The following is a 230686-nucleotide window of genomic DNA, read 5'->3' as shown; positions in this document are numbered from 1 at the left end:
CCGTGCAACGGCTACTAAATAAAAATTATTAATGAGTTTTGAGTTAGACTCCAGTTTTGCAAAAACACCAAAGGTATCGTAATTATTTTTGGGTTTAATAATTTTTAAAATATAGGTTTTATCGGTTATGGTTTGAGGATAGCCCTCGTAAATTTTAATATCCATCCCTGTTTTCATTAAGACATAGCGATCCCAGTAATCAGAACGCTCATCCGCAAGGGGTTTGTATTTATCAACGGAGCCGATAGAATCGGTTAACCCTAAGGCATAAATAGCGGTTCCGTTCTCAAGATTTTGAAAGGCGTCCGTTTTAAAGAATTTATCCATTAATTCCCAGCGATAATGGGATTGTTTTTTGAGATTAAAAATCGCTTCATTTGAAATCGACACAAATGTAGAAATGAAAAATAGAAAAACGAGTGCAACTATCAGTCGAATTCGACTGGGTAGGGTAGGGCGGTTAAACCATTCTAATTGTTTTAAATAAACTAAAAAAAGTGTTAACAATAAGGCCATTCCAAAATAGGACATGTACGTCCCGACATAGCCTTTGCTATTGCCTATAATCGCCCATTGTTGATATTTACTCACCAGTGAGTGTAAGGCGTTGGGGATAAATAACAGTAAGACCGCAAAAATAATTAATAAATTGAGTGTTTTTTTATTAACGTACTTTATATTTTTTAAACTTTCAAAAACAACCCCCACAAATAATAAATATTTAACAATCCAAACAATATTAATTTCTTCAATATTAACGACTAAGACTTTAACATTATATTTAAATTTGGATAATGGATTGGCGGCTAAATCAAAGTCAAAGGGATAATTTAAGACATTATTCATGTCCCCTAATCCTGTTGCCGTATGAGTGAAAAATAAAGCACTCGGAAAGGTATATAAACTATAAATCAATAAAGTCTGAATGGAATCTAGGATAGAAAAACCATTATTACCGACACTGTTACCCACATAGACCGACCCATAAGTTAATCTAAAGACAAGATAGATAGTTAGGTAAATGCCTGAAAAAATAAAGTGGTATTTTAAGTTATAAAACAGACCTTTATTTAAGTAAAGTCGTGAAAATAGAGGGTAAAACACACAAAATAAGACAAACATTTCACTGACTTGTAAGGTCAACACAAATAAACTGGCACTCACCATTAATTTTAATGGACTGGCTTTGCAAAAAATATAGAGGTGCAATGAGGCTAAAAATAATGAAAACCCCACGGTATAGATGAGCGGGGAGGAGGTGAGTAAAAAATGATCCCACGAATCTTGCAAGAAAGTCACAAAGACAATCACAAAAATGTAGCTGTAATATTTTTGTGCGGTGAGCTTTTCTAAAAAAAAGGCAAGGTAGAGAATATTACCAATAATAGAGAGAGTAGCGATTAATTTAATGAAAAATAAATTTTCGACTAAAAAAGAAAGTTTAATTACTAACCAATGAAAAAGGAAAAATTGGATGCGTCCTTGTTTAAATGCCCCATCTTTAAATTCTACCCAGCTATGATAAACTTGGTTAAAGGCATCATCATTTGTTGTAAAGCCTAAGCTTAAGTAGGGGTAAAAAAATAAGATGATTGCAATAAACAATATCCATTCTATTTGTCGGTTATTTGTCATGTTTTAATTATGGTGAGATCAGTTTTTATACGCTAAGTCTCTTAAATAAAAAATTTCAGGTTTTTCAAAGTATAAAAGAGGGGTTGTATCCCTTTACTGAGTCTGTTTTAATTTAAGTTCTAGCGTATTTAACCTTGTAAAATATCATTGAATTATAGGCCAATGCAACCCTATATTAAAGGAATACTAAGGGGCGATATATCTCCCCTTCGGGTATTTTTAGGTTTAATCAACATTTTAATGGGTTAACATTGAAACGTATAATATCGACTTAGGATTTATTTTCAGCTTATTTTAAAGGGGTAGGCGAAACATTGAGCTTGTTATATTAGTGTATGACTCATAGAATAGTGTGATAACCGAGTTTTAATTTTTATCACCTATCGTTCAAATATAATGCAAATTCAATGGTATCCAGGCCACATGTACAAGGCTGGGAAAGAAATAAAAAAAACGTTATCGCATATTGATTTAATTATTGAAATTATTGATGCACGTTTACCTTTTAGTAGTGAAAACCCTAAGCTTGCTGAATTACGGGGGGATAAGCCGTGTATCAAATTATTGAGTAAAAGTGATTTAGCCGATGAAAAAATAACCGAATGCTGGCAGCAGTATTTTGAACAACAGCGGGGCGTTAAAACCTTAGCGATTAGTCGTGATTACCCCGAAAAAGCACGACAAATTCCCGTGCTTTGTCAGAAAATGTTGCCTTTAAAGGCGAAGGGAAAAGCCATTCAAGTGCTTATTATGGGGATTCCCAATGTAGGAAAATCCACCTTAATTAATTTATTAGCGAATCGTATGATTGCCAAAACGGGTAATGAACCGGCGGTGACCAAATATCAGCAACGAATTGATCTAAAAAATGGCGTTGTTTTATTTGATACGCCAGGGATGATGTGGCCTAATGTTGAAAATAAAAATAGTGGGTATCGTCTAGCCATCACAGGGGCTATTAAAGATACGGCGTTACAGCATGATGATGTGGCTTTTTTTGCAGCCGAGTATTTATTAAAGGCTTACCCAGAGCGGGTTCAAGAGCGTTATAATTTAGAAACGTTACCCGCAACCGAGTCAGAATTAATGGATGCAATTGCGACTAGACGGGGGTGTTTTCGGACGGGTAAGCAAATTGATTATGATAAAACCGCTAAAATTTTATTGGCCGAATTACGGGCGGGTATCCTCGGTAGAATTACCTATGAAACCCCTGAGATGGTTGCTAAAGAAATGGTTGAATTAGCGGTTATTAGGGAGCAAAAAGCGGCTAAAAAACAAAAGAAAAAACGGACTTCACGACAACGTTCTAAAACTTAATCCACTAGTTAATTTATGAAATTTCAATTTACAGACCCTGCCACTCATTTTTCTGATGGTTTAGCCGTTATTAAAATTTACCATCAAACCTTACTTGAAAAAGGGGAGGTTCTTTTAGCCTTGATGGATGACATGAAAGATCAAACGATGAATAAATCATTAGCGAATCGCTGTATTGATTTACATTGCTTTTATTTTCATGCTAATCGTTTACACCATTTAGATGAAGAAGAGGCCTTGTTTCCCTTGCTTAAAAACCATTCGGAGTTTTATGATGGGATGATGGATTTACTTACTCAAGATCATGAAGAAATAGAATATGAATGGCAAGTATTGGCTGAAAATTTAGGAAACCCCGAACAAATTAGTGATTACAGTGCGTTACAAAAAAATGCCCTTGAATTTGAACGAAAACAGCGTGAACATTTAAATCGTGAGGAGGAAGATTTTCTACCCAGAGTAGCGGATCTCTTATCAAGTGCTGAAAAGGAACAAGCAGGTAAGAAAATGGCGGCGTTACGGCACCTAGGATGACGCTTGAAGTAAGGGGGTTAAATGGGAAGCCACACTTTGAGCTAATGCTTCAAGATTATAGCCTCCTTCTAAGACAGAGATAATGCGGCCCTCACAAAAGGTCTCAGCCGTTTTAACTAAGTGTTGCATTAGCCAATGATAATCATTTTCATCTAATTCAATGGATGAAAGGGGGTCATTCTTATGGGCATCAAAACCTGCTGAAATTAATAATAAGTCAGGTTTAAATGCGTTTAAAGCGGGAAAAATAAGCGTGCTATATTTTTTACGCACGCTCTCACCCGTTTCACCTGCCTGTAAAGGAACGTTAATAATAGTCCCCTTGCCTTTATGGGTAGGGGTACCTGTCCCTGGAAAATTGGGCATTTCATGGCTAGAGGCGTAAAAAACATTTGGATTATTTTCAAACGCAGCTTGTGTGCCATTGCCATGATGAACATCAAAATCGACAATGGCCACTTTTTTAATAGAAGGGTGTTGACGCGCATATTCAGCCGCGATGGCGACGGTATTGAAAAGACAAAACCCCATCGCCTGAGAGGGCATTGCATGATGCCCTGGGGGACGAATAGCACAAAAAGCATTTGTCGCCTTTTGATTTAAAAGATGATCAACCGCATCGCAGACGCAATCAATGGCGCGGAAGGCGGCTTTAGCGGAGTCGGGCGAAATAACAGTGTCCCCCTCATCTAATACGGCATAATCATGTTTGGGAACCGTCTTTAAAATATGAGCTAATAACGCGGGGGTATGAATCAACTGAATATTTTTTTGAGTATCCTCGCGGTGAGGTGCCTTTAAAAAGCGTAAGTTTTTAAATTCATCCCCAGTCAATGCGTTATTAATAGCGGTTAAGCGAGCGGCTGTTTCAGGATGACCTACCCCCGTATCATGCTGTAAAAAAATAGCATCATTATAATAAAGTGTTGTCATGACGTTAATTAAATCTCATCGTTGTTACGCTCAATTGAATGCCTCCGCCCGCATTAATAGTTGATCCTAGTTTATAACTAAATTATCCAACATAAAATTGACGCATCATTCCAAGGTCTTCATGTTCCAAAATGTGGCAATGATAGAGAAAAAAACCTTTATAATCTTCAAAAGGTTTAATAATTTCAACTTCTTCACCGGGCATGACCAACACGGTATCTTTCCAGCCGTTATCAATAAAGCCTTTGTTTACGGTTGCATAGTCAGTTTCATCGTCTCCCTTATAAGTTCGAGATAAAATTTGATATTGCTGACCATGTAAATGAATAGGGTGTGCCATTGACATCATTCCGCCCATCATCCCCATTCCTCCGCCGGATGAATGCTCATGAAATATTTTTATTTTTTTATGCGATCCGAGTTCAACTTGTTCCATTTTGGTCACCCTATCCATAGAAAAGGAGCGACCATTAATGAGTGCCGACATGCGCCCCATTGATAAAGCAATCGGTAACGGATTATTGGCATTATTAACATCATGCTCACTAAAACGTTTAATCGGGGCTAATTGCGTGGGTAATTTAGGCGAATCATTAACAATTTCGGTGACTTTAAAGCGGGCTATTTTGAATTTAGAGCCGGTTTCAATTCCCCGTGATCCCATCCGAGCATACATCATTGACATCACGCCTTCATAAGGAAGACTATAGAGTTTAAGCTCTGACCCTAATTCGCGCCCACTAAAATCAATCCATAAATCTAAACGTTCAGCGGGTGCAAGCATGACATAGGGACGTATTTCAGGTTTTTCTAATAAGCCGCCATCCGTTCCTATAACCGTTATCGGTGAGCCATCATCCCACGCTAATTTATAAATACGAGCATTAGAACCATTTAACGCCCGTAAACGATACGCACGCGATTTAACGGAAAATTCAATATTAGGTTTTCCATTCACCATGATGATGTCGCCTAAAAACCCCATCATTCGTTCAGGCATTCGTCTAACATAGGCGAGTTGATTCTCCGAATCAAAAGATCGATCTTGAATAACGAAGGGTAAATCATATTCCCCTGTGGGTAATTCTAATTTTTTTTCAATTTCATCGGTTACTCTAATCAGTCCAGAGAGTCCGTTATAAACTTGTCGTCCTGTTTCGCCGTGAGTATGGGAATGATAAAAATTAGTGCCGGCACGATTTAAGACTTCAAATTCATAAACAAATTGTTGCCCTGATTGAATCGCATACATGGGGTGGCCGTCACTTTTTTTGAGGAACATGCAAACCATGCCAATGAATAATAGACGGCTCATCTAACAGGTTATTAAAAAAAACACGAACTTTTTGGCCTTGTTGTAAATTAATGATAGGGCCTAAGTAATTGTTTTTTAAATTTAAAAGTGTTTTGGGATCGCCTGTTAAAACTTTGGCCGAATATTTTTGAACGGCCGTTTTTTTTTCCATGATTTAAAATCTGAACAAAATCATTCTTTGCTGTAAATTCTAGCTCGACATCGGCTTTAAAATGGGTATTAATCGTGCCTTTAGGGGCTTGTGTATTGGCTAATAATAAGGCGGGGAATGCAGCAGATGCAATGCCTAAACTTGAATACTTTAAAAACTGTCTTCTTTGAGTGCTATAAGTTGTCATGATCTAGCTATTAAATAAGTAGTTAGTAATATACTAAACATTACGCTTATTTATCTTTGCTGGCAACTCTCTATTTTAAAGAATAATGAAATGGAAGGTTTTAATGAGTATGTTCATGGAAAATTGCTTCTTTACCAATATTAGCGGCTTCGACTGAAACCCCATATTTATAAACCATCAATCCCCCTAAATCCGCCCCTAATACAATTAAAACGGATAAAATAGCGGAGATAATAAGATAAAAAATATTAATTTCACCTTTAATTTTTCCATGTGCAAGCAAGCGCCATCCTGATAAAATCGTTGCTAAAGTCAGTACGGATAGACCCAGTATTTGATGCCGAGTCATAATTTCATGAACGTCTTCGGCATGTCCGACTGATTCAGCCGCAAAAAAACCTGCTATGACGGTAAATAAAGCACTTAGGGTTCCTAAGTAAAGTAATCCACCTGCAATATCACGCCAGTGTGTCTTTTTTAACAGTGAACCAAGAAGATCAACAAGAAAAAAACTAATTAACAGTGCGATTGGAAAATGAACAAACAGAGGATGAATATTATTCATCTCAGAAATTCCAGGCACAATGAGTGTGAAGATTTCGGTTAATGATTTTCCAGAAAGACTTTCAAGAAAACTTAACAAAACTTCAATATTTCCCGCGATACCCTCATGGTCTGAACCACCATGTAGTTGAAAGGATAAAAAATTATTGACATTCATTGTGCATTCAGTAGAAAAATTTAAAAAAGTGATAAAGCTTAATAGCCGCTATCGTCAATAGCGTCTATTATGCGATTAAAAATTATAAAATTAACGCAATCAATTTAAGTTTTAAACTAAAAACTATTCAAAAGTTTGGTATCCTTCATTTAACCCGTTAACACAAAAGTTATTTACGCTTTATTTTTAAAACGGGTTAACGTGAAAAAGGTTCTTACGGGTAACTATCTAATTTAGACAGTAAACCAAAAATGAAGGAAGGCAAATGTTTATTTTATTGAGTTAGAGTGCGTTAACCCTTTATTTTATTTGAGAATGGGAAATTTTTCACGTGATTCATCCACACGTTCACGTAGTTCCTTTCCTGGTTTAAAGTGAGGAACATACTTGAGCGATAAGGCCACTGCACCGCCAGTTTTTGGGTTTCGACCCATACGAGGTGGGCGGTAATGGAGTGAAAAACTACCAAAGCCTCTAATTTCAATTCTATCGCCACTTGATAGTGATTGACTCATTTGTTCAATAATACATTTAACAACCAGTTCAACATCTTTAGTTGCTAAATTAGGTTGTTGTTTAGCAAGTGTTTCAATTAATTCTGATTTTGTCACTTTTTACCCTGTGAAAAAGAAAATCAGCTGTCATATTGTATAAATTTGACAGCTGATTTAGGTATAGCAATTGAATAATTTTATAAGCACTATTTTGATTAGAAGAGATTAATAGGTCTCTAAAAATTAAAAGTGATTACAGTTTTATTTATCCATTTGTTTAAAAATATCACCCAACGTCGCAGTCCCTGCCGATTGTTTAGAGTAATCTTTAAGTGCGCTGGATTCTACATCGTTATCTTTTGCTTTGATAGAAAGAGAAATTGATTTACTTTTCTTATCTACGCCAACAAATTTAGCTTCGATTTGATCGCCTTCTTTCAATAACGTACGCGCATCTTCTACACGGTTGCGTTGAATTTCAGAAGCGCGTAAATAGCCTTCAATATTATCTGCTAAGGTAATAACCGCGCCTTTAGCATCCACTTCTTTAACGATTCCTGTAATTAAACTGCCTTTTTCATTGGCTGCAATATAATTTTGGAATGGGTCTTGTTCTAGTTGTTTAACGCCTAATGAAATACGCTCTCTTTCTGGGTCTACTGCAAGGATGATGGTTTCAACTTCATCGCCTTTTTTGTAGTCACGAATGGCTTCTTCATCATGTTCTTTCCATGAAATATCAGACATGTGAACCAAGCCGTCAATGCCGCCTTCCAAACCAATGAATATACCAAAATCAGTAATAGATTTAATTTTACCGCTGATTTTTTCGCCTTTATTATGCGTGGCTGCAAATTCTTCCCAAGGATTAACTTTACATTGTTTCATGCCTAAAGAAATACGACGACGTTCTTCATCAATTTCTAAAATCATGACTTCAACTTCGTCACCTAATTGAACTACTTTAGCTGGATTAACATTTTTGTTCGTCCAATCCATTTCAGAGACGTGAACTAAGCCTTCAACGCCTTCTTCAATTTCAACAAAACAACCGTAATCGGTCAAGTTATTAACTTTACCAAAGACACGTTGGCCTGCTGGGTAACGGCGAGCAATATTTTGCCAAGGATCTTCACCCATTTGTTTCATACCTAATGAAACACGCGTTTTTTCTTTATCAAATTTTAAAACTTTAACTTGAACTTCTTGACCAATTTCAACACATTCTGATGGGTGACGAACTCTACGCCATGCCATGTCGGTAATATGTAATAAACCATCAATACCACCTAGGTCGATAAAGGCACCGTAGTCTGTTAAGTTTTTAACGATACCCGCAACGATTGCGCCATCTTCCAGCGTTTTCATTAACTCTTCACGTTCAGCACTGTATTCTTTTTCGACAACAGCACGACGAGATAGAACAACATTGTTACGTTTTTGGTCAATTTTGATGACTTTGAACTCAAGATCGCGTCCTTCTAGGAAGGTCGTATCACGAATAGGACGAATATCAACAAGTGAACCTGGCAAGAAGGCACGTAAAGCCCCGACGGCAACCGTAAAACCACCACGGACTTTACCGTTAATACGTCCTGTAATTGTTTCTTCATCTTCAAACGCTTTTTCTAACTCAACCCACGCTTTATTTTTCTTCGCTTTATCACGAGAAAGTAATGTTGAACCCAAACCGTCTTCAAATAAATCTAAAGCAACTTCAACTTCATCACCGATTTCAACTTCTAGGTCGCCATCAGGATTTAAAAATTGCCATTTAGGAATCACACCCTCTGATTTTGCCTGCGTACTTACGATGACATATTCATTTTCGATGTCGAGGACGGTCCCCAGTAACATTGCACCCGGACGCATTTCCGTCTGGGCTAAACTTTCTTCAAATAATTCAGCAAAGCTTTCGCTCATTGTCTTCATTCCTATGCTTGCTAACGCTCAAACAAGCTATTTTTTCTAGTAGTTAATAAAAAGCTGTTATTTAACAGCCATGAAATCCATTACATTAATGGATAAAATTTAGTATTTTGTCGATGACTTCAGTAATTGATAAGTCAGAAGAGTCGATATACAACGCATTTTCAGCTTTAACTAAAGGTGCGGTTTTACGTTCTGTATCCCGTTTATCTCGTGCTTGTATCTCATCAGTTATACGAGCAAGATTAGCATCTATTCCTTTTTCAATCAACTGTTTATAACGTCGTTTTGCTCTTGTTTCAGCACTGGCGGTTAAATAGACTTTATTTTTTGCGGTTACAAAAACCACGGTTCCCATGTCACGGCCATCAGCAACTAAACCTGGTCGTTGTTGAAACGCTTGTTGTTTTGCTAATAATATCGTTCTAACTTTAGGAATAGCAGCAACAATAGAGGCGGTATGCGCGGTTTTTTCTAAGCCTAATTTGGCCGTAATATCGACGTTGTTAAGTTTGACTTTTAATTCATCACAACACTCAAACGCTAGATTAAGGGTTTCAGCTAGATGGGTAACCGCTTCGATATTGTTTAGGTCAACGTTCTGTTGTAAACAGGCAATACCTAAGGCACGATAAATTGATCCGCTATCCAAATAATGCCAACCGAGTTGTTTGGCGATAGCCCGACTTACGGTTCCTTTTCCAGCACCACTCGGCCCATCTATGGTTAAAACAGGGATCATTTATGATTGCTCGTCAATTGTAGCCCTAAAGAGGTGGCTAATTCCCGAAATTCTGGAAATGAGGTGTTAACATTGGCGCAATTTTCAATGGTAATCGGTGCGGTTGCTTTTAATCCTGCGATAGAAAAGGCCATTGCAATACGGTGATCGCCATGTGAAATAACCTGACCGCCTCCGATTTTTCCACCATTAATAATCATGCCATCCTCCGTAACTTGTGCGTCAACGCCTAATGTATGTAAACCATCCGCCATGACTTGAATCCGATCACATTCTTTAACGCGTAACTCTTCAGCCCCAGTTAATATGGTTTGTCCTTTAGCACAGGCGGCGGCGACAAATAATACGGGAAATTCATCAATAGCCAGAGGGACTAAGGACTCAGGAATAACAATTCCTTTTAATTCGCTGGTTACAACTCGTAAATCAGCCACAGGTTCGCCCCCCACCTCACGTGGGTTTAGGATGCTAATGTTTGCCCCCATTAACTGTAAAATATCAATGATGCCCGTACGCGTCGGGTTCATGCCGACATGTCGTAAGGTAACGTCGGAATTTTGAGCAATGGATGCGCCTACCAAAAAGAAGGCGGCAGAGGATATATCACTTGGGACATCGATATTGGCGGCTGTTAATGTTCCTTTATTATTTATGCTGGCTTGGCTGCCATCGCGTTTAACAGGGTAACCAAAACCGTTTAACATTCGTTCGGTATGATCGCGAGTAGGCGCAGGTTCTGTAATAGAGGTTTCACCCGTGGCATACATTCCTGCTAATAATAAGCACGATTTAACTTGCGCACTTGCCATTGGAAGGGTGTATTTTATACTGTTTAACTGCGTTGTACCTTTTATATGTAAAGGGGCTGAACCATCGGCTTGTGTTTCAATTTGAGCCCCCATAAGTGCTAAGGGGTCGGTAACACGACGCATAGGGCGTGATGAAAGTGATTCATCGCCCGTTAAAGTACAATCAAAGTCTTGTCCTGCTAATAAGCCACTTAATAGCCGCATTGATGTGCCTGAATTGCCTAAATCCAAGGGCTCTTTAGGGGCTTTTAATCCATGCTTACCCACGCCTTTAATGGTTACTTTTCCTTCAATAGGATCTGTAATTTCAACGCCCATGGCTCTAAATGCTTTTAAGGTAGACATCGCATCTTTCGCATTTAAAAAGCCCTCAACATGGGTGACGCCTTCTGCTAAAGAGCCGAGCATAATTGAACGGTGTGACATGGATTTATCACCAGGAACTCTAATTTCACCGTTGAGAGAGAGGCTTGGCTGTACTATGAAGGTAATCGATTTTGACATATTGGGTTTATTTTTAAAGGAATAATCATTTATGTAAGACTGTAAAGGTGCGGTAGTTTACACTTTTTAGCTTTATAGTTAAAGCAGTCCGTTAACTTAACTAAGAGGGACGGAAGGTTAAGTCGTGGGAAAAGAGCTGTCGAAAAACAGCTCTTTAATATTTTTTACTTTTTATTCAATTAAAGCAATACTGAGTACTTTAAATGAAGGCTGTTGGCCTTCAATAGCAGGAAAATATTTTAAAATAATAGCATAGGCTTTTCCATCACTTTCATCCGTAACTCGTGGAACAATGACGTTCTGAGTGGCAGGATCATAAGTAGCTTGGTAAGTATCCGTTATATCATTTAAACTTAAGGCGTTTAAATTACCTAGAATAAACTGCAATGACTCTTTGTTTTCAGGGTCTATCGTCAAATCTGCTTGGAATAATTCATTGAAAACATTCACTTTAGGAATGATTAATTTTCCTGTGGTTGAATTAAAACGAGCTGATTTTGTTGCGGCTTCTTGAGAAAGTAAGGGGTTAAGCCCTGTGCCTGTGACCTGAATAGTATATTGATCGTCACTAAAAGGAAAAATAGAAATATATTTTTCTGTGGTGGTATAAAGTTTAGGCGTAGGTGGTGTTGCCCCATCTTTACCTGTAATTGGACGCCCAGGTCGCTCTAAAACAACAGTTCCCGCACCACAACCATTGTCCCCTTGAACATTATTTTTTCCAATCAAGGGAGATGAAATAGCGAATAAATATTTTTTAGCGGTTCCACCTACGCCGATATTAACGGAATTGGTGGTATCAAAACATGGATCAACAATCCCAATTAAAGCCTCATCAAAAAAACCTGCACGATAAGCTAAGTACAAATGATTGGACTCACCAGCACTTGAAATCCCCGTAATAATCGGGTCACCTGATAAATCATTTTTCCCGCCTGTTTCATCAACCCAACGCTCAAAAATAAAATTAGCTTTTTTTTCCATTTCGGTAGTAATTAATGCACTATCAAAGACGTAAAGAACCCAGTTTTTTTCACCAAAACAAGCACTTCCTCGTGGACACATTTCGAGGGTAATCATTTCATTGCCTTCACTCGCAAACGAATACCAATCTTTATCTCTAGGACTATGTAAATGACCTCTAATTTTTTGAGAGGAATTTAATGGGGTGGCTTGTGCAAAAAGGTCATTAAATTCAATGTCGGTATTATCAAAAGGGGTGCTACCATCAGGGTATTCAAAAATAGTATTACCTGCGGCATCTAATGGGTTTCCAATAATTGAAATATTCAATATAGCCGCTGTTTTTTGACCAAAATTACCTGCATAAGTGTAGTTAAATGTATCCGCCGTGACTTCCCCTGCTTTTAACTTTAAAACACTGGGCGCATCCTTAAAAAGCGTGTACGTAAAGTTTCCATCAGCATTGAGCAGTAAAAAACCATGCTCACTACTCGGGCTACTGGTTAGTCTAAGACTGTTAGCATTTTCAGCCGTGGTGCGATTGGTTACTTTGGCGTTAATAATAGGGAGTTCTTTTCCATCATCCCTAATGGTAAAGGTATCCGAGGGCGTTTCATTATCAATCGGATTGAAGATTGTATTTCCAGCGGCATCAATAGGGTTGCCTATGATATTAACATTAAGCTTTGCGACCGCAGATTGCCCAAGCCCATCAAAGAAAGTATAGGTAAAACTATCGACAATAACATCACCAAACTTTAGAGAAGCAAGGATCGGCGCACCATCATAAAGTGTATACGTAAACGTGCCATCAACATTTAAGCTTAAAAAACCATATTGGCTTCCAGCCAAACTATTAAGCTGAACTGTTTTTTTATTGGTTGTTGCATCAACGGGAGCGGTACTATTGGTACTAATTTCATCATTATTAACGACATCCCCAGAGGCTGTGGGAATACTATTGGTTCTAACAACGACACTGTCGTCCCGTGCAATTGCGATGGTTGACGTGGGCGGAGGCGGAGTAGTTTCAGTTAACTTAGAAATTAATTGAATGGTTAGTTTTGCGGTTGATTTTTCATTGACGGTATTAAAGGCCGTGTATTCAAAAACATCACTGACTTGTTGATCTTCAACTAAACCATCGATACCACTGCCGCTTGCAAAAAGTGTATAAGTATATTCTCCCGTTGTTTTTAGTTCTAATGCCCCGTATTGCCCAATGAGAGAGCTTTTGATGGTTGCACCAATACTGTCTAAATCATTACTTAAAACATTATCGGTTGTGCTGGTTTGAACACCGATGACTAAAGAAGCAAAATCATCACTGGCTTGGGGCGGTGGAATGACCACCACAACGGGCGCGACTGTTGTCGTATCAGTTGGTGTTGTTGTATCTGTTGGTGTGGGTGTTACGGTGGTTACAGGGGTAACTGTAACAGGAGGGTCTATAAACAGAAAATCTGCGATTATATTTGGAGAGCAAAGAAGCAAGAAAATGCTGGTTGCGAGTTTATTTTTTTTCATGAGAAGGTTTCCTATAAAATATAACAATGGCGTTTAAATGCTTAATCTAACTTTTACAATAAATGAATCGTAAGGATTAACATTATCAAAAAAATAATATTATTTTATGCGCATTGTTTGCTAGTTAGTATAGGCTAATAAAAAAACTATGAGATAGGATTATTCTGCATTTACAACCCTTAAATTGTCAATTAAGGAGGAGTATTAAAAGATAAATTTGCGAAGTGAGTCTAAAGTTACGCTCAATGAGGCTTTAGAAAGGCAGATTGAGTGATAGAAAACCGCCCATAAATTTGAAAAAAATAGGAGCGGTTTATCCAAAAATATTATATTAAGTATCAGGCGTTAGGTTAGTTTTTCCACGCTTAGATTTTGAACTGACTCGTTTTTTATTTTTAGACTTTAGTTTCGCTTCCTCATTGTAATGCGATATTTTAAGAGCTTGACCTACGACTCTAATTCTTTTCAAGGATTGAAAAAGTTCTTTAGGCATACCGGAGGGAAGCTCTATAGTACTGTAATTTTCTTCAATTTTAATGGAGGCAATATGTTGTCCATCAATGCCTGCTTCATTGGCAATAGCTCCCACAATATTACCTGGCTTTACGCCATGACTGTGTCCCACTTCAATACGAAATAACTCCATATCAACCCCTGTTTCTTTACGAGGTTTAGTTCGACGCTCTTGTTTTCTGTCCCCTCGATCGCCTCGGTCGCCTCTGTCTTTCGTCGATTTGTTCTCTGAGCGTTGCGGTCTTTTAGGGGGATTTTTTAGCAATAAGGGCGTATTACCTTGAACTAGATAGGCTAGTGATGCGGCAATTTCAATGGCAGGAATATCATGCTCATGTTGATATTGCTCAATAAGCTGGGTATAAAAACCAAGTTCTTCTGCGGCTAAGGTATCACTAATGCGTTGTTTAAAACGACTAATTCGGGTGTTATTAATAATTTCAGTTGAAGGGAGTTGCATTTCTTCAACTTTTTGTTTAGTCGCTCGCTCAATATTACTGAGTAAGCGTTTTTCTCGAGGAGAAACAAATAAAATAGCGTCGCCTGTACGACCTGCTCGTCCTGTTCGTCCTATACGATGAATATAAGCTTCCGTATCATAAGGGATGTCATAATTGATAACATGACTAATCCGTTCAACATCTAAGCCTCGTGCTGCGACATCGGTGGCGATTAAAATATCAACACGACCGCGCTTTAAATTTTCAATAGTGCGTTCACGTAATGCTTGAGATAAATCCCCATTAATAGCGGCGGCACTGTAGCCCCGTGCTTCCAGTTTTTCAGCCAATTCAACGGTAGCCGTTTTAGTTCTAACGAATATTATCATGCCATCAAATGTTTCCACTTCCAGCATTCGTGTCAGTGCATCGAGCTTGTGCAAGCCGCTAACATACCAATAACGTTGGCGAATAGTGGATGCTGTCGCTGTTTTAACCTTGATGGTCACTTCTTGTGGATTTTTTAAGTGTTTTTGAGCAATTTTACGAATAACTTGGGGCATCGTCGCTGAAAACAAGGCAATTTGACGTTGTTGTGGCGTTTGCTCAAGTATCCACTCAATGTCATCAATAAAGCCCATTTGTAACATTTCGTCGGCTTCATCCAACACCAAGCAAGTTAATGATTTTAATTTTAAGGTTCCACGGCGCATGTGATCCATCACTCTGCCAGGGGTTCCTACAACCACTTGAACGCCGCGTTTTAGCTGACGTAGTTGAATATTATAATCTTGTCCACCATAAATAGGTAAGACATGGAAACTTTTAATATTGGACGCGTAACGCTGAAAGGCTTCCGCAACTTGAATCGCAAGTTCTCGCGTCGGTGCAAGGACTAAAACTTGCGGTTGTTTTTGAGTAACATCTATTTTGGATAATAAGGGTAACGCAAAGGCGGCTGTTTTCCCTGTTCCTGTCTGCGCTTGCCCAATAACATCTTTCCCTGCCAAAATATAGGGGATCATTTTAGCTTGAATAGGAGACGGGGTTTCATACCCGACAGTATCCAATACTTTCAGGATGGGGTCTGACAGTGCTAAATCACGGAAAGAAGGTAAAGAGGAAACACTATCGGACATTGATGTACCTATGTTATTAAGGAGAAGGAATATTTAAGTGTGATAACACTAAATAAATATCTAACCGTTCATTATACAATATTTTTAGGTTAAATACGCAAACAAAAGTTATCAACTAGGTTTTATAGATTTGCTTGCTATAATAGACGGATTTTTATTTATGTCTATTTAGGACGAGAGGTTTTCATGATTCAAGGTAGTATCGTTGCTTTAGTGACCCCTATGAATAACGATGGTTCTGTTGATGAGAGCAGCCTAAAAAAATTGGTTGAGTTTCATATTTCACAAGGAACCGATGCCTTGGTTGCTGTTGGAACAACAGGTGAGTCGGCAACTTTAAGTGCCGATGAGCATTGTAAAGTTATTCGGTCAATTGTTCATTATGTTGAGGGACGAATTCCTGTGATTGCGGGAACGGGTGCAAATTCAACTTCAGAGGCCATTATGTTAACTGAAAAGGCGATGCAACTGGGTGTGGATGCTTGTTTGTTAGTAACGCCTTACTACAATAAACCCACTCAACAGGGGCTATATTTACACTATAAAGCCATTGCTGAAGCCGTGGATGTGCCGTTAATTCTATATAATGTTCCTGGGCGTACGGCTTGTGACCTGTTACCAGAAACGATAGCAAAACTGGCTAAAATTAAGACTATTGTCGGTGTTAAAGATGCGACGGGGGATTTAAGTCGAGTCCCACAAATACGTGATTTATGTGGGGATGAGTTTGCTATCTATAGTGGGGATGATGCTTCAAGTTGTGAGTTTTGTTTGGCGGGAGGTAATGGAACGATTACGGTAACGGGTAATCTTGCGCCTTGTTTAGTGCATAAAATGATTATGGCGGCCATAGATGGTAATAGAGAGGCAGCCCTTGCCATTGATGCGAAATTAACAGGACTGCACAAACACTTATTTATTCAGTCTAACCCTATCCCTGTAAAGTGGGCTGTGGCTAAAATGGGGTTGATTAAAATGGGGATTCGTTTGCCCTTAACGCCGCTTACGGATGATTGCTTTGAACTCGTTGAAAAAGCCATGCGCCAAGCCGAAGTTATTTAAAAAATAATAATGATTAAATTTAATAGAACAGGGTTTGTTTTTATTTCAACCGTGATGATCTTTGGGTTAACGAGCTGCGGCTTGAAAAGTTATTTTCCTGATAAAGAAAAGGACTATCAATTTAGCCAAGAAATTTCCCCGCTTACGCTTCCTAGTGATTTGAGGAATACCACCTTTAAACGTCAGCGAGTTAAACCTAAAGTAGATGAAACCGAAGCGGTAAAAGTTATAGCTGAAATGACGGCAGAGAATACGGTTAAAGAAACATCGGATAAATCCAAACCTATTGAGTATGTTGAAGTTGACAAGGCCGCCCTCAATGTAAATGCTCGTGAAGATATTGTTAGACCTGCCGATGAAGAGACGCAGGTAAATTTGGTTATGTTTGATGGCGGGGCAACACGGTTACGAATTAATGAAAACTTTTCTCCTATTTGGCGATTAGTGGGCAAAGCATTAAGTCGTAATCGTATTGAAATTACGAGTCGTAATAAAGCGGCGGGTCAATTTATCGTTCAATACGATCCGAATAAAACAGATTTTGTTGATGATAGTGTTAAAGATGAATTTTTGTTTATCTTTGCCGATAATCATTCACAAGAAAAAGAACTTAAAATTAGATTGGTTACGCATAATAATCACATTGAAGTGATTATTTTAGATGATGATAACCAACCTTTGTCTGATGGTGCAGGTTTAAAATTATTAAAATTATTATTTAGCACACTTCATACGGAATTGGCTGCTCAAAAATAATTAAAGGAATACGTTATGTTAAAAATTCTTGGGGCTTCGGCACTTTCAAATTTCAGAATCAATAAACTTTTAAATGAGTTAAAAACAATTGATCGTGGTTTTAAAACCGTGGTGGCTCAATATATACATTTTATTGAATCTGATAAAGCATTAACCGATAAGGAATTAGAAACCCTTAATCTATTGTTAGATTATGGTGAGGGACAGCAACATTTACCGGTGCAAGTTTTACAATTTATTGTTGCGCCACGCGCTGGAACCATTTCACCGTGGTCAAGTAAAGCCACAGAAATTGTGCAACGTTGTGGTTTGTCGGTGATTAAACGGGTAGAGCGGGGGGTTATTTATCGCATAGAGACGGAAGAGGCGTTATCTAAAGCGGTGCAAGAACGTGTTAAGGTTTTATTGCATGATCGAATGACTCAAACGATTGTCGATAATGAGGATGAATTAGATTTATTTACTACGCACCGTCCAAAACCGCTGACTAAAATTAATATTTTGGAGCAAGGTGTGGGTGCTTTACAAGCGGCCAATAGTGAATTAGGGCTAGCCTTATCCACGGACGAAATGAATTATTTAGTCGATGCCTTTGAAAAATTAGCGCGTAATCCAACCGATGTCGAATTAATGATGTTTGCACAAGCAAACTCCGAGCATTGTCGTCATAAAATATTTAATGCAGATTGGACTATTGACGGGGTTAAACAGGCGACTAGTTTATTTAGCATGATACGCAATACCGCTGAAAAAATGCCTGATAATATTTTATCGGCTTATAGTGATAATGCGTCCGTTATTACAGGGTCTCATACGCAGGTTTTTATCCGTAATTCGAAAACAGGGCATTACGGTTATATTGAAGAAGATGCGCATTTATTAATGAAGGTAGAAACGCATAATCATCCGACCGCTATTTCACCTTATTCAGGGGCGGCAACAGGATTAGGCGGTGAAATTCGTGATGAAGGCGCAACGGGAAGAGGGTCGTCAACGAAAGCAGGCTTAACAGGTTTTAGCGTTTCACATTTGAAAATGCCAGGGTATCCAAAGCCTTGGGAAGATAATAATGGCAAGCCTGAGCGAATCGCATCGGCTTTAGATATTATGCTTGATGCGCCTATAGGAGGGGCGGCGTTTAATAATGAATTTGGTCGGCCTAATTTAGCGGGTTATTTTAGAACTTTTGAGCAAACAACGGCTGAAAAAAATAAATTTAGCGGCTATCATAAACCCATTATGGTGGCAGGCGGCATGGGAAATATTCGCCCAATGCTGGTTGATAAAAAAGTCATTCCAGCGGGGTCTTTAATTATTATACTGGGCGGGCCTGCGATGTTAATTGGGTTGGGTGGAAGTGCCGCCTCATCACAAACATCAGGTGAAAGTGCTGCAGAATTGGATTTTGCCTCAGTACAGCGTGAAAACCCTGAAATGCAACGTCGTTGTCAGGAAGTCATTAATCATTGTAATTCGTTAGGCGATAAAACCCCGATTATTTCTATTCATGATTTAGGGGCGGGCGGGTTATCTAATGCGGTTCCTGAAATTATTAATGATTGTGGGCGAGGGGGAAATTTTGAACTACGTGATGTAAAAAATGCAGATTTGGGCATGTCACCGATGCAAATTTGGTGTAATGAAGCCCAAGAACGTTATGTATTAGCGATTAAACCCAAGTCATTGCCCTTATTTGAAGGCTTTTGTAAACGTGAACAATGTTTATATGCGGTCATAGGGAAGGCGACTCGAAAAAAACAGCTCACGTTAACGGATAAACTATTAACGGATAAGCCGATTGATATTCCTATGTCCGTGCTTTTTGGAAAATCACCTAAATTACATCGTGATGTCACACATAAGCACATAGAACTTACCCCTCTAAATCTTCGTGGAATTGTTTTAAAACGAGCGGTTGATCGCGTATTAGCTTTTCCTGTTGTTGCCGATAAAAGTTTTTTAATTCATATTGGAGATCGCTCCATTACAGGGCTTGTCGTGAGGGATCAAATGGTCGGTCCTTGGCAAGTGCCTGTTGCGGATGTGGCTGTTACTGCGTCAGGGTTTCATGCATTAACAGGGGAAGCAATGGCAATGGGAGAGCGAACCCCCTTAGCCTTAATTAATGCCCCTGCTTCTGGACGCATTGCTATTGGTGAAGCCTTGACTAATTTAGCGGCGGCAACGATTGCTAAATTGAGCGATATTAAATTATCCGCAAATTGGATGGCAGCCACTGGCTCTGAGGGAGAAGATGCCGCCCTTTTTGATACGGTTAAAGCGGTGGGTTTAGAATTATGCCCTCAACTGGGGATTGCCATTCCTGTTGGAAAAGATTCGTTATCCATGAAAACAGTTTGGATCGAAGATTCACAGCAAAAAACGATGACATCGCCCTTATCACTGATTATTACGGCATTTGCACCAGTGGTTGATGTCAGTCAAACATTAACACCGGAATTAAAAAACCAAGACAGTGAATTAATTTTAATTGATTTAGGTCAAGGGCAGAACCGTTTAGGCGGCTCTGTTCTCGCGCAAGTTTATAAGAAAATTGGGGATGAGTGTCCGGATTTAGATCATGCCGATTTATTAATTAATTTTTTCAATGCTATTCAATGCTTAAATGAACAAGGGTTATTACTAGCCTATCATGATCGTTCAGATGGGGGGTTATTAGCGACGCTCTGTGAAATGATGTTTGCGGGTCGGCTGGGAATAAATATTGAGTTGGATGCTTTAGGCGAAAATCATTTGCCGGCCTTATTTAATGAGGAACTAGGGGCGGTTTTACAAGTTAAAAAAGAAAATGTTGACCGAGTAATGGTATTATTAGCGGATGTTGACTTAGGGGGTTGCTCACATAGGTTGGGTCATATCCTTTCTAAACAACAGTTACAAATTAATTTTAATAATGAAATAATCTACAGCAGTACGCGTGCAGAATTACAACAAACATGGGCGGATGTTAGTTACCGAATGCAGGCATTACGTGATAATCCAGAGTGCGCGCGGCAACAGTTTGAAGAAATTAGTGACGATAATGACCCAGGGTTAAATGTTAATTTATCCTTTGATATTAATGAAAATATTATTGCAAACTTAGAAACGGCTTCTTGTCCTCACGTGGCTATTTTACGTGAGCAAGGAGTCAATGGGCATATCGAGATGGCAGCCGCTTTTGATAGAGCGGGGTTTCAAGCCATTGATGTTCATATGAGTGATATTATTGAGGGGCGCGTAAGATTATCAAGCTTTATAGGACTGGTCGCTTGTGGAGGCTTTTCTTTCGGAGATGTTCTAGGTGCAGGCGGGGGTTGGGCAAAGTCCATTTTATTTAATCCGCGTGCTCGAGCTGAATTTAGTGCTTTTTTTGAACGAACAGATACGTTTGGATTAGGCGTTTGTAATGGGTGCCAAATGCTATCAGCCTTAAAGGAACTTATCCCAGGAGCAGCGCATTGGCCTGCGTTTAAGCGTAATCAATCCGAACAATTTGAAGCACGAGTCACGATGGTTGAGGTACAAAAATCGCCCTCTATTTTCTTAGCAGGAATGGAAGGCTCTAAGTTACCCGTTGTTGTCGCGCATGGCGAAGGGCGAGCTGAGTTTTCAGGGAGAGATAGCGAAAAAGCACAAATTGCTTTAAGCTATGTTGATAATTATGGTGACATTACCGAATATTTCCCTGCAAATCCTAATGGTTCAGCGAATGGAGTGACAGGATTAACAACACTGGATGGGCGTTTTACTATTATGATGCCGCATCCTGAGCGATGTTTTAGAACGTTGCAAAATTCTTGGTATCCTGATGAATGGGAAGAGGATGGGGCATGGATGCGAATGTTTAGAAATGCACGGTTATGGGTTTCTAAATAAGATCTCTATATTAATGTTTAAAATTCATATTATATAAAATCAGTGGTCTCTTAATAAAATTTAAAGGATGGTATGAAATTTTTTTAATTTTTATTTTTAGTTGTTGTTTTGTATTCATTTCTGAGGCATTTATTATGCAAGAAAGTCTTTTTTTATGAAAACAATAGTGCTAGTTGATGATGTTCAATTTAATTTAACCTTGCTTTGGCATTTAGTTAAACGAATGGATGGTTTTTTGCCTATTGCATTCATAAAGCCAGAAGAAGCCTTAGAGTGGTGCTTAAACAATGATTATGAGTTAATTATTGTCGATTATATGATGCCAAAAATGAATGGTGTTGAATTTATTACTAAACTTAAAGCTTCGCCCAAGAAAAAAGATATTCCCATTTTAATGGTTACTGCAAATAATGTTTTAAGTGTGCGCTATCAGGCTTTAGAAGCGGGAGCCACCGATTTTTTAAACAAGCCTATTGATAAAACTGAGTTTAATATCCGTGTACAAAATATGCTGATATTACGTGACCATCAGCATAAATTAGCTGATAAGGCACTGTGGTTAAACAATGAAGTCATGAAGGCAACGAAAGAAATTCGTGAAAGAGAGACGGAAATAGTTTATCGTTTATCAAAAACGGCTGAATATCGTGATCCTGAAACAGGGGGGCATATTAAACGAATGTCACTTTACTCTAAACATATTGCCGTACAATTGGGGTTCTCTTTTTTAGAGCAGAATTTAATTTCACAAGCTGCCTCTATGCATGATATTGGTAAAGTCGGGGTGCCTGATGCGATTTTATTGAAACCTGGTCGGTTAGATATTGCAGAGTTTGAATTAATGAAAGAACATACAAAAATTGGCTATGAAATTTTAAATGGAAGTTCTTCACAGTTATTGCAAATGGGGGCTGAAATTGCGTTGAGTCATCATGAAAAATATGATGGTTCAGGTTACCCTTATGGATTAAAAGGTGAGGAGATTTCGATTTATGGGCGTATTATTGCTGTTGCTGATGTTTTTGATGCCTTGATTTCGGAGCGACCCTATAAGAAGGCGTGGCCATTAGAAAAAGTGATTGACTTTTTGAGTGAAAATACCTTCAAACATTTTGACCCTCTTTGCATTAATGCTTTTTTTAAAGAATGGGATAAAGTTTTAGAAATTCGTGCAACTTTTGATGACAAATAACACGATAGATAATGAAAATTGAATTTCTATGAAAAAATACCAGTTTGCGTTAAATCAACATGCCATTGTCAGTACCACTGATACTTATGGAAATATTACTGAGGTAAATGATAAGTTTTGCGAAGTCAGTGGCTATTCACGTACTGAGTTAATAGGAAAAAACCATCATATTATTAATTCTGGCTATCAAAATAAAACGTTTTTTTCAGAACTTTGGGGAAATATTCGTAGTGGGAAAATTTGGCATGGTGAAATAAAAAATAAAAAGAAAGATGGCTCTTTTTATTGGGTTAATCAGACTATTGTGCCTTTTTTAAATGTAAAAAAAGAGTGTTACGAATATGTTTCAATTTGCTCTGATATTACCCCTCAGAAAAATCAACAAAAACAATTGCAAGATAGTCGTTATTTTATGGAAAAAGTAACGGATACTATGGCTCAAGGTGTTTATGTTTTAGATGTCGATGGTTTGTGTACTTTTTGGAATAATGAAGCTGAAAAAATTTTAGGCTGGACAGAAAAAGAATTAAAAAATAAAAATTTGCACGAAATTATTCATTATCAAGATAAAAATGGTTTTAAAATATTAAAAGAAGATTGCCCAACCTTAAAGTGTATCTTAAATAAGCAAACTTACAGTTCAGAAACTGAGTTTTTTACCAGTAAAAAGGGTCATATTTTACCCATCAAAATTACGTCCGTCCCCTTACTTGAAAATAATCACTTAATGGGGAGTGTTGCCGTTTTTAATGATATTAGTGAACGAAGAGAAAATGAATTATTGCTTAATGAAGCTATGGTTAAAGCTCAGCAAGCAAATCAGGCGAAAAGTGATTTTTTAGCAAATATGAGTCATGAAATTCGGACTCCTATGAATGGTATTATTGGGATGACCGATTTAGCATTAGATACCAATCTTACTGAGGAACAGCGAAGTTACTTAGAAATTGTCAAAGAATCATCCTGTGCTTTATTAGCCATTATTAATGATATTTTAGATTTTTCTAAAATTGAAGCGGGTAAAGTAATTTTAGATAAGACGGGTTTTAATCTTGAAAAATTAATAGAAGAAATTTTGTTAACCTCGAAACAAAAAGTACAGGGTAAGAAAATAAATATAGTCAGTGATATTACGGTTCATTCGCAAATACCGACGTATCTTATTGGTGACCCCTTTCGGTTGAATCAAGTATTAACTAATTTACTCGATAATGCGATTAAATTTACAACTGAAGGTGAAGTTAAACTCAGTATTTTTTTGGAAGAAAAAAGTACACACCAGTGTTGTTTATTATTTACGGTAGCGGATACGGGAATAGGCATTACAGAAGATAAAAAAATGACGGTTTTTGAATCATTTTTGCAAGCAGACTCTTCTGTTTTAAGAAAATTTGGTGGCACAGGATTGGGACTTTCAATTTCTAAACAAATTGTAGAGTTAATGGGGGGACGAATTTGGCTGGAAAGTGAGAATAATGTTGGAAGTACGTTTTCATTTACAAGCTATTTTGAGTACAACGAATCTGATAAACAAATAAATTTAGAACAGGCCGTAACTAATTTTTATGACCTTGAATCGGATGATAAAGTTGAGTTATTAACTTTTCCAATTAAAAAAGAAATAAAAAAAATGACAGAAAAAGTAATGGATAAAAAATTAATGGTTTGCAATTGGGATGTCGTTGTAAAGCGTCTAGGAGGGACTGATATTTTAAAGATAGTGATTGAGATTTTTTTAGAAGAACAACACGGCTATTTAGAAAACATTAAAAATGCATTAGCGTTAAAAGATATAACCCAGCTTAAGAACGAATTACATACATTGAAAGGTGTTTGTTCAACTATTGGAGCTGACCAAGTTGAAAGTTTAATTAAAACGGCTGAAATGGTTATGACAGACGATGATGGATTAATTAAAGTCGTCGCTATTATTAGTGAAATTGAAACCAATATTGAAGCGTTAAATTTATTTTTAAATAATAAGCTTAAAGAATAGTTTTTAGTCTTGCTCTATTTTTGACCATAGGCATTGATTTTTACAGGCTTTATTAATGGCATCTAAGCGTTGCCTGTGTTGTTTTTTCTCATCATCGTTACAGGGAATAACGTTTAACGAGGTTCTGTTCGGTGAGATAAGCTGTATGGTTTGACTTTTATGGGTACTTGCTTGTGGATCATCTAACAAAGAAAATTGCCCGCCCGTCATTAGCAAATAAACATCGGCAAGAATTTCAGAATCAAGTAAAGCCCCATGTAAATCACGGTGACTATTGTTGATTCCATAACGTTTACAAAGAGCGTCTAAACTATTACGCTGCCCAGGATGTTTTTTTCTTGCATAAGCTAGGCTATCAAAGATAGGGTTATGATCGCCAATTTTTTTTAACTTACGATGAGTTAACTGGTATTCGTGATTTAGAAAACCGACATCAAAAGGGGCGTTGTGAATGATTAACTCAGCATTATTAATAAACGCGATAAAATCATCGACAATACTTGCAAACAGCGGTTTATCGTCTAAAAATTCATTCGTAATACCATGAACATCAATCGCTTCTTTATCAATGAGACGTTGGGGATTGATATAGGTGTGAAAATGATTGCCTGTTAAACGACGATTAATCAGTTCTACGCATCCAATTTCAATAATTCGGTGACCTTCTTTAGGATTGAGTCCTGTCGTTTCTGTATCTAAAACAATTTGTCTAAGCGTGCTGTTATTCATTTTAGAATCCGTTAAAAATTTATCTTAATTGTGGCATGGTAAATATTATCTAAGACTTTGTATAGTTAAATTTATGAAACAATCTAACAAGAGTATCATTAAAATAGTCGGATATTTTCTTGACGAAAACCGATAAAAACAGTAGTCTGAGCGACTTTTTCTAAAATAGAATTAATAATTTTAGACATAAATATAAAGGGGATTCCCCTACACAGATTGATTTTAAGGGTATTAATATGGAACTGAGCGGTGGACAGATTGTTGTCGAATGTCTAAAAGACGAAGGGGTAGAATTTCTTTTTGGTTATCCTGGTGGAGCGGTCTTACATTTGTATGATGCTTTATTTCATCAAGAGGATGTTAAACATATTTTGGTTAGACATGAACAAGCGGCAACTCATGCGGCAGATGCTTATGCACGTGTAACAGGAAAACCAGGGGTTGTTTTAGTCACATCAGGGCCTGGGGCAACTAATGCGGTGACAGGGATTGCAACGGCTTATATGGACTCTATTCCAATGGTGGTGATCTCAGGACAAGTTCCTTCTGCCGTTATTGGTAGTGATGCGTTTCAAGAAGTTGATATGGTGGGAATTACGCGTCCTTGTGTTAAGCATAATTTTTTAGTTAAAGATGTTAAAGATATTGCTGAAACCTTAAAAAAAGCCTTTCATGTTGCAACAACGGGAAGACCTGGGCCTGTTGTGGTTGATATACCGAAAGACATTACCGATCCTAGTATAAAAGTACCTTACAAATACCCTAAAAAAGTATCCATGCGTTCTTATAATCCAGCGACAAAAGGTCATAGTGGGCAAATTAAAAAAGCATTAGATCTCTTGTTATCGGCAAAAAAACCGATGATTTATGCAGGGGGCGGGGTTATTTTAAGTGAAGCCAGTAAAGAATTAACCAAATTAGTACGAACTTTAGGTTATCCGGTCACACATACGTTAATGGGCCTAGGGGGCTATCCTGCAACCGACAAACAGTTTGTTGGAATGCTTGGAATGCACGGAACGTATGAAGCCAATATGTCGATGCACGAAAGTGATGTGATTATTGCTATTGGTGCGCGCTTTGATGATCGCGTAACAGGTAAACTTGATCGTTTTTGTCCTTATGCAAAAATTATTCATATTGACATTGATCCCGCCTCTATTGCTAAAACTGTAAAGGTTGATATTCCTATTGTCGGTGATATTAAATCCGTGCTTAAAGATATGTTATCTTTAATTAAAGACGGACATGATAAAACCAATGAAAAAGCCTTGGATGCTTGGTGGAAGCAAATTAATAAATGGCGTGATGTAAATTGCTTGGAATATAATCGTGAAAGCCGTTTAATTAAACCCCAGTATGTAATTGAACAACTTTATGAAGTTACAAAAGGCGAGGCCATTGTTACCTCTGATGTAGGGCAGCATCAAATGTTCGCCTCACAATATTACCATTTTGATAAACCGCGTCGCTGGATTAATTCAGGCGGCTTAGGCACGATGGGTTTTGGTTTACCTGCCGCTATTGGGGCGAAGTTAGCAAGCCCTGAAATGGAGGTTGCCTGTGTCACGGGTGAGGCCAGTATTCAAATGTGCATCCAAGAATTAGCGACCGCATTACAATATGAAACGCCTGTAAAAATTATTAATTTAAATAATCGTTATATGGGCATGGTTCGACAGTGGCAAGAATTTTCTTATGAAAGTCGTTATTCACATTCTTATATGGATGCCATTCCAGACTTTGTTAAATTAGCCGAAGCCTATGGACATGTTGGAATTCAGATAGATAAACCTGAACAAGTACGTCCTGCTTTAGAAGAAGCCTTTGCATTAAAAGATAGAACCGTTTTTCTTGATATTTTAACGGATAGAACAGAGAATGTTTATCCGATGATTGAATCAGGAAAAGCGCATAATGACATGAAATTACGGGTTGCGATTGATACGCCGATTAATCGGGAGTTAGCATAATGAGACATATTATTTCAATTTTAATTGAAAATGAAGCTGGGGCTTTATCACGCGTTGCAGGTTTATTTACCGCGCGTGGTTATAATATTGAGTCATTAACCGTTGCGATGACCGAAGATGAAACCTTATCACGAATGACTTTAGTCACCCGAGGGAGTGATGATGTCATTGAGCAAATTACCAAACAATTAAATAAATTAATTGATGTGGTAAAACTGATTGATTTAGAAGATGCGGTTCATATTGAACGTGAATTAATGATGGTTAAGATAAAAACCTCGCGTGAAAACCGTGAAGAAATAAAACGAACCGCTGATATTTTTCGTGGAAAAATTATAGATGTCACGGTAAATACCTATGTGATTGAAATGACGGGAACATCAGAGAAGCTTGATTCATTTCTGGCAGCGATTGATGAAAGTTCCATTATTGAAGTGGTACGTTCAGGTGCAACAGGCATTTCTCGTGGAGAAAAAGGCTTGCATCTTTAAAATATTTAGATTTAAAAATGAATGATCCTATAATTATTTAACTTAAAAACACAATCAAGAGAAAAACAATGCAAGTTTATTACGACAAAGACGCTGACCTTTCTATTATTAAAGCTAAAAAAGTGGCCATTATTGGTTACGGTTCACAAGGTCATGCCCATGCAAATAATTTAAAAGACTCTGGCGTTGATGTTGTCGTCGGGTTACGTGCGGGTTCAACCTCGATTGCGAAAGCAGAAAATTCAGGCTTAACGGTTAAAGATGTTGCAACAGCCGTTGCTGAATCAGATGTTGTTATGATCCTAACCCCTGATGAATTTCAATCACAACTTTATAAAGAAGAAATTGAACCTAATATAAAACAAGGGGCTGCGTTAGCCTTTGCTCATGGTTTTGCAATTTTATTCAATCAAGTTGTTCCACGTGCTGATTTAGATGTCATCATGATTGCACCTAAAGCACCGGGTCATACCGTACGATCTGAATTTGTTCGCGGCGGCGGTATTCCTGATTTAATCGCGATTGAACAGGATGCCTCAGGAACGGCAAAAGCAATTTGTTTATCGTATGCCTCTGCTATTGGTGGCGGGCGTTCAGGGATTATTGAAACTACTTTTCGTGATGAAGCGGAAACCGATTTATTTGGAGAGCAAGCGGTCTTATGTGGCGGGGCTGTTGAATTAGTTAAGGCTGGATTTGAAACCTTAACAGAAGCAGGTTATGAGCCAGAAATGGCCTACTTTGAGTGTTTGCATGAATTAAAATTGATTGTTGATTTAATGTATGAAGGCGGTATTGCTAACATGAATTATTCAATCTCTAATAATGCGGAATATGGGGAGTATGTTACTGGGCCTAAAATTATCAATGATGAAAGTCGTCAAGCGATGCGTGAAGCCTTAGAAAATATTCAAAATGGAAATTATGCTAAAAAATTCATTACAGAAGGGATGACAAATTACCCAGAAATGACTTCACGTCGTCGTCTTAATGCCGAGCATCCGATTGAGCAAGTGGGTGAAAAATTACGCGCGATGATGCCTTGGATCAAAGCGAATCAAATTGTTGATAAAACTAAAAACTAGTTTTTAAACTCACGCTATAAAAAAGCCTGTTTTGTAACAGGCTTTTTTTGGGTCAAATTTCATCATTAGAGTTGATTCAATAAGTGTGTCCATGAAAAAGAATCCCCTGGGTCAGTTTTGCGGTCGGGGGCAATATCACTATGACCGGTAAGGCGCTCTTTATTTAAACGAGGATAACATTGAATTAATAGCTGAATTATTGTTGCTAGTTGTAAATATTGTGCCTTTGTATAAGCAATGGTATCCGTTCCTTCTAGCTCAATACCAATAGAAAAATCATTACAACGATCACGACTTTGATAAGTGGACACCCCAGCGTGCCACGCTCTTTTATTAAAGGGGACATATTGAATAATATGACCATCACGCCGAATAAGTAAATGGGCTGATACCGTCATTGTATGAATCGACTCAAAGCTAGGATGATCCTTAGGGTCTAATTGATTACAAAACAACTGAGTAATATAATTCCCTGTAAATTGATTGGGAGGCAAGCTTATGTTATGAATAACAATTAAAGAAATATCCTCCTCATTGGGGCGTAAATTAAAGTTAGGTGAGGGAATTTGTTGTGCCTCAGTTAAGCAATGGTTTTGAATTTTCATTATTCGTTAAATTAATAAAAAATAGTAAGAATAACATTTTTTAAGATTAAAAATATTTTTGAGTTTGTTTATAATTTATCATGCTTAGGTGTATACTTGTGACTTTACCAATAACAATAATAAATTAGGGTGATTTGATGGCAGATAAAATGATGAGCAAACATTTAGTTAATCTGGAAAATCACTTTGCAACGACACAACCTACCTTAAAAAAAGCAAGTCAAATTTTTCATCAACTTGATGAGCTTGAGTATGAGTTAGGGCTTTTAAATGACGATGAATCAACGGCATGTAAAAGCTCATGGTGGCCGATTGTTAGTTTAATAGGGGGAACAACCCCTGTAAAAAATGATTTTATAGAGCATTATCTAGGATCTACTCTTCACAATGCGAGTGTTTATGCCTCACAGCATAAATTCACGGTATTACAACATACACCACAAGCAACAGTGATTACGCTACCGGGTATGGCTGTTGATGTTGATCATAAACTTCCTTTTTATCAAATTAGTCATAAAGTTGAACAAGCCGCTCCAGGTGAAGGGAATAAAATTAATGCCTATTTAGAACTAAAAACACTTAATAGTGATAAATTACAAGGCAAATTATTTATAGATACCCCGCCTTTTACAGAAAATAGTGGTGCCGTTCAAACTTATTTAATGAATCATGTCGTCGGCGTATCCGACTTAAGCTTTGTGTTTACCGATTTTTTTGAGTCAGATCCTGAGTTAATTAAAGATTTCATTGATGAATTAGTTAAACGTCAAGATACTCAAAATTTAGTGTTCATTATTGATCATTCTGATATGACGCTTGATATAGCAAGAAGTAATGAAATCATTAATTCATGGCGACAACGACTTGAAAATCTAGGCTTAACGACAGGACATTACGTCGTATTATCGGATTCAGATAATAGTCAGCTTGATGGTATAAAAGCGATTGATGAACGTTTGGCTAATGTCGGATATAATCGCTCTTATCGTGTATTAAATAATTTAGAAAAAAGTATTCATGATGTGGAAGCGGTTTATATACCCGAAGTTGAAACAGCCCTCTTATTATGGAAAGAACGTTCAAATGCCAGCACATTAATTGTAATGGGCTTTTTTGTGTCCTTAATGTTATTTGCAGAAATAACGATGGGCGGGATTGTTTTAAACTCTATCGTTGACCCTGTTGTAGGCCCCATTATTTTATTAGTTTTAGTTTCTTTTTTAATTCCACTCCATGTAATGGTGAGTAAAATTCATGCAAAGTTTATTATTAAAGACCTTTATAAGCGTGAGAAAAAACTTAATTTAACCGAAAGCCTCGTGGGCTTATTTGAAAAAAGTTTATCTTTTGGGCGTATCATTCTTCCCCAGACAGAACCTTTTGGCTATAGTCGAAAAAATCGTAAAAAGTTAAAATCACTCATCGATGAAACCAAAGAATTGGTACAGTCTTTAAATGAAAGTTTTAGCCATATAATTGACGCTCCCTTGTATTCTAATACACCTGACTCTATCCCTACGCCTCTCGTTGATCCGATAGAGATTCCGAAAGAAAGACCTAAATCAAGTCTTTTTTCACGGCGTTCAAGATAAATGATTAATTTAGCCTAACTCTTATTAATTATGGATATTTTAAAATACTATATACCGTTGTGCTTTTTCAATGATAACCCATTGAAACTTCCTCGATCTGAGAATTTCTTTCGATGTAACTTAATTATTTATTATTTTGTTGAGCTATTTATGCAAGCCAATATGATAGATCCTTGGGAGGCTTTTTGGGAAGTTAATTTAGAGACCATATTTACCTTAAGTTTCGTCGCCATCATGATGATGCTCAACCGTAACTATGACCGTTATTTACAGGTTATTACGGCCTTTTTAGTCTGTGAAAATGTGATTGCTATTGTGGGCATTCCTGTCATGATTTGGTTAACCGTGACGGATGATTTCTTAAGTTACATTACCTTTGGCATTTTAATTTTTTGGGATGTTTGTTTAGTGACTTATATTATTAAACAGGTCTTAAATATCAATGTTGCTGCTAGTTTAGCCGTTTCGTGTATTTATTTTATTGTTACTTACGGCGGTGCGTATAGCTTGATGTTTTTAATTTAAATACGCATCAAAAATCCAAATCATTTCAAGAAAAATGGAGTGCTATTTTCAGTTAACCAAACTGACAATAGCGCTCCAAAGATTAACGTAGTTTTGTTTAATATCGTTGTGAATTTTTACTATTACGAAATACAAGTGGTTTTTCTGTTGAACGTAAGGTGTTTTCTTTAGCGGCATTAATCGCCTCATCAACTAAATGTCGATCGGTTGATTTACTGCAAACAGGGTCGGTTGCATACATATCGCCCTTTAATAGATAGGCTTGACAACGACAGCCTCCAAAGTCTTTTTCTTTCTCATCACAGCTACGACAAGGTTCTTGCATCCATTCCGTTCCTCGAAAAAAATTGAAGGCCTTTGAGTCGTGCCAAATTTCATCAATACTGTACTCATTCACATTAGGGCAGTCTAATCCAGGTAATTCACGTGCTGAATGGCAGGGCAGGGCGACTCCATCAGGTGCAATGGTTAAAAACGTGGTTCCCCAGCCATTCATACAGGCTTTTGGGCGATCTTCATGGAAATCAGGAACGACGTAATAAATTTTCATCTTCCCCTCAACTTTTTTCTTGAAGGCTTGTGCGGTCGCTTCGGCTACGTCAAACTGAGCTTTTGTAGGTAATAATAAATCACGATTAAGATGCGCCCAGCCATAGTATTGAGTATTCGCCAATTCTAAATAATCCGCGCCAAGTTCTTCAGCCATCTCTAAGATTTGCGGCATTTCTTCAATATTTTCACGATGAATAACAACACATAAAACCATAGGGTAACCGTGTTTTTTCACTAAATGAGCGATCTCTTTTTTATGTTTAAATGATTTAGTGCCTGCTAAATAATCACTTAATTCTTCACTACTCGCTTGAATACTGACTTGAATATGATCTAAGCCAGCTTCTTTTAGCGCAATAATTCGCGGTTCATCTAATCCATAAGCCGAGGTAATTAAATTGGTGTAATAGCCCAGTTCGCGTGCATGTCTAACAATCTCTTCTAAATCTTTTCTAACTAAAGGTTCTCCCCCTGATAATCCTAATTGTACCGCCCCCATTTTTCGGGCTTGGCTTAATACACGCTTCCAGTCATCCGTCGTTAATTCGGCTGAATGTTGGTTATAATCTAAAGGATTAGAGCAATAAGGGCATTGAAGCGGACACGCGTAGGTCAATTCCGCTAATAACCAACGAGGTGGTGTTATTTTAGTGTTGTTGAATCCAGCCATTTTTTAAAGCATCCTCTAAAAAGTAAGTAATCTCTTTTTCAAGACCCGTTGTTTGAAATTTTTGTTCGAGTGCTTCAATAATTTGGGCCACTAGACGTGAACCATCACATAATTTTAAAATTTCAGCGGAAGGTTGGTTTAATTCAACCATGCCTTCAGGGTATAAAATGACATCTTTTTGTTGGGCTTCTTCCCATTGTAAGCGATGCATCGGTGAAAATTTAATCGTTAAATCAGGATTAAGACTCATAATTATTTGATGTTAGAAATGAAATTTGATGCGGTCTAGGATGTGTTACTTTTATCCTAGACCGCTAATGTTTGAGGGTTACACGCTAAAGATTTAGACGGTGTTTAATGCACGCGATAATAAATCAATATGATGTGTTAAATCAACAGGCGCATTACCAATGAAGAAACCATTATTATGTGCATAACTGGCATTATCTGATTTCGTCACTTGATGATTAATATATTTAATGACATCATGCTCTAAAAAATTACCGCCAGTAATAATACGGTATTTAATCTCATGTTGATCTAATGCGGCAAAGACTTGTTTCCGCGTAATGTCTGCATTTTTAGCCATAATCATTGTAAAGCTAAACCACGAACTTTCGCCGACTTCACGTTGAATAATAAAACGGTCATCCTCTTTAAATTTTTCGACAAAATAGGCGGCATTTTTACGACGTTGCTCAATAAATCCAGGCAATTTTTTAATTTGAGTGAGTCCTAAAGCCCCTTGTAATTCGTTCGGGCGAACGTTATAACCTGGTAAAATAAAACGATAGGCTTCAAAAAAATCATCGTCTTTTTTCTCATAAATGGGGCTGCCCTCATCTTGGTCTCGTGTCCAACCATGATTGCGTAATGATTTCGCTAAACAGTAAACTTCATAATCATCGGTCACCACCAAGCCGCCTTCCATCGTTGATATATGGTGAGAGAAGAAGGTTGAAAAGGTATTGACCAGTCCTGATGTCCCTGTGTAACGTCCGTTATATTTTGCCCCCATTGACTCACAATTATCATCAAACAAGATAAGATCATGTTGCTGACATAGGGCTTCAATTTCATCAAAATAACAAGGATTCCCCAAGACAGATACCGTGACAATCATTTTGGTCTCAGGGGTGACTGCTTTTTTTAATTCATCAATATCATAGTTTAACGTAGTGAGATCAATATCGACAAATTTTAATTTTAGACCATATTGATGCAAAGGATAAAAGGTTGTTGCCCATGAAACACAGGGTACAATGACCTCGTCGCCTGCTTTTAACGCATTTTCTTTACGATGAAATAAGGCGGCCACTGCAATTAAATTAGCGGATGAACCTGAGTTCACCATGACCGCATATTTTTTTCCAAAAAATTCGGCAAATTGCTGTTCAAAGGCTTTAACATTTTTTCCCATGCTAAATAGGTCGCTTTCAATGACATCGTGCATGGCTTTTTTTTCTTCTTCGCCAAACGTTGAATGGGCTAATTCGTAACTCATAGTTTATTTATCCTGATAATTAGGTTCGTAGACAACAATTTTTGATCCATCAAAATCGAAACAAAAAGGAATATGTAAATAGTCATTTAAGGCTGTTTTGACTTTTTCTTGATTATTTTTTTCAACATAAAAAATCATAAACCCACCACTCCCTGCGCCTAATAATTTCCCCCCTAATGCACCTGCTTTAAGAGCTTTATCGTACATGGCATCAATCGTCGGGTTGGTGACTTTGGTTGAGAGTGATTTTTTTAAATCCCACGTTGCATTCAATAATTCGCCAAATTGGTTTAAGTCGCCATCGGATAATAATATATCATGAGCATCATCAACCATGGCTTTCATTCGATTTAGATTGGGTACATTTAAGCGTGTTTTTGCCATTTGTTCATCTAAAATATCAGAGGCCGCTCTCGATAATCCTGTAAAAAATAATAAGATGTTACTTTGAAATTCAACGAGTCGCTCATGACGCATGATAATAGGTTCGGCAATAATTTCCCCATTTTGTAAAAAATTGAGCGTATTTAAACCGCCATAGGCTGCAAAGGTTTGATCTTGTGAACCGACATTTTCTTTAATCCAATCTTGTTCAATTTCAACGGCCATCCGTGTGAGTTCTTTTTTAGAGACCATTTTACCTTCTAACGCTTTTAGGCTGTTTAAAAGCCCTACAGTAAACGCTGAACTTGACCCCATTCCACTTCGCGCAGGAATATCCCCATCATGGTGAATGGAAACCCCATAATCAATGCCTAAATACTTTAAGGTTTCACGTACTGCAGGATGTACAATTTCAGCAATACTTGAAACATTTTCTTGTTTTGAATAAACAATTCGGTGTTTATGTTCAAAAAAAGGCGGTAATTTTCTAACATTAAGATAAGAATATTTATCAATCGTAACCCCTAATGTTTTACCGCCATGTTCAAGGTAATAATCAGGGTAATCGGTCCCTCCACCGAAAAATGAAATTCGATGGGGCGTTCTTGATACAATCATTAATAGATCTCTATATAGTTAAAATTTAATTAGGAATAAGAATTTAATAATATTAGAAACTTTATTGTAGGCGGGGTTAGTTTTTTGCGATTGCAAATAAACGTAACCTCGCAAGCGAAATAAGCTAACTCAGCCTACAAAATTTTTGGTTTTGTCGAGACGCTATTAGTTCTTGATTCCTTGCTGTACACAATAGAATACTGCGTAGGGTAAAATAACGCTAATTTATATAATGGGTGGAACATCCGTCAATAATTCAACCCAATGTTTTATATGAACAGGACTTGTTTTTTGTAAGTGGACTAAGCAGCCTATATTTGCAGTGACAATTAATTCAGGTTGATCGTGCATTAAGTCCTTTAGTTTATTTTTACGCAATTCATGGCTTAGTTTAGGTTGAAAAATAGAATACGTTCCCGCTGATCCACAACACAAATGAGCCTCTTTAATACTATTCAGTTGATAGCCTAAATCAACTAAAATTTTTTCAACAACCCCTGTTATTCCTAATCCATGTTGTAACGTACAGGGCGCGTGAAAACTTAATTTTTTTGGGAAATTCGCGCTATTTTTTCGATTAAACACACTTAAATCTTGATGACTAAGAAACTCTGAAATATCGACTGTTTTAGCGGCTATTTTTTTCGCTTTTTCATAATATAAAACGTCATCTCGCATTAAGTGTGGGTAGTCTTTGATCATAATGCCACAGCCACTTGCCGATGAAATAATAGCCTCAGCCCCTTGTTGTAAATTCTGAGTCCAGCTGTCTATATTAGTTTTAATTTTTATTAAGGCATCGTTAGGTGCATTTAAATGTTGATCTAACCCACCGCAACATTGTATTTGTGGGGTTTCAATAACCTCATAGTCTAATTGGGTGAGTATTTTTTGTATACTATGATTAATATTTGGGGCAAGTGCAGGTTGTACACAGCCTGAAAGTAATACTATTTTTTTAGACCCCGCTTTAGGACAGGGTAAAGGCTCTGAATCTGTAATCGCACTGTGTTTTAACCAAGGAAAAACAGTCACTAAGGTATTGAATAACTTAGGGGTGGTGAGTATTTTACGCACACTATAACGTAAACCGCGTTGCCAAACAGAGCGTTTTACATTTTTATTAATAAAACCTCGGCCAATATCCAATAATTGCGTATAGTTAACCCCTGATGGACAGGCTGTTTCACAAGCACGACAGCCTAGACAACGATCTAAATGCCCTAATGATTTTTGAGTGACCGTATGGCCTTCTAATGCCTGTTTAATTAAATAAATTCGCCCTCTAGGGGACTCCAATTCATTGCCTAATAATTCATAGGTAGGGCAGGTCGGTAAACAAAAACCACAATGGACACAGGAACGTAAAATTTTTTTAGCGGTTTGCAGGTCTTTAGGGGCTAATAAATCGGGTTTTAATGGACTGTACATTTAACAAAACACTCCCTTTGGATCAAAAACTTTTTTTAATCCCTGTTTAATTTGAGTAAGGGCTTTCGGTTCCGTTGGGGGGCATTCATCGGCGTGACCTTGCCATAATGATGCGTTTAATTTATTCCCCTGATACGTGGGGTGTTCATTAGCAATAATCCAGCGACGACGACCACACCAGTCAATTGCCTGTGTATTCTTAATGGCAGGCATTGTACTTTCAACGGTGACCCGCCATAGACTTTGGTCTGCGTTTAAGTGCGGTTTAAAAGGATTTAAAATTTCCCATATTTTTTCATCGACTACGGTATGGGGTTGTTTTGAATGGTGTCTCGATAAGCGATAAAAAAACTGTTGCTGATAATAAGCACAAGCCGATAAAGGCAAAGCACTTCCCGCCCATTGATTCATTAATTGAATGGCTTCATTTTCAGCGATGTCAACAACATAGGTAGTTTCGGTTGTAATCGGTAAGACTTTTAAGCTAATTTCAGCAATCACAGCCAGTTGTCCACGTGAGCCAACCAGTAATCGGGATACATCATAGCCCGCCACATTTTTCATTAATTCCCCGCCAAAGGATAACACGTCACCTAAACCATTAATGATTTTCACGCCTAAAACATAGTCACGCAAACTCCCTTTAAAGGGTTGCGATGATCCTGTTAACGCGCAAGCATAAGTCCCACCAAGTGTAGAATGGCCGTAATCAGGGGGGGAAAAAGCGAGCATTTGTTTATTTTCAGCTAAAATACACTTTAATTCGTTTAACGGAGTCCCTGCCTTAACCGTAATCACCAGTTCATCCGGTTGATAATGAATAATACCTTGATAATCCATCAGTGATAAAGGCTGATTTGAACAGGACTGTTTACTTTGCATTCCACAAATAGAAAGTCGTTGTGAACGTACATTCGCCTCTTTAATTTGTGCAATTAAGGTTTTCATTAAAAACGTTCCAAGTCTGGAAAGGACTGTTGATTATGATGGACGTGCATTTTACCTAATTCGGCACAGCGATGTAAGGTCGGTACGGCTTTACCAGGATTGAGTAGGGCGTGATTATCAAATACATGTTTAATGGCATGAAAGGTTGCTAATTCAGCCGTTGCAAATTGACTGCACATCGAATCAAGCTTTTCAATGCCTACGCCATGTTCACCTGTAATTGTTCCTCCGACATCAAGGCATAATTGCAAAATATCAGCCCCCAACGCTTCACTTTTTTTAAATTCACCCGCTATACTCGCATCATACAAGATTAACGGATGTAAATTACCATCCCCTGCATGAAACACATTAGCCACACGCAGTTGATAGTGTTCGGATAATTGATGAATTTCCATTAAAACTTCGGCGAGTCGATGCCGTGGAATGGTGCCATCCATGCAATAATAATCGGGGGCTAATCGCCCTACGGCTGGAAAAGCCGCTTTTCGTCCTTTCCATAACTGGAGTCGGTGATGTTCATTAGCCGAGACTTCAATACTCATTGCTTGCGCTTGTTTTAGTAAGGCAATAATTAAATCAATTTCTTCGCGAACCCGTTCCTCTGAACCATCTATTTCACATAATAAAAGGGCTTTTGCATTTAATGGATAGCCGACCTGTACAAATGCTTCAACAGCCTCAATGGCAAAGGCATCCATCATTTCCAAACCTGCGGGAATAATTCCTTGCTGAATAATAGCCGTCACTGCATTAGCCGCATCAGTTATGGTTGAAAAACCTGCCATAACCACTTGCGCCTTTTCAGGTTTCGGTAGTAATTTAACCGTGACTTCGATAATAATTCCGAGCAATCCTTCTGAACCGTGCATTAAGGCTAATAAATCTAAGCCGTCATCCTCTTGACTAAGGACAAGTTCATCGCCCTCAATCGTCAACATTTTAATCGACAGGACATTATGAACCGTTAAACCGTATTTAAGGCAATGTACTCCGCCTGAATTTTCAGCGACATTACCGCCAATAGTACACGCAATTTGCGAGGAAGGATCAGGGGCGTAATAAAGTCCATAGTCGGCAACGGCTTCACTAATTTGAATATTTCGTACGCCAGACTGTACACAGGCTATGCGTTGTAGAGGGTCGATTTTAAGAATTTTTTTAAGTTTCGAGAGTCCTAAAACAATGCCTTGTTTGATCGGCAATGCCCCGCCTGAAATTCCTGTTCCAGCCCCACGGGTTACAACAGGAACCTGATAGTTACGACAAACCGTTAAAATCGCTTGTATTTGAGCCTTATTTTCAGGTAAAACGACCGCTAAGGGAATTTGGCGATAAGCCGCTAACGCATCCGATTCAAAGACAGCCAGTTGCTCGGCTTCATACAGTAAACTGTCTTTAGGGAGTATTTTTGATAAGGCATTAATAAGCGGTGTCATAGGCATTTTTTAGGGCTAAAAGAAGACTCTGCACCCAACAGGATGCAGAGTAAAATTCATTTTAAGTTGAACTTTCTTTTTTAACTTTGCGTAGTTTAATGCCTAATTCACGTAATTGTAAATCACTGACTTGCGCTGGAGAGTTCATCAACGGACAGGCCGCTGTTTGTGTTTTTGGGAACGCAATCACTTCGCGAATAGAACTTGAGTGGGTCATCAACATCACCAGTCGGTCTAAACCAAATGCAATTCCACCATGAGGAGGACAGCCATAGGTTAACGCTTCTAATAAAAAGCCAAATTTTTCTTGGGCTTCTTCATCACCGATTCCCAATAATTTAAAGACGGATGCTTGCATCTCAGTTTTATGAATACGAATTGATCCGCCTCCAACTTCGGTTCCATTGAGTACCAAATCATAGGCGCGTGATAAAGCTTGCCTAGGGTTTGCTTCCAATTCTTCAATAGAACAGCTAGGGGCTGTAAACGGATGATGGATAGCATTCCAACGTTGTCCTTTATCATCCCAATCAAACATAGGAAAATCAATAACCCAGACAGGTTTCCACGTGCCTTCCACTAAGCCGCGATCAATCCCGAGTTTAACCCGTAACGCGCCCATAGCTTCATTAACAATGGAGGTTTTATCCGCGCCAAAGAAAATTAAATCGCCTGTTTGGGCTTTTGTTTTAGTGAGTACACTTTCCCAAACTTCCGCAGGTGCAAATTTTACAATCGGGGATTGCAGACCGTCTAATCCCGCATCTCGATCATTAACCTTAATATACGCTAATCCTCGCGCCCCATAAATGCTTACAAATTTGGTTAACCCATCAATGTCTTTACGACTTAAATTATTACCTTCAGGTATACGCAGGGCGACAACACGACTGTTATCATCATTTGCAGGCGTTGAAAAGACTTTAAAATCAACGTCTTTCATGTCCTCTGCAATATCAATTAATTCTAAAGGAATGCGTAAATCAGGACGGTCTGAACCAAAACGACGCATGGCTTCATGATAAGTGATTTGTGGAAATTTTTCAGGCAAGCTCACCGCTAAGGTTTTATCAAAGACATCCCGAATCATTTCTTCCATGACCGACATAATACTGGCTTCATCCATAAATGAAGTTTCAATATCTAACTGTGTAAATTCAGGTTGTCGATCGGCGCGTAAATCTTCATCACGAAAACAACGAACAATTTGATAATATTTATCCATCCCCGAAATCATTAGCAACTGTTTATAAAGTTGGGGCGATTGCGGCAAGGCAAAAAAAGAATTTTCATGCGTCCGACTAGGCACAAGATAATCTCTTGCCCCTTCAGGCGTAGCTTTCGTTAAATAAGGGGTTTCGACCTCAAAATAATCACGATCATCTAAAAAGTTACGCAAGTAGCGCGATACATCACGGCGAAAACGCATTTTCTTCTGCATTTTTTCACCGCGTAGATCAATATAACGATAGCGTAAGCGCGTATCTTCATTAACCTCAATATCACTTTCAATCGGGAAAGGCGGTGTTTCAGATTTATTTAAAATTTCAATGTGTTTAATTAAAACTTCAATTTCACCCGTGGCCATATTAGGATTAATCGTGCCTTCAGGACGATGCCGAACTCTACCTTGGACTTTTAAGACGTATTCACTGCGAACGCCTTCAGCCATTGCAAAGGTATCAACGGTATCAGGATCAAAAACAATTTGGATTAATCCTGCCCGATCTCGCAAATCAATAAAAATAACACCGCCATGATCCCGACGACGATGAACCCATCCACATAAATCAACGGTTTCATCTAAATGAGCGGTATTTAACTCTCCACATTTGTGGCTACGCATAAGTTTTCTCTTAAAATTTAAAGGCTAAAATGTTCTTTTCTATCAGGAAAAGAGATAATTATTTACTGCAACTGTCGCTTTTTCCGCCAGTCGTTGCAGGTTTACTCTTAGGTTTAGGACTCTTTTCACCGGCAATATTCTTCTTTGACCCTTTTTTAAAATCCGTTTCATACCAGCCACTACCTTTTAGGCGAAACCCTGCCGCAGATATTTTTTTCTTTAACTCAGGTTCAGAACAAGCAGGGCAATGCAGTAAGGGTTTAGCACTCATTTTTTGCAATGCTTCATGCTCATTTCCGCAAGACTGACATTGATATTCGTATATTGGCATAAAGCCTCCAAATAATAGTGTAAATAAGGGCGATTATTGAGATTTTCAAGCTCATCGCGCTAAGATAACCGTCTATTTTACAAAAAAGAGACGATGCGATGAAGTATTTAACCCTTATTCAGCCCGATGATTGGCATTTACATTTGCGAACAGGCCCTATTTTAAAGACGGTTCTTGCTCATACCGCCCGTCAATTTAAGCGCGCTGTTGTAATGCCTAATTTAACGCCGCCCGTTACGTCAATAGCCGCCGCTGCTAGCTATCGAGATGAAATTTTACAGGCGCGACCCAGTGCGTCATCGTTTGAGCCATTGATGACGCTTTATTTAACCCATCAAACCACTATTGATGATGTTAAATTAGTTTCAGCCTGTGATTTTGTTTACGCATTTAAACTTTATCCCGCAGGAGCCACCACTAATTCCGAGGCAGGGGTTCATGATTTAACAGGAATCTATCCTATTTTAGAGGCGATGCAAACGTATAATGTTCCCTTATTAATTCATGGTGAGGTGACGGATATAAACTGTGATATTTTTGATCGCGAGCGGGTCTTTATTGAAGATCATTTACACGATATTGTTAAGCAATTTCCTGCGTTAAAAATTGTATTAGAACATGTGACGACTGAAGACGCGGTGGACTTTGTTGAATCTTCCCCAGCTACCATTGCAGCCACGATTACGCCCCAACATTTACTTTTTAATCGAAACGCGCTCTTAGTCGGTGGGATTAAACCACATTATTATTGCTTGCCTATTATTAAACGTGAAAAACATCGGCAAGCGTTGGTTAATGCAGCCGTGAGTGGGAATCCTAAATTTTTTCTAGGAACCGACAGTGCGCCCCATGTAACGCATTCAAAAGAAAGTGCCTGTGGGTGTGCGGGATGTTACAGTGCCTTTGCCGCGATTGAGCTTTATGCTGAAGCCTTTGATAAGGTCAATGCACTGGATAAATTAGAAGCCTTTGCAAGTTTTCATGGCGCGGATTTTTATGGGCTTTCACGCAATACTCAAACCATTACTTTAGAACGAAAAAACTGGGAAGTCCCTGCTAGCTATGAGGATCAAGAAATTAAGATTACGCCACTCTACGCGAATGAAACCTTACATTGGAAACTTAAATAAACTTGCTATTTTTTCAACCGTCCCCATATTTTTCTATAGCTTGAATAACTAGTCTCACATGGAAATAACATGACTGAAAGTAATAATACCGCATTTTTCCCTGTTTTACCGCTCAGAGATGTAGTGGTTTACCCTCACATGGTCATTCCGCTTTTTGTCGGCCGCGGGAAATCTATTGACGCGCTAGAAACGGCGATGGAGGACAATAAACAAATTTTATTGGTAACGCAGCAAAATCCTGACGTTGATGAGCCTGAAATAGTCGATCTTTATAAAATCGGAACCTTGGCTAATATTTTGCAATTATTAAAATTACCTGATGGCACGGTTAAAGTGCTTGTTGAAGGAGTGAGCCGTTGTCATATTGACGGTTATAAACAGACAGGGAGTTATTTATCGGCCTCCATAAGCGATGTTTCAGAGTATTTAACCCTTGATGATAAATCAATAGAGGCTTTACATCGTACCGCGCTGAGTGCCTTTGACGAATATATCAAGTTAAATCATAAAATTCCACCTGAAGTTTTCAAATCTGTTTCGGCCATTAATGAGGCAGGCCGTCTTGCGGATACCATTACCGCTCATCTTCATTTAAAGGTTGAGGACAAACAAGGGATTCTCGAACTCGGCGACATTGTTGTGCGTTTAGAAACCTTAATGAAGTTAATCGAAGGGGAGCTGGATATACTTGAAACCGAAAAAAGAATTCGGGGGCGGGTTAAAAAGCAAATGGAAAAAAACCAACGTGAATATTATTTAAATGAACAAATAAAAGTTATTCATAAAGAATTGGGTGAACTGGATGGGGCAAGTAATGAAATTGAAGAGTTAGAACAAAAAATTGCGAAAGCAGGGTTATCGAAAGAAGCTAAAGATAAGGCCACCGCTGAAGTTAATAAGCTTAAATTAATGTCCCCCATGTCGGCAGAAGCGACGGTTATTCGTAATTATCTGGATTGGATACTGACTATTCCGTGGAAGAAAAAAACCAAAGTTCGCCACGATTTAAAAGTTGCAGAAGAAGTATTGAATGCAGAGCATTATGGCCTAGAAAAAGTAAAAGAACGGATTTTAGAATACCTTGCGGTACAGCAACGGGTCAGAAAACTGAACGGCCCTATTTTATGTTTAGTGGGACCTCCAGGCGTGGGTAAAACGTCATTGGGTAAGTCTATTGCCGATGCCACCAATCGAAAATATGTTCGTATGGCGTTAGGCGGGGTTCGAGATGAAGCTGAAATTCGTGGTCATCGACGTACTTATATTGGCTCGATGCCTGGTAAAATTTTGCAAAATTTATCGAAAGTAAAAACCCGTAACCCCCTATTTTTATTAGATGAAATTGATAAAATGGCGGCGGATTTACGCGGTGATCCTGCATCTGCCTTATTAGAAGTTCTTGATCCTGAACAGAACCATACCTTTGCTGACCATTATTTAGAAGTAGATTTTGATTTGTCGGATGTGATGTTTGTGGCCACCGCGAATACGATGAATATTCCACCTGCGTTGCTAGATCGAATGGAAGTCATTCGTTTAGCAGGATACACGGAAGATGAAAAAATTAATATTGCGTTACGTTTTTTAATTCCAAAGCAAATTAAAAATAATGGCTTAAAAGTAAGCGAAATTGATATTTCAAAAGAAGCGGTCAGAGATATTATTCGTTATTACTCACGAGAAGCGGGGGTTAGAAGTTTGGAGCGTGAAATCTCTAAAATTTGCCGTAAAGTGGTTAAGGATTTGTTATTAGCAACCACTCAAACTCAAACAATGATTACCGAAGAAACCTTAAATACGTATTTGGGGGTAAGGCGGTTTAGCTATGGTATTGCCGAAGAAAAAGATCAGATCGGTCAAGTGACAGGGTTAGCATGGACCGAAGTTGGCGGTGAGTTACTTACCATCGAAACCGCTGTGATCCCAGGAAAAGGCAAACAGTCCGCTACGGGAAAATTAGGGGATGTCATGAAAGAGTCTATTGAGGCGGCAGTCACGGTTATACGAAGTCGTGCGAGTGTTTTAGGCATTAGTAATGAAAGTTTTCAAAAACAAGACATTCATATTCATGTCCCCGAAGGCGCAACGCCTAAAGATGGTCCGAGTGCGGGTATTGGAATGTGTACGGCCATTGTTTCGGCCTTAACTAAAATTCCTGTACGGGCAAATGTGGCGATGACAGGGGAAATCACCTTACGAGGCGAGGTATTACCGATTGGCGGCTTAAAAGAAAAATTGTTAGCCGCTCATCGTGGGGGAATTACGAAAGTATTGATCCCTGCTGAAAATGAAAAAGATTTAGCCGATATTCCAGCCAATATTAAAGAAAATTTGGATATTCATTGTGTTTCATGGATAGATGAAGTCTTAGAATTAGCGTTACAGTATATTCCAACTCCGACGGAAGCGTTTATATCTAAAAGCCCGCATCTTGATTTAAAGGATAAAGTGACTATTACGGCGCATTAAAACTGAACTAGGGTAGGGTGGATATCGTCCACCCTAGACTTTCAATAAACCCTGTTTTAGCGAATAAACTCACCAAAGGCACGACTTCCTTCCCCTGTTTTAATCACGTTAATGACGTTTAATGTTTCAGCATCAATAATTGAAACCGTACTGTCTAGCCAATTGGCCACATAAACCCACTTATCATTGGGGTGCGTACTGATGCCTTCAGGTTTTTCTCCCACCTCAATTTGAGCAATTTCAGTTAATGTTTGGGTATCAATGACTGAAACCGTATCGTCCTCTTGATTCGTCACAAACAGGCGGCTATCGTTTAAAGCCAATGCAATCGCATAAGGACGGTTGCCTACGCTAATGCGAGTAAGGCGTTTGAGATGAGTCGCGTCTAAAACGGAAATATCGTTACTTTCAACATTTGCGCTATAAAGTCTTTCGCCTTTACGATCCATATTTAAACCAAAAGGGTGTTCACCTACTTTGGTGGTATTTCTAATTTGGAAGGTAGTCAAATTAATTTGTGAAATAGAGTTATCCACTCGATTGGCCACATATAACCAGCGATTATCGGGACTCACCGTCATTCCAGAGGGTGATTTACCCACCGTAATCGTCTTAATAAGCTTAAATGTTTTTGTTTCAAAAATAGAAACCGTATTTTCATACCAATCGGCAACAAAAACCCGTTCGCCCGTTTTATCACTGGCAATCCCTAGTGAAGCACCGCCTACCTTAACTTTTGTAATCAATGACATCGAATTCGTATCAATAACACTAAAGCCATTCCCTTCGGGTGTACTAATATAAACCTGTGACTTTTTTGGATTAACCGCAACCCCGACAGGCTTACCTGTCACTGTAATGGTATGAATTACTTGATTACTTTGGGTATCAATAATGGAAACAGTATTGTCTATTTGATTACTAATAAAAGCAAAAGGAGCCGCCATAAGGCCACTGGAAAAGCTAAACGCGACTAACGTTAGCATCATTAATTTTTTTTTAATTGTCATAGCATGACCTTATGGAAAATACCGTCTATAAAAAAACCTGAACGATTTTAAAAAACCGTTCAGGTTTTAGGGAACCCTTTAAATTGATCCATTTAAAGGTTAAACCTATTCAACATTCAACTTAACGTTTCATCGTGATTGAAACCGCAGAATCGGTTGCTTTTGAATCAAATTTTTTCAATAAATGAGTTAAACCTGATTTTAAAACGGCTGTGACCGCTTTATCAGCGGATTCTTCGTTTAATTCCGCAGGGGGATTATTGTTAACATAGCCACGGTAATAGGTGGCGACCCATTTAACAACAGATTTTCCTGCTTTATCTGTCACTGAAAGAGTGGCTGCATAATTTTCAACAGGTAAAACAGGCACGTCTTCATCTTGACCTGCATGTTGAATGGTTTTAACCGAACTCATATCCGTAATTTTGTACTTATAACTCATCTTATCGGCTTTATAGGCTTTTAATTCTTCGGTTATGGTGCCGCCATCTTTTAAAGTTAAAACCCGACTGCTTCCTTTAGAATTCCCTTTGTCTGCAGTTGATTTTTTGATTCCAGGGTGCCAAGATAGATCATCAAAATTTTTGATGATTTCCCATACTTTAGCGGCGGGCGCATCAATCGTGACGGTGGCTGTCATTTTGCCTCTAACGGGGCCATGTGCATAGACATTGGTTAACATCATTAAAAATAAAGCGGGAACAAGTAATGCAATCTTTTTCATAATAAATCCTCTTATCGTATTTCATAAAAATCTAAGGTGATTATTATAAGGGAAATTAAAGATATTTAAACTTTATTGTCCTGTAACCTTATCTAAGCCATGTTAAACTGTTTAATACAAGCAAAAATTAAAAAATTTAAGCTAAACTCCTTTATATTTTAAGAGATTCAAACTATGTTTAATCCTAATACCCTTGATGAAATTGCTAACCGTTTAGCCGATGCGGTTCCCTCTGGTCTTAACCATTTAAAAGATGATATGGAAAAAAATTTCCATACTATTTTACAATCGGCGTTGGGCAAATTGGATATGGTCACCCGTGAAGAATTTGAGGTACAAAAAGCCGTGTTAGCAAAAACACGTTGTAAATTAGATGCCTTAGAAAAACAAGTCGCTGATATTGAAAAACAGTTACAACCTGAAACAACCGAAGATTAACCCCCCCCTTGAAAAAGCCATCGTTATAGATGGTTTTTTTATCATTATCCATACATAAACTATTAAGGATTAACATGCCACTTGCGATTGTTTATAGTCGAGGTCGTTCGGGAATCGATGCGCCCTTGGTAACGGTTGAGGTTCATGTATCAAACGGGTTGCCCTCATTATCAATGGTCGGGTTACCTGAAACGGCGGTTAAAGAAAGTAAAGACCGGGTTTTCGGTGCCATTATTAATTCTAATTTTAAATTTCCAATGCAGCGAATTACAATTAATTTAGCTCCAGCGGATTTACCGAAAGAAGGCGGGCGTTTTGATTTAGCGATTGCTTTGGGGATTTTAGCGGCATCAGGACAAATTCCAAATAAGGTTCTCAGTGATTACGAATGTATTGGTGAGTTATCATTAGGCGGCGAACTACGTCCTATTAGCGGGGCTTTACCCGTCGCTCTACATGCAAAACAAGCGGGGCGACAATTAATTTTACCCTATACCAATGCACCCGAAGCAGCGCTTATTAACCAGGTTAAACTTTTCCCTGCGTATCATTTGTTAGATGTCTGTGCGCATTTAAGTGGTCAGAAATTATTAAATCTTGAAATTCCTCCCTTAACGTTTGATGAGGATGATGTGCCTTTAGATTTTGCGGATGTTCACGGGCAATATCATGTGAAACGCGCTTTTGAAATTGCAGCGGCAGGGGCTCATAACCTGTTAATGCTAGGCCCACCTGGAACGGGGAAATCAATGCTAGCCGCACGGTTATCGAGTATTTCTCCTCTATTATCAGAAGAACAAGCACAGCAAACGGCGGCGGTCGCCTCGATTAGTGATTCGGGATTTAACGTTAAAAACTGGCGAAAACCGCCTTTTCGCGCGCCGCATCATACGGCATCTGCCCCTGCTTTAGTGGGGGGAGGTAGCAATCCTAAGCCAGGAGAAATTTCATTAGCCCATAATGGGACTTTATTTTTAGATGAACTTCCTGAATTTGATCGAAAAGTATTAGAAGTTTTGCGGGAACCTTTAGAGTCAGGAAATATCACGATTTCAAGAGCCTCGCGTCAAGCAAACTTTCCTGCGCGTTTTCAATTAATTGCGGCCATGAATCCCTGTCCTTGTGGCTATTTAGGTGATGCATCTGGACGTTGCCATTGCTCCTCTGAACAAGTTAAACGTTATCGGAATAAAATTTCAGGCCCGTTATTAGATCGGATTGATATGCACTTAGAAGTCCCGCGTGTTCCTCATGAGGTTTTACGTAAAGGCTCACCTGAAGGGGAAGAAAGCAGTCAGAAAATTAGAGCGCGTGTTGTGGCTGCTCGAGAAGTGGCTTTGAATCGTAGTGGCAAACCGAATGCTAATTTAACCCCCAGTGAAGTTATTCAGTTTTGTGCCTTAACCGAAGAGGGCCATCAATTATTAGAGCAAGCCATGAATCGCTTTGGGCTTTCACATCGCGCTTATCATCGAATTTTAAAGCTCGCACGAACGATTGCTGATTTAAGTCATTCAGCCACCATTGATATTTCGCATTTAAGCGAGGCCATTAGCTATCGAAAATTAGATCGAACAGCTTAATTAAGGAATTAAAACGACAGAATACCCGAAATTTTATTGTTGATTGTGTTACGATTTATTATTTAAAATAAAAATATTTTGAATCAATATTACGTTAAAAAAGAGTCAATAACGGTCATAAAATGGAAGAAGATTATAAAAATTCACTGCCCTCAGGACATAAATTATATGAATATTGTATTGAAAGTGTTTTAGGTGCGGGAGCTTTTGGAATTACTTACAAAGCTTTAGATGTCAATTTAAGTCAATATGTTGCCATTAAAGAATATTTACCGAATAATTGTGCTTTTCGTCAAGGTGATACCACGGTTGTGGCTAAATCCAGTCACGATCAAGAAACCTATCAATGGGGGTTAACCCGTTTTGGTGATGAGGGCAAACATTTAGCAAAATTTAAGCATCCCAATATTGTTAGAATTTTGCGTTATTTCATTGCGAATGACACCGCTTATTTGGTTATGGAATATGAAAATGGGGAAACCTTAGAAGAGTATTTAAAACGGCTAGGGCGTTGTTTGACCGAATCAGAAGCATTGGCTATCTTTAAGCCGATTTTGGAAGGATTACAAGCGGTACACGATGGAAATTTATTACATCGTGATATTAAGCCGAGTAATATTTTTTTACGTTACAGTGGCTCACCCGTTTTAATAGATTTTGGCGCAGCGCGTTATGATTTAAGTGGTAAGAGCTGTTTAATGAGTGAAATTTTAACCCCAGGTTATGCTCCTTTTGAACAAAATACCAGTGAAGGAAAAAATCAAGGCTCATGGTCCGATGTTTATGCGGTAGGCGCAAGTTTGTATCGTTGTATTACGGGTAAACGTCCTGTTGATGCCAATTTACGCGCAGCGGCCCTTGTTGAAGAAACCCCTGATCCTTATGTAAAGGTTACGGAGTCTCTTGCAGGTCGATATTCTCGTTCTTTTTTAGAAGCGGTTGATGCTGCATTAATTTTTCGTCCTCAAAAAAGGCCGCAAACGATTCAAGCCTTCCAGTCCCTTTTATTTGACACCCCTCAACCATCATCTAAGGCGATGTTATCCCCGCTCCCCATTTCCAGTACCGATGACTTATTAGATGATACGGTTATTAATACACGATCGTCTCATCCTTCTACATTAACACCCGATTCCTTCCCCCTCAAAAAATCTAAATTTAAACGCTTAGGGGTATTTTTTTTAATCACCTTTATTATTTTATTGATATTCGGAGGGATAGGAACTCAGTTGTATTTAGATTATATGGATGAAAAAAAATTAGCGGCGATCAATGAACAAAAAATGATAAAGCAACAACAGCGGCAAAAAATTGCTCAGGAAAAAGAAACCAAAAAAATAGCGGAGCAACAACACTTAAAAGCGGCTGAAAATATATTACTTAATGGCAAACAAGAACAACAAAAAATAGTCATGACTGAATTAGAACCGTTAGCGATTACGAATGCTGATGCAATGCGTTTGTTAGGTCTGGGGTATTATTGGGGAATGGGCGTGACTATTGACTATCGCTTATCATGTCAATGGTACAAAAAATCTGCTGATGCAGGAAATAAAGAGGCAAAGGTATTTTATGATAAATCAACAAAATGTAATTAAAGTTTTCGTCATGATGGTATGGTCATTAACGCTGACGCTTCCATCGACGACTGTCAGTGCTAAAACCTTACAGCAATTAGAGCAAGAAGCACTTGATAAAGAGCAACGCAGTCTTAAAAAACAAAAAACAAAATCGTATAAGAAAAAAACCAAAAAACGTAATCCTCAGGCTTGGCGAAAAGCTGCAAAACGTATTTTTATAGATAAGCAAAAACCAACAGCGGCACAGCTTTCTTTTTTACAACAGGAACTCGGTAATGAACTTGTCACGGTTAAGGGAAGCTGTTTTCAATTAGGGAGTCCTGAAACAGAAGAACATCGTGATGGCGATGAGAAACAGCACTTAGTGTGCATGAATGATTTTGAAATAGGTCGCTATGAAGTGACTAAAGCTAAATTTTCTCATTTTGTGAGAGCAGCCCAGTATTTAACGGAAGCTGAAAAAACTGATGGCTGCAATGGGTGGGATGGACAAAGTTGGAAAAAAGAGCGGCAATACAGTTGGCGTAATCCAGGGTTTGTACAAACTGAAACCGATCCTGTTACCTGTGTAAGTTGGCAAGATGCGATGGCTTATACCGATTGGTTATCAACTCAAACAGGACAGCATTATCGTTTGCCGACGGAAGCTGAGTGGGAGTATGCTGCGAGAGCCAATACAAAAACCGCTTTTCCTTGGGGTGAAACCATCGGAAACAATCAGGGTAATTGTTATCAAAATTGTGATGATAATTATACCTATACCGCCCCCGTTGGGAATTTTAGTGCTTACAACGGCTTACATGATATGCATGGAAATGTATGGGAATGGACCTGTTCTGAATACGATTACAATTACAATGATAAAGATCAGCAATGTTTAGTTAAAGACGGTAGCCATCATTCTATTGTTGTTCGAGGCGGTTCTTGGCTAGATTCACCTGAAAAATTACGTTCAGCAGCGCGTGATGGCTGGGATTCCTCAGATCGAGGGTTAAATTTAGGGTTTCGTATTGCCCGAAGTCTTTAAAATCCCAGTGGACTGGAAAAATACCTTTTCTTAGTCCATTGTTATAGTATCGATAGCATGTTATTCAATGCTTTTTTTGCTAATTTAGCTTGTTGTGGATCAACTTTAATTTGATTCACCACAACGCCTTTCACTAGATTTTCTAAAACCCACAACAAATGAGGGGGGTCGGTTCTAAACATCGTTGAACACATGCTTAACGTTGTTGACATAAAATGAACATTTTTCCCCTCTGCTTTACACTCATTATGCAGCCGATTAACTAAATTTAACTCGGTCGCCACCAGCCAACGGCTGTTTGCAGGGGCCTCACGAACAATTTTTAATATAGTCTCAGTTGACCCGATATAATCCGCTTTTTGACACACGTCAAAACAGGCTTCAGGATGAGCAATAACCTTTGTTTCAGGATAACGGATTAAAAATTCATCAATATGTTCAGGTTGAAAAACTTGATGTACCGAACAATAGCCTTTCCATAAAATCATTTTGGCTTTTTTAATCTCGTCTGCGGTTAAACCGCCTAGGGGTTTATCAAAATCCCAAACGACCATTTCAGACAGTGGAATTCCCATTTGATAAGCAGACGTTCGCCCTAAATGCTGATCGGGAAAAAATAATATTTTATTTCGCTTAGAAAAACTCCATTCAAGAATTTTACCTGCATTTGATGAGGTACAGACAATGCCTTCATGCTGACCACAAAAAGCCTTTAAATCCGCTGCGGAGTTAATATAAGTAATCGGGGTTACTTCGTTTTCCACATCAATGACTTGGGCTAATTCATCCCAACACCGCTGAACATTCACTTTATTCGCCATATCCGCCATTGAACACCCTGCAGCCATATCAGGTAAAATAGCTTTTTGTTCAGGACGCGATAAAATATCAGCGACTTCGGCCATAAAATGCACCCCACAAAAAACAATATATTCAGCATCTGACTGCGCGGCTTCGCGTGATAATTTTAACGAGTCCCCTGAAATATCGGCATATTTAAAAACAGAATCACGTTGATAATGATGTCCTAAAATAATACAATGCGCCCCCAATTGTTCTTTGGCAGCAATAATACGCTTATCACATTCGTCATCGCTTAATAAGGCGTAATTTTGTATCGGTAGGGCGGTGGTTGTCATAGTTAAGTAACCTTATAAAATTTGATAAGTTTTTAAATTTAAATTTCGGGCGTTATTTTTACAGCCGCAAGCTGTAAGCAAATTTCTAATAATGTTTCCCAATTATCCCCCGTTTGCTGACCTTTAATTTGACGATCAGCTTTTGCACTCAGCATAAACGCGTGTTGCAAGTCTGTTAACTTTAAACGGGTTAAGGCTTGATTCATGTGTTGCTTACGTTTATCCCAAACTTGATATTTTCTAAAAATTTTTTCTTTATTAGCAGCCGTTTTAAGCTCTAAAAGACAACGACATTCACGACTTAAGGCCCATAAAACAATAGGGGCGACAATGCCTTCTGCTTGCAAGCCACGCAATATTTTTATCATCCGATTAACCCGGCCAGAGAGCATGGCTTCGGTTAAATTAAAAACATCAAAACGCGAACTATCCGCCACCACAGTTTGTACTTGTAAACGGGTTAATGAGCCTGAACCATAGAGAATATATAATTTTTCAATTTCTTGATTGGCCGCCAATAAGTTCCCCTCGACTCGTGAGGCGAGTAGTTGAATGGTTTCGCGTTCAAGTTGTAAGCCTCGTTTTGAGAGCCGTTGCTGTAACCAATGGAGTAAATCTTGTCCCGTCAGAGGCCAAATTTGTACGACAACCCCTAGTTTTTCAATCGCTTTAACCCAACGTGATTTTAAAGAAGCGGCGGATAATTTAGCCGTACTAATAAGTAGTAACGTGTTATCAATGGGGTGCTGACAATATTCAGTGATTATTTTTGAACCTTCTGCGCCAAATTTACCTGAGGGAACCCTTAAATCAATAATTTTTTTATCAGCAAAAATTGATAGGTTATCCGTAGCATCTTTAATTTGATTCCAGTTAAAATTACCTTCAACTGAAAATATTTCACGGTCTAAATAGGCGATTTTTTTCGCTATGAGGCGAATTTTATCGGTCGCTTCTGCGACTTGTAACGGTTCATCCCCTGTAACCAAATAGATGGGTTTTAAGCCCTTATTTAAGTCCGCCTTTAATTGCGTTAAATTTAAACGCATTTTAATCCGTTCCCTTTTTTTTAAGCTCGTTTAGTTTACTTTTTTTGGAGATGATTTTTTGGCTATTTTCCATCGCTATTCGAGCGCGGATGAGAATAGAGCGTGAGGCTTGACTGTACATTTCATTACGAATTAATTGCTCTTCATTCGTTTGAGCAAGGACATCAACTTGATCATTAAAATAACTACGCTGACTTTGTACTCGTTGATTAGCAAGGAGTACCGCCCCCGTAGAATCATGAATTGAAAAAATTAAGCTATAAATTAATTCAAATTGATTGGCTTTTCCTAAAGAACTCACGGATAGCACGCGAGTTCGCATTTCCTCGCGAAGTATTTTAATAAGAACCCCCGCCTCTTTAGGTGATGGAACTAATTGCCCTTTAGAAAATTTTAAGGCTTTTCTCACTTCATCACGTAATGGCCCCGAAGCATTTTCTAAATATAAATTTTCCATTCCCTCGGGTAATTCAACCGCCCCTCGTAACTGATAGCCACAAGCGGTGAGAAATAAAAAAAGGATTAAAAAAAAACTCGGTTTTGTTTGCATAAGCTTTAGACAATTTAGAAGACGGGGACAGGCGATAATTGTAACGGATTTTTAAAAATATCACCCAAATACTCTGGAGGATAAGCATGAATTTAATCGTCTACCTTAGGTGATGGTTCATAATTAGGACGATGTTTAATGAGGTTTAAGAATAAAAAACCAGCCCCGATAAGGAGGGATGTATAGGTTAGAAAATAACCTATTAAGGAAAACCATAAATCAGACTCTACTAAGGACGAAGGGCTTAAAAAGATCGGTAAAATACCGTTAACAGCCCAAGGTTGGTGGGTTATTTCACTGATAACGAGTGCTACGGCATACGTAAGCCATGATAAAGGTAAGCTATAAAGGCTTAGTTTGAGTAACCAAGGTTGATACGATTTGATGATGACGCTGAAAATCATGGCACAAATAAAAATAATTAAACTGATAAATTGACTGATCAGCATCAGTTTAAAGACCTTTGAGGGATAAACGTTTGTTGGAACAGCAAATTGAGCGGCTAATTCAACCTGTTTTTCGGTCGCCTTTAAAATGTCATCAAGAGAGCGTTTCAGCAATAAACCATAACCGAGGTCTTTTTTATAGCGATTAAATTCCACTAATATTTTTGGGTCAGAATCAGTATCGCGTAGTTGGTCTAGTAACTGATGCGCCTTAATACCATTATGAATTCTTTGGCGATTAGTTTCGAGTAATTGGGTCAATTGTTCCGTGGTATAGGGTTTATTCTCAACATTTTTGCCATAGCCGAAAGTGATGACTAATAAAAGGGCAACTAAGCCAAGACTGGCTGCAAACTTAAATGATGAGTGTGCAAATTCTACTTTTTGTTTATTTAATAAGTAATAAGCACTAATCGCTAAAACAAAGGTAGCCGTTAGCAGATAAGCGATGACCAGTGTTTGAAATAAAGGCCCGCTAAGGGGTATATTTCCGATTAACTCACTAAATTGGCTGAATTCCATTCGCATGGTTTCATGATTAAAGGTAGACGCTATGGGGGTTTGCATCCAGCTACTTTCCAGTAATAGCCACGATACGGATATAAGTGAACTTAAAGTGACTAACCAAGTAATCAATAAATGCTGTCCTTTCGTTAACCTATCCCACCCTAAAATAAATAAGCCGATGAACGTTGCTTCTAAAAATAATAGAATGACTCGTTCTATTATAAAAGCTGAGCCTAAAATATCGCCGATATAATAGGCTAAATAGGACTCATTTTTACCCAGTTGAAGCGCGGTCATTAGACTCGTTATCAAGCTTAGTACAAAACTAACCGCTAAAAGTTCCCCCCAAAAACGGGTCATTTCCTTATAAACTATCCGTCCTGTAAGCAGATAAATAGTTTCCATGATCGCGACCATGAGCGATAATCCTAAAACTAAAGGAAGAAATAAAAAATTAGACAACGAGCTAAGTGCAAATTGCCAATGCGTAAGCTCAATAACGCTTTCTGAAATCATAGTTATCCTTAATACGCCTTAGCCTACCAACGTAAACGGGTAAAAAAGAGGAAATATTAGCATTCTTAGTGTTCCATTTACAATGCTTTATCTGAAAGCGGTTAGAAAGGGCGTTGAGTAACGGAGAAAAACACCGTGTCGATAAAAATATTTTATTGACAAAACAAGAGCTTAATTATTTTTTAACCGATTCGGTTTGAAAAAAAATAGTTTAAAAATAGCCAAAATTAAATTCCTGCTATAGAATACACAAATCCAATAGCACATCAGAAATGCCTCGGTGGCGAAATTGGTAGACGCACGGGACTTAAAATCCCGCGGTGGCAACACCGTGCCGGTTCGATTCCGGCCTGAGGCACCACTATTTAAAATCACTCATCAGTGACTTCAAAGGTTAACAACGTAGGGCATTAAGTGTATGCCTTCCGCTAATAACGTAACCTTAATCATAATTCCTTTTTTTTAAACCATTACGTCTTGCAACATGCAAGGGAATACTCATGGTTACATTCATATTATGTTGTTTACTGAGTTCAATTAAAACAGTCACATAGCCGCCTAGCAACATATAATCAATAATTATTCCTGAAAATGGGTTTTCCCGATCGCCTTTTGATACTTGATAGCGACGGTGTAAAATCACATCGGTAGCAGGGATCATCCAGCAAATTTTTTCACCTATGACGTAATCGGGTTGATAGCTAACTTCGACTATTTCACCATGCCATGATAATAAACTTATTTTTGTCTGCGGGTTATGAGCAATGACTTCAGCTGTAAAAATATTTTGTTGATCCATTAATTTAGCAACTTGCGCATTAACTGGGGACGTGGCTACCGCCATAGGGGTTCCTGATTGCAAGCTAACCCCATGATGTAATAAACAGACTCGATCGGCTAATAAGTTGGCCTCATCTAAATCATGGGTCACTAAAATAATTGGCATGGCTAATGTGTTGCGCAATTCAATTAATTCCCTATATAAACGTCGCCGTGTTACTTGGTCTACGGCTGAAAATGGCTCGTCAAGCAACAAAACTTTGGGGTCTCTCGCTAATGCTCTAGCTACCGCAACGCGCTGTTGTTGTCCCCCTGATAACTGCATAGGGTAACGTTTTTCTAAGCCTTTTAAATGAACCTTCTTTAATAAAGACTGGGCTGTTTTAAGCCGTTGTTTTTTAGGTAAATGGCCCAAGGCTACGGCTACATTTTCTTGTGCCGAAAAATGAGGAAATAAGGCATAATTTTGAAATACGAGTCCAACCGCTCTTTGATACGTAGGCATATTAATGGCATTAGCTGTATCCAGCCAACGTTGTTGCTGACACTCAATATAGCCGTATTGAGAAGAATATAGACCTGCAATCGCGCGTAAAACGGTGCTTTTACCGCTTCCAGACGGGCCAATTAAGGCCAAGACTTCATTATTTTGACAGTTAAGCGTAATGTCTAACTTAATTGAATGGGTTTGTTTTAATCGAACTTTAATGCCTAGTTCATTCATAATGACGTTTATGACGCTCAGTAATTAAATAAGTAAAACTAATAGCAAGCACTGAAAAAATTAATAAAAAGGCGGACATGGTTGCTGCGGCTTGATTATCAAATGCTTGAACACGGTCATAAATAGCAATAGCAATCGTTTTTGTTTCGGTGGGAATATTTCCACCCACCATTAGCACAACCCCAAATTCACCGAGTGTATGTGCAAATGTCATCACCATTGCAGACACAATACCTGTCCACGCCAGTGGGAGTTCAATTTTCAATAACACCTTGATGGGGGGCATTCCGCAACAGGCTCCCGCTTCTCTAACCTCTCTAGGAATGGATTCAAAAGCACGTTGTATCGGGTGTATTGCAAAAGGGAGGTTAAAAATAATAGAGGCGATTACCAAGCCCTCAAAGCTAAAAACTAACGTTTGTCCAAAGAATAGATCCAGATAATGCCCTAAGACGGATGAGCTGTCTAAAAAAACCAATAAATAATAACCTAATACGGTTGGCGGTAGGATGAGTGGGATCGCAAGCACGGCTTGCAATAAGCTTTTGCCATAAAACTGTTGATACGCTAAATAACGCCCCATGATAATACCCACAGGTAATAAACATAAAACCGTAATGGCACTTAATTTAATGGATAATGATAACGCTTCCCAGTCCATAGTTAGCTTAAGGGGATGAAAAGCCGTGTTTTTCAAAAATAGCACGGGCTTTCGGTTGCTGTAAGTAATGATAAAAAGCCTTTGCTGTCGCCCCTGCCTTTTTTAATAAAACCATTCTTGCCAATAAAGGTTGATGCAATGAAGAAGGCAATAAAATATAACTTCCTTGTTGTTTTTCTTGCATTTTCAGTGCAAAAGAGTAGGCAAAAATTCCCCCTTGAACAACCGAATGACGACTAAATTGAGCGGCTTGGGCAACATTTTCACCTAAAACTAATTTTTTTTGTATTTTTTGCCATAGACCTAATTTTTGCAACACTTGTTTTGCTGCACGACCATAAGGGGCATGATCTGGATTAGCAATAGCAAACCGTTTTAATCGTCCCTCTTTCAAAGCTAAAGCCACATCGACTAACTGCTTATCTTTTTTTAACGATGAATTTTCCATCGTAAATAAAACTAATCGTCCTTGTGCATACTGAATGCCTTTATCTAAGGTTAGCCCTGCTCGATACAAATCTAAAACATAGTTTTCATCAGCGGAAATAAATAACTCAAAAGGGCTATTATAATGAATTTGTCGCATTAAATTTCCTGAAGAGCTAAAGCTAAGCTTAATTTTTAAATTATAATCGGTTGTAAAGGCGTGACTAATTTCTTCAAGTGCAAATTTAACACTTGAGGCGGCTGCGATAACAGGACTCTCTTGTGAAAAAAGAGAGGGGCTAATAAGTATTAATAGGGTACTTATAAAAAACTTTATCTGCTTAAAGGTCATGAGTTACAAAATATAAAATAGCTGGAATCAAGAATACAGTCCCATTATAAGCCTCTAGGTTGAATTAGCCCGCTAATCTAAAAATTATCTATGCTATAATGGAGAAATTTTCAGTTACTTTAAAGGTTTTTGTTTGTGGCTAATATCAATCCTCGTAAAGCTATCATGACGGTTTTTTCTTCTCCTACTTGTGCAATGAGTCATTGTGCGCGTTTAGTTATTCATGAAAAAGGCGTTGTCGCTGATATTGAATATTATGACCCTAATGAGCCGCCTAGTGATTTACTTAAGATCAATCCTACAGCCGCGTCGCCGACGCTAGTTGAGCGTGATTTAGTTTTATATGATTCACGTATTATTATGGAATATTTAGATGAGCGATTTCCTCATCCGCCTTTACATCAAATGGATCCTGTTTCTCGTGCAACGGCTAGAATGCTCATTAAACGTATTGACCAAGACTGGTATCATTTGCTGGACGAGATGTTAAATTCAGGCGAAAAAAAAATCAGCGCGAGCTAAAAAGAAATTAAAAGAAAGTTTAAAGTCTGCCGCTCCTGTTTTTGAAGTGAAGCCTTATTTTATGAATGATGAATATTCATTAGTTGATTGTGCCTTAGCTCCATTATTATGGCGTTTACCTAGTTTAGGGATCGACTTAGGTTTACTTGATAACAGTATTCAGCAGTATGCAAATCGGATATTTTCACGAGAAGCTTTTCAAGAAAGTTTGAGCCCCAGAAGAAAAAGACATGGCAAGAGCCCCTAAATGACACCGTTAAAACCCTATTTAATTCGCGGACTTTATGATTGGATTCTTGATAATGAGATGACACCTTATTTACTGGTTAATGCCGAGCATCCTGATGCCAGATTACCCGAGGAATTTATTGAAAATAATCAAATTGTTTTAAATATTCGCCCCGCAGCCATTCAAAACTTATCGTTAGGGGATGATGATATTGAATTTCATGCGCGGTTTTCAGGACAACCTATGCATGTTGTGGCCCCTGTTAGTGCTATTTTAGCTATCTATGCACAGGAAAATGGTCAGGGAATGGTTTTTGAACCTAGTGACGAACCCGATGATGATTCATTTTCTGAAGATAAAAAACCTAGTGTTAAACGGCCTCAATTACGAATTGTTAAATAACCTTAACTCAATCGATTGAAGGGTATTTTTTTTAGAGTGAAAGAACACATTCTTTCACTCTATTTATAGAGTGGTAATACTATTTTTTACTCGGACTGTATAATGTTGAAACATTATTGCTATTTTTGGGAGCAGAAGAAATTTTTGCAACGCCTTGCTTTTTAACTTGATCAATACGAATGACTTCATGAAGCGGAATAAATGTACGACTAACCCCTTCAAACTCATTTCTTAATTTTTCTTCACTCGGATCAATTAAAAGCGCGCTTTTTTCACCAAAAATAAATTCTTCGATGATAACAAAGCCGTACATATCACCCTCATAAACATTTTTAGCATAAATTTCATAAATCTCATCACGGTTAAAAAAAATGATTCTATAAATATCTTTTTCTGACATCTTGGCGCTGCTCTTTTAGTTATAATAATCTGTATTTTACGCGTATTATCTCAAAAACCTAACCTAAAACAATTATAATGACATACACAATTTATTTATCAGGTGAAATCCACAGTGATTGGCGAGATCAAATTAAACAAGAGATTGTTAATAGGCAACTGGACATAGAAATTTTAACACCGGTTACGCATCACGATCAAAGTGATAATGTGGGTATTGAAATTTTAGGAAATGAAGAAAATTCTTTCTGGAAGGATCATAAGGGAGCAAAGATAAATAGCTTGCGAACAAATCATCATATTAGTCGTGCTGACTTAGTTGTTATACGTTTTGGGGATAAATATAAACAATGGAATGCTGCATTTGATGCAGGCTTAGCCGTTGGCAAAGGGATTCCTATTATTACCTTACATTCGTCTGAACTCATACATCCTTTAAAAGAAATTGATGCGGCTGCTATTGCTGTAGTGAAAACACCAAAGCAAGTTATTGACATTATAAGTTATATTTTGCAAGATTAATTTATTTTTCAACTAAAAACTTAGCCTGTTTTGGGTTTGGTTTGATAAGCCGCTCAACCTACACTATACTGATTAAACAGCTCGCGTAAAACTATTTAGGTCATTGCGAATGAAAAAAGAAAAAAATAAAGATAATTTACAACGAACAATGATTATGTATTTTATGCTCATTGTCTGTGCCGCGTTACTGGTTACCGTTGAATTTGTCTTTGATGTACAAAGTCCAGAGTTAAAAGAAACGTTATTGAAAAATTTCAAAAGTTTTTCAGTTAATACTTTAAGTAAACTGCAAGTGTTTGAACCGATGGAAGAGTTACGTAATAAATCGATCTTAATGATTGGAATTATTATGTATGTCACCATTATTGTCCTGATGATGTTAATTAAAAATATCACCGGCCCGTTACAGCACATGATTGATGTTTCCAAGGAAATTTCGGATGGAGATTTAACACAAACCATTACCATTGACTCGGGTAATGAGTTGTCTCAATTAGGGGGTGTTATTAACGAAATGGTGACTAATTTACAGGAAGTAACCATGATTGCTCAAAATATGAGTGAAACGGGTGAGCGTTGTATTAGCCATGTTAGAAAGTTGCTTGAAGATGATGTGAGGCATGCCGAAAAATCAGAAGAAATTCTCAAAGAGCTAGAACAGTTACAAGATGATTTTGATACCTTAAAGTTTTTTACCGAATGTTTTCAATTAAAAGGTGTCAATGGAGAATCAGATGATTGAATATTGGTATGTACTTCCCGTAGCCATTGTTATTTCAACCGCTGTTTCATCCGTAGGAATTGGGGGCGGTGTTTTATTAATGCCTTTCTTTTTAATTGCGATCAAACTAACCCCTGAAATTGCGGTTGTGACCTCACTGCTTATTCAAACAGCAGGAATGGGCTCTGCGAGCATCATTTGTATTAGACAAAAACGGGTTGATTTTAAATTAGCTCGATTGATTTTATATATTTCTTTTCCAGGGATTATTGGCGGGGCTTATCTTGCGAGCTTTTTAGAGTCCGATAAAATGCAATTAGTCTTAGGACTCTTAGTAATGACGACCGCATTTTTATTCGTTTCTTCTGAACAAAAATACAATGATTTAGGTCAAAATAAAGTAGATATGAAGGTCGCATCTCGTCACGCTTGGATTGCTTTTCCTGCCTCAGTGGCAAGTGGAATGTTAAGTACGAGCCTGAGTGAGTGGTTAATCCCTGTGATGCGAAGTAAACTTTCATTAAGTATGAGTAGTGCGATAGGAACGTGTCTGTTTTTAGCCTTTTGTGTTAGTTGTATTGGCGCACTCAGTCATATCGCTATGGGCGGAAATCCCAATTATGGGGTTGTGATGTGGGCAGTTCCTGGGGTCTTAATCGGGGGACAGTTAGGGTCAAGAATTACAAAAAAAATTAATGAACGACTTTTAAAAGAAGCTTTTATCTTTCTATTAACACTGGTGGGTATCCATTTAGTTTATAACTCATTCTAATAAAAAATAACGCTTGAGAGCTGATACTTTATGGGCTTAAGCCTTCAAAATACCCGCCCTCAAAACGTTTATAGTATTATTATTTTTAACGACCTTTAAATAGTACCTTATAATTGAGATAAATGAAAAGTGAAAAAACGTGTTTTTTACCCATATAAATAAAAAACAGGTGGACTCCGAGGTGAATTTGTACCTAGTGAGTTGGGCATAGTGGCCTAGAAAACAGCATTTCGTTTAGGTCTAATCGCTTTAGTTTGTTAGCATCTAATCAATTACTCCCCAATTCTTACCAGCCAGCCTTTTTCAGAGGGGCATTTTTTGGATGAAACGTCTACCATAATACGGGCAACCGTCCCTGTTAACTCTTTAGGTAAATGACCTTTGAAAAGATAAAAGTTTTTTTTATCTTCAGCGGTCACCGTGACTGGAATGTTCTTAACCGTAACGTTAACTTCTTTAGGGTTTTTAAGTCCTACAACCCAAAAAGAAAATTCAGATCCTGGTGAAACATTGGTTAAATGAGCGGGTTTTACTTGCCCAACCCCTTGGCTTTTGCACGCTGGGTTGTTAGATCGCCCTCGATTACCGTTGCTTCCATGATCCATAGCGGCTATTGCACTAGGCGTACTTAAAAACAGGGATACTAATGTAGAGATTAAAATAATTTTTTTCATGGGTTACCTTGTTAGAATAATTATAAATATTAAAAAGTCGTTAACGCTTAAATACTAATTAAGAATGGGGTGGATTTCAGTCTATTTCTTCGATAAATGTATTTTCAATGGGGGTTTGAATGTAATGTTTCTTATCATCCCAAAAATAATAATAGCCTTTTGGATTTGTGGTTACTTTGCCACTTTTAATCGTCCAACTTTTTTGCGTAGATCCATTGGCATAGGTAATTTTGTAATCACCATCTAAGTATTCAACCGCTTTTCTTGAAAATTGGTTTTGTTGGTCTTCAGTACATGCCGTTAATAATGTCAGCAGTGCAATTAATTTTAAAATTTTCATCATATTTATCGTTTGGTTTTATATAAACTAAGGCATTTTTATAACTGGTCTTTAACACGTTGGTAAATATCATTCGTTATACCATCAATGCCCTCTAATAAATCATCTAACTCGGATAAAACTGCCTCGGTAAAGGTTTTATCTTTTATATTACCAGTATTAATATAAATAGTCAGTGCCGCACTTTTTAAACCTGCATAAGCCGACATAACGCCTACGCCAGCATCACTAATAACGTTTAGGCTTCCTTTATCAGCGGCTATTTTATTCAAAGCAATCGCATGAGCACACGCCCGAACACATTTTAAAGGAACTAAAGTCGCCTCTTTTAAAACACCTTGAATCGCTTCACTCCGTTTTAATTTTTCTTCATCTGTTTTTTTCGGCAAGCGATAACATGCCATGATACGGTCAAATACCTCAACATCCTCTTTTATCATGATGGTTAATTCTTCTCGCAACTTCTCTGATTTTACGAGTAACGCTTTCATTTCTAGGTCAACGGCGGCATACTTTGCTTTACCAATGGTTAGGTGACAAACCATACTGGTTAATGCGGCCGATTGCGCGCCCATCAACGCGGCGGCACTTCCCCCACCTGGCGTTGCCGCTTTACTGGCTAATTCATCTAAAAAAACTTCAATTGATTTATCTTTTATTTCCATAAGTATTTTAAATTTAACACGTCCCAACGTCGATTAATTTAGCTCATTGGTTACGTGTAGTTAAGGTAATAAGCTAGGCCAAAATTTTACACAAATTATAAAACTTTAGCTATTAATTTAAGCTAAAATAAAGCGCGATAAACTAGCTTGTTTTTATTCTGCTATTGACTTAACGTTGACAGAAATTTTAAACACGCTAGGATAATCGTCTCAATACTCATTAAGTCAATCGAAACTGATGCAAAATGCTATCGTTCCTATCTTAGGCTTTGCAGCTGCAAGTGGTACAGGAAAAACAACCCTCTTAACCCAATTAATCCCTTTATTAACTCAACATGGTTTTCGTGTGGGTCTGATTAAACACAGTCATCACAAGTTTGAAATTGATAAACCAGGGAAAGATAGTTATCGCTTACGAAAAGCGGGGGCTTCGCCTGTGATGTTAATCTCATCCCATCGCCGCGCCATTATTACTGAATTCGATCATGTTATCGAACCTATTTTGGATGAGCAATTGAAATCTTTTGATCAATCTGAATTAGATTTAATTTTAGTTGAAGGTTTTAAAGCCGAAAATTTTCCAAAAATTGAGTTACATCGCCAAGTATTAGATTACCCGCCTCGTTACCCTAATGATAATACCATTATTGCACTTGCCAGTGATGTTACGCTTTCCTTGCCTAAGCCTTTAGTTTTACTTAACCTTAATAACCCACTAATGATAGCTAATTTTATAATACAGCGGTTTTTATCATGAAAGATCGTTGCTTTTCAAAAACAAATTTATTAACCCGAGTACAGGCTTTAGATACGATTTTACAGTCTCTTAATCCCCTTAAAGGCACGGAACAACAGTCATTAAAAAATGCCTTGGGACGTGTTTTAGCTGAATCGGTTTATTCCCCTATTAATATTCCTCCCGAACGTAATGCCGCAATGGATGGCTATGCTTTTTCAAGGCATGAAATAAAGCAGAATCAGCCCTTTAGTTTAAATCAAGTCGGAATTTCATGGGCAGGTAAACCGTTTAAGGGGTCATTAGCGGCGGGAGAATGTGTACGTATTTTTACAGGAGCGGTGGTGCCTAAAACGGTGGATACTGTTATCATGCAAGAGCGGGTAAAAGCGGTCAATGATACGATTAACTTCCCGAAAGACTGCGTGCCTTTAGATAATATTCGCCAAATGGGTGAGGATATTCAACAACACGCGTGTTTATTAGCCGCAGGGAAAAAACTAACCGCTGTCGATCTAGGTTTATTAGCCTCTGCAGGCATTCATAGTGTCACGCTTAGACGTAAATTACGAGTGGCTTATTTTTCGACAGGCGATGAGTTAGTTACCCTTGGGCAGCCTTTACAATCAGGTCAAATTTATGACAGTAATCGTTATCTGCTTCATGGTTTATTAACGGATGCCATTCTTGATGTGGTCGATAAAGGTGTTATTGCGGATGATAAAAATTTATTAGAACAAACACTGTATTCTGCGGCAAAAAATTATGATGTCATTATCACCACAGGCGGGGCTTCTGTCGGGGATGCCGATTACATTAAGGAAATATTAGAAAAAATCGGTCAGGTTAATTTTTGGAAGGTTGCAATGAAACCTGGAAAGCCCGTTGCTTTTGGCCATATTAATGACTGTGTTTTCTTTGGTTTACCGGGTAATCCTGTTTCAGTGGTCGCAACCTTTGATCAATTGGTAAAGCCTGCGTTAGGAAAATTAAGTGGGCTTCAATCGCTTACGCCTTTAAAAATATCGGCACGCTGTGATTGCTCACTCAAAAAACTAAAAGGACGTGAAGAATATCAACGGGGAATTTTACAACAACAGTCCGATGAGTCGTTTATAGTGACATCAGCAGGTGGGCAGGAATCCAATATTTTAAGCGCGATGAGTCGGGCTAATTGTTATATTGTTCTTCCTGCGGACAACACAGGCGTTCAAAAAGGAGACACGGTTTGGGTGCAACCGTTTGATCATTATATTTAAAAAAAGCCGCTTTAATGGCGGCTTTTTAAAATTTACGAGAGAAACTTAGATATAACCGTTTTCTATCACGGGTAAAACCCAGTATTGAATCCCCGATCCTGAAAATTCAATGTTCAATTTTTCTAATAAAATGGATAGGTCTTGTTGCGGAATATACATTTGAAAGCGAATTTTCTGTTGTTGCCCTGTCACTTGCTCGGCTAATGATAAGTTTTGATGTTTATGGTCATGCGCATTAATTCCAATACTACTAAAACCATGTTCAGATTCAAAGGTGAGTAAACAATCGACCATCAACTCTTCTAACATCGGCGGAACATTTAAGGTCACTAAAAACTGTTGTGAATTCATGTTATGCTCTCTTTTTTAGAAAAAATTTGATATAAAATGGGGAGTAAAATTAACGTCAAAAACGTCGAAGAGATTAAACCGCCAATCACCACAATGGCTAACGGTTTTTGAATTTCAGACCCTGGCCCTGTGGCAAATAAAAGTGGTAATAAGCCAAAAGCGGTTAAACTGGCGGTCATTAACACGGGGCGTAATCGTCGTATAGAGCCTAAGACAATCACTTTAGAAAGAGCCATACCCGTAGCACGTAGTTGATTATAATAACTCACCATCATGACCCCGTTTAAAACCGCAATGCCTAATAAAGCGATAAAGCCGACCGATGCGGGAACCGATAAATATTCGCCTGAATACCATAAAGCACAAACCCCGCCTATCATCGCTAATGGAATATTAGAGACAATTAAGGTGGCTTGTCGTACTGAGCCAAAGGTTGAAAATAACAGTAAAAAAATCAATCCTAATGAAATTGGAATCACCGTTAACAAACGATTAAAGGCGCGCTGTTGATTTTCAAATTCACCGCCAAAGGTGACCGAATATCCCGTTGGTAATTTAACGTCATTAGCAATCTTTGTTTGTGCTTCTTCCACAAATCCTCCTAAATCACGTCCTTTTACATTACTGGTGATAACGACAAAACGTTGCCCTCGTTCACGCTCAATCGCAACAACGCCTTCAACGCGCTCTAATTTTGCGACTGCAGTGATAGGAATATGTCCCCCATCAGGCAAGGTCACTTGCAGGCTTGAAAAATTTGAAATCTGACTCGCTCCTCTTACGACTAAAGGAATACGTTTAATCCCTTCTTGAACAATTCCAACATTTAAACCTTCAATTTGCGCCCGTAAAGTATTTTCTAAGACATTACTATCTAAGCCTAAACGTCCAGCGGCTTGTTTATTTAAAATTAATTGTAAAAACTGCATTCCATCATTTTTACTTGTAAGAACATCGCTCGCTCCATCAAGACTTTTTAATGTTGTTACAATTTCTTCCGCTTTTTGATTTAAAACGTCTAAATCTGAACCAAATAATTTTATGGCAACATCCCCACGGGTTCCTGTTAGCATTTCAGAAACACGCATTTCAATCGGTTGCGTAAACCCAAAGGCAATCCCCGGTATTTCGGCCATTACTTGACGAATTTTTTCAATCAACTCTTCTTTGGTTTCCATTCGCCATTCATTTTTTGGCTTTAAGACTAGAAAGGTATCGGTATCGTTTAAACTCATCGGATCAAGTCCGAGTTCATCCGTTCCTACGCGTGCAATGACACTTTTAATCTCAGGAATATGTTTCAACAAACTTTTTTGAACTTGTCCATCTAAAGCGATAGATTCTTCTAAGCTAATGGAGGGTAACTTTTCAAGTTGAACGATAATGTCGCCTTCATCCATTGTTGGCATGAACGTACCGCCTATTTGAGTAAAAAGGCCGATTGAAATCGCAAATAAAAAGGCCGTGATTACAAAAACTTTTTTACTGTGTTTTAAGCAAAGTAATAATAAGGGTTGATAAATTTTTTGAATTTGACGGGGAAGCCACGGCTCATCCGCCGATACTTTTTTTAAAAAATAGGAAGCGAAAACAGGAATAATGGATAATGATAATAAAACTGAGGCACTGAGTGCAAAAATAATGGTTAAGGCAACGGGGGTGAATAATTTTCCCTCTAATCCTTGTAAGGTGATTAATGGAAAAAAGACAATAATAATAATCAGCGTCCCCGAGGTAACGGGAATCGCGACTTCACGCGTTGCACGGTAAATAATATGTAGCCGAGGTAAGCGTTCACTTTTTTCTTTATCGGATAAATGACTAATAATATTTTCAACGACGACCACCGAGCCATCCACCAGCATCCCAATGGCAATGGCCAACCCACCTAAACTCATTAAATTTAACGACATATTCATCATCTTCATTAAAATAAAGGTGATTAAGGTCGCTAAAGGAAGTGAAAATGCAACCGTTAACGCCGCGCGTAAATCCCCTAAAAATATAATGAGCAAAACCACCACTAAAATAATGGCTATAATCATTGCATTAGAGATTCCTTCAACGGCTTGTGTAACTAAATTGCCGCGATTATAAAATGTTTCAATACTCACGCCATCAGGTAAGCTTTTGCTAATATCAGCCAGCTTTATTTTAATATCATTGACAATTTGTTGAGCATTTGCGCCCCGTAAACTTAACACTAACCCTGTAACTGCCTCCCCTTTTCCATCTTTACTAACGGCCCCATAACGGGTTAATCCCCCGAGTTTTACATCGGCTATGTCGCCCACCGTGACCGGGGTTCCATGACTGTATTTAACCACAATAGCCTTAATATCAGCGATCGTTTTAATGCGGCCTTCGATGCGTACAATTAAGGTTTCTTCACCTTCATTTAACCGACCAGCCCCGTCATTACGGTTATTATTTTTTAACGCCTCAATTAATTGATCGATTGCAATATTTCGAGCAATCATTCGTGTATTATTAGGATTGACAATGAAACTTTTAACTAACCCACCTAAGGAATTAACATCGGCAACCCCTTTAACGGTGCGTAAAATAGGACGAATAACCCAATCTAAGAGTTCACGCCGTTGCATTAAATCTAAGTCCCCGCCCTCAATGGAAAACATAAATATTTCCCCCAATGGCGTGGTCATCGGCGCAATTCCGCCCGAAACTCCTTCAGGTAAATCTCCCCAAATACTATTTAAACGTTCAGCAACTTGTTGCCTCGCCCAATAAATATCAGTCCCTTCTTCAAAATCAATCGTTATATCCGTTAGTGCATATTTTGCTAATGAACGTAACATCGTTTGTTTAGGAATCCCTAATAATTCAACTTCAATGGGCGCGGTAATACGTGATTCTATTTCTTCGGGAGTCATTCCTGATAATTTAACAATGACTTTAACCTGAGTCGGTGAAACCTCAGGAAAAGCATCAATCGGAATTTTTTTAAAGGCGTAATAACCCCCGCCTATGAGCAAGCCGACAAATAATAAAATTAATATTCGTTGCGTTAGTGCAAAGCGAATTAAATAAGACATTATTCTTCACTCCCAAGTCCTACCCAGTTTGCTTTTAATGCAACAGCCCCTCTTAAGGCTATTTTCTCAGTCCCTGTTAATTCACTGGTAATAATAGAAACTTTTTTCTTTTGACCTATTACAGTTACAGGTCTAACTAAAAATCCTGAGTCTATTTGTACAAAAATATAAGCTTTCCCTTTATGTTGAGCAATGGCAACATTAGGAACTTCAAAGGCTACTTGTTTACTATTATGCTGAATATGGACATTGACATTTTGACCGACTCTAAGCGACGAATTTTTAGTCTCAATAATCGCTCTTGCCAGTACCGATTGATTATTGACATTAACACGATGCGTTAGCAATGTAATTTTGGCACGAATGGGACTTTTATTAATGATTATGCGGTCACCGACTTTAACTATATCGGCTTGTTCTTGAGGAATATTAATTTCCAACCATAATTGATTTAAATTGGCAATTCGATAGATAGGTGCAAGCATATCTAAACGCTGACCCACAACAGCCATTTTTTCTAAAATAACCCCTGTCGCAGGGGCATAAATATTAAGTTTACTGCTTAGACGTTGCGTTTTAGATAACTGTTTAATATCGTGTTCGGGCATCCCTGCAATCATTAATAATTGTTGTATTGCATTCACTTCAATCTTTTCGCCACCATAACGCGCTTGCGTTTCTTGTAAACGTTTGTTAGGAATAATCCCCCCATTTAACAATTTTTTATCGCGTTGAAAACTAACCCAAGCTACTTGTTTTTTGCTGATTGCATGAAGGTATTCCCGCTGTAACGCAAGGAGTTCTGGGCTATTTATTTGTGCTAATAATTGACCTTTTTTTACATGATCGCCCTCTGTTTTATTCAGTTGTTGAATCAAACCTGCTTGTGAACTACTCACAATATATTCTTGATCGGGTGGAATTGCCACTTTAGCTGGAGCGGTTAATAAGGGAATACTTTTAACCTTTATTAATGCCCCCACTTTAATCCCTAAATTATAACGCTGTAATTTAGAAAGTTTTATTTGGTTATTATCGGCATTAATATTAAAACTAAGCAGTACAAAAAAAATAAAGAGAATTTGTTTCATGGCTGTACTCCTACAATTTGATTATATAAGGCAATATTACGTTGAAGCATCACTTTATGTTCTTTTGCATGACGTAAGGCATTGGTATTTTTTGTTTGAATTTTTAATAAATCCATTAAATTTATTTCGCCTTCTGAAAAACCAAATTGAGCCATTTTTAAATGTTTATTAGAAATTTGTTTTAATTCATTTGCCATCATTAGCTCGGCTCGATTGACTTCAAGTTGATGATTAATTTCATGCAGATCAGCGGTTAATTTTCGGTATAGATGTTCACGTCGAGTGATTATTTTTGTTAATTTAATATTAACTGATGCAATTTTAGGGGCTAAATAGGCGGCTCCGCCAAAAGGAATAGAAATAGTAAGACTTAGGCTTTCTATATCATCATTAGCACGTGAACCGCGTTCGCTTTTCCCCCCTAGTGTTATTAGGGGTTGTCCTGATCCTTTCGATTCAACCCAGTTAAGATTTGCTTTTTCACGTTCAATCAAGGTGTTCATAACCTGTAATGCGGGATGATGCTCCACAGTATCTAGTGTACTCTGAGTTTCAGTATAATTCGCAGGGACTTGATTTGATTGTGTTAAGGTGAAATAACGCTCACGAGCGTGCATCATCTCAGCCTGAGCTTGTACAAATAAGGTTCTTTTTTCTAAATGATCGCTTTGTGCTAACAATAAATCAAACTCGGCTAAATCACCCAGTTCCACACGGTGTTTTATTTTATCTAACAGTTTTTCTGAAATTTCTAAGGTAATTTTAGCTTGTTGATAACGTATATCTTCTAAACTCATATCCCATAAAGCAAGACGAATTAATCCTGCAACTTTAAGTCTAAGTGCCTGTTGTTGTTTATCAATGGTCGCATTAGCTTTATCAGCAAGGGCTAATCCTGCTGAACGTTGTCCCCAATTCCAAAGCGACAGCCCTAATTCGGTTTCAAGTTCCCGAAGCCCCGTATTATCAGCGAGTAAATCATCCTGATAACGAAAAGAAACACTTGGGGCGGCACTTAACCACTGGCTGCCACGCCGTCTTAAGGCATCAACTTCTTTTATTAAGGCTTGATTTAAACGCTGGTCAGGGTATTTTTTTAACGTTAAATCAATAAGATCTGACAAGGATAAATCGTGTTTGATTTCAATAGGATCTACATGTTTTACAATCGTATTTTCATTAGCACCGACTAAAGTGTTAACCAATAATAATGCGGAAAAGTATGTAATACGGCGGATGCCATACATAAAATAACTCCAATATAAATTTATCAATGAACTGAGTAGATAGGTTAAAAAATAAGTCAGGTATAGCCTTAACTGTTATTTAAATAGTTATCAAAATATCGGGCTACCAGCTTAAAGCGGGACACTATGGAACGCCATTTTAATAATACCCGAAACTACACATTGGTTTACGCAATAAAACATATAAATCATGAAGAACATGAAGTTTTAATGATTTTTCTTCATGAACTTCATGTTCTTCATGGTAAAAATATATTTTAAGTTTCGGGTATTATTTAGTTCTCATTCCTATGGAGCGAGACTTAACCTCAACGTGTCCCGTCTTAAGTGAGTAGTCCAAAATTTTTAAATATTTATACTCTTGATAACACGCTTTAGATTAAAGCTATAGCGAAACAGACTAGATAATTAACTTAATTTTAAATTTTTATGATCCCTATAAAATTTAAGCACCTAGGTGAAAAATCTCATCTATTAGTTTTATTAAAATAGACGATAATTTACTTTAATAAATGCATAAAAATACATCTAAAAAGCCGTCAAAAGGAATTAAATATAGGGTATAAACGCTAAGAAAAAGCGTATAAAGGAGGTGCTCGCGGAGATTGCAAGCTAATTACAAAATTATTTATAAAGAGGACATGTTGAGGCGAAAAAATAATTTCGTAATAAAACAAGGGCTGTTTTATTATAGAAAAACTTTGTTGAGGGGGGAGCGAGGAATAATGACCAAGGTTAATGTTATTATGTTTAATACCATGACTAATACTAACAATCATATGGTGATGATTAAACTTATGATTACCTGATTGATGTTTTTCATCTTGAAAATAGTTCGAGCTATTTTCATTTAAGGTTTCAAGACCATGTTGATGAAAACCTTCTAAAATACCAGAATTACCTGAATGTGCATGTACTAAGGGTGCTACAAATTGTAACAACACTAATATTAATACGATGAGCTTCTTCAATCCAAAAATCATCTATACAATACTATACTAATTAAGTTAAATTTTCAATAATTTTAACATTTTATTAATAATGACGGGTTCTAAAAAAGGGAATTAAACGACAAATATTTAATTCCCTTTAATAATTAATGTTTAAGTCTTTTATTTAGACTTCAAATTCTTCTATTTTACGACCAGACGCTATTAATGCTAATAACCAATTAGGTTTTCTACCTCGTCCTGACCAACCCTGAGAAGGTTCGTCTGGGTTTCTGTATCTAATCGTAGGCATTCTTCTGGGTGGCGACAATAAAACTTCATCTAAAACAACCCCTGATTCATTCGCCAAGACGGCTACTTTTTCAAGAAATTCATTTTTATCTTGTTCCTTACGTCTTTCTATTGCATCATTAAGGGTTATTAAAAAGCCTTGTAATGCTTTTGTCGGAATAACAACTAAATCATCAACAGTGATTTTATTTAACTCTGAAATTTTCATATTTTCATTTATTTAGGTTAGAAATTAAAACTCATACATATTTAATGTTAAAAAATAAGGCTACCAATTTAAGACGGGACATCCAGCAATTTCAAAGGGTTAGAAAACACACGCTTTCGACTATTTCTAGGAAGCGGTAACTCGCCCATTTCATTCAGTAGCCATGAAAACAAGTCTGGAAACTCGGTATCAAATAAACGCATGGCGGCGGTTGTGCCATCCTCACGTTTGATTCCGTAGTTATGAATGACCGTCAACGCGTTTAATCGCTTTTTATTCAAACCTCGCCCATTGCGATACATTTGCGATAAACAGCCATTTCGCCCTTCCACCGCAGATGAACTGCGTTGAAACTGCCTTGCCATATGCTCCGCCAATGTTAGCCATCGCTGCATTTCACTGATTGATAACTTTGCACTAAATGGGTCTGATTTGAGCTTATCAGACGCGGTTTCCCAAGCTTTTCGATAGTTTTCCTTTGACCTGCGGCTTTTAGTTTGTTCCATTTTCTGATGCCAATAAACAACGGGTAATAATGTTGTGGTCAACCAATATTCGGTATCCGCATCAAGCCCCAAATTTTGCAAGGTTTCGCGTACCCAAAGCCACCAAAAACTGATGGATACCGCTAACGGTTTTATTTGATTACGAAACTTTTTCATCACGCCTTTATGATCGTTAATCCCTTGTTTTTCCGCTATTTTTCAAAGGCTCGCGCTCTTAACTCTAGCAACTTCTCAACCTGTTCCGCATCGTTTCTACGACTATCATTGAGTGAAAAAGGATGAACTTCATCCGCAATCCCTTGTAAGTTTTCGTGATAATCTGTTTGTATTTTTTGGCTTCTTCAAGCTCTTTTTCAGCCGTTATCCGTGTTGTTTTAAGTCCAATAATTTTCTGCATCGTTGCCGTTTTAGAAACAGTAGACTCTGCGGTTTGCGCTGCTTGCCGCTGTTTTTCAGCCCTTGCTGCACGCCTGCCGATTTTCGCGCCTAACCAGCGACTCATATCTTGTTGAGCATGAAAAATATCTGCCCCCGATTCGCACTTAAACCCCGTCACTGCCATTTTTATCAACGCCTTAGCGCGATCACTAATCGCATGATTAACCTCAATGCCTAATGATTCTAATCGTGGCGAAACCTTTTTATACCAAGTATCGTAGCACCTATCATCGCTAATATCTTCCAACAAAAGATAGCCAGAACGTAAGTCCATTAAAACTAAAATCATAAAGTTGCCGAAAAAGTCTCATCCAGCCCAGCAACAACTTTACGTGTTTGTTTTTTCACACTTTTTCGCATTCTTGCTGAAACTGCGGCAATAAGACTTCCATTTTATTGATTTGAGTCCGCAGTGCGTCGGGTGATACGCCCACATGGGTGTCAATCCGTATCATTTTAAAAAACAGCGATAAAGTCTCTGCACCTACGCCTGCCTTTAATCCAAAGACATACAAGGCGGAAAACACCATTAATCTTTGCCAAGAACTACCTGCCTCGGTTTCCCATAATGATGATTCAGGATGTCGATTTCGCTTTGTTTGCGCTTGACGATGACGATGCACACTGCTTTTTGAGCGACCAACAATTGAAGCTAAGTTACGAACAGTTTGCTTGCCTGTTGTTGTAATTTCAGCGATAATTGCGTGACTAGCTGCGCGTATTTTCTGTGTTGTTCTGTTTTTTTAGTCATTAACCTATGATACAAGAATATCGCAGTTAGTTCTTTATTTTGTCCCGTCTTAAGTTGGTAGCCAAAAATAACATTTTTTATTTAATGCGATTAACACTTGTATGATAATAGTATTTATCTAAATCTTCAATACCTTCTTTAATATTTTAATTTAAAAGGTTATTTTTAATAATTAAGGAGGCTATAATTTTTAAGCCTGTTTAGAGTTTAATAATGCAATAAAGAATGAATTTCATAATTTTTTAATTTATCACGACCCTTTAAAGCGTCAAGTTCAATCACAAAAGTACACGCTTCCACGGTCGCCCCTAAAGATTCAATTAACTCACAACTTGCTTTTGCGGTTCCCCCAGTGGCTAATAAGTCATCAATAAGTAAAACCCGATCCCCTTTTTCTACGGCATCAACATGTACTTCTAAGGTAGCGGAACCATACTCTAAGTCATAAGAAATACTCTGCACGTCATGAGGGAGTTTTCCAGGTTTTCTAAGAGGAATAAATCCCACCCCTAATTCCCATGCAGCTAAGGAACCGAAAATAAATCCTCTCGCTTCCATTCCTGCAACAGCCGTAATTTTTCGACCTAAAAAAGGATGTATTAGTTGATGAATTGAAATTTTTAAGGCCGCTGGATTTTTTACCAATGGGCTAATATCTTTAAAAATAATACCTGGTTTAGGAAAATCTGGAATATCTCTAATGTGATCTTTTAATCGTTGCATATTATTTATAGTTTAAAGTTTTAAAGGGGGGGTTATTTTAGCGAGTTTTTTACTATTTATCATTAAATAGGTTTTAATTAAACGAATGATACCCCAATAAAGCATCGTCTATATCAATTAAATCAATTGTTTATATAAATAAAATTCAAATTATGATTATAGAACGGTTAAAAATAGCTATTTTATTCTTTATCAAATTCATGTAATCTTTCTATTCAGCAAATTATTGCGTGTTTACATTTTTGGAAACTATTTTATATGAAACCTCTTTATCCTGAAATTTCACCTTATAATACTTTTTTTTTGAAAACAAAAAGTCAACATTCTGTTTATATTGAAGAATCGGGTACTATTGAGGGCATTCCTGTTATTTTTTTACATGGTGGCCCTTGTTCAGGAACAAAACCTAATCATCGACGTTTTTTTGATCCTAAAAAGTATCGTATCATTTTGATGGATCAGCGAGGCTGTGGGCAATCGACCCCTTATGGTGAAATAGATAATAATACGACGGCTGATTTAATTGACGATATAGAATTATTACGAAAGCAATTAACTATTGAAAAATGGTTGTTATTTGGGGGTTCTTGGGGCGGGACACTTGCTTTATTATATGCTCAAACTTACCCCCAACATGTATCAGCAATGATTATTCGAGGTATTTTTCTAGCGCGAAGAAAAGATTTAGATTGGTTTGTAAATGGCGGAGTGGGTAATATTTACCCTGAATGTTGGCAGAACTTAGTGGCGAGCATTCCTGAGGAAGATAGAAGCAATTTAGTAGCGGGGTTATGTTCTGCTTTAGGGGCAGAAAATGAATTACGTCAACGGCGGGTCGCTAAAGCTTGGATGGCTTGGGGCGCGCAAGTTGCTTTAGGTGATGCGTATGAAAAAGGCGGTGAAATTGAACATATTACCGAAAAAATACTTCAACAAGTTCAAATGGAATTACACTATGCAAAAAATAACTATTTTATAGATGAAAATCAGATTTTAGAACACTGTCAAAAATTAACCTCCATTCCAAGTATTATTATTCATGGACGTTATGATCTAGTTTGTCCTATGGAATCTGCACTGTCCTTACATCATGCGTTACCTCATGCACAATATTTTGTATTGGCTCATTCAGGACATATCGCTCAAGGGGATGAAATGGTTGATGCGTTAATAGCTGCGACAAATAACATGGCAAATATACTTGAATATTCATGATAAAAAAACGGTTAATTATTGGTATGACGGGGGCAACAGGAGCCATTTATGGCGTACGATTATTACAGGTTCTAGCCGATTTTAATGATTGGGAGACTCATTTAGTTATTTCTAGCGCAGGATTAGTTAATCTTAAATATGAACTAGGAATGGATAAATCCATGGTTTATAAGTTGGCTGATAAAACGCATGGTATTCATGACATAGCCTCTGCGATTGCCAGTGGTTCGTTTAAAACAGAAGGCATGATTATTGCGCCCTGCTCAATGAAAACGTTAGCAGCGGTTGCGCATGGTTTTGGGGATAATTTAATTTCACGCGCAGCGGATGTGGCATTAAAAGAACGGCGGCGTGTTATTATTATGCCACGGGAAACCCCCCTAAACTTAGCTCATATTCGTAATATGGCAGCGGTCACCGAAATGGGCGCGATTGTTTTTCCTCCAATGCCTGCTTTTTACACTAAATCAGATTCAATTGCGGCAATGGTTGACGAAGGTGTCGGGCGTATTTTAGATTTTTTTGATATTAAAACAGAGGGTTTATATCAGCCTTGGGAGGGGTTATAAAAATTTAATAATCAACTCCTTATTTCATATTTAAATTCAGTATAGGTTAGGTATTATTATGATAAATAAAATTCAAGTTAAAAATCCTATTGTAGAAATAGATGGCGATGAAATGACGCGCATTATCTGGCATTTTATTAAAAATAAGTTGATATTACCTTACTTAGATTTACCCATTGAATATTACGATTTAAGTATTCAAAGTCGTGATGCTTCGGATGATCAAATTACCCTTGATGCGGCTCATGCCATTAAAAAATGGGGCGTGGGAATAAAATGCGCTACGATTACGCCTGATGAGGCGCGGGTTGACGAGTTTGACCTAAAGCGTATGTACCGCTCACCCAATGGAACATTACGTAATATTATTGGGGGGACTGTTTTTAGAGAACCGATTATTTGTAATAATGTCCCTCGTTTAGTTCCTAATTGGACAAAACCTATTTGTATTGGTCGTCATGCTTTTGGCGATCAATATCGTGCAACGGATTTTAAAACTCAAGGTAAAGGAACGCTCACCATTAGCTTTACCCCTGATGATGGTAGCGAACCACAAAGCTATGACGTGCATCATTTTGAGGGAAATGGAATTGCAATGGCGATGTATAACACCGATGAATCTATTCGAGGGTTTGCACACAGTTGTTTTAAGGTCGCCATAGCCCGACGCTGGCCTTTATATTTATCGACTAAAAATACAATTTTGAAACAATATGATGGACGTTTTAAAGCTATTTTTCAGGAAATTTATGAAACGGACTATCAATCACAATTTGAAGCATTAGGGATTGTTTACGAGCATAAATTAATTGATGATATGGTGGCAGCCGCATTAAAATGGAGTGGCGCATTTGTCTGGGCCTGTAAAAATTATGATGGGGACGTACAATCAGATACCGTTGCTCAAGGGTTTGGCTCATTAGGGCTGATGACATCGACTTTAGTTACCGCAGACGGTACTATTATGGAAGCTGAAGCCGCGCATGGTACGGTCACGCGCCATTACCGTCAGCATCAACAAGGAAACAAAACCTCAACTAATCCGATTGCTTCAATTTATGCATGGACACGAGGATTAGCCTTTCGAGGCAAGTTAGATGGCAATCAAGCCTTAATTAATTTTTGTAAAATCTTAGAAGAGGTTTGTGTTATGACCGTTGAGTCAGGGAAAATGACCAAAGATTTAGCCTTGTGTATTCATAAAGATCAGTTAAATGAAAGCCATTACTTAACCACGGAAGATTTTCTAGCGGCTTTAGATACGAATTTAAAACAACGCTTACGTTTATCCGCCACTGAACGTTAATCTTCGTTTATACCCTGAAAAATAATGCTCATGCTTAACTGTGAGAACACTCTAATCAACGCCTAAACGATCAATATGGAAACCACTGATTTAACGCAAGCTAATTTATATATTAACCGCGAACTGAGTTTATTAGAATTTAATTTACGTGTTCTAGCCGAAGCAAAAAAAGAAACGATTCCATTATTAGAACGGCTTAATTACCTATGTATTTCGTGTTCTAATTTGGATGAATTTTTTGAAGTACGCGTTGCCAGTGTTTTACAAATGGAAGCACTTGACCCCGCCGCCATAGCCATAGATGGGTTGACGGCCAATGAACAACAAGAACAAATTTCGATTAAAGCACATGAATTAGTGACCGAGCAATACAAGGTTTTAAATGAGGTACTAATCCCTCAATTAAACCAAGAAAATATTCACTTTGTTCGTCGAGGCGAATGGACACCGACTCAACATAAATGGCTCGCTAAATACTTTAACAATGAATTATTGCCTATATTGACCCCTGTAGGGCTTGATTCAGCACATCCCTTTCCCCGTATTTTAAACAAAAGTTTAAATTTTATTATTTCTTTAACGGGTAAAGATGCTTTTGGTCGTAATAGTGGGCGTGCTATTTTACAGGCACCGCGTGCCTTGCCGCGTATCATTCAATTGCCTAATGAAGAAACAGGGAGTGAGGGCTACAACTTTGTATTTTTATCCTCCATTATTCATGAATTTATTAATGAATTGTTCAATGGGATGAGTATACAAGGTTGCTATCAATTTAGAGTGACCCGAAATAGCGATCTATTTGTTGATGATGAGGCGGTTGAAGATTTAATGAATGCGGTCGAAGGCGAGTTAATGATGCGCAATTATGGCGATGAGGTTCGCTTAGAAATTGATGCAAAATCACCTGCGGAAACCACTGATTTTTTATTGGCCCGTTTTCAAATGAGCCGCTCTCATTTATACCTTGCCAATGGACCGGTTAATTTAAGTCGAATCCAATCAATTTATGGACTTATTGATCGACCTGATTTAAAATTTATCCCCTTTAAACCCTCTATCCCTCCCCAATTTGGACGTAATAAAAATATTTTTAATGCGATTAAAAAACAAGATATTTTATTACACCATCCTTATGATTCCTTTGCCCCTGTGGTTGAATTTATTCGCCAAGCGGCCAATGATCCTGATGTCTTAGCCATCAAGCAAACGTTATATAGAACAGGCGTTGACTCCCCCATTGTTAATGTTTTAATAAAAGCGGCGCGTGCAGATAAAGAAGTGACCGTGGTCATTGAATTACTTGCTCGCTTTGATGAAAAAGAAAATATAGGGCTTGCGAATAAACTTCAAGAAGCGGCAGTCCATGTCGTTTATGGGGTTGTCGGTTATAAAACCCATGCCAAAATGTGTTTAGTTTTGCGTAAGGAAGGTAAAATTTTGCGTAATTACTTGCATTTAGGAACGGGGAATTATCATCTTAAAACCGCTCGGCTTTATACCGATTATGGTTTGTTTTCGTGTGATAAAGTCTTAGGTGAAGATATTAGACGTGTTTTTGTGCAATTAACCAGCTTAGGAAAGGTCACTAAACTCAATAAATTATTACAATCACCCTTTACGTTACATACGGGGTTAATTGCAAAAATTGAACGTGAAATTGTCAATGCTCAAGCCAATAAACCCGCCTCTATTATTATTAAAGTGAATGCTATTGTTGAAGAAAAAAGTATACAAGCGTTATATCGAGCCTCTCAAGCGGGCGTTAAAATAAAATTAATTATTCGGGGTATTTGTTGTTTACGCCCAGGTATTAAAGGAATTTCAGAAAATATTGAAGTTCGTTCAATTATTGGTCGTTTTTTAGAGCATACCCGCGTTTATGCGTTTGAAAATGAAGGGAATTGGGAAGTGTATGCGGCGAGTGCCGATTTAATGAGTCGTAATTTATTTAAACGCGTTGAAACCTGCTTTCCTATTGAAAACAAAAAGTTACTTAATCGAATTTTGCATGATTTAGATTGTTATTTGAAAGATAATTCACAAGCGTGGCTATTACAAAGTGATGGCAGTTATCAACAAATAAAACGTAAAGCGAGTGATAAAGTTATTCAGGCACAAACGATCTTAATGAATGAAGTAACGACTTAGTATCCACCGCCTTAACTTTTTTCATAGCCATTGATTCAAAATGGCTTATCAAATTTATTGACACTTTTAAATGGCGATGACTTTATTAATCATTGATTCCTAAGCTTAACGGGGTTAAATAAAGCGTGTTGTCTTCAATTTCTAGGAACCTTAGATGAGTATTAAAACAATTATATTGGCCGCAGGACAGGGAAGTAGAATGCGTTCTAAATTGCCTAAAGTATTGCATAAAATTGCGGATAAGCCTTTGTTGGAACATGTTTGTAATACCAGTTCACAATTAGAAGATAATCATATCTTTGTTATCTATGGACACGGCGGCGAACAAGTAACCACCCAATTATCGGCACTTAATGTGGGTTGGATTAAACAAACCGAACAATTAGGGACGGGTCATGCGGTTCAACAAGCGGTTACAGAAATTGATGACGAGGATACCGTTTTAATTTTATACGGTGATGTGCCTTTATTAACAAAATTAACCCTCGAAACCTTACTCTTAAATGTGAGTGATCATACCTTAGCGTTGTTAACGGTTAATTTGGATAATCCTACAGGGTATGGGCGAATAATTCGTGATTCCAATCAACAGGTTATTAAAATTGTTGAACAAAAAGATGCCAGCCTAGACGAGTTAAAAATTAATGAAGGAAACACAGGAATTTTAGCCACCCAAGGGAAGAAACTTAAAGGCTGGCTGGCACGTTTAGGTAATAATAATGCTCAAGACGAGTATTATTTAACCGATGTGATTGAAATGGCAGTCAAGGATGGCTTGGAAATAAAAACCTCGCAGCCTAAAACGGTTGATGAAGTTTTGGGCATTAATAATCGCCAACAATTAAGTCATTTAGAACGCGTTTATCAGTTACAACAAGCCGCTCTACTCATGGATGCAGGCGTAACGTTGCGTGATCCCGCAAGATTAGATGTTCGAGGTGAATTTTCTCAATTAGGTCAAGATATAGACATTGATATTAATGTTATTTTTGAAGGAACAAACAGTATCGCTGATAACGTAACCATTGGTGCCAATACACTGATTATTAATTCAATTATTGAAGAAAATGTAGAAATTTTACCCCATTGCATTATTGATCATGCCCACATTGGAAAGGGCAGCCGTGTGGGGCCTTTTGCTCGCTTAAGACCCGATGCTAAATTAAATGAAAATGTTCATATTGGTAATTTTGTTGAAATAAAAAAATCAACCATTGCGTCGGGGAGTAAAGTAAATCATCTTAGTTATATTGGTGATAGCGTTGTGGGAAGTGGTGTAAATATTGGCGCAGGAACCATTACCTGTAATTATGATGGGGTTAATAAATATCAAACCATTATTGAAGATGGAGCCTTTATTGGTTCAAATACTCAGCTCGTTGCCCCGATTACGGTAGGGAAAAATGCAACGATTGGCGCAGGCTCCACGCTCACTAAAAACGCAATTGCTGATAAATTGACTTTAACACGGGCGAAACAAATTACCTTAACATCGTGGCAGCGTCCCACTAAAAAAATTAAATAGCGGCCTACTTTTTATTAAAACCTGATTAACGTTATGAACCTGATCGAAAAAATACAAAAATATTTTTGGACACTGATTGTTCTCTTTCTGGCGTTAATAATACAATTGTACTCGCCTAATTTCATTACTAAAATGCGAAATAGTTCGTATGATTTATTTCAACAACTTCATCCGCGTGTTTATCAACCCGCCCCCGTTAAAATTTTAGCCATTGATAATGAAAGTCTTGAAAAAATAGGTCAATTTCCTTGGTCAAGGCGAATTATTGCGGATCTAATCGAAAAATTAATTACATTAGAAGCCAATGTGATTGTATTTGATATGATGTTTTCAGAAAAAGACCGAACCTCCGCCGCTGAAATAGCGAAGCAATTATCAGATTACCCCGCCTTAGCTGCTCAATTAAAAAAGCTTCCTGATAATGATGATATTTTAATAGCGGCTATGAAAAAAACGAAGATTGTTACTGGTTTTATGCTAAAAGTTGGGGATAATGTGTCGCAGAATCAACCATCGGTCGTTGTGAAAATTTTAAACGCCGTCCCGTAGGTTGGCTTATTTTAAAAGGTAAAACCGAAAAAATTAAAGCGTTTGAATTATTAACGGATGAACAGTTTGAAAGCCCTTTAATTAAGAGTTACTTAATGGCTTATGAGAAAATGGAACAAGAATCGGTTGATGCTATTGATGATTTTGCTCATTTATTAACGCAATACCCTGATGACCCCTTAATTCAATATCACTATAATCGTTTGCAACAAAAACAAATAGGCTCCATTATTACCTTGGAAAGCAAATAAAAATTACCTAAAAAAATAAATTACGTTAATTTGGCAACCAACTTAAGATGGCACAAGTTGAGGTTAAGCCTCGCCCCGTAGTGTCCCGTCTTAAGTTGGTAGCCGTTAATTTCAATCGTAGCTAAAACGTCCCTTGCCATAAAATTTCCCCCTAAATACCTTAATTATGAAAAGTTATCTTTATAAAAACAGATTAACTTCGATTACCTTATTTGTCCTAATTAGCTTTTCTAAACTATTACTGGCCTCTGATGTTGATCAACTTTTAGACCAAGTAGAACAATTAATAAAATCCGACAAAATAGATGAGTCTTACAATTTATTGAACCCTATCGCAGATGATAATGCAGGAAATGCTGAATTTGATTATCTTTATGGTCTTTTATTACAAAAAATGGAGCAGTCTAATTATTCAGTTTTAGTCTTAGAGCGTGCTTTATACATGCGCCCTAATCACATTCCAACTCAAGTTGCCTTAGCCAAAAGTTATATTAGTTTAAAAGAGTATTCAAAAGCTGAAAAACTCCAAAACCAACTTCAACAAGAACAGGCAACAAAAGAAGCGGCGACTATAAAGCAATTGAGTCAACAACAAAAAGATGATGAATACAAACCCAGTTTTAAAGGGTTTATACAAACTAGTTTTTCTTATGATGATAATTTAACCAGCGGCCCTGATAGTAACTTCTTAACTATTCCGAGTGCAACTCACTTAGGTCTCGTTGCCATTGGGGATAATTTAGAAAAAGATCAGGATTTATTTTATGCCGTCAGTGGTTATCTAGGAATCAAAGTTCCCGTCGTGGAAGATTTTAAAATTGATATGGGTATTTGGGGGAGCCAACGCTTTAACCGTACCCGTCCTGATGAAGATTTGGCCTTTATGTCAAGCTGGATAGGGGGAGTTATCAATATGGTAAAAATAATTTAAATTTGAATTTTAAATATCAAAGCATTTGGATTAATAACCAACATTATCAAAATCAATACGCCGTTTTAGGGCAATGGTATCGACCTTTATTTAAAAGCAATGCGTTAGCGTTAAATTTTAATATTAGAACGACTCATCACCCTGGTTTAAAAACCTTGAATTATGATGCTTATACGTTAGGGGCTGTCTTTTATCAACAATTGCCAGGGCTATGGCATCCTATGATTTCATGGGAAGTGTACGGTGGGGAAGAAAAATTTCATAACTCAGCCACCGCTTATTTAGGTTATGCACGAGCTGGAACACGTCTTGTTGCTCATTTATATTTCAACAAGAAAAATACCTTTTTACTTCGAGGCTCGGTTGAGGATAAACATTATAAAGACACGCATACTTTTTTTTATAGGAACACGTCACGATCAAAATTATATAATTAATGGAAAATATTCCCACTTTTTATTTGATAAGAAATTAGAACTCTCTGCTGAAGGAACATGGATTTTAAATAAATCAAATATGAGTCTTTATGACTATCAGCGTAATATTTTTTCTGTGAATGCTCAATGGAATTTTTAGGATAACCGATGAAAACATCTACCACTTACTTTCTTTATATAGTCCTTATTTTTTGTTGTCAAAATGCGATGGCCGAAATTGCGGCAAACGTTATTTTTACTAAAGGTGAGGTCTTTGTTATACACTCATCAGGTGAAAAAAATGTATTGAAAAAAGGCTCGACCCTTGAACAAGGCGATACAATTGAAACTAAAGTAGGTTATTTACAATTACGTTTTACGGATGGCGGGCTTATTTCTTTTTATGATAATACAGAGTTTAAAATAGAAGATTACCATTTTTCAAAGGGGTCTGCTGGCAAGGAGAAAGCTTTTTTTCATTTTGCGAAAGGTGTCTTTAGAACCATTGTGGGTTCCATTAAAAAAGATCAATACCAAGTAAGAACGAATATTGCGTCCATAGGGACGCGTGGAACGGAATATTCAGCTAAATTAGATAATGGTTTACACATTAACGTTTTTGATGGAACCGTTATTCTTGAAAATCAAGCGGGAAATTTTTCAGTTGCGTCGGGACATTCGGCTTTAATGCCTGATATTTATTCTAGGCCTCAATTTTTAAAATTAGATAATAGAATTCAAAAATCATTATCCAATAAAAATACGCTAAAATCACAAACGCAACCATCAATTGATAGTAACACGGCACCTGAACCAGAGACCCATACACCCTCCTCTATTAATACAACAACTCCCGATGCAACAATGGATTCAGAGCCGATTTCATTGGACAATAATTTACCTCATAATAACCCCGCCCCTGTTAATACTAATCTCTTAAACAATGATTCTATACCGAGTCATGCACCAGCGCCTCGTCATAGAGAATTAGATGATTATCAAGAACCTACAAGTTCTCCAGCACCGATAACAACTACAGTACCGACTAACTCCTCTATAATAACCATAGAAAATGTTTTAAATAGTAAGATTGCACCAGAAGAGTTACCTCCCCCTGAAGCGATAGAAGTCCCTAAACCTCTTCCTATTAACGAACCCCTGCTTGAACCTGCACCCATAAATAAACCAATAGCTGCGCCTATAAATGCACCTATAGTTGCTCCTACAAATGAACCAATAGCTGCGCCCACAAATGAACTAATAGCTGCGCCCACAAATGAACCAGTAGCAGCACCTATAAGTCAACCTGCACCAACAGGAACAACACCTCCCCCAGTATAAAATGGGGGAATCTTTAAACATTATTTATTTACCTACTAATATACTAGGTTATAATGATAATTTTTTATTTGGTCTTAAGTTATGACATCATCAAGCCCTAAAATTATTCTGGTTGCGATTACTAAACACGGGGTACAACAAGTTAAATTGTTGGCAAAAAAATTACCTCATGCCGATGTGCTTGTTGCTGAAAAATTTGAGCCTCTTATGCAAGAAGTCACGAATTGTCATCGTAATTATACAGGGGCTTTTCGACATCAAATTGCTTCACTTTTTTCAGATTACGATCAAATTATATTTTTTGTCTCGCTAGGAGCCGTGGTCAGGTTAATCGCACCCCACTTAAAATCTAAAGATGAAGATCCAGGTATTATTGTGGTTGATGATGCGGGTGAATTTGTTATTCCTGTTTTATCAGGTCATGTAGGCGGGGCAAACGCTTGTGCGGAAGAGATTGCTCGTTTACTCCAAGCAACGCCTGTTTTAACAACCGCCTCTGATGTGGGCAAAACAATTCCTGTTGATATTTTAGGGCGTGAACTTGGCTGGACAGTTGAAGCACCTAAAATTAATATTACACGGGTTTCAGCTCATGTTGTTAATGAAGAACTCATCGCCTTTGTACAAGAAACAGGGGAAAAAAATTGGTGGACGCGTACAACACCGTTACCTAAAACAATTCATTTATTTGACAATTTGGACGCGGTTGATTTAACGCGTTATAAAGCTATTTTATGGGTGACAGACCGTGAGATTACAAAGGAAACATGGGATTCATTAGCGGAACGCCTCGTGGTTTATAGACCGTTGAAAAAAAAATCATGAAACTGGTTTTAGGGTTGGGTTGTGATCGAGGGACATCGCTATTAACCATCGAAACCGCCATAAATCAAGCGTTGAAATCGGCTCAACTATCACCTAATGATATTGATCACTATGCAACGATTGATAAAAAAAATGATGAACAGGCTTTCTTACAACTGGCTGAAAAATATCAACACCCGATTTCTTTTTATTCAGCGGAACAATTAGCAAAAGTGGATGTACCTAGTCCTTCTGCGGTTGTGATGAAATACATGGGAACGCCTTCGGTTTCAGAGGCGGCTGCTTTATTAGCAGCAAATGCAACGATGAAATCGTTAGTTGTCGAAAAATTTAAAATGCGTGGTGAAGATGGAAAAAATGCCACGGTTTCAATTGCTATCAAACAAACATAAATAAAATGAGTGGAAAAATATACTTAGTGGGTTTTGGTCCAGGTGCTGAAGAGCACATGAGCTATCGTGCAAAATCGGCGATTGTAGAGGCTGATATTGTGATTGGTTATACAACTTACATCAAACTGGTTAAAGAATTACTGGTGGGTAAAGAAGTTATCAAAAAGGGGATGACAGAAGAAATTGATCGCTGTATTGAAGCCTATGATCAAGCTAAATTAGGTAAAAAAGTCGCTCTTATTTCATCGGGTGATATTGGCGTTTATGGAATGGCTGGCCCCACCTATGAGGTTTTATTAAAATCAGGCTGGACTCCTGACAGTGATATTAAAGTCGAGATCATACCTGGAAGTACGGCCTTATCGGCGTGTGCCTCATTAGTAGGTGCACCTTTAACACATGATTTTTGTTCAATTTCACTTTCTGATTTATTAACGCCTTGGCCTGTTATTTCACGAAGAATAGAGGCTGCAGGTCATGCCGACTTTGTGATTGCACTTTATAATCCAAAAAGTGGTCGTCGTACCCAACAAATTGTTGAAGCACAGAAAATATTATTAAAACACCGTGCCGCTGAAACACCCGTGGCCATTGTAAAATCAGCTTATCGTCGTCGTCAATCGATTCAATTAGTCCGCTTAGATGAAATGTCAGACTGTGATATTGGCATGTTAACCACAGTTTTAATTGGTAATTCATCTACTTATTTGGAACAAGGTTTGATGATTACCCCGCGCGGTTATGCGAATAAATATGAATCGTTAACGGGAGAAACCAAAGTAGGTGAACAAGCAGGACGCTCGTTATCTATGGGATTAGAAGGCTGGGGCAACTGCTTAACTCATTATTTACAAAAAAATTCAGGGATTACGTTAGAAAAAGCCGCTGATTATTTCAAGGTCTCACTTGGTGATGTTCTTGAATCATTGGCTAAGGGTGAGGATGCGGGGGTGCATAGCGTGACTAAAGTGGCCGACAATAAATTCAATGAAGCACTGGATGAAACTAAACACTGGGGCAAATTACGCGGTATTGTAAGAGCCGAGGCGGGAACGGTCACCGAGTTATTTTTATATGGCGATGCATTTAAGCAACAGGGTGATTGGTTAAGCATTGAAAACAGTCATTTTCATTTACATGCTCATTGGAAAAATGTGGCGGCGGCTTATTTTTCTAGTCGAGATCAACAGGGTTATAGTTTAAACTTTATTGATAACCTAGGTCGTCTACTTTTTCGCGTTTCATTAATGAAGCAAGACGGCGAATTTAAGACGGAGTTATTAAAGGCTTATAACGAGGCGCGGGATAATTTAAGCCAAACTTCACAAGGAGAACACATAAATGACTGAACAACTTAAACCAAAAATGATGGATTATCATCGACATATATTGGTTTGCATTGGTGATCGGTGTACGCCTAATGGGGAAGGACAAGCTATCTACGATCAACTTAAAAACAAGTTTGAAGCGGCGGGCATTCATCAAGGGGCCTTACGAGTAAAAAAAACACGCGCGACCTGTTTTGGAACATGTAAGTTCGGACCGTTACTTTGCGTACAACCTGATGGAGTTTGGTATTACAATGTAACTATTGATAAACTAGATAGAATCATCAACGAACATTTATTAAATAATAAGCCCGTTTTAGAGTGGGTTTATTATCAAAATCAAATTAAATAATCTAGCTCATAAAAAAATGCCATACAGATACACCGTATGGCATTTTTTGTTAAGCGTTTTAGCGTTTACTCAGGTTCTACATTTTCAGCTTGTAACCCTTTTTGTCCTTGGACGACTTCCATGGATACATTTTGTCCTTCAACTAAGCTTTTACGCCCACCATTAGCATTTTCAGTAATTGCACTATAATGTACGAAAACATCAGTTTCATCATCTTGAGCAATAAAACCAAAACCTTTCTCATCATTAAACCACTTAACTGTACCTGTGACTCGTTCTGCCATTTTTGTTCTCTTGTTGGTTGTTAGTATAAGCTAACGTTATAAATATATTTATCTTAATCTTAATAAAGCAGGTACTTCTGGGTAATGATTTTACTCGTTTACTTTCTATTTACCACTTAAAATTTCCGAGTGGATATAACATCTTACCGTGCTGTATTGCGAACTATTTTACACCTTATAAATTTTAGAACAAACGAAAAGGTGATTTTAGCTGTTAATTATAATTATTTAGCCTAGAGAATAGTTACTCTTATATCATATATTTCAACGACTTATATTGATGATAAGCCATTTTGAAAACATGTTTTTTTTAAAGTTGAATTTATTTAGGCGGTAATTTCTGCATATAAGGCTTTAAATTCATCGGTTAATTTATGATTAGGGGCATAATGAATTAAAGGTTGTGCATAAGTATGAGATTCTCTCACTTTCACTGACGGTGATATTTTACTTTTTAGCACAGGATGCCCCATTTTAATCAACTCTTCTACCAATTGTGCGGGTAAATTGGCTTGTTTTTGAAATTGATTGACAACAATCCCTTCTATTTCTAATTTTTCATTATGATCTGCTTTGACTTCCGCTAACGCTTGCATAAGTGAGTAAAGTGCGTCCTTAGCAAAGGCATCACAATCAAAAGGGATTAAACATTTATCCGCTGCAATCAAAGCCGATTGGCTGTAAAAATTAAGTACAGGGGGAGTATCAATAAAAATATCATCAAATCCCTCTAAGGTATCTAAGCCTTCTTTAAGCTTAAATATTTTATAACGTGATTCTAAACGCCCATGTAAGGGTTCTAAATCAGGATGGGCAGGAATAACAAATAAATTAGAAAAAGGGGTCTCTTGAACCAGACTACTAAGCTCTAACCCCTGACCTCCAAATAAGCCTAAACTGAGTGAGTCTTTAAAAAAAAGAGCAATCGACTTGTCGGAATTAGTTTCTTTTTTTCCTAATAAGTACTGAGTTGCATTCCCTTGTATATCAAGATCTATAACCAATGTTCGTCGGCCTTCAGCTGCACTAATAGCCGCTAAATTACAGGTAATGGTCGATTTCCCTACGCCGCCTTTTTGATTAAAAATAACCCTTCGCATTATGATTCCTCATTAAATCAATTAGATAGTCTTGGCATTATAAGCTCTCGACAAGCAATATCAACTGCGAACAAAAACTTTTGCTTGGCAATGAGGACAGGCAGGAATCTCACTGGTTGATTTAAACGCAATTTCCTTTTCACAAGCCTCACACATTAATGTACCTGGACTTGTAATATCACCACTATGATAAGGATGATATTTATTTGCTTGTTGGCCTATTTTTTCTAATTCTAATCGTGTTTTGTCGGCTAAACTAATAAAGGCATCGAATGCAAAATTTTCAATTAAATCAATATCAAATTTGAGCCAAGCCGATAAATTTTCTTCTTTTTTTTCTACATTAACCGCGACATGATCTATATCACGAGTTAAGGCATCGGCAATATGAGTTATTTCTTCTTGCGTTAACCCACCTAATCCACTTAGCTTTTCTTTCGCAATGTCTAAAGCATCTGCCGTAGAATGCAAGGTATCATCCATTGCTTCATATAAATGCTCGATTAGCGTGTTATAAGCTTCAATTAATTTAGTATTTCTACTCATTTGTTCGGTCTCCATTGAAAATCTCCCTTTAGATTTAAGTAACACTGCGGTATTCTAACTCTTTTGAGCGATAAAAGACGAGACATGGAAGAAAATTATCAACCCTCGATTATAGAGAATCAGGCGCAAACGGCGTGGGAACAAAGCGGTGTTTTCAATGCTACCGAAGAGAGTGACAAAGAAAAATACTATTGTTTATCCATGTTTCCTTACCCGAGTGGCAAGCTGCACATGGGGCATGTTCGCAATTACACCATTGGCGATGTTATTAGCCGTTATCAACGGATGCTGGGTAAAAATGTCATGCAGCCGATGGGTTGGGATGCCTTTGGTTTACCTGCCGAAAATGCGGCGATGAAACACGGCGTACATCCTAGCGAGTGGACGTATGAAAATATTGATTATATGCGCGACCAACTGAAAGAATTAGGCTTTGCCTATGACTGGTCTCGTGAATTTGCGACCTGTGATCCCAGTTATTATCGTTGGGAACAATGGTTTTTTCTACGTTTATTAAAAAAAGGCTTAGTCTATAAAAAAACGGCCCCTGTTAATTGGTGTCCGCATGATGCAACCGTATTAGCCAATGAACAAGTGATTGATGGCTGTTGTTGGCGATGTGATACGGCGGTTGAGCGGAAAGAAATTTCGCAATGGTTTTTAAAAATTACGGCCTATGGGGATGAATTATTAGCGGATTTAGAAAAACTGGACGACTGGCCTGAGCAAGTTAAAACCATGCAGGCTAACTGGATTGGTCGCTCAGAAGGTTTGGAAATGGATTTTGCAGTGGCAGGCATGGATGATTTGCGTATTTATACCACTCGTCCTGATACCTTAATGGGCGTGACTTATTTAGCGGTTGCCTCTGAACATCCTTTAGCTCAAAAAGCCGTTGAATCCAAACCTGAGTTAGCCCCGTTTATTCATGACTGCAAAACGATGGAATCCTCGGAAGCGGCGATGGAAACCATGGAAAAGCGCGGGGTTGATTCGGGTATAGTTGCAACGCATCCGATTACAGGTGAACACGTTCCTGTTTGGATCGCCAACTTTGTGTTAATGAGCTATGGTACGGGGGCGGTGATGGCTGTTCCTGCTCATGACCAACGCGATTATGAATTTGCAACGACCTATAATATCCCGATTAAACAGGTTATTTATACGGCCAGTGATGAAGATGACAGCATTGCCGAACAAGCGTTTACCGCAAAAGGAATCTTAAAAAATTCAGGTGAATTTGATCGTTTAAGCTCTGACGAGGCTTTTAATGCGATTGCAGATAAACTTGAAAATGAACAAAAAGGAAATCGCAAAACTAATTTTCGCTTGCGTGATTGGGGCGTGTCTCGCCAACGTTATTGGGGCGCACCGATTCCTATTATTTATTGTGATGAGTGCGGCACCGTGGCTGTTCCTGATGAACAATTACCCGTTGAATTACCCAAGGATGTGGTTTTAGATGGCACCTCCTCTTTAACAACACACCCTACTTTTTCTCATGTTGATTGCCCGCAATGTGGTAAAGCAGCAAGACGTGAAACTGATACCTTCGATACCTTTATGGAATCCTCTTGGTATTTTGCGCGTTTTGCCAGTCCTAATGCGGATAGTATGTTGGATGAAAGTGCGAAATATTGGTTGCCAGTCGATCAATATATAGGCGGCATTGAACACGCCATTTTGCATCTATTGTATGCGCGTTTTTATACTAAATTATTACGCGATGAAGGCTTAATTGTTTCGGATGAGCCGTTTAAACGTTTGTTAACGCAAGGGATGGTGGTTGCCGAAACCTATTATCAATTAAATGAAAGTGGACAAAAACATTATTTTAATCCGACTGAGGTGGACGTTGAAAAGGATGATAAAGGCAAAGTCATTGCTGCAAAATCATTAGCGGATGGTTCTAGTGTGATTATCGGCCCTATTGAAAAAATGTCGAAATCTAAAAATAATGGCATTGATCCGCAAGCATTAATCAATAAATATGGCGCGGATACGGTTCGATTGTATACCATGTTTACCTCACCGCCAGAGCAATCTTTAGAATGGAATGATGCGGGTGTTGAAGGCGCGTATCGGTTTCTCAAACGGTTATGGCGACAAGCGTATTTACATATTAGCCAAAACTTAACGATTATCTCCTTAGATAACAATAGTTTAACCGATAATGAAAAAAACCTACGTCGCCAATTGCATCAAACCTTAGAAAAAGTCAGCGATGATTTAGGTCGGCGTTATACCTTTAATACCGCGATTGCCGCGAATATGGAATTACTTAATAACCTAACGAAATTTAAAGGCGATAGCGCTAATGCCCATGCCATTCGTCAGGAAATTTTAGAAGCGATTAGCTTAATGTTAGCTCCTATTGTTCCTCATATTTGTCGACAACTCTGGTTAGATTTAGGTCACGAGAGTGATGTCGTGAGTGAATCTTTTCCTCGCTTTGATAAAGCTGCGATGACTCAAGATGCAATGACAATTATTGTGCAAGTTAATGGAAAATTAAGAGGTAAATTAGAGATTCCTATCGACACCCCCAAAGAGCAGATTGAAACGTTAGCTTTAGCCAATGAACAGATTCAAAAATTTATAGCGGATAAAGCTATTAAAAAAGTGATTGTTGTTCCTAAGAAATTAGTTAATATCGTCGTTTAAAAATATAACCCTATCAGAACCTAAAGACGGCTTTTGATAGGGTTTTTTTTAAGGATTTAGCCAACAATCTTCATGAGTCGCATTTTTATGCCCATCCTGATCCAACGTAAAACTGGTGCAATAGGCATCATTTTTAATCGGTACCGCGAGTAACGTATAGGATTTTTTGGCCTCTATTTCAGCGGTTGCCGCCGTTGGCGTTAAAATAGTTAACGAATAATGCCCCGCAGGCGATAACGCACTATAAACAAGCTTATAACCCTTTACAGGATCACAACTCATGGTGGTTGAACTGATCGCCGTTGCATATTGTGGGCAATTTTTTCTAAATGATTTTTGAGCGTATTGCAACCCTTCTAACCCTGCTTGAGCATCAGGACGCTTTTCTTTTGAAATTTTTTCCTGATAAGCGGGAGAATTAAGCGCAACTAAAACAGCAATAATAATCGCTACAATTAATAATTCAATTAAAGTAAATCCAGATGATTTTTTATGGGTCACCATTGTTTTATACCTCCTCTTACTATTTTTTATCATGCCTAAATTATAGCCCTTATTGGGTTCTGTTTAGGTAATCGTCAATAATTTTTTTTGAATCACAAAAAGTTGAGGGGCGGTCGCCTTCGGTTGAATGCTCTCAATAATCTCAACGCTAAATTTTTTCGGTAACTGTTGACACCAATTTGTAACTTGAAACGTTTCTTCATTACCGCCTGAATGGCCAGGGTACGCTAAAATAGTTATCATTCCTAACGGTGCCAGTAATAAAATAGACTTTTCTAAAGCCATTAATGTGGTCGCCGTTAAGGTTATGATCTGCTTATCTGACCGAGGTAAATAACCTAAATTAAACATAATGGCTTTAATACGCCCGTGGTTAGAACAAGGAATATGGGTGTCCATCGTTTCATGTCCTGCATGAATTAATGAAACATGCGTTGCTAGATCGGCTTGCTGGAGACGTTTCTCGGTTGCCTCTATCGCTATTTTTTGTAGATCAAAACTATAAACCCGGCCTAACGGTGCCACTTGTTCCGCTAAAAACAAACTGTCATGGCCATTGCCACAGGTTGCATCAATAACATGATCCCCTAGATTGAGAATGGATTTTAAACGTTGATGGGCTTGTTGTGCTAAAGACGGTAAATGAGACATAGATAGGTTGAGTCAGTATTTTTAGGTTAAAATAGAACATATTTTTCGTCCCCTATTTTAAACATTTTATAAATTTATGTCACATTCATCACTTACGGCAATCTCCCCTATTGATGGTCGCTATCGCGGCAAAGTTGAAGCGTTACGTCCTATTTTTAGTGAGTATGGGTTAATTCGTTCGCGTGTCGAAGTTGAAGTTCGTTGGCTTCAAGCCTTAGCGGACCATTCTCAAATAATAGAAGTTCCCCCGTTTACAGACGCGGCGCTGACCTATTTAAATACACTGGTGAGTGATTTTTCAGAAGCCGATGCACTCCGCGTTAAAACCATTGAGGCGACGACAAATCACGATGTAAAGGCGGTTGAATATTTTTTAAAAGAAAAAGTAGCTGATTCTGCGGAACTGGCTGCTATTAGCGAATTTTTTCATTTTGCTTGCACCTCAGAAGATATTAATAACCTTTCCTACGCGCTTATGTTAAAAGCGGGGCGTGAGGTTATGCTGCCACAAATGACGGAATGTATGGCGGCCATCCATAAAACATCACAAGAAACGGCTTCGCAAGCGATGCTATCACGGACGCATGGGCAATCAGCAACGCCCTCAACCGTAGGTAAAGAGTTTGCAAACACGGTGGCTCGATTAAGCCGTCAACACCAACAATTTTCTCAAGTTGACTTATTAGGCAAAATTAATGGCGCGGTGGGTAACTATAATGCACACAGTGTGGCTTATCCTGATATAGACTGGGTGGTTTTTGCTCAAAACTTTGTGGAATCGTTAGGCTTGCAATTTAACCCTTACACCACACAAATTGAACCCCATGATTATATTGCTGAATATTTTCATGTGTTATCCCGCTTTAATACTATTTTGTTAGATTTTAACCGCGATATATGGGGTTATATTTCATTAGGTTACTTTAAACAAAAAACGATTAAAGGCGAAGTCGGTTCGTCAACCATGCCGCATAAAGTCAACCCCATTGATTTTGAAAATTCGGAAGGAAACTTAGGGATTGCTAATGCTGTTTTTCAATTTTTAGCGGAAAAATTACCTGTTTCTCGTTGGCAACGTGATTTAACTGACTCAACGGTTTTAAGAAATATTGGGGTGGGGATTGCACATACCAGTATTGCGTTGCAATCAACCCTAAAAGGAATGTCTAAATTAGAATTGAATCCTCGCGTCATTGAGGCCGATTTAGAGGCTAATTGGGAAGTATTGGCAGAACCTGTACAAACCGTAATGCGTCGTTATGGGGTTGAAAAACCCTATGAGAAATTAAAAGAACTCACTCGGGGTCAACGAATTACGGCCAAGGCCATGCAAGATTTTGTCCAAAACTTAGACATTCCAACGCCTGCTAAGGAAGAGTTATTGAAACTCACCCCACAGACGTACACTGGCTATGCGGAGCAATTAACCCACAAAAATTCTTTTAAATAGTTGTAGTCTTTATAATATTGCCTACGTAGGATGGCTTATAGCCTATCTTACGTAGCTAAATATCGGTTTTTCCTAAATTCAATATAAGATTAAGTAGTCATGACTTCAATTCAATATATAGATACCCCTCAACAGTTAGAAGAATTATGCCAAAAAATTAGTAAGGCATCGTGGTTAGCCTTAGATACTGAATTTTTAAGAGAAAAAACCTATTACCCAAAATTTTGTCTATTACAAATCGCAACTCCTGATTGGGTCGCCTGTATCGACCCTATCACACTTGATGATTTAACCCCCCTTTTTGATGCGATTTATAATCCTGACATTATTAAAGTTTTTCATTCATGCCGACAAGATTTAGAAATTTTTTATCAATTAACAGGTAAAATTCCAACGCCTTTATTTGATACTCAAATTGCCGCCCCTTTATTAGGCATACAAGAAAATCCAGGCTATGCCATGCTGGTTTCTACGTTTCTAAATATTAATCTTAATAAAGCCTATACCCGTACTGATTGGAGTCTGCGGCCTTTAAGCCCTGAGCAATTGCAGTATGCTGCCGATGATGTCATTTATTTATGTCAAATTTATGACATCATGCGGGCGAAGCTCACCGAATTACAGCGATTTGATTGGTTAAAAGGCGATTTTGAGTTTCTTAAAAATCCTGATATTTATGAAGTAAAACCTGAAAATGCCTGGTTAAAAATTAAAGGGAAAAACAAGCTTACGGGAAAACAGCTTTCCATTATTCAACACTTAACCAAATGGCGTGAACAGCAAGCGCAATCGGAAGATAAGCCTAAAAACTGGTTGGTTCGTGATGATTTGTTAATTGAATTAGCTAAATTACAACCGACAACGGTTAAAGAATTAGCAAATGTACGCAATATTAATGATCGTTTAGTCCATCGGCATGGAAATACCTTATGTCAATTAATTATTGAGGCCAAAAATAACACGGTGAGTCCATTAAAAGAGGATGGCAAAGGGGTTAAGAAAACACAGCAACAAGAAGCCATTTTAGATGTATTAACCGCCATAGTTAGAGTAAGAGCGGAAGAAAATTTAATCAACCCCGTTATTTTAGCCCCTCGAAAAGAATTAGAAAAATTACTTTTTAACGATCAAAACTGCCAATTACTAACAGGCTGGCGTTTTGGTTTAATTGGCTGTGAATTAGAGGCGTTATTATCAGGTCATTACTCATTAAAACTGAATAGAGAAAATATTTCTATTGATAATATCCTTTAACCCTCGTTAGATGGGGGCTGATTGAAATGCAAATTTTTGATGCTTTAGCTATAATAGATAGCCTTTAGTTTGAGCTTAAGGCAACAACAATGACAACACGACAAATTCTACAAACTTTTTGTGAAACACGGTGTGCATCGGTACAAAACCACCCGCAGTATCAAAAAATTATGGCCTTGCCTAAACAACAACGCTGGGCCGTCTTGGCGAGTCTTTTTTTACTTTCCCAAGTTGTCGTCTTTGGCTTCTTATATTTAGCGTTTGGAAAAATTGTTGTTATTGGATTTTTTGCCAGTATTTTATCAGGACTTGCAACAGGAGTGGGTGCGTTACCCGCTTTATTTTTAAAGGATATTTCTGATCGCGTTTTTAATAGCTTACTCGGCGCGGCAGCGGGGGTTATGCTAGCGGCAACGGCTTTTTCGCTTATTATTCCTGGAATGGAATTTGGCAATAGTATTTGGCCAGGAAAGGGATTATGGATTGTTTCGATAGGGATGTTAATGGGGGCGTTGTTTTTACATTTTGCGGACCGAAAATTACCGCATTTACATTTTGAAACAGAAAATGCGCTTCATTCCGAATCCTTACAGAAAATTAGCCTTTTTATCATTGCAATTACCATTCATAATTTCCCAGAAGGGATGTCTGTGGGTGTTAGCTATGGTTCAGGGGATTTAAATAATGGTTTAGTTTTATCGATCGCCATTGCCTTACAAAACATTCCAGAAGGGCTAGCGGTTGCCTTACCTTTAGTGGGTTTAGGTTACAATAAATGGAAAGCAGTCGGCATTGCTACGTTAACGGGACTTGTTGAGCCTGTTGGAGGTTTATTGGGCATTACTATGGTGACGGTTTTCACTCCCATTTTACCGCTTGCAATGGGATTTGCCGCAGGAGCCATGCTCTTTGTCATCAGTGAAGAAATTATTCCTGAAACGCATTCAAAAGGTCGCTCTCGCTATGCCACTTTTTCGTTAATGGGCGGGTTTATTTTAATGATGTTACTTGATAATTTATTAGGCTAAAACCCTAGTGAAAAATAACAATGGAATAACCTATTAGAACACAAGGGGCTTTAGGTTCACCCCTCTTATTTCTCAAAATTTACAGACTATGACAATAACGCATTATGACCTCATTGGTGATATTCACGGTCAGGCAGAAAAACTGATTAACTTGTTACAAAAACTAGGCTATCAACAACAGGAAGGCGTTTATCAGAAACCACAGCATCAAGTCATTTTTGTAGGTGACTTTATTGATCGAGGTTTGCAAGAAAAAAAAGTATTGACGATTGTTCGTGCCATGATAGAAGCCAATCATGCCCAAGCCGTAATGGGAAATCATGAGTTTAATGCTATTTGTTACCATAGTAAGGATAATCAAGGAAATTATTTACGTCCCCATACTAAAAATAATACCCAGCAGCATCAACACTTCTTAAATGAATATCCCCTTGATGGTCTCGAGACTAAAGCGGTCATTAACTGGTTTAAAACGCTGCCTTTATTTTTAGAACTAGCTGATTTTAGAGTCATTCATGCTTGCTGGGATGAAGGGCTTATTAAGAAACTAAAGCCCTTGTTAACTGCAAATAATTGTTTGAAATCGGAAGATTATCAACGTGCTTGTGAAAAAAATTCATTTTTTTATAATACCTTAGAAACATTATTAAAAGGCCCCGAATTAGTGTTACCTAATAATAAATTATTTACCGATAAAGAGGGGACAGCAAGGCGTAAAGTACGGGTTCGGTGGTGGCAAAATGTATTACTAACGTATAGGCAAGCCGCAGTTGGCTCTGAAAAAGATCGACGTAGCCTTTCTAACGAGAAATTATTAGATAAAAACAATCCCATTGCGCTCTATCCTAACCAAGCCATCCCTGTTTTTTTTGGACATTATTGGTTTTCAGGAACACCTGAAATTGCAAGTCATAATGCCGTTTGTCTTGATTATTCTGCGGCAACGCAGGGTTTTTTAATCGGCTACCGACTTGATATGACCGAAAAAAAATCATTAAGTAATAAAAATTTTTATCAAAGTGATATTTAATCATAAGGTTTTATCGATTCAGATCCTAACGCGGGTTGAAGCTCAATACAAGGCGTGAGCAATAATTTTTTCACGCCTGTATTTTAATTCATTCCAGAAAAAGAACTTACTTTTTCAACGGTTAAATCAGGAAATGAATCCACAATTTGTACCGTAAAATCAGGAAAGGCATCAACGATTTCCCATTGACCACATTTAGCGGTAAAATTTTTGACAAAGACGACATTAATGGTTGCAAATGCGGTTACATATTTAATTTTAATATCAGGAAAATCGGTGACAAATTGAACCTTTCCATGTAAAGGAATTCCATTCCAAACACAGGCTTTAGCCTCAACGCTCGTTGAAAAAACGAGGCCCCACATTAAGCTAATAATTAACACGAATTGAGTCATAACCCCAGTTCAAATAATAGCTTAATTGACACATAAGTAACCAACCCCATTGCCACTAAGTAAAGGCTAAATAAGGCAGGATTTTGCCAAAAAGAACGCCATAAATTTTTATGATTCCCTGTTGATTTTCGCTTTAAATAGGCTTCTCGTTGATGGGTGTAACGGTAATGATGGTAACCATTCAGTAATTCTTGTGCCTCCGTTAACTGAATTTCATCTCGAAGCCAAATAGCAGGCATCGACATTCCCCAATTACCCGCGTTAGTTTCGTAAAAATCAATGTCATGATAGGTTAATAAATCACGAATTTCAAACGATTCATCTTCAGGAACCCCGCGTAAAGAAAATAATAAAATAGCCATGGTTATAGTTTAATATTAAGTGCATGAAGTTTACGGTACAAATGAGTGCGCTCCATTCCAATGGCGGCGGCCAGTTTAGCAACACTGCCCGAATTACGTTCAAAATGATATTCTAAATAAGCTTTTTCAAAATGTTCGCGCGCTTCCTTTAAGGGAAGATTAAAAAACTCAGGAACCGTACCGAGTAGCGCAGGTTTTTCAGCGATTGATCCCAACGCATTTTTAACTTCGTCTAATTCAATATCATCCCCTGCCCCTAAAATCATGAGTCGCTGTACTAAGTTTTTAAGTTCTCTGATATTTCCATGCCAACTGTAATTACGCAAAAAATTTTGGGCGGCGATTGAAAATTTTCTAAAGGGAAGTTTTTCCATTTTAATAAAATAATCAATGTAAAAATTTAATAAACTGGGTACATCTTCACTGTGTTCACGTAACGGTTGAATATCTAGGGTAACAACATTTAACAAGTAGTATAAATCTTGTCGAAAACGCCCCGCATTCACTTCTTCTTCAATTGCAATACGAGTTGATGCAATGACTCGAACATCAACGCGGACGGCTTCACTTCCACCGACACGTAAAAATGAACTGGACTCTAATGCGCTTAAAAGCCGCGTTTGGGTTTCTTTATCCATACCCGCAATTTCACCCAAAAATAAGGTGCCGCCATGAGCCTGCTCTAATAAGCCCTGATAAATTTTATTGTGTTCTTCTTTGCCAAAAAATTCAACCGCTGAATTTTCAGGGGCGATACTACCCACAGCAACATCCACAAAAGCCCCTTCACGGCGACTGCTATGATTATGTAAATACCGTGCATATAATTCTTTACCCACGCCCGCTTCACCTACGAATAAAACGCGTGCTTCATGTTGAGCCAAACGTTTTAATTGATCTTTCGTCCGTTCAACGGTTGCACTTTTCCCGACAGGTTCAATATCAAACATTAACTGTTGTTTGAGTCCTGCATTTTCCTGTTGCAAATAACTGGCTTCCAACGCTCTTTCAACCACCAGTAATAATTTTGCTAAAGAGAGGGGTTTTTCTAAAAAATCATACGCGCCTAACTGGGTCGCTTCAACGGCTGTTTCAACGGAGCCATGTCCAGACATCATTACGACAGGACATAAACGTTGCTCTTCCTGCGCCCATTCTTTTAAAAGTGTAACGCCATCGGTATCAGGCATCCATATATCTAATAAAATCAAATTCGGTTCGCGTTTTTTCTTTAATTCACGGGCCGCCTGTGCATTTTCTGCCATCGCGACATAATAGCCTTCATCTTCTAAAATTTCAGAGACTAATTGTCGAATATCGGGTTCATCATCAACGACTAAAATATAAGGTTCTTGTTTGTTCATCTGAGTTATGAGGTTAATTTTTTAAAGGAGTTCAAAGCTATTTTAAACTAGCTTTTTTCATCAAGCGGGTAATTGACACAAAGGAAGCTGAATAATGAATCCTGCGCCTTGGGTATAATGACTATCTATCCAAATAACCCCGCCATGTTCTTCAATAATTTTTTTAACAATAGCAAGGCCTAACCCTGTCCCCTTTGTTTTTGTGGTGACATAAGGCTCAAAAATAGTTTCAATCTTATCGGCTGTAATCCCTCCGCCTTGGTCATAAATACCTAATTCTATATAATGGGTATTGTTACGTTGTACTCGTGTTAATTTAATTTCAATAAGCCCCCCATTAGTCATCGCTTCTTGAGCATTTTTTAATAAATTATGCAAAACTTGACGTATATTAACAGGATCTGCATGAATCATTGCGGTATACGCATTATTAATCATGGTAACCTTAATATTTCCTTGGGTTTGATACAAGGGCAATAATTCGTGTATTAAGTGATGTAAATTAATATCATCGGTTTGTTTTTTAGACGGGCGAGCGTAATCAGAAAAATCATCAACCATTCGTTTCATCGCCTCCACCTGCTGAACAATGGTATTCGTTGAGCGTTTTAATATACTGGCTGATTTAGGTTCTAATTCGTGGGCCAATTTATGCTGTAATCGTTCAGCGGCTAGTTGTATGGGCGTTAACGGATTTTTAATTTCATGCGCTAATCGTCGAGCAACCTCGCCCCATGCCGCATTTTTTTGAGCTTGAATTAAATCAGTTAAGTCATCAAAAACAACCACCGCACCGACACGAATGCCTTCTTGTGAATATAAAGGTCGTCCACGGCATAAAAGCTCTTGTCGCCCACTTACCCCTAGAAACGCAATACGCTGTTGCCAATTATCATTATTTTTTTCAATTAATTTTAACACGGCACGCAAAAAATCGGCGATTTCAGGGTGTTGTTTGATCACAATAGTCAATGATTGGCCAATAAAAAAATTTTTATCACAATGTAATATTTTATGTGCGGCTTGATTACTGGTACGGATTTTAAAATGACTATCAAAACTCATCACTCCCGCACTGACATTCGCTAAAATAGATTCTAAGTAGGCTCGTTGTTCTTCAACTTCTAAACTAGCTGTCCGTGCAATGTCTCTCGATTGAGCAATCCGTTGCGTCATTTGATTAAAGGACTCGACTAAAAAGCCTAAATCATCTTGTGCCATGACCGATAACTGAGGCTCATAATGGCCTGCGGCAACGGCTTTCGTACCTTTAACCAGTTCTTTTACTGGCGCTACAATATGACGAATACTGACAAAGGCAACCCAAATGGCGGCTAATAAACTTAATAATAAAACTAATAAGAGGGCTAAAAAAAAACTCATTTTTAACGAATCGCGTAAAAAGCTCATTTCTTGATAACGTACAAAAGCAAATTCAATGGAATCCGCTAAATCTGAAATTCTAACGGGAACGGGGTAGAGTACTTGTAAATACTGAGATTCATCGGCTTTAATTCCAATTAAAACTTGAATGCTCAAACTACCATCGTCATCGGTATTTAACGTAATATAATCATTATTTTGGCGTACCTGTAACCAGACATGCTCATCTGGTAATTTAGGTAAAATATCACTCGAGTTAATACTGCTAAACGCAATAATACGTCCTTGCTTAGAAAACAGCGTAATTTCCAAAGCGCCTAATGAATCACGAAGGTTAGCTAGTTCCAGTGCGAGTAATGTTTCTGATTTGTCGCGTAAAACTTTAGTTGATTGCTGTGTTTGTTTTAAATGCCAACGCATTCGCTGATCTAATGAGGCTTGGCTTAATTCTAAAGCATCTTCCATCGCTTTATCAATTTCAACATTAAAACCACTATTAATGGCTTGCTGTAAAAACTGTACAGAGAAATAAAAAACAATGGCGGCGGGAGCTAAGGCTAATAAAACAAATAATGAAACCATTCGCGTAGTTAAGCGTGACCCCGCTTCTTTTTTCTTTAATTGCTGCGTTAAGGAATAAACATTAATGCCGACCAGAACCATTAAAGCGGCGGTTCCTAAGCTATTAATTAACAGTAATAGGGAATAAATATCGCTTAATTGTGACGTTTCTTGGGTTGCTGAACTCATTAATTGGAGTGATAATAAAATCAATCCAAATAAAGTTATAATAAATAAACTGATAGGCAGTTTTAAGGTTGTAGTGTCCATAAATACCAATGGCTAGATAAGTCCCAATCGTTATCAAGATAAGCGATTGGTCTTAAAGGTAAGGGCAACGCTTCACGGTCGAATTCTAATTTTATTGCAACTGTATATTGACTGTTTTTTTCAATTATTGAGGTCTTAATAAAGTTTAGATTGCGTATTTTAGATATTGACGCGAGGGCTGCGGTCAATGAAGTAAAACGCTTATTTTTTTTTCTACTTGAATCCCCCACACTATAACTATTTAAGAGGGCGTGGTAACGAATTGTATACGAAAATAGTTGGTTAAAAACGATTGTATTCCACAAGGGCTTTATTTTTTTTAACTTAATGTTTAAATGCCACGTTAAAGCAATATTACTTTGGATAGCCTCTATGGCGGTAGGACTTAAATTATAATCAATATCAGCACTCAGTTGATAATAGTTGTTATAAGGTGTTAGTTTCGCTGTTTTAATTTGCGTAGAAAATTCATCCGCACTTAAAACAGGCGATAATACACTGATAAATAGTAACAAAAAAAAATTGATCATAGACATTCAAAAAATAACGATATAAAGTTAAACAGATTACAATAGATATATTTTTAATGAATCGTTTAACAATAAGCTGAAAGAGTCCAACAAAATCCATCCTTGTTTTTTCTCAAAGGTTTATTGTCTGATAACGACCTTCACACCCTAAACTTACCCCCCCCTTCTAACCTATAACTTTTTAATGAAATGTTAACAATTAAACCCTTATTTTTTATTTTTGCTTTAATTACCCTATTGCTTGGGGGGTGTTTTGATGAAGCGTATGAAGAAATTTCTCAAAAACGCGCTAAGTTAGTAGTGAATGTTAAAAACCCAATTATCATTGGTATTGCTTGGGATAGTCATCACACTTCATTTTTAAAAGGGGTTAAACTGGCCGTAAAACTAATTAATGCGGACGGCGGCGTATTAAACCGTCCTTTAGAAATTATTGTTAATAAGGATGAAGATAAACTGTTAGACCTTACGTTATCGACAAATGAATATCAGACTATTGTATTAAATATTGCAAATTCATTTGCTGATAATCATAAGGTTGTCGCGGTTATCGGTCATGTTACGTCAAAAACAGCTTTATTGGCCTCTGTTATTTATGAAAATAAAGGACTTCTTTTTTTTAACACCGAGTGCGACTAATATAAAATTAACGGGACATCAATTTAATTATATTTTTCGAACCATCCCTAATAATGATCAAATGGGGATAAGCATTGCTCATTATTTAGCCGAACAAGGCCTTTCAAAAATAGCGCTGCTCAATAGTCGAAGTCCTTATGCAACTGAGCTATCGGATGTTTTTTCTTCTCATTTAATGAAAAATAAAAATGCGAGCATTCCTTTTAGAAAATCATTTTTTGAAAATACTGTTAATATCACCTCACTTGCGATTGATTTAAAAAAAATAGCTGAAATGGATGCTATTTTTATTGCGTCAACCGATATATTTGCTGCAAAAATATATCAAAAAACACGTGATATGGGAATTAGGCTCCCTTTTGTTGCGGGTGACACTTTAAATATGCCTCCCTTTTTAAATATGGTCAAAGTCTGGGAGAATTCAGACGATGTAAAAAAAAACCATTGTTCCATCCCTATTTAATCCATTATTAGAAGAAAATCAAAAGGTTATTGTTCTTTTTAAGGAAGAATATGGCCAGGAATTTGAACCTGATGAATTTTCAGCCTTAGGTTATGATAATATCATGCTATTGGCCCATGCGATTAAACGTGCCCAATCACCTGTCCCCATTAGAATTGCAAATATGTTACGCCATATGCCCCCCTGTCAAGGGCTAACAGGCAAGTATCAATTTACTAAACAAGGGGATTTAACCGATAAAGATTTTTATTTTAAAGAGTTTCATCGCGGTAAATATGAGTACCGACAAATGAAAGCGGCCGAAGATGCGTTACCTCATGTTCATGAAAGCTGTAATGAAATTGACAGAGATTTTGATACTATCCCTAACGACCTTGATACCTGTCCCGATAATAGTGTCGAAGAAATATCTAAAGGTATTTTTTTAACAGGGTTATTTAGAGGCTGTCCCATTGATAACGATAAGGATAAAGTTCCTGACTATACCGATAATTGCCCTGAAAATAGTTTAAAAGAAATTTCTAAAGGGGTTAATGAGTTAGGCTGTCCCCTTGACTCTGATGCAGACGGTAAAGCCGATTATGAAGATTTATGTCCACTTAACCCTGATTTAACGGATTATGTAGTGGGGAAAAACTGTACAAAAGATAAGGATTCCGATGGTATTACCGATGACATCGATCAATGTCCTAATAATACGAAGGAAGAAATTATAAAAGGGGTTAATAAAACAGGTAAAGGACAAGGCTGTCCTATTGATAAGGATGAGGATAAGGTCGTTGATTATATTGATACCTGCATAGAGAATAGTCCACTTGAAATAAGCCAAGGCGTTGATTCTAAAGGCTGCCCTGCAGACAACGATCATGATGATATTCTTGATTATCAAGATAAGTGTTTAAATACCCTCGATGCCGTTATTATTGATTCTCAAGGATGTGGCATTATTGAAAATAGGATTACGTTACACCCTTTAACTTTTTATTTTAAATCAGGTAAAAGTACCTTATCAACGAGAGGGAAAGCTTATTTAGATGCGTTTGTTGGACAAATAAAGATTAATAAATTTAAACAAATTAAAATTATTGTTCATACTTACAGTGAGGGTAATAGCGAAAACAACCAAGCGTTATCAGACGAACAAGCGTTAGCTATTAATGACTATTTTCAACAACAAAATATTAGCTGTGAAAAAATAACATCTACAGGGAAAGGCGATAGTATCCCTATTATTGATAAAACGACGACTAGAAAGAATCAAAAAAACCAACGTATAGAATTTATTTTAGCGCAATTTAAAAGTAAATAATAATACCTGATAGAGGCTACCAGCTTAAGATGGGATACTACGGATCGAGGCTTAACCTCAACGTGTCCCGTCTTAAATTGGTAGCTCTGATGGGTAAGTTATTTGAGTTGTTTAAATTGGCTGGGAATGCGGTTTTAAAACGTACAAAATTAATTATTTTTTCCCTAAGCGCGCATAATAAAAACCATCCATCGCTTGCTCTCCTGTTAGGATTTGTCGCCCAACTGTTTTGGTTAATCCCCAATTGCTTTCAATAGGAATTTCAAAACTATCCGAATTATTTTTTAAAAAGTTTTCAATTTGATGTTGATTTTCTTGTTTTAAAATGGAACAGGTTGCATAAAGCAAGATTCCATTAGGGGCTAAGAGTGTCCAAGCGGCCTTTAAAATTTCAGCTTGTAGGGTTGCTAAATTATCTATATCTTCCGCCCGACGCAGAATTTTAATATCGGGGTGGCGACGGATAACACCTAAAGCTGAACAGGGTGCGTCTAAAAGAATTCGGTCAAAAAGTGAGCCATCCCACCATGATTGTGGATCTTTTGCATCCGCCTCTATCAGTGTTGCCGTTAACCCCAAACGTTGTAGATTTTCTGTAACCCGTTTCAAACGACTTTTTTCTATATCCAGTGCGGTCATTTGTAATCTAGGTTCTAATTCCAACATGCTGGCTGTTTTTCCACCTGGGGCCGCACATAAATCAAGGACACGCTGTCCTGCTTTAAGCTGTAGTAAAGGAGCTGCCCATTGCGCCGCCATATCTTGTACAGAAACCCAACCGTCACTAAAATGAGGCAATTGTTCAACCGAAACCGCTTGTTTTAATTTAAGGGCTGTTGGACTTATCTCACTAGTTTCAGCCAAAATATCATTTTTAATTAATAACTGATAATAATCAATCGCCGTTGTTTTTGCCAAATTAACCCGTAAAACCATCGGCGGGTGTTGATTATTTTGTTGTAGAATTTCAGGGGTCCGTTTCCCCCAATCATTTTCTATTCGTTTAATTAACCATTGAGGATGTGAATAGTTCGCTTCTAAATTTTCGGTAATTTGTGACTCTAGGGTTTCTTGTTCACGTAAATACTGCCGTAAAACGCCATTGATAACCCCTTTTGCCCATGTTTTTTTACCCACGGCCGTGACTGTTTCTGAAACGGCGGCATGTGTTTTTATTCGCATGGTTCGTAATTGATACAAACCGATTAAGATTAATATTTTTATATCTGTATCTTTATTGCGTAAGGGCTTGGCTAATAATAAACTCGCTAAAAAATTTAGTTGATGGTAATCACGTAATACGCCATACGATAACGCTTGAACATAGGCACGGTCTTTAGCGTTATCTAACGGGTCTAAATAGGTCTCTAAGGAAGCCGTTAAAGAGTGGCCCTTTTTTAGAACATTTAATAAAATTTGGGTCGCAGGTTTTCTTAAATTCATTCGCCTAATTTTAATCCATCGACATCATGTGCATTTAAAAAAGCTTGGATAGATAAACGTTTTCCACCCGGCAATTGAACTTCTTGCAAGCTTAAAACGCCCTCTCCTGTCCCCACTAGCATTTGTTTGCCATTACTGACAACGCAACCTGCATCTATTTTATTTTCTATCGGTTGAATTGTTGCTTGCCAAATCCGTAAATTTTTTCCTTGATAACGTGTTTGGGCGACAGGCCAGCTATTTAAGCCTCTTATTTTTTTATCTAATTGCGTTGCTGATTGTGTCCAATCCAGCATTGATTCTGATTTTTGAAGTTTTTCCGCATAAGTGACTAAGGTTTCATCTTGAATTTCAGGCTCTAAATCCCCGTCCTCAAGTTGTAATAATACCTTCGCTAATCCTATGGCCCCTAAGTCGGCGAGTTTAGCGTGTAAGTCACTGCTGGTATCTTGTAAATGAATAGGACAATACTCTTTGTGTAGCATATCACCCGCATCAAGTTTTTTTATGACCTGCATAATGGTTACCCCTGTTTCTTTATCCCCTGCGATCACAGCACGGTGAATCGGAGCCGCTCCTCGCCAACGAGGTAATAATGAACCATGAATATTTAAACATCCGTATTTAGGCGCATCTAAAACCGTTTGGGGCAAAATGAGTCCATAAGCAACAACAATCATTAGATCCGCATTAAAGTGTTGTAATGTTTCTAATTCATGGCTTTGTTTGAAATTTTCAGGTTGACAAACCGTTAAAGAGGATTCTAAGGCAAGACTTTTAATAGGTGAAGGGGTTAATTTTCGCCCCCGTCCAGATGGACGATCAGGCTGAGTATAAACCGCACAAATTTCATGCTTAGAATCAATAAGCATTTGCAAGGTTGGAATAGCAAAATCAGGAGTACCTGCAAAAATAATTTTCATGGTTCAAGCATTTGGTTGTCTTCTTTAAGCGTGTTAAAGAGTGAAATAGCCTTAACGACTTAACTCCAAAATAAATACTTAAAAATTAGGTTTTGATGTGTTTTAAATTGTTTAATTCAAATTAAACAATTTCTCGCGCTATTATAAACGCATCTCTAAAATCAAGATAGAGTGGTTTTTCAGTGGCTAACATAGATTCTAATAATTTTTGTTGCAAACGATATTTAATATTACCCACCGCTAATGCACCCACGCCCACTACATTGTCAACATTTTCTAAGGGTGCGCCAAAATCTCCCCTATTAATGCCTTCAATACCTACAGGCGGAACCGCATTCACATCCCCTGCAACTTTAAGCTGAGGGGCTTGTTTTAAAACGTGAGTATTTAAAACTTGAATCCCTGCCTTAGCGGTACAAAAAACTATATCAGCATCAGCAATAAGGGCTATCTTTTCTTTATCATTCCCTGCTTTAGTCCCTGTTAATTGGCTGTTAAAACGACGATTATATTCCTTAGCCGCATCATCCGCTGCATCGACCGATAAATGGTCAACTAACGCCGTATTTGCGCCTGCCAGTGAGGCAATAACGCCTGTGGCGATCCCTACCGGTCCTGTTCCTCCAAATACGAGGGCCTTACAGTCCTTAAATTCTTTATTATATTTTTGTTTAAGTTCGCGCTCTACACAAGCGACTAACGCCGCAGCAGTCGTGAAAGCACCACTGGGGTCTACAAATACTGAAATTTCAAAAGGCGGAACCATGGCATCCTTGATAGATTTAAGCATATCGGTGGCGAGTCCTATATCCCGTCCGCCAATAAATAATCCTGTTTTTTTTACGCCTTTAGGGCCTCGTGAAAAAATAGCATCTTGTGTCAGTCGATGAACACTATCAAGCTTAACATTTGCATAAGGCATTAAAACATCAAAGCCAGCGTCAAGAGCCATATTAATATCAAAGGGACTATTATTTGGCATAGGATCAAACATGTGCAGGATACTTCGTTTCAAAATCATTTTTCCTTAATATCAAAAATTTAAATAACGTTTCCTTTTGCTCTTTTATACAGCATAAGGTTGGATACTATAAAATATTTACTTAGTTAAGTAATGATGCATAAAGAATGCCAAGTTTTTTATTTTAAAGATTTAATGTAATCACGCGCGACCTCAAAAGCATGTTCAAAATGTAAAAACACAGGTCTAGGGTCTTCAATCATCCGTTTTAATAGCCGATTTTGAGCTTGATATTTAATATTTCCAATGGCTAAAGCACCAATACCCACGGCTTGACCATTTGAATTTTCAATAAGATCCCCATTTGCAAACGTATCAACCCCTGAAATGCCAAAAGGAGGGATCGCATTAACATCGGCAGCTACTTTTAAATGAGAGGCGGTAGCAACTAAATCAGCACTTAATAACTCAATTCCAGCCGCACCTGTGGCGAAAACAACATCCACTGTTTTGATATAATCCCCTTTATCTTTATCTAATCCTGCCGTTACAACGATTTTTCCATCCCCAAATTCGTTGCTACAAAGATCGGCAATTCGTTGTGTTTTTTCTAAATTTCGTCCGATAATTCGAACATTGGCTCCTTGCTCAGCCGCAAGTACCGCCGCAGCTTGTCCAACCGGTCCTGTTCCACCTAACGCTAAAATAGATTTCCCTTCTAACCCCGTATTAAATTTATCATTTAACTCTTTTTCTACAGCGGCAACCATCCCCGCAGCCGTAGTAAAGGCACCGCTAGGATCTGCAAATACCGCGACCTCAAAAGGGGGCAGCATGGCATGTTTAGCCGTTTTAAGCATATCCATTGCTTGTTTAGAATCACGCCCACCAATAAAAACGCCTGTTTTTTGCAACCCTTTTGGACTACGTGAAAAAATAACATCCTGTATTAAAGCAGGTATTTCACTAGGTTCAACATTCGTGTAAGGAATCGCTGAAAGCCAGCCTGCATCCAATGCCATGTTGACATCAAACGGGCTTAAATTCTTAGCAGTGGTCAACATATGTAAAATAAATGATTTTTCCATGGTCTCTCCAGAGAGGATATTAATGGCGTTGGTAAGGTTAAAGATTCAGATTATATCAAAACTTAGCGGAGTTTAATTTTTAAAACGATGAAATTTTGTGTATTATTCTCATTTTTATAAATTTAAAGAGCTAAGTGATGCACAACGTTACGTTGATTAAAGGTGATGGAATCGGTCCTTCTATTGTAGAGGTGGCTGTTAAGATTATTAATGCCTCAGGTGCTAACATTAATTGGGAAGAAGCCGAAGCGGGGATGGCGGCGTATGATAAGTATGGCACGCCTATTCCAGATGAAACATTGGCTTCTATTGAAAAAAATCGTGTTGCCTTTAAAGGCCCCTTAACAACCCCTATTGGAGGCGGATTTAGAAGTATTAATGTTGCTTTACGTCAACAATATGATTTATATGCCAATATTCGTCCTGCTAAAACATGGAAAGGCGCGCAAACTCGTTTTGATCATGTTGATATTGTTGTGGTTAGAGAAAATACCGAAGGACTTTATGCGGGGTTAGAACATTATTTGACAAAAGATAAAGATATTGCAGAAAGCTTAGCCGTGGTGACTCGGAAAGGTTCAGAGCGAATTGTCGAGTATGCCTTTAATTATGCAAAAGCAAATGGGCGTAAAAAAGTGACCGCGTGTCATAAAGCCAATATTCTTAAATTTACCTCAGGATTATTTTTAGATGTGGCGCGTGAAGTCGCCGCTCGTTATCCTGAAATTGAATTTGATGAAAAAATTGTAGATGCGAGCTGTATGCACTTAGTTATGAATCCAGAACAGTTTGACGTCATCGTTACCACTAATATGTTTGGTGATATTTTATCCGATTTAACCGCAGGACTCGTCGGTGGACTCGGATTAATTCCAGGAGCAAATATTGGTAAAGATGCGGCACTTTTTGAAGCGGTGCATGGAAGTGCGCCTGATATTACAGGAAAAAATATTGCTAATCCGACCGCCGTTATTATGGCAGGGGTAATGATGTTAAATCATTTGGGTGAAACAACGGCTGCCGATAAAATTCAAGCCGCTGTTGAAAAAATTATTGATGACAGTGTATTTGTTACACCTGATTTAAACCCAACCTCTAAAATAGGGACGATTGAAATGGGTGAGGCCATTATCGCCGCAATGAATGCCTAGGTTTATATTTTTATTGATACCAAGGCGCACCCATTTTTAATGTAAATTTAATCTATGAACGCCAGAGACGCGAGACCTCGCGTCTCTACAAATAGGGATAGGGCAAAAAGATTAATGATTCTCGCTTTAAAAATATGTTTATGATTCGAAAATTTTTTTCAAATCTTAAGGTTATGTCTATCGTTCAAGTTTTATTACTCGCGATTATCTATTTTATTGCAGGTGAACTCAGTTTTGCCTTTGCAATCCCTCATCAATCCTTTACTTTAATTATATTTATCGCCGGTGGTTTTGCATTAGCGGCGGTCATTTTAGTTGGTATTCGAATTATCCCTGGTATTTTCATAGGACAATTATGCCTGGGACTTACTCATAATATTGCTCCTGAAGTCGCCTTAGGCATTGCTATAATTAGTAGTTTAGAGGCAATAATGGCCTCTGTTTTTAATCGGTTATATTTTTCTCAACGATTAAAACAAGTTAAAGATATTAGAAATTTATGGGTATTTATTTTTTTTATTCTTCAACCTTTTACGGTCTCCTTAGGTGTTTTTTTACTTTGGAATTCAGGGGTTATTCAATCGACTCAACTAGAATTTTTTTGGCTTTCTTGGTGGTTTTCAAGTTCAATGGGTCAGCTATTAATAACCCCTTTTTTATTATCTTTTTCTACCGATGAAGAACCTTTAAAACGACAAGTTTATACCCAGTTATTAACCGCACTGTTAATTATTATTATCAGTGTTTTTATTTTTTCACAAATTCAACTAAGTTCGCTTGTTTTCAGTCTAACTACTCTGTTATTGGTTTTTTTTGCGGTTGAATTTGGTATAAGCACCGCAACGTTAGCGACTATAATTTTTGCAATTGTCGCCTTTATTTATACTTATTATGGACAGGGTATATTTATTAGCCACGGGGAGGTATTAATTTATGATTTTATTGTATTTTTATTTACAATTACATTATCCAGTCAATTTTTTTCCACACTTTTTACGCAACAACACCCACAAATAAAAACAGAGGGGAACGTAGAAACAAACTTTAAAGCGATGGAACAGCATTTCATTGATATCATAAATTCGAGTGATAGTATTATTTGGGAAGCCAATGCTGAAAACTTTTGTATCACTTTTGTAAGCTCTCGAGCTGAACGGCTTTTAGGTTATTCAATTTCAGAATGGTATCAAACAGGTTTTTGGCAAGATCATTTACATCCCGATGATAAAATTTGGGCCTCTAAATATTGTATCAATCATACGGCTAAAATGAAGCCTTATGATTTGGAATACCGATTGATTGCCAAAGATGGAACAATCATTTGGTTACGGGATATTATCTCCGTCATCTCAAAAGAGGGGCGGCCTCGTTGGTTGCGGGGGACTATGATTGATATTACGCAACAAAAAAATGCTGAAAAGGCACTGCGAATCAGTGAATTACAATTTAGGACAACTTTTGAACACGCCCCTATTGGAGTGATTAATTTATCTTTAAAAGGAGATTTTTTAGCCATTAACCAGTATTTTTGTACGATGATGGGCTATAGTCATCAAGAACTTTTATCAATGAATATTAAACAAATAACGTTAAGTAACCTTGATGAAATCATCCCAAATTGGATGATAGAAACGGCTAGTAATGGAGTGACTGAAACCCAGTATATTCGTAAAGATGGCAACATAATTTGGGGAAGTGATTCTGTCCATTTATTTCATTATGCCAATGGATTACCTCATTATCTTATTGGAACTATTGAAGATGTGAGTGGACGAAAACGTAATGAAGAACGAATAAAATTGAGTCAAACGTATGGGGGAGTCGTTACGTGGGAAGCTGATTTAAATAAAAATAGACAAACATGGTCAAAAGAAGCGACCCATATTTTTAAACTTCCCCCCTTAAAAAATGCAAGCTGGGAAGATTTTTTAGCGATTATTCACCCTGATGATCGAAAAAAAGCGATGAATAATATACGCGCTCATTTGTTGGATAATACACCGTATGATACCGAATATCGAATTATTGATTGTGATAATCAAATCCGATGGATACGCTCAACAGGACGCGCAGAACGTGATTCAACAGGGAAAGCTATTTTTTTAAGCGGTATTGGGCAAGATATTACTCGACATAAGCTAATGGAACAATCCTTACGTGAGAGTAAGCAACTAATGCAATCCGTTATGGATATTTTGCCCGTGGGGTTATGGATATTAGATGCACAGGGAAATATTTTACAAGGAAACCCAACCGCTAAAAAAATATGGGCGGGTGAGCGTTATGTTGGAATGCTAGAATATGATAAATATAAAGCCTGGTGTTTAGAAACTAAAAAACAGTTAGAATCCAGCAATTGGGCGGCGACAAAAGCGATTACGCAAGGGGAAGCCTCGCTTGATGAGGAATTAGAAATAGAATGCTTTGATGGTGTACATAAAATTATTAATAATTCAGTGGTTCCTTTGTTTGATGATCAACATCAAGTAAAAGGGGCAATTGTCGTTAATCGTGATATTACCTCCAAAAAACAAGCGGAAGAGGAACTAAAACGCTCAAATGCTGATTTAGAACAATTTGCTTATGCTATTTCTCATGATATGCGCCAGCCGTTACGTATGATAACCAGCTATTTAATGTTGTTAGAATCAACGCTACAAAAACAATTAACTCTCGAAACACAACAGTTTATTAATTTTGCGGTAGAAGGTTCGACACGCATGGATGAAATGATTTTAGCCTTATTAGATTTTTCAAGAATTGGTCGAAAAATGGAAGGGATTAAATTAATAGATAGCCGAGAGGCTTTAGATGAAGCACTCACCTTTCTTTCTCCCGAAATTGAACATAATGCAGGGATGATTAAGGTTAGCGGTCAATGGATTCAATTATGGGCTCGTCAAGATCAGATAACACGTTTACTACAAAATCTAATTGGGAACGCGTTAAAATATCATCATCCTGATAGTCCCCCTAAGATAATTATTAGACTTGTTCTTTAAGAAGAAGTTAATATATCATGTTAAAATTCCATAGGATAGCCGCTAAAAAAGAAAATAAATCTTTTACACCTTCTTTTTTATTTCTAAACTTGTCAACTAGGCATCTATATCTTTTCATTCCACCGATTACATGCTCAACAATGACTCTTTCACGACTCATCTCTTTGTTTTCTTTTTTTTGTTTTTCAGTTAATGTTGGGTTTGGATTATGCTTAGATTTATTTGGTTTTTTATGAGGAATATTTACCGAATTAGTTTTATATTCATTATTAAACCCCAAATAACCTAAATCAATAAATATATTAAAATTACTAAACCAATTTAATTCTGGATTAAATTCTTTTTTAAACATTCCATAATCATGATTTTTACCTGGAAAACTAACCCCAATATATAAAATTAAATGACCTAAAGAAGCTATAGTGGTATTTTTAATTGTATGCTGTTTTTTTTACCACTGTAAAATTCATTTTGTTCTTCATAGTCACTAGGGCGTTGTACAGCACGCTCTGTAGCATCTATTATCAATGTTTGAACTCCGCCAAAAGCCTGCTGCATTTCTTCAGGGGTTGAAAAACTTGTTGCAGGTAAAACATTAAATATATCTAACGTCTTTATTAAAATTGGAAATAATTTGTATACATGAGTATGAGCGCATGATTTATTCATATTAAAAGAAAACCCTAAGTGATCGAAAGTAGAATAGCACTTCATATAATTTAATATAAATAATAATTTGTCTGCGGGTGTTTTTAATGTGCTATCTAAACCACTACCGTATTTTCTTTCTTTATTTTCATGTTTTTCTTTTTGATCTTCAATAAGGGTCTTTTCAAATAGAGATAATAGTAAAATAAAATGTTCTGTTTTTAATCCTGTTAAAGCTCTTAACTGTCTATCATCATAAATTCTTGGTAAAATTTCTTTTATTTTCATGTTATACTTTGATTTTTATTTTTTATAGAAATTTATTATAAAGCTTATTTATTATTTTTAATAATTTAATTTAAAGTTTATTTATTAGGCTGTATCAACTGATTGTGAGTGTTATCAAGTATATATAAGCAATTGATTTTAATATATTTTATTTAGAAGAACAAGTCTATTGAGGCTAAAGTAGATGGGGCTTTGTTTCAGGTTAGCATCACCGATAATGGAATTGGTATTAATCCATTAAAAACGGATCGTTTATTTAAAGTTTTTTCACGGTTACAAGCACATAATCATTTTGAGGGAACAGGGGTTGGGCTTGCGCTATGCCGTAAAATTGTTGAGAATCATAATGGCAAGATTTGGGCCGAATCAGAAGGTGATGGCTTGGGGGCTGTCTTTACGTTTATCCTACCCATTAAAAAAATATGACCTTAACCCTTTTGGCCTTATTTTTTACGGAATAAATATTATTCCAACTCCATTCCGTTATTAACCAGCAATGCCTCTTGATGACTGAGAGCTAATGCCAGCTTTTCATTTGCGCTTTTTACATTCCCTAAATAGACATAGGCTTAAGTGCTAAGGGCCGTTGTTCAATAATACCCCGTGTCTGTGGGGTTGATTTATACCTAAACCATGACGATAAAAATCAGGGACGTATTCAACAAAATTTTAGCTTTTCAGTTAAAAAACTTTTTCAACAGACCAAGTGATTCATTATTTTTTCAGCTAATGTGACTTAATCACTGAACAAAATAGCAAAACGATTTATTATTAATTCCGCCATTAAGGTATCTTTTAAATCATCAAGGACTGCTATGACTGATTTCGTTTTAAGTATATTTTCTACTGTTTTTCAAATGAATATGCGTGACCATCACGATATTCCATTTGCAATGCCATTAATGATGGCCGCTTTTGTCGCGGGTATTTTAGGCTTTATTATTGTGCGTTTTATTGATGATGAGCATAAAGAAGATGCTGATGATTCAAAAGGTTAATTCGTTTGTTCACGAATTTTTTCCAAGGCTTGCCGATTAATGAGTTCAATTGTCCCTCTATTTAGCTGCAACCAACCATAACGTTCAAAACGTTTTAAGTGTCGAGAAACGACTTCACGCGCTGTGCCTAATTCGGATGCCAGTGCGTGGTGCGTAATTTTTAAGGGGCTTTCAGATGAGGCTAATAAAAGTTTACTTAATCGAAAGTCAATCGCCCCAAAAACAACATCCTCCATTCGGGTAATCACCGTTGATAACCGCGAAGAAAAATTTTTAAAAACAAATTCACGAAAAAAAGCTGACTGGTCAATACAGCGGTGAAAGGCATGTTTAGAAATCACAAAGGCACTAACATCTGTTTCAGCAATGCCCTCCGCTGGATAATGATCGCCTCCTAATAAGCACGATGTCGTTAAAACACACGAATCGCCTGAGCAGACATGATAAAGCAACATTTCACGTCCATTTTCAGAAATTAATTGTGTTTTTACGCGTCCCTCTAAAAGCAATAAATAATTTTCACACACACTTCCTGGATAAAAAATCTGCTGTCCTGCGGGTAATTTAACTAATTGCGCTGAATCCATTAAACGTCTCATGGTTGCATCACTATTAGCGATGAATTGAGGAAAGTAACGTGTCCATAACGAGTGATGCTTAACCATATTGTTTCCTTATAATGATGAGTCTAAAGATTAATTTTACCTCTATTTTTAGTTTTTGATGGAATCTTTAACGGCTAAAAATTAAAAATTCACGCATAAATGTTAGAATAGCGAGTCAAACAAATCACGTACTCATGCCTGAATTTGTCTTTATTATCTAATATCACCGCTAATAAATATTTTTATAACGTAAGAGAAACCATGACTAAATTAGAGATAGCCACATTACAAGCCGAACTTCATGATAAAAGCCCCCGAAAAATTTTAAGAACCGCATTAAATAATTTTGACACGGTTGCAATTTCTTTTAGTGGGGCAGAAGATGTCATTTTAATTGATATGGCCTTACAAATGAAAAAAGAGATCCATGTTTTTTCATTGGATACTGGACGATTACATCCTGAAACCTATCGATTTATTGAGCAAGTCAGAACGCATTACAACATTGATATTGAATGTTTAAGTCCTGATTCAGCGGCTATTGAAGCGTTAGTTAAAGAAAAAGGCTTATTTAGTTTTTATGAAGAGGGGCATCAGCAATGCTGTGGTATTCGTAAGGTTGAGCCTTTAAGACGTAAATTATCACACTTAGATGCGTGGATTACAGGACAGCGTAAGGATCAAAGTTTAGATACACGACATGCAATCCCTGAAGTTCAATTGGATAGTGCTTTTTCTACGGATGATAAACCGTTGATTAAATTTAATCCTCTCCTCAATTGGAGTTCGGAACAGGTTTGGGATTATATTGAAGCCTATCAAGTTCCTTTTAACCCTTTACATAAACAAGGGTTTATTAGTATTGGTTGCGAACCCTGTACCCGTTCTGTTTTGCCTAACCAGCATGAACGCGTGGGACGATGGTGGTGGGAATCGGAAACCAAAAAAGAATGTGGGCTACATGCAGATAATCTTAAAACGAATAGCAAGTGAAAATTAACCCATGATCCCTTTGAGCCGATGATTAAGGAACGCCATTTTAATAATACCCGAAACTACACATTGGTTTACGCAATAAAACATATAAATCATGAAGAACATGAAGTTTTAATGATTTTTCTTCATGAACTTCATGTTCTTCATGGTAAAAATATATTTTAAGTTTCGGGTATTATTTAGTTCTCATTCCTTAAAACAATATTTCCAAAGGCGGGCTTCCATAAATTTTTGATTAAAAATATAAAAGTTTGGTTTCTCAGCCGTTTACCCGCCTTCATCAAATGGTGACAACAATGAGAGACCCAACGAAAATACCCGCGTCTCTATAGCATTTACACTGTTAGTAGACTAACCAATTAGCGTTATATTCCCCATGTAAGGTAATAAAACTTCGGGGATCGCAATTCGTCCTTGCTCATCCTGATAATTTTCCATAATAGCAATTAATGTTCTTCCAGCGGCTAATCCAGAGCCATTAATCGTATGCACCAGTTCAGGTTTTTTCATCTCAGAATTTTTCCAACGCGCTTGTAAACGACGGGCTTGAAAATCTTTAAAATTACTGCACGATGAAATTTCGCGATAAGTTGCTTGTCCCGGTAGCCACACTTCAAGATCATAGGTTTTAGTCGATGAAAACCCCGTATCGCCTGCACAAAGCAATACTTTACGATAAGGTAAGTTTAATTTTTGTAAAATAACTTCGGCATTCGCGGTTAATTGCTCATGAGCAGCCTCAGAATCTTCGGGCTTAACAATTTGTACCAATTCGACTTTTTCAAATTGATGTTGGCGAATCATGCCCCGCACATCGCGTCCATAAGCACCCGCTTCACTACGAAAGCAGGGGGAATGACAGGTAAATTTAAGTGGAAGTTCGTCAGCATCGACAATCACATCACGAACTCTATTCGTAACGGGAACTTCTGCCGTTGGAATTAAGTATAAATCAGGATTCTCACTGGCTTTAAATAAATCGGCTTCAAACTTAGGAAGTTGTCCTGTCCCGCGAAGACTGGCCGCATTCGCTAAAAAAGGCACATACGTTTCAGTATACCCATGTTCTTGCGTATGAGTATTTAACATGAACTGTATAATCGCCCGTTGTAATCGCGCAATGTGTCCTGTTAAAACGACAAATCGCGCACTGGCAATTTTTGCCCCTAATTCAAAACTTATTTGGTTAATATTTTCACCTAAATCAACATGATCTTTAGGTTTAAACTTAAATTCAGGTAATGTTCCCCAACGACTTATTTCAATATTATCATCTTCTGATTTTCCCGCAGGGACCGCTGCATCAAGAAGGTTAGGAATCCCCTCCATGATGGTGGTTATTTGCGTTTGAATTTGAGTTAAATCGGCTTCAGCGGCTTTAAGTTGTGTACCAAAATCATCAATTTCGGCTAATAAAGGCTGAATATCTTCCCCTTTTGCTCTTGCTTGACCTATTTTTTTAGACCGCACATTCCGTTCATTTTGCAACTGTTGCGTTTTAACTTGAATTTCTTTGCGTTGACTTTCAAGCATTTGATAGGCATCAACATCAAAATCAAAATTACGACGATCAAGTTGAGTTTTGATAAAATCAATATCATTTCTAAATAAACGCGGATCTAACATGAGAAGTCCTTTAAAAGCGAGCTAGTTGTACTCAAGAGGGTCGTTTGCGATAACATCGGCTAACGTGTTTATAGTGAGTTTAACAGGGAGAAGTTTTAAGAATAGAGGTGAAGTACAAAAAGATGGTGGCGACACCGGGGATCGAACCTGGGACCTCGGGGTTATGAATCCCGCGCTCTAACCGGACTGAGCTATATCGCCATTGCACTTGGGTAAAGAGCGAGCATTTTAATTACTCGCCCTTAATTTGTCAAACATTAAATCTAAAATGTATCACATCGCCATCTTTAACATTATAGTCTTTACCCTCTAAACGCCATTTTCCTGCGTCTTTTGCCCCTTGCTCACCCTTGTGATCAATAAAATCTTGGTAAGAAGTAATTTCGGCACGAATGAAACCTTTTTCAAAATCAGTATGAATAACTCCCGCAGCTTGTGGCGCGGTTGCTAGCATAGGAATTGTCCACGCTCTGACTTCTTTAACGCCTGCGGTAAAATAAGTCGATAAATTTAATAAATTATAGGTCGCCCTAACAACGCGGTCAAGACCTGGCTCGTCTAAGCCTAAGTCATCCAAAAACTCTTTTTTTTCTTCATCATCTAATTGTACAATTTCAGCTTCAATGGCGGCACAAACAGCAACCACATTTGAATTGTCTTCCATAGCAAATTCTTTAACACGGTCTAAAAAAGGATTGTTTTCAAACCCATTATCATCGACATTAGCAATATAAAGCGTTGGTTTTAACGTAATTAAACAAAGATCTTTAATTAAAATAACTTCATCTTCGGTTAAGCCTAAAGAGCGTACTGCCTTGCCTTTATCTAAATGCGCGAGGGTTTTTTCTAACACTTTCTTTTTAGCTATCTCGTCTTTATTTCCTGACTTAGAAGCTTTTGTTGCTCGTTGCAAGGATTTTTCAACCGAGGCCATATCGGCAAGCGCGAGTTCTGTATTGATGATTTCTATATCACTTAAAGGATCAACTTTCCCTTCAACATGAATAACATTTTCATCTTCAAAACAACGAACGACATGAGCAATCGCATCCGTTTCTCTAATATTACCTAAAAATTGATTACCTAACCCCTCGCCTTTAGAAGCCCCTGCCACTAAACCTGCAATATCAACAAATTCAATTGTTGTCGGTAAAATTCTTTCAGGATTCACAATTTCAGCTAATGCCTCCATTCGTTTATCAGGAACGGGAACAACGCCTATATTAGGGTCTATGGTACAAAAAGGGTAGTTTTCAGCGGCAATAGTTGCTTGAGTAAGTGCATTAAAAAGGGTCGATTTACCCACGTTAGGTAAACCAACAATTCCACAATGAAGTGCCATAAAATTCTCTTAATAAAAGGTAGGATAAAAATAACCCTGTGGGGTTTTCAGGAGGATTATACAGGGATGAATTTATCGACAACAAAAATTTGTATAGAATTTGAAATTAGACTTCTTTTTTACACCCCCCTTCTTTGCATCCACAACTTTTACCACAGCCTAAACCTTCCTCTTTTACCGCGCCTAATTCAGGGTGTTTTTGTGCATAAGATCGTGCGAGTTGTTGAACCCAAATCCAACCCAGCATTAAGATAAAAATAACACTGATCGCAACTAAAAAATTAATCATAAAAATATATTCCTTTATGCGGTACTACCGCCTAATCCTGCAAAGCCCATAAATGTAAGGGATAATATTCCCGCAAGAATCATGCTTAATGCGGCGGCTTGGGTAATATTAGGTAAATTAGATAATTCTAATTTTTCTCGTAACCCAGCCATTAAGACAATGGCTAACCCGAATCCTGCGCCCGCCCCTAAACTAAATGCGACCGATTGAAAAAAATCATACTCGCGTGACGTCTGAAATAAAGCCACCCCTAAGATGGCACAATTAGTGGTAATTAAGGGTAAAAAAATACCTAAAGCTCTAAATAAAGTGGGACTAAATTTTTTTAAAATCATTTCCACCAGTTGTACCGCCGATGCAATTAAGGCAATGTAGCTAATGAGGCGTAAAAACTCTAAATTAAAATAGACGAGGACAACATTAATACCATAAGCACAGATTGAACTGACAAACATGACAAAAATGGTGGCCAAACTCATATTAAAGGCGGTATCGCGTTTTGCTGAAACGCCGACAAAGGGACAAAGCCCTAAAAAAAGTGCCAAGACGAAGTTGTTAATTAAAAATGCATTTAAAAAAATGAAACTTAAGGATTCGGGGTTCATGTTGATAATTTAAGAGTCGGTTTAGGATGGTGGTAAAGTGTAAATTATTTTTGAAACCAAATGAAGTAGTATTAGGTTTTTGACGTTAACTATTTAGCTGAGACGGTAAATTGTGAAAGGAGTTCAATAGCATTAGAAGACTGTATACCTTATTAAACCTAATCATTAAACGACAAAAAGCCAACTATACGTCCCAACCATTACCATTTTTGAAATTGTTTACGGCGCAGTGGCTTGTTGTTCACATTTTAATTTTTAATACAAACTGTTAGGATTCAACCCATCAACGCCGTCCATAATTTTCCAACAAACTCACGTTCTTCGGTAAAAATAGCCTCCTTAGTAACCGCCTTATGCCCTTGTAAAACTTGTCGATGTCCATAATCTCGATAATGACAATAGGCTGACGTTAAGACCTCGGCCTGTTTAGCCGTAAAAAAATGATGCGTCTCAAGCTTTTTAATTAAATTAATATTATCTGTATTCTGCGTTAACTCAAAATACGCTGAACTGTGTGATAAAACCCCGAATTGAACCATAAACTCAATATCAACAACCCCGCCTCTACTTTGCTTAATATCAAACTGCCCTTCATTTTCTTTTGCCAAGGTTTCACGCATTTTTTCACGCATTTCAAAAACTTCCTTTTTAAGCACGGAAACCTCTCTCGGCAAACTTAAAATACGCTGCCGAATCGCTAAAAAATCAGTTTGTAAATTCGCATCCCCTGCAATAAAACGCCCTCGAACTAACGCTTGATGCTCCCACGTCCACGCCTCATTTTTAAAATAATTCTCATACGTATTTATATTTGAAACTAATAACCCCGAATGCCCACTGGGTCGAAGACGCATATCAACCTCATATAATAGACCCGCTAACATTTTAGTATCTAAAATATGACGAATTTTTTGCCCTAACCGACCATAAAACTGAGTATTGGGAATCGGTTTTTTACCTGTTGTTAAGGTATGTCCCTTTTCACACGCATATAAAAATACCATGTCTAAATCAGAACCATAGCCTAATTCAATTCCGCCTAATTTTCCAAACCCTAAAACCGCAAACCCAGCGACCTGTTCACCCGTATTAACAGGGAAACCATGTTTTTGTATCAATAAATGCCAACTATAATTAATAACATAATCCACAATAGTTTCTGCAATTAAAGTTAAATAATTGCTTACCACCATTAATGGAGTTTTCCCCATAATATCGGCAGCCGCTACGCGTAATACATTAAGGTGTTTAAATTGACGTAAAGCAATCATAACTTGCTCTTCATCCGCTAAATCAATAGAAGCTAATTGTTGCTGTAATTGTTGTTTTAACGCCTCTTTTTCCAAGGGTTCGTATAAAGAGCGTGTATCTAATAATTCATCAAATAAAATAGGATAACGAGCTAAGTACTCACAGACCCATTCACTTGCGGAAGAAAGCTTAACTAATTGGGTTAATGCTTCAGGATTTTCAGCCAGTAACGATAAATAAACATTGCGTCCTGCAACGGCTTCAAATAAAACTAATAGACGTTTTAAGGTTTCATCACTATTTTTAATGAGAACAACCGCGTTAATTAATTTTGGCATCAAACGCTCTAACGTGGCTAAACCTTTCGTCGTTAATCGTTTAATCGCATGTGTTTGTTTAAAATCAACCAGCCCCTTGACAACCGTTTGAATATCGTTAAAGGCTAAACTGGATAAATCATCTTCGGTCGCGGTTCCTAACCAGAGTAAATCACTGCTGTATTGTTTTTCATTTTGCTCCGATACGGAAAAAACAGCTTCAAATTCAGCTTGTACTTGTTCTCTAACAACATTTAAATGCGCTAAAAAATCAGCCCAGTCTGAAAAATCAAGCGAATAGGCTAAAATTTGTTGTACTTGCGGATCTTTCGGTAAATCATGGGTTTGTTTATCTTGATATTGTTGAATATGATTTTCAATACGACGTAAAAAACAATAGGATTCACTCAAGGCTTGAGCATTATTTTTACTGAGTAAGTTTAATTCACCTAAACAGTTTAAAATGGTTAAAATTCCGCGTTGTTGTAATTGAACTTCTTGCCCGCCACGAATTAATTGAAAGGCTTGACCAATAAACTCAATTTCACGAATCCCCCCATAGCCCAGTTTAATATTATCCTGTCCTTTTTTACGTTGTAATTCTTGTGTAATCTGTGTTTTTAGCGAGCGTAATTCTTCAAAAGCCCCATAATCTAAATAACGCCGATAAACAAACGGTTTTAATAAGGCCATTAATTGTTTACCACTTTCAAAATCACCAGCGACTTGACGGGCTTTAATCATCGCATACCGTTCCCATTCGCGTGCTTGGGTGAGGTAATAATTTTCCATCCCATCAAAGGTCATGATAATTGCGCCACTGTCGCCAAAAGGACGTAAACGAATATCTGTGCGAAAAACAAAACCATCCACGGTAATTGCATCTAAAACTTTAACTAAGCTTCGACAAATACGGCTGAAAAATTCGCTATAACGTGTTTGTTTTCGATCATTTAAAATGCCTTCTTCGGCATAAGCAAAAATCAAGTCAATATCCGATGAGTAATTTAATTCCCACGCACCTAACTTCCCCATCCCTAGAACGACAATATTGATGGCGGTTCCATCGGCTAAGGTAGGTATTCCACGACGTTTACAAGCTTCTTGGTATAAAAAATCAAGAGCAGTTTGAATACAGGCTTCAGCTAAGGCCGTTAAGTCCTGTAAGGTTTCATCTAACGTTGACCAGCCCGCTAAATCACGCCATGCAATACGAACCATTTCTTGGCGACGAAAAAAACGTAAACAGTGCATTAATTCATTTTCAGTATTAATACATTGCTTAGCTAGATAAGTCGAATAATTAACCCGATGTTCATTTGAAAATAAAGCCTCAGAGGTTATTAAATCAATCAAAAGAGAAGGATACCGATGACAGCTTTCCGTAACAAATTGACTGCAACAAAATACTTTTTCTAAGGAATATTTTATCGCAGGATGTGTCGGTAAAGACAGGTTAGCTAATGATAGTTTTTCTTCAAATTGGGTGACTGCATGGCTTGTCAGGGGCTGTAATTCGGCAGGAAGTGAAGGTAAAGACATAAGCTTTCCTAGTGATCGAAAATGCCCATAATACCGAAAATTTAACAAAAGGGGGTGAACTTATTTATAATAACGAAAAACAATGGAGTGATTAAATGATGAAATCAGCAAGCCCCTCTGAATTAAGACAATTCACCTCTAAACCTTGGTGGTATCGTATTCGAGGGATTCTCATGATTATTTTAGGGGGAAGCGTCGCTATTTTGTGCCTCATAGCCCCTAATGTCTCTATCTTGGGTGAAAAATTTTCTTGGATTCCTGTTATTGGGGTTTTAATCTTTTTACTGGGGATTTTACGCTGCTTTGATGGCGTAATGGCCTTAACAGTACAAGGGCTTCTGCTGAATATTCAAGGCGGAATCCTTGATATTGTGACAGGATTTTTATTACTTTTTAGTATGAGTGATGATCCTGATAAACTAACCCTTTTAATTGTCGGTTATTTGATTACACAAGGAGTCTTTCGTAATGTATTGCTTTCCGTTGCAAAAATTCCTAATCCCATTTCCAGTCGAACCACAGGAATTATTTCAATTATTTTAGGTCTATTAATTTGGTTTGGATGGCCTTTTTCTTCGCCTTGGTTTCTGGCTTTTTCATTAAGTGTCGATGCTAGTTTTCGAGGATGGGCTTTAATTATGCTGGCATCATCATTGAAAAAAATCCCTACGGATAACGACCAGCCCTTGCCTTAAATTTCAGCTAATAATTGATTAATCATTCGCTCTGCTTGTTTTTGATAACCGTCACGAAATAAATTGAGATGATTTAAAATATGGTAAAGATTATAAAGTATTTTTCTAATGGGGTAGCCCTCATCTAATGGCCATTCATTTTGATAAGCTCTATAGAAATTGCATCCAAAGCCTGCAAATAATTCGGTCATTGCAATATCAACTTCTCTATCTGCATAATAACAAGCAGGGTCAAAAATAACAGGAGCATTGTCTTCGTTAACCGCCACATTTCCCGACCATAAATCGCCATGAACTAAAGAGGCTTGTGGCGAGTATGTGTTAAAAAAAAGGCCGACATCCGCACATAACGTATCACCTTGGGTAAGAAACTTTCCTGTATAACCTTTTTCAGCTAAAAACTGCAATTGTTTTGCTAAACGCTGTTGTTGCCAAAAGCTGACCCAATCATGATCCCACTGATTATGTTGCGGCGTACTCCCAATCGTGTTGTCAAGATGCCAGCCATAACGAGGATGTTGTTGGCGATGAAGTTGGGCGAGTTGTTGACCTAATTGAATTTCTGAGTTTTTATTAAATGCATTTAAATGAATATATTCAAGTATTAAATAAGCGTGTCGCCCATCATTTCCACAGAGAATCACTTTAGGAACATTAATTGTTTTTGTTGTCGCTAATTCACTCAGTCCTTTGGCTTCAGCCCTAAACATAGACTCTAATTCAAGCACATTTAATTTTATAAACCATGAGTTGTTATCTGCTTTTAAATGATAACTTTGGTTAATACTGCCGCCATAAACGGGTTTAAGCTGCGCATTTTTTAAAGACTTACCCGTGATTTGGCTAAGATGATCGAATAATAGTTGCATCGTAATGACCTTTCATTTTTGCAATTAATCCTCCATAACGTGCTACTTTTTGAGCAACGGCGTTAATAAAAACAGCTTTATGGGCAACCACCGTCACTGTTTTTTTTGCTCGGGTAATGCCTGTATAAATAAGTTCTTTCGTTAACACAGGGTTTAGGGTATCAGGTAACGCAATTAAAACCTCGTTAAATTCAGATCCTTGGCTTTTATGAATGGTCATTGCAAAAACAGTTTCACAGGCAGGTAAACGGCTGGGAAGTATTTTTTTAATTGAGCCATCCGCTAATAAAAAATACACGCGAAGCTGTCCATATTGACTGTTATCACTCAAACATAAACCAATGTCACCATTATAAAGTTGAGTGGCGACATCATTTTTAGTAATCATAATCGGGCGACCGTTATACCAATGTCCCGATAAGCCTAATTTTTTTTCCACTAAACGATTAATCTCATTGACCCCATTCGGTCCGTTACGATTTGAGCATAACACTTGGAATTGATTAAAGGCCGCGTAAATAGAGTCAAAAGAGGCATGTTGTTGAGCCAAGGTTAAAAATGGACGTTGCTTATCGGCCATGTAATTAAGGCTATTTTGCGTTAAAACCGTGATCGTTTCATTGGGGGTGGTTAATAAGTCCCATGCTTTCAATCCTTGCTGCTTATTAATCGCCGCCGCAAGTTCTTTAATAACCCCACCAAAGCGATGCGATTTTAGCAATTCAACGGTATGGTTTTTTAAACTCATCGTGAGATCGGCTAATACTGACCCCGATTCTACCGAGGCCAGTTGATCTTTATCCCCCAATAAAATCAATCGAGCGGTCGGTTTAAGTGCATCCATTAACTTACTCATTAACGCTAAATCAACCATAGAAGCCTCATCAATGACCACCACATCATAAGGCAGCGGATTCTCTGCATGATGTTTAAAATAAGGGGATGGCGGCGGTTTTGCGCCTAATAAACGGTGTAAGGTCGTGACTTCTTCAGGAATCGATTGTTTTAGCTTATCTGTGCAATTTAAACCGTGTTTACTGTGTCCAATGGATTCTTGTAAGCGCATAGCCGCTTTACCTGTAGGGGCGGCAAGCGCGATATGTAACGGTTGAAGACTCGCTTGTTGTAATAAGGCTAAAATTTTAACAACGGTTGTGGTTTTTCCTGTCCCTGGCCCCCCTGTAACCATTGAAAAAGCTTGAGTTAACGCCATTTTTGCTGCTTCACGTTGCCAATCTATCGCTTGAAAATCATCCTGTTGCACTGGAAAATAATGATCTAAAGCGGTATTCAAGTCATCAACCTGATAATTAATCACCAATAACTGTTTGAGTTGAGTGGCTAAACGAGTCTCATAAAACCAATAACGATGCATATATAAACAATTTTCTTGAACAATTAAAGGTTTGAGTGACAAATCAGGGGCATCATCTTGCACGTCAATTGATAAAGCCAGTCCTGATGCTAAAGCTAATTGTTGATCGTTCCGATTAATTCGTAAACAACTGTGTCCTTGTGATTGCTCAAACGAAAGCTCGGCTACTAGGTTTTTAAAGCGCGGTTTTTGTTCAGCCTTTAAACAACTTCGTTGGCTTAAAAATTCAGCGAAAGCCCAATCTAAGCGACTAAAGGGCAAGGTATTTAAATTTATCGGGGTGGATTGCATCATTAACTTTAATATAATTGTGTTCCAACGCCTTGATCGGTAAATAATTCTAACAAGACCGCATTATTAACCCGTCCATCAATAATATGAACACTAGAGACCCCGCCTTTTAACGCATCGGTTGCACAATTTGTTTTAGGAATCATTCCGCCATGAATGACACCTTCTGCAATCAATTTATCAACATCGTTGACCGATAACCCTGTTAATAATTGCCCTTCTTTATTCAAGATTCCTTGTGTATCCGTTAGTAAAATTAATTTTTCAGCCTGTAAAACTTCGGCAACTTTACCCGCAACCAAGTCGGCATTAATATTATAAGAACGGCCATCTTTACCCACGCCAATAGGGGCAATCACGGGAATAAAATTACTATGACTTAGCATGTCCACAACAGAGGGGTCAATGCTTTCAACTTCTCCGACATGACCCAAATCAATAATTTCAGAGGCTTTAGTGGCAAGGTCACTACTTTTCATGATTATTTTTTTCGCATGAATAAAATCACCATCTTTACCTGTTAAGCCGACCGCTTTACCGCCACTTTGATTAATTAGGTTAACAATTTCTTTATTAACTAACCCCCCTAAAACCATTTCAACAACATCCATCGTCTCGCTATCGGTGACTCGCATTCCATTGACAAACTCACTATCTTTTCCTAATCGTTTAAGAAAATCACCAATTTGAGGCCCTCCGCCATGAACGACAATCGGGTTAATTCCCACAAGTTTCATCAATACAATATCTTTTGCAAAGCTCTGCTTTAATTTTTCATCAATCATGGCATTGCCCCCAAATTTAACCACGACCGTTTTATTATTAAATCGCTGAATGTAAGGTAACGCCTCGGTTAAAACATGAGCAATCTGTTTTACTTCTTTTTTTATTATTTTTTCATTTTCATTCATTTTCAAACTCGTTGGATTTAAATTATAATTAAGAATGACTTAAAGGATACAGTACTTCGGACAGTTTTAAAAAAGATAGCGGTCTTAATTCTATAAGCAATTGATTTTAAAGGGTTTTATATTTACGAGGTGTGTTGGTAAATTCTTTTTTAAATCAATGGGTTACAAAAACTGTCCGAACTATTGAGGATACCGACTGTGAATAAAATAGCAACTATAGATACGCGCCTCTGGCAGCTAGGCATTATGGCCGGTTTATTATTAGTTGGCGTTTTAGCGCGTGATTTTAGTTTACTACCGAGTCAGGTGGTCTTAACGTTTGTTAGCGGTTTGCTCACACAAGCCTTATTTCTTCATTTTTTAACGATTAGCCAGCGTAGTTTTTTAAGTACGGCGATTACCTGTTTGGGTCTTTGCTTATTATTACGCAGTGCTAATTTATGGGTCCACCCTGTTGTGGTTAGCCTTGCGATTGCCTCTAAATTTATCATTCGTCCCTTTAACACGCATTTATTTAATCCTGCTAATCTAGGGGTTATTTTAGGCCTCAGTTTTTTTCCTGAAACATGGATTACAAGCGGTCAATGGGGGGCTGATTTAACCACCGCACTCTGGCTCATTGCAGCGGGTTTTTTTGTGACTCGAAATGCACAACGCTTAGATATAACCACTTATTTTTTAATCGCCTACGCGTTTCTTTTTTTAAGTATTCGTATCTTTTGGTATGGATACCCCTTAGCGGTTTTTTTTCACCAATTTCAAAATGGAGCCTTATTGTTGTTTGCTTTTTTTATGATTTCAGATCCCATGACAACACCGCATCGACGACTGGGCCGACTTATTCATGCTATTTTAGTCGCCCTAATCGCATATAGTTGGCAATATTGGCTATACTGGAATCAAGGGATTATTTGGGGGTTATTCTGGGCAACTTTTTTTGTTCCCTTATGGAATAAGATTTTCCCCGCCCCTGCTTATCAATGGTCGTCTTCTTAGGAGATTCTTATGTTTAAACAATTACTTTTCTTAACCCTCTTTTTTATACCGCAATTCTCGCAAGCATTTTGCGGTTTTTATGTCGCTAAAGCCGATGCGTCCCTTTATAACCAAGCGTCACAAGTAGTGATGGTGAAAAAGGACGATAAAACCGTATTGAGTTTAATGAACGATTATCAAGGGGAATTAAAAGATTTTGCACTCGTTATTCCTGTTCCAGAAATATTAAAAAAAGAACAAATTCATATTGGAGATAATAGATTATTTAAGCATCTCGATAATTTTACCGCGCCTCGTTTAGTCGAATATCAGGCTACCAATTTAAGACGGGACATCCAGCAATTTCAAAGGGTTAGAAAACACACGCTTTCGACTATTTCTAGGAAGCGGTAACTCGCCCATTTCATTCAGTAGCCATGAAAACAAGTCTGGAAACTCGGTATCAAATAAACGCATGGCGGCGGTTGTGCCATCCTCACGTTTGATTCCGTAGTTATGAATGACCGTCAACGCGTTTAATCGCTTTTTATTCAAACCTCGCCCATTGCGATACATTTGCGATAAACAGCCATTTCGCCCTTCCACCGCAGATGAACTGCGTTGAAACTGCCTTGCCATATGCTCCGCCAATGTTAGCCATCGCTGCATTTCACTGATTGATAACTTTGCACTAAATGGGTCTGATTTGAGCTTATCAGACGCGGTTTCCCAAGCTTTTCGATAGTTTTCCTTTGACCTGCGGCTTTTAGTTTGTTCCATTTTCTGATTCCAATAAACAACGGGTAATAATGTTGTGGTCAACCAATATTCGGTATCCGCATCAAGCCCCAAATTTTGCAAGGTTTCGCGTACCCAAAGCCACCAAAAACTGATGGATACCGCTAACGGTTTTATTTGATTACGAAACTTTTTCATCACGCCTTTATGATCGTTAATCCCTTGTTTTTCCGCTATTTTTTCAAAGGCTCGCGCTCTTAACTCTAGCAACTTCTCAACCTGTTCCGCATCGTTTCTACGACTATCATTGAGTGAAAAAGGATGAACTTCATCCGCAATCCCTTGTAAGTTTTCGTGATAATCTGTTTGTATTTTTTGGCTTCTTCAAGCTCTTTTTCAGCCGTTATCCGTGTTGTTTTAAGTCCAATAATTTTCTGCATCGTTGCCGTTTTAGAAACAGTAGACTCTGCGGTTTGCGCTGCTTGCCGCTGTTTTTCAGCCCTTGCTGCACGCCTGCCGATTTTCGCGCCTAACCAGCGACTCATATCTTGTTGAGCATGAAAAATATCTGCCCCCGATTCGCACTTAAACCCCGTCACTGCCATTTTTATCAACGCCTTAGCGCGATCACTAATCGCATGATTAACCTCAATGCCTAATGATTCTAATCGTGGCGAAACCTTTTTATACCAAGTATCGTAGCACCTATCATCGCTAATATCTTCCAACAAAAGATAGCCAGAACGTAAGTCCATTAAAACTAAAATCATAAAGTTGCCGAAAAAGTCTCATCCAGCCCAGCAACAACTTTACGTGTTTGTTTTTTCACACTTTTTTCGCATTCTTGCTGAAACTACGGCAATAAGACTTCCATTTTATTGATTTGAGTCCGCAGTGCGTCGGGTGATACGCCCACATGGGTGTCAATCCGTATCATTTTAAAAACAGCGATAAAGTCTCTGCACCTACGCCTGCCTTTAATCCAAAGACATACAAGGCGGAAAACACCATTAATCTTTGCCAAGAACTACCTGCCTCGGTTTCCCATAATGATGATTCAGGATGTCGATTTCGCTTTGTTTGCGCTTGACGATGACGATGCACACTGCTTTTTGAGCGACCAACAATTGAAGCTAAGTTACGAACAGTTTGCTTGCCTGTTGTTGTAATTTCAGCGATAATTGCGTGACTAGCTGCGCGTATTTTCTGTGTTGTTCTGTTTTTTTAGTCATTAACCTATGATACAAGAATATCGCAGTTAGTTCTTTATTTTGTCCCGTCTTAAGTTGGTAGCCATTATGTTTGATGAGTTTATCAACCAACTCCCCGTTGGCATCCACTAATTCGAGTTGCAACGGCATTTTTCCTACGGCATGAGTTGCACAGGATAAACAGGGGTCATAGGCACGAATCGCCACTTCTAAGTTATTTAATAAGGGTTCTGTTAATTCTTGACCTGATAAATATTCAGCGGCAACTTGGCGAACCGACTCATTCATTCCCGTGTTATTACTGGTAGTTGAGACGATTAAATTAGCTTTCGTGACAATATCATTTTCATCCACTTGGTAGTGATGAAATAACGTTCCTCGTGGTGCTTCAATCACCCCGACCCCTTCAAAACGTTTTTCACCTTGAACCACTAAGTCAGACCCCATAATATCCACATCATTAAGGAGTTTTTCGATACTTTCAGCGCAATGAAGCACTTCAATTAATCGCGCCCAATGAAAAGCTAAGGTGCTATGAACCATTGATCCGGGACTATGTTGTTTAAATTCAACGCGTGCCTCTTCGGCTAACGGCGTATCAATAAAATCACAGGTATTAAGCCGCGCTAAAGGCCCAACACGATACCAACCTTTATCTTTACCTAGTTCGGTGAGGTAAGGGAATTTCATGTAAGTCCATGAACGAACCTCTTCATGAATGTAATCATTGTATTTGCAATAATCGACCTGATCCATAAGGATCTGACCTTCCGTATCTTTTACCCGAATTCCACCATGATAAAACTCTAAAGCCCCATTTTTTTTCACTAATCCAAGGTAATTGGATGGAATCGTCGCAAAATCATCATAATAAGGTAGGTTTGAACAATGTACTTTTTTAATCAAGGCGACCGAATCGTTTGCCCACGCAATAATTTCTTTAATATCTTTTTGTAAATAATCGCGCTCTGATCGGGTTAGGGATTTATTCATTCCCCCCGCAATAGCCCCTGTGCCATGAATCCGTTTTCCAGAAACCATTCGAATCACTTCTTGGCCATATTTTCGTAACTTAACCCCCTGCAATCCAATGTCAGGGTAATCGTTTAATACCGCAATAATGTTACGTTTGCTGATGTCACTTTCAAAACCAAACAATAAATCAGGACTTGAAAGGTGAAAAAAATGTAAGGCATGAGATTGTAAGACTTGTCCGAAATGTAACAGTCGCCTTAATTTATCTGCGGTGGGGGTTAAATTTTCAGGATCAACGCCCACTAATTGGTCAATCGCTTTTGCCGCCGCTAAATGATGACTAACGGGGCAAATGCCGCATAAGCGTTGAACCAAAACGGGAAGTTCCCAGTAAGGACGACCTTGGATAAAGCGTTCAAAGCCTCTAAATTCAACAATATGTAATCGAGCTTGTTTAACCTTGTTATTTTCATCCAATAAAAGGGTTACTTTTCCATGTCCTTCTACACGAGAGACGGGATCAACAACGACACGTTTTAATGTTTCGGGCGAGACGGCTGTTTCTAAATTTTCATACATAAGCTAGGACCTTAAGCAAACTGGAAAACACGTAGGGAGGGCGGCTAAATCCACCCTACGGTACAAAAGAGAATCAATGATAATTATAAATCAATTTCTAAGCCATCATAAGCAACTTCAATGTTATTTTCATTAAGAATTTTTCGCTCGTTTGAGTCATCATCTAAAATAGGATTGGTATTATTAATATGAATTAAAATTTTACGGGGGGTATCCAAACTATTTAATACTTCAATCATTCCACCAGGTCCAGATTGAGGTAAATGCCCAATTTCACGCGCACGTTTAGGGCTAATATTTTGAGTACACATTTCATCATCAGTCCAAAATGTCCCATCCACTAAAACGCAATCAACTTCTTTCATCGCCGTCATGACATGAGGTTCAATTTCACCTAAACCGGGCGAATAAAAGACTTTTTTACCTGTTGATATTTGTTCAATAATAACGCCAATATTATCCCCTTCATGAGGGTCATGACGATGAGGCGAATAAGGGGGGGCTTTACTTTTTAATGCTTGGGTATAAAAACGTAAATCATCAATAAGTGGGATCGTAAAGCTACGGCCATCCGTCGGCACAGGGTGATGATTAACGGTGCAGTAATCTTCTAACATTTTAAACAAAGGAAACCCTGTCGTCAGGTCATCCTTAACCATATTCGTACAATAAACGTCTAGGGGCTTTCCTTCACGGAGCATCAACATTCCCGTGGTATGATCAATTTGACTATCAATCAACATAATCGCTTTAATCCCCGTATCACGAACCCCTTCTTTAGGTTGAATAGCAGGAAATGATTCTAATTGCGCCCGAATATCAGGGGAGGTATTAAAAAGTAACCAATTACGATCATCGGTACTCACCGCAATAGAAGATTGGGTACGCGCCGTTCCTGCCATTTCGTTATGACGCAAGCGATGACAATTGTGACAATTACAATTCCACTGCGGAAAACCGCCGCCTGCTCCTGATCCTAAAACGCGTATTTTCATAAGTTAGTCTGTTGGTAAAATTAAGAAATAAAAATCTTAAAGTATCATGAAATGAGCTTGAAAAAAATATAAAATAGCGAGATTAACTTAATTAACACGCAAAAAAAAGGAGCATTACCGCCCCTTTCTTTCTATTTAAAACCGTGAAAATTAACGGTTGTAAATATACATAGTTACTTCAAAACCAAAACGTAAGTCAGTATAAGCCGGTGTTTCCCATTTCATTATAAGTTCTCCAGAGTGTTTATAAGTTATGCTAGTTTGAATTAATTAAGCTATCTCGGATTTTGACATCCTCCCCGCCTTAAAGGGAACAGGAATTCCTGATGTTACTCAGGAGCGTGTATCTCACGATGACACGTTGATTTCTGCTGCTGACGGCATTACTGCACCGTTCACTTCACAGACTAGCCCCGCCTATCCAGAGCGGTTGAGGAACGTTTACACATTCGATTTTTAGCGGGGTTACCGCAGGTGAATCGAAAAATGATAGAGAAAATTTACTATGAGTTCAACTAAAAGTCAAGAGTACCCTTGCATCCCCGACATGAAGGAAGGGATTTTACGAGCTTTTCAGATAAAATGATCCTCTTTATTACGTAACGGTTGGCTTAAGCTTAGCCGTTGACTCCTATAAAAACACGATGAAAATTAAAAAATAGTTGGGTAAACTTAACGCATCATATTGACTATAAGATTAATAATCTATATCATTGCAAGGTTATGTTAGATAGATTGCCAGATTTCATTGACCCGCTTGCTTTTGCTGAAAGACAAAGGCAGTTGACGGGTAAAATAGCCCTAAATGAGTTCACTCGCTTAAGCGATGTGTTGTCCAATAATAATGGCTGCGTAAAAATTGATTTATTTTTTTCTAAAAGTAAACGATTAGCAACCCTTAATGGAACAATGCACGCAGACTTAAACGTTGAATGCCAAAGTTGTTTAGAGGTTTTAAGCTTACCCTTAGCGGTTTCTATTAACCTTGCTTTTGTTGAGTCACTTGAACATGCCGACAAGCTTGCAGGCGAATATGAACCTTTTATTTTAGAGGAAAAAAAGATTTCTCTAAATCAACTGATCGAAGATGAATTATTACTTGCATTGCCTGATTTTCCACGCCATTCACAACCGTGTTTAGATGAAACGCAGATGGATGAAGCGGAAAGCGTAGAAGACAATGAAAAAAAACAATCTGATAACCCTTTTTCTATTTTAGCCCAACTTAAAAATACTGGAGGCCCCTGATGGCTGTACAAAAAAGCAAAGTAACCCGTTCAAGACGTGGCCAACGTCGTTCACATGATTCATTAACCAGCAAAGCGTTATCCGTAGACCCTATGACAGGTGAAATACATTTACGCCATCACATGACTCCAGATGGCTTTTTCAAAGGTCGTCAAATCGTTATTGCTGAAATAGATTAATTGAACAATCGATTTCATTGCTAGGGGGCGTAAGTGCTAACACTAAAACCTATAAAAAATTTTATAGCTTAGATGCCTGCTCCTTAACCTCCTTTCTTTTAAACTTTTCCCAAAAATTTAGCCGTGAGCTTAACAATTTCAATTGATGCAATGGGCGGGGATTTTGGCACTAAAGTAACCATTCCTGCATCCCTTCAATGCCTTAGTGCAAACCCGACGTTAAACTTAATTTTAGTGGGTGATGAGAACCTACTTAAAAAATCTCTTTCCCACGCTTTAATTGACTATCCTGATAGACTTCAAATTCAACATGCGTCCCAGTCCGTTGACATGGACGAAGCCCCTGCAAAAGCATTAAAAAATAAAAAAGATTCCTCAATGCGGGTGGCTATTAATTTAGTGCGTGATGGCAAAGCCGATGCCTGTGTCAGTGCTGGAAATACAGGCGCATTAATGGCAACAGCCCGTTTTGTTTTAAAACGTATCTCAGGGATAGATCGTCCTGCTATTATTTCAACGTTACCCTCGACTCATGGTCATACTCATGTGTTGGATTTAGGGGCCAATGTGGATTGCGATGCCATACACTTGCATCAATTTGCAATGATGGGGGTTGAAGTAGTAAAAGCCGTTGATAATATTGCAAACCCAACCGTGGGTTTATTAAATGTTGGAGAAGAAGATGTCAAAGGTAACGATAAAGTCAAAGCCGCCGCTGAACTTCTAAAGGCTTCCCCTTTAAATTATATTGGTTATGTCGAAGGCGATTCTTTAAATGCAGGCTCTAAAAAAGTTGATTTAATTGTCACCGATGGTTTTGTCGGTAATGTGGCTTTAAAGTCAATTGAAGGGGCCGCTAAAATGATCGCCACGTCCTTAAAAACAGCTTTTTCAAAAAATATTTTCAGTCAATTAGTCGGTTTAATTGCTTACCCTGTTTTAACCGCATTTAAGCAACGCATTGACCCACGATTACATAATGGGGCCACTTTCTTAGGCTTAAATGGATTAGTCATTAAAAGTCATGGGGGTGCGGATGCCTTAGCCTTTGAAACGGCGATTCATATAGCGGAAACTCAAGTTAAGATGAAAGTGACTGAACGAATTATCAAAAAATTTGAAACTATGGACACTGAAAAGGAGACTCTGTGAAGCGTTTTTCAAAAATAATTGGGACAGGGGGCTATTTACCTGAAACCATACGGACGAATGAAGAAATATCACAACATGTTAATACCTCGGACAGTTGGATTTATGAACGGACGGGTATTCGAAGTCGTCGTATTGCCGCAGCCGATGAAAGTAGTGCATCAATGGCTGAAATTGCAGCACGACAAGCTATTGAAGCGGCTAAAATTGAAGCGGGTGAAATTGATTTAATTATTGTTGCCACAGGAACCCCTGACCGTGTTTATCCCAGTACGGCTTGTTTATTACAGCAACGCTTGGATATTCAAAACTGTGTTTCTTTTGATATACAGGCCGCGTGTTCAGGCGCAATTTTTGCCCTGAGTATTGCCGATCAATATATTAAAAATGGCGCAGCGGACAAAGTTTTAGTGGTCGGCTCTGAAATTTGTTCACGTTTAGTCGATTGGACAGATCGAGGAACCTGTATTTTATTTGGAGATGGCGCAGGCGCGGTATTGCTTGATTCCGCCGATGAAACAGGGATTTTATCAACACATATTCACTCCGATGGTGAATATGAAGATTTGTTATATTGCCCTAATCCACAAGTGGCAACCGAAGCGAATAAAGAGGAAGCAGGCTTTATTAATATGCGTGGAAATGAAGTCTTTAAAATGGCCGTGAATACCTTAGGACGTATTGTTGATGAAACCTTAGTTGCCAATGGTTTAGAAAAAACAGATATAGACTGGCTGGTTCCTCATCAAGCTAATACGCGTATTATCGCCGCCACCGCGCGTAAATTAAAAATGTCGATTGATCAAGTTATTCTTACCTTAGAACACCAAGGAAATACCTCATCGGCCTCCGTATTACTAGCCCTTAACGAAGGGGTTCGTGATGGACGAATACAGCGCGGACAAATCATTCTATTAGAAGCCTTTGGTGCAGGGTTTACTTGGGGTTCTACCTTAATTAAGTATTAGGAAATAAACTTTGGAAAATAATAAAAATAATGGACATATCGCCTTTGTCTTCCCTGGGCAAGGTTCACAATCCATAGGAATGTTAGCCGAGCTTGCAAGTAGCCATGCTATTATTACTGAAACCTTTGAGCAAGCCTCAGACGCTCTTGAATTTGATTTATGGAAATTAATTCAACACGGGTTAGCAGATGAATTAAATCAAACGTATAATACTCAACCTGCGATGCTAACGGCAGGCGTTGCTGTTTGGAGGCTATGGTGTCAACAGTCCGATATTAGACCGACTTGGGTTGCAGGTCATAGTTTAGGCGAATATACCGCCTTAGTTTGCGCTGAAGCGATGCATTTTGATGATGCTCTTAAATTAGTTACTGAGCGGGGACGATTAATGCAAGAGGCGGTTCCTGTCGGGGTTGGTGCAATGGCCGCTATTTTAGGCTTAAAAGATCAACAAGTCATTGACGTTTGTGAACAGGTTGCTGAAAATGAAGTCGTCTCTGCGGTGAATTTTAATTCACCTGGGCAAGTGGTTATTGCAGGTCATGTTGCAGCGGTCGAACGTGCCATGCTTGCGGCAAAAGAAGTCGGTGCAAAGCGTGCGATTAAATTGCCCGTGAGTGTTCCTTCTCATTGTTCATTAATGGAAAGTGCGGCGAAAAAACTTCATGTAAAATTACAACAAATTAAGGTCAATCTTCCTAAAATAACCTTGATTCATAATGTGGATGCAAACCATCATGAATCCCCTGAAATAATTTGTAATGCCTTGATAGAACAGTTATTTAAACCTGTTCGCTGGGTAGAAAGTATTAATGCTATGCATAACCAAGGTGCGACAAGCTTTGTTGAGTTAGGTCCAGGTAAAGTATTAATGGGGGTTAATAAACGTATTGTTAAAACCGCCAATCACTCAACCTTATATGACCTTAAAACGTTAGACACTGTTTTGGAGAAATTAAATGGATAAGAAAATAGCCCTCGTAACAGGGGCAAGTCGGGGTATTGGGCGCGCAATTGCAGAAGGCTTAAGTGCCGATGGTTTTTTTGTCGTAGGTTCGGCTACATCGGATGCGGGGGCAGAGGCTATTTCTACCTATTTAGGTAACAACGGCCAAGGCGTTAAACTCGATGTTGCTGACTCAGATTCAATTACTAGCGTGCTAAAATATATCAATAGCGAATGGGGTGCCCCGTGGGTATTAGTTAATAATGCAGGAATTACGCGTGATAACTTACTTATGCGAATGAAAGAAAATGAGTGGGATGATATTATTAATACTAATTTGACCTCTGTTTTTCGAATGAGCAAAGCGGTATTACGCGGTATGATGAAAGCTAAAAGCGGACGAATTATTAATATTTCATCCGTTGTTGGTGCCACAGGTAATGCAGGACAAAGTAATTATGCGGCTGCAAAAGCAGGTATGATTGGATTTAGTAAATCAATGGCAAAAGAAGTCGGGTCGCGTAATATTACCATTAATACTGTTGCCCCAGGTTTCATTGATACCGATATGACACGAGAATTGCCCGAAGAAAACAAACAATCCTTGTTAAAGGCTATCCCCCTAGGCCGTTTAGGGGATGCAAAAGAAATTGCCCATGCAGTCTCTTTTTTAGCGTCAGAAGGGGCTGCCTATATGACAGGTGAAACATTACATGTCAATGGTGGTCTATTTATGGCTTAAAGGTGTGACTTTATTGCAATATCAAGTATAATTTCCCCGCCGTCTGGGTATAGCCGTGACGGGAATTTCTAACTTAAAGATAACTATGAAACTTTAGTAAGTAAACAGATACTTGCAAGGTTTGAGGAAAATAAAATGAGTAATGTTGAAGAGAAAGTAAAAGAGATTGTCGCAGAACAATTAGGTGTTAATATTAATGAAGTCTCTAATGAGGCTTCTTTTGTTGATGATCTTGGTGCTGATTCTTTAGATACCGTTGAGCTTGTCATGGCTTTTGAAGAAGAGTTTGACACTGAAATTCCAGACGAAGATGCTGAAAAAATCACTAAAGTTCAGCTTGCGATTGATTATATAAACACACACAAATAGTTAAAAAAAAACCGATAAAATAACGGGTGAATGAACCCCCGTTATTTTCGCTTAACTCCTTTCCCTTCTTTTGTGTTTCAAGGTAGCTATTTTGAATACTCGTCGAGTTGTTATAACTGGATTAGGCGCGATTACGCCTTTAGCCAATACCGTCCAAGAGACATGGGATGGTATTATCAATGGTAAAAGTGGCATTAGTCCCATTGATTCATTTGATATTTCACCCTTTGCAAGTACGTTTGGCGGAGTCATTAGAAATTTTGATATTAGTCAATATATTCCTGGAAAAGACGCTAAACGAATGGATGGCTTTATCCATTACGGCATAGCCGCAGGTTGCCAAGCAATTGATGATTCGGGACTTGAAGTTACGGAAGAAAATGCTGAGCGTATTGGGGTTGCCATTGGTGCTGGAATTGGTGGCATCACTGGAATTGAAGAGTGTTATGCAACTTACGATCAAAAAGGTCCAAGACGAATTTCACCCTTTTTTGTTCCTGGTAATATTATTAATATGATTTCAGGTAACCTTTCCATAAAATATGGTTTAAAAGGGCCTAACTTTGCTATCGTCACCGCCTGTAGTACAGGAACACATAATATTGGTGATGCGGCACGTTTAATAAAGTATGGAGATGCGGATGTGATGATTGCTGGCGGGGCTGAGCGTTGTACAACCTCACCGACTGCAATGGGGGGCTTCTCCTCAGCAAAAGCCTTGTCACGACGTAATGATGACCCACAAGCCGCCAGTCGTCCGTGGGATAAAGACCGTGATGGTTTTGTCTTAAGTGATGGTGCAGGTGTTGTGATTTTAGAAGAATTAGAACATGCCAAAGCACGGGGTGCAAAAATTTATGCAGAACTCGTTGGTTATGGAATGAGCGGGGATGCTTATCACATGACAACGCCTTCTGTTGGTGGTGAAGGGGCGGCGCGATGTATGCGTAATGCAATGCGTGATGCCAAATTAAACATTAATGAGATTGATTATATTAATGCCCATGGCACATCAACGCCTGCGGGTGATCTGGGTGAAACTGAAGCAATGAAAGCCACCTTAGGCGACCATGCTTACACGGTAGCCGTCAGCTCAACAAAATCAATGATTGGTCACTTATTAGGGGCTGCTGGTGGAATTGAGGCGATTTTAACCGCCTTAAGTATTAAAAATCAAATTGCCCCACCCACAATTAATCTTGAAAATCAAGACCCTGAGTGTGATTTAGATTATGTTGCTAATACGGCAAGAGACATGAAAATAGACGTTGCACTATCTAACTCATTTGGTTTTGGTGGAACCAATGGCTCGTTAGTTTTTAAACGCTATGAGTCATAATCTATTTAAATAAATAATTTTTAATTAAATAGCCTCATTCATTTAAAATTAATGAATGGGGCTTTTATCATTCTAAGGGTTGCTAAATTTGAAACTCTTGATTCCAAGACTAATTGCATTATATAATCAAGCACTAATCTTGTTTTTGGCATTTTTTAAGGGTTAGTTTACAGTTTAAACTGAAGACTGGATGCCGTTTTTCTAATTAAATTTTCAAATAGTATAATTAGTCGTATTAAGTTTAAGGAGATATTGAAATGAAAAAAGTTATTGTGGGTTTCACATTAATGTTAATCGCTACATCATCGTACGCAACGGCCTATACATGTAAAGGTTATGCAAATGGAGTGCTTGTAGGTGAGCCTCTTGTGGTCAATGCTTCAAAAATTATTGTTGCTGAGACTAAAGCTTACCAGCGTTTGAAAAAGGCGGGCTTTAAAATTGATGTGGTTCGTTGTAAATAGTTATCTATTTTTGTCCTTTGTGTAAGGCAAAAATATAAACGGGGTTCCAAGAGGTATTTTGGACTCCCGTATTTTAGGGTATGTATTGCCCACGTATTTTTACGATGTCATGATGACAAATATCCAAACATCTTACATCAGGTAATACAAAAACGACTTCACTGCCCCCTTCCATACTCAGATTTCGATTTTCCAAACGATTTTTCCGATCATGTTTCACAATGATTGCTTGAATATCAAGATTCATTTTATTACTGATCTGCTCAGAACCTGAAACCAAGTCTAAATAAGAATTGAAAATCATGGCTAATAAATTCATCTTATTATTTTATACGGTTAGGCTTAATAAATAAAATTTATGAGAGACACCAAAAATAATCTGAAAAAGTAAAAATAGGCAAAGACTGTAAATAGTGTTATGAGGTTAGAAAAACCTCAGAGGCTTCATAAGCACAGACCTATTTTAAATTAATAGTCTGTACTTACTTTTAACATCCAAATATGATATTAAATATTATCGCTTAACAATAGCACTCCAAGCCGTCAGCCATGCTTGCGACTGATAGTCATCTGCATTTTTCTCTAAATCCCCAGTTAAAACCATTTTTAATGTATGCGTAATAATACCAAAAAAATAATTGTAAGCTAATAAGGGGTCGAGTGAACGTATTTCACCGTCACGAATACCAATTTGAAATATTTTTTTAATTTTTACAAAGGGAGGGGTATTTAATAAGGGCTTTTGCTCAGGTAAAAACTCACTCACTTTTAAGGTCATTAAAAACTGTATTACTTCGGGCATGTCATCCGTCAATCTAAATAACAAATCAACAATCTCACGTAACTGCTCAGACGATTTACGATTTCGTCGGCGAATGTCGTCAATAGAAATACTTAAGCTATCCAGTATATTTCCATACAACGCTTCAGCAATTGCCTGTTTAGTTTTAAAATGTTGATAAATACCACTCGAGGTTTTAAGCCCTACTGCGTCTTTAATATCCGTGAGTGACGTATTAAAATAGCCTTTTTTAGCAAACAGCTTTAAGGCTGCTTGTAATATCTCATCTTGTGTAATAACTTTTTTAATTGCTTTCTCTTTTTCCTTATCCATTCTTTTTATTATAGTTCTGTTTTATTTTATTTTAGAAACATTCAAGCTATCTAATACTCGCTTGAATCATGTCTCCTTGGTCGCAAATAAAACCCAGTAAATCGTTATAATTTTGTAGAATACAAAAGCTAACCATAAAGCTAAGTCTTTTTTAGGTGTATCATTGCGCTCATCAAGGAGGTTATTCTTTTAACGTGGCAATTGCTGCCGTTAAATAATTAATCATCGACCATAGGGTGAGTATTGCTGCAATATAAAGTAACCAATACCCCCAAGTCATAATTGGCAGCCCCATAAAATCCTCCCCATAAAGGAGTAATGTAATTGCCAACATTTGTGCTGTTGTTTTCCATTTTCCTAAGGACGAAACTTTTACTTTTGCACGTTGCCCTATTTCTGCCATCCATTCTCTTAAGGAGGCAATGGTAATTTCACGTCCGATAATAATTGCCGCAGGCAAGGTAAGATAAAGACTATTTGCTGTTTCAACTAATAAAACTAAAACAAACGCGACCATTAACTTATCCGCAACAGGATCAAGAAATGCACCAAAAGCCGTTTCTTGTTTCATTTTACGGGCAAGATAGCCATCTAACCAGTCAGTGATAGCCGCTAATACAAAAATCAGCGTGCAGGCAATGTTTGCATATTGCCACGGTAAATAAAAAATAATAGCTAATAACGGAATAAATGCAATCCGTAATAGCGTTAAATAAGTTGGGATATTAAATTCAAGTGCCATCTTGATGATGAAAAGTATCGTATATACGTTGTGCTAATGGGCGACTAATGCCCGCTATGCTACAAAGTGTTTCTACGCCTGCGCGTGAAATGCCTTGCGAGCCTCCAAATTGTTTTAATAATCGTTGTCGTTTTTTTGGCCCTAAGCCCTTTATATCCTCTAAAAAAGATTGTTTTTTTACGTTGCCTCGTCGTTGTCTATGTGCGGTAATAGCAAAACGATGCGCTTCATCACGAATATGTTGAATTAATAATAAAGCACTTGCCCCCGAACTGATATTTAAAGGTTGCGGTTGCCCAACTAAAATCAGCTTTTCCATTCCCGCTTTTCTATCAGGTCCTTTTGATACGCCGACTATCATAACATTTTTTATGACTAATTCGCTTAAAGCCTTTTGTGCAGCATTCACTTGTCCTCTGCCGCCATCAATAAATACTATATCAGGGGCTTGATATTCACCGTCTTTAATACGTTGATAACGCCTTGAAACCGCTTGATAAATTGCGCCACAGTCATCCCCTCCTTTAATCCCTTCGATATTAAAACGTCGATAAGCTGATTTGAGTGAACCTTCATGGGTAAAAACGACGCAAGAGGCAACGGTTTGCTCGCCTTGGGTATGGCTAATATCAAAACATTCAAGTCGCTTAGGCAGTTGCTTACACTGAAGTTCTTTTTGTAAATTACAAAAACGAGCATAAATACTCTGTTTTTCGGCCAGTTTAGTCTCTAAAGCATTTTCAGCATTTGTAATGGCCATTTGTAGCCACCGAAGACGATGACTGCGAACCTTTACCAATAAGTTCACCTTATGCTGCGCTTGCTTCGTTAAAACATCCATAAGCAAACCACTATTCGCCAATAAATGACTGGTAATTAACTCATAGGGAATAGATTTTTCTAAATAATATTGAGGAATAAATGCTTGCAAAATAACCGCTTCTTTATCCTCTTGATGAATTTTAGGGAAAAATAATTTGCTCCCTAAATTTTGTCCTTGTCGAATAAAAAATACTTCAACACAAGCAATGTCTGCTTTAACTGCACAGACAATAATATCGACATCGCCTCGTTCACCGTGTACAAAATTTTTTTCTAATACCGTTCGTAACTTAACAATTTGATCTCTAAAATAAGAAGCCTGTTCAAATTCTAATTTTTTAGCCGCCAACTCCATGTTAGTAATGAGCTGATTAATGAGTAAGGCTCCCTGCCCTTCCAAAAATAAACGGGTATTATTCAAATCTTGCTGATAATCCTCTTGACTAACTAAATCAACACAGGGCGCACTGCAACGTTTAATTTGATACTGTAAACAAGGACGTGAGCGATTATTATAATAAGAATCCTCACATTGACGAATAGGAAATATTTTTTGTAATAATTTGAGTGTTTCTTTGACCGCACCCGCATTGGGATAAGGACCATAATACTGTCCTTTCTGACGTTTAGCCCCTCGATGACTACTGATTTGAGGAAACTTATGGGCCGTCGAGATAAAAATATAAGGATAAGATTTATCATCACGCAAACAAATATTATAACGGGGTTGATAGCGTTTAATTTGTTGGCTTTCCAGCAACAACGCATCCCCTTCTGTATGGGTAATCGTGACTTCAATCGTGACCGTGTTAGCAACCATTCGTTGTTGTTTTGCTGAGGCGGTTGCTAAATTAAAATAACTACTGATCCGTTTTTTAAGGTTTTTTGCCTTACCTATATAAATAATCTCACCTTGGTGATTAAATAATTTATAAATACCCGGTAATTGTGTCAAATTTTTTAAAAAAATATCAGCATCTTTCATACGTCAAACTACGTTTCAAACATCCTGTTGCTAGAGAGGTGTTAAAAGATGATCATTAAATAACACCCAAAAATTTATTACGTTTAGCGACATAGAGTAAGGTTTACTTACCCTATGTCACGTTTAACTTATTAGTAGGGGTTAATATATAACCCTTTTTCCCCTATGAATTTTCCTTATCATCGGCAACCTTTGCTTCAGGTGCTTTAGATGGCTGCTCTTTTTCAACAACTTTCGAAGGTTTCTTTTGAGGTGGAGGTGATTTTTTTTCGTTAACGTTTTTAGTCTCTTTTGTATCAGTGGCAACGACCGCATCGCCTTTATCATGATCTAGGCTAAAATCAATTTCAGGCTTTTTATAATTTGGGTTCCGAGGTTTTCTACGGTTCGGTCCTCGTCGACGATTTTGTCCTGATGCACGTTTTTTATTTTCAGAGATGATTTCACCATCAACCCCAATATTACCGTTTACTTCCGCTTTTTCAGTAGACCCTTCTGATTTAGGTTGGTTGCTATTACGTGGATTTTTCTGTGTAGCAGTCTCCGTTTTAACACCTTCTTGATCGACTTCTGATTTTTCTTTAGTTATTTCAGTTTTCGGAGCAGGAGAGTTTTGAGTTTTTACCTCAGGGCTATCGATCTTTTTTTCTACCGCTGTTTTTTCACCGACAGACTCTACATTATGACGGTTATTTTTTTGATTTCGATTGGGGTTATTACGCGAACGGGGTTTACGCGGCGGGCGACTTTTACGTTGCGTATTATTATCCGCTTCTGAGGCTTCTTCGGGCTTTTTACTTTTATTATTTGCCGTTACATCCGGTTTAATATCTGTAATTTCCGCATCACCAATCAGTTTTTGCCAAAAACGATTAATTAAACTCGCCGATGTTTTTTTATTTTGAATAGGCGCCGGCATATCAGGCAAAAATTCTTTAATGGCAGCCGTTGCCGCTTTATGCATAGGTTGCTGCTTTGCAAACTCAGGAATAGCCACTTCTTCGGTTTGAACCTGCAAATAACTTAGCTTTTCATCCCCAACATCTTTACTTTTAATCCGCTCTATATCATAGGCAGGTGTTTCTAAATGCTTACTTGGCAGGATAATAATACCCACTTTTAGGCGTTTCTCTATTTCTTCTATGGCACTACGTTTTTCATTTAATAAAAAAGTCGCGCATTCGATGGGTAAATGAGCAATGATTTTTTCACTGCCCTTTTTCATCGCTTCTTCTTCGATAATTCTAAGCACCGATAATGCAACGGATTCAACATTACGAATTGAGCCTTGACCTTTACAACGCGGGCATGACAATTGTGTCGAGTCACCCAATGAAGGGCGAATACGTTGACGCGACATTTCTAATAAACCGAACCGAGATATACGGCTAGTTTGAATGCGGGCGCGATCAATTTTTAAAGCATCTTTTAAACGACCTTCAACGGCCCGTTGATTTCTATTCGCGAGCATATCAATAAAATCAATAACAAATAAGCCCCCTAAATCACGCAATCGAAGCTGACGAGCGATTTCATCGGCGGCCTCTAAATTCGTATTCAGTGCCGTTTCCTCAATATCACTGCCTTTCGTTGCCCGAGCTGAGTTAATATCAACCGAAGTTAACGCCTCTGTATGGTCAATAACAATAGCTCCACCCGATGGCAAGGACACTTCTCGTTTATAGGCGGTCTCAATTTGTGATTCAATTTGATAGCGACTAAATAAGGGAACATCATCCTGATAATGTTTAGAACGAGACAGGTAATGTGGCATAACCTGCTTTAAAAAAGTCTGTACTAATTTAAAAGAGCTTTCTTTATCAATTAAGATTTCTTCGATTTCACTGCGCAGATGATCACGTAACGCACGAATAATGACATTGCTTTCTTGAAAAATTAAAAAAGGCGCATTTTGTTCCGTTGCCGAACGCTCAATAGCTCGCCATAATTGTAATAAATAATCTAAATCCCATTGTAATTCTTCTGCATTTTTACCACAGCCTGCGGTACGAATAATCATTCCCATTTCATCTGGAATTTCTAGCCCATTCATCGTTTCGCGTAATTCATTCCGCGTATCGCCTTCAATACGACGTGAAATTCCTCCCGCTTTTGGATTATTGGGCATGAGAACTAAATAGGTTCCTGCTAAACTAATATAGGTCGTCAGTGCGGCCCCTTTATTACCCCGTTCCTCTTTTTCAATTTGAACGACAATTTCTTGTCCCTCTTTTAAATTATCTTTGATCGTAGCTCGAGTACTTTTACCTGTTTTAGGATCGGCTTTGTATAGGGGAGAAATTTCTTTAAAGGGTAAAAAACCGTGTTTTTCGGCCCCATAATTAATAAAGGCCGCCTCTAAGCTAGGTTCGACTCGTGTAATAATTCCTTTATAAACATTCGATTTTTTTTGTTCTTTTGAAGGAATTTCAATGTCAAAATCATAAAGTTTTTGACCATCTACCAAAGCAACACGCAACTCTTCAGGTTGCGTGGCATTGATAAGCATTCTTTTCATTATATATCCTTGGTAACTTCGGCTTCGTTTTCAGGTTTATTGATGGGTATTAACATCTAAAGTACAACGGTATAAAAAGTATTTGAATCGTAGTCGTTTAATTCTGTGACTTAAATTAAAACTATCGATTGGCTTTTAAGCCCTATTTACGCACTTTTTTAAGGTTATTGGCTTAAGGTTTGTGGGCAATTGTCCCAATCCTAAAGCATAACGAGCAGGTCTTGTTAAATTTTCATTGCCTTAACTTAACTATCGGTCACAAATGATGCAATGTTTGCCTGTATAAAAAAACCAATGACTGATGCTATCAAATAAACGCTATCCTAAACGAAACATTTTCACTCATCATGGGTTGAGTAATAAAACCCGACTAATTCTTATAGTCCCTACCCTGTTAAAAGGGTTTATTTTTTGGGAATATTATTATGTTTATTTAAAGATAAACTTGTCTAATATAACAATCTTAAGAGCTTGCATCAATTTAAAGCCGCAATTTATCAAAATTACGGTATCATTTAACAAATGAATATTGATAAAAATGAAATTAAACCCCACGTTACATGGGTCGATATTGACGAAGATCAGGCTGGACAAAGACTGGATAATTTTTTAATTACGCATTTAAAAGGGGTTCCTAGAAGTCGGATTTATCGGATTATTCGTAAGGGTGAAGTCCGTATTAATAAAGGGCGGGTCAATGTAAAATATCGTCTTACTTGCGGGGATAAAGTTAGAATCCCGCCCGTTAGGCTGGCTGAAAAAACGCAAAACGTTTTTATTAAATCCGCTTTAAAAAACAGTTTAGAAAATGATATTCTTTTTGAGGATGAGTTTTTAATGGCGTTAAATAAACCATCAGGCTTTGCTGTGCATGGTGGAACAGGTATTGACTCGGGTGTTATTGAGGCATTAAGAGTATTACGCCCTGACGCGCATTACCTTGAATTGGTTCACCGTCTTGATAAAGACACTTCGGGCTGCTTATTAATTGCTAAAAAACGGAGTGCGTTACGTTCACTGCATGAACTTTTCCGAGGGGATGGTATCCAGAAGACTTATCTCGCTTTGCTTGCGGGGTGTTGGCAACGTAAAAAGCAAGAAGTTGATGTTCCGTTATTAAAAAATACGGCTAAAAGTGGCGAACGGATGGTCGTTGTCAGTAAGGCGGGAAAACAAGCACAGACTTTTTTTAGACGAATGCAACGATTTCAAAATGCAACGTTAGTGGAGGCCAGTCCTAAAACAGGGCGGACGCATCAGATTAGAGTTCACGCCGCTTATTTGGGTCATCCCATTATTGCAGATGAGCGTTATGGAGACCGTTCTATTAATCAACAATTTAAACAAAAAGGGTATAAACGTTTATTTCTTCATGCTAAAAGTTTGCGTTTTCCTCATCCCAGTACAGGTGAAATTATCACGCTTGATGCACCCTTACCGTCTTCTTTAACGACTTTATTGAACCATGAACAATCGCTTTAAATTAATTATTTTTGATTGGGATGGTACCTTAGTTGATTCAATTGATTGGATTGTTCATAGTGCGCAAACAGCCGCCCTCAATTATGACGTTGATAGGCCTGATTCGCAAGCAGTCAAAGATATTATTGGACTCAGTCTGCCTAAAGCGATGACGATTTTATTTCCAAACGCAGATAACAACACATTACAAAAATTAGCCAACAGTTATAGTCAAGAATTTTTTTCTAAACCGATGACCCCTCAAGATTTATTTTCAGGCGTTAAAGAGCTCTTATTTGAGTTGAAACAAGCAGAAATTTTACTAGCCGTTGCCACAGGAAAAAATAGAATTGGCCTAAATAAAGCCTTACAAGCAACCCAAATGACTGAGCTATTTTTTACGACTCGCTGTGCGGATGAAACGACATCAAAACCTGATCCAACAATGTTGGAAGAAATTATGCAACAAGCAAATATAAACGCCGAGCATACCTTAATGGTTGGCGACTCCAGTCATGATTTACAAATGGCACTTAATGCCCATGTTTCAGCGATAGGGGTTGCTTGTGGCGCGCACCCAGTTACATTATTACAACAATATCAACCGTTACACTGTTTAAATCAAACGGCTGAATTACTTGAATTTATAAAAGGCTAATGCAAATGGAAAACCAAGCCCCTCCAAGACCCCCCTCAAAAAAACCAACATGGGAACGAGAAATACTTGAAAAAGTGGCTCTAGCGGCGGTTGTTGAACAACGTCGTAGTCGTCGATGGAGTAATTTTTTTAAATCGCTGATGTTTATCTATTTATTAGGTATCTTGGCCATGACCCTTTATCCTAAATTTAAAGACGGCTTCTCAACAGGTAACAAGCCTCATGTCGCGGTTATTGATATTTTAGGGGTCATTGCTGCAAGTGAGACGGCTAATGCGGACAGTATTATTGATGGCTTACGAAAGGCGGCTAAGGATAGTAATACTAAAGGTATTATTTTGAATATTAACTCGCCAGGTGGAAGCCCTGTTCAATCCGCTTATATCTATGATGAAATAAGACAGCTTAAAGAGAAACATCCTGATTTACCTATTTATTCTGTGGTGGGTGATATTTGTGCCTCTGGAGGCTATTACATTGCGGCGGCTAGCGATAAAATTTTTGTGAGTCCCGCAAGTATTATTGGCTCTATTGGGGTCATTATGAACGGATTTGGCTTTGTTGATGTTTTAGAAAAGCTGGGGGTAGAACGACGCTTATTAACCGCTGGGACTCATAAAGCGATGCTTGATCCTTTTTCACCAACCAATGAAGAAGAAACCCAACACATGCAAGCATTACTCGATGAAGTGCATCAACAATTTATTGATGCGGTTCGTACGGGACGAGGTGATCGCCTTGTGGAATCCGATGATATGTTTTCAGGGTTAGTCTGGACGGGTGCAAAAGGCGTTAAACTTGGACTTGCAGATGGCTTTGGTACGATTGATAGTGTTGCAAAAGATGAAATGGGGACAGAGAACACTTTAAACTTTACACCGCAAGAACGGTTACTGGATAAACTGGCCAGTAATTTAGGTGCATCATTTTCTCAATCGTTTAATAGTGCCCTTCAGCACATTTTTTTACACTAAACTTATCGTATTTTTTGAACTACAAACCCTAATTTTATACGCGCGTATTTATCCTAAATTTTTGCTTTTAACGTATCTGAATAGTGATATTTAGGTACGTTAATTGTATAAATCCATTAGTTACTTTAAATCACCATCAAACGTGATAGAAAACGTCAATTATAATGCTAAGAAAGGCATTTCTTTTTCCTTTTTTTACATAGTGGAGCAATCATGAAGTCTATTATCCCAATTATTACCTTACTTATTTTATTTTCAGCTATTTCTTTCGCTAAAACTCAAGAAGAGGCAGCGGCCCCTATCACCCTTGATGAAGCCACTAAAAAAATAACGGAAGATACTCAAAATAAAGTTTTGAATGCTGAAACTAAAACGGTAGAAAATAAAGAAATTCATATTATTAAAATTTTAACTGAGAAAGGACGCATTCAGCATATTCAAATTGATGCTGAAACAGGAGAAAATTTAGACAACGTAGATAAAGAAAAGCGTAAAGATCCGTAAAATGCGAGTTTTAATTGTTGAAGATGAAAAAATTCTTTGCCAGCAAATACAGCAGTATTTTATTAGCAAAGGGTTTGTTGTTGATAATGCCTATAATGCGCAAGAAGGCTATTACTTAGCTAAAGAATATCCTATTGACGTGGCCATTATTGATATCGGATTGCCTGATTTTTCAGGAATAGAACTCGTTAAACGTCTACGAGAAAATAACATTGACACGCCCATTTTATTATTAACGGCACGTAATCGTTGGCAAGATAAAGTGGAGGGGCTTGAATCAGGGGCCGATGATTATTTATCGAAACCGTTTCATTATGAAGAGTTACAGGCGCGTATTAATGCGCTAATTCGTCGCTCGACAGGTAATGCTAAACCTATTTTAATCTATAAGAATATTAAGTTAGATACCCTTGCCCAAACGGTTTTAGTCGATGATAAGGTTATAGAATTAACGGCTTATGAATATAAGGTCTTAGAATATTTAATGTTTCATCGTGGGGAAGTTATATCGAAGGCGGTATTAACCGATCATATTTATGAGGAAGATTTTGACCGTGACAGTAATGTTATTGAAGTTTTTGTAGGGCGGTTACGAAAAAAAATAGATCCTCAAGGGGTTACTAAACCCATAGAAACATTACGCGGTCGAGGTTATCGAGTCTCTAAAGAGACCCGCTAACCCACTGGATAGCCGATATATTATCGGCTATCGCTGTCTACGAGACAGAACGCTATTAACTTAAGTTCTTCGTGTTATTCCCCCTAAAGCTTTACTAAAATTTCACCACGCCCTATTTCAGCAACATCGCCGACATAACGTTGCGCGCGATTAAACGCAGAATTAACATCCGAAAACTTAGAGTTCAGTTTTTTAAAGGATTTAAACAACATCGGTAAAAATGACAGCGTATGAGAGCCACAATCATTAAAGGTAGCGGATAATTTAGGTGATTGCCATAATAATAAGGTGCCCCTACGCATGGCATAGCCTAAAAATTTTCCTGTAACGCCCATCACCGCAATAGTTCCTGCGGTCATTCGAGAGCCGCAATAATCACCGACATTACCTTCAACCAATATTAATCCACGACGCATGTGATCCCCTACGCGATCACCCGCATTGCCTTTAACTAAAACAGTTCCCCCCTTCATTCCCTGTTTATTTCCAATTAAGGCCCCGCCTAAAAAATCGCCTGCATTCCCTTTAATAGTCAATAAACCTTGTTTCATTTCACACGCGGCAAAAATACCCGTATTACCATTAATTTCAACGGTTCCTGACTTCATTTCTTGGGCTAAATAAGCCCCCACATTACCGTTAACGGTTACCTTCCCCGCTTCTAAGGATTTGGCAATAAAATCTAATTTTTCACAGCTATTATCTATAATAATATTCTGCGTATCAAAACCTGAAATGTGAAATAATTGATCCACACGAATCTGAGATTTACCACTCACTAATTCAATAGACCCTATATCGCTAGGGCTTTTATCCTTCAATAAATGGCAAACTAAAGGTGACATATCAACACGCTGACTTGGTTTTGTTTTTAATTTAAAGGTTAATGCACTCATGCCATAATCTCCTGTAAATGGAAATGATACGGACCTAATTTACCGCCATAATTTCCAGCACTAATTCGTTTAATCCCATTGTAAGCACCGATAGAACAAAAGGTTTCAATGCCCACGCGCATCGCTTTTTTAATATCGTCTTCCGTTAACCCATCAATAACAATTTCCATTACCGATTCAATTTCAGCTGATAATTCTGTTTTCGTAATCCCTTTTAATGTAGGACAAAAAGCATCATTACTTGATGCACTTAATGCCTTATATTTAGAGCCTACTTTTGAACCCGAACGAACGACACCCCCAGGAAAGGGTAAGATTATATTAGGAATTTTACGCATTTCTTCAACGGCTTTTTCACAGGCCGTTAACGCATCGACTTCTGATGTTGCCAAAACAATTAAATTTCCACCACCAATCGCTTCAACTTGCCCCGTTGTTTCTTCAACTAGAAACTCACCATCCATCACAGGAATTCGCCAATAACGCTTGTCATCAATTAACTTGGATGTTTGAAAACCATCGCCAAAATAACGTAAATTTTTACCTAAAGGAATACGTTTTCCGCCATCTATCCCTGAAAATAAAGCGGATGTTGGGGAGGTTAATACACTCTGCCCTGCTCTATTCTCTAATTGTTTCATTAAACTTTTGCCACCCATAGCAAAAATCATAACAGATACACCAGGGCGACCGTCGGGTGTTTCAGAGGCAGGGAGTATTTTCTCAATATCGGCTTCACAACCACAACCAATAACAGACGTTGCAAACCCTGTCATTGATTGTGCCGAGTTATAGGCCCATTGAGGCGTTTGCGCGGTAATAATAACCCGCGTAGCTTTCATAGGAAACGCTTCGGCGAAGGTTTCATCAATACTGACACCGTTGATAATCATAATTTGATTTTCCAAATTTTTTAAAGTTATTAATTTTTTATACGGAGTCTAGTATGAATGATATGAATTAAATCATCACTCTTTAGAAACTAGACTTTCTAAGGCACTATTATAATGTGTAATCTAAAATTCAGCACAAATAAAGCCTTTAGCCCAAGGAATATAATCGCTAACAATGCCTCGTTATTTTAAATAAACATCATAACGTAACAATTTGCCTTTAAAACTTTCAGTGGGCTTACCGCCTAAAGGTTCTGCATAATCAGGACTTTTTATCACTACACGTTTTGCCGTTGCCGCCATTGCTGCTACAAAGAGCTTATCTTTATCCTCATCTTGCCCTAATAAGGTATGTAATAGTTGCATTGATTTTTTGGCTAAGGCCGATTTTTTACGTTTAGGCGGAAACATCGGATCAAGATAAATACAATCGGGCGCGTTATCTAAGGTAGTTAAGAGTTTAATCGCATCCCCTTGGGTTAATTTAGGCGAATTTAATTGAAGTTTTTGCATCCATTCTAATTTTTCTAAACGCAAAAAAGCATCGTCTAACAAGGCCGCCATCATAGGTGAGCGTTCAAAACATTGAACCTGATAACCCATCCGAAACATAAAAAGGGCATCTTGCCCCCATCCTGTCGTTGCATCAATAATAGTTTTAGTTTTTCGTCCTAAAGCTTTGGCTAAATCATTTTGCCTTGGGGCAGGATAAGAGCGTTTTTCACCAGGTCGAGCATTAATATTAACACTCAAGCCGCCTTTTTTAAGCTGTGCTTTATCTAAAAGAACTAACCTTTCTTCACGATAACTTAAAAAAAAATGTTCCTCTTTAATCTCACTCGTTGATAAATAAAGAGGGAGGGCTAATTTTTCAGCGAGTTGTTGAGACATTAATATATCCCCTTGATTTTGATAAAGAACGGCAAGCTTAGTGTAATCATTGGACAATAAAAGGGGCATGAATAAACTCACAGAAGGCAAAAAAACAGAGGGTTATGCTACACTATTTCTTCATCTTAGAATAATTACAATAGGATAAATATCATGTCAACACAGTCATCCGAAAAATTAGGATTAGGTCTTTCAGGAGGCGGTTTTCGTGCCTCTTTTTATCATATTGGCATTCTAGCACAAATGGCTGAACAAGGATTGTTACGTTCAGTTGAGGTGATTTCTACCGTATCAGGCGGCTCTGTTATCGGGGCTTTGTATTATTTACATCTTAAAAAATTACTTGAAAGTAAAGTTGATGATGACATTACCGATCAAGATTATATTGATATTGTAAAAATCATAGAAGTTGATTTTTTAAAAGCGACTGAAAAAAATATTCGAATGGCTACATTTGGAAATTTTATAAAAAATTTCAAAATGCTCATCAGTTCAAATTATTCACGCAGTAGTCGTATTGCCGAGCTTTACAACGACTATTTTTATCAATCCGTGTTAGAAGATGAAAGTAATCCTATTGAAATGCAAAATTTAAAAATTTACCCACCTGGCTGTGAAAGTAACTTTTTTCCAAGAAAAGATAATGCAACTCGATCTGCTAAAGTCCCTATTTTAATCTTAAATGCAACAACTTTAAATGGAGGGCGCAATTGGCAGTTTACGGCACAAACAATGGGGGAACCCTCTAATTATATCCCTGATACCGCCTCTAAATTTATTTATATTGATAAAAAACCTATTCGTTTGCGCAGAGCGCGCAATGGTTATCAAAGTATGGTAAAACAGCAACAACATATTTCGTTAGGCCATGCTGTAGCGGCTTCGGCCTCTGTTCCAGGATTATTTTCCCCGTTATCAATTAAGGGGCTTTATGATAATAGAGATAAAGAAGAAGAAGTCACCCCTCAACTTGTTGATGGCGGCGTTTTTGATAACCAAGGAACAGAAAGTTTATTAAATAACGACTGTACGCAATTTATTATTAGTGATGCTTCAGGACAAATGGGGTTTGAAAGTCAAGTGGATACCAAACCTATCCCCACACTTTTACGGGTCAGTACCATTTTACAAGACCGTGCGCGTACCGAAGGTTTATTACACTTAATTGCACGCACCGACAATATTGATAATATTGCCTTTATGAACCTACGTAAAGGGTTGGAAGTTCGAGAAATCAGCTGGAATAATGAATACAACGAACCTGCTGAAAAAGATGAAATATTCGAATCAACAACGAATGCGTTTGGAGTTAATGATAAAGTCCAAGAAAAACTTTCTAAAATGCGTACCGATTTAGATGCGTTTACGGAAGTAGAAGCGTATTCTTTGATGCGGGATGGCTACTTAATGAGTGCAACGGAATTAAGTCAACTCAAACAAACCTCGAAAGAGAATAAGACACAAGCCCCCCCTAAAGTGTCGTGGGCCTTTAATCAAATTGCCCCTTGGATGAATAAACCGACCCCCGATTATCTTAAACAATTGGATGTTGCTCAATCAACCTTTGGTAAAGTTCTGCAAATTTTTGTATGGCTTTGGATTCCCATCATTTTAGCGATCGGCGGTCTGCTTTATTATTACTGGCCTGAACTACAACAATTCGTCTTAAGTTCATTTCCTGTTTATCCTATTGTAATTATACTTGCCCTGTGGATAGCCAATAAATTCGCCTTAACGTTGTTAACACTGTTACCTTTTTTAAATTTTTTACGCGCCCCCTTCCAAGGTGTCAAAGGATTTATTAAAGCCGTCATATTCAGTCCAGGGGCTATTTTTATTCGTATTTACTTACTCTGCTTTAATCCATTATATTTAGCGCAAGGAAGAATCGCTAAACTAAAAAAATAAAAATAGATCAGTGTAGAGACAGCTACCAACTTAAGACAGAACACTATGGAACAAGGCTTAACCGTTCGTCCTGAGCCTAGTCGAAGGGCGCGGACGGTTAAGCCGTTTATACTTCGATAAACTCAGCACGAACGGCTTAACCTCAACGTGTTCCATCTTAAGTTGGTAGCCTGTAGAAACGCTCTGTTTCACGTCTCTACCTATTAACGAATAACTGAATAAAATATGCGCCCCTGACGATTTATCAGCAATAAAATATTTTTATCATTCTTCTGTAAAATAGATTTTAACTCATTGATTGTATTAGCTACTTGTTTATTGACTCCTAAAATAATATCGCCTCGGCGTAAGCCTTTGGACGCTGCAAAAGAATTAGGTTTCATCCCTATAATAATAACTCCCTGCCCTTGACTATTATTTTCTAACTGTAGCCCTACTAATAATTTATGATTTAAACCCTTATTCTCTTTATTTTCATTTTTACCAACTTTAACAGTAAACTGTTTTAAATTGCCCATTCTAATCAAAGCGACTACCACGCTATCCCCTATGCTTTTAATACCAATGCGCGTTCGTAATTGCCCTGTTGAGGTCGTTGGCTTGTCGTCAATATTAATAATCACATCGCCTGGTTTTATCCCCGCTTTTTGAGCCGATGAATGATTGATGACACCAGTAACTAAAACGCCTTGCTGACCATTTTTTAAATTAAATGCACGCCGTAACTCAGGATTAATATCTTGAATAGTTACGCCAATCTGCCCACGCCTAACTTCGCCATACTGCTGTATTTGTTGAACGCTGGCTTTAACTATATTAATTGGTATAGCAAACCCGATTCCTACATTACCTCCCGAAGGCGCAATAATGGCGGTATTAATACCAATTAACTCACCTTTTAAACTCACTAAGGCGCCGCCTGAATTACCTGGGTTAATCGAGGCATCCGTCTGAATAAAATTTTCGTACCCTTCTATTCCAAGACCTGTTCGCCCTAATGCACTAATAATCCCCGTGGTCACCGTTTGCCCTAAGCCAAAAGGGTTCCCAATGGCAACGGCAAAATCGCCGACTTCCAATAAATCCGAGTTTGCAAGCGGAACTTCATTTAAATTATCAGCGTCTATTTTAAGTAACGCAATATCTAACTCAGGATCATGGCCTACAATTTTAGCAGGAAAACTACGACCATCAATTAAAGCAACATGAACTTCATCGGCATTATTAACCACATGATGATTGGTAACAACCAACCCTTCTGCTTTGTTAATAATAACCCCCGAACCTGCACTCTGTTGTTTTTTTCGTCGCTGTTGTTGTCCTGGGTGTTGTTTAGGAATTTGAAAAAAATGCTTGAAAAAAGGATCGTTTAAGAGCGGGTTATACGTTTTTTGAGCGGTTGAAAAGGTAGAAATATTAACAACCGCAGGGTTAACCTGTTTTAACATCGACGATAATGAAGGTAAAGGTGTTCCTTTGTCATCATGACTAGGTAATGCAGCCTCTAACGAGGTAGCCATCATTCCTAAAAAAATAAAAATTAAAAATTGGTAACGAGACAACATAATAAAGTTCCTATTATTTGAGAAGAATACCTTAACAGATATAGTTTTAATCCTATAAAATTCAAGCATAATCGACTCTTTTTCTAACTTTTAAGATTAAATGAGTAACATCCTTTATAATGGAGGACATAGTCAGCCGTTGAATTAGAGATTCTAATGATTAATACCCACAAATTTTATTTTAATCATATCTTTATTTATTGGTTAACCGCCCTATCATTGATAACAAGTTACTTTATTCTGAATAACTTAAATTGGCAGGGCTCCAATCAGCTACACACCTTAATGGAATCAATCGCTACCTTGTTAGCGTTAATTATAGGTGCAATGGCGCTCGTGCGTTTTTATAGTGGCAAAAACAACACGTACCTAATTATTGGCACAGGTTACATGGGGACCGCCTTTTTAGATGGTTATCATACCCTAGTAACCTCTATTGGGTTTGAAAAATATATTCCTTCTGAGTTTCCCTTTCTTGTTTCTTCGAGCGGCATGACCTCCCGTTTATTTTTATCGCTCTTATTGTGGTTCAGTTATGTAGCATGGCAAAGAGAGCAGCAACTAGGCCCTCAAGGAATCATTAGAAAAAAAACAATTATTAGTCTTATTATCTTTGCAACAGGGATCAGTTTTTTATTTTCTACGTTCATCCCCCTATCACCCACGCATTTTTTTAATTTTATTCTTCATCGCCCTCAAGAAATTATTCCTGCGCTATTTTTTGGAATATCCTTAATAGGCTATTTAAAAAAAGGTTATTGGAAGAAAGACTCGTTTGAACATTGGTTGATTATAGCCCTTATCATTAACACGCTCACTCAAATACTATTTATTTCATTCACCGATAAAGAACTTGATGGTGGACTCAATGGCACATTTAGTATTATTGATTTTTTTACTAAAATTAGCTATTTAGCCGTTTTAATTGGGTTATTTATTGGTATGCACGACTCCTTTAGACGGCTTGAAAAGCGACTAAAAAAAGAGCAGCGTTTATCAAAAAAAGCATTACATAACTCTGAAGCGTATCAAACAGCTATTGTTGACAATGTTGTCGATGGCTTAATTACCATTAACCCACGCGGTATTGTTTTAACGTTTAATAAGGCTTCTGAAAAAATATTCAACTATTCTCCAGATGAAATAATTGGAAAAAATGTCTCCTTATTAATGCCTAAGTCGGTTGCTGACGAACATGACTCGTACTTAAAAAGTTATTTAAAAACTAAGAAAGCTAAAGTGATTGGTTTCAACCGAGAAGTTGAGGCTCGTTCTAAAGATGGCCATATATTCCCAATGGAATTACAAGTCAGTGAATTTTTCATTGATAATCAACCTGTTTTTTTAGGACTTGTTAGAAATATTACGATCCGTAAACAAAAAGAAAATGAATTAAAAAAAGCCAAAAAAACCGCTGAAACCGCTAGTCAAGCTAAATCAGAATTTTTAGCAAATATGAGTCATGAAATTCGTACCCCTCTAAATGGGGTCATTGGGATGATTGAATTAGTCTTAAAAACGCAATTAAATACACGCCAAATGCGTTTTTTAACCGTTGCAAATCAATCCGCCGAGTTATTACTCAATGTGATTAATGACATTCTTGATTTTTCTAAAATAGAAGCGAATAAACTGGATTTAGATTTTCATGAGTTTGGTTTACGTGAATGTATTGAGGAAACGACAACCGCTATCGCCATGAAGGCCCATGAAAAAGGCATCGAACTCATTTTTTCTATTGCTAATGACCTTCCTCACATTATTATTGGTGATAATACACGGCTACAACAAGTTATTATTAATCTGGCTGGCAATGCTATAAAATTCACCTCACAAGGTGAAGTCCTTATTAAAGTCGTGCTGTTTGAAAATCCAGAGCGGGTAAATACAGAGAACCGCTTGCAACTTCATTTTTCTATCCACGACACAGGCATTGGCATTGAAAAATCTAAACAAGAAAAAGTCTTTGGTGCTTTTAATCAATCGGATGCGTCAACAACACGCCATCATGGCGGAACAGGGTTAGGGCTTTCTATTTCGTATCAATTAGTGAAGTTGATGGGCGGTAAAATGTGGCTGGAAAGTGAACTAGGGGAAGGCAGTATTTTTCATTTTACCATTGCCTTTGAAAAACCCGCCGACAGTATTGTCTCTAAACCGTCACTCAAAGGCATTGAACAAATAAAGCATGTTTTAGTGATTGATGATAATGCAATGCAACGCTCGGTTCTCAAAGAAACTTTAGAATACTGGAACATGAAGCCTGTCACCGCTGAAACACCTCAAATTGCTTTAAATAAATTAGAGCAAGTGATAGGAACAGAATCGGCCTTTCAATTAATTATTACTGATTATCAAATGCCCGAGTTAACAGGGCTAGAATTAGCTAAACGTATTCGTAACCAGCCTTACTGGAAAACGATTCCAATTATTATTTTGTCATCAATCACCTCAATTACAAAAATAGAAAGTGATGAAATTAATGATGTAGTGAATGGATTTTTAGAGAAACCCGTTCAACAATCGTTATTATTAGCAAAAATTAAATCATCCGTCTGTGTACAAGAACCGAGCGTTAAAACATCTAAATCCTACAATCATCAGCTTAACCCTAAGATGCGAATTTTGTTAGCCGAAGATAATTTAGTCAATCAAGAAGTCGCGCGAGGATTATTTGAACAACAAGGCATTACTCATTTTACGATTGTTAATAATGGTAAAAAAGCCGTTGAAACCTATCAACAACAACATTCATTTGATGTTATTTTAATGGATGTTAGAATGCCTGAAATGGATGGTATTGAAGCAACCGTTGCTATTCGTAAAATAGAAAAAGACTTACAATTACCGCCAATCGTTATTGTCGCCCTCACTGCACAAGCGATGAAAAGCGATATAGATAATTGCTTATCTAAGGGGATGAATTATTACACCTCAAAACCTATTAGGGTGCCAGAATTATTTAAAATTTTAACCTCAATTGTTCCCTTAGAAACAGTTCTTCCCTCAAAACAAAAAGAAATTGATAACACCGACGTTGATGATAATATTTTTAATATCAAAGTCACTCTTGCTTTATTTGGAGGGGATAACACCATTCTTCTCAGTATTATAAAAATATATTTGCAACAACACGACGAACTATTAACTCAAATACGACAAGCTGTTAATGAGGTGGATGCCAATAAAATTAGTGATATAGGGCATTTGATAAAAGGAACATTAGCGACGTTTGGTGCTAAAAATATAATTGAATTAGCGATTCAACTAGATGACATAGGAAAATCAGGCGATCTTCAAGACGCTAATTATCTGTTAGAGCAGTTAGAAATTGAAATGAAACGCCTCGTTATTGCGCTTAAAAATTATCAAGCCCTCTAATACAAATTCAATGATTGAATTCAAGCTGTGCTATTCTAAACCGTTCTTTTGACTTGACCCTAAAACTTATGACCCACCATCTTCTTTTTGCAACAACACCCAAAGCAATGGAGACTCTCCTTGCTAATGAACTTGAAATATTAGGTGCAACCAATTTAAAACCGACTATAGCAGGGGTTGGCTTTGAGGGAACATTAGAAACGGCTTATCGTATTTGTTTGTGGTCAAGAACAGCCAATCGTATTCTATTACGGTTAGCTGAGTTTGAAATGCATTCACAACAAGACCTGTATGATGGCATTAAAAAGATTAACTGGTTTAATCATTTAAAACCTGACGGTAGTTTTATGGTTTCCTTTAATGCCAAAAACTCAGATGTCATTAATAATACCCATTTCGGCGCACTCAAAGTCAAAGATGCTATTGTTGACCAAATGCGAGCCAAATTCCAAAAACGCCCTAATATTGACACCAGCCAACCTGATATTCATGTCAATGTTCATCTTAATGGCTCTCAGGCTCAATTAAGTTTAGATTTATCGGGCGACAGCTTGCATAAACGTGGCTATCGTGATGTGAGTCTCAAAGCCCCTATCAAACAAAACTTGGCCGCCGCTATTTTATTACGCAGTGATTGGGCGCATATAGCAGCCAATGGGGGCAGTTTTATTGACCCTATGTGTGGTTCAGGCACGTTCGTTTTAGAAGCGGCGATGATTGCGGCTGATTTTGCACCGGGGTTATTGCGCGACTATTATGGATTTCTAGGGTGGAAAAATCATAATGACACCCTTTGGAAATCATTATTGAATGAAGCAAATGAACGTAAAACCGAGGGGTTAAAAACACTTCCTAAATTAGTAGGATTTGACCTTAGTAGACGAACCATTGCCACCGCAATACAACACGTTGAGAACGCAGGATTACAAGAGTATATTCATTTAGAAAAACGTGATATTAGCGAGTGTATGCCCGCTGAAAGTTGGGCAAAAGGACTTCTCGTTACGAACCCACCTTATGGGGAACGCTTAGGTGAAAGTGCCGAAGTTAGTCAACTTTATGAACAGTTTGGCGAGGTTTTAAAAGCCCAGTTTACAGGTTGGAAAGCGTCTATTATTATCAGTAACCCTGAGTTAGGCTTTCGATTAGGCATCCGCTCTCATAAACCAATTACTTTTTTTAATGGCCCTTTAGAGTGTAAATTATTACGCCTCGATATAGAAGAACCCACTTTTTTCACACCGAAGCCTAAAAATCAAACTCAACGTTTAGAACAGGTTATTCAACGCAGTCAGACAGAAGAAAATCACATTCCCGCCCCGATGTTTGCAAATCGTTTGCGTAAAAACTTTAAAAACTTAAAAAAATGGGCAAAGCAGCAGGATATCACCTGTTATCGTCTTTATGATGCCGATCTTCCTGAATATGCGGTCGCAATTGATATTTATTACGGCGATCAGTTATGGGTTAATGTTCAAGAATATGATCCACCTAAAACCATTGATGCTCATAAAGCAAATCAACGTCTTACGGGGCTTTTATCCGAAATACCGACCATTTTAAATATTCCTGCACAACAGGTTTTTTTAAAAATTCGACGTAAACAAAAACATACGGCGCAATATGAAAAACAAAATGACTCCGAAAATTTCCAAGCCGTACGTGAAGGTCCTTGTCAATTTTGGGTTAATTTTGAAGATTATTTAGATACGGGTTTATTTTTAGATCATCGTCCTTTACGTTTAATGATCGCTCAACAAGCAAAAGGAAAACGTTTTTTAAACTTATTTGCTTATACAGGAACCGCCAGTGTTCATGCGGCAATGGGCGGGGCAAAATCGACCTTAACCGTTGATATGTCAAATACTTATTTGCAGTGGGCAAAAAATAATTTTGAATTAAATAATCTTAACGGTCCAGATTATCAATTTGTCCGTAGTGACTGTGTTGAATGGCTAGAAAATGCACAACAAACATCAACAGGCCAATTTGATTTGATTTTCTTAGATCCGCCTACTTTTTCTAATTCTAAACGGATGGAACAGTGTTTTGATATTCAATTGGAACATGTTAAGTTGATTCAAAATGCAGCGGCTTTATTGAGTGATAACGGGGTCTTATATTTTTCAACTAATTTTAGACGCTTTAAATTAGATGCGGATGCCTTAGATTATTTAAATATTGAGGAACTTTCTGCGGCAACAATTCCCCATGATTTTTCTCGAAGTCCTAGAATTCATTATTGCTGGCGGATAAGTCGATGAATCAAGTCGTTAAAATTTTAATCTCAGGACGTGTTCAAGGGGTTTGTTTTCGAGCAGCGGCTAAAAAACAAGCCGATAAATTAGGTATTAAAGGCTATGCCGAAAACTTAGACAATGGATCTGTCGAAATTAAAGCGATTGCCGATAAAGCCTTAATAGATCAGCTAATTGACTGGTCACATAAAGGCTCTTTATTTTCAGTGGTTAAAAAAGTAGCGGTTACCTATTTAAATGAAAATGAAAGTTTCAATCAATTTAGCATAAAATAATTTCAAAAAGGGCCTCCTTCGTTAAGTCTAAAAACGAGGAAGGCCCAAAATTAGTCATTCTTTTAGGTTCTATATTCCGCATTAATTTTCACATAATCATACGAAAAATCACAGGTTAAAATCGTTTCACAGTGTTCCCCTCGCCCTAGTTTTATCGTGACATCAATTTCATCTTTATTCATCACGGATTGTCCTGCGGATTCCGTATAACTTAATGCCCGACATCCTTTTTCAACAATACAAACCGCATCTAAATAAATTTCAATTTTTTCTACGTCTAAATCTTGAACCCCCGCTCGCCCAACAGCGGCTAAAATACGCCCCCAGTTAGGATCACTGGCAAAAAAAGCCGTTTTGACTAATGGAGAATGAGCTACCGTCTTTCCTACCGCCAAAGCTTCCTCTTTACTTAAGGCTTGTTCAACCTGAATACGAATAAATTTAGTCGCTCCCTCGCCATCACGAACAATCGCCTCAGCTAACAATTGACAAACGCCTTTAATTGCAGTTGAGAACAGTGTATACGCCTCACTTCCAGCCGTAATTTCAGCTGCCTTAGAACATCCACTGGCCATTAAAACACAGGCATCATTCGTTGATGTATCGCCATCAATGGTAATACGATTAAACGAAAGTTCAGCGGCATCAGATAAGCACTGTTGTAATAAACCAGGGGCAATTTTAGCGTCCGTTGCCATAAAACCTAACATCGTTGCCATATTAGGCTGTATCATCCCTGCCCCTTTGGAAATCCCTGTGATGGTGATCGTTTCCCCTTCTATTTCAATCACGTTACTGACCCCTTTAGCAAACGTATCCGTCGTCATAATCGCGGTAGCCGCTTGTTGCCAATGGGTTTCATTTAAGTGCTTAATCGCGTCAGGAAAAGCACCCGTCATTTTTTCTATCGGTAAAGACTCACCAATAACTCCTGTTGAAAAAGGCAGCACTTGAGAATACGCCTCTCCCACTAATGCCGCTATTTCATGACAGGTTTTTAAAGCATCGTCCATCCCTTTTTGACCCGTTCCTGCATTGGCATTTCCTGAATTAATCACTAACCAACGAGGATTTTTATCCAAATGTGCTTTAGCGACATGAACAGGGGCGGCACAAAATGCGTTTTGAGTAAAAACAGCGGCACAACTTCCCCCCTCAACCATTTGCATCACTAATAAGTCATCACGTTCCGTTTGTTTGATCCCTGCATTAGTTGTCCCCAGTGAAATACCGGCAACAGGGTTCATTTTTGGAAACGAGGGTTGATTAACAGCCATTTTATTTATACCTTTAAAAATAAATTAATTTTAGTAATACTTTCATGATTTTTGGCGAGGGCATAACACTGTTGATTAATAGTGTTAATCTGTTCTGTTTCAGACAATAGGTGTTGAGGAATAACGATTTCCATTTCAATCTTATCATTTAAATAATGAATATAGAGGGCATCTATCTGTTCGTACACCGCCTCTCCTAAGGATTTCTCCAGCAGTTTAGTGAGTGTTTGCCGTGACAATAAATCCTCCGAATTATCACTAAACTCATCATCTTCGGGATCAATATGAACTAAAACATCAACAATATCATCAAATTTATGAGTTAAATTTTTTCTAACTCTATCGCCAATAATATGCCCCTCAGACACACTAATTTTAGCATCCACCACAATATGTGCATCAATATAGGCATCTTCACCCATTTGTCGGGTACGCAATAAATGAATGCCTTGTACGCCCTGCGTTATTTTAATTTCGCGACGAATATCTTGAACCATGGTTTCAGATAATGACGTATCGACTAATTCCTTAATACTCTCTAAAACCAAATGTAAACCAATTTTCCCCACCATCACAGCAACAACAACGGCGGCAATCGAATCGGCAAAAGGGTAACCCATTAAGACCGCGACAATCCCCAATAAAACAATCACCGAAGAAATCGCATCGCTTCGATGATGCCACGCATTCGCTAACAGTAATTTAGAGCGCGTCATATCCCCAATACGCTTAGTATAGTGATAGAGCCATTCATTCGCTAAGATTGAAATCACAGCAATGCCTAACGTATCTTGACTGGGAATCACCAGTGTTTCAGGGTTTAATAATCGTTGGCAGCCATCCCAAGCAATCCCACCCGCAATAACGATTAATCCGACGCCTAAAATAACTGTTGCTAAGGTTTCAAAACGCTTATGCCCATAAGGATGCTCATAATCCGCTTCTCGCGACCCTAACTTAATCGCAACTAATACGACTAAATCACTGGCTAAATCTGAAAAGGAATGAATCCCATCTGCAATTAATGCGGTTGATTGGCCAACAATCCCGATAGTAATTTTTATGAGTGTTAAAAAAACATTAACCCACGCACCCACAAACGTGACCCGTGATTTTAACGCTGCTACTTCATCCGCATTAAATGATTCCGTCATTAGTCGCCTACTTGCAATCGAATAATATAATCATTATTTTGCTCATGTGTTTCTAAAACCTGATGACCATTAATACGACACCACGTTGGAATATCTTGCATAACCCCAGGATCCGTTGAAGTCACTTCTAACTCATCCCCCACCTGTAATTGCTTTATTTTATCTTGAGTCCTAATAACGGGTAATGGGCAAAGTAATCGCCGCGCATCTAAATAATGTAAGCTCATATAAACCAAGCCTGTGGAATTTCAGTGGTTAACAACGGTTTAACCTCAATAAACTGCGTTTCGCCATTAAGTAAACGAACCTCAACTTCAACGAGAGCTTCATCGCGCCCTTGGCCATAGCGAGCCAGTACTTGTGCGGCTAATTTTATATCTTCATCATTAGGTTCACCGACTAATAAAGCCAAAGGCCCTCGATGACTACGACAATTCATATTAATAAAGCGTTTTTTATACCCCGTCATAAAGCGAGCTTCCCCATCTTCACGCGCAACCATCACTTTAAAACGAGGATTTGGACGAATATGTCGTCCTACTTTTAATAACATGACATCATCTAAATCATAGTCTTTTTCCCCGCGTGTTTCCCACAAATCGACTAATTTTTTAGAGTAGGATTCATCGGTTAAAAAACAACAACCGCCTGCGGGTTGAGCATAGTCCTCAAAACCAAATTTATCGGCTAAAGCCATTTGTGGCTTGCGTGAACGCCCACTAAAATCATGTAATAATTCACGACTAACCCAGCCTTCACGCTCAGGTTTCGTGATGGGTAAATTTTGTGCGCATAAAGGGCGTAATAATAAATCGTCGGCCCCTGATTCTCTAGCAACCACCGGCATGGTTTCTTTACGTTGAGACATGGGGCGTTGACCCATGACCTCACCCGTAATAATAAAATCAAAATCATTTTCTTGAATCCACTGTTTGGCTTTATTGACCATAAAAATTTTACAGTCTAAACAGGGGTTCATGTTGGCTCCATAGCCGTGTTTAGGATTAATCAACACATCTTTATATTCTTCAATAATATCAATGATATGAAGCTTCATTCCCAATTGTTCGGCAACCCATAGCGAGTTATTACGCTTAGGCTTGGCTTTATCTTTTTTACGAATAGCATGGGTATGTCCCTCCACACAAAAACCTGTAAAAAAATTAATTCCCTCAACATGAACACCTTGTTGCATCACGGTTTGTGCTGCCAACATAGAATCTAAGCCACCTGAAATTAAGGCGACCGCTTTTATTTGCTTACTCATTTAGATTTAAACTTAGAAAAGAGCGTATTATATACACTTATACGCATCCAAATAAAACTATCAGGTCAACTTTTACAAAATAAAGAGGTAAACATGGAAAGAGAGAAGGCAATGGCAATCATGCTTAAGCTGCTGAAAGCAATGCACACCAAAGATGGTTCAGATTTATTTATTACCGCAGGCTTTCCCCCTGCGATGAAAATTAAAGGCAAAATGACCCCGGTCACGAAACAGGCTTTATCCAGCGAAGATTCTAAATCATTTACGCAATGTATAATGAATGATAAGCAATTGAAACAATTTGAAGAAACACAAGAGTGTAATTTTGCCGTTGCCCCAGGAGGATTAGGACGCTATCGAGTCAATGCTTTTGTACAACAAGGCTGTCAAGGGATGGTGATGCGGGTTATCGCCGCTGAAGTGCCTAATTTTGATAAATTAGGCCTTCCCGTTATTTTAAAAGATATTATCATGGCAAAAAATGGTTTAATTGTCATGGTGGGCGGAACAGGTTCGGGTAAATCAACCACAATGGCCGCCCTGATTGACCACCGTAATGCTCACAGTTATGGCCATATCATTACGATTGAAGACCCGATTGAATATGTTCACCCTCATAAAAATTGCATCATCATGCAGCGTGAAGTCGGTGTTGATACCGAAAGTTGGGAAGCCGCTTTGCATAATACGCTACGCCAAGCCCCTGATGTTATTTTATTAGGTGAAATCCGTGATGCAGAAATTATGAATTTTGGAATGGAATTTGCACAAACGGGTCATTTAGCGATGGCCACCCTTCATGCAAATAATGCAAACCAAGCCGTTGACCGTATTTTAGGTTTTTTCTCAACAGAAACCCAATTAAAGCTAATGCAAGATTTAGCGATTAATTTACGGGCAATTATTTCACAACGATTAATTAAAACCGTGAGTGGTGGGCGTTGTGCGGCCATTGAAATTTTAATTAACACTCCACTTATTCAAGATTTAATTGCCAAAGGTGATATTTCAGGTATTAAACCGATTATGGCCAAATCAAAAGAGTTAGGGATGCAAACCTTTGATCTCGCCTTATTTAATCTCTTTAAAGAAGGAAAAATTAGCGAAGATGAAGCTTTAAAAAATGCAGATTCGGCTAATGAGTTAAGACTCGCTATAAAACTAGATGGGGGAGCGGGATTAGGCGATGGCGGCTTTTCACTTGAATCAACCGAAGAAGAGGATGAAGAGAATGAAAATAATTAAAATTTTCATCCGTCAATCTTAAATTTTTTAAACTAACTCAGGGCCTATTAAAAATATGGATATAAGTGCTTATTTAAAATTAATGATCGAAAAAAATGGTGATAGTTTGACCTTTAAAACAAACGCCTCCCCCTTTTTAAACATTGCAGGTCAAAGTAAAAATATTGGAAAAAACTTATTGGATAATAAAGTTATTCAAAAGACTATTTTTACGCTCATTAGCGCCGATGAAAAGCAGGATTTAATTAAAAATAAATCGTTAGAATCGACCTATATCATGGAAGATAAGCATCATTTTCATCTTAAAATAACAATCAAAGGCAGTACCTTAGAAATGATTGTTTCGCCTAAAAAACCTGAATCTAAGGTTCTCCCTGAAGAGGCGGCTGTTAAATCGGAAGAACCCGACGTTAAAGCTGAAGAACCGCCTGAAAAAACAGAAGATCAGGAAGATGAAGATGGTTTTTTAGATTTAGGTATGTCAGCATCTGATGAAGAAGAGGAGGAGGAAAAAAAACCCGCTGAACCTGAAAAAGAATCCGAGTCCTATCAAGTCTTAGGAAAAGCCCCTGAAGGTAAGCTAGACGTTTTAGCCTATCTTAAAAAAATGGTTGAAATTGATGGGTCTGATTTATTTTTAACCGTAGCGTCAAAGGTAAAAGCCAAAGTATCAGGCACAGCTATCCCCCTCGATAATTATTTATTAACCCCAGAAATGACCCGTTCTGGAACATTAGGGCTTATGAATGATGAGCAAATCGAAGAATTTGAAAGAACCAAAGATTTAGACTTTGCCATAGCCATGCCTGATGGCAGTGCGCGTTTTCGAGCCAATGCGTTTTATCAGCGACGTACCGTAGGTCTAGTCATGCGTTTAATTCCATCGGAAATTCCAACGGCTGAACAATTAAATTTGCCTCCGATATTAACCGAATTAATTATGGCAAAGCGAGGGTTATTATTAATGGTCGGCGGAACAGGTTCAGGAAAGTCAACGACCTTAGCCGCAATGATTAACCATCGTAATGCAAACTCCCCAGGTCATATTTTAACAATCGAAGATCCTGTTGAATTTTCTCACCCTAACCTCATGTCGATTGTTAATCAACGAGAAGTCGGTGTTGATACCGCATCGTATGCAAAAGCGTTAAAAGCCTCTTTACGTGAAGCCCCCGATGTCATTTTAATTGGTGAGATTCGTGATGAAGAAACGATGGAAGCAGGATTAGAGTTAGCCAATACGGGGCATTTATGTATTTCAACGATGCACGCCAATAATGCCAACCAAGCGATGGAACGTATCGTTAACATGTTTCCTCAATCACGCCATAAGCAGTTATTTATGGATATTGCGGGCAATTTAAATGCCGTGGTTTCTCAACGTCTTGTTAAAACAAAAACGGGGGGACGCTGTGCGGCGATTGAAAATATGATTAACACACCTCATATTGCAACCCTGATTCTCAAAGGCGAATTAAATGAAATTAAAGATGCTATGGCAACCAGTGGAACAAAGGGCATGAAAACATTTGATGATGCCCTCTTTGATTTATTTAAATCCGATAAAATTAGTTTGGAAGAAGCCTTAGTCAATGCGGATTCACGTAATGATTTGGAAGCTAAATTGAATTTTGGTTAAATTACTGTTTATCCGAAAATCATTTTTATATTTAATAATTAAACATTATTTCAATGCCAACATTTACCTTAGAACAAGCGTTACAACAGGCTATTCACTTTCATCAAGCTAGCAAATTAACCGAAGCCAAAGAGCTTTATCAGGCTATTTTACAAAAACAACCGACTCATGCCGATGCTAATCATAACTTAGGCATTTTAAATCTATCTCTCAATCAAACAACTAAGGCGTTATTTCTTTTTAAACAGGCATTAGAGACCAATCCCAATCAAGTCCAGTTTTGGTTAAGTTATATAGAAACCTTAATTAAAACACAGCAATTTGCATTAGCCAGTAAAATATTAACGCAAGGAAAAGAAAAGGGATTATCTGGAAATAAAATTGATGAATTAACAGAATTACTCGCCTCTCATTCAGAGACAACCACGACAAGTTTAATGAATAGCTATCACTCAGCCATTAATTTCCGTGAACAGGGTCGTTATTTAGAGGCGATTGAAGCATTACAATCACTATTAATTAACCATCCAAATGATGCAACGGCTTATGCACATTTAGCCCATTGTTATCACTCAGAAAAAAAGCCGACGGACGCATGGACAGCCTTAAATAAAGCATTAACGATTGCCCCTGATTTACCTGTCGTACAACGTAACCAAGTTCGCTTACTTCTTCGACAACAACATATTCAACAAGCGTCAGACATTGCTACACAACTTTATAACAAAGACAGTGAAAGCGCAGAAAATACATTATTGTTTGCAACCGTTTTACTGGCGATGAATAAAATAAAACCCGCAAAACAGTTATGTCAAAAAGCATTGGAACAACAACCTAACTATGCAGAAGCCTCTGCTATTTTAGGGCAGATTTATTTAAAGGAAGGTAACAAAAAAGAAGCCTTATCTTTTTTTGAAACAGCATTAATAGTTAAACCCCATTTAACCCCTTTATACCCTGTTGTTTCTGGTTTACATAAAGAAAATAAGAATTTTCCTACGGCGATTAAAACATTACAAAAAGCACTCTCCTATGATGTAGATAACGTTAATTTTATGGTTAATTTAGGTGAGTTGTTACGACTTAATGAGGAAACGCAAACTGCCATTGTCATTTTAGAAAAAGCCATTCAATTAGCCCCTGAAAATATAGCGGGGAAAGTTAATTTAGCAACGGCTTACCAACAAAATAGTGAATTAGAAAAAGCGAAAATCATCTATCAATCCGTATTAAACCATCATCCTGAGCAAGTAGAAACACTGAATAACTTAGGAGGAATGGTTATTGATGATGAAAACTGGAAAGATGCCCTTAGTTATTTCGAAAAAGCAACGTCTCTTGAACCCAATAGAATAGACTTTATTGTTAATAAAGGGGTGGCGTTAAATCACTTAAAACGTTACCCTGAAGCAGAGGACATGGCAACTAAAGCGCTTAAAATAGATGACTCTCACCAAAATTCTCACGCACTTCTGATTGCTATTTTTATCAAACAAGGATTTTCAAACAAAGTAGAAACATACTGTCATACTGTTTTGAAAAATCACCTGCATTTTGAAAAAATTCATGCCATTCTAGGCAGTATTTTTCAAGAAAAAAATCGTTTAACGGATGCCAATGACTGTTATTTAAGAGCGTTTACATTAAACCCAACAGATGAAAGCTATGCTTTTGCATTATCTATTAACCATTATTTAAGGGGAGATCATTCATTATCCACTAATTATTTACAAAAATCCTCCTCTATTTTTTCTAAACCAGCGGTCAAAAAATTTAAAAGCACTAAAGTATACGTGACTTATTTAGATAATCTACTACGCTGGTGGAAGAATGGAAGAATGGAAGAATGGAAGAATCAGCAGTTTCCCCCTCTTGCCATTATGGGTGAATCTCACTGTCTTGCTATACACCGCACAAGGTTGAACGTGAATCAACAGGATTATCATTGCCAGGCTTATTGGATACCGGGGGTAAAAATGTGGCATTTAGCACAAACATCATCTCATCCAATGAAAAACAAAATAGTACAATATTTAACGATTATCCCTATCCCTACGCCCCTATTATTTACAATCGGAGAAATTGATTGCCGCTTTGATGAAGGCATTTGGGTTGCTGCAAAAAAACAAGGCTGTTGTTACACCGTTTTAATTGAAAAAACCGTAACAGGTTATTTAGATTGGCTAGAAACTAACCTTAAAGAATCAGGGCATAACACTAGACTTGTTCTTCTAAATAAAATATATTAAAATCAATTGCTTATATATACTTGATAACATTCACAATCAGTTGATACAGCCTAATAAATAAACTTTAAATTAAATTATTAAAAATAATAAATAAGCTTTATAATAAATTTCTATAAAAAATAAAAATCAAAGTATAACATGAAAATAAAAGAAATTTTACCAAGAATTTATGATGATAGACAGTTAAGAGCTTTAACAGGATTAAAAACAGAACATTTTATTTTACTATTATCTCTATTTGAAAAGACCCTTATTGAAGATCAAAAAGAAAAACATGAAAATAAAGAAAGAAAATACGGTAGTGGTTTAGATAGCACATTAAAAACACCCGCAGACAAATTATTATTTATATTAAATTATATGAAGTGCTATTCTACTTTCGATCACTTAGGGTTTTCTTTTAATATGAATAAATCATGCGCCCATACTCATGTATACAAATTATTTCCAATTTTAATAAAGACGTTAGATATATTTAATGTTTTACCTGCAACAAGTTTTTCAACCCCTGAAGAAATGCAGCAGGCTTTTGGCGGAGTTCAAACATTGATAATAGATGCTACAGAGCGTGCTGTACAACGCCCTAGTGACTATGAAGAACAAAATGAATTTTACAGTGGTAAAAAAAACAGCATACAATTAAAAATACCACTATAGCTTCTTTAGGTCATTTAATTTTATATATTGGGGTTAGTTTTCCAGGTAAAAATCATGATTATGGAATGTTTAAAAAAGAATTTAATCCAGAATTAAATTGGTTTAGTAATTTTGGCTACCAACTTAAGGCGGGACAGTTTTAAATCCCCAATATTTACAAAGTGAGGAAAATCAACAATCGTGCAGTAGTTGATTTTACTGGATGTCCCGTCTTAAGTTGGTAGCCGTAATTTTAATATATTTATTGATTTAGGTTATTTGGGGTTTAATAATGAATATAAAACTAATTCGGTAAATATTCCTCATAAAAAACCAAATAAATCTAAGCATAATCCAAACCCAACATTAACAGAAAATCAAAAAAAAGAAAACAAAGAGATGAGTCGTGAAAGAGTCATTGTTGAGCATGTAATCGGTGGAATGAAAAGATATAGATGCCTAGTTGACAAGTTTAGAAATAAAAAAGAAGGTGTAAAAGATTTATTTTCTTTTTTAGCGGCTATCCTATGGAATTTTAACATGATATATTAGACTTGTTCTTCTAAATAAAATATATTAAAATCAATTGCTTATATATACTTGATAACATTCACAATCAGTTGATACAGCCTAATAAATAAACTTTAAATTAAATTATTAAAAATAATAAATAAGCTTTATAATAAATTTCTATAAAAAATAAAAATCAAAGTATAACATGAAAATAAAAGAAATTTTACCAAGAATTTATGATGATAGACAGTTAAGAGCTTTAACAGGATTAAAAACAGAACATTTTATTTTACTATTATCTCTATTTGAAAAGACCCTTATTGAAGATCAAAAAGAAAAACATGAAAATAAAGAAAGAAAATACGGTAGTGGTTTAGATAGCACATTAAAAACACCCGCAGACAAATTATTATTTATATTAAATTATATGAAGTGTTATTCTACTTTCGATCACTTAGGGTTTTCTTTTAATATGAATAAATCATGCGCTCATACTCATGTATACAAATTATTTCCAATTTTAATAAAGACGTTAGATATATTTAATGTTTTACCTGCAACAAGTTTTTCAACCCCTGAAGAAATGCAGCAGGCTTTTGGCGGAGTTCAAACATTGATAATAGATGCTACAGAGCGTGCTGTACAACGCCCTAGTGACTATGAAGAACAAAATGAATTTTACAGTGGTAAAAAAACAGCATACAATTAAAAATACCACTATAGCTTCTTTAGGTCATTTAATTTTATATATTGGGGTTAGTTTTCCGTGTAAAAATCATGATTATGGAATGTTTAAAAAGAATTTAATCCAGAATTAAATTGGTTTAGTAATTTTAATATATTTATTGATTTAGGTTATTTGGGGTTTAATAATGAATATAAAACTAATTCGGTAAATATTCCTCATAAAAAACCAAATAAATCTAAGCATAATCCAAACCCAACATTAACTGAAAAACAAAAAAAAGAAAACAAAGAGATGAGTCGTGAAAGAGTCATTGTTGAGCATGTAATCGGTGGAATGAAAAGATATAGATGTCTAGTTGACAAGTTTAGAAATAAAAAAGAAGGTGTAAAAGATTTATTTTCTTTTTTAGCGGCTATCCTATGGAATTTTAACATGATATATTAACTTCTTCTTAAAGAACAAGTCTATTAACTTCTTCTTAAAGAACAAGTCTACTATTATTATTCAAGGTATCCCTGCCCCTAATGATATAAAAAATATTGAAACGTCAATGAATAACACGGATTATTTTTATAGTATGATTAAGATGGTCAATCAACGTTTAAAATTTCATACACTCCAAAAAGACTGGCTGTTTTTGGATGTGTACTCAGCAACCGTGGATAAAGAGGGAAAAAGTAATCAAAAATGGCATATCGACTCTCATCATTTAAAGCCTGGTTTTTATAAACAAGCCCAACAATGGTTGCATCATCCTTAAAAAATGACAAATAATAGTGGAGACGCAATGCCTCGCATCTCCAACTTACCCTACTTGTTAATTAAGCCAATCGATCTGTTGCCACATGATAATGGGGGTCTTCACTCACATTAGCCACGACCATATCACCTGCTTGTCCTAACAATTGCGAACACTCAGGGCTTAAGTGTACTAAGTGTAATTTTTTCTCCTGCTTATGATAACGTTCAGCAAGAGCATCAATCGCTTCCAAACCTGAATGATCATGAACATGAGTATAGCGAAAATCAATAATAACCTCATCAGGATCATTTTTAGCATTAAAAAGATTATTAAAGCTATGAATTGATCCAAAAAATAAAGGCCCATGCAGCTCATAAACTAAAAAACCCGCCTCATTGGTATAGGTTTTTGCATTCATTTGCTGTGCCGCTTTCCACGCAAAGACTAAGGCCGAAACAATAACGCCAATAATAACCGCAATGGCTAAATCAGAGACAACTGTTACGCCCGAAACAAGAATAATAACAAAGGCATCTGAACGAGGAATCTTTTTCAAAATTCTAAGACTTGACCATTCAAATGTTCCAATCACCACAATAAACATCACCCCAACTAAGGCGGCAACAGGAATCATTTCAATTAAATTAGACCCAAATAAAATAAAACTAAGTAAAAATAAAGCGGCTGAAATTCCTGATAAACGTCCAAATCCCCCTGAATTAATATTAATCATACTTTGCCCAATCATGGCACAGCCTCCCATACCGCCAAAAAAACCTGTGACAATATTTGCAGCCCCTTGTGCAACACACTCTTTATTACCTTTACCGCGTGTTTCAGTAATTTCATCAACCAGTTGCAAGGTTAATAAGGACTCAATTAAACCAATCGCTGCAAAAATGAAAGAATAGGGCAGCACAATGAGAAGCGTTTCTAAATTTAAGGCGACGGCAGGTAAATGAAAGGTCGGCAAACCGCCTGCGATTGACGCTAAATCACCTACGGTATTAACCTCTAATTTTAATGCAATCACTAAACCCGTGACGACCAAAATAGCAGCTAATGAGGAAGGAATAATACGGGTTAATTTAGGTAAAAAATGGATAATAGCCATGGTTAAAATAACGAGTCCTAATAAAAGATATAACGGCTCGCCCTCTATCCACGTCATAACACCATTGGCATCTTTTACTTGAAAGCTTTGTAATTGCGCTAAAAAAATCACAATAGCCAAGCCATTGACAAAGCCAAGCATAACAGGATGAGGGACCATACGAATAAATTTTCCTAAACGTAAAAGTCCCGCTGTGACTTGAATAATCCCCATTAACACAACCGCTGCAAATAAATACTCAACCCCATGATGCGCAACTAATTCAACCATAACAACCGCTAATGCCCCTGTCGCTCCCGAAATCATTCCTGGACGACCGCCAAAACAAGCGGTTATTAATCCAACCATAAATGCGGCATAGAGTCCAACCAAGGGGTTTACACCCGCAACAAAAGCAAATGCAATCGCCTCTGGTACAAGGGCTAATGCGACTGTTAAGCCTGATAAAATATCATCTTTATAGTTAGAATGATGGGAAGAAAGGTCAAGCATAAGCGCGTTAAAGTCCTGTATAAATAATAAACACAACCGACCATTATACTAGGTATTTCGATTAAGATGAAGAAAAACAATCATATATATCTATAATTGATGATTAATTTACATTGAAGCGATAACAATGCATACTCTTATTTTAAATTAACTAACGTAGAAAACGTCATGCAAAAAATAAGTTTTATATTCTTTGTTTTAACGCTAATAACGGCGTGTACAAATCCTAGAACACCCGCAGGACATGAAGGTTATGTTTACGAAAGTCCTCGACTTTTTGGTCATGGTGGTTTTAAAGAAAGTATGCTTGGGCCTAGTAACTATGGGTTTTCTTTTTTTAGAAATGAAGTTATTAATATTGATATGCGACCAACTACTTATAGAGAACAATTTAAAATTTTGGCACAAGATGATTTGAACGTCACAGTGGGGGTCCATGCCGTATTATCATTGGAACAAAATAGCATTAAAAAAGTAGTTGAAGATTATGGCGGGGAAAATAGTTATATTCGTTTTGTTCAAAAATCATTTAGAACGTATGTTAGAAATGCTATACAACCCTATACCAGCAAAGAAATTAAACAAAAACGTGATTTTATTGCCAAAAAACTAAAAATCAAACTCGAAGGCTATTTAACAAAATCTCCCTTTAAAGTTCATAGTGTTGTCGTTGGAAATATTGATTATCCACCCATTGTCGTGGAAGCAATAGAGAAAAAATTAGTGGCTGAACAATTATTAGCCGAAAAAGAAATTCAAAAAGCCATTGCCATTAAAGATGCTGAAATTCGAGTCGAAGAGGCCAAAGGAATTGCAGCGGCACAGGAAATTATTAATAAAACCTTAACCGCTAATTATTTACAACATGAAGCGATTAATGCTCAATTAAAAATGGCGGAATCGCCGAATCATACAACCGTTTACATTCCATCAGGAACCAATGGTATTCCATTAGTTAGCACAGTCAATCGTTAACCTGAGTTTTAAAACAAAAAGACCCCAAAAATTTAAAATTTTTGAGGTCTCCGTTTACAAACTGGTTTTTGTTATTAAATTAATAACGATAATGTTCTGGCTTGTAAGGCCCTTCAAGTGGAACATTAATATAGCTTGCTTGCTTTTCAGTTAATTCAGTCAGTTGTACACCTAACTGTTTTAAATGTAAACGGGCTACTTTTTCATCTAGTTTTTTCGGTAAAATATAAACTTTATTTTCATAGTTATCTGCATTTTCCCATAATTCAATTTGCGCTAAGACTTGATTGCAAAATGAATTTGACATCACAAAACTAGGATGCCCTGTGGCACAACCTAAATTAACTAAACGTCCTTCCGCTAAAACAATAATGCGTTTTCCATCAGGAAAAATGACATGATCGACTTGAGGTTTAATATTTTCCCACTCATATTGGCGTAGGGCTGCAATTTCAATTTCAGAATCAAAATGGCCAATATTACAGACAATTGCTTGATCTTTCATGGCTTTTAAATGCTCATGAGTTAGAACACCAAAATTACCCGTTGCCGTTACAATAATATTAGCTAAAGGCGCCGCGTCATCCATAGTGACAACACGATAACCTTCCATTGCTGCTTGTAACGCACAAATGGGATCAATTTCAGTAATCCAAACGGTTGCGCCTAAACCGCGTAACGATTGCGCACAGCCTTTACCGACATCCCCATAACCACAAACAACCGCAATTTTACCTGCAATCATTACATCAGTAGCACGTTTGATTCCGTCAACTAATGATTCACGACACCCATAAAGGTTATCAAATTTAGATTTAGTCACTGAATCATTAACGTTGAAAGCAGGTACTTTCAATGAACCGTTAGTCACCATTTCATACAGACGCAATACACCTGTCGTGGTTTCTTCAGATAACCCTTTAACATCGGCCATTAATTCAGGGAATTTATCGTGCATCATCACGGTTAAATCACCACCATCATCCAAAATCATGTTGGGGCGCCAATCATTTGTACCGATAATAGTTTGTTCAATACACCATGCGGCCTCTTCTTCGGTTTCACCTTTCCAAGCAAACACAGGAATACCTGAAACAGCCATAGCTGCTGCGGCATGATCTTGAGTTGAAAAAATATTACATGAAGACCAACGAACTTCGGCCCCTAATGCAGTCAAGGTTTCAATTAAAACCGCTGTTTGGATGGTCATGTGCAAACAACCTGCAATACGAGCCTCTTTTAACGGTTTAGATTCGCCAAATTCTTCACGTAAGGCCATTAATCCTGGCATTTCCGTTTCGGCAATATTAATTTCTTTACGTCCCCATTCTGCTAGAGAAATATCGGCAATTTTATAATCTGGGTTACTCATTCTATGTTTCCTAAGTGAGAAAATTAAATGCCTGCGGCATCTTTTAAGTGTTCTGCTTTATCTGTTTTTTCCCAACTGAAACTTTCTTCAGTCCGTCCAAAATGTCCGTAAGTCGCTGTTTTTTGATAGATAGGTTTTAAAAGATCCAATTGTGCAATTAAACCTCTTGGACGTAAATCAAAATTATCACGAACAATTTGTTCTAATTTAGCGTCGTCAATTTTACAGGTTCCGAAGGTTTCAAGGGCGATTGATGTCGGTTCTGCTACGCCAATCGCATAAGAAACTTGCACTTCACAACGTGAAGCAATGCCTGCTGCAACAATATTTTTAGCCACATAACGACACATATAAGCCGCAGAACGATCAACTTTTGAAGGATCTTTACCCGAAAAGGCTCCCCCACCATGACGTGCCATGCCGCCATAAGTATCCACAATAATTTTACGACCGGTTAATCCACAGTCACCGACAGGGCCCCCGATGACAAAATTACCCGTCGGGTTAATATGATATTTGGTATCTTTATGTAACCAGTCCTTTAGTACGGGTTCAATAATAACTTCTCTAACCGCTTCATGAAGATCTTTTTGACTAATGTCAGGTGAATGCTGCGTTGATAAAACAACAGCATCGACGGCAACAGGTTTGTGATTTTCATAACGAAAGGTCACTTGACTTTTTGCATCAGGACGTAACCAAGATAAAATCCCTTGCTTACGAACATCCGCTTGACGTTCAACTAAGCGATGAGCAAAATGAATAGGCGCTGGCATTAATACGTTTTCAATTTCATTGGTCGCATAGCCAAACATTAAGCCTTGATCACCCGCTCCCTGCTCGTGATCGTCACTATCATCAACGCCCATAGAAATATCGCTTGATTGTTTACCAATTGCATTTAAAATTGCACACGTTTCCCAATCAAAACCTGCTTCACCATCATAGCCAATATCTTTAACAACTTTTCTTACTAATGCTTCTGTGTCAACCCAAGCATTCGTGGTAATTTCACCCGCTAAAATGACCATGCCTGTTTTAATCATTGTTTCACACGCAATTCGTGATTGCGGATCTTGTTCTAATAGGGAATCAACAACCGCATCAGAAATTTGATCTGCCATTTTATCAGGATGACCTTCCGAAACAGATTCAGAAGTAAATATATAGTTATTACTCATTAAAGGTACCTTTTGCTTAAACGATAGATACAAAAAAGGTCGCGTAACGCGACCTTTGATAAATATGGTGGGCCCTGAAGGACTTGAACCTTCGACCTGCCGATTATGAGTCGGATGCTCTAACCAACTGAGCTAAGGGCCCTTATTTTTACAGTTAAATAGACTATTCACCTTCGATAAAACAACGGAGTCGTTCTGAACGCGAAGGGTGTCTTAATTTTCTAAGTGCTTTTGCCTCAATTTGACGAATTCGTTCACGTGTCACGTCAAATTGTTTTCCAACTTCTTCGAGTGTATGGTCAGTATTCATATTAATACCAAAACGCATACGTAACACTTTTGCCTCGCGTGTTGTTAACCCGCTTAATATATTTTGAGTCGATTCGCGTAACCCTGCTACCGTGGCGGATTCTACAGGGGATAAAACTTTAGCATCCTCAATAAAATCACCTAAATGTGAATCTTCATCGTCACCAATAGGGGTTTCCATTGAAATTGGTTCTTTAGCAATTTTTAATACTTTACGAACCTTATCCTCTGGCATTTCCATCCGTTCAGCCAATTCTTCAGGCGTTGCTTCACGTCCCATTTCTTGTAAAATTTGTCGGGACACACGATTTAATTTATTAATCGTTTCTATCATGTGAACAGGAATACGAATAGTTCTTGCTTGATCGGCAATTGAACGCGTGATCGCCTGCCTAATCCACCAAGTTGCATACGTTGAAAATTTATAGCCTCGTCGATATTCAAACTTATCAACCGCTTTCATTAGACCAATATTCCCTTCTTGAATCAGATCTAAAAATTGTAATCCTCGATTGGTATATTTTTTTGCAATCGAAATCACTAATCTTAAATTAGCTTCAATCATTTCTTTTTTCGCACGCCGTGCTTTCGCTTCACCAATCGACATACGACGGTTAATATCTTTTAATGCAGCAACCGATAAGCCTTGCTCTTTTTCTATTTCCAACAATTCAAGTTGAATTTTTTTAATTTGCTTTTCTTGTGGCTTAATCACTGCAAAGTAAGGGCTACTATCTTTTAAATACGGTAATAACCATTTGGGATTAGATTCACTATTTGTAAACGATTTAATAAATTCTTTTCGCGGCATTTGAGCGGTACCCACAAAGATAGCCAGAATGAGCTTTTCTTGTTCACGGATACGGATAACATGTCTGCTAATAGTTGCAATCATTTTCTTAAGATATTGCAATGCCCATTTAAATTCTAAAAAGCAATAAGCTAATGCCGTCAAAGAAGGTTCTGCCTTTTCACTTCCATAACCGTATTTTTCAATAGCGGCGGATGAAATGACTAAAGCGACTCTTAAGGCTTCAACTTTAAGTTCAATTCCCTCAAAATCAATCCCCTTATCCTCTTCTTCTTCCTCTTCATCCCTTATTTTAGGCGAACGATCAACACTGGAGTTATCTTCTTCATTAAAATCACTCAACCCTGTCATTAAGTCGGTGAATTTTAAGTCTGAATCTTCATCTTTAAGGCTATCATACGCATTAAGAAAACTTTCAACGGCTGTAAAGGAGCGTGAAATTGCCGATATAATTTGCTGCTGTCCTTTCTCAATACGTTTGGCAATTTTAAGTTCTTGCTCGCGTGTTAAGAGTTCAACGGAACCCATTTCACGCATATACATGCGAACAGGGTCTGTTGTTCGTCCAAATTCACTATCAACTGAGGCAAGAGCTGCAACTTCAGCTGCGGCCGAATCATCATCATCATCAGGACTCACCGCTGAATCCGTTGCTAGGATAGAGTCTGCATCAGGTGCAACCTCATGAACCTGAATCCCCATATCATTAATCATTGCAATGATATCTTCTATTTGTTCAGGATCAACAATATCGCCAGGTAAATGATCGTTAATTTCAGCATAGGTTAAATAACCTTGCGTCTTACCTTTAGCGATTAATTGTTTAAGTTGAGATTGTTGCTGTTCTTGGTTCATTATTTACCTACAAAAATTCAGCCAGTCCGCACTGAACAGAAAATTATAACACAAAATTAATTAAAAAACGATCGATCACTACTTATTTAAGCATGTCCATCAACCTTTGTTTTTCCACGATACTGATACTGTGGCAACTTTCTTTATAAAGTAAATCACTTAAAACAATATCTTTCGCTTGTTTTATAAGATTATTCATTCCATCTACAAATATTTGTTCTAGCATTTCTTTCGATGTAATATCCAATCCCAACTCGTAAGTTGCAAGCGTATTAATTATTTTTTCTTCATTGGATCCTCGGTAACATTCAATTAATGCACCCATATTGACAGGCTTATGATCCGTAATAATTCGCACCATATTTTTCAAAACATCTAAACCCCGAAAATAAAATTCATCCCAATACGGTATTTTGTTTACAAGCGTATCTACTAAATGGGGGTTTTGCAATAATAATGCAATGGTAAATCGCGTCAACGTTAATTTATTAGCACTTTTTTTTAGCGTTCCTCTACGCGTTTCCCTTTTAAGTGTAGCTGTATTTTCAGAAACTTCTAAAAACTTTGTCAATTCTCGTTCAGGGAGTTCAGATAACCCTTGCAATTTCGATTGCATCATGTGTTTAAAAACACCTTCAGGCAATTGCTGCAAATGAGTTTGAGCCGTACTCACTAATTTTGAACGTCCTTCCATTGTGGCTAAATCAAGTTCGTTCGTTACGTGTTCAAAAAAATACTCGGATAAGACTTGGCTCAAAAGAATACGTTTTAAAAAAGAATCAAGCCCTTCTTGACGAATTAATGAATCAGGATCCTCACCCTGTGGTAACAACATGACTTTAATTTGTCGCCCATCTTTTAATGACGGCATCGCCATTTCAACGGCTCGCCAAGCCGCTTTAATACCTGCCTTATCACCATCAAAACAAAATACTAATTCTGAGGAATAACGAAATAAAACATCTAAAAGTTTTTTAGACGTTGCGGTTCCCAACGTAGCAACGGCATAATGAATTCCAAATTGCGCTAACGCAATCACATCCATATAACCTTCAACGATTAAAATTCGCTCAGGCTTGGAATTTTGTTGTAATAGTTCATACAAACCATACACTTCATTGCTTTTAGAAAAAATAACCGTTTCAGGTGAGTTTAAATATTTAGGAAGTGAATCATCTAAAACTCTGGCCCCAAAGCCTAAAATACGTCCCCGCTTATCACGAATAGGGAACATTAACCGTCCACGAAAACGATCATAACTTTGCCCGCTATCCTTTTTGGTTAATAACCCTACATCAAATAAAAGTGTATTTTCAAAATGCTGGCTTAGTTCATTCCATCCATCAACCGCATAACCCAGCATAAAATCTCTGGCAACAATCCCGCTAACGCCACGCAATTTTAAATAATCAACGGCCTTTTGCGCTTCGGCGTTTGTTTTTAACTGTACTGCATAAAATTTAGCCACCTTTTCCAATAAAAAATAGAGGACTTTTAAATTATCGTGCTTTTCAAGGGCGGCATAATTCCCTTGCTCACGGGAAACATCAATTCCGATGAAAGCGGCAAGCTCTTCAATGGCTTCAATAAACTCTAAATTCGAGTAATCCATTAAGAAACTAATTACATTTCCACCCACACCACAACCAAAACAATAAAAGAATTGTTTTTTACGATTAACCGTGAAACTTGGGGACTTTTCGTTATGAAAGGGACATAAGGCACTGTAGTTACTGCCTGTTTTTTTTAAAGGAAGATGTGAGTCAATTAATTCTACAATATCAATCCGCACTAACAAATCATCAATGAAGTGGCGTGGAATAAGTCCAGCCATAACCCCCCCCCTCTTTAAAAAATTCAGCTTAATCTCAATAAACGCCTGAAAATTTACACCTCAGAGGCCGACTGATAACCTCCGAGATGTTCGTTTAGTTTATTAATGCGGCTTTAATTTCTTTACTCACCAGTGACATATCGGCACGTCCTTGCATTTTAGGCTTTAATTGCCCCATCACTTTACCCATATCTTTCATTGAAGTGGCTGCTGTTGTCGCAATCGCTTCTTTAATGAGTAATTCAATTTCACTTGCCGTCAATGCTTGCGGTAAAAATTCTTGAATAACTAAGATTTCAGCCTCTTCAACCTCTGCTAAATCGACACGACCGCCTTCATTAAACTGCCGAATAGATTCACGACGCTGCTTAAGCATCTTATCAAGCACACCGATAGTCCGCTCATCATCAAGTTCAATACGTTCATCCACCTCAATCTGTTTGATCGCGGCTAGAATAGTACGAACAACGAGCAACCTGTCTTTATTTTTTGCTCGCATTGAAGCTTTCATATCCTCCTTGATACGCGCTTTTAATAATTCCATCTTCTCAAACCTTTATAGTTATAACTGTGGACGACCACGACGTAAATTTTTAAGGGCATAACGTTCACGAGCGAGTTTTTTCAAATGACGTTTAATTGCCGCCGCCCCTTTTCGCTTACGTTCTGCCGTTGGTTTTTCATAAAACTCACGGCGACGAACTTCGGATAAAACGCCTGCTTTTTCGCAAGCGCGTTTAAAACGGCGAATGGCTATATCAAAAGGTTCGTTCTCTTTAACTTTAACTGCTGGCATTATATTGACCTGAATGTGTTAGTATCTACGATTACTTCGAGGATATTTCCTCAAAGCGATAAAAATAAACCCTTAATTATACTCTAAATTTTAAACAAGTAAAATAATGTACGTTTTAGGAATTGAAACTTCGTGTGATGAAACCGGTGTGGCCATTTATCATCCTGACCAAGGGATTGTCGCTGACCTTTTATATAGCCAAGTAAAAATGCACAGTGAATACGGGGGAGTTGTCCCCGAATTAGCCTCACGCGACCATGTTCGTCGCTTAACGCCCTTGATAAAGAATTGTTTGAAAAAAGCTAATTTAACCTCAGCGGCTATTAAAGGTATTGCTTATACCGCAGGGCCAGGGTTAATGGGGGCGTTATTAGTAGGAACCACTACAGCACGTAGTTTAGCATGGACATGGCAAGTACCCGCCGTTGCCGTACATCACATGGAAGGCCATTTACTCGCCCCCATGCTAGAAGATAACCCACCTGAATTTCCTTTTGTCGCCCTGCTCGTCTCGGGTGGACATACTATGTTAGTCCGTGTCGATGATATTGGCCACTATGAAATTTTGGGCGAATCTTTAGATGATGCCGCAGGCGAGGCCTTTGATAAAACGGCTAAAATGCTAGGACTAGGCTATCCTGGCGGGCCTAAAGTATCCGAATTGGCGGAACTGGGAGGCCCTGAGTTTCAATTTCCACGCCCGATGACCAATCGACCTGGATTAGACTTTAGTTTTAGTGGGTTAAAAACATTTACCATGAACACCTTAAATTCAACGGATAAAACAGAGCAGGATAAAGCCAACATTGCGTATGCTTTTCAAATGGCAACCGCTGATACACTCACGATTAAGTGTCGCCGAGCTTTACAGCAAACGGGTCTGAAAAGATTAGTTATTGCAGGCGGAGTCAGTGCAAACAAACAAATCCGTGCCAGCTTACACGCGATGACTCTGAAAGAAAATGCCCAACTCTATTTTCCAAGATTAGCCTATTGTACAGATAACGGGGCCATGATTGCTTACGCAGGCTATCAACGGTTATTAGCGGGACAACATGAATCATTAGAAATTTTTGCAAAACCCCGCTGGCCCATTAACACCTTACCCCGCTTATAACTTTTTTTGACGTGCCTCTTTTATTTTAATTAGAATATCAGCCAACCTGACTATTCCCTTTAATAACGGGCTTGCTTTTACTGGTTTCGACTGTTTTAACTTCGGAAGGCACGTTTTTACGTTTAGAATCCCCTTCAAAACTTCCGCCTTTTTCAACCGTCAGCTCGTTATAAATCAAGGTTCCTTTAATTCGACCTTTGGAAAGGATTTCCACTGTTTCGCTTTCAACTGATCCTTCAAACACACCATTCACGACAAAGTTTTTAGCCGAAACCTCCCCTTTCACTTTGCCTTTCGTACCGATAGTAATTATATTATTAGAATTAATCGTTCCTTCTATTTCACCTTCAATATGTAATGAAGAGGTAATGCTAATATCACCTTTCATTTTAGTGCCGCTAGAAATAATGGTTGCCCCCGCTTCCTTGCTGGTTAATTTTTTACCTTCCTTTCCACCCATAAGTGCCATTTGATACTCGCTATTTTTAAATTAAAAAAACACGTCTAAATAACGTGTACTAAGAAACTAGATTTCAAATTCCACCAAAACTTATGGAGCCTCCTTCATTTTTCAGTTTACAGTTTAAATCAGAGTCCAATAGCTTTAGCTGTTGGCGAGGTCACGAAAATAGCTAAAGCTATTTTACGCCACACTCTTTTTTAAAAATAAAGTGTAAACTACTTTTGAGCTAAATGAAGGATGCCTCACTTATAATATTTTCCGTGCTAATTTTATTGCCGCTCGAACCGTATCAGGTGCCGTTCCTCCCAGATGTTTACGAGAGGCGACCGACCCTTCTAATTTTAAAATATCAAAAACATCCGCACTAATTTCAGTTGAAAAGTGTTGTAATTCCGTCAAGGTTAATTCAGCCAGATCACGTTGCGTATCGACCCCTAAACGAACAGCTAACCCCACGACTTCATGTGCATCTCGAAAAGCGATCCCTTTACGCACTAAGTAATCCGCTAAGTCGGTTGCCGTTGCAAAGCCTTGCTGTGCGGCCTTATACATATTATCTCTTTTTGCACTAATATGCGGCATCATGTCAGCAAAGGCTCTTAAACAATTAACCAGTGTATCCACAGTATCAAATAAAGGTTCTTTGTCTTCTTGATTATCTTTATTGTAGGCTAAAGGCTGACTTTTCATCAGCATCAATAACGAAACTAAATGGCCTGTAACCCGCCCTGATTTTCCACGCACTAACTCAGGAACATCTGGGTTTTTCTTTTGAGGCATAATGGATGAACCTGTACAAAACGCATCAGGCATATCAATAAAATTAAACTGCGCACTGGTCCATAACACCAGCTCTTCTGAAAATCGTGATAAATGCAGCATAATCAAGCTGGCCGCCGCCGTAAATTCAATGGCAAAATCTCGATCACTCACAGAATCTAATGAATTATTGGAAGGACGACTAAAGCCTAATAATTTAGCGGTCATTTGTCGATCAATGGGGTAAGAAGTCCCTGCTAAAGCCGCTGCCCCTAAAGGCATCACATTAATTCTTTTTAAACAATCCTCTAGGCGTTCGACATCACGCGTTAGCATTTCAAACCACGCCATTAAATGATGCCCAAAGGTAACAGGTTGTGCCACTTGTAAGTGTGTAAACCCTGGCATAATGGTAGCCGCTTCCTTTTCCGCTAAATCTAACAGGGCAACTTGCAAACGATTCAACTGCCCTTGTATCACCTCAATTTCTTGACGTAAGTAAAGGCGTATATCGGTCGCCACTTGGTCATTTCGTGAGCGGCCTGTGTGTAATTTTTTTCCTGCAATCCCAATTAAATCCGTTAATCGAGCTTCAATATTCATGTGAACATCTTCTTGCTTAACCGACCAATCAAATTCATTCGTTTCAATTTCGACCCGAATTTGTTCTAGCCCTTTAACAATATCGTTGTACTCTTTTGTATTTAAAATGTTAATACTGGTTAGCATTTTTGCATGAGCTAAGGACCCTTGAATATCTTGAAAGGCCATTCGTTGATCAAAATCAACGGACGCTGTAAAAACTTCAACAAAAGCATCGGTTGCTTGGGCAAAACGCGCACTAGAAAGCTTATTGGTATTAACGGTAGTCATTTATTTATAATCATTTAAAAATACTGAAAAATATAATTATACGCTTAATTAAATGGATTGTTGAATTCATTATTGTCCCCTTAAACGAATTTTAATAACCTCATGACTGACTTTATTGGGATACTTAAATATACTTTAGTATCGCTATCATTCCTTATTTTAGGGTAAAATATCACCTACAATCATTCTTTTAGAACATAAAAAATAAATTTAGCATGGGCGATATACAAAAAAATTTTGAACACAACAAAGCGCGGGCCAATAAAATTAGGCAAGATGACCCCAACTACTTCATTGACTTATCTAAAAAAACAAACCCCTGAGTATTTATGGATAGGGTGTTCTGATAGTCGTGTAGCCTCTAACCAAGTCTCAGGGTTACGCCCCGGCGAACTCTTCGTACATCGAAATATTGCTAATGTTGTCGTTCCCACTGATTTAAATTGTTTATCCGTTATTCAATTTGCCGTTGAAGTTTTAAAAATAAAGCATATTATTGTTTGTGGCCATTATGGCTGCGGCGGAATTATAGCGGCACTTGAACTAAAAGAGCATGGCCTTATTGATAATTGGCTAAGTCATATCCGAACGGTGCATAGAATACACCATGATGAACTCAATGCAATTAAGGATGACAGCAAACGTGTCAATCGACTTTGCGAATTAAATGTAATTGAACAAGTCGCTAATGTCTGTAACACGTCCATCGTACAAAGAGCGTGGAACAATGGACATGAGTTATCAGTACATGGCTGGATTTATACCATGAGTGATGGCAATCTTGAAGATCTGGGTGTGAGTGTTAACAGTCTTGAGCAAGTTTGTAAAACCTTTCGTTTTAGATCAATGCTGAGATAATCAAACTTAATATAAAGTGGATTATAATCGCGTGAAAAAACCTGTTTTTTCACGCCAAATTATCAGTCCCTTTCCTTGTACCACAAAAATAAAGCAGGCTATAAAATTAGCCTCTAATACTAATTTTCAATGCCGACACAATGGCAAAAGGGGCTAACATAACACTCAAGACAAGCATCGCTCCTAAAAATGCCATATAACCGTCCACGGGCATTCCCATTGCGCCTGCTTGTACCGCCCCTGCCCCAAAAATTAAAACGGGAATATACAGGGGAAGAACCAAAAGTGAGATTAACACCCCTCCTTTACGTAAGCCAACCGTTAAACCTGCCCCAATCGCGCCAATTAAACTTAATGTGGGGGTGCCTAATAATAAACTGACCACTAAAGACAGTACCCCCTCAACAGGTAGAAATAACATGAGGGCTAATAACGGCGACATTAAGGCTAAACAAAAACCACTGATTAACCAATGACTAAAAACTTTGGCTAACACCAGCAAAATTAAAGAGTGCGGACTTACTAACATCTGTTCTAGCGAGCCGTCGTCAAAATCTGTCCGAAAAATACTATCGACCGATAATAAACTAGCTAATAAGGCCGCCACCCAAATAACACCCGGGGCCACTTCAGCGAGAAATTTAGGCTCTGGACTCACGCCGAGTGGAAACATAACCGCGACCATTAAAAAAAAGGCCAATGGGTTGACAATATCATTACGGTATCGAAAACTAAGGCGTAAATCCCGTTTAATGGCGGCCCAAAAGAAATTCATGAAGAGTCCTTTTCATCATCTAAATTAAGATAACGTAACGTTTGGTTAGGAATTTTTAATTCATGATGGGTGGTTAAAATAACCGATCCCCCAAGATTGACATGATTGGCAATTAACGCTTCTTTTTCGGCCACCCCTTTTTTATCCAACGCAGTAAAAGGCTCATCTAATATCCATAATGGGGCGGAACTCAAATATAAACGCGCTAAACCTACTCGACGCTGCTGTCCTGCTGATAAGGTATGACAAGGAACCTCTTCAAACCCAAAAAGCCCTACTTTTTCTAATGCCTGATAAATCGTAAGCTTATTTAAATGGGCCGATAATTGTATCATCCAGGCTAAATTTTCCTCAGGCGTTAAGGCCGCTTTAACCCCTGTTAAATGTCCCACATAAAGCAGGGCACGATAATAATCATCACGGACTTCCTCAAGAGGCTCTTTTTGCCAAAAAATATCCCCTTCAAACGCATCCGATAAGCCACATAATATTCGTAACAACGTTGTTTTTCCACTGCCATTTTGCCCTTCAACTTGTAAAATTTCCCCTTTTCCAAGTTTAAAATGTAACTTGTTGAATAAAATTCGCTCATCACGTTCACAATATAAATTTTTAACCTCTAACATATTTCTTCTTATTCACCGCGTTGTAAACGTTCGGCTAGCATGGCTGGAAATTTAAATCGTTGTAAATCAGCAACGGTTTTATTTAAATCATAATCAAGATTTATAAATTGAATTTGGTCAGTTTTTTGATAATACAGTGCAAATTGCGCACAAGTAGACCCATTACGAGGCTGGCCTACCGCTCCCGAACATATCATGGCCTGTTTGTAATCCCCTAAAGCTATTTTTTTAGTGGGATTTAAAAAGCTATCACGACCCACTGTATCTCTGACATACATGCCTTGTATATGTGAATGTCCATGAAAACATAAATCCATCGCTTTATCTTCCATAAAATCAAGATTTTGCTCATAAGTCATCTCATAAACATAGGCATAAAAATAATTAGAATCCATAGGGGATCCATGAACGGCGCGCCAATTTTTTTTTGCGTCGTCATCACTACTCATTAGTTCTAAAGGCAAATCCGCCAGCCATTGTTTATGTTCCTTACTTAACTGTAAAATAGTCCACTCAATACACCATTGTGCCGTTGTGGACATCCCTCGCTTAGCATCGCCACTGGTCACCGCATAGTCATGATTTCCCTTTATAACGATTAGTTCAGTTTGTTGTAACCGACTAATACATTCACTCGGATGCGGCCCATAACCCACGACATCACCCAATACAATCCCTTTTGTAATAGAATGTTGGTCTAAATAATCCAGCACCGCGTTTAACGCAGGTAAATTTGCATGAACATCGGATAAAATAGCGAGACAATCATTATCCTCTTGATAAGGGTTTAATTTTTTTACAACCACCTTCGATTGTTCTAATTGTTCAATAATAATAGTTAATATTTGAGCTCTTTTTTTATCAGGTACATAGATATCCCGCAATAACCGAGCGACTCGATAACAACAATGTGAATCCTCAAATAACGTACTAATAAGCGACTGAATCTTTTTACCTAATAGACACGCACCCGCTTCATTCAACCAATGATTACCGCGAATTAAAACTCCTAAGAGATGAGAAAAACTAATAAAATTATCCCAAGAATAAATATCATCATCCAGATAATAAAGTTTTTTAGTGTCATCCACCCCAAAATTCGATAATCCTTCATCCAGACGGGCATTATTTTTACTTGCGGATTTAAAATAGCATTCATAAACACCCACTAAATAATCAATTTTTTGACCCGTATCTGTTTCCGTATTTTGAGTTAATGAGTGTAACGGAGTCAATCGTGGACAAATATTGCCAATTTTAAATTTATTATTTTCAAGCTTAACTAAAAACCACGTTTTATCGGGGTGATGAACGTTTAATTGCCGTTCTTTTTGTAAGATATGGGTTAAAAACTGCCGTGTTTTAACTTCATTTAAATCCAATTCACTACGAATTTTTACAACATCATTTTCCCCCACATACAGCTGGGTTCCAGGTCGTCCCATAAACTCATCACCGTAGTTGAGCGTTGTTTGCTCCTTTTTTAGTAATTGAATAATATGTAAAGCCGTATAATGCGAAAAATCACCAATGGTACCTATGATTTCAATATCCATATAAACCCCGTAGTTTAGCGTTTAAAAAGTTTTAATAATTTATTAATTAAGTGTGCATTTTCCGAATTATTTTCAGCATAAACACTTAAATAATAAGAGATAAGTGGGGGTTTTATCGTAGGGTCGTTTAAAAGTCGAGTGATGTACGCCTGAAATGCTTGTTCAAAACAAGGTCCTATATCAATAGGAAAAGCATCATTTTTAAAGGGAATAAAGCCTGTAAAAATAATTTCATTATCTTCTAATTTTAAGCTGTTTAAGGTTAATGGAAAGTTCATATTCTGTTCAAAAAAGTACTTACAGGCTCCATAAAATTTTTCGGCGACAATAAAAAGCATCGCTGCAATTTTCTTAGCATCCTTTTCGCTATAAACCTTTTCTAATGAATCACCGAGTGTTTCTTCTCTTTTAACAACTTGCCATAAGCGCCATTGTTCATCATCCGTACTCGTTTGTATTATTACTAAACAACGTTGCTGGCTAAGACGCTCACTTAACTCACGTTGTACTTGCACTGCGATGGATAATTCTTGACGCGCTAAATTATTATTATCATAAAGATCGCTTGATAAACTCAATAATTGCCATTTTTTCTCAACTAAAACCAACCAACTATCGTTCTCGGTTTCTGTAAATTCTACATTTTTTTGGGCAATATCTTTTAAAATTTCACGTTCTATTTTTAATGGCCATAAATCTCTGGCAGCAATATTTGGCGTTGGAAGTAAAGGCGACATAGTAGTAATAAATTGGGTTAAAAAATAAACATTTCATTAATCAAATAAAAATAAGTGTAGCCATTGCTACACTTACTTCACTATTTAAATCTTTAAGGCACTAGAGGGGTTATCTGAGGAAGGTTTTTGCGAACAGAAGCCCAACCCATCCCTAAGTTTGTTTTTTTACTGGTAATCAAAACAACTAATGAATCGGGTCTATCTGGAACAATCGTCATAAAATGAAACGTATTATCGGTGGTCATTTGCATTTCTTTGATCGTCTTCTCAATGGTCACTCCCCGTTGATTGCTCAATAAACTTTCTACCGCTTGTACATTTCGGCCTCTAAACATATCAACGGCTGCCGCTGCAACAGCTTCTAAATAAGTTGTTGTAAAGTAAGGTACATTATGCGAAACACTCAATAATAAACCACTATTTAAATCGACCACAGCACACCCTAAAGCCCCGTCTACAGACGTTACAATATCTTTGGTGATTTCATCCAAACTAGCCATAATTTAATTCCTATTTCTATTTGTTATTTTAGTTAAACGATCATTTACTAATTAAACTATCATTATATTTAATAATATCTTTGCATTTGTTTAATTAATACTATTTAAAACCTGACTACAGACCTAAGTACCTAAGCCTAACTTTTCAACTTACTTTAAACCCTAAAGTTTATGATAAATGCGCGTGTACAACAGATATTTTGTACGTCAAGAAACTTGAAAACATGTATTTAGGTACTTACTCTCTAACAAGGTTGATTAATTATAATACATTCCGTTTATTTTAAAACATTTGTTTGTATTAGAAAAAGCCCACACGTTCACTTATACCCGTCGATAGGTCGCCTATCATGCGTAAAAAATTTGTATTATGTACCCGAAAAGTCGTTTTTTATGGACACGAATAAGTCAGCAAACTATTAAAATTTAATTTAATTAAGACCCGCACTCGATTATCTAAATAACAATTATGAATATACCCAATGGCATTGGGTGCGCTACTCACAAAACGTAATACCGCCTCATTTGATGAAACCACATAAGGCGGCATAATGCCATTAAAATATTGAATATTCCAAAAAGACTCCATTTCTTCAGGACGTTGTTTAAATATTTTTTTAGAAAAAGCCTGCCTTAATGGATCATCAATAATCAAGTTTATCGGAACCCAGCGTTCATTATTAACATTTAGTAAGGTTTTTTTACGAAAAATATTTTCCAGTTGTTTCCGAGTCAACGTTGTAATCTCCGAGTCCTTAGCGACAATAATTAAAATTTTATCGGCCCATGCTAGGGAATAAACCCCCAGCATAAAAACAATAACGGCGGAATATTTTAATCGTTTTATCATGATTAAAATAAGACTGAAATAGAACTAAAAAAACCACTGGGAGCCAGTTGCTGATTATTATGGCCAAAATGGTATTCAACTTTTAAACTTAAAGGTGAAAAGGGTCGCCAAACTAAAGCAGATACCCCCACATGAGCGGTTCCGTTAAAATTAATGGAAAAACGTTGGTGTCGCCCGCTTAATAATTCATAACGCCCTACGGCAAAAAATTTATGGCCTAATGGAACAACCCCTTGAATATAGCCTGCAATCTCTTCTCCTTGCTGATCGTCTGCCTGACGATACGCCCATTCTGTTTGTATTTCATAGCCTTTTTTTTGCCAGAGTAAATCTAAACCGACAAGATGATTAATCGCTTGTTGCGTTTCCACCTGTTTTTTAAACGCTAAATAAGAAAATCCTAAAGCGAGTTCATGATTTATCTCATAATTAATGGAGACACCCGCCGCCTGTTTAAAAACAGCGTCAGGATCCATTTTATGATGATTAATTTGACGAGGATTAAGATGCTCAGAATCATCTAAATAAAATGAAACCTTTAAATTTTGTTGATTAATGATCCATTGTTGCATCAACATAATACCATTGCTTTGTGATGGAAAAAAATGATACTTCGTTACAATCGGTCTAACCGTTGTCCATGTTAAAGGCCAGACATGAATTGTATTCCAACGTCCAACAGGGGTTAAAAACTGCCCCAATCGAAGCGTCAGTCTATCCGATATTAAAAAATCAACGTACAATCGCTCTATACTAAGGGACTCTGAAAAAGAAGCAATAGCCCGATTACTAACTAAGTTTTCCATTTCAATCTCAGAAAAAAAACGAATACGCGCATAAGGTGACCAACTGATAAAAAGACTTATATCGTCTAAAGTGACGGTTCCTGTACCTGACTCATTCAATTTAAATGAAACCCCACTGTAACCGCCTAAGGTTAAATTAGCAGACATGAAGGTTAATCCTCGCTCCCACTGATAACTCAAGAGTGAACTGTCTATAGCCAAACTGGGTTTGCTGACTAATAAACCGAAACAAACAAAAATTATTTTAATAAACTGACTATTATTGAGATGACTATTCATCGTACCTTACTTACTTCCTATTTATTAATCAGTTTGGCCTCTGCCTTATTGATTGCTTTAATGATTTTCGCCCATTTTCGTAATATTTTACGACAAGAAATTGAACATAAGTTGGAGTCCCAAGCGATTACTATTATGCAACAAATTGACATGACTTTATTTGAACGAATGCACAATATGGCAAGTTGGAGTCATTTAGAAATTATGCAAGATCTTAGAACACGTGATGTTGATAAGCGATTAGCTCAGTTTTTACATGAACTTCACACGGAATATGAGGGGGTTTATCATCAATTATTTGTCGTTAATCAAGACCATAAAACCATTGCCTCCAGTCATTCCCATTTTATGGGTAAACAACAAGCCATGACACCGACTTGGTTAACAACGAATTTGAAAGAACATCGCTTAACCATTGATAACCCAACCATAGCCGCTAATTATCTAACTATTTCCATTCCTATTGGAGATGATTTTCAAGAAACCCAATTAGGACGTTTATATGCACATTTTAATTGGCAAGAAATTACTCGATTATTAGATAAATCCGTCTCAGGACATTCACTTAACTCGATCTACTACAGCTTATTACTTGATAGCAAAGGGCGTGTGATTGCACACTCGTCTAATTTGCAGGATAAACTCGTTCCTTTTCAATACTTAGAACGTAACTTTTTAAAAAAAAATCAATCAGGGGCCTTTGAGCATTCTGCCGCATTTTTAGCGGAATCAACGCTTATCGGTTATTCACGCGCTCAAGGTTACCGAACCTTTTCAGGGTTAGATTGGCGCGTGCTTATTTTACACAGTAGCGATTTAGCCTACGCACCCATTTTAAAATTATGGCATGTATTAGTCTTATTTGTCGGCTTAACCTTATTTTTAGGCACCTTTGTCTCATTTTGGATGTCGGCTAAAATATCCAAACCCATTACTCGGCTTGCCAAATCAACGCGCGACTTTATGGCAGGAAAACCCACTAAATTACGCCCGATTAAAGCCAGTACGGAAATTACCGAATTAAATACGCAATTTGCAGAAATGATTGATAACCTTGAACAATCACGCTTAGATATTGCCCGCGTTGCCAAATTAGCCGTGATGGGAGAAATGGCCGCCAGTATGGCACATGAAGTACGCACTCCACTTGGTATTTTACGCTCATCGGCACAGATGCTACAACGCGATACTCAACTCAGTGCGGTCAGTTTAGAAATGACGGAATTTATACTGAGTGAAACGAAACGTCTCAACGATTTAATTAGTTTATTACTTGAATGCGCCCGCCCAAGAGCCCCTAAATTTGCCCTGCATCCTGTTGAGATGATTATTACTCATGTTACGGAGTTATTACGTTCAAAAATAGAGGCCAAACAGATAAAATTAACGTTAAATTTTAATCATCACGATCAATTACTCCTGTGTGATAAAGATCAGTTTATTCAGATTTTATTAAATTTAATTATGAATGCCGCTCAACATGTTGAAATAAAAGGACAGATCAAAATTAGCACACAAATTATTCAGCAGCATTTAGAAATAAGCGTCTGTGATAACGGTTCAGGAATCTCAAACGAAAATAAACACGCGGTATTTGACCCTTTCTTTACCCGACGACAAGAAGGAATTGGACTGGGATTAACCGTGGTTCAACAAATTGTTCTCGCGCATCATGCCCAAATTTTTATTCGGGATAACCCAAACGGTGGAAGCTGTTTTCACGTTCAATTTAAACTGTCCACCAATGAGCTTAATTAAATGAAAAACCAAAGTATTCTCGTCGTTGATGATGAGCCAAAAATGCGCCGTTTATTAGAAATCATGCTTACTCAATTAAACCATCAAGTTCATCAAGCGGAAGATGGTCAGCAGGCGGCTGATTTTTTAAAAAATAATAGTGTGGATCTTGTTATTACGGATTTAAAAATGCCTAATATGGATGGCATTGCCTTATTACGCCACTTAAGAGAAAATAATAATAATGTGTCCGTTATTGTTGTGACCGCTTATGGCACGGTAGAAACTGCGGTTGAAACCATGAAATATGGAGCCTGTGATTATATTGTACGCCCCTTTGAATTAGATGCGGTTGAAGCGGCCGTTGATCGTGCCTTAAACCTGAATAAAGTCCAACGTGAAAACCGTTATTTACGGGAGGAAATTAATCAGGGTTGGGGGGATTTTATTGGTTCAAGTGAGGCGATGAAGAAGATTTATACCCTCATTCAACAAGTGGCGTTAACAAAAACCAGTGTTTTAATTCAAGGCGAAACAGGAACGGGTAAAGAGCTGGTTGCCCGTGCGATTCATCAAGCGTCTCCGCGTGCTAAGTCGTTATTTGTGGCTATTAATTGTGCTGCTATTCCTGTTGACTTGTTAGAAAGTGAATTGTTTGGCTACAGTAAAGGGGCGTTTACAGGCGCAAATAAAGATCATGTGGGAAAATTTGAATTAGCCGATGGCGGAACTCTGTTTTTAGATGAAATTACTGAAATGGATTTTTCGCTGCAAGCTAAATTATTGCGAGTCTTGCAAGAACGCAGTTTAGAACGGTTAGGGAGCCATCTCACCATCCCGATTAATGTCCGCGTGATTGCCGCCTCAAATCAAGACTCTAAACAGGCCATTGTTGAAAAAAAATTACGCGAAGATTTATTTTATCGTTTAAATGTTTTCACCATTGACCTTCCTCCGTTACGCAATCGACAAGCCGATATTCTTCCACTCGCTTACCACTTTTTAAAGAAATATACTGCGGACTTTGGTTACAGTTTTTCAGGAATGACGGCTGAAGCGGAAGCATCTCTCATTAATTATCAATGGTTAGGGAATGTTCGCGAATTAGAAAATGTAATGGAGCGAGCCGCTGTTTTAAGTGCTGGCGTAACGATAAGTTTTGAGCATTTACCGATTGAAATAATTTCTAATCAAGATCAAGCCCTGCCTTCCACGGTGTCCATTGATGATAATGAATCCCTTACCGAGGGATTAAACGACCAAGTTGAAAAATTGGAAAAACAACTCATTCAAAACGCCTTAGAAAAAACGAATAATAACAAAGCCGCGGCCGCTCAAATTCTCAAAATTAGCGAACGGTCACTCTGGTATAAAATTAAAAAATATTGTTAGGCGTTTAATCCCAGTTCTTTTATTTTTCGCGTTAAGGTATTCCGACCATAACCTAATACGGCCGCCGCTTCGTAACGCTTCCCTTCGGTATAAATTAACGCTTCGGTAATTAAAAGCCGCTCCACCATTGGAATAACTTCTTTCGCTATTTCCTTATCACCCGCTTGCATCTTTTGACTGATTTCTTCTGACAATAAAACGTTCCAGTCCTGAGTGCTTGATGTTACTTTTAGCGTTTGTTTATTGACTAATTCAGGGGGTAAATCATTCATGTAGATTTCCCGACTCACACCCATAACCGTCAACCAACGGCATATATTTTCAAGCTGTCTCACATTTCCTAGCCACTCTAACGTAGCTAAAAATTCTTCGGTATCAGGTCGTAAAATTTTCATTTCCGTATTCAATTCGATCGCCGCTTGACTTAGAAAGTGACGCATTAACAAGGGAATATCCTGACGACGTTCACGTAAAGGGGGAATATGAATCCGAATCACATTTAAACGATGAAATAAATCTTCTCTAAATCGACCTTCAGTCACTAAGCTTTCTAAATTTTGATGCGTTGCTGCAATAATTCTAACATCAACTTTAATTGAGGTTCGCGCCCCTATCGGATAATATTCCCCATCGGCTAAGACTCGCAATAATCGCGTTTGTAATTCTGCGGGCATATCGCCGATTTCATCTAAAAATAAAGTTCCGTTATCCGCTTGCTCAAACCGTCCTGCTCGCCGTGCTTGCGCGCCTGTAAACGCCCCTTTTTCATGACCAAATAATTCAGACTCCATCAAGTCTTTAGGAATTGCCGCCATATTTAACGCAATAAACGGTTTTTTTACTCTCGGACTATGACGATGCAACGCTTTCGCGACTAATTCTTTTCCCGTTCCCGATTCACCATTAATTAATACGGTGATATGAGAACGCGCTAACCGCCCAATTGCTCTAAAAACTTCTTGCATAGCAGGTGCTTCCCCTAAAATTTCAGGGGTAGACTCAACTTCCTTTTCCTGCTGTTGCTGGGCTTGTTGTTGCTTACTGTGCGTACACGCTCGATGGGCAATTTCTATTACTTCTTTAATATCAAACGGCTTAGGTAAATACTCAAACGCCCCGCCATGAAAAGCCGATACCGCACTTTCTAAATCAGAATGCGCCGTCATCACAATAATAGGTAATTTAGGATACTCTTCCTGTACTTTTTCAAGCAGTTGCAAGCCATCCATCGTAGGCATTCTAATATCCGTCAACAACGCATCAGGTTGATCTTTTTTTAAAGCCTCTAACAACGTTTTAACACTCGAAAAACTACGACTATTAATCGTGGCTTTTTTAAAGGCTTTATCCAACACCCAGCGGATCGACTTATCATCATCAATCACCCAAACTTTATCTGATTCCGCTAACATTCGAGGTCTCCAGTGGTAAATAAATTGAAAAAACAGTGTTATTGGGTTTGCTATAGCATTCAATCACCCCATTATGTTGATTAATTAAGGATTGTGAAATGGATAAACCTAATCCTGTCCCATCGGCACGTCCTGTAATCATGGGGTAAAAAATTTGTCTTAACATATCTTCTTTAATCCCTATTCCATTATCAATAATATCAATTTTAACTAAAAGTTTGTAATGTTTACGCCCAATCGTCATTTTTCGATGAACCCGTGTTTTTAAAATAACCTTCCCCGTTTCATCAATCGCCTGAATTGCATTGCGAACAATATTTAAAAACGCTTGAATCAATTGATTTTTATCGGCGTGTAAAAAAGGAATACTGGGGTCATAATCACATTCAATATCAATATTCCCCGTCATTTCCGCAGTGACCAACTGTCTAACGCGTTCCAGAACTTGATGAATATTTAATCTATTTTTTTGAGGCGGTCGGTTAGGGCCTAACATTTTATCCATTAAATCTTTAAGGCGATCCGCTTCTGCAATAATAATTTGCGTATATTCTTTTAATTCATCGCCCTCTAATTCTAATTCTAATAATTGAGCCGCCCCTCGAATCCCCCCCAATGGATTTTTAATTTCATGCGCTAACCCACGAATAAGAATACGACTAATATGATACTGTTCAACTAATTGCTCTTCTTTTGTTATCCGTAAATGTTGGTCCAGTTGCTGTAATTCAACTAAAATTTCATCCCTATCCCCTTTTCCTAACAGCGGCGTAATACTTAAATTAACAGTAATATTTTGTTTTAAATTATCTAAAATGATTTCTCTATCGACTAATACTTCATTATTCGTTAACGATTGTTGTAAATGAGTCAAAATCAATTGAGTTGAAAATTTAAAAATATCGTTCGCACCCCGTCCAACTAGATGTTTTGAACTATCGGCCAGTAAAGCCTCCCCCGCTGAATTGATATACGTTAAAACAAGTTGCCGATTGAATAACAAAATGGCTTCACTGAGATGATCCAGTATTTTTTTATGCATTGCCTCGCCTTACCTATTTACTGTAAACACGCAAATTACAGACCATAACTTAATTTTTATTAAAAAAATAGAGTCGTCATGCGAAGTAACGCCTCATTTTTTAACCCTCATAACCTAATAATCAAAATCCAATGGCTCATAATGTTATCTTAACCCATAAAAAACGCCCCATAAAGGGGCGTTCATTGCGAGTTTAATCACCGCATTAAAGCGATAAAATTTACAAGCTATAGTACATGTCAAATTCAACAGGATGAGTACTCATTCTTAAACGAGTCACTTCTTCTGTTTTTAAATCAATATAACTATCAATGACATCATTGGTAAAGACACCACCTCGTGTTAAAAATTCACGATCTTCATCCAATGCTTTTAAGGCTTCATCAAATGAAAAAGCAACTTGTGGGATTTGCTTTTCTTCTTCAGGCGGTAAGTCATACAAATCTTTATCCATTGCCTCACCAGGATGAATTTTATTTTGGATTCCATCAAGACCGGCCATTAACATGGAAGCGAAACATAAATAAGGGTTTGCTGTTGAATCACCAAAGCGCAATTCAATACGACGACCTTTCGGGTTATTTACAAAAGGAATACGAATAGACGCTGAACGGTTACGTGCTGAATACGCTAACATAACAGGCGCTTCAAAACCTGGAACTAAGCGTTTGTAACTGTTAGTTGATGCATTTGCAAAGGCATTCAATGCTTTCGCATGTTTAATAATTCCGCCAATGTAAAATAAAGCCATTTCAGATAAACCGCCGTATAAATCACCTGAAAATAAATTTTCACCCTCTTTTGACAAGGATTGGTGAACATGCATTCCACTTCCATTATCACCCACTAATGGCTTAGGCATAAAGGTGGCTGTTTTGCCATACGCATGAGCAATTTGAGCGACCACATATTTTAATTCTAAAACTTCATCCGCTTTTTTTACTAAGGTATTAAATCTAACCCCAATTTCACATTGACCTGCGGTTGCAACCTCATGATGATGAACTTCTGTAATCATCCCCATTTCTTCTAAAACAGAACACATGGCAGATCGCATGTCTTGTAGCGAATCAACAGGAGGGACAGGAAAATACCCCCCTTTAACACCTGGACGGTGACCAATATTACCATCTACATAGGTTTTTTCAGAGTTCCAGCCCGCTTCTTCTGAATCGACTTTGTAGAAAGAATTACCCATTGTTTCACCCCAACGTACATCGTCGAAGATAAAGAATTCATTTTCAGGGCCAAAAAAAGCTGTATCAGCAATCCCTGTTGATTTCATATACGCTTCTGCCCGACGCGCAATTGAACGTGGGTCACGCTCATACCCTTGCATATCAGTAGGCTCTATAATGTCACAACGTAAAATTAACGTTGTTTCATCAAAGAAAGGATCAAGTACAGCCGTACTTGGATCTGGCATTAAAATCATGTCGGATTCGTTAATACCTTTCCAACCAGCAACGGATGAACCATCAAACATATTTCCATCTTCAAAGGTATCTTCATCAATGCTATGCGCTGGGAAGGTTACATGCTGTTCTTTACCACGGGTATCACAAAAACGAAAGTCAACATACTTGACATCATTTTCTTCAATCATTTTTAAAACATTTTCTACTGACATTAGACAAGGTCTCCAAAGAAATTTATTGTGTTATAAGGGGCTATCAAACTATTAAGCGTGGTAAAGATAACACCAATTAATATAAAGTGCTACTTAAAAACAATATGTTCCATTTATGTTTTTATAGGAAATATGTATAGGATTTTTTTTATTTAGAAAGTAATAATCATATCCATAGCGACTTGAATTTGATCATTGCTATTGCCACCAAATGCAGTCCCTGCACCATTAGTATCTGCCCAGTCATAACGAACTTCTGGACGAAATTTTATCCATGACATAGGGCTGTAATTGACCCCTGCCGAAACAGCATAGTAATTGGCACCAAAACTGTTAATACGTCCCCCTCTATCACTAAACCACTCAGCTCTTAAGCCTACCGCTAATTTATCATTAATATCATACGTTAAATACTGATTGATGCCATACCAATCCGCATCATCTTTAACGCCATTACCCTTTTCTTGAATGCCGAAATCGTGTTGAAATACATAATGTGTTTTGTCATTAAAATCATGAGACAAGACAATACTGTACATAGTTGTGTTTTGATCCACGGAATCATTGCCATTTTCACCCGTAATTAATGACACGGCTACCGCTGTTTTTTCATCGTCACTATGCCAGTTTGCACCGCCTAAAAAGCTCCAATCACCGCCATTGGTATCAAAATTATCCCAACCTGTTACCGCTCCACCCGTGACCGACCAATTATCATCAATCTGATAACTCAGCAAAGCACCTGTATGGGTGAAAGGTTCGCCATAATTCATAGTAAAGGCGTGCGAATAGAAAAAATTATCGGGCGAAGTCACCACCTCATAGCCAATAATGGTGTAAAAGTGTCCTACCTTAGCAGTTAGCCCATTGCCAATAGGTGCGTAAATCTCTAAATAGGCTTGTGGAAATGCAATATCATATTCATTAAAAGACTTGTTATTTGTCGAACCCAATATTTGATTGTCAAAACCAGATGCCTGAGTTGATCTTGCATCCGTACCAAATAAAAAGTCAACACGTCCACCAAAATCCCAATTTGAGCCACTACTTACAACGGATTTTTCTAAAAATAAATAGGTTTGGTTTAATTGAAACTCATTAACTCTATCGGTTCCAAATGGAATAGCCCCATTCTCACCACTTGAATTGCTGTGTGAACTATAAGTCATCCCAGCATCAATCCACCCTCCCACTTTAACGCCTAATTTTTTCAAAAAAGAAAGGTTATTAATATCTGTATCTGTTAAAGACTCCACAGCACCCTTTGCATGAATAACAGTTGCGTTCGCAGATAAAAGAATAGCTGCCATAAAAAGCGGCGTAATGCTATGTGTTTTCATTTAAATTCCCCACGTTAAAATAAAGTTATAAAGCAAAATTTATGCCTAATATAAGGATCACATGAAAAACATAAGTTTGACTTTATCTATTTGAGTTACTAGCCCCCTAATGAGTGCTTAATAACAGTAAGATGCACCAAAATAGCTCATTATTTTGGTTTTTTTTTAAAATATCCGTTAATAGCGTGTTTTTTAAAAATGGCATGGTTAGTGCTTTACTAGAGATTATCTATTGATTATAACCATTAAAAATTTTTATGAAATTAATCACCGCGATTATTAAACCTTTTAAACTTGATGATGTTCGTGAAGCACTCTCAGAAATTGGGGTATCAGGTATTACAGTCACAGAAGTAAAGGGGTTTGGTCGGCAAAAAGGACACACTGAACTTTATCGAGGGGCAGAATATGTCGTTGATTTTTTGCCGAAAGCTAAAGTTGAAGCGGCGGTAACTCAAGAGCAAGTAGAGCTGGCCGTTGATACGATTATTAAGGCAGCCAATACAGGAAAAATTGGCGACGGTAAAATTTTTGTTACTCATTTAGAGCAGGTCATCCGTATTCGTACGGGTGAAACAGACGATGAAGCACTCTAACAAATACAAACGAGGCAAGTTATGGAACACGTAATTGAACTAAGCTATGCACTGGATACATTTTATCTGCTCATCAGTGGTGCATTTGTGATGTGGATGGCAGCAGGTTTTGCAATGTTAGAGGCGGGGTTGGTTCGTGCTAAAAATACCACTGAAATTTTAACTAAAAATATCGCTTTATTTTCTATTGCCTGCGTGATGTATCTCTTGGTCGGTTATAACATTATGTACCCCGCAGAAGCCGTTAATAGTATTTGGCCGGGTATTAGCTTTTTACTTGAAACTGACAATGAAGTCGCGGATGTTATCCGAGTTAATGGCGATAAAGATCCTGATAATAACCGTGTCTATTCTAAAATGGCCGATTTTTTCTTTCAGGTTGTCTTTGTTGCGACCGCGATGTCTATCGTTTCAGGAGCTGTTGCTGAACGGATGAAACTTTGGGCCTTTTTAGCCTTTTCCGTGATTATGACAGGCTTTATTTACCCATTGCAAGGTTACTGGAAATGGGGCGGTGGTTTTCTTGACGGCTTAGGTTTTTATGATTTTGCAGGTTCAGGTATTGTTCATTTATGTGGTGCTACAGCAGCCGTAGCGGGTATTATTTTGCTAGGCGCACGTAAAGGAAAATACGATAACGACGGTAATATTACCCCTATTCCTGGTTGTAATATGCCATTAGCTACCCTAGGAACCTTTATTTTATGGATGGGCTGGTTTGGTTTTAACGGGGGATCTCAATTAATCATTTCCACCGTCAATGATGCCAATGCCGTTGCAAGAATCTTTGTTAATACCAATGCTTCTGCTGCGGGCGGGGTTGTTGCCGCCTTAATTGTGGCACATATTTTATTTGGTAAAGCCGATTTATCAATGATCTTAAATGGCGCATTAGCGGGATTAGTTGCTATTACCGCAGATCCTGCAAGTCCAAGTCCGTTACTTGCAACCCTTATTGGCATGGTTGCAGGATCCCTTGTTGTTTTTTCAATTATAGGTATGGATAAATTAAAACTGGATGATCCTGTAGGTGCAGTTTCAGTTCATGGCGTTGTCGGTATCTGGGGACTGATTGCCGTTTGCTTTTCAAATCCAGACGCTACGTTTATAGCCCAGTTGATCGGTATCGTAAGCATTGTAAGCTTTGTCTTTATTGCAAGCTTTACGACCTGGTATGCCTTTAAAATAATCATCGGTATTCGTGTCAGTGAAGAAGAAGAATATCATGGTGTTGATTATTCTGAATGTGGTATGGAAGCTTATCCTGAATTTACGGATAACAGTAAAGGCTAAAAAATAAAAAACTTTTTTAAAAATGTCTTAATTTTTATTTATAAAAACCGCTAAGGCTTGTCTTTGGCTGTTATCTGTACCTTAAAGCCGCCCTATTTTACCCCTTAAACACGGATAATATGGCCTCATAACATAAAAAAATAACCCTTAGATCGTCAGGTTTGATTGTATGTTGATTAATAATTCACTATGATTGCAAGCTCTTTGCCGCTTCTTAGGCTTAAACCTTAATTTAAATATGAGAAGACATTATGAAATTAATTACCGCTATTATTAAACCTTTCAAAATGGATGATGTAAGAGAAGCCCTTTCAGAAATTGGGGTCGCAGGGATCACCGCAACCGAAGTTAAAGGGTTTGGTCGCCAAAAAGGGCATACCGAACTTTATCGAGGGGCCGAATATGTCGTTGATTTTTTACCTAAAGTGAAATTAGAAATTGCCGTTGCCGATGAAATTGTCGATCAAGCGGTTGAAACCATTATCAATGCCGCTAATACGGGAAAAATTGGAGATGGCAAAATTTTTGTATCCCCATTAGAACAAGTCATCCGAATTAGAACAGGAGAAACAGGTGAAGAAGCTATTTAAATTAAAAAAATAAATACTATAAAATGAATAATAAAAATATAATCCTAAGTTTGCTTTTCATACCCGAAATAGCGACGGCTAGTGAATTAAATGCCGCAAATACCGCCTGGGTACTCACATCAACTGCATTAGTATTATTTATGACTCTACCAGGGTTATCCTTATTTTATGCAGGACTTGTAAGAAGTAAAAACGTTCTTTCAGTCTTAATGCAATGTTTTGCTATTACCTGCTTAGTCTCCATTTTATGGTTAGCGGGCGTTTATAGCTTTATTTTTGCAGATGGGGGGGATTTACAATCCCTTATTGGTGGCGGGTCAAAACTATTTATGTCAGGCGTGGGAATAAATAACTTAACAGGGGATATTCCTGAAGTTGTTTTTTTCATGTTTCAAATGACCTTTGCGATTATCACGCCCACCCTTATTATTGGTGGCTTTGCTGAACGAATGAAATTTTCAGCAATGTTGTGGTTTAGTACGTTATGGCTAATTTTAGTTTATATGCCTATCTGCCATTGGATTTGGGGCGGCGGCTGGCTGGCTAAGCTGGGTGTCAAAGATTTTGCAGGTGGGATTGTTATTCATGTTAATGCAGGGGTCGCGGCCTTAGTCACCGCCCTTGTTTTAGGTAATCGTAGAGGGTTCCCAACAACCGCTATGCAGCCGCATAATATGCCAATGGTGGTTACAGGAGCGGGTATGCTCTGGGTTGGTTGGTTTGGTTTTAATGGTGGCAGTTCTTTGACTGCTGACGGGGCTGCGGGGATGGCTATTTTAGTCACTCACATTGCAGCCGCCGCGGGGGCATTAACATGGATGACTATTGAGTGGTTACGTTTTGGTAAGCCAAGCGTTTTAGGCATTGTAACAGGCATGGTTGCAGGATTAGGCACCGTTACCCCTGCATCAGGTTATATCGGCCCTGCGGGGGCATTAGCTATTGGTGTTATTGCAGGAATCGCCTGTTTTTATGCCACTCAATATATTAAACGAACCTTAAAAATAGATGACTCCTTAGATGTCTTTCCTGTGCATGGCGTAGGGGGCATCATTGGTTCAATTTTAACGGGCGTATTTGCCGCTAAAAGTTTAGGTGGTTTAGGGCTTAATGGCGTTTCAATGTCATATCAAGTGGGTGTCCAACTCTTAGCGGTTGTTGTCACTCTTATTTGGAGTGCTTTATTTAGTTATGGCATTTTAAAGCTCATTGATAAAGTTATTGGTATTCGAGTGACCGCTGACGAAGAAGTTGAAGGCCTCGACCTCGTTTTACATGAAGAAACAGGTTACCATAACTTATAAGAAACGGAAAGTCATCTTCCAAACGACTACAACCGATAGAGTATCGGCTCTCTAAATAGGGGTTTATCGCTTAACGCCTTCCAAAACTTTAATTTATTCGCCATAAAAAACAAATGAGTACATTAACCCTTCCCCAATTTTTTAAATGTCTTTCTGATGAGACTCGCTTACGTTGCGTCACTTTATTGCAAAAAAAAGGAAAGTTGTGTGTGTGTGAATTAACCACAGCACTCAACGTATCCCAACCTAAAATATCACGTCATCTAGCCTCTTTGCGTCAATATGGTTTATTGCACGATAGTCGTGATAGCCAATGGGTTTATTATCAAATTAACCCCTTACTTCCTAACTGGACATCCTCGCTTTTAAACGATACATTGATTGCGGCTGAATTAACGGCGTTATTTAAAGACGATTTACAACGCTTAGAAAAAATGACCAATAGACCCAGCATTAGTTTTTGTTGCTAATTTTTTATTTTTAATATATGCTTATACGTATATCCATTTAATAGGAACTCTTATGAAAAGATTACATATCCACCTTGCTGTAGAAAATCTTAAGCAAAGTATTGATTTTTACACCACATTATTTGCATCATCACCCACCGTACAGCATGATGATTATGCAAAGTGGATGCTAGATGATCCACGGGTTAATTTTGCTATTTCTAATCGCAGTAAAAAAATAGGGTTAGATCATTTAGGGATTCAAGCTGAAGATGATAGCGAATTACTGTCGATAAAACAGAATTTAGAGGCCACTCAAGTTCCTATTAAAACTCAAGAACAAACCTCGTGTTGCTATAGTCGTTCTAATAAACATTGGGTGACTGATCCACAAGGTATTGCTTGGGAATCGTTTCATTCTTTAAATAAGATTCCTACGTTTAATGAAGACGATTCATTAGAAACTAAAAAAACTGATGATAAAAAATCATCATCATGTTGTCGCTAAACGAAAGGAATTATAATGCTAACTATTTTTGTTATTTGTACCGGAAATTCATGCCGTAGTGTTTTAGGTGAAGCGTTATTTAATCACTTAGGTCAAGGGCGTATTCATGCTTTTTCAGCGGGTAGTCACCCGATAGGCCGAATCAATACGGGGGCATTAGCCACCTTAAAACGTCACGGGCTACCTACTGAGGGCTATCAAAGCCAATCGTGGGATGCCTTTGAACACCAAGCAATGGACATCGTTATTACCGTGTGTGATAACGCCGCAGGTGAAACCTGTCCAACGTACCTAAAGAAAGCGGCTAATGTCCATTGGGGGCTGGTTGATCCAGGTCATGTTGACGGTACTGATGATGAAAAAATCGCCGCATTTGAAACAACATTTGCCCTATTAACGCAACGTATTAATAAAATGCTCGCATTACCTTTGGAAACAATGTCCCCTGAAGCCTTAAGTACAGCACTCAATGCGTTAGCGGTATGAATAAAGATCAACCCGTCATGGGATTTTTTGAGCGTTACCTAACCCTTTGGGTGGGCTTATGTGTTTTTATAGGCATTTTTTTAGGGGCTTATTTACCTGAATTTGCAAAAACATTAGATGGGATGAGTATCACCGTTAATCACGCGCCTGTGATCTCGATTCCGATTGCCCTCTGTTTATTTTTAATGATGTACCCGATCATGGTAAAAATTGATTTTACCGAAGTGGTCAAGGCAGGTAAAAGTCTTAAACCTGTTTCACTAACACTGATGGTTAATTGGGCGATTAAACCATTTAGCATGTATGTTATTGCTTATTTTTTTCTAGGTATTTTATTTAAGTCATTTATTGGTGAAGACGCACTTGATTTTGTTAAAATTCCATTGGGCTTAAATTTAGCAATCGGGGATCATTACGGCTCAGGAACCGTTGTTCTTCATGAAGGCGTGCAAATGTTGAGCATCCCTTTATGGCGAAGTTATCTTGCTGGCTGTATTTTATTAGGGGTCGCGCCCTGTACGGCGATGGTTTTAGTTTGGGGCGAATTAGCTAAAGGAAGTGCGGGCCATACTTTAGTGATGGTGGCGATTAATTCGTTAATGATGCTTGTTCTTTATGGGGTTATCGGAGGGTTTTTATTAGGTATTGGCGCGTTACCGATGCCGTGGCAAGCCTTATTACTGTCTACCAGTATTTATGTCGCGCTGCCTTTATTAGCAGGCTACTTTTCTCGAAAATGGTTGATTTATTACTGGGGGCTAACATGGTTTAAACAAAAATTCCTACCTATTTTAAGCCCGATTACTATCATTGCTTTACTATTAACCTTAATTTTATTATTTTCATTTAAAGGCGATATTATTGTTAATAATCCCTTAACTATTTTATGGATAGCAATTCCGTTAACGTTACAAACCTTATTAATTTTCATGCTAACTTATTTAGCGGCAAAATTATGGGGGCTTTCCTATGAAGATGCGGCTCCTTCAGCATTGATTGCAGCCTCCAATCATTTTGAAGTCGCTATTGCAACCGCCGTTATGTTATTTGGACTTTCATCGGGAGCCGCTCTTGCAACAGTTGTGGGGGTATTAATTGAAGTCCCGTTAATGCTTGCCCTCGTTAAATTTTGTAAACAAACAAAAGGTTGGTTTATCCCTGTGAATCGTTAAACCGCAGGCTATCAACTTAAGACAAGACACTACAGGGCTTAACCGTTCATCCTGAACCTAGTTGAAGGGCGGACGGTTATTTTTTCATTTGTTTTAACAACGTCTTGTAATTTTTTTTCACAGTTTTAGTGCTAGGATGATTTTTTCCTAACGATTTTTCTGTAATTTTCAACGCCCGTTGAAACATGGGCTTGGCTTTTTTATAATGGCCTAGAAACTCATATAACAACGCTAAATTATTCAAGCTTTGAGCAACATCAGGATGCTGTCCCCCTAAAGCCACCTCTCTAATCTTCAACGCCCGTTGAAACATAGGCTTGGCTTTTTTATACTTACCTTGAGATTTATACAACCCCGCCAAATTATTTAAGTCAATGGCAACCGCTGGATGTTTTTTCCCTAAAGCCTTTTCATCAATTTTTAACGCCTGTTGGTACAATGGCTCGGCTTTTTTATACTTGCCTTGCGTTTTATACAACTCAGCCAAATTATTCAAGCTAGTCGCAACAAAAGGATGTTGCTCCCCTAAAATCACTTTAAAAACCTTTAATGACCGTTTAAATAAAGCCTCCGCTTTTGGATATAAACCTTGAGAATAATAAATCATTCCCAGTGTATTACACTCCTTTGCATTACCGTTATCACAGGCGTATTGATGGCGGTCTATTTTTTCGTCAGCGTAAGCGGGGGAAATAGACAATGCCATTAAAATAATAATAAAGGGGAATTTTCTTTTCATTCTAATCTTCCTAAATTCAGTTTTATTTTTGGCGAGACAACACTACCCATGAATAGCCACGATGAATGAAAATTTTAAAATACAATTTAGGCGCATTCCCCATTTAAATCCAATAACGCCAAAAGAGTAGCACGTACAAAAAAAATTATTAGGTAAACAACCCGACAAAAGTAAAGCCAATCCCGATATAAATAGCCGCTTCAATCGACCCTATCGCCACATTACGTTGAACGCCCACTTCCTCTGCAATATTAACTTTAGGTAATAAAATATAACGCAAAAGAATAGATAACCCTGTTTGAGAAATAAAAATAAAAATCGCCATCAAAACCCATGCTAATACTGAGTAGCCTAACGCATTAGGATCATACACAACTAACCCAGAAGTCGCTGTAATCGCTAGCGCAACGCCTAAACGATAACCTGAAAATCGAATAGCTAAGGCAATATTTCCCTCTTTTATCTCGCCTTGTAAGGTCTTACCCGTCTCTTTATGACGACGTTTAAAAACCACATTACGATATAACGTTGCCAATAAAAGAATAATTTGCGAGAGTACAAATATCCCCACTACAATTCCAAGCCCTAAAAAAGTGGACCCATCAACCCATGACATCGCCGCCCGAATAATAATCGCCGTTGCAATCATATTAAACGCATCAACAACCCCTGCCGCAACATTAGCATTCATAATTTCATCATGAATAGACAGTTGACGTAAACCCACTTTATCAAAAATTTTTCGGGTTACCCCCAAAAATATCATCGCTGCAATGCCATAACTTCCCATTAAGGTAATTTCAGCGACATAAGTATCCCCCGCATCACCCGCCACTACGCCCATCATTAAAATAGCCACCGCGATAATTGCCCCTGCTAAACTAATCCCTGCGGCAAAGTTATCCTGTTGCGCTAATAAGTCTTGTAACGAAACGCCTGCAATAGTCGCGGCTAATAAACGTAACGTCGCCATAAACGCCATTAGAATAACAAAATCAATGGCATAATAGGCCAGTGATGCGTCACTGAGCATAATCATTTGTGTTAAATTTTCCATCTGTATAACCCTTTTTTATTATTTATTTACCGCCAGAGCGACTGCTACCCGAGCTACTACGCGAACTGCTACGCGAACTACTACTAAAAAGACTGAAACTACGCTTTGAAGGGGAGCTACGCTTTGAGGTGGAACTAGAGCTTGAACTCGAACCACTGCTTTTTTTAGAACTGAATAAACTCGAACTACGTTTACTAACGGCTTTATCGGCATGACGACCGCCTGCATTCGTACTGCCGTATTTTTTACCCGCTTGACTCAGTTTAGACTTTTGCTTGCTATAAGTACTAATCCGTTTACGCCCTTGAGCAGAACCATATTGCTTTTTAGGTTTCGCAGGTTTAAGCCCTTTATCCCGCATTTTAGCGGTACGCGTTGCTGTTTTATTTTGATCGTTACGACTGCCATAAGTCCGCCGACCATAATCACGGTAGTACGAATAATGAGAGCGTGAATTCCATTGACTGTAACTAATGGGGTTTTGATTATATGAATTCCCTTTAAATAAACTACTAAAAAAAGCATATTGCCCATACCACTGCCATATTGAACGCCCTGAACTATCGGGTTTATATTGACCATAGCTAGGATTACCGACTAAATAACTCCCTGGGACAATCGTTTCACCGCGAACATGCGCGGCTTTACTGTCTTTGGGAATACTAACGGTGTCTAATTTCCCCCCCGATAATTGTGCAAGGGTGTTAATTAAATCAATTAAGGCATCATTAAAAACAATGGGGTCTGATCCCATTTTTATTGAAACTAATGATTGATACGCCGCTTGAAATTGTTGTTTATTATCAGGTTTACGATTGATTTTCTTTAATCGTTCACTTAATCCTTGATATAACGTTCCTTGGCGCGTGGCATCTTTTGCCATTGCGTCCGCCACAGATTTAAAATCGGGCTTAAGGGTGGCCAGTTTTTTTGAGTAAGTCCCAATAATTTGGGTATTGATCAATTGGCCCGTATCTAATTTTTTTCCTAAGGTATTTAATTGTTGTTCCGTCAGACTGTAGTCTTTTTGAACACGTTCTGCATAATCATTACCACACCCACTTAATAGGAGTAATAACCCTACCATTACTAATGACACTAGCCATTTTGATATAGAATCACGGTAAACCATAAAGTCTCCTTGTTCATCGTTAACTGCCGATATTAAATTTTTTCTGATACAGGAATTTCTGCTAAAGCCTTGTTTATTTCTATTGACGTTGCGGGATTATCATCATTTGCCATGACATATAAACAGTGCGTTGTAATTAATGTATGCGCATGAGGATTGGTATCCACTTCATTTATCTGTGTATTAAAATAGGCGACAGCGGTTCCAAAATCATGCTCTATTAAATGACAGACAATATCTTTCCAACAAACATTGGTGATATTCACCTCATAACGTAGGTATAAATCTTCAACCGATGAAAATAGATTTTCAATAATTTTTTCAGAACCAGGAGCGACTAAACCACGTACTAACATTTCAGGATAAGCCCGCATGGGTCGAATAATAACCTCAGCCCCTGCTTTTTTTAACCGTTGTCGATTATCATCATCAACACATTCGCTTACAATTAACACATCTGTTTGCAAATTTAACGCTTGAAGTCGATGCAATATATCAAAACTACGGCTATCCGAGTCTCGATCATTTTCATGTTTAGCCAGAATGATAATAGACTTGTTCTTCTAAATAAAATATATTAAAATCAATTGCTTATATATACTTGATAACATTCACAATCAGTTGATACAGCCTAATAAATAAACTTTAAATTAAATTATTAAAAATAATAAATAAGCTTTATAATAAATTTCTATAAAAAATAAAAATCAAAGTATAACATGAAAATAAAAGAAATTTTACCAAGAATTTATGATGATAGACAGTTAAGAGCTTTAACAGGATTAAAAACAGAACATTTTATTTTACTATTATCTCTATTTGAAAAGACCCTTATTGAAGATCAAAAAGAAAAACATGAAAATAAAGAAAGAAAATACGGTAGTGGTTTAGATAGCACATTAAAAAAACCCGCAGACAAATTATTATTTATATTAAATTATATGAAGTGCTATTCTACTTTCGATCACTTAGGGTTTTCTTTTAATATGAATAAATCATGCGCCCATACTCATGTATACAAATTATTTCCAATTTTAATAAAGACGTTAGATATATTTAATGTTTTACCTGCAACAAGTTTTTCAACCCCTGAAGAAATGCAGCAGGCTTTTGGCGGAGTTCAAACATTGATAATAGATGCTACAGAGCGTGCTGTACAACGCCCTAGTGACTATGAAGAACAAAATGAATTTTACAGTGGTAAAAAAAACAGCATACAATTAAAAATACCACTATAGCTTCTTTAGGTCATTTAATTTTATATATTGGGGTTAGTTTTCCAGGTAAAAATCATGATTATGGAATGTTTAAAAAAGAATTTAATCCAGAATTAAATTGGTTTAGTAATTTTAATATATTTATTGATTTAGGTTATTTGGGGTTTAATAATGAATATAAAACTAATTCGGTAAATATTCCTCATAAAAAACCAAATAAATCTAAGCATAATCCAAACCCAACATTAACAGAAAATCAAAAAAAAGAAAACAAAGAGATGAGTCGTGAAAGAGTCATTGTTGAGCATGTAATCGGTGGAATGAAAAGATATAGATGCCTAGTTGACAAGTTTAGAAATAAAAAAGAAGGTGTAAAAGATTTATTTTCTTTTTTAGCGGCTATCCTATGGAATTTTAACATGATATATTAACTTCTTCTTAAAGAACAAGTCTAATATACTTAGCTTGCTCTACATTCACCGCCTGTAAATCATCATAATTTGTACCACTGCCCGTATAATGAATGAGGCCTGACATTTTTGACAATCGACTCGGTAAACCGTCTGGAAAGCGCGTTGTTAAAATTTGTACCGTGTGTCCTTGCATCCCGCTATTGTGTAAATTTTTAAGTAGACGGACAAAAAATTGTTCACCTTGCTGTGACGGGGTGTTGATAATTAAAATATGATTTGACATAGACCATTTCCAAAAACCGCGTATTTTCTTAAAACGAATGCTCGCACGATATTCAAAATAATCGCCGGCCGTTTTAGCCAAAATAAAAATGCCCCCTAAATATAATAAGAGAACCGTTGCTATTTTACCTTCTGAGGTACTGGCACTAATATCACCATAGCCTGTTGTTGAAAGGGTTGTAAAAGTTAACCACAAGCCATCTTGCCAACTAAACCCTTCAAACACGCCCATCAAATAAACATGAACACTAATAATAACAAATAATAATACCGTCGCACGTAATAATGATAGCTTTAAAACATCTTCCTCGAATGATAATTTAGCATTACGTCGCCAATTAAAATAACGTTGAAAAATCATCATCTAATCGTGTTTAGCAGGCCATAACGTGTCTATTTTTCGCAAAGGAATTTGCGCGCATAAATGTACTTTGGTACGTCCGCCATCAAAAACGCGAAACTCTACTGAATATTGACGATCATCTGAAATCAACCACGCAAAATCACAACCTTCTTCCCCTTCATCTTCAGTTTCAGGTAAGGATTTATGACGATAATCATCGTCATAAAGATAGGCTATTTCAAATCCTTCTTGACGATAATTTTCAGCCAGCCAGCCTGTCAGTTCTTTAGGAACTTTATCGAGAGCGACATTAAGTTTAAGCTGATGATTAACCCCTGATTCTGGGTTTAGAATATCACTAATAGCCTCTTCTGAAAAAACCTCTAATAAGGTTTCAGGATAAACTTCTAAACCAAGTTCAACGGTGTCATTATCCACCGTACGCAAGCGAATTTTACGCCCAACATCATTAAGCTGGCAATAAATACGTTTGTGTTTATCCCCGCCTAAATCAAGCGTCCAAATTTTATCAACTTGAAAGCTACAATGGCTTAAATCTGCTTGAGACATTAAAGCAAACTCAACCATATCGCCCAATAATAAATCGCGTGGATGGTCTAGTTTTCTTGCGACAGGTTCTTTTTGTTTAAAACGATCAAATAACCCCATAATTTTCCCCTCTTAGTTTATTGTTGATACAATCCCATTTCTTTTTGCCAATCACTACGATGGTATTGATACGCCACCATAGAGCCTAAACGATTAATTTTTACCGATTCTGCTTGTTGATAAAAATTTTTACCAAATTCAAATGCCGCTAACATTAATGCCTGTGTTATCCAACCATCGTCCACTTTTAAGGTATCTAGTTGTTGCAGTCGTTGTTTTGCAGATTGCCCATTTTTAGTCGCAATGGTAAACCCCCACTCCCCAAATGAAGGGACATTATGATGATATTGCTGTACGTGAGCAAACCCCGCATATTTAATCGTTTTACCAATACTAATAAACGTATTTTTCGCATGGTAAGGGCTGGTTGATTGTACTACCATTGCCCCATCGCCTGCTAATAGATTGAAAACCTTATGATAAAATCGCGTACTATACAGTTTATTTAAATCAGGATGATTAGGATCAGGTAAGTCAATAATAATGGTATCAAACAATTTATTTTCTCTAATTAATTGATTAATACTGACAAAAGCATCCCCAAACTTTGTTTTTACTCGCTTATCGTTAAACGACCCTTTATTGGCCTCCAATAAGCGTTGATTAATAACGTTTCCCTGTTCTATTTTGGGCGTTTTAAATAAAGCCACTAATTCATGATCTAAGTCTAATAATAGTACATGTTGAGGGTTCCAGCGTAATATATCGCGTAAGGCTAAGCCATCACCTCCCCCAATAATTAAAATTTTATCTTGTCGTGCAGACGCTGCAAGCGCGGGATAGGTCAGCATCGAATGATAAATATGCTCATCATTACTGGCAAATTGTGTTCGACCATTAATAAAAAAAGTTAACACACTAGGTTTAGTAGGATCGGTTAAACGCTCACTAATGACTAAATGTTGATAACGAGTATTGGTACGATAAATAACTTTATCTTGGTACAACATATCTTCCATCGTTGCTGACCAATTTGCACCATAGGTAAAAATTTGTAAGACCCATAATGCAACAACGGCATGGGCTAAGAGTAAATAAGGGGCTGAAGGAATTTTATCTTTAAATAAATAAAAAAAGACCGCCCCAATAAATAAATTAACCGAGGCCGTTAATGCGCCTGCGAGTGAAACTTCCAATGAGAGCATTAAAAATACCCACAAAAAGGCACCGACTCCCGCGCCTAAATAATCAATACCATAAATAGACCCTGCATTATTTTTTAACTGGTCTGCATGTAACTGGCTACGAATTTCACCGATTAGAGGAATTTCCATTCCAATTAACCCGCCTAATAACGCGGCAACGACATAAGGCGTTCCGCGAGCAAGTGATTCAATGGTTTGAATAACGCCCCCTTTAGGAATTAAATCAGGCGGTAATGCAAAGGTTTCAGCTAAAAGCGCGGGAAATAAATGGGATAAGGAAAAAATTCCCCCAATTAATAACACACTACTTGCTCCGACGAAAGCAAGTAACAATTCTAACCATGCAAACCCTGCAAAAGGGTTTTTAATATGGCGTGCTAAAAAAGAGCCGATTCCCATAAAAATCATCATCACCGAAATAATGCCGAAGATAGCCTCTTCAACCGCGCCTAAAATACGGCCCGCATAATGTGATAATAAATATTCATAGACCAAACCACAGCCTGCGCCAATCGCTAAAATGGTTAAGACCACCCAATCTAAATGTTTTTTAGTCAACGTTTCGCCTTCATTAAAAAATAACTAAACAGGTTATAGCATTATCATGCGACAAAACACTACATTTTTACTAATTTGATTTTTTAATCCATAAATAACAGGAGCTAAGTTAACTTTTAATGATAATTAATACAGAAAACCAGCGATTGATAGGAAGAGGTGTTTATTTAGTAGAACTCAGAAATTTATTCTTTCCTGAGTTCAAGTCATAAGTGCATAACACTAGGATGTTTTTTTCCTAATATATTTTCTAAAATAGTTAAATTTTTTGATATAAAGATAAATCGAGGGAATAATTTGACATTTTGTGAAAGTAATGCAATGTTTGGTTTAATAGTAATGCTGAAATTTCAGTTTCAATACCAAATATAATTTATCACCCACATTCCGCAGCCCATTTAGTAAAAAAATTATTATATTTACTATGTAATAGACTCATTTGAGCATAAAAATAAATTTAAGAGCAACCCTTTATAAGCTAAGGCCTGTCACTGTTTCATCTAGCTATTTATCATCTTCTGAGGAAATAAATATAGGCAAGCTAGTATTACTTCTAAATATCCAATATTGCAATCGGAAGCTTTTACTCCTGTTACCTATAATATCGCTAACGTGTCGCTATTTGTACCGAAAAAACTCTAACTTCTGACAAATGGGGGATGGAATGTCGATTATCAATAAAAAAACCAATTACATTCATTATATAATCGGTTTTTTTCAAGGTTAATATCTATTTTTTCTCTTTAGCTTCTGGTTTTTTAACTTGAGTTTTCACCTCTTTTTCAACTTTATCAGTTAATAAAATATCTTCTTTATTTTTTTCAACTGTTTTAGCACCAATACCCGCCACTTCCGTTAACGAATCTATCGTTTTAAAATCCCCATTTTTTTCACGATACTCAATAATCGCTTGGGCTTTTTTCTCTCCAATACCATTTAATGAGCTTGCAATGGTTTGTGCATCGGCGGTATTTACGTTAACAGGGGTTGCAAATACATTTGCTGAAAATAATGCTAGTAATAGAAATATCTTTTTCATGTTATTTTCCTAATTATATTGAATAATTCTATATTCTATCTAACTTTTCTTCCCTGTCAATAAATTCTAAGCAAAAAAAAACCGTTTACTTTCGTAAACGGTTTTTTAAATTTAAGCTTGGCAATTCCCTACTTTCACATGGCAACCTGCCACACTATCATCGGCGCTAAGAGGTTTCACTTCTGAGTTCGGGATGGGATCAGGTGGTTCACTCTCGCTATGGTCACCAAGCAATTTGGTGTAATAAGTAACTCACTTATTATCAATCAATGCAGCTCTGTTGCATTGAGTTGGAAATCTGTATCAATTCTCTTCGCTTTAAAAGCATGTTAACTTCCAATAACGACCCAAACTGATTGGGTGTTATATGGTCAAGCCTCACGGGCAATTAGTATCAGTTAGCTTCACACATTACTGTGCTTCCACACCTGACCTATCAAAGTTGTAGTCTCCAACAGCCCTTCAGGGAACTTTAAGTTCCAGTGAGATCTCATCTTGGGAGGGGCTTCGCGCTTAGATGCTTTCAGCGCTTATCCTGTCCGAACGTAGCTACCCAGCAATGCCTCTGGCGAGACAACTGGAACACCAGGGGTTCGTCCACTCCGGTCCTCTCGTACTAGGAGCAGCTTCCCTCAAATCTCAAACGCCCACGGCAGATAGGGACCGAACTGTCTCACGACGTTCTGAACCCAGCTCGCGTACCACTTTAAATGGCGAACAGCCATACCCTTGGGACCTGCTTCAGCCCCAGGATGTGATGAGCCGACATCGAGGTGCCAAACACCGCCGTCGATATGAACTCTTGGGCGGTATCAGCCTGTTATCCCCGGCGTACCTTTTATCCGTTGAGCGATGGCCCTTCCATTCAGAACCACCGGATCACTATGACCTACTTTCGTACCTGCTCGACACGTCCGTCTCGCAGTCAAGCACCCTTATGCCATTGCACTAAACTCCTGATTTCCGACCAGGATTAGGGTACCTTCGTGCTCCTCCGTTACTCTTTGGGAGGAGACCGCCCCAGTCAAACTACCCACCATACACTGTCCCCAACCCGGATAACGGGTCTAGGTTAGAACTTCAAACATACCGAGGCTGGTATTTCAAGGGTGACTCCACCCCACCTAGCGATGTGGTTTCAATGTCTCCCAGCTATCCTACACAAGTAGGTTCAAAGTCCAGTGTAAAGCTATAGTAAAGGTGCGCGGGGTCTTTCCGTCTAGCCGCGGGTATACGGCATCTTCACCGCAATTTCAATTTCACTGAGTCTCGGGTGGAGACAGTGTGGCCGTCGTTACGCCATTCGTGCAGGTCGGAACTTACCCGACAAGGAATTTCGCTACCTTAGGACCGTTATAGTTACGGCCGCCGTTTACTGGGGCTTCGATCAAAAGCTTCGTGCAAGCACTAACCTCATCAATTAACCTTCCAGCACCGGGCAGGCGTCACACCCTATACGTCCACTTTCGTGTTTGCAGAGTGCTATGTTTTTGCTAAACAGTCGCAGCCACCAGTTTAATGCTGCCCTCTTTGGCTCCATCCGCAAGGGACTTCACCTACCAAGGGCGTACCTTCTCCCGAAGTTACGGTACCATTTTGCCTAGTTCCTTCACCCGAGTTCTCTCAAGCGCCTTAGAATTCTCATCCCACCCACCTGTGTTGGTTTGGGGTACGGCTCGTTATAACCTGAAGCTTAGAGGTTTTTCTTGGAAGCATGGCATCAATCACTTCGGTTCATCCCCGAGGGGATTACTTCTCGTCATCACATCTCAGGATTAACAAAAGTCCGGATTTACCTAAACTTTCTCCCTACCTGCTTAAACAACCTATTCCAACAGATTGCTGATCTAGCCTTCTCCGTCACCCCATCGCAGTTATAACAAGTACAGGAATATTAACCTGTTCTCCATCGACTACGCCTTTCGGCCTCGCCTTAGGTACCGACTAACCCTGCGTCGATTAGCGTTGCGCAGGAAACCTTGGGTTTTCGGCGTGGGAGTTTTTCACTCCCATTATCGTTACTCATGTCAGCATTCGCACTTCTGATACCTCCAGCCAACTTCTCAATTGACCTTCAACAGCGTACAGAACGCTCCTCTACCACCTTACTCAAAGTAAGATCCGTAGCTTCGGTATATAGCTTAGCCCCCGGTAAATCTTCCGCGCAAGCCGACTCGACCAGTGAGCTATTACGCTTTCTTTAAAGGATGGCTGCTTCTAAGCCAACCTCCTGGCTGTCTGGGCCTTCTCACATCGTTTTCCACTTAGCTATAATTTTGGGACCTTAGCTGACGGTCTGGGCTGTTTCCCTCTTCACGACGAACCTTATCACCCGCCGTGTGTCTCCCGTGCTGCAACTTGTTGGTATTCGGAGTTTGCATTGGGTTGGTAAGTCGGGATGACCCCCTAGCCAAAACAGTGCTCTACCCCCAACAGTTATACACGAGGCTCTACCTAAATAGATTTCGAGGAGAACCAGCTATCTCCGGGCTTGATTAGCCTTTCACTCCGATCCACAACTCATCCCCTCATTTTTCAACATAAGTGGGTTCGGTCCTCCAGTAGGTATTACCCCACCTTCAACCTGGTCATGGATAGATCGCCCGGTTTCGGGTCTACACCTTGCGACTAAACGCCCTATTAAGACTCGCTTTCGCTACGCCTCCCCTATTCGGTTAAGCTTGCCACAAAATGTAAGTCGCTGACCCATTATACAAAAGGTACGCAGTCACACCGATAAATCGATGCTCCCACTGCTTGTACGCATACGGTTTCAGGTTCTATTTCACTCCCCTCACAGGGGTTCTTTTCGCCTTTCCCTCACGGTACTAGTTCACTATCGGTCAGTAAGGAGTATTTAGCCTTGGAGGATGGTCCCCCCCTATTCAGTCAAAGTTTCTCGTGCTCCGACCTACTCGATTTCACACTTAATAAGTTTTCGTATACGAGGCTATCACTCTGTATCGCTAGACTTTCCAGACTATTCTACTAACTTAATAAATGCTTAAGGGCTAGTCCCCGTTCGCTCGCCGCTACTAAGGGAATCTCGGTTGATTTCTTTTCCTCTGGGTACTTAGATGTTTCAGTTCTCCAGGTTCGCTTCCTTACCCTATGTATTCAGGTAAGGATACTTATCTTATGATAAGTGGGTTTCCCCATTCGGAAATCTTCGGATCATAGTGGGTTTGAACACTCCCCGAAGCTTATCGCATTCTACAACGTCCTTCATCGCCTCTTACTGCCAAGGCATTCACCGTATGCGCTTATTCACTTGACCATATAACCCCAATAAGTCTGTTAAGGCTTATTTAACGTTATATGGGTTCGCTAACATTTTCGCTTTTTTCTGCTTGAGAACTCATTATTCAACAGTTTAATTATAAAAATTAATCCATTGTTTAACTCGTTTTAAAATATTTATCGTTATAATAAAGATAAACACTATAGTTACAGATTTCCAAATTTTTAAAGAGCTTATTAATAACCAAAGTTACCAATTCTATAAAATCTTAACCTACAAAATCTTATAGAAATGGTGGAGCTATGCGGGATCGAACCGCAGACCCCCTGCGTGCAAGGCAGGTGCTCTCCCAGCTGAGCTATAGCCCCAATATCAAAATTCCTAAGACAAGTCTTTATCTTAGAAAAGTATTAATTGGTGGGTCTGGGAGGATTTGAACCTCCGACCTCACCCTTATCAGGGGTGCGCTCTAACCAACTGAGCTACAGACCCAATCGTCTGTTGCTTTAAACCGAAATAATTTGTTGTGAGTACTCATGCTTAACATAAGTCATTTTGTAAGGAGGTGATCCAGCCCCAGGTTCCCCTAGGGCTACCTTGTTACGACTTCACCCCAGTCATGAATCACAAAGTGGTGAGCGACCTCCCGAAGGTTAGTCTACCCACTTCTTTTGCAACCCACTCCCATGGTGTGACGGGCGGTGTGTACAAGGCCCGGGAACGTATTCACCGCGACGTTCTGATTCGCGATTACTAGCGATTCCAACTTCATGGAGTCGAGTTGCAGACTCCAATCCGGACTAAGACCAGCTTTCTGGGATTTGCTTACTCTCGCAAGTTCGCAGCCCTCTGTACTGGCCATTGTAGCACGTGTGTAGCCCACCCCATAAGGGCCATGATGACTTGACGTCGTCCCCACCTTCCTCCGGTTTATCACCGGCAGTCTCCCTAGAGTTCCCACCATTATGTGCTGGCAACTAAGGATAAGGGTTGCGCTCGTTACGGGACTTAACCCAACATCTCACGACACGAGCTGACGACAGCCATGCAGCACCTGTCACAGAGTTCCCGAAGGCACTCAATTATCTCTAACAGATTCTCTGGATGTCAAGGGGTGGTAAGGTTCTTCGCGTTGCATCGAATTAAACCACATGCTCCACCGCTTGTGCGGGCCCCCGTCAATTCATTTGAGTTTTAGCCTTGCGGCCGTACTCCCCAGGCGGTCAACTTAATACGTTAGCTCCACCACTAAGTACCGAAGTACCCAACAGTTAGTTGACATCGTTTACGGCATGGACTACCGGGGTATCTAATCCCGTTTGCTACCCATGCTTTCGTTCCTCAGCGTCAGTTTTAGTCCAGGAAGCCGCCTTCGCCACTGGTGTTCCTTCAGATCTCTACGCATTTCACTGCTACACCTGAAATTCCACTTCCCTCTCCCAAACTCTAGTCTGCCAGTTTTAAATGCCGTTCCCAAGTTAAGCTCGGGGCTTTCACATCTAACTTAACAAACCGCCTACGAACGCTTTACGCCCAGTAATTCCGATTAACGCTTGCACCCTCCGTATTACCGCGGCTGCTGGCACGGAGTTAGCCGGTGCTTCTTCTAAAGGTAATGTCAAGGTAACGGATATTAACCGATACTTTTTCCTCCCAATTGAAAGTGCTTTACAACCCTCAGGCCTTCTTCACACACGCGGTATTGCTGGATCAGGCTTTCGCCCATTGTCCAATATTCCCCACTGCTGCCTCCCGTAGGAGTCTGGGCCGTGTCTCAGTCCCAGTGTGGCTGATCATCCTCTCAGACCAGCTATAGATCGTCGCCTTGGTGAGCCATTACCTCACCAACAAGCTAATCTAACATAGGCTCATCTAATAGCACGAGGTCCGAAGATCCCCCGTTTTCCCCCGTAGGGCTTATGCGGTATTAGCACGAGTTTCCTCGAGTTGTCCCCCACTACTAGGCAGATTCCTATGCATTACGCACCCGTCCGCCACTCGTCAGCCAGAAGCAAGCTCCTGCTGTTACCGTTCGACTTGCATGTGTTAAGCATACCGCCAGCGTTCAATCTGAGCCATGATCAAACTCTTCAGTTTAAACGTGCATTGGTTGATTTTATAAAGATAAACCAACCAAAAAATCTTGACTCGATTCAGAATTAAACGTAAACATTCAAATGAATGATTGTTTAGTGTAAATACTGTCTCGAATATTTTTTACAAACTTAATATTCAAACACAAGTACCCACACAAATTATTTCGATTTACTTGTTAAAGAGCGTAAGAACCGAAGTTCTTAATCACTTTAAAGAGTTAATTAACTCTCCTTAGTGAGCCGACCATTATAACTTAATGTTCGTTTCTGTCAACACCTTGTTGAAAATTCTTTTTCCTTAATTTCTTCCCGAAACGGTGTGTTGCTGAAAGAAAGGCGTATTATACAGTCTCTTTTCTTTTCGTCAATTTTTTTATTTATTTTTTTCCTAAAAAATAGCAAATATAACATTTACTCTTTAAAATTCAATCACTAACCTTATTTATAATTTTTATAACCCCCATCCATTTCTGCTGTATTAGCCTAGAATAAAGAGGTTATTTTTTTAAAAATCTGTATTGATAACCTAATAAATAGCTATATTTTCTTTCATGTGTGAAACACGGCACGATTATCAAGCTTTAATGCAGCCCCATATAAAGCTTCCGAAATACTAGGGTGAGCATGAATTGTTCGCGCTAAATCTTCACTACTTGCTGAAAACACCATCGCTAAGACCGCCTCAGCAATGAGTTCAGACGCATGTGACCCTATAATATGAATACCTAAAATCTTATCGGTTTCAGCATGACTGATAATCTTAACCATTCCATCAGTTTTTCCACTGGCCTGCCCTCTACCCGTCGCATTTAAGGCCACAATACCCACCTCATAGTTTTCATTCATTGCCTTTAATGACTGCTCTGTCTGCCCTACCCAAGCAATTTCAGGTTCGGTATAGATAACACAAGGAATAATGTCGTAATCAATTGGGGTTCGCTGACCTGCAACAATATGTTCAGCAACAAAAATTCCTTCTTCTAACCCTTTATGCGCAAGCATAGGACCCAGTAAGGTTAAATCACCAATGGCATAAACGTTGGGTAAATTAGTACAACAGTTTTCATCAACATGTACAAAACCACTTTCATTTAATAATAAATTAGCTTCAGCAACTGCCAACCCCTCCGTATTAGGTCGCCGTCCTGTTGCAACAATCAGTTTATCTAAGGTGATACGATGATTCCCCTCTAAATCCTGATAATCAACAATCACTTTATTATCCGTTTTTTTTCGTTCCCATGACTCTTGCACCCAAACGTAAATCGAGCCCTTGCTGGGTATATAGTTTGTAGGCTTCACGTGAAATCTGAAAATCGGGCGCAATCAAAAAATTTTCTTGGGCTTCCAATAAAACAACTTTAGAGCCTAACCGATTCCATATTCCAGCTAATTCCAACCCGATAATACCCGCACCTATAATGCCCATTTTTTTGGGAACACTTTCAAGATCTAAAATGGCATTTGAATCTAAAATAAATTCATTATCAATCTTTGCACAGTCCATTTCAATGGATTTAGAGCCTGTTGCTAAAATAATATGCTTAGCCTCTACTATATAGTCTTTATCCCCATTAAGCGGAGAAATAGTAACCTGTGTACTATTTAATAAACGTCCATTGGCATGAATATATTCGACCCCATGATGATTAAAACTCGTTTTAATTTGCTCACTTAACTGCTTAGTGATTTTATTTTTACGCTGCATCATCTTTTTAAGGTTTAAAGAAACGTCATTGGCTTCGATACCATGTTCTGCCGCTTCTTTTTTTTAATAAATGATAAATTTTAGATGATTCCAGTAAGGCCATAGAGGGAATACTCCCCGCATTAACATAAGTGCCTCCCAGTCTTGGATCTCCTTTTTTGTTTTTCCAATTATCAATGCAGGCAACGTTTAACCCTAATTGTGCAGCACGAATAGCGGCAACATAACCGGCAGGACCAGCTCCGATGACAATAACATCATAAATTACGAGTGGATTCGGCATATTCAATTAATTCCTATGGTTAATGAGAGTTAAATATTAAGCAATAAATGAGCAGGGGATTCTAAACACTCCTTAATGGTCACTAAAAATTGTACGGCTTCACTCCCATCGACCAAACGATGATCATAAGATAATGCTAAGTACATAATGGGTCTAATAACAATTTCCCCCTTTTCAACGACAGGTCTTTCCTTGATGGTATGCATCCCTAAAATAGCACACTGGGGCGGGTTAAGAATGGGCGTTGATAGCATTGATCCAAAAATACCTCCATTGGTAATCGTAAATGTTCCGCCTGTTAAATCGTCATAACTCAAAGAACCTTCTCGCGCCTTTTTCCCAAAATTAGTAATACTTTTTTCAATACCTGCAAAATCAAGATGATCCGCATCCTTTACAACGGGGACAATCAAGCCACGCGGGGTTGTTACCGCAATTCCGATGTCATAGTAACCATGATAAATAATATCATTACCATCTATTGATGCATTAATTGCTGGAAAACGTTTTAACGCTTCAAGAGCTGCTTTGACAAAAAATGACATAAAGCCTAATTTAACATCATGCTTTTGTTGAAAACGATCTTTATATTGCAGACGTAAATCAATGACAGCTTTCATATCCACATCATTAAAGGTGGTTAGCATGGCTGAATTTTGTTGAGCCTGAAGTAAACGTTCAGCGACTTTTGCACGCAAACGTGTCATCGGAACACGCTGCTCTGGACGCAAGCCCTCTTGTGGAGGAATCACAGCCTTTGGCGATACCGCCTCTTCTTTAATGGATTTCTTAATTTCAGTTTTTACCGTTTCAGGGGGACGTTCCGCTGTTTTCTGTTGATTTAAAAAATCTAATACATCGGTTTTAGTAATTCGTCCCTGCTTACCTGTCCCTGTTATTTCATCAGGGTTTAAATGGTGTTCATGAATTAATCGTCTAACAGCAGGACTTAATGCGGCATCATTAACCTCATTACGATTAATTTCATCAGGGACTTTCGCTAAATTTTCGCCAGCCTCTGAGGGGGTTACCCTTGCCAGTACATCATTTGAAAGTACGATCGAACCTTCAACGGCTTTAATTTCAGTTAAAATACCTGATTCAGAGGCAGGTACTTCTAAAACTACTTTGTCTGTTTCAAGATCAACTAAATTTTCATATTTTTCAACAAAGTCCCCTTCTTTTTTATGCCATGCAGCGACCGTTGCATCAGCAACCGATTCGGGTAAATTAGGGACTAAAATTTCGATTGTCATATTTATTTTCCTTCTTCTTGACCATAAAGAGCCTGATTAACCACTTCTTTTTGTTGTTTAATATGCGCTGAAAAACTTCCTACAGCAGGGGCTGCCGAAGGTTCACGCCCACAATAAAGCACATCCATATCACTAAGTAGATTATCAAAAAAATGATGCTTAGATTGGTACCATGCCCCTTGATTTTTAGGTTCTTCTTGGCACCATACAATATCCTTTACATGTGAATACCGACGTAACTCTGTCTGAAAGCCTTCACTCGGAAAAGGGTATAACTGTTCTATTCTAATAATAGCAACACACTTTAGTTCATCTTGATTTCGCTGTTCAATTAAGTCGTAATAAACTTTACCTGAACAAAAAACCACACGAGTTACCTCCTTCACCTTTATTTTACTATTTTGCTCACCAATAATAGGATAAAATTCATTTTCTGTTAAATGCTCTAAGGTTGAAACCGCTAATTTATGACGCAATAAGCTTTTAGGACTCATGATAATTAAAGGTTTTCGGTATAGGCGTTTTATTTGTCTTCTTAATAAATGAAAAATTTGTGCGGGTGTCGTTGGAACACAAACTTGAATATTGTGTGAGGCACAAAGTTGCAAATATCGTTCTAGTCGTGCTGATGAATGCTCAGGCCCTTGCCCCTCAAATCCATGAGGCAATAACATCACCAAGCCACTCAATCGCCCCCATTTCGCCTCACCTGAGCTAATAAACTGATCAATTAACACTTGCGCTCCATTTGCAAAATCACCAAACTGTGCCTCCCAAATAACTAGGGTTTCGGGTTCTGTTGAACTGTAACCGTATTCAAAACCTAATACCCCCGCCTCGGATAACAAGGAGTTATAAAGCTGCATATCCCCTTGATTTTCATTCAAATGCTGCAAAGGAATATAAACGTCATCATTGAGTTGATTATGCAGCATCGCATGACGATGTGAAAATGTCCCTCGTCCAACATCTTGCCCTGTCAACCGTACATTATATTTTTCGATTAATAAGGTGGCATAGGCTAAATTTTCAGCACAACCCCAATCAACAGGTAATGCCCCCGCAACCATTTTTGTACGGTTTTCCATAACCTTAGCGACGCGTGAATGCAATTCAACACCGATGGGCAATCGTTGCATTTGTTCATTACAAAAACGTAATACATCCCATGAAACCGCTGTTTTACACGCTATCGTCCATTCTTTATCTAAATACTTATCCCATTGCCGCGTATAACTATAAGTGCTATTTTCAAGAACGGGTCTTGAAACAATGCAACCGAGTTCCAGTTGTTGTTGATATTCCTCTGCCATCGCGTTAGCCGATTCTAGATCAATAACTTCTTCTTGTATCAGTTGCTCAACATAAAGTTCACGAACACTCTGATGCGAACGAATTTTTTGATACATTAAAGGTTGTGTTGTCGCGGGTTCATCCGCTTCATTGTGACCTAGACGACGATAACAAACTAAATCAATCACGACATCTTTATTAAACTTCATTCGGTAGTCTAATGCTAACTGTGTAATATACAGTACCGCTTCAGGATCATCCCCATTCACATGAAAAATAGGGGCTTGGACCATATTAGCAATATCAGTACAATATAAGGTTGAGCGTGCATCCGAAGGATGACTGGTGGTAAATCCAATTTGATTATTAATTACAATATGAACCGTCCCGCCTGTATGAAATGCACGAGTTTCTGCCATATTCAAGGTTTCCATAACAATACCTTGCCCTGAAAATGCCGCATCACCATGAATTAAAATAGGGATCACTGAATTCACCTTACCTTTCCCACGCCTGTCTTGACGCGCCTTGACCGAACCTTCAACCACAGGATTAATAATTTCCAAATGAGAGGGGTTAAAGGCAAGTGTCAAATGAACTTCACCGCCGCGCGTTTCGATATCCGATGAAAAACCCATGTGATATTTAACATCACCCGTTAATACACCGGGTGATGAGGTGCTTGTTCCTTCAAATTCACCAAATAAAGTCGCGGGGTTTTTACCTAAAACATTGACAAGCACATTTAAGCGTCCTCGATGAGCCATCCCTATTACAAGCTCATTAACGTGTTGCTCCCCTGCTTTTTGTACCAGTTCATCTAAAATAGGGATTAAACATTCGCCCCCTTCTAAGGAAAAACGTTTTTGTCCGACATAACGTCGATGTAAATATTTTTCAATCCCTTCCGCTGCAGTCAATTGTTTCAGCGTCCAA

Annotated in this window: 213 protein-coding genes, 5 tRNA genes, 3 rRNA genes and 3 pseudogenes (2 of these 224 cut by a window edge); 97 read left to right on the top strand and 127 right to left on the bottom strand. The window is 38.0% G+C overall.

Annotation, left to right across the window (positions count from 1 at the left end; translation table 11 throughout):
* Positions 1-1635, bottom strand: the 5' portion of a protein-coding gene (locus Q9M50_12715) for a hypothetical protein (protein MDQ7091472.1). Its footprint begins 573 nt before the window's first position; 1635 of the gene's 2208 nt are visible here — the first part of the coding sequence; it begins with the start codon at positions 1633-1635; the stop codon falls past the left edge of the window.
* A gap of 396 nt (positions 1636-2031) precedes the next feature.
* Between Q9M50_12715 and ylqF the strand changes: the two genes are divergently transcribed.
* Together ylqF and Q9M50_12705 are read left to right on the top strand one after the other, a co-directional pair.
* Entirely contained in the window at positions 2032-2955 is a 924-nt protein-coding gene (gene ylqF, locus Q9M50_12710) for a ribosome biogenesis GTPase YlqF (GenBank protein ID MDQ7091471.1), read from the top strand.
* Positions 2956-2970: 15 nt separating this feature from the next.
* Positions 2971-3489, top strand: a complete 519-nt coding sequence (locus tag Q9M50_12705) for a hemerythrin domain-containing protein (GenBank protein MDQ7091470.1) — start codon at positions 2971-2973, stop codon at positions 3487-3489.
* On the opposite strand, the gene Q9M50_12700 is transcribed toward Q9M50_12705, so the two are convergent.
* The 9 genes and pseudogenes from Q9M50_12700 to Q9M50_12660 all read right to left on the bottom strand — a co-directional run bounded on the left by Q9M50_12700 (position 3481) and on the right by Q9M50_12660 (position 15856).
* A complete protein-coding gene (locus Q9M50_12700; protein ID MDQ7091469.1) occupies positions 3481-4422 on the bottom strand; it encodes a histone deacetylase family protein in 942 nt (313 codons plus the stop codon). The two genes, Q9M50_12705 and Q9M50_12700, sit on opposite strands and share 9 nt — an antisense overlap.
* 82 nt (positions 4423-4504) lie before the next feature.
* Positions 4505-6075: pseudogene (locus tag Q9M50_12695) on the bottom strand (multicopper oxidase domain-containing protein).
* 100 nt (positions 6076-6175) lie between these two features.
* Positions 6176-6796, bottom strand: a complete 621-nt coding sequence (locus tag Q9M50_12690) for a DUF2231 domain-containing protein (protein MDQ7091468.1) — start codon at positions 6794-6796, stop codon at positions 6176-6178.
* Positions 6797-7101: 305 nt separating this feature from the next.
* A complete protein-coding gene (locus tag Q9M50_12685) occupies positions 7102-7407 on the bottom strand; it encodes an integration host factor subunit beta (protein MDQ7091467.1) in 306 nt (101 codons plus the stop codon).
* Positions 7408-7551: 144 nt separating this feature from the next.
* The gene (gene rpsA / locus Q9M50_12680; protein MDQ7091466.1) at positions 7552-9213 is read right to left on the bottom strand and encodes a 30S ribosomal protein S1; all 1662 of its coding nucleotides are present in this window, start codon (positions 9211-9213) and stop codon (positions 7552-7554) included.
* 94 nt (positions 9214-9307) lie between these two features.
* Positions 9308-9961 (bottom strand): (d)CMP kinase, encoded by a 654-nt coding sequence (cmk, locus tag Q9M50_12675; protein ID MDQ7091465.1) that lies wholly within the window; start codon positions 9959-9961, stop codon positions 9308-9310.
* A complete protein-coding gene (gene aroA, locus Q9M50_12670; GenBank protein MDQ7091464.1) occupies positions 9958-11274 on the bottom strand; it encodes a 3-phosphoshikimate 1-carboxyvinyltransferase in 1317 nt (438 codons plus the stop codon). Before aroA ends, cmk begins: the two co-directional genes overlap by 4 nt.
* Before the next feature lie 171 nt (positions 11275-11445).
* Positions 11446-13764: a VCBS domain-containing protein gene (locus tag Q9M50_12665; GenBank protein ID MDQ7091463.1), complete on the bottom strand. Its 2319-nt coding sequence runs from the start codon at positions 13762-13764 to the stop codon at positions 11446-11448.
* 331 nt (positions 13765-14095) lie between these two features.
* A complete protein-coding gene (locus Q9M50_12660) occupies positions 14096-15856 on the bottom strand; it encodes a DEAD/DEAH box helicase (GenBank protein ID MDQ7091462.1) in 1761 nt (586 codons plus the stop codon).
* A 186-nt stretch (positions 15857-16042) separates the two neighbouring features.
* On the opposite strand from Q9M50_12660, the gene dapA reads away from it, so the two are divergent.
* From dapA to Q9M50_12635, 5 genes are all read left to right on the top strand, one after another.
* Positions 16043-16918, top strand: coding sequence for a 4-hydroxy-tetrahydrodipicolinate synthase (gene dapA / locus Q9M50_12655; protein MDQ7091461.1), 876 nt, complete (start codon positions 16043-16045; stop codon positions 16916-16918).
* A gap of 9 nt (positions 16919-16927) precedes the next feature.
* Positions 16928-17674 (top strand): outer membrane protein assembly factor BamC, encoded by a 747-nt coding sequence (gene bamC, locus Q9M50_12650; GenBank protein MDQ7091460.1) that lies wholly within the window; start codon positions 16928-16930, stop codon positions 17672-17674.
* A gap of 15 nt (positions 17675-17689) precedes the next feature.
* Complete coding sequence (gene purL / locus Q9M50_12645) at positions 17690-21553, top strand: phosphoribosylformylglycinamidine synthase (protein ID MDQ7091459.1); 3864 nt, start codon at positions 17690-17692, stop codon at positions 21551-21553.
* A gap of 154 nt (positions 21554-21707) precedes the next feature.
* Positions 21708-22745, top strand: a complete 1038-nt coding sequence (locus Q9M50_12640) for a response regulator (protein ID MDQ7091458.1) — start codon at positions 21708-21710, stop codon at positions 22743-22745.
* Positions 22746-22773: 28 nt separating this feature from the next.
* Positions 22774-24741 carry a PAS domain S-box protein gene (locus Q9M50_12635; GenBank protein ID MDQ7091457.1) on the top strand — a complete coding sequence of 656 codons (1968 nt, stop codon included), beginning with the start codon at positions 22774-22776 and terminating at the stop codon, positions 24739-24741.
* A 3-nt stretch (positions 24742-24744) separates the two neighbouring features.
* On the opposite strand, the gene dnaQ is transcribed toward Q9M50_12635, so the two are convergent.
* Positions 24745-25470, bottom strand: a complete 726-nt coding sequence (gene dnaQ, locus Q9M50_12630; GenBank protein ID MDQ7091456.1) for a DNA polymerase III subunit epsilon — start codon at positions 25468-25470, stop codon at positions 24745-24747.
* A gap of 236 nt (positions 25471-25706) precedes the next feature.
* Here dnaQ and Q9M50_12625 point away from each other — a divergent pair, with 236 nt between their 5' ends.
* From Q9M50_12625 to ilvC, 3 genes are all read left to right on the top strand, one after another.
* Positions 25707-27443, top strand: a complete 1737-nt coding sequence (locus Q9M50_12625) for an acetolactate synthase 3 large subunit (GenBank protein ID MDQ7091455.1) — start codon at positions 25707-25709, stop codon at positions 27441-27443.
* Entirely contained in the window at positions 27443-27934 is a 492-nt protein-coding gene (ilvN, locus tag Q9M50_12620) for an acetolactate synthase small subunit (protein ID MDQ7091454.1), read from the top strand. Before Q9M50_12625 ends, ilvN begins: the two co-directional genes overlap by 1 nt.
* 68 nt (positions 27935-28002) lie before the next feature.
* Complete coding sequence (gene ilvC / locus Q9M50_12615; protein MDQ7091453.1) at positions 28003-29019, top strand: ketol-acid reductoisomerase; 1017 nt, start codon at positions 28003-28005, stop codon at positions 29017-29019.
* A gap of 65 nt (positions 29020-29084) precedes the next feature.
* Here ilvC and ampD read toward each other — a convergent pair whose 3' ends face one another.
* Positions 29085-29624 (bottom strand): 1,6-anhydro-N-acetylmuramyl-L-alanine amidase AmpD, encoded by a 540-nt coding sequence (ampD, locus tag Q9M50_12610; protein MDQ7091452.1) that lies wholly within the window; start codon positions 29622-29624, stop codon positions 29085-29087.
* A 137-nt stretch (positions 29625-29761) separates the two neighbouring features.
* On the opposite strand from ampD, the gene Q9M50_12605 reads away from it, so the two are divergent.
* Positions 29762-31216, top strand: a complete 1455-nt coding sequence (locus Q9M50_12605) for a hypothetical protein (protein MDQ7091451.1) — start codon at positions 29762-29764, stop codon at positions 31214-31216.
* A gap of 81 nt (positions 31217-31297) precedes the next feature.
* Positions 31298-31741, top strand: coding sequence for a hypothetical protein (locus Q9M50_12600; protein ID MDQ7091450.1), 444 nt, complete (start codon positions 31298-31300; stop codon positions 31739-31741).
* Between the two features lie 97 nt (positions 31742-31838).
* Here the strand turns inward: Q9M50_12600 and pqqE are convergent, their stop codons facing one another.
* From pqqE to Q9M50_12555, 9 genes are all read right to left on the bottom strand, one after another.
* Positions 31839-32963 (bottom strand): pyrroloquinoline quinone biosynthesis protein PqqE, encoded by a 1125-nt coding sequence (gene pqqE, locus Q9M50_12595; protein MDQ7091449.1) that lies wholly within the window; start codon positions 32961-32963, stop codon positions 31839-31841.
* Positions 32941-33213 (bottom strand): pyrroloquinoline quinone biosynthesis peptide chaperone PqqD, encoded by a 273-nt coding sequence (pqqD, locus tag Q9M50_12590; protein MDQ7091448.1) that lies wholly within the window; start codon positions 33211-33213, stop codon positions 32941-32943. The genes pqqE and pqqD overlap by 23 nt, the downstream gene beginning before the upstream one ends.
* Before the next feature lie 93 nt (positions 33214-33306).
* On the bottom strand, positions 33307-34467 hold the full coding sequence (locus Q9M50_12585; protein MDQ7091447.1) for a DegT/DnrJ/EryC1/StrS family aminotransferase: 1161 nt from the start codon (positions 34465-34467) through the stop codon (positions 33307-33309).
* Between the two features lie 3 nt (positions 34468-34470).
* The gene (locus Q9M50_12580) at positions 34471-35469 is read right to left on the bottom strand and encodes a hypothetical protein (protein MDQ7091446.1); all 999 of its coding nucleotides are present in this window, start codon (positions 35467-35469) and stop codon (positions 34471-34473) included.
* 225 nt (positions 35470-35694) lie between these two features.
* Positions 35695-36900: a glycolate oxidase subunit GlcF gene (gene glcF, locus Q9M50_12575; GenBank protein ID MDQ7091445.1), complete on the bottom strand. Its 1206-nt coding sequence runs from the start codon at positions 36898-36900 to the stop codon at positions 35695-35697.
* Complete coding sequence (locus tag Q9M50_12570; protein MDQ7091444.1) at positions 36901-37848, bottom strand: FAD-binding protein; 948 nt, start codon at positions 37846-37848, stop codon at positions 36901-36903. It abuts the gene before it with no gap.
* On the bottom strand, positions 37848-39287 hold the full coding sequence (locus Q9M50_12565; protein MDQ7091443.1) for an FAD-linked oxidase C-terminal domain-containing protein: 1440 nt from the start codon (positions 39285-39287) through the stop codon (positions 37848-37850). Before Q9M50_12565 ends, Q9M50_12570 begins: the two co-directional genes overlap by 1 nt.
* A 61-nt stretch (positions 39288-39348) precedes the next feature.
* A complete protein-coding gene (aspS, locus tag Q9M50_12560) occupies positions 39349-41133 on the bottom strand; it encodes an aspartate--tRNA ligase (protein ID MDQ7091442.1) in 1785 nt (594 codons plus the stop codon).
* A 58-nt stretch (positions 41134-41191) separates the two neighbouring features.
* Positions 41192-41464 carry a zinc ribbon domain-containing protein gene (locus tag Q9M50_12555; GenBank protein ID MDQ7091441.1) on the bottom strand — a complete coding sequence of 91 codons (273 nt, stop codon included), beginning with the start codon at positions 41462-41464 and terminating at the stop codon, positions 41192-41194.
* Between the two features lie 98 nt (positions 41465-41562).
* Here Q9M50_12555 and pyrC point away from each other — a divergent pair, with 98 nt between their 5' ends.
* Complete coding sequence (gene pyrC / locus Q9M50_12550; protein ID MDQ7091440.1) at positions 41563-42594, top strand: dihydroorotase; 1032 nt, start codon at positions 41563-41565, stop codon at positions 42592-42594.
* A gap of 69 nt (positions 42595-42663) precedes the next feature.
* Positions 42664-44994: pseudogene (gene lon, locus Q9M50_12545) on the top strand (endopeptidase La).
* Between the two features lie 125 nt (positions 44995-45119).
* Here the strand turns inward: lon and Q9M50_12540 are convergent.
* Together Q9M50_12540 and Q9M50_12535 are read right to left on the bottom strand one after the other, a co-directional pair.
* Entirely contained in the window at positions 45120-46073 is a 954-nt protein-coding gene (locus tag Q9M50_12540) for a YncE family protein (GenBank protein MDQ7091439.1), read from the bottom strand.
* 121 nt (positions 46074-46194) lie between these two features.
* The gene (locus tag Q9M50_12535) at positions 46195-46797 is read right to left on the bottom strand and encodes an SRPBCC family protein (GenBank protein ID MDQ7091438.1); all 603 of its coding nucleotides are present in this window, start codon (positions 46795-46797) and stop codon (positions 46195-46197) included.
* Between the two features lie 174 nt (positions 46798-46971).
* Between Q9M50_12535 and Q9M50_12530 the strand changes: the two genes are divergently transcribed.
* From Q9M50_12530 to Q9M50_12515, 4 genes are all read left to right on the top strand, one after another.
* A complete protein-coding gene (locus tag Q9M50_12530; GenBank protein ID MDQ7091437.1) occupies positions 46972-47235 on the top strand; it encodes an accessory factor UbiK family protein in 264 nt (87 codons plus the stop codon).
* Positions 47236-47309: 74 nt separating this feature from the next.
* Complete coding sequence (locus Q9M50_12525; protein MDQ7091436.1) at positions 47310-48818, top strand: YifB family Mg chelatase-like AAA ATPase; 1509 nt, start codon at positions 47310-47312, stop codon at positions 48816-48818.
* A gap of 122 nt (positions 48819-48940) precedes the next feature.
* Positions 48941-50416: a protein kinase gene (locus Q9M50_12520; protein MDQ7091435.1), complete on the top strand. Its 1476-nt coding sequence runs from the start codon at positions 48941-48943 to the stop codon at positions 50414-50416.
* Between the two features lie 10 nt (positions 50417-50426).
* On the top strand, positions 50427-51425 hold the full coding sequence (locus Q9M50_12515) for a formylglycine-generating enzyme family protein (protein ID MDQ7091434.1): 999 nt from the start codon (positions 50427-50429) through the stop codon (positions 51423-51425).
* Positions 51426-51466: 41 nt separating this feature from the next.
* Here Q9M50_12515 and nadA read toward each other — a convergent pair whose 3' ends face one another.
* The 4 genes from nadA to Q9M50_12495 form a co-directional block, all read right to left on the bottom strand.
* Entirely contained in the window at positions 51467-52564 is a 1098-nt protein-coding gene (gene nadA, locus Q9M50_12510; protein ID MDQ7091433.1) for a quinolinate synthase NadA, read from the bottom strand.
* A 38-nt stretch (positions 52565-52602) separates the two neighbouring features.
* Positions 52603-53613, bottom strand: coding sequence for a DNA polymerase III subunit delta (gene holA / locus Q9M50_12505; protein ID MDQ7091432.1), 1011 nt, complete (start codon positions 53611-53613; stop codon positions 52603-52605).
* A gap of 1 nt (position 53614) precedes the next feature.
* Positions 53615-54163, bottom strand: a complete 549-nt coding sequence (locus tag Q9M50_12500; protein ID MDQ7091431.1) for a hypothetical protein — start codon at positions 54161-54163, stop codon at positions 53615-53617.
* Positions 54164-54255: 92 nt separating this feature from the next.
* Entirely contained in the window at positions 54256-55632 is a 1377-nt protein-coding gene (locus tag Q9M50_12495; protein MDQ7091430.1) for a cytochrome ubiquinol oxidase subunit I, read from the bottom strand.
* Positions 55633-55906: 274 nt separating this feature from the next.
* Here Q9M50_12495 and Q9M50_12490 point away from each other — a divergent pair.
* Positions 55907-55993, top strand: a tRNA-Leu gene (locus tag Q9M50_12490).
* A gap of 81 nt (positions 55994-56074) precedes the next feature.
* On the opposite strand, the gene Q9M50_12485 is transcribed toward Q9M50_12490, so the two are convergent.
* Genes Q9M50_12485 through modA form a run of 3 tightly spaced genes read right to left on the bottom strand, consistent with a single transcriptional unit; the run spans position 56075 to position 58575 of the window.
* Entirely contained in the window at positions 56075-57136 is a 1062-nt protein-coding gene (locus Q9M50_12485) for an ABC transporter ATP-binding protein (protein MDQ7091429.1), read from the bottom strand.
* The gene (gene modB / locus Q9M50_12480) at positions 57129-57797 is read right to left on the bottom strand and encodes a molybdate ABC transporter permease subunit (GenBank protein ID MDQ7091428.1); all 669 of its coding nucleotides are present in this window, start codon (positions 57795-57797) and stop codon (positions 57129-57131) included. Before modB ends, Q9M50_12485 begins: the two co-directional genes overlap by 8 nt.
* A 7-nt stretch (positions 57798-57804) precedes the next feature.
* Complete coding sequence (gene modA / locus Q9M50_12475; GenBank protein MDQ7091427.1) at positions 57805-58575, bottom strand: molybdate ABC transporter substrate-binding protein; 771 nt, start codon at positions 58573-58575, stop codon at positions 57805-57807.
* Positions 58576-58770: 195 nt separating this feature from the next.
* Between modA and Q9M50_12470 the strand changes: the two are divergent.
* A pseudogene (locus tag Q9M50_12470) lies at positions 58771-59348 on the top strand (glutathione S-transferase N-terminal domain-containing protein).
* Positions 59345-59728, top strand: a complete 384-nt coding sequence (locus Q9M50_12465) for a ClpXP protease specificity-enhancing factor (protein MDQ7091426.1) — start codon at positions 59345-59347, stop codon at positions 59726-59728. Before Q9M50_12470 ends, Q9M50_12465 begins: the two are co-directional and overlap by 4 nt.
* 79 nt (positions 59729-59807) lie before the next feature.
* Here the strand turns inward: Q9M50_12465 and Q9M50_12460 are convergent, their stop codons facing one another.
* On the bottom strand, positions 59808-60128 hold the full coding sequence (locus tag Q9M50_12460; GenBank protein MDQ7091425.1) for a DUF1820 family protein: 321 nt from the start codon (positions 60126-60128) through the stop codon (positions 59808-59810).
* Between the two features lie 77 nt (positions 60129-60205).
* Here Q9M50_12460 and Q9M50_12455 point away from each other — a divergent pair, with 77 nt between their 5' ends.
* The 3 genes from Q9M50_12455 (at position 60206) to Q9M50_12445 (ending at position 62142) form a co-directional block, all read left to right on the top strand.
* A complete protein-coding gene (locus Q9M50_12455; GenBank protein ID MDQ7091424.1) occupies positions 60206-60649 on the top strand; it encodes a YtoQ family protein in 444 nt (147 codons plus the stop codon).
* Between the two features lie 109 nt (positions 60650-60758).
* The gene (locus Q9M50_12450; protein MDQ7091423.1) at positions 60759-61391 is read left to right on the top strand and encodes a HAMP domain-containing protein; all 633 of its coding nucleotides are present in this window, start codon (positions 60759-60761) and stop codon (positions 61389-61391) included.
* On the top strand, positions 61384-62142 hold the full coding sequence (locus Q9M50_12445) for a sulfite exporter TauE/SafE family protein (protein ID MDQ7091422.1): 759 nt from the start codon (positions 61384-61386) through the stop codon (positions 62140-62142). The genes Q9M50_12450 and Q9M50_12445 overlap by 8 nt, the downstream gene beginning before the upstream one ends.
* Positions 62143-62414: 272 nt before the next feature.
* On the opposite strand, the gene Q9M50_12440 is transcribed toward Q9M50_12445, so the two are convergent.
* The 3 genes from Q9M50_12440 to Q9M50_12430 all read right to left on the bottom strand — a co-directional run bounded on the left by Q9M50_12440 (position 62415) and on the right by Q9M50_12430 (position 63821).
* Positions 62415-62816, bottom strand: a complete 402-nt coding sequence (locus Q9M50_12440) for a hypothetical protein (protein MDQ7091421.1) — start codon at positions 62814-62816, stop codon at positions 62415-62417.
* Positions 62817-62892: 76 nt separating this feature from the next.
* Complete coding sequence (locus tag Q9M50_12435) at positions 62893-63159, bottom strand: hypothetical protein (GenBank protein MDQ7091420.1); 267 nt, start codon at positions 63157-63159, stop codon at positions 62893-62895.
* A 35-nt stretch (positions 63160-63194) separates the two neighbouring features.
* Entirely contained in the window at positions 63195-63821 is a 627-nt protein-coding gene (locus Q9M50_12430) for a cyclodeaminase/cyclohydrolase family protein (GenBank protein MDQ7091419.1), read from the bottom strand.
* Positions 63822-64059: 238 nt separating this feature from the next.
* Between Q9M50_12430 and mobB the strand changes: the two genes are divergently transcribed.
* Together mobB and Q9M50_12420 are read left to right on the top strand one after the other, a co-directional pair.
* A complete protein-coding gene (gene mobB, locus Q9M50_12425) occupies positions 64060-64578 on the top strand; it encodes a molybdopterin-guanine dinucleotide biosynthesis protein B (GenBank protein ID MDQ7091418.1) in 519 nt (172 codons plus the stop codon).
* Positions 64575-65816, top strand: a complete 1242-nt coding sequence (locus tag Q9M50_12420) for a molybdopterin molybdotransferase MoeA (protein MDQ7091417.1) — start codon at positions 64575-64577, stop codon at positions 65814-65816. Before mobB ends, Q9M50_12420 begins: the two co-directional genes overlap by 4 nt.
* A 45-nt stretch (positions 65817-65861) precedes the next feature.
* On the opposite strand, the gene Q9M50_12415 is transcribed toward Q9M50_12420, so the two are convergent.
* From Q9M50_12415 to Q9M50_12370, 10 genes are all read right to left on the bottom strand, one after another.
* Complete coding sequence (locus tag Q9M50_12415; protein MDQ7091416.1) at positions 65862-66167, bottom strand: DUF3240 family protein; 306 nt, start codon at positions 66165-66167, stop codon at positions 65862-65864.
* On the bottom strand, positions 66164-69223 hold the full coding sequence (locus Q9M50_12410) for a CusA/CzcA family heavy metal efflux RND transporter (protein MDQ7091415.1): 3060 nt from the start codon (positions 69221-69223) through the stop codon (positions 66164-66166). The genes Q9M50_12415 and Q9M50_12410 overlap by 4 nt, the downstream gene beginning before the upstream one ends.
* Positions 69223-70314, bottom strand: coding sequence for an efflux RND transporter periplasmic adaptor subunit (locus tag Q9M50_12405; GenBank protein ID MDQ7091414.1), 1092 nt, complete (start codon positions 70312-70314; stop codon positions 69223-69225). The genes Q9M50_12410 and Q9M50_12405 overlap by 1 nt, the downstream gene beginning before the upstream one ends.
* Positions 70311-71561: a TolC family protein gene (locus Q9M50_12400; protein MDQ7091413.1), complete on the bottom strand. Its 1251-nt coding sequence runs from the start codon at positions 71559-71561 to the stop codon at positions 70311-70313. The genes Q9M50_12405 and Q9M50_12400 overlap by 4 nt, the downstream gene beginning before the upstream one ends.
* A gap of 569 nt (positions 71562-72130) precedes the next feature.
* On the bottom strand, positions 72131-72544 hold the full coding sequence (locus Q9M50_12395; protein MDQ7091412.1) for a hypothetical protein: 414 nt from the start codon (positions 72542-72544) through the stop codon (positions 72131-72133).
* 133 nt (positions 72545-72677) lie between these two features.
* On the bottom strand, positions 72678-73010 hold the full coding sequence (locus Q9M50_12390; protein MDQ7091411.1) for an H-NS histone family protein: 333 nt from the start codon (positions 73008-73010) through the stop codon (positions 72678-72680).
* A 68-nt stretch (positions 73011-73078) separates the two neighbouring features.
* Positions 73079-73672, bottom strand: coding sequence for a DUF6399 domain-containing protein (locus Q9M50_12385; GenBank protein ID MDQ7091410.1), 594 nt, complete (start codon positions 73670-73672; stop codon positions 73079-73081).
* Positions 73673-73736: 64 nt separating this feature from the next.
* Positions 73737-74243 (bottom strand): hypothetical protein, encoded by a 507-nt coding sequence (locus Q9M50_12380; GenBank protein ID MDQ7091409.1) that lies wholly within the window; start codon positions 74241-74243, stop codon positions 73737-73739.
* Positions 74244-74298: 55 nt separating this feature from the next.
* Complete coding sequence (locus tag Q9M50_12375) at positions 74299-74577, bottom strand: hypothetical protein (GenBank protein MDQ7091408.1); 279 nt, start codon at positions 74575-74577, stop codon at positions 74299-74301.
* 335 nt (positions 74578-74912) lie between these two features.
* Positions 74913-75428, bottom strand: coding sequence for an adenine phosphoribosyltransferase (locus tag Q9M50_12370; protein MDQ7091407.1), 516 nt, complete (start codon positions 75426-75428; stop codon positions 74913-74915).
* A 258-nt stretch (positions 75429-75686) separates the two neighbouring features.
* Between Q9M50_12370 and pip the strand changes: the two genes are divergently transcribed.
* The 14 genes from pip to Q9M50_12300 all read left to right on the top strand — a co-directional run bounded on the left by pip (position 75687) and on the right by Q9M50_12300 (position 88576).
* Complete coding sequence (pip, locus tag Q9M50_12365; GenBank protein MDQ7091406.1) at positions 75687-76643, top strand: prolyl aminopeptidase; 957 nt, start codon at positions 75687-75689, stop codon at positions 76641-76643.
* Positions 76640-77212: a UbiX family flavin prenyltransferase gene (locus Q9M50_12360; GenBank protein MDQ7091405.1), complete on the top strand. Its 573-nt coding sequence runs from the start codon at positions 76640-76642 to the stop codon at positions 77210-77212. Before pip ends, Q9M50_12360 begins: the two co-directional genes overlap by 4 nt.
* A gap of 58 nt (positions 77213-77270) precedes the next feature.
* A complete protein-coding gene (locus tag Q9M50_12355) occupies positions 77271-78518 on the top strand; it encodes an NADP-dependent isocitrate dehydrogenase (GenBank protein ID MDQ7091404.1) in 1248 nt (415 codons plus the stop codon).
* 75 nt (positions 78519-78593) lie between these two features.
* A complete protein-coding gene (gene ppk1 / locus Q9M50_12350) occupies positions 78594-80666 on the top strand; it encodes a polyphosphate kinase 1 (GenBank protein MDQ7091403.1) in 2073 nt (690 codons plus the stop codon).
* A 154-nt stretch (positions 80667-80820) separates the two neighbouring features.
* Complete coding sequence (glmU, locus tag Q9M50_12345) at positions 80821-82191, top strand: bifunctional UDP-N-acetylglucosamine diphosphorylase/glucosamine-1-phosphate N-acetyltransferase GlmU (protein ID MDQ7091402.1); 1371 nt, start codon at positions 80821-80823, stop codon at positions 82189-82191.
* Between the two features lie 33 nt (positions 82192-82224).
* Entirely contained in the window at positions 82225-82740 is a 516-nt protein-coding gene (locus Q9M50_12340) for a CHASE2 domain-containing protein (GenBank protein ID MDQ7091401.1), read from the top strand.
* Between the two features lie 95 nt (positions 82741-82835).
* Positions 82836-82991 carry a hypothetical protein gene (locus Q9M50_12335; GenBank protein MDQ7091400.1) on the top strand — a complete coding sequence of 52 codons (156 nt, stop codon included), beginning with the start codon at positions 82836-82838 and terminating at the stop codon, positions 82989-82991.
* A 166-nt stretch (positions 82992-83157) separates the two neighbouring features.
* Positions 83158-83922, top strand: coding sequence for a hypothetical protein (locus Q9M50_12330; GenBank protein ID MDQ7091399.1), 765 nt, complete (start codon positions 83158-83160; stop codon positions 83920-83922).
* Between the two features lie 2 nt (positions 83923-83924).
* Positions 83925-84359 (top strand): hypothetical protein, encoded by a 435-nt coding sequence (locus Q9M50_12325; protein MDQ7091398.1) that lies wholly within the window; start codon positions 83925-83927, stop codon positions 84357-84359.
* Between the two features lie 147 nt (positions 84360-84506).
* Positions 84507-85679 carry a FecR domain-containing protein gene (locus Q9M50_12320; protein MDQ7091397.1) on the top strand — a complete coding sequence of 391 codons (1173 nt, stop codon included), beginning with the start codon at positions 84507-84509 and terminating at the stop codon, positions 85677-85679.
* Positions 85680-85760: 81 nt separating this feature from the next.
* Positions 85761-86504 (top strand): cobalamin biosynthesis central domain-containing protein, encoded by a 744-nt coding sequence (locus Q9M50_12315; protein MDQ7091396.1) that lies wholly within the window; start codon positions 85761-85763, stop codon positions 86502-86504.
* A complete protein-coding gene (locus Q9M50_12310; GenBank protein ID MDQ7091395.1) occupies positions 86501-86896 on the top strand; it encodes a cobalamin biosynthesis protein in 396 nt (131 codons plus the stop codon). The genes Q9M50_12315 and Q9M50_12310 overlap by 4 nt, the downstream gene beginning before the upstream one ends.
* Before the next feature lie 5 nt (positions 86897-86901).
* Positions 86902-88245, top strand: coding sequence for a precorrin-3B C(17)-methyltransferase (gene cobJ, locus Q9M50_12305; GenBank protein MDQ7091394.1), 1344 nt, complete (start codon positions 86902-86904; stop codon positions 88243-88245).
* Positions 88238-88576: a (2Fe-2S) ferredoxin domain-containing protein gene (locus tag Q9M50_12300; protein ID MDQ7091393.1), complete on the top strand. Its 339-nt coding sequence runs from the start codon at positions 88238-88240 to the stop codon at positions 88574-88576. Before cobJ ends, Q9M50_12300 begins: the two co-directional genes overlap by 8 nt.
* A 65-nt stretch (positions 88577-88641) precedes the next feature.
* Here the strand turns inward: Q9M50_12300 and Q9M50_12295 are convergent, their stop codons facing one another.
* The 3 genes from Q9M50_12295 to Q9M50_12285 form a co-directional block, all read right to left on the bottom strand.
* Positions 88642-88860 carry a cold-shock protein gene (locus Q9M50_12295; protein MDQ7091392.1) on the bottom strand — a complete coding sequence of 73 codons (219 nt, stop codon included), beginning with the start codon at positions 88858-88860 and terminating at the stop codon, positions 88642-88644.
* A gap of 326 nt (positions 88861-89186) precedes the next feature.
* On the bottom strand, positions 89187-89960 hold the full coding sequence (locus Q9M50_12290; protein MDQ7091391.1) for a ParA family protein: 774 nt from the start codon (positions 89958-89960) through the stop codon (positions 89187-89189).
* A 60-nt stretch (positions 89961-90020) separates the two neighbouring features.
* A complete protein-coding gene (locus tag Q9M50_12285; GenBank protein MDQ7091390.1) occupies positions 90021-90506 on the bottom strand; it encodes a zinc ribbon-containing protein in 486 nt (161 codons plus the stop codon).
* Positions 90507-90590: 84 nt separating this feature from the next.
* On the opposite strand from Q9M50_12285, the gene leuS reads away from it, so the two are divergent.
* Entirely contained in the window at positions 90591-93170 is a 2580-nt protein-coding gene (leuS, locus tag Q9M50_12280) for a leucine--tRNA ligase (protein MDQ7091389.1), read from the top strand.
* Between the two features lie 48 nt (positions 93171-93218).
* Here leuS and Q9M50_12275 read toward each other — a convergent pair whose 3' ends face one another.
* Both Q9M50_12275 and Q9M50_12270 read right to left on the bottom strand, forming a co-directional pair.
* On the bottom strand, positions 93219-93674 hold the full coding sequence (locus tag Q9M50_12275; protein MDQ7091388.1) for a type IV pilin protein: 456 nt from the start codon (positions 93672-93674) through the stop codon (positions 93219-93221).
* A gap of 63 nt (positions 93675-93737) precedes the next feature.
* Positions 93738-94325, bottom strand: coding sequence for a class I SAM-dependent methyltransferase (locus Q9M50_12270; GenBank protein MDQ7091387.1), 588 nt, complete (start codon positions 94323-94325; stop codon positions 93738-93740).
* 76 nt (positions 94326-94401) lie between these two features.
* On the opposite strand from Q9M50_12270, the gene purB reads away from it, so the two are divergent.
* From purB to Q9M50_12250, 4 genes are all read left to right on the top strand, one after another.
* On the top strand, positions 94402-95775 hold the full coding sequence (gene purB / locus Q9M50_12265) for an adenylosuccinate lyase (protein MDQ7091386.1): 1374 nt from the start codon (positions 94402-94404) through the stop codon (positions 95773-95775).
* 99 nt (positions 95776-95874) lie between these two features.
* A complete protein-coding gene (rnd, locus tag Q9M50_12260) occupies positions 95875-97029 on the top strand; it encodes a ribonuclease D (GenBank protein ID MDQ7091385.1) in 1155 nt (384 codons plus the stop codon).
* 89 nt (positions 97030-97118) lie between these two features.
* On the top strand, positions 97119-98057 hold the full coding sequence (locus Q9M50_12255; protein MDQ7091384.1) for a ZIP family metal transporter: 939 nt from the start codon (positions 97119-97121) through the stop codon (positions 98055-98057).
* 88 nt (positions 98058-98145) lie between these two features.
* Positions 98146-99087 carry a metallophosphoesterase gene (locus Q9M50_12250; GenBank protein ID MDQ7091383.1) on the top strand — a complete coding sequence of 314 codons (942 nt, stop codon included), beginning with the start codon at positions 98146-98148 and terminating at the stop codon, positions 99085-99087.
* Between the two features lie 83 nt (positions 99088-99170).
* Here Q9M50_12250 and Q9M50_12245 read toward each other — a convergent pair whose 3' ends face one another.
* From Q9M50_12245 to Q9M50_12225, 5 genes are read right to left on the bottom strand one after another with little or no spacing between them, the layout of a single operon-like run.
* A complete protein-coding gene (locus tag Q9M50_12245; GenBank protein MDQ7091382.1) occupies positions 99171-99482 on the bottom strand; it encodes a hypothetical protein in 312 nt (103 codons plus the stop codon).
* Positions 99479-99844 (bottom strand): DUF6164 family protein, encoded by a 366-nt coding sequence (locus tag Q9M50_12240; GenBank protein ID MDQ7091381.1) that lies wholly within the window; start codon positions 99842-99844, stop codon positions 99479-99481. Before Q9M50_12240 ends, Q9M50_12245 begins: the two co-directional genes overlap by 4 nt.
* Before the next feature lie 2 nt (positions 99845-99846).
* On the bottom strand, positions 99847-101208 hold the full coding sequence (locus tag Q9M50_12235) for a sigma-54 dependent transcriptional regulator (protein MDQ7091380.1): 1362 nt from the start codon (positions 101206-101208) through the stop codon (positions 99847-99849).
* Between the two features lie 60 nt (positions 101209-101268).
* Positions 101269-103422, bottom strand: a complete 2154-nt coding sequence (locus Q9M50_12230; GenBank protein MDQ7091379.1) for an ATP-binding protein — start codon at positions 103420-103422, stop codon at positions 101269-101271.
* A complete protein-coding gene (locus tag Q9M50_12225; protein MDQ7091378.1) occupies positions 103404-103958 on the bottom strand; it encodes a DUF4390 domain-containing protein in 555 nt (184 codons plus the stop codon). Before Q9M50_12225 ends, Q9M50_12230 begins: the two co-directional genes overlap by 19 nt.
* Before the next feature lie 183 nt (positions 103959-104141).
* Here Q9M50_12225 and Q9M50_12220 point away from each other — a divergent pair, with 183 nt between their 5' ends.
* Genes Q9M50_12220 through Q9M50_12210 form a run of 3 tightly spaced genes read left to right on the top strand, consistent with a single transcriptional unit; the run spans position 104142 to position 106363 of the window.
* Complete coding sequence (locus Q9M50_12220; protein MDQ7091377.1) at positions 104142-104591, top strand: hypothetical protein; 450 nt, start codon at positions 104142-104144, stop codon at positions 104589-104591.
* Positions 104548-105054 (top strand): hypothetical protein, encoded by a 507-nt coding sequence (locus Q9M50_12215; GenBank protein ID MDQ7091376.1) that lies wholly within the window; start codon positions 104548-104550, stop codon positions 105052-105054. Before Q9M50_12220 ends, Q9M50_12215 begins: the two co-directional genes overlap by 44 nt.
* Positions 105035-106363, top strand: a complete 1329-nt coding sequence (locus Q9M50_12210) for an OmpA family protein (protein MDQ7091375.1) — start codon at positions 105035-105037, stop codon at positions 106361-106363. The genes Q9M50_12215 and Q9M50_12210 overlap by 20 nt, the downstream gene beginning before the upstream one ends.
* A 153-nt stretch (positions 106364-106516) precedes the next feature.
* Here Q9M50_12210 and rsmB read toward each other — a convergent pair whose 3' ends face one another.
* The 4 genes from rsmB to Q9M50_12190 form a co-directional block, all read right to left on the bottom strand.
* Entirely contained in the window at positions 106517-107806 is a 1290-nt protein-coding gene (gene rsmB / locus Q9M50_12205) for a 16S rRNA (cytosine(967)-C(5))-methyltransferase RsmB (protein ID MDQ7091374.1), read from the bottom strand.
* A complete protein-coding gene (fmt, locus tag Q9M50_12200) occupies positions 107803-108729 on the bottom strand; it encodes a methionyl-tRNA formyltransferase (GenBank protein MDQ7091373.1) in 927 nt (308 codons plus the stop codon). Before fmt ends, rsmB begins: the two co-directional genes overlap by 4 nt.
* A gap of 121 nt (positions 108730-108850) precedes the next feature.
* Positions 108851-109747: a methylenetetrahydromethanopterin dehydrogenase gene (locus tag Q9M50_12195; protein MDQ7091372.1), complete on the bottom strand. Its 897-nt coding sequence runs from the start codon at positions 109745-109747 to the stop codon at positions 108851-108853.
* A gap of 122 nt (positions 109748-109869) precedes the next feature.
* Positions 109870-110778: a methylenetetrahydromethanopterin dehydrogenase gene (locus Q9M50_12190; GenBank protein MDQ7091371.1), complete on the bottom strand. Its 909-nt coding sequence runs from the start codon at positions 110776-110778 to the stop codon at positions 109870-109872.
* Positions 110779-110915: 137 nt separating this feature from the next.
* On the opposite strand from Q9M50_12190, the gene Q9M50_12185 reads away from it, so the two are divergent.
* Together Q9M50_12185 and Q9M50_12180 are read left to right on the top strand one after the other, a co-directional pair.
* Entirely contained in the window at positions 110916-111929 is a 1014-nt protein-coding gene (locus tag Q9M50_12185; protein MDQ7091370.1) for an isocitrate/isopropylmalate family dehydrogenase, read from the top strand.
* Between the two features lie 140 nt (positions 111930-112069).
* Positions 112070-114931, top strand: coding sequence for a PAS domain S-box protein (locus tag Q9M50_12180; GenBank protein ID MDQ7091369.1), 2862 nt, complete (start codon positions 112070-112072; stop codon positions 114929-114931).
* A gap of 7 nt (positions 114932-114938) precedes the next feature.
* Here Q9M50_12180 and Q9M50_12175 read toward each other — a convergent pair whose 3' ends face one another.
* Entirely contained in the window at positions 114939-115322 is a 384-nt protein-coding gene (locus Q9M50_12175) for a transposase family protein (GenBank protein ID MDQ7091368.1), read from the bottom strand.
* Between the two features lie 26 nt (positions 115323-115348).
* The gene (locus Q9M50_12170) at positions 115349-115867 is read right to left on the bottom strand and encodes a transposase family protein (GenBank protein ID MDQ7091367.1); all 519 of its coding nucleotides are present in this window, start codon (positions 115865-115867) and stop codon (positions 115349-115351) included.
* 192 nt (positions 115868-116059) lie between these two features.
* Here Q9M50_12170 and Q9M50_12165 point away from each other — a divergent pair, with 192 nt between their 5' ends.
* Both Q9M50_12165 and Q9M50_12160 read left to right on the top strand, forming a co-directional pair.
* Complete coding sequence (locus Q9M50_12165; GenBank protein MDQ7091366.1) at positions 116060-116293, top strand: ATP-binding protein; 234 nt, start codon at positions 116060-116062, stop codon at positions 116291-116293.
* 389 nt (positions 116294-116682) lie between these two features.
* The gene (locus tag Q9M50_12160; protein ID MDQ7091365.1) at positions 116683-116865 is read left to right on the top strand and encodes a hypothetical protein; all 183 of its coding nucleotides are present in this window, start codon (positions 116683-116685) and stop codon (positions 116863-116865) included.
* Here the strand turns inward: Q9M50_12160 and Q9M50_12155 are convergent.
* Positions 116862-117530 (bottom strand): Crp/Fnr family transcriptional regulator, encoded by a 669-nt coding sequence (locus Q9M50_12155; GenBank protein MDQ7091364.1) that lies wholly within the window; start codon positions 117528-117530, stop codon positions 116862-116864. The two genes, Q9M50_12160 and Q9M50_12155, sit on opposite strands and share 4 nt — an antisense overlap.
* 201 nt (positions 117531-117731) lie before the next feature.
* Between Q9M50_12155 and Q9M50_12150 the strand changes: the two genes are divergently transcribed.
* A complete protein-coding gene (locus tag Q9M50_12150) occupies positions 117732-118463 on the top strand; it encodes a phosphoadenylyl-sulfate reductase (GenBank protein ID MDQ7091363.1) in 732 nt (243 codons plus the stop codon).
* A 354-nt stretch (positions 118464-118817) separates the two neighbouring features.
* On the opposite strand, the gene serS is transcribed toward Q9M50_12150, so the two are convergent.
* The 6 genes from serS to glnE form a co-directional block, all read right to left on the bottom strand.
* Positions 118818-120092 (bottom strand): serine--tRNA ligase, encoded by a 1275-nt coding sequence (serS, locus tag Q9M50_12145; GenBank protein ID MDQ7091362.1) that lies wholly within the window; start codon positions 120090-120092, stop codon positions 118818-118820.
* A 123-nt stretch (positions 120093-120215) separates the two neighbouring features.
* A tRNA-Met gene (locus Q9M50_12140) sits at positions 120216-120293 on the bottom strand.
* A 49-nt stretch (positions 120294-120342) separates the two neighbouring features.
* The gene (ychF, locus tag Q9M50_12135; protein ID MDQ7091361.1) at positions 120343-121434 is read right to left on the bottom strand and encodes a redox-regulated ATPase YchF; all 1092 of its coding nucleotides are present in this window, start codon (positions 121432-121434) and stop codon (positions 120343-120345) included.
* Between the two features lie 106 nt (positions 121435-121540).
* The gene (locus Q9M50_12130; GenBank protein MDQ7091360.1) at positions 121541-121723 is read right to left on the bottom strand and encodes a hypothetical protein; all 183 of its coding nucleotides are present in this window, start codon (positions 121721-121723) and stop codon (positions 121541-121543) included.
* 14 nt (positions 121724-121737) lie between these two features.
* Positions 121738-122328, bottom strand: coding sequence for an RnfABCDGE type electron transport complex subunit A (locus tag Q9M50_12125; GenBank protein ID MDQ7091359.1), 591 nt, complete (start codon positions 122326-122328; stop codon positions 121738-121740).
* A gap of 275 nt (positions 122329-122603) precedes the next feature.
* Positions 122604-125438, bottom strand: a complete 2835-nt coding sequence (gene glnE, locus Q9M50_12120; protein ID MDQ7091358.1) for a bifunctional [glutamate--ammonia ligase]-adenylyl-L-tyrosine phosphorylase/[glutamate--ammonia-ligase] adenylyltransferase — start codon at positions 125436-125438, stop codon at positions 122604-122606.
* Positions 125439-125533: 95 nt separating this feature from the next.
* Here glnE and Q9M50_12115 point away from each other — a divergent pair, with 95 nt between their 5' ends.
* Positions 125534-126133, top strand: coding sequence for a hypothetical protein (locus tag Q9M50_12115; protein MDQ7091357.1), 600 nt, complete (start codon positions 125534-125536; stop codon positions 126131-126133).
* On the opposite strand, the gene Q9M50_12110 is transcribed toward Q9M50_12115, so the two are convergent.
* The 3 genes from Q9M50_12110 to argB are packed head-to-tail and all read right to left on the bottom strand — an operon-like array spanning position 126130 to position 129579.
* Positions 126130-127002, bottom strand: a complete 873-nt coding sequence (locus Q9M50_12110; GenBank protein MDQ7091356.1) for a fructosamine kinase family protein — start codon at positions 127000-127002, stop codon at positions 126130-126132. The two genes, Q9M50_12115 and Q9M50_12110, sit on opposite strands and share 4 nt — an antisense overlap.
* On the bottom strand, positions 126977-128671 hold the full coding sequence (recD, locus tag Q9M50_12105; protein ID MDQ7091355.1) for an exodeoxyribonuclease V subunit alpha: 1695 nt from the start codon (positions 128669-128671) through the stop codon (positions 126977-126979). Before recD ends, Q9M50_12110 begins: the two co-directional genes overlap by 26 nt.
* Before the next feature lie 5 nt (positions 128672-128676).
* Complete coding sequence (argB, locus tag Q9M50_12100; protein MDQ7091354.1) at positions 128677-129579, bottom strand: acetylglutamate kinase; 903 nt, start codon at positions 129577-129579, stop codon at positions 128677-128679.
* Between the two features lie 198 nt (positions 129580-129777).
* On the opposite strand from argB, the gene Q9M50_12095 reads away from it, so the two are divergent.
* Both Q9M50_12095 and Q9M50_12090 read left to right on the top strand, forming a co-directional pair.
* Entirely contained in the window at positions 129778-130575 is a 798-nt protein-coding gene (locus tag Q9M50_12095) for an RnfABCDGE type electron transport complex subunit D (protein MDQ7091353.1), read from the top strand.
* 9 nt (positions 130576-130584) lie between these two features.
* Positions 130585-130968 (top strand): DUF2330 domain-containing protein, encoded by a 384-nt coding sequence (locus Q9M50_12090; GenBank protein MDQ7091352.1) that lies wholly within the window; start codon positions 130585-130587, stop codon positions 130966-130968.
* Here the strand turns inward: Q9M50_12090 and Q9M50_12085 are convergent.
* The 6 genes from Q9M50_12085 to pqqA form a co-directional block, all read right to left on the bottom strand.
* Positions 130897-131562 (bottom strand): DUF6399 domain-containing protein, encoded by a 666-nt coding sequence (locus Q9M50_12085; protein MDQ7091351.1) that lies wholly within the window; start codon positions 131560-131562, stop codon positions 130897-130899. The two genes, Q9M50_12090 and Q9M50_12085, sit on opposite strands and share 72 nt — an antisense overlap.
* Positions 131556-132062 (bottom strand): hypothetical protein, encoded by a 507-nt coding sequence (locus Q9M50_12080; protein MDQ7091350.1) that lies wholly within the window; start codon positions 132060-132062, stop codon positions 131556-131558. The genes Q9M50_12085 and Q9M50_12080 overlap by 7 nt, the downstream gene beginning before the upstream one ends.
* A 163-nt stretch (positions 132063-132225) precedes the next feature.
* Positions 132226-132396, bottom strand: a complete 171-nt coding sequence (locus Q9M50_12075) for a hypothetical protein (protein ID MDQ7091349.1) — start codon at positions 132394-132396, stop codon at positions 132226-132228.
* A gap of 29 nt (positions 132397-132425) precedes the next feature.
* The gene (locus Q9M50_12070; GenBank protein MDQ7091348.1) at positions 132426-134057 is read right to left on the bottom strand and encodes a Ni/Fe hydrogenase subunit alpha; all 1632 of its coding nucleotides are present in this window, start codon (positions 134055-134057) and stop codon (positions 132426-132428) included.
* Positions 134058-134140: 83 nt separating this feature from the next.
* The gene (gene pqqB / locus Q9M50_12065) at positions 134141-135052 is read right to left on the bottom strand and encodes a pyrroloquinoline quinone biosynthesis protein PqqB (protein MDQ7091347.1); all 912 of its coding nucleotides are present in this window, start codon (positions 135050-135052) and stop codon (positions 134141-134143) included.
* 150 nt (positions 135053-135202) lie between these two features.
* Positions 135203-135277: a pyrroloquinoline quinone precursor peptide PqqA gene (pqqA, locus tag Q9M50_12060; protein ID MDQ7091346.1), complete on the bottom strand. Its 75-nt coding sequence runs from the start codon at positions 135275-135277 to the stop codon at positions 135203-135205.
* A gap of 510 nt (positions 135278-135787) precedes the next feature.
* On the opposite strand from pqqA, the gene Q9M50_12055 reads away from it, so the two are divergent.
* From Q9M50_12055 to Q9M50_12015, 9 genes are all read left to right on the top strand, one after another.
* Positions 135788-136300, top strand: coding sequence for a YceD family protein (locus Q9M50_12055; GenBank protein MDQ7091345.1), 513 nt, complete (start codon positions 135788-135790; stop codon positions 136298-136300).
* Complete coding sequence (gene rpmF, locus Q9M50_12050) at positions 136300-136479, top strand: 50S ribosomal protein L32 (GenBank protein MDQ7091344.1); 180 nt, start codon at positions 136300-136302, stop codon at positions 136477-136479. The genes Q9M50_12055 and rpmF overlap by 1 nt, the downstream gene beginning before the upstream one ends.
* 123 nt (positions 136480-136602) lie before the next feature.
* On the top strand, positions 136603-137631 hold the full coding sequence (gene plsX, locus Q9M50_12045; protein MDQ7091343.1) for a phosphate acyltransferase PlsX: 1029 nt from the start codon (positions 136603-136605) through the stop codon (positions 137629-137631).
* On the top strand, positions 137628-138596 hold the full coding sequence (locus Q9M50_12040; GenBank protein MDQ7091342.1) for a beta-ketoacyl-ACP synthase III: 969 nt from the start codon (positions 137628-137630) through the stop codon (positions 138594-138596). Before plsX ends, Q9M50_12040 begins: the two co-directional genes overlap by 4 nt.
* 10 nt (positions 138597-138606) lie before the next feature.
* On the top strand, positions 138607-139563 hold the full coding sequence (gene fabD / locus Q9M50_12035) for an ACP S-malonyltransferase (protein MDQ7091341.1): 957 nt from the start codon (positions 138607-138609) through the stop codon (positions 139561-139563).
* Complete coding sequence (fabG, locus tag Q9M50_12030; protein MDQ7091340.1) at positions 139556-140284, top strand: 3-oxoacyl-ACP reductase FabG; 729 nt, start codon at positions 139556-139558, stop codon at positions 140282-140284. Before fabD ends, fabG begins: the two co-directional genes overlap by 8 nt.
* Positions 140285-140419: 135 nt before the next feature.
* On the top strand, positions 140420-140653 hold the full coding sequence (acpP, locus tag Q9M50_12025) for an acyl carrier protein (GenBank protein MDQ7091339.1): 234 nt from the start codon (positions 140420-140422) through the stop codon (positions 140651-140653).
* Positions 140654-140744: 91 nt separating this feature from the next.
* Positions 140745-141992 carry a beta-ketoacyl-ACP synthase II gene (gene fabF, locus Q9M50_12020; protein MDQ7091338.1) on the top strand — a complete coding sequence of 416 codons (1248 nt, stop codon included), beginning with the start codon at positions 140745-140747 and terminating at the stop codon, positions 141990-141992.
* 257 nt (positions 141993-142249) lie between these two features.
* Positions 142250-142456, top strand: coding sequence for a hypothetical protein (locus Q9M50_12015; protein ID MDQ7091337.1), 207 nt, complete (start codon positions 142250-142252; stop codon positions 142454-142456).
* A gap of 514 nt (positions 142457-142970) precedes the next feature.
* On the opposite strand, the gene Q9M50_12010 is transcribed toward Q9M50_12015, so the two are convergent.
* The 4 genes from Q9M50_12010 to Q9M50_11995 all read right to left on the bottom strand — a co-directional run bounded on the left by Q9M50_12010 (position 142971) and on the right by Q9M50_11995 (position 148637).
* The gene (locus Q9M50_12010) at positions 142971-143570 is read right to left on the bottom strand and encodes a TetR/AcrR family transcriptional regulator (protein ID MDQ7091336.1); all 600 of its coding nucleotides are present in this window, start codon (positions 143568-143570) and stop codon (positions 142971-142973) included.
* Between the two features lie 181 nt (positions 143571-143751).
* Positions 143752-144312 (bottom strand): CDP-diacylglycerol--glycerol-3-phosphate 3-phosphatidyltransferase, encoded by a 561-nt coding sequence (gene pgsA, locus Q9M50_12005; GenBank protein ID MDQ7091335.1) that lies wholly within the window; start codon positions 144310-144312, stop codon positions 143752-143754.
* A complete protein-coding gene (gene uvrC, locus Q9M50_12000) occupies positions 144302-146119 on the bottom strand; it encodes an excinuclease ABC subunit UvrC (protein ID MDQ7091334.1) in 1818 nt (605 codons plus the stop codon). Before uvrC ends, pgsA begins: the two co-directional genes overlap by 11 nt.
* A 163-nt stretch (positions 146120-146282) precedes the next feature.
* Positions 146283-148637: an Rne/Rng family ribonuclease gene (locus Q9M50_11995; protein ID MDQ7091333.1), complete on the bottom strand. Its 2355-nt coding sequence runs from the start codon at positions 148635-148637 to the stop codon at positions 146283-146285.
* 522 nt (positions 148638-149159) lie between these two features.
* Here Q9M50_11995 and rluC point away from each other — a divergent pair.
* The 5 genes from rluC (at position 149160) to Q9M50_11970 (ending at position 152913) form a co-directional block, all read left to right on the top strand.
* The gene (gene rluC, locus Q9M50_11990; GenBank protein ID MDQ7091332.1) at positions 149160-150119 is read left to right on the top strand and encodes a 23S rRNA pseudouridine(955/2504/2580) synthase RluC; all 960 of its coding nucleotides are present in this window, start codon (positions 149160-149162) and stop codon (positions 150117-150119) included.
* Positions 150103-150756, top strand: a complete 654-nt coding sequence (locus tag Q9M50_11985) for an HAD-IA family hydrolase (protein MDQ7091331.1) — start codon at positions 150103-150105, stop codon at positions 150754-150756. Before rluC ends, Q9M50_11985 begins: the two co-directional genes overlap by 17 nt.
* Positions 150757-150761: 5 nt before the next feature.
* Positions 150762-151730: a signal peptide peptidase SppA gene (gene sppA, locus Q9M50_11980; GenBank protein MDQ7091330.1), complete on the top strand. Its 969-nt coding sequence runs from the start codon at positions 150762-150764 to the stop codon at positions 151728-151730.
* A 213-nt stretch (positions 151731-151943) separates the two neighbouring features.
* Positions 151944-152234 carry a hypothetical protein gene (locus Q9M50_11975; GenBank protein MDQ7091329.1) on the top strand — a complete coding sequence of 97 codons (291 nt, stop codon included), beginning with the start codon at positions 151944-151946 and terminating at the stop codon, positions 152232-152234.
* Position 152235: 1 nt separating this feature from the next.
* A complete protein-coding gene (locus Q9M50_11970) occupies positions 152236-152913 on the top strand; it encodes a response regulator transcription factor (protein ID MDQ7091328.1) in 678 nt (225 codons plus the stop codon).
* Positions 152914-152996: 83 nt separating this feature from the next.
* Here Q9M50_11970 and Q9M50_11965 read toward each other — a convergent pair whose 3' ends face one another.
* The 3 genes from Q9M50_11965 to Q9M50_11955 form a co-directional block, all read right to left on the bottom strand.
* A complete protein-coding gene (locus Q9M50_11965; protein MDQ7091327.1) occupies positions 152997-153809 on the bottom strand; it encodes a formylmethanofuran dehydrogenase subunit C in 813 nt (270 codons plus the stop codon).
* A complete protein-coding gene (gene fhcD, locus Q9M50_11960; GenBank protein ID MDQ7091326.1) occupies positions 153806-154717 on the bottom strand; it encodes a formylmethanofuran--tetrahydromethanopterin N-formyltransferase in 912 nt (303 codons plus the stop codon). Before fhcD ends, Q9M50_11965 begins: the two co-directional genes overlap by 4 nt.
* A 168-nt stretch (positions 154718-154885) precedes the next feature.
* Positions 154886-155593, bottom strand: a complete 708-nt coding sequence (locus tag Q9M50_11955) for a class I SAM-dependent methyltransferase (GenBank protein MDQ7091325.1) — start codon at positions 155591-155593, stop codon at positions 154886-154888.
* A 153-nt stretch (positions 155594-155746) separates the two neighbouring features.
* Here Q9M50_11955 and Q9M50_11950 point away from each other — a divergent pair, with 153 nt between their 5' ends.
* Positions 155747-157501 carry a patatin-like phospholipase family protein gene (locus tag Q9M50_11950; GenBank protein ID MDQ7091324.1) on the top strand — a complete coding sequence of 585 codons (1755 nt, stop codon included), beginning with the start codon at positions 155747-155749 and terminating at the stop codon, positions 157499-157501.
* 203 nt (positions 157502-157704) lie between these two features.
* Here the strand turns inward: Q9M50_11950 and Q9M50_11945 are convergent, their stop codons facing one another.
* Positions 157705-159066 (bottom strand): Do family serine endopeptidase, encoded by a 1362-nt coding sequence (locus tag Q9M50_11945; GenBank protein MDQ7091323.1) that lies wholly within the window; start codon positions 159064-159066, stop codon positions 157705-157707.
* A gap of 327 nt (positions 159067-159393) precedes the next feature.
* Here Q9M50_11945 and Q9M50_11940 point away from each other — a divergent pair, with 327 nt between their 5' ends.
* The 3 genes from Q9M50_11940 to Q9M50_11930 all read left to right on the top strand — a co-directional run bounded on the left by Q9M50_11940 (position 159394) and on the right by Q9M50_11930 (position 164980).
* Positions 159394-162447, top strand: coding sequence for a response regulator (locus tag Q9M50_11940; protein MDQ7091322.1), 3054 nt, complete (start codon positions 159394-159396; stop codon positions 162445-162447).
* A 68-nt stretch (positions 162448-162515) separates the two neighbouring features.
* Complete coding sequence (rlmKL, locus tag Q9M50_11935; protein ID MDQ7091321.1) at positions 162516-164711, top strand: bifunctional 23S rRNA (guanine(2069)-N(7))-methyltransferase RlmK/23S rRNA (guanine(2445)-N(2))-methyltransferase RlmL; 2196 nt, start codon at positions 162516-162518, stop codon at positions 164709-164711.
* Positions 164708-164980: an acylphosphatase gene (locus Q9M50_11930; protein MDQ7091320.1), complete on the top strand. Its 273-nt coding sequence runs from the start codon at positions 164708-164710 to the stop codon at positions 164978-164980. The genes rlmKL and Q9M50_11930 overlap by 4 nt, the downstream gene beginning before the upstream one ends.
* A gap of 62 nt (positions 164981-165042) precedes the next feature.
* Here the strand turns inward: Q9M50_11930 and argJ are convergent, their stop codons facing one another.
* Genes argJ through Q9M50_11910 form a run of 4 tightly spaced genes read right to left on the bottom strand, consistent with a single transcriptional unit; the run spans position 165043 to position 168678 of the window.
* Positions 165043-166257 carry a bifunctional glutamate N-acetyltransferase/amino-acid acetyltransferase ArgJ gene (gene argJ / locus Q9M50_11925; GenBank protein MDQ7091319.1) on the bottom strand — a complete coding sequence of 405 codons (1215 nt, stop codon included), beginning with the start codon at positions 166255-166257 and terminating at the stop codon, positions 165043-165045.
* A 5-nt stretch (positions 166258-166262) separates the two neighbouring features.
* The gene (locus Q9M50_11920; protein ID MDQ7091318.1) at positions 166263-167411 is read right to left on the bottom strand and encodes a cation diffusion facilitator family transporter; all 1149 of its coding nucleotides are present in this window, start codon (positions 167409-167411) and stop codon (positions 166263-166265) included.
* Positions 167411-167638, bottom strand: coding sequence for a sulfurtransferase TusA family protein (locus Q9M50_11915; GenBank protein MDQ7091317.1), 228 nt, complete (start codon positions 167636-167638; stop codon positions 167411-167413). Before Q9M50_11915 ends, Q9M50_11920 begins: the two co-directional genes overlap by 1 nt.
* A complete protein-coding gene (locus Q9M50_11910) occupies positions 167635-168678 on the bottom strand; it encodes a tRNA (5-methylaminomethyl-2-thiouridylate)-methyltransferase (GenBank protein MDQ7091316.1) in 1044 nt (347 codons plus the stop codon). Before Q9M50_11910 ends, Q9M50_11915 begins: the two co-directional genes overlap by 4 nt.
* Before the next feature lie 93 nt (positions 168679-168771).
* On the opposite strand from Q9M50_11910, the gene Q9M50_11905 reads away from it, so the two are divergent.
* The 8 genes from Q9M50_11905 (at position 168772) to Q9M50_11870 (ending at position 176408) form a co-directional block, all read left to right on the top strand.
* Positions 168772-169923: a PilT/PilU family type 4a pilus ATPase gene (locus Q9M50_11905; protein ID MDQ7091315.1), complete on the top strand. Its 1152-nt coding sequence runs from the start codon at positions 168772-168774 to the stop codon at positions 169921-169923.
* A gap of 82 nt (positions 169924-170005) precedes the next feature.
* Positions 170006-171562 (top strand): PilT/PilU family type 4a pilus ATPase, encoded by a 1557-nt coding sequence (locus tag Q9M50_11900; protein MDQ7091314.1) that lies wholly within the window; start codon positions 170006-170008, stop codon positions 171560-171562.
* 53 nt (positions 171563-171615) lie between these two features.
* Positions 171616-173811 carry a tetratricopeptide repeat protein gene (locus Q9M50_11895; GenBank protein ID MDQ7091313.1) on the top strand — a complete coding sequence of 732 codons (2196 nt, stop codon included), beginning with the start codon at positions 171616-171618 and terminating at the stop codon, positions 173809-173811.
* A gap of 138 nt (positions 173812-173949) precedes the next feature.
* Positions 173950-174468 carry a transposase family protein gene (locus Q9M50_11890; protein MDQ7091312.1) on the top strand — a complete coding sequence of 173 codons (519 nt, stop codon included), beginning with the start codon at positions 173950-173952 and terminating at the stop codon, positions 174466-174468.
* Between the two features lie 258 nt (positions 174469-174726).
* Positions 174727-174999, top strand: a complete 273-nt coding sequence (locus Q9M50_11885) for a transposase family protein (GenBank protein ID MDQ7091311.1) — start codon at positions 174727-174729, stop codon at positions 174997-174999.
* Between the two features lie 166 nt (positions 175000-175165).
* Positions 175166-175669 carry a transposase family protein gene (locus Q9M50_11880; protein ID MDQ7091310.1) on the top strand — a complete coding sequence of 168 codons (504 nt, stop codon included), beginning with the start codon at positions 175166-175168 and terminating at the stop codon, positions 175667-175669.
* A gap of 150 nt (positions 175670-175819) precedes the next feature.
* Positions 175820-176092, top strand: coding sequence for a transposase family protein (locus tag Q9M50_11875; GenBank protein ID MDQ7091309.1), 273 nt, complete (start codon positions 175820-175822; stop codon positions 176090-176092).
* Between the two features lie 106 nt (positions 176093-176198).
* Positions 176199-176408, top strand: coding sequence for a hypothetical protein (locus Q9M50_11870; protein ID MDQ7091308.1), 210 nt, complete (start codon positions 176199-176201; stop codon positions 176406-176408).
* Between the two features lie 61 nt (positions 176409-176469).
* On the opposite strand, the gene Q9M50_11865 is transcribed toward Q9M50_11870, so the two are convergent.
* The gene (locus Q9M50_11865; protein MDQ7091307.1) at positions 176470-177996 is read right to left on the bottom strand and encodes a SulP family inorganic anion transporter; all 1527 of its coding nucleotides are present in this window, start codon (positions 177994-177996) and stop codon (positions 176470-176472) included.
* A 168-nt stretch (positions 177997-178164) separates the two neighbouring features.
* On the opposite strand from Q9M50_11865, the gene Q9M50_11860 reads away from it, so the two are divergent.
* Positions 178165-178971: an SPFH domain-containing protein gene (locus Q9M50_11860; protein MDQ7091306.1), complete on the top strand. Its 807-nt coding sequence runs from the start codon at positions 178165-178167 to the stop codon at positions 178969-178971.
* A 79-nt stretch (positions 178972-179050) separates the two neighbouring features.
* Here the strand turns inward: Q9M50_11860 and ahcY are convergent, their stop codons facing one another.
* The 7 genes from ahcY to rpsU form a co-directional block, all read right to left on the bottom strand.
* The gene (ahcY, locus tag Q9M50_11855; GenBank protein MDQ7091305.1) at positions 179051-180343 is read right to left on the bottom strand and encodes an adenosylhomocysteinase; all 1293 of its coding nucleotides are present in this window, start codon (positions 180341-180343) and stop codon (positions 179051-179053) included.
* Between the two features lie 23 nt (positions 180344-180366).
* Positions 180367-181524, bottom strand: coding sequence for a methionine adenosyltransferase (gene metK / locus Q9M50_11850; protein ID MDQ7091304.1), 1158 nt, complete (start codon positions 181522-181524; stop codon positions 180367-180369).
* A gap of 65 nt (positions 181525-181589) precedes the next feature.
* Positions 181590-181666 (bottom strand) — tRNA-Ile (locus Q9M50_11845).
* A gap of 21 nt (positions 181667-181687) precedes the next feature.
* On the bottom strand, positions 181688-183499 hold the full coding sequence (gene rpoD, locus Q9M50_11840; protein MDQ7091303.1) for an RNA polymerase sigma factor RpoD: 1812 nt from the start codon (positions 183497-183499) through the stop codon (positions 181688-181690).
* Between the two features lie 82 nt (positions 183500-183581).
* Positions 183582-185333, bottom strand: a complete 1752-nt coding sequence (gene dnaG / locus Q9M50_11835; GenBank protein MDQ7091302.1) for a DNA primase — start codon at positions 185331-185333, stop codon at positions 183582-183584.
* A 94-nt stretch (positions 185334-185427) separates the two neighbouring features.
* Complete coding sequence (locus tag Q9M50_11830; protein ID MDQ7091301.1) at positions 185428-185877, bottom strand: GatB/YqeY domain-containing protein; 450 nt, start codon at positions 185875-185877, stop codon at positions 185428-185430.
* 18 nt (positions 185878-185895) lie between these two features.
* Entirely contained in the window at positions 185896-186129 is a 234-nt protein-coding gene (gene rpsU, locus Q9M50_11825; GenBank protein ID MDQ7091300.1) for a 30S ribosomal protein S21, read from the bottom strand.
* Positions 186130-186235: 106 nt separating this feature from the next.
* Here rpsU and tsaD point away from each other — a divergent pair, with 106 nt between their 5' ends.
* Complete coding sequence (gene tsaD / locus Q9M50_11820) at positions 186236-187246, top strand: tRNA (adenosine(37)-N6)-threonylcarbamoyltransferase complex transferase subunit TsaD (protein ID MDQ7091299.1); 1011 nt, start codon at positions 186236-186238, stop codon at positions 187244-187246.
* A gap of 37 nt (positions 187247-187283) precedes the next feature.
* Here the strand turns inward: tsaD and Q9M50_11815 are convergent, their stop codons facing one another.
* Both Q9M50_11815 and argH read right to left on the bottom strand, forming a co-directional pair.
* Positions 187284-187715, bottom strand: a complete 432-nt coding sequence (locus Q9M50_11815) for a polymer-forming cytoskeletal protein (protein MDQ7091298.1) — start codon at positions 187713-187715, stop codon at positions 187284-187286.
* A gap of 240 nt (positions 187716-187955) precedes the next feature.
* Complete coding sequence (argH, locus tag Q9M50_11810; GenBank protein MDQ7091297.1) at positions 187956-189341, bottom strand: argininosuccinate lyase; 1386 nt, start codon at positions 189339-189341, stop codon at positions 187956-187958.
* Positions 189342-189617: 276 nt separating this feature from the next.
* On the opposite strand from argH, the gene Q9M50_11805 reads away from it, so the two are divergent.
* Positions 189618-190199: a carbonic anhydrase gene (locus Q9M50_11805; protein ID MDQ7091296.1), complete on the top strand. Its 582-nt coding sequence runs from the start codon at positions 189618-189620 to the stop codon at positions 190197-190199.
* 106 nt (positions 190200-190305) lie between these two features.
* Here the strand turns inward: Q9M50_11805 and ccmB are convergent, their stop codons facing one another.
* The 7 genes from ccmB to Q9M50_11770 form a co-directional block, all read right to left on the bottom strand.
* Positions 190306-190974, bottom strand: coding sequence for a heme exporter protein CcmB (gene ccmB / locus Q9M50_11800; protein ID MDQ7091295.1), 669 nt, complete (start codon positions 190972-190974; stop codon positions 190306-190308).
* Entirely contained in the window at positions 190971-191600 is a 630-nt protein-coding gene (gene ccmA / locus Q9M50_11795; GenBank protein MDQ7091294.1) for a cytochrome c biogenesis heme-transporting ATPase CcmA, read from the bottom strand. The genes ccmB and ccmA overlap by 4 nt, the downstream gene beginning before the upstream one ends.
* A gap of 8 nt (positions 191601-191608) precedes the next feature.
* The gene (locus Q9M50_11790; protein ID MDQ7091293.1) at positions 191609-193156 is read right to left on the bottom strand and encodes a metallophosphoesterase family protein; all 1548 of its coding nucleotides are present in this window, start codon (positions 193154-193156) and stop codon (positions 191609-191611) included.
* 14 nt (positions 193157-193170) lie between these two features.
* On the bottom strand, positions 193171-193893 hold the full coding sequence (locus Q9M50_11785; GenBank protein ID MDQ7091292.1) for a hypothetical protein: 723 nt from the start codon (positions 193891-193893) through the stop codon (positions 193171-193173).
* A 92-nt stretch (positions 193894-193985) separates the two neighbouring features.
* A complete protein-coding gene (locus Q9M50_11780; protein ID MDQ7091291.1) occupies positions 193986-194393 on the bottom strand; it encodes a hypothetical protein in 408 nt (135 codons plus the stop codon).
* Positions 194394-194784: 391 nt separating this feature from the next.
* Complete coding sequence (locus Q9M50_11775; GenBank protein ID MDQ7091290.1) at positions 194785-195243, bottom strand: hypothetical protein; 459 nt, start codon at positions 195241-195243, stop codon at positions 194785-194787.
* Between the two features lie 2 nt (positions 195244-195245).
* Positions 195246-196328 carry a hypothetical protein gene (locus Q9M50_11770; protein ID MDQ7091289.1) on the bottom strand — a complete coding sequence of 361 codons (1083 nt, stop codon included), beginning with the start codon at positions 196326-196328 and terminating at the stop codon, positions 195246-195248.
* On the opposite strand from Q9M50_11770, the gene Q9M50_11765 reads away from it, so the two are divergent.
* A complete protein-coding gene (locus Q9M50_11765) occupies positions 196317-198086 on the top strand; it encodes a sensor histidine kinase (GenBank protein MDQ7091288.1) in 1770 nt (589 codons plus the stop codon). The genes Q9M50_11770 and Q9M50_11765 overlap by 12 nt on opposite strands.
* Positions 198087-199457, top strand: coding sequence for a sigma-54 dependent transcriptional regulator (locus Q9M50_11760; protein MDQ7091287.1), 1371 nt, complete (start codon positions 198087-198089; stop codon positions 199455-199457).
* On the opposite strand, the gene ntrC is transcribed toward Q9M50_11760, so the two are convergent.
* The 4 genes from ntrC to Q9M50_11740 form a co-directional block, all read right to left on the bottom strand.
* A complete protein-coding gene (ntrC, locus tag Q9M50_11755) occupies positions 199454-200869 on the bottom strand; it encodes a nitrogen regulation protein NR(I) (GenBank protein MDQ7091286.1) in 1416 nt (471 codons plus the stop codon). The genes Q9M50_11760 and ntrC overlap by 4 nt on opposite strands.
* Positions 200850-201911, bottom strand: coding sequence for a nitrogen regulation protein NR(II) (gene glnL, locus Q9M50_11750; protein MDQ7091285.1), 1062 nt, complete (start codon positions 201909-201911; stop codon positions 200850-200852). The genes ntrC and glnL overlap by 20 nt, the downstream gene beginning before the upstream one ends.
* Before the next feature lie 220 nt (positions 201912-202131).
* Positions 202132-203541 carry a glutamate--ammonia ligase gene (gene glnA, locus Q9M50_11745; protein ID MDQ7091284.1) on the bottom strand — a complete coding sequence of 470 codons (1410 nt, stop codon included), beginning with the start codon at positions 203539-203541 and terminating at the stop codon, positions 202132-202134.
* A 152-nt stretch (positions 203542-203693) separates the two neighbouring features.
* Positions 203694-204881 (bottom strand): porin, encoded by a 1188-nt coding sequence (locus Q9M50_11740; GenBank protein MDQ7091283.1) that lies wholly within the window; start codon positions 204879-204881, stop codon positions 203694-203696.
* A gap of 257 nt (positions 204882-205138) precedes the next feature.
* Between Q9M50_11740 and glnK the strand changes: the two genes are divergently transcribed.
* From glnK to arsB, 8 genes are all read left to right on the top strand, one after another.
* Positions 205139-205477 (top strand): P-II family nitrogen regulator, encoded by a 339-nt coding sequence (gene glnK, locus Q9M50_11735; protein MDQ7091282.1) that lies wholly within the window; start codon positions 205139-205141, stop codon positions 205475-205477.
* Positions 205478-205498: 21 nt separating this feature from the next.
* A complete protein-coding gene (locus tag Q9M50_11730) occupies positions 205499-206770 on the top strand; it encodes an ammonium transporter (GenBank protein ID MDQ7091281.1) in 1272 nt (423 codons plus the stop codon).
* Positions 206771-207021: 251 nt separating this feature from the next.
* Complete coding sequence (locus tag Q9M50_11725; GenBank protein ID MDQ7091280.1) at positions 207022-207360, top strand: P-II family nitrogen regulator; 339 nt, start codon at positions 207022-207024, stop codon at positions 207358-207360.
* Positions 207361-207383: 23 nt separating this feature from the next.
* Positions 207384-208664, top strand: a complete 1281-nt coding sequence (locus Q9M50_11720) for an ammonium transporter (GenBank protein MDQ7091279.1) — start codon at positions 207384-207386, stop codon at positions 208662-208664.
* Between the two features lie 113 nt (positions 208665-208777).
* Positions 208778-209134, top strand: coding sequence for a metalloregulator ArsR/SmtB family transcription factor (locus Q9M50_11715; GenBank protein ID MDQ7091278.1), 357 nt, complete (start codon positions 208778-208780; stop codon positions 209132-209134).
* A 52-nt stretch (positions 209135-209186) separates the two neighbouring features.
* The gene (locus tag Q9M50_11710; protein ID MDQ7091277.1) at positions 209187-209621 is read left to right on the top strand and encodes an ArsI/CadI family heavy metal resistance metalloenzyme; all 435 of its coding nucleotides are present in this window, start codon (positions 209187-209189) and stop codon (positions 209619-209621) included.
* A 15-nt stretch (positions 209622-209636) separates the two neighbouring features.
* Positions 209637-210107 carry an arsenate reductase ArsC gene (locus tag Q9M50_11705; GenBank protein ID MDQ7091276.1) on the top strand — a complete coding sequence of 157 codons (471 nt, stop codon included), beginning with the start codon at positions 209637-209639 and terminating at the stop codon, positions 210105-210107.
* The gene (gene arsB / locus Q9M50_11700; GenBank protein MDQ7091275.1) at positions 210104-211279 is read left to right on the top strand and encodes an ACR3 family arsenite efflux transporter; all 1176 of its coding nucleotides are present in this window, start codon (positions 210104-210106) and stop codon (positions 211277-211279) included. Before Q9M50_11705 ends, arsB begins: the two co-directional genes overlap by 4 nt.
* A gap of 76 nt (positions 211280-211355) precedes the next feature.
* On the opposite strand, the gene Q9M50_11695 is transcribed toward arsB, so the two are convergent.
* The 4 genes from Q9M50_11695 to Q9M50_11680 all read right to left on the bottom strand — a co-directional run bounded on the left by Q9M50_11695 (position 211356) and on the right by Q9M50_11680 (position 214698).
* Positions 211356-212018: a tetratricopeptide repeat protein gene (locus tag Q9M50_11695; protein ID MDQ7091274.1), complete on the bottom strand. Its 663-nt coding sequence runs from the start codon at positions 212016-212018 to the stop codon at positions 211356-211358.
* Between the two features lie 148 nt (positions 212019-212166).
* A complete protein-coding gene (locus Q9M50_11690) occupies positions 212167-213075 on the bottom strand; it encodes a DUF350 domain-containing protein (protein ID MDQ7091273.1) in 909 nt (302 codons plus the stop codon).
* Between the two features lie 22 nt (positions 213076-213097).
* Positions 213098-214207 (bottom strand): hypothetical protein, encoded by a 1110-nt coding sequence (locus Q9M50_11685; GenBank protein MDQ7091272.1) that lies wholly within the window; start codon positions 214205-214207, stop codon positions 213098-213100.
* Between the two features lie 32 nt (positions 214208-214239).
* Complete coding sequence (locus Q9M50_11680; GenBank protein MDQ7091271.1) at positions 214240-214698, bottom strand: hypothetical protein; 459 nt, start codon at positions 214696-214698, stop codon at positions 214240-214242.
* Positions 214699-214926: 228 nt separating this feature from the next.
* Here Q9M50_11680 and Q9M50_11675 point away from each other — a divergent pair, with 228 nt between their 5' ends.
* A complete protein-coding gene (locus Q9M50_11675; GenBank protein MDQ7091270.1) occupies positions 214927-215445 on the top strand; it encodes a transposase family protein in 519 nt (172 codons plus the stop codon).
* A gap of 26 nt (positions 215446-215471) precedes the next feature.
* On the top strand, positions 215472-215855 hold the full coding sequence (locus Q9M50_11670) for a transposase family protein (protein MDQ7091269.1): 384 nt from the start codon (positions 215472-215474) through the stop codon (positions 215853-215855).
* A 7-nt stretch (positions 215856-215862) separates the two neighbouring features.
* Here Q9M50_11670 and Q9M50_11665 read toward each other — a convergent pair whose 3' ends face one another.
* The 14 genes from Q9M50_11665 to Q9M50_11600 form a co-directional block, all read right to left on the bottom strand.
* Positions 215863-216483 (bottom strand): potassium channel family protein, encoded by a 621-nt coding sequence (locus tag Q9M50_11665; protein ID MDQ7091268.1) that lies wholly within the window; start codon positions 216481-216483, stop codon positions 215863-215865.
* Complete coding sequence (locus Q9M50_11660; protein MDQ7091267.1) at positions 216484-217131, bottom strand: hypothetical protein; 648 nt, start codon at positions 217129-217131, stop codon at positions 216484-216486.
* A 17-nt stretch (positions 217132-217148) separates the two neighbouring features.
* Positions 217149-218834 carry a polyamine aminopropyltransferase gene (locus tag Q9M50_11655; GenBank protein ID MDQ7091266.1) on the bottom strand — a complete coding sequence of 562 codons (1686 nt, stop codon included), beginning with the start codon at positions 218832-218834 and terminating at the stop codon, positions 217149-217151.
* A gap of 730 nt (positions 218835-219564) precedes the next feature.
* Positions 219565-219873 carry a ComEA family DNA-binding protein gene (locus Q9M50_11650; protein ID MDQ7091265.1) on the bottom strand — a complete coding sequence of 103 codons (309 nt, stop codon included), beginning with the start codon at positions 219871-219873 and terminating at the stop codon, positions 219565-219567.
* 115 nt (positions 219874-219988) lie between these two features.
* A 5S ribosomal RNA gene (gene rrf, locus Q9M50_11645) occupies positions 219989-220104 on the bottom strand.
* A gap of 136 nt (positions 220105-220240) precedes the next feature.
* Positions 220241-223150, bottom strand: a 23S ribosomal RNA gene (locus Q9M50_11640).
* A gap of 256 nt (positions 223151-223406) precedes the next feature.
* Positions 223407-223482, bottom strand: a tRNA-Ala gene (locus Q9M50_11635).
* A gap of 47 nt (positions 223483-223529) precedes the next feature.
* Positions 223530-223606: transfer RNA gene (locus Q9M50_11630), tRNA-Ile, on the bottom strand.
* A gap of 66 nt (positions 223607-223672) precedes the next feature.
* Positions 223673-225211 (bottom strand): 16S ribosomal RNA (locus Q9M50_11625).
* The 16S, 23S and 5S rRNA genes sit together here with 2 tRNA genes alongside, the layout of an rRNA operon.
* A 548-nt stretch (positions 225212-225759) precedes the next feature.
* Positions 225760-226464, bottom strand: a complete 705-nt coding sequence (locus Q9M50_11620) for an FAD-dependent oxidoreductase (GenBank protein ID MDQ7091264.1) — start codon at positions 226462-226464, stop codon at positions 225760-225762.
* Positions 226430-226918 (bottom strand): FAD-dependent oxidoreductase, encoded by a 489-nt coding sequence (locus Q9M50_11615; protein ID MDQ7091263.1) that lies wholly within the window; start codon positions 226916-226918, stop codon positions 226430-226432. The genes Q9M50_11620 and Q9M50_11615 overlap by 35 nt, the downstream gene beginning before the upstream one ends.
* A gap of 25 nt (positions 226919-226943) precedes the next feature.
* On the bottom strand, positions 226944-227201 hold the full coding sequence (locus Q9M50_11610) for an FAD-dependent oxidoreductase (protein ID MDQ7091262.1): 258 nt from the start codon (positions 227199-227201) through the stop codon (positions 226944-226946).
* 29 nt (positions 227202-227230) lie between these two features.
* The gene (odhB, locus tag Q9M50_11605) at positions 227231-228457 is read right to left on the bottom strand and encodes a 2-oxoglutarate dehydrogenase complex dihydrolipoyllysine-residue succinyltransferase (protein ID MDQ7091261.1); all 1227 of its coding nucleotides are present in this window, start codon (positions 228455-228457) and stop codon (positions 227231-227233) included.
* 2 nt (positions 228458-228459) lie between these two features.
* Positions 228460-230686: the 3' portion of a 2-oxoglutarate dehydrogenase E1 component gene (locus tag Q9M50_11600; protein ID MDQ7091260.1), read on the bottom strand. 593 nt of this gene lie beyond the right edge of the window; the window shows 2227 of its 2820 coding nt (coding positions 594-2820); its start codon lies off the right edge, out of view; its stop codon occupies positions 228460-228462.

The sequence above is a fragment of the Methylococcales bacterium genome (genome assembly GCA_030949405.1).
In the GTDB taxonomy this organism is placed as follows: domain Bacteria; phylum Pseudomonadota; class Gammaproteobacteria; order Methylococcales; family Methylomonadaceae; genus WTBX01.
Note: the sequence above shows the minus strand (reverse complement) of the source record. Positions and strands in the feature narration are given on the sequence as shown.

Bases quoted from the DNA above. Each gene is read 5' to 3' on its own strand.
- Q9M50_11805 (MDQ7091296.1), top strand. From the start codon at position 189,618: ATGACCCCAACTACTTCATTGACTTATCTAAAAAAACAAACCCCTGAG.
- argB (MDQ7091354.1), bottom strand. From the start codon at position 129,579: ATGAATGAAAATGAAAAAATAATAAAAAAAGAAGTAAAACAGATTGCT.
- recD (MDQ7091355.1), bottom strand. From the start codon at position 128,671: ATGATGCAATCCACCCCGATAAATTTAAATACCTTGCCCTTTAGTCGC.
- cmk (MDQ7091465.1), bottom strand. From the start codon at position 9,961: ATGATCCCTGTTTTAACCATAGATGGGCCGAGTGGTGCTGGAAAAGGA.
- Q9M50_11775 (MDQ7091290.1), bottom strand. From the start codon at position 195,243: ATGATAAAACGATTAAAATATTCCGCCGTTATTGTTTTTATGCTGGGG.
- Q9M50_12485 (MDQ7091429.1), bottom strand. From the start codon at position 57,136: ATGAATGAACTAGGCATTAAAGTTCGATTAAAACAAACCCATTCAATT.
- Q9M50_12555 (MDQ7091441.1), bottom strand. From the start codon at position 41,464: ATGCCAATATACGAATATCAATGTCAGTCTTGCGGAAATGAGCATGAA.
- purL (MDQ7091459.1), top strand. From the start codon at position 17,690: ATGTTAAAAATTCTTGGGGCTTCGGCACTTTCAAATTTCAGAATCAAT.
- pyrC (MDQ7091440.1), top strand. From the start codon at position 41,563: ATGAAGTATTTAACCCTTATTCAGCCCGATGATTGGCATTTACATTTG.
- cobJ (MDQ7091394.1), top strand. From the start codon at position 86,902: ATGAGTGGAAAAATATACTTAGTGGGTTTTGGTCCAGGTGCTGAAGAG.
- pgsA (MDQ7091335.1), bottom strand. From the start codon at position 144,312: ATGGCACTTGAATTTAATATCCCAACTTATTTAACGCTATTACGGATT.
- ychF (MDQ7091361.1), bottom strand. From the start codon at position 121,434: ATGGCACTTCATTGTGGAATTGTTGGTTTACCTAACGTGGGTAAATCG.
- Q9M50_11785 (MDQ7091292.1), bottom strand. From the start codon at position 193,893: ATGTCGCCTTTACTTCCAACGCCAAATATTGCTGCCAGAGATTTATGG.
- Q9M50_11995 (MDQ7091333.1), bottom strand. From the start codon at position 148,637: ATGAAAAGAATGCTTATCAATGCCACGCAACCTGAAGAGTTGCGTGTT.
- Q9M50_11760 (MDQ7091287.1), top strand. From the start codon at position 198,087: ATGAAAAACCAAAGTATTCTCGTCGTTGATGATGAGCCAAAAATGCGC.
- Q9M50_12390 (MDQ7091411.1), bottom strand. From the start codon at position 73,010: ATGAAAATTTCAGAGTTAAATAAAATCACTGTTGATGATTTAGTTGTT.
- Q9M50_12225 (MDQ7091378.1), bottom strand. From the start codon at position 103,958: ATGTCTATGATCAATTTTTTTTTGTTACTATTTATCAGTGTATTATCG.
- Q9M50_12330 (MDQ7091399.1), top strand. From the start codon at position 83,158: ATGAAAAGTTATCTTTATAAAAACAGATTAACTTCGATTACCTTATTT.
- purB (MDQ7091386.1), top strand. From the start codon at position 94,402: ATGTCACATTCATCACTTACGGCAATCTCCCCTATTGATGGTCGCTAT.
- Q9M50_12215 (MDQ7091376.1), top strand. From the start codon at position 104,548: ATGAAAATAAAGGACTTCTTTTTTTTAACACCGAGTGCGACTAATATA.
- pqqE (MDQ7091449.1), bottom strand. From the start codon at position 32,963: ATGGCTGGATTCAACAACACTAAAATAACACCACCTCGTTGGTTATTA.
- dnaQ (MDQ7091456.1), bottom strand. From the start codon at position 25,470: ATGAATAACAGCACGCTTAGACAAATTGTTTTAGATACAGAAACGACA.
- Q9M50_11615 (MDQ7091263.1), bottom strand. From the start codon at position 226,918: ATGCAGCGTAAAAATAAAATCACTAAGCAGTTAAGTGAGCAAATTAAA.
- Q9M50_12010 (MDQ7091336.1), bottom strand. From the start codon at position 143,570: ATGGATAAGGAAAAAGAGAAAGCAATTAAAAAAGTTATTACACAAGAT.
- pqqB (MDQ7091347.1), bottom strand. From the start codon at position 135,052: ATGAAAATACGCGTTTTAGGATCAGGAGCAGGCGGCGGTTTTCCGCAG.
- Q9M50_12690 (MDQ7091468.1), bottom strand. From the start codon at position 6,796: ATGAATGTCAATAATTTTTTATCCTTTCAACTACATGGTGGTTCAGAC.
- Q9M50_11610 (MDQ7091262.1), bottom strand. From the start codon at position 227,201: ATGCCGAATCCACTCGTAATTTATGATGTTATTGTCATCGGAGCTGGT.
- Q9M50_11895 (MDQ7091313.1), top strand. From the start codon at position 171,616: ATGCCAACATTTACCTTAGAACAAGCGTTACAACAGGCTATTCACTTT.
- mobB (MDQ7091418.1), top strand. From the start codon at position 64,060: ATGCAAAATGCTATCGTTCCTATCTTAGGCTTTGCAGCTGCAAGTGGT.
- Q9M50_12220 (MDQ7091377.1), top strand. From the start codon at position 104,142: ATGTTAACAATTAAACCCTTATTTTTTATTTTTGCTTTAATTACCCTA.
- Q9M50_11830 (MDQ7091301.1), bottom strand. From the start codon at position 185,877: ATGGAATTATTAAAAGCGCGTATCAAGGAGGATATGAAAGCTTCAATG.
- Q9M50_12405 (MDQ7091414.1), bottom strand. From the start codon at position 70,314: ATGAAACAAATTCTCTTTATTTTTTTTGTACTGCTTAGTTTTAATATT.
- Q9M50_12370 (MDQ7091407.1), bottom strand. From the start codon at position 75,428: ATGCAACGATTAAAAGATCACATTAGAGATATTCCAGATTTTCCTAAA.
- rsmB (MDQ7091374.1), bottom strand. From the start codon at position 107,806: ATGAATTTAAGAAAACCTGCGACCCAAATTTTATTAAATGTTCTAAAA.
- Q9M50_12275 (MDQ7091388.1), bottom strand. From the start codon at position 93,674: ATGGTGACCCATAAAAAATCATCTGGATTTACTTTAATTGAATTATTA.
- Q9M50_11955 (MDQ7091325.1), bottom strand. From the start codon at position 155,593: ATGTCTCAACAACTCGCTGAAAAATTAGCCCTCCCTCTTTATTTATCA.
- glnA (MDQ7091284.1), bottom strand. From the start codon at position 203,541: ATGTCAGTAGAAAATGTTTTAAAAATGATTGAAGAAAATGATGTCAAG.
- Q9M50_12335 (MDQ7091400.1), top strand. From the start codon at position 82,836: ATGGCTTATGAGAAAATGGAACAAGAATCGGTTGATGCTATTGATGAT.
- Q9M50_12270 (MDQ7091387.1), bottom strand. From the start codon at position 94,325: ATGTCTCATTTACCGTCTTTAGCACAACAAGCCCATCAACGTTTAAAA.
- Q9M50_12420 (MDQ7091417.1), top strand. From the start codon at position 64,575: ATGAAAGATCGTTGCTTTTCAAAAACAAATTTATTAACCCGAGTACAG.
- ccmA (MDQ7091294.1), bottom strand. From the start codon at position 191,600: ATGTTAGAGGTTAAAAATTTATATTGTGAACGTGATGAGCGAATTTTA.
- rlmKL (MDQ7091321.1), top strand. From the start codon at position 162,516: ATGACCCACCATCTTCTTTTTGCAACAACACCCAAAGCAATGGAGACT.
- Q9M50_12460 (MDQ7091425.1), bottom strand. From the start codon at position 60,128: ATGTCAGAAAAAGATATTTATAGAATCATTTTTTTTAACCGTGATGAG.
- Q9M50_11985 (MDQ7091331.1), top strand. From the start codon at position 150,103: ATGAACAATCGCTTTAAATTAATTATTTTTGATTGGGATGGTACCTTA.
- dapA (MDQ7091461.1), top strand. From the start codon at position 16,043: ATGATTCAAGGTAGTATCGTTGCTTTAGTGACCCCTATGAATAACGAT.
- Q9M50_12245 (MDQ7091382.1), bottom strand. From the start codon at position 99,482: ATGACTCAATTCGTGTTAATTATTAGCTTAATGTGGGGCCTCGTTTTT.
- Q9M50_12240 (MDQ7091381.1), bottom strand. From the start codon at position 99,844: ATGGCTATTTTATTATTTTCTTTACGCGGGGTTCCTGAAGATGAATCG.
- Q9M50_11930 (MDQ7091320.1), top strand. From the start codon at position 164,708: ATGAATCAAGTCGTTAAAATTTTAATCTCAGGACGTGTTCAAGGGGTT.
- Q9M50_11695 (MDQ7091274.1), bottom strand. From the start codon at position 212,018: ATGAAAAGAAAATTCCCCTTTATTATTATTTTAATGGCATTGTCTATT.
- rpsU (MDQ7091300.1), bottom strand. From the start codon at position 186,129: ATGCCAGCAGTTAAAGTTAAAGAGAACGAACCTTTTGATATAGCCATT.
- modB (MDQ7091428.1), bottom strand. From the start codon at position 57,797: ATGGACTGGGAAGCGTTATCATTATCCATTAAATTAAGTGCCATTACG.
- holA (MDQ7091432.1), bottom strand. From the start codon at position 53,613: ATGCGTTTAAATTTAACGCAATTAAAGGCGGACTTAAATAAGGGCTTA.
- Q9M50_11940 (MDQ7091322.1), top strand. From the start codon at position 159,394: ATGGCGCTCGTGCGTTTTTATAGTGGCAAAAACAACACGTACCTAATT.
- Q9M50_12535 (MDQ7091438.1), bottom strand. From the start codon at position 46,797: ATGAAAAAGATTGCATTACTTGTTCCCGCTTTATTTTTAATGATGTTA.
- Q9M50_11880 (MDQ7091310.1), top strand. From the start codon at position 175,166: ATGAAAATAAAAGAAATTTTACCAAGAATTTATGATGATAGACAGTTA.
- ampD (MDQ7091452.1), bottom strand. From the start codon at position 29,624: ATGAAAATTCAAAACCATTGCTTAACTGAGGCACAACAAATTCCCTCA.
- aspS (MDQ7091442.1), bottom strand. From the start codon at position 41,133: ATGCGTAGCCACAAATGTGGAGAGTTAAATACCGCTCATTTAGATGAA.
- Q9M50_11945 (MDQ7091323.1), bottom strand. From the start codon at position 159,066: ATGTTGTCTCGTTACCAATTTTTAATTTTTATTTTTTTAGGAATGATG.
- dnaG (MDQ7091302.1), bottom strand. From the start codon at position 185,333: ATGGCTGGACTTATTCCACGCCACTTCATTGATGATTTGTTAGTGCGG.
- Q9M50_11705 (MDQ7091276.1), top strand. From the start codon at position 209,637: ATGCTAACTATTTTTGTTATTTGTACCGGAAATTCATGCCGTAGTGTT.
- Q9M50_11665 (MDQ7091268.1), bottom strand. From the start codon at position 216,483: ATGATGATTTTTCAACGTTATTTTAATTGGCGACGTAATGCTAAATTA.
- glmU (MDQ7091402.1), top strand. From the start codon at position 80,821: ATGAGTATTAAAACAATTATATTGGCCGCAGGACAGGGAAGTAGAATG.
- glnE (MDQ7091358.1), bottom strand. From the start codon at position 125,438: ATGTCTTTACCTTCACTTCCTGCCGAATTACAGCCCCTGACAAGCCAT.
- Q9M50_11920 (MDQ7091318.1), bottom strand. From the start codon at position 167,411: ATGACGGAATCATTTAATGCGGATGAAGTAGCAGCGTTAAAATCACGG.
- Q9M50_11765 (MDQ7091288.1), top strand. From the start codon at position 196,317: ATGACTATTCATCGTACCTTACTTACTTCCTATTTATTAATCAGTTTG.
- Q9M50_11975 (MDQ7091329.1), top strand. From the start codon at position 151,944: ATGAAGTCTATTATCCCAATTATTACCTTACTTATTTTATTTTCAGCT.
- Q9M50_12635 (MDQ7091457.1), top strand. From the start codon at position 22,774: ATGAAAAAATACCAGTTTGCGTTAAATCAACATGCCATTGTCAGTACC.
- Q9M50_12525 (MDQ7091436.1), top strand. From the start codon at position 47,310: ATGCCACTTGCGATTGTTTATAGTCGAGGTCGTTCGGGAATCGATGCG.
- glcF (MDQ7091445.1), bottom strand. From the start codon at position 36,900: ATGTACAGTCCATTAAAACCCGATTTATTAGCCCCTAAAGACCTGCAA.
- Q9M50_12320 (MDQ7091397.1), top strand. From the start codon at position 84,507: ATGAAAACATCTACCACTTACTTTCTTTATATAGTCCTTATTTTTTGT.
- ylqF (MDQ7091471.1), top strand. From the start codon at position 2,032: ATGCAAATTCAATGGTATCCAGGCCACATGTACAAGGCTGGGAAAGAA.
- Q9M50_12660 (MDQ7091462.1), bottom strand. From the start codon at position 15,856: ATGTCCGATAGTGTTTCCTCTTTACCTTCTTTCCGTGATTTAGCACTG.
- Q9M50_11675 (MDQ7091270.1), top strand. From the start codon at position 214,927: ATGAAAATAAAAGAAATTTTACCAAGAATTTATGATGATAGACAGTTA.
- Q9M50_11720 (MDQ7091279.1), top strand. From the start codon at position 207,384: ATGAATAATAAAAATATAATCCTAAGTTTGCTTTTCATACCCGAAATA.
- Q9M50_12235 (MDQ7091380.1), bottom strand. From the start codon at position 101,208: ATGAACAAACAAGAACCTTATATTTTAGTCGTTGATGATGAACCCGAT.
- Q9M50_12150 (MDQ7091363.1), top strand. From the start codon at position 117,732: ATGACTAAATTAGAGATAGCCACATTACAAGCCGAACTTCATGATAAA.
- Q9M50_12080 (MDQ7091350.1), bottom strand. From the start codon at position 132,062: ATGATTTTAGTTTTAATGGACTTACGTTCTGGCTATCTTTTGTTGGAA.
- argH (MDQ7091297.1), bottom strand. From the start codon at position 189,341: ATGACTACCGTTAATACCAATAAGCTTTCTAGTGCGCGTTTTGCCCAA.
- Q9M50_12310 (MDQ7091395.1), top strand. From the start codon at position 86,501: ATGAAACTGGTTTTAGGGTTGGGTTGTGATCGAGGGACATCGCTATTA.
- Q9M50_12400 (MDQ7091413.1), bottom strand. From the start codon at position 71,561: ATGTATGGCATCCGCCGTATTACATACTTTTCCGCATTATTATTGGTT.
- Q9M50_12515 (MDQ7091434.1), top strand. From the start codon at position 50,427: ATGATGGTATGGTCATTAACGCTGACGCTTCCATCGACGACTGTCAGT.
- nadA (MDQ7091433.1), bottom strand. From the start codon at position 52,564: ATGACAACCACCGCCCTACCGATACAAAATTACGCCTTATTAAGCGAT.
- modA (MDQ7091427.1), bottom strand. From the start codon at position 58,575: ATGACCTTTAAGCAGATAAAGTTTTTTATAAGTACCCTATTAATACTT.
- Q9M50_11770 (MDQ7091289.1), bottom strand. From the start codon at position 196,328: ATGAATAGTCATCTCAATAATAGTCAGTTTATTAAAATAATTTTTGTT.
- Q9M50_12355 (MDQ7091404.1), top strand. From the start codon at position 77,271: ATGATAAATAAAATTCAAGTTAAAAATCCTATTGTAGAAATAGATGGC.
- Q9M50_12285 (MDQ7091390.1), bottom strand. From the start codon at position 90,506: ATGAGTAGAAATACTAAATTAATTGAAGCTTATAACACGCTAATCGAG.
- Q9M50_12705 (MDQ7091470.1), top strand. From the start codon at position 2,971: ATGAAATTTCAATTTACAGACCCTGCCACTCATTTTTCTGATGGTTTA.
- Q9M50_12125 (MDQ7091359.1), bottom strand. From the start codon at position 122,328: ATGAACCCCGAATCCTTAAGTTTCATTTTTTTAAATGCATTTTTAATT.
- Q9M50_12115 (MDQ7091357.1), top strand. From the start codon at position 125,534: ATGATGAAATCAGCAAGCCCCTCTGAATTAAGACAATTCACCTCTAAA.
- Q9M50_12520 (MDQ7091435.1), top strand. From the start codon at position 48,941: ATGGAAGAAGATTATAAAAATTCACTGCCCTCAGGACATAAATTATAT.
- serS (MDQ7091362.1), bottom strand. From the start codon at position 120,092: ATGTTAGATCCGCGTTTATTTAGAAATGATATTGATTTTATCAAAACT.
- Q9M50_12315 (MDQ7091396.1), top strand. From the start codon at position 85,761: ATGACATCATCAAGCCCTAAAATTATTCTGGTTGCGATTACTAAACAC.
- Q9M50_12295 (MDQ7091392.1), bottom strand. From the start codon at position 88,860: ATGGCAGAACGAGTCACAGGTACAGTTAAGTGGTTTAATGATGAGAAA.
- Q9M50_12415 (MDQ7091416.1), bottom strand. From the start codon at position 66,167: ATGAATTCACAACAGTTTTTAGTGACCTTAAATGTTCCGCCGATGTTA.
- Q9M50_12155 (MDQ7091364.1), bottom strand. From the start codon at position 117,530: ATGGTTAAGCATCACTCGTTATGGACACGTTACTTTCCTCAATTCATC.
- Q9M50_12580 (MDQ7091446.1), bottom strand. From the start codon at position 35,469: ATGATTGTATCAAGAACGCCCCATCGAATTTCATTTTTCGGTGGAGGG.
- Q9M50_12070 (MDQ7091348.1), bottom strand. From the start codon at position 134,057: ATGTATGAAAATTTAGAAACAGCCGTCTCGCCCGAAACATTAAAACGT.
- Q9M50_11950 (MDQ7091324.1), top strand. From the start codon at position 155,747: ATGTCAACACAGTCATCCGAAAAATTAGGATTAGGTCTTTCAGGAGGC.
- Q9M50_12340 (MDQ7091401.1), top strand. From the start codon at position 82,225: ATGAACCTGATCGAAAAAATACAAAAATATTTTTGGACACTGATTGTT.
- Q9M50_12450 (MDQ7091423.1), top strand. From the start codon at position 60,759: ATGAAAAAAGAAAAAAATAAAGATAATTTACAACGAACAATGATTATG.
- uvrC (MDQ7091334.1), bottom strand. From the start codon at position 146,119: ATGAAAGATGCTGATATTTTTTTAAAAAATTTGACACAATTACCGGGT.
- Q9M50_11970 (MDQ7091328.1), top strand. From the start codon at position 152,236: ATGCGAGTTTTAATTGTTGAAGATGAAAAAATTCTTTGCCAGCAAATA.
- Q9M50_12255 (MDQ7091384.1), top strand. From the start codon at position 97,119: ATGACAACACGACAAATTCTACAAACTTTTTGTGAAACACGGTGTGCA.
- Q9M50_11905 (MDQ7091315.1), top strand. From the start codon at position 168,772: ATGGAAAGAGAGAAGGCAATGGCAATCATGCTTAAGCTGCTGAAAGCA.
- Q9M50_12300 (MDQ7091393.1), top strand. From the start codon at position 88,238: ATGACTGAACAACTTAAACCAAAAATGATGGATTATCATCGACATATA.
- Q9M50_12500 (MDQ7091431.1), bottom strand. From the start codon at position 54,163: ATGCAAACAAAACCGAGTTTTTTTTTAATCCTTTTTTTATTTCTCACC.
- Q9M50_12185 (MDQ7091370.1), top strand. From the start codon at position 110,916: ATGCACAACGTTACGTTGATTAAAGGTGATGGAATCGGTCCTTCTATT.
- Q9M50_12410 (MDQ7091415.1), bottom strand. From the start codon at position 69,223: ATGTCTTATTTAATTCGCTTTGCACTAACGCAACGAATATTAATTTTA.
- Q9M50_11740 (MDQ7091283.1), bottom strand. From the start codon at position 204,881: ATGAAAACACATAGCATTACGCCGCTTTTTATGGCAGCTATTCTTTTA.
- Q9M50_11715 (MDQ7091278.1), top strand. From the start codon at position 208,778: ATGAGTACATTAACCCTTCCCCAATTTTTTAAATGTCTTTCTGATGAG.
- leuS (MDQ7091389.1), top strand. From the start codon at position 90,591: ATGGAAGAAAATTATCAACCCTCGATTATAGAGAATCAGGCGCAAACG.
- Q9M50_11915 (MDQ7091317.1), bottom strand. From the start codon at position 167,638: ATGAGCTTACATTATTTAGATGCGCGGCGATTACTTTGCCCATTACCC.
- Q9M50_12640 (MDQ7091458.1), top strand. From the start codon at position 21,708: ATGAAAACAATAGTGCTAGTTGATGATGTTCAATTTAATTTAACCTTG.
- Q9M50_12455 (MDQ7091424.1), top strand. From the start codon at position 60,206: ATGACATACACAATTTATTTATCAGGTGAAATCCACAGTGATTGGCGA.
- ccmB (MDQ7091295.1), bottom strand. From the start codon at position 190,974: ATGAATTTCTTTTGGGCCGCCATTAAACGGGATTTACGCCTTAGTTTT.
- ilvC (MDQ7091453.1), top strand. From the start codon at position 28,003: ATGCAAGTTTATTACGACAAAGACGCTGACCTTTCTATTATTAAAGCT.
- Q9M50_12530 (MDQ7091437.1), top strand. From the start codon at position 46,972: ATGTTTAATCCTAATACCCTTGATGAAATTGCTAACCGTTTAGCCGAT.
- Q9M50_12110 (MDQ7091356.1), bottom strand. From the start codon at position 127,002: ATGCAACTATTATTCGATCATCTTAGCCAAATCACGGGTAAGTCTTTA.
- ppk1 (MDQ7091403.1), top strand. From the start codon at position 78,594: ATGGAAACCACTGATTTAACGCAAGCTAATTTATATATTAACCGCGAA.
- Q9M50_11865 (MDQ7091307.1), bottom strand. From the start codon at position 177,996: ATGCTTGACCTTTCTTCCCATCATTCTAACTATAAAGATGATATTTTA.
- Q9M50_12250 (MDQ7091383.1), top strand. From the start codon at position 98,146: ATGACAATAACGCATTATGACCTCATTGGTGATATTCACGGTCAGGCA.
- Q9M50_11685 (MDQ7091272.1), bottom strand. From the start codon at position 214,207: ATGGTTTACCGTGATTCTATATCAAAATGGCTAGTGTCATTAGTAATG.
- Q9M50_12605 (MDQ7091451.1), top strand. From the start codon at position 29,762: ATGGCAGATAAAATGATGAGCAAACATTTAGTTAATCTGGAAAATCAC.
- rnd (MDQ7091385.1), top strand. From the start codon at position 95,875: ATGACTTCAATTCAATATATAGATACCCCTCAACAGTTAGAAGAATTA.
- Q9M50_11730 (MDQ7091281.1), top strand. From the start codon at position 205,499: ATGGAACACGTAATTGAACTAAGCTATGCACTGGATACATTTTATCTG.
- acpP (MDQ7091339.1), top strand. From the start codon at position 140,420: ATGAGTAATGTTGAAGAGAAAGTAAAAGAGATTGTCGCAGAACAATTA.
- Q9M50_12180 (MDQ7091369.1), top strand. From the start codon at position 112,070: ATGATTCGAAAATTTTTTTCAAATCTTAAGGTTATGTCTATCGTTCAA.
- Q9M50_12015 (MDQ7091337.1), top strand. From the start codon at position 142,250: ATGAAAAAAGTTATTGTGGGTTTCACATTAATGTTAATCGCTACATCA.
- metK (MDQ7091304.1), bottom strand. From the start codon at position 181,524: ATGAGTAATAACTATATATTTACTTCTGAATCTGTTTCGGAAGGTCAT.
- arsB (MDQ7091275.1), top strand. From the start codon at position 210,104: ATGAATAAAGATCAACCCGTCATGGGATTTTTTGAGCGTTACCTAACC.
- Q9M50_11690 (MDQ7091273.1), bottom strand. From the start codon at position 213,075: ATGGAAAATTTAACACAAATGATTATGCTCAGTGACGCATCACTGGCC.
- pqqD (MDQ7091448.1), bottom strand. From the start codon at position 33,213: ATGAGTCTTAATCCTGATTTAACGATTAAATTTTCACCGATGCATCGC.
- Q9M50_11815 (MDQ7091298.1), bottom strand. From the start codon at position 187,715: ATGGCACTTATGGGTGGAAAGGAAGGTAAAAAATTAACCAGCAAGGAA.
- pip (MDQ7091406.1), top strand. From the start codon at position 75,687: ATGAAACCTCTTTATCCTGAAATTTCACCTTATAATACTTTTTTTTTG.
- Q9M50_12570 (MDQ7091444.1), bottom strand. From the start codon at position 37,848: ATGAAAACCTTAATTGCACAAATTAAAGAGGCGAATGTACGTTCACAA.
- Q9M50_11900 (MDQ7091314.1), top strand. From the start codon at position 170,006: ATGATCGAAAAAAATGGTGATAGTTTGACCTTTAAAACAAACGCCTCC.
- bamC (MDQ7091460.1), top strand. From the start codon at position 16,928: ATGATTAAATTTAATAGAACAGGGTTTGTTTTTATTTCAACCGTGATG.
- Q9M50_11870 (MDQ7091308.1), top strand. From the start codon at position 176,199: ATGAATAACACGGATTATTTTTATAGTATGATTAAGATGGTCAATCAA.
- Q9M50_12380 (MDQ7091409.1), bottom strand. From the start codon at position 74,243: ATGATTTTAGTTTTAATGGACTTACGTTCTGGCTATCTTTTGTTGGAA.
- Q9M50_12440 (MDQ7091421.1), bottom strand. From the start codon at position 62,816: ATGAAAAAAATTATTTTAATCTCTACATTAGTATCCCTGTTTTTAAGT.
- glnK (MDQ7091282.1), top strand. From the start codon at position 205,139: ATGAAATTAATCACCGCGATTATTAAACCTTTTAAACTTGATGATGTT.
- Q9M50_12625 (MDQ7091455.1), top strand. From the start codon at position 25,707: ATGGAACTGAGCGGTGGACAGATTGTTGTCGAATGTCTAAAAGACGAA.
- Q9M50_12445 (MDQ7091422.1), top strand. From the start codon at position 61,384: ATGATTGAATATTGGTATGTACTTCCCGTAGCCATTGTTATTTCAACC.
- rpsA (MDQ7091466.1), bottom strand. From the start codon at position 9,213: ATGAGCGAAAGCTTTGCTGAATTATTTGAAGAAAGTTTAGCCCAGACG.
- Q9M50_12665 (MDQ7091463.1), bottom strand. From the start codon at position 13,764: ATGAAAAAAAATAAACTCGCAACCAGCATTTTCTTGCTTCTTTGCTCT.
- Q9M50_12435 (MDQ7091420.1), bottom strand. From the start codon at position 63,159: ATGATGAAAATTTTAAAATTAATTGCACTGCTGACATTATTAACGGCA.
- Q9M50_12395 (MDQ7091412.1), bottom strand. From the start codon at position 72,544: ATGATTTTTGGATTGAAGAAGCTCATCGTATTAATATTAGTGTTGTTA.
- Q9M50_12700 (MDQ7091469.1), bottom strand. From the start codon at position 4,422: ATGACAACACTTTATTATAATGATGCTATTTTTTTACAGCATGATACG.
- Q9M50_11965 (MDQ7091327.1), bottom strand. From the start codon at position 153,809: ATGAGTGCATTAACCTTTAAATTAAAAACAAAACCAAGTCAGCGTGTT.
- Q9M50_12465 (MDQ7091426.1), top strand. From the start codon at position 59,345: ATGACACCGTTAAAACCCTATTTAATTCGCGGACTTTATGATTGGATT.
- Q9M50_11910 (MDQ7091316.1), bottom strand. From the start codon at position 168,678: ATGAGTAAGCAAATAAAAGCGGTCGCCTTAATTTCAGGTGGCTTAGAT.
- Q9M50_12430 (MDQ7091419.1), bottom strand. From the start codon at position 63,821: ATGGAAATAAAAGATAAATCAATTGAAGTTTTTTTAGATGAATTAGCC.
- Q9M50_11860 (MDQ7091306.1), top strand. From the start codon at position 178,165: ATGCAAAAAATAAGTTTTATATTCTTTGTTTTAACGCTAATAACGGCG.
- Q9M50_12360 (MDQ7091405.1), top strand. From the start codon at position 76,640: ATGATAAAAAAACGGTTAATTATTGGTATGACGGGGGCAACAGGAGCC.
- rluC (MDQ7091332.1), top strand. From the start codon at position 149,160: ATGAATATTGATAAAAATGAAATTAAACCCCACGTTACATGGGTCGAT.
- Q9M50_12495 (MDQ7091430.1), bottom strand. From the start codon at position 55,632: ATGATTTCAGAAAGCGTTATTGAGCTTACGCATTGGCAATTTGCACTT.
- ilvN (MDQ7091454.1), top strand. From the start codon at position 27,443: ATGAGACATATTATTTCAATTTTAATTGAAAATGAAGCTGGGGCTTTA.
- fmt (MDQ7091373.1), bottom strand. From the start codon at position 108,729: ATGAAAATTATTTTTGCAGGTACTCCTGATTTTGCTATTCCAACCTTG.
- Q9M50_12190 (MDQ7091371.1), bottom strand. From the start codon at position 110,778: ATGGAAAAATCATTTATTTTACATATGTTGACCACTGCTAAGAATTTA.
- fabG (MDQ7091340.1), top strand. From the start codon at position 139,556: ATGGATAAGAAAATAGCCCTCGTAACAGGGGCAAGTCGGGGTATTGGG.
- glnL (MDQ7091285.1), bottom strand. From the start codon at position 201,911: ATGCATAAAAAAATACTGGATCATCTCAGTGAAGCCATTTTGTTATTC.
- ntrC (MDQ7091286.1), bottom strand. From the start codon at position 200,869: ATGTTAGCGGAATCAGATAAAGTTTGGGTGATTGATGATGATAAGTCG.
- Q9M50_11790 (MDQ7091293.1), bottom strand. From the start codon at position 193,156: ATGGATATTGAAATCATAGGTACCATTGGTGATTTTTCGCATTATACG.
- Q9M50_11890 (MDQ7091312.1), top strand. From the start codon at position 173,950: ATGAAAATAAAAGAAATTTTACCAAGAATTTATGATGATAGACAGTTA.
- Q9M50_11650 (MDQ7091265.1), bottom strand. From the start codon at position 219,873: ATGAAAAAGATATTTCTATTACTAGCATTATTTTCAGCAAATGTATTT.
- Q9M50_11780 (MDQ7091291.1), bottom strand. From the start codon at position 194,393: ATGGCTAGTTTGGATGAAATCACCAAAGATATTGTAACGTCTGTAGAC.
- Q9M50_11710 (MDQ7091277.1), top strand. From the start codon at position 209,187: ATGAAAAGATTACATATCCACCTTGCTGTAGAAAATCTTAAGCAAAGT.
- Q9M50_12385 (MDQ7091410.1), bottom strand. From the start codon at position 73,672: ATGAAAAAGTTTCGTAATCAAATAAAACCGTTAGCGGTATCCATCAGT.
- Q9M50_12170 (MDQ7091367.1), bottom strand. From the start codon at position 115,867: ATGAAAATAAAAGAAATTTTACCAAGAATTTATGATGATAGACAGTTA.
- Q9M50_11725 (MDQ7091280.1), top strand. From the start codon at position 207,022: ATGAAATTAATTACCGCTATTATTAAACCTTTCAAAATGGATGATGTA.
- argJ (MDQ7091319.1), bottom strand. From the start codon at position 166,257: ATGGCTGTTAATCAACCCTCGTTTCCAAAAATGAACCCTGTTGCCGGT.
- sppA (MDQ7091330.1), top strand. From the start codon at position 150,762: ATGGAAAACCAAGCCCCTCCAAGACCCCCCTCAAAAAAACCAACATGG.
- rpoD (MDQ7091303.1), bottom strand. From the start codon at position 183,499: ATGAACCAAGAACAGCAACAATCTCAACTTAAACAATTAATCGCTAAA.
- rpmF (MDQ7091344.1), top strand. From the start codon at position 136,300: ATGGCTGTACAAAAAAGCAAAGTAACCCGTTCAAGACGTGGCCAACGT.
- Q9M50_12230 (MDQ7091379.1), bottom strand. From the start codon at position 103,422: ATGGACACTACAACCTTAAAACTGCCTATCAGTTTATTTATTATAACT.
- Q9M50_12540 (MDQ7091439.1), bottom strand. From the start codon at position 46,073: ATGACAATTAAAAAAAAATTAATGATGCTAACGTTAGTCGCGTTTAGC.
- Q9M50_12290 (MDQ7091391.1), bottom strand. From the start codon at position 89,960: ATGCGAAGGGTTATTTTTAATCAAAAAGGCGGCGTAGGGAAATCGACC.
- Q9M50_12160 (MDQ7091365.1), top strand. From the start codon at position 116,683: ATGACTGATTTCGTTTTAAGTATATTTTCTACTGTTTTTCAAATGAAT.
- ahcY (MDQ7091305.1), bottom strand. From the start codon at position 180,343: ATGAGTAACCCAGATTATAAAATTGCCGATATTTCTCTAGCAGAATGG.
- Q9M50_12585 (MDQ7091447.1), bottom strand. From the start codon at position 34,467: ATGAGTTACGAATTAGCCCATTCAACGTTTGGCGAAGAAGAAAAAAAA.
- odhB (MDQ7091261.1), bottom strand. From the start codon at position 228,457: ATGACAATCGAAATTTTAGTCCCTAATTTACCCGAATCGGTTGCTGAT.
- Q9M50_11660 (MDQ7091267.1), bottom strand. From the start codon at position 217,131: ATGGGGTTATTTGATCGTTTTAAACAAAAAGAACCTGTCGCAAGAAAA.
- aroA (MDQ7091464.1), bottom strand. From the start codon at position 11,274: ATGTCAAAATCGATTACCTTCATAGTACAGCCAAGCCTCTCTCTCAAC.
- tsaD (MDQ7091299.1), top strand. From the start codon at position 186,236: ATGTACGTTTTAGGAATTGAAACTTCGTGTGATGAAACCGGTGTGGCC.
- Q9M50_12130 (MDQ7091360.1), bottom strand. From the start codon at position 121,723: ATGATTAATTTTTTAGTTGCGATCAGTGTTATTTTTATCTTAATGCTG.
- Q9M50_12090 (MDQ7091352.1), top strand. From the start codon at position 130,585: ATGTTTAAACAATTACTTTTCTTAACCCTCTTTTTTATACCGCAATTC.
- Q9M50_12565 (MDQ7091443.1), bottom strand. From the start codon at position 39,287: ATGACACCGCTTATTAATGCCTTATCAAAAATACTCCCTAAAGACAGT.